Here is a 230,686-nt window from a genome sequence, read left to right on the forward strand (position 1 = left end):
ACAGCGTTAAACGATTAAGTGAGAACAATTTCAGCAACAGTGGCGTGTTCATCGAGAAGTTTATACAACAAGCACGGCATATCGAAGTCCAGATTTTTGGCGATGGGCAGGGTCATGTGGTTGCCTTGGGCGAGCGGGACTGCTCGGCGCAGCGCCGTAACCAAAAAGTCATTGAGGAAACCCCCGCGCCCAACCTCGACGATGAAACTCGATCTAGGCTACAAGAGACCGCAGTGAAGTTGGCCGCTCAGGTGAATTACCGAAATGCAGGAACGGTGGAGTTTGTATTGGATCAGCAAACACAAGCCTTCTACTTCCTTGAGGTCAACACGCGTCTTCAGGTTGAACATGGTGTCACAGAAGAAGTGTTTGGTGTGGACCTTGTCGAGTGGATGGTTCGCCAAGGGGCAGAGCAACTCGACTTAACAACGCTGGGCGCGCACCTCAAATCACAAGGTCATGCGATTCAGGTTCGTCTCTATGCGGAAGATGCCAACAAAAACTTTCAACCTTGTGCCGGTCTATTGAGCCATGTTGAGTGGGCAGAGCAAGAGAATTTGCGCATTGAACACTGGATTGAAGCGGGCGTCGAAGTATCACCATTTTTTGACCCTATGCTGGCGAAAGTGATCGTTCATGCTGCCGATAGAGACACGGCTCTGGCTGAACTTAAACAAAGCTTAGACAAAAGTACTATTTACGGAATAGAGCACAACAAAGCGTACTTGAGCCAGCTCTTAGCGAGCGAACTGGTTAAGAAAGGCGAGGTGCTGACTCAATCTCTTAATAGCTTTGAGTTTAAGCCCAATACCTTTGATGTGATCAGCGGAGGTACCCAAACCACCATTCAAGACTACCCAGCACGAACAGGCTACTGGGACATTGGCGTGCCGCCTTCAGGTCCGATGGATAGCTTGAGCTTCCGTTTAGGCAATAGACTGCTGGGGAATGATGAATCCAGTGCCGGTCTGGAAATGATTGTTTCTGGTCCAACGTTAAAATTTAACCAAGACACTCGTATAGCTCTAACGGGTGCAACGATTCAAGCGACGCTTGATGATCAATCAGTTGCGATGAATGCGGCCATCGACATCAAAGCAGGACAAACGCTTAAACTCGGTAAAATACTCGATGGCGCTCGCACTTATCTCGCTGTTCAGGGGGGAATTGATTGCCCTCAATATCTAGGTAGCCGCTCAACCTTCACTTTAGGTCAATTTGGGGGCCATGCTGGGCGCGCATTGCTAGTGGGCGATGTATTGCACATTCATCCCGTCGTTCAAGCAGGTAGCACTGACATTGGCTCACTTCCTCAGCCGATTTTCAACGGCGAGTGGCAGATTCGAGTGATCTATGGGCCGCACGGTGCGCCTGATTTTTTCACTCAGGAAGATATCGATACTTTTTTTGATGCGCAGTGGAAAGTGCACTTTAACTCGAGCCGAACTGGCGTTCGCTTAATCGGACCAAAACCAAATTGGGCGCGGGCTGACGGTGGCGAAGCGGGCCTTCATCCCTCTAACATCCACGATAATGCGTATGCGGTTGGTACCATCGATTTCACGGGTGACATGCCGGTCATTTTAGGGCCGGATGGGCCGAGCTTGGGAGGGTTCGTTTGCCCTGCCACCATCATCAAAGCCGATCTATGGAAAATGGGACAGCTCAAAGCAGGGGATAAGATTCGATTTATTCCGGTTACGGTAGAAAACGCCGAGTTAGCCGAGCGCGCGCAGCTGGCTCAAATTGAAGTCGGCGCTATTGATGAAATGGCGCTGCCAAGAGCAGATCTCGGCTCGCCCGTCATTAAAACAATACCAGCCAGTCAATATGGAGAACAGGTGGTATATCGACCCAGTGGCGAGGATTACCTGCTGGTGGAATATGGACCACAAAGACTCGATATTCGTCTGCGATTTCGAGTTCATGCTTTGATGCTGAAGCTTCAAGAGCGGCGGTTGCTAGGTGTAGAAGAACTGACTCCGGGTATACGTTCCCTGCAAATTCACTACGATAACCTTATGTTGCCAAGAGCGCAGTTGCTTGAAGAGCTAGAAAAAATTGAAGCAACGCTGGATAACATCGATGATCTCGCTGTCCCTGCTCGCGTAGTGCATTTGCCACTCTCTTGGGATGATGAAGCCACTCGGCTGGCGATACGTAAATACGATGAGATCGTACGTAAAGACGCACCTTGGTGCCCAGACAACATTGAGTTTATTCGCCGCATCAACGGGCTTGATTCAGTCGAGGACGTTAAGCGCATTGTGTTCGATGCCAGCTACTTAGTGATGGGCTTAGGGGATGTGTATCTTGGCGCGCCGGTCGCAACACCAATGGATCCTCGTCACCGCTTGGTCACGACTAAATATAATCCAGCACGTACTTGGACGCCTGAAAACGCGGTAGGCATTGGTGGCGCCTATTTGTGTGTCTACGGCATGGAAGGCCCCGGGGGGTATCAATTTGTCGGTCGCACTTTGCAAATGTGGAATCGCTATCGTCAAACAGAAGCCTTTACCAAGCCTTGGCTATTGCGCTTTTTTGACCAGATTAGGTTCTATGAAGTGAGTGCACAAGAGCTATTGGATATCCGTGAAAAGCATCCTTTAGGTCATTACCCAATCAAAATTGAACAGACAGAGTTTTCACTCGCGGACTATCAATCCACTCTTGATGACCATGCCGATGAAATAAAGCAAAGCAAAGCACGCCAGCAACAAGCATTTGAACAAGAGCGCCAACGCTGGGAAGAGTCTGGACAAGCGAATTTTGTCGCCACTGAAATTGAGCAGTCGAATGTACACACTGAGCTTGCAGAGGGACAAGAAGCCATTGAGAGTCATGTTGCTGGCAACATCTGGCAAGTGCTTGTTAAGCCGGGCCAAACGGTAAAAGAGAACGACGTCGTGATGATACTAGAAGCGATGAAGATGGAGCTTGAGGTGACCGCGAGTGTCTCTGGTGTGATTGACTCGATATGCCACGAGGCGGGCGCACAAGTCCATGCGGGTGAGCCACTGCTTGTCGTCAACACCTGCAAGGCGTGATTCGGTTTTTGAGGATAGAAAAGATGACAGATTCAAATACAAGGTGTCAGGCAATGGAAGAGCCAACAACGATCGGTCGCTTACTTGAAGCATACCGTAATGGTGATATAGAGGTAGAGACGTTTTTGCGCAGCAAACTGGCGCAAGTGAGAGCGGATCAATCCAATGCCTGGGTGTCAGTGATTTCTGACCAGCAACTGGGCGAGTATCTCGCTCAACTTTCAGGGCAAGAGATTGACCAGCTACCTCTGTTTGGTGTTCCTTTTGCGATCAAAGATAATATCGATTTACAGGGCTTAGACACCACCGCGGGTTGCGAGGCATACCGCTATCAACCAACGGAGTCGGCTTACGTTGTTCAACAGTTGATAAAAGCAGGCGCAGTTCCCTTAGGTAAGACGAGCCTTGATCAGTTCGCCACTGGCTTAGTGGGCACGCGCAGCCCTTGGGGAGCGGTGAAGAATAGCTTTGATCCTAAATACATCTCAGGCGGTTCGAGCTCTGGCAGTGCGGTTGCGGTTGCAAGCAACCAAGTTTATTTTGCATTGGGTACCGATACCGCGGGTTCGGGGCGCGTCCCGGCAGCATTTAACAACCTTTATGGCCTCAAACCGAGCAGAGGGGTGTTGAGCTGCAGTGGCGTTGTTCCGGCCTGCCGTACACTAGATTGCGTGACGTTTTTTACCAAGTGTGCTGAAGACTTAAGCACCCTCTACCGAGTCGGCGCAAGCTACGATGAGAGCGACTGTTATGCGCGCCATGCCCTTAAACAAGGACAAAACACAACGACGCAATTTTCAGGATTGAGGGTCGGAGTTCCAGGTGAAGACCAGCTTAAATTCTTTGGTAATGAAGAATACCGTAAGCTCTATGCTCAGTCGGTTGCTCGCTTAGAGTCTTTGGGCGCGCAGACTATTCCTTTCGATTTGTCACCCTTCTTAGAGGCCGCCAATCTTCTTTACCAAGGTCCCTGGGTTGCGGAGCGATACGCCGCGATTGAATCCTTCTTCAACGATAATCAAGAACAGTGTTTAGAGGTGATTCAAACGATTGTCGGTGGAGCGAAACAACTATCGGCTGCGGATACGTTTAAAGCCATGTATCTACTGCAAGCATTTAAAGTTCAGTGCGATAAATTGATGGAAAATGTGGATGTTGTGCTAACCCCTACCGCCGGCACGATTTACACCATTGATGAGGTGAACAATAACCCAATCGGGCTCAATTCTAACCTTGGTTACTACACCAATTTCATGAACTTACTCGACTACAGTGCGATCGCAATGCCAGCAGGTTTCACCGACGCCGGACTCCCGTTTGGCGTAACTCTATTTGCCCAAGCGTTTCATGACGAAGCCTTGATTACGTTAGCGACCGAGTGGCAGAGAACAATGAACTTACCGCTAGGGGCGACCGAGATAGAGTTAGAGAGCAGCGAGAGTGTGGACATATTGGTTTGTGGCGCACACATGAAAGATTTAGCGCTCAATCATCAACTGATTGAGTTAGGTGCGAACTTTAAACGGCGAACCACGACATCTGAACACTATTCTCTTTATTGCTTAGCCGGAGTGCCCCCACTGAGACCGGGATTAGTCCGTCATTCAAACCAAGGGCAAAAGATTGAAGTTGAAATTTGGCGCGTGCCGAAAAAGCAGCTTGGTTCCCTGTTGATGAAAATTCCCCATCCATTGGGGTTGGGCCGCGTTGAGATTGATTCTGGTGACTGGGTCACTGGGTTCATATGCGAAGGGATTGGCATTGAAGGGGCTACCGACATCACCCAGACTGGAGGGTGGCGGTATTATCTGCAAGAGTCGTAACTCGACTTTTGCAATAACCTCTATTTACAGTTCGGACATTCGATTGGTTGCTGAGATCAATGTCAGTTTTGTACCCATGCCTCATGCAAAAACACTACTCGCCAGTGTTTAGCGTGGGGCAGAGTTTCAACAGCCAATATGGGAATAGTATAATAATACAATAAATTTATGGTTTTGTGATCAATCCCTTTTTTTTCTCTTCTTATCGCCATCATTGTTTGAGCTTTGTTCATAAACACTCCCAATAGGATATGATTTTAAAGCTGACCTCTACTAGATTTTTTACTAAAAGTTGATTGTTAACTTTATGAATATAAAGGGCTTAATATAGTTTTTGAGCCTTGTCTTGTTGGAGCCAACGTTCAAGTGAATGACCTGAAAGCAGCAAAGAACAGATTTTCGTCTTTGTGTTTTGGATCAAATATTCACCAAGCCGTCAAATCGCATGCTGTCTAAGTCACGTTTTTTCTTTCATTTGAGATATAAGATTATTGTATGACTAGTAAAGAGTCATGTCATGGAGCTTGTTTCTCTGAATATCTGAAACTCATAAAGACGAGACTGAATAATGAACAAAATTAGCATTGTAGCCATAGCAGTGGCATCAACATTGACTGCAGGGACCCTATCCGCAGCATCTATTGATTATCGATACGAGTACCGAGCTGCAACTGATTACCGCAAGAATGGTGCTGATCAAGATACACATGTGGATGCACGTCATCAGCATAGGGTAAAAATCGGCGAGAGCTTTAAAATCAATGATGATTGGAAGCACTCTTCGAGTTTAGAAATCAAATTTCATGAAGACAGCACATACGTAGATGACGATGGCAATATCAAGCCAGCCAACAGTGGTTCTTTTTACAATGGCAATTGGTACATCTACGGAATGGAGCTAGATAATACCGCGACGTATAAGGTCGACAATCATTGGTCGTTACAAGTCGGTATGCCTATAGCTTGGGACTGGGATGAACCCAATGCACACGAAGGCGACTGGAAACTGAAAAAAATCACCTATAAGCCTCAATTACGTGTCATTTATAAGTCGGATTTCGGGCTTACAACTGGATTACGTTACAGACATGAAATTAATGATTTCCGCAACCATGATACAGATGGTCTGGCTTTTGGTGACAAAGATTCTGAGACTGGTGAACGATTAGCGACAGCACAGAAATCGAAAATAACTTATACGGGCTCTTATAAAATTGAACAATACCCAAAAGTTGATCTTTCCTGGGAAGCAAACTACGTGAAGTCCCACAATAATGTGTTGTTATATGATGATAAAGATTGGGAATGGGATGCTGGTATTAAGCTTGGGTATAAATTCGAATCTTGGAAGCCTTACGTAGAACTTTGGTCTTCTGACATTAGTTCTTCGTCAAGCGATAGAGAAGCTAAATACCGATTTGGTGTTACTTATAGTTTCTAGAGTATCAATTAATTTCAAAAACAAAATGATAAAATTAGAGCTGTTAATTGAGGTTTTATATCAATCGATAGCAATATTAATTATTTCGAATATGAGAATGGATTATGAAATATTCTAAACTATCTATTGCGATTGGGCTATTAAGTGGTCTTCTATATGGTTGTAATGGAGATGGACTCGTTGTTGGGGATACAGGCGATAGCACCGTTGATGTTACGTTGACTAGTGGTATGTGGCAATTAGGTGACTCAGACTCAGATCCTGGGTTACCCAATGTTTATGTATTTTCTGATGATGGAAACCATAAATATTATGATGATGATGCAGATGTTACCGCTGGATATGTTATAAAGGATGCAAGCATATCAACTGTGTCTGCTTTTAACAGTTCATCCGGTACGGTGTCATTTAAGTTCTATGATGCGACTGGTGTGGAAAGTAACGCAACAGATATTTCGGATGCCGCTTTTACTATAAATACAGATGGTTCGTTAACTATCGTCAGTGATGATCTATCGGAAGCGCTTTCTAGTAATGATCAAACCAACGTTGATGGAGTAAAACAAGCAGTAGCGGATGCGAACAGCGATAGTGGTATCAATGGTTACGTGCGCGTGCTGGACACCAACCATGGTGGTACGAAAACCGACGTGGGCGAGTTGCGTTTAAAACTCTCTGACTCAGCCACAGCGGCAACGGTAGACAGTATTCTACGAGGTAAAGTATCAGTCAAGTTAGTATATCAAGTGGATGAGAGTACCGAACAACCCGAAAATGGGAATGGTAATAATGCTTACGTTTCGCTCTATTCATCAGGTACCTCAAATACAAACTTACATGGCGAAATTATCCTGAATAATGGTGATATTTACTACCGTTCTACTGAGACAGACAGCAGTGGTAAGCCGCAAGTCTCTGAGCAACCTGTCGGGACTTATGAGCTCGGTCAAGATCTATTTGTTGAACTAAATTGGTCAGACGGTTATTACACATTTTCAATCAACGAAGATACTTATGATAATAATGGTAATGGATTTGAAGCCTTCGACAAAACGGCAGTTCAAATTATCGCATTGAAGCTCGGTGATACGAGTAATACGACGCACTATGAGTTGTTGATTGACGATTTCACCGTCTACTCTCACGATAGTATGGATGACGAAGTCGTCTTCTCCGATACCTTTGATACTTATACTAACGGTCAAAACTTGTCAGGCAACCCGTATAACAACAACTCTGCAGAAGCAATCGTTGTTTTGGACGGTAATTCCCCTGGCAATCCGACGGACCCGGTTGACAACCAAGTAGCCGCTATCACGGATACAGATACTACTGACACAGGCGAACTTCGATATAAGTTCGATGAAGGAATGACAACGGGCTTACATAAAGTATCGATGTTTTATTCTGTGGGTGAGACCGAGTCTGCTTATGTATCTCTATTCGATGAGAAAAACTCAACAAGTTCTCTTATTGGCGAGCTCAGACTTGATGAAGGAAAAATAACCCTACGTGGTGAGGACGAGCAGGTTGCGACATTTACACCAGGTACGTGGGTTGACTTAGAGATGTCGTGGGACACATCCAGTGAATCTGAGCCGGGTAACTACTGGGTGAAAATTGATGGTGTTGAATATGGACCATATACATCTCAAAACTCAGGTTATGGTATTCCTGTGACCGCAACGACAATAAAGTTTTCTTCTAACTCAGGTACGGCGGAAACAACACTGTACGTTGATGACTATCAAGTCTATTCAGATATTGAAGGGACAGTAGAAGTATTTAATGATGACTTTGAGAGTTATGATATTGGTCACGAACTAAATGTATCACCTTATAACTCCAGTACTTTCTCTGCTGTCGTTTCAACCGATCCATTGTCTTCAGATTGAATATAAATAATAGGATGTAAAAATAAATTAAAGCTGCTTTTTTAGCAGCTTTAATTTTATTGTTCATTTAATAATAAAAGCTTAGAAAAGTGAGTTTCAAGGCGTGTTTTGGAGATTAATTACTTTACTTTCAACTAATACTCAACGACATGAATATATTGTGTTCGTTAACAATCGCGGAAACTGCAAAAATTTGAGTAATCAGGATGCTCAAGAAAGTGATGGACCCCACATAGTCCGAGATGAGGCGAGATCATGGTCTCATTTATCGAACCTTTATGTATTTGTAGTATTAAATTATGTAATAGTTTGGTTCAACCATGCAACGAGACTAGAGCCAACGTAAGAAAGTGACAACAACAAGTCTGTTGAATGGCGGTTATATAAAATTATGAGTTTGAATAGGTGCCAAACAAATGAAACATATCTACCTCAAAAGCGTTCTAACTACCTCTATTTTGCTAGCAGTGGGTTGTGCTAGCACTTCTGACCAAGCTGCGGACCCATTTCCAAACAATAAAGAGACCGGTTTAGAAATTTTGACTCCAACAGCGATCACTGCAAGCAGCCATGACGGAAATGTACCCGCTCGATTATTCGACGGCAACCTAATGACTCGATGGGCAGCCAACGGTGATGGTGAATGGGCGATGCTTGACTACGGTGCTCTTCATGAATTTGATGCCGTGCAGATTGCCTTCAGCAAAGGAAACGAACGTGTCACCAACTTTGAGATTCAAACCAGTGAAGACGGAGAAAATTGGAACACGGTTCTGCCTAACCAGCAAAGTTCTGGCAAGGTGATTGGTCTTGAGCGATTCCAATTCTCGCCCGCCGTCCAAGCGCGATATGTACGCTATGTTGGTTTTGGCAACTCAAAGAATAAATGGAACTCGGTAACAGAGTTTGCTGCAGTTAATTGTAGTATTAATGCGTGTCCTGCCAGTCATATTATTACAGATTCAGTCGTCGCAGCTGAGCAAGAATTGATAGCCCGTATGGAGGCAGAATCTAAGGCCCTAAAAGAGGCGAGAAAAGATCTTCGCAAAGGTGACTTCGGAGCGCCTCTAGTTCTTCCTTGCTCAACAACAGTTGCATGCGATTTATCTAAGCCAATGGCTGTACCTTCATTGCCGGAAACACCGCTCGCGAGTAATGCTCCTGGACAAAATTTCGATTTAACGCGATGGAAATTAACCACGCCTTTCGATCACGATGGAGATGGTAGAGCCGACGATGTGAATGAATGGGATCTCGCAAACGGTTTCCAACATCCTGATATTTTCTATACGGCTCCAGACGGTGGAATGGTCTTTAAAACATACGTAAAAGGCGCGCGCACCTCCAAAAATACCAAATATGCTCGGACTGAACTTAGAACAATGCTTCGAGCGGGTGACAAATCTCATTCAACAAAAGGCGTGAACCCGAATAACTGGGTCTTCAGCTCTGCACCTGTCGAGGACCAAAAAGCGGCAGGTGGTGTCGATGGCGTATTAGAAGCAACGTTGAAGATAGACCATGCTACCGTAACTGGAGATGCCCATGAGGTTGGCCGTTTTATCATTGGTCAAATTCATGACAAGGATGATGAGCCGATTCGATTGTACTACCGTAAGCTACCTGACCAACCAACAGGGGTGGTGTATTTTGCTCATGAGAATACTAACAGCGGTACAGAGGATTACTACAACCTTATCGGAGACATGACAGCAGAAGTCGGTGACCAAGGTATCGCTTTAGGCGAGTTATTCAGTTATCGAATCGCGGTAGAAGGCAACACGATGACAGTCACCCTAATGCGAGAAGGACATGACGATATCGTTCAGGTTGTCGATATGAGTGAGAGTGGGTATGACGTCGGCGGAAAGTACATGTACTTTAAAGCTGGCGTGTATAACCAAAATATCAATGGTGAGCTAGACGATTACTCACAGGCAACTTTTTACAAGTTGACGCAATCTTTTGGTCAGTTTAAAGGCTAAATCTATATAGAGTTTTACGTGTTGGATGCACAAGTTTTAATGCCAGTCAGGTTAGCTGACTGGCATTTTTTATTTGGATGCGAACAACAGGAAATCTAGTGTCCAACACTTTTGAATTAGCGAGTCATGGATAGCTGCCTCAAAACTTGATCGTCGGTTGTTATTGGCGGAGAAGTCTTCGTCATCCGCTATGCATCATCGCATTTATTTTGCGCTTTTAACCCGACCATTGTGATGTCTCACCATGAAACTTCCTCATGTTTCATGTGAAGTAATACCAATATTCTTCAACTCGTGAACTCCGTATAACTGGCGTTAGGCTTTGACCCACCCAGCAGAGCCTAAATCGTCAGCGTTTTCTTAGGAAATAGGATAATTACAATGAATAACGAGTTCACTTTTAGGATTAAAAGCCTGCGTTTTGATGAGCATTATCTGCCGTCAGACAACACGCGTATTACCACCAACTTTGCCAACTTGGCACGGGGCCCGCAACGTCAAGAGAACCTGCGAGCGGCGCTGCGAATGATGGACAATCGCTTCAATTCGCTTGCCCATTGGGACAATCCTACTGGTGATCGTTACGCATTGGAGTTGGACATCATCTCCGTCGAGATTGCGTTGGACGGGCAAAGTGACGCTTTTCCCTCGATAGAAGTCCTGCAAACGCATATTTTGGATCATAAAAACAATCAACGCATTGAAGGTATCGTGGGGAATAATTTCTCTTCCTATGTGCGCGATTACGATTTTAGTGTCTTACTGCTTGAGCATAACAAGCAGACTAACCAGTTTAGTGTGCCGCCCAAATTTGGTGAGCTGCATGGCGAACTGTTCCAGTCTTTTGTTCGCTCTGCGACATATCACCAATCGTTTAACAAGCGTCCGGTGATTTGCCTCAGTGTTTCTGACAACAAAATCTATCGCCGCACCAGCAATCAACACCCGGTGCTCGGTGTTGAGTATCTGCCGAATGAATCGTCGCTTACTGAGCAGTATTTCAAAAAGATGGGCTTAGACGTACGTTACTTTATGCCGCCGAACTGCGCCGCGCCACTGGCTTTCTACTTCTTTGGGGACTTACTCAATGATTACACCAATCTAGAACTCATCAGCACGATCAGCACGATGGAGACGTTTCAAAAGATTTATCGCCCTGAGATCTACAACGCCAACGCAGCGGCTGGGGCGGTGTATCAACCAAAATTGAACAATCGCGATCACTCTCTGACACAAATCGTCTATGACCGCGAAGAACGCAGCCAATTAGCAGTAGAGCAAGGGAAATTTGCACAAACGCACTTTATTCAACCGTATCAAGCGCGACTTGAGCAGTGGTCAGAAAGCTACGCGTAACCATGATGAAAATACTGTGAAGGAACAATCGATGAAAACATTACTACCGACATCAACCGCGGGAAGCTTACCTAAACCGTCATGGCTTGCCGAGCCGGAGACACTCTGGTCCCCGTGGAAGTTAGAAGGGGAAGCGCTGCAAGATGGAAAACGCGATGCTCTGCGTGTTGCCCTGCAAGACCAGCAATTCGCGGGCGTTACTATCGTCAGTGACGGCGAGCAAACGCGCCAGCACTTTGTCACTACATTTATTGAGCATTTGGGTGGGGTGGATTTCGACAATCGTCAAACCGTGACCATTCGTAATCGTTATGAAGCAAGCGTTCCGACCGTGGTTGGCCCGGTAAGTCGCATCAAACCGGTGTTTGTCGAGGACGCGAAATTTTTGCGCCAGCAAACTGACCAACCCATCAAGTGGGCACTGCCTGGGCCGATGACTATGATCGATACCTTGTATGATGCGCACTACAAAAGCCGTGAGAAATTGGCGTGGGAGTTTGCCAAGATCCTCAATCAAGAAGCAAAAGAGCTTGAAGCGGCAGGTGTCGATATCATCCAGTTTGATGAACCCGCGTTTAATGTGTTCTTCGATGACGTGAACGACTGGGGAATCGCCTGCTTAGAACGTGCGATTGAAGGGCTTAAATGTGAAACCGCGGTACATATCTGCTATGGCTACGGTATCAAAGCCAACACTGACTGGAAAAAAACCTTGGGCAGCGAGTGGCGCCAGTATGAGGCCGTGTTCCCTAAGTTGCAGCAATCAAACATCGATATTATCTCACTGGAGTGCCACAACTCACGTGTGCCGATTGAGTTGTTATCATTGATTCGAGGCAAAAAAGTGATGGTGGGCGCTATTGATGTCGCCACTCATGACATTGAAACGCCAGAAGAGGTCGCAAGTACGCTCAGAGAAGCGCTCAAATATGTCGATGCCGATAAGTTGTACCCTTGTACCAACTGCGGCATGGCACCTTTGCCTCGCGAGGTCTCTGCTGCCAAGCTCAAAGCATTGAGCGACGGCGCCAAAATAGTCCGAGACGAGTTAGTCGCATCGGGGTAACGCATTGTTGAGCTCGGATTGTATGCGCTGGGTTTGACAGCCTCACCACTGAGGTCTATATTCAGCGCGTTATTTCACCTAAAGCGAGGACACAAGATGATTGTAATGATGAACAGCAACTGGGCAGTGAAAGGGTAAACCGCCAAATCGCTCTTTGTGGATAATCCACAGTCCCCTTCTTTGCCCGGTATCACCGGGGTCAACTCTATCCGAATTAGACCCTAATGCTCTATGTATTAAGGCGCATTGTTGCGTCTGGGATAATTCAATCATGAATACAAAATTTTCTTTTTTAACCGCGGCCAATAAAAACCCGAATTTGCTTAAACGTCTCGGTTGGAAGCCATTTTTTCAGCAGCAGATCTCATTAGACGATTACGATGATACTCGCTGGGCTCGCGTCATCGCACATCATCGCAGTGGTTACGTGGTGCTAAGCCAACAAAGTGACGGCTATCAAGAGCATCATTTACCGATCACCCGTTCATTGCCAGCGATGACCGTTGGCGATTGGCTAGTGTTGGATGGTCAGCAACAGTTCTCGTCGCTACTTGAACGCCGAAGCCTGTTTAGCCGAAAAGCCGCAGGGACAAAGGTCGAACAGCAACTGATTGCCGCCAATGTGGACACCGTATTTATCGTCTGTTCGCTTAACCATGATTTCAACCTAAGCCGCATTGAGCGATACCTTGCCCTTGTTAATGAAGCCAAGGTTGAGCCCGTAGTCGTGCTGACTAAAGCCGATTTGTGCGAGGATGAAGCGGCGCTGCGCCAACAGGTCCAGCAATTGGATCCATTTCTCATGGTTGAGAGTGTCAATGCACTTGACGCTAACAGCGTAAGTCGCTTGATGAGCTGGTGCGGCGAAGGCCAAACGGTGGCGTTTATCGGATCGTCTGGGGTGGGGAAATCCACGCTCGTCAATACCTTGCTAGGAGAGCAGGAGCAAGCGACCGGAGGTATCCGTGAGGATGACAGCAAGGGTAGGCACACCACCACTTCGCGCTCGATTCACTTTCTGCCCTCGGGCGCGGTTTTACTTGATACGCCGGGAATGCGAGAAATTCAACTGGCGGACTGTGAAGATGGTGTGAGTGAGACTTTTGCGGACGTAGCGAGCTTGGCTAAAGCGTGCCGCTTTGGTGATTGTCAGCATCAAAGTGAGCCGGGCTGCGCCGTGCAGCAAGCTATCTCCAATGGTGAGTTGGATGAACGCCGTTTTAACAACTACCAAAAGCTCTTACGTGAGCAGGCCCATAACGGCGCCACGCTTGCGCAGCAACGCGCGCAAAGTAAACAATTTGGCAAAATGGTGCGACGGGTAATGGGAGAAAAGCAAAAACGCAGAAACGGGGTGTAATCTCGATAATTTCAAGGAGGCGAAATGCCTCCTTGAAATTAGGCAGCGGCCGTTTCATGCTGATCGCATCGTTATTAAATGGTGATTACACTAAGTTATCACCTCAACTCTATATTGGTGTTATCCATGAAATCTTCACTTGGCTTCTTTCTTTTCAGCAGCGCGTTTTATGTCAGCGCAGATGTGACATTACCGCCGTTTGAGATTAATGACTCAACGTGGCGTGAGAAAGTGTTTTCTGGCAATACTCAATATCAGCCAATGCTAGGTGGTTCAGTGCTGCAAGCAGTCAGTGAAGAGAGTGCGTCTGGCTGGGTAATCGCTAAGCGCGTTGATCTTTTGCAGACACCGATGATCCATTGGCGATGGAAAGTGGATCAAGCACTCACCAGATTAGACGAGCGCAGCAAACAAGGGGATGATTATGCCGCGCGGATTTATCTTGTGATGGAAAAGGGCTTGATGGGACTAAGCTCACAAGCGCTCAACTACGTTTGGTCGAGCTCACAAAGTGAAGGCACTTCTTGGGATAATGCTTATGCAGGTGAAAGGGTCAAAATGTTAGCGGTGAAAGACAACGAGGCAAAACTTGGCTTATGGCATGATGAAAAGCGTAACGTTTATCAAGACTTCATCACCTACTTTGGCGACAAGGGTAGTGATATCGATAACGCCCGCGCGTACCAGTATATTGATGTCATTGCTATTATGACCGATACGGACAATAGTGGCGAGCAAGCCCATGCGTTCTATGGTGAAATAAGGTTTACAGAACAGTGAGTAATGTTTGTCACCATGGAATTTTAGTGATGAATGTTTTTGGGGTTTTATGAGTGATGGATGTCGAATAGAATCGGTTGTTCATAAACGACGAACCTCAATTGACCGAGTGATGCTATGACTTTTTCTCCTATCAAAACTGCTGTAGTGGGCTACGGCTTTTCTGCAAAAACCTTCCACATCCCGTTTATTACCAGCTTAGAAGCCTTTGATTTTGTTGCTGTCAGCACCAGTAAGACAGAGGTAGCCCAAGATTGGCCAAACGTCCAGCACTTTACAGACGCCGTGGCGATGCTTACGGAATCTGACGCTGAACTGGTGATTATTACCGCGCCCAACAGTGAACACTTTCCGTTAGCGAAATTAGCATTGGAAAAAGGGAAGCACGTCATCATTGAGAAGCCGTTTGTGACGAATGTGCAAGATGGTCAGGCGTTGATTGATTTGGCGAAAAAAAATCAGTGTCTACTCAGTGTTTACCACAATCGACGTTGGGATGGAGACTTTTTAACCGTTAAATCCCTTATTGAAGAGGGCAGAGTGGGTGACGTCAAACATTTCGAGTCTCACTTTGACCGATTCAGACCCGAAGTGCGCGTTCGCTGGCGTGAGCAGGCGACCGATGGCGGTGGTATTTTATTTGATCTTGGCTCGCATCTTATCGATCAAGCGCTTGAACTGTTTGGCTTACCAGAGGCGATCAGTGCTCATTGCAAAATGCTGCGTCCATCGAGCACCACGGTGGATTACTTCAACGTTACGCTTCATTACCCCAACCGATTAGCAGTACTTCATGGCGATATGTTCAGCGCGGGTCCTAACCATCGTTTTACTGTTAAGGGCACGCAGGGCAGCTATGAAAAATACGGTCTAGATCCTCAGGAGTCTCAGCTAATTTCAGGCATGACACCTGAAGACCTAAGTTGGGGCCAAGAAAGTGAGGCGCACTTTGGGCGTTTTTATCACGCTGAAGGCTCTGAGCGTATTGACACTTTTGCGGGTCAATACCAAACCTATTTTGAGCAAATGGCTAGCGCGATTCGACACGACACACCAGTCCCGGTAACGCCCGAACAAGCGCTAGTGACGATTCGCCTGATTGAATTAGCGATGCAGAGCAGTCGCTTAGGGCAAACATTGGCACTGGAAGGTCAATGGGAGTGGAATCAATGACTCAAGCGTCAATAGAGGTATTGTTAGAGCAAGAAGCTCAACTTCAGTTTGAACGCTTTAACAATGAGACAGCATGGGAGCTAGGGCTGGCATTAAAACAGCGTGCCGAAGCGCAGTCGGCGGCTGTGCTGGTGGAAGTGTATGCATTTGAACAGGTCATTTTTCAGTTCGCCATGCCCGGAACCACAGCCGACAATCTAGACTGGGCGATGCGCAAACGCCGCTCTGTGATGCGATTTGGCCACAGCTCCTATTACTTAGGTCAGTACAATGCGCAAAAGCAGCGAGATTTTGAACGCCAAGCGCACCTAGATGCGACTCAGTACTGTGCGCATGGTGGATCATTCCCGATTCGAATTCGAGGTTGTGGCCTTGTAGGTGCCATCACGGTCTCAGGGTTACCTCAAGCTGACGATCATCAGTTAGTGATTGAGGTGTTGAGTGACTATTTTGCGAATTGTTCAAGAGTCACCTAAATCTAGGTGACCTAAATCTGATGGCGAAAAGTCTTATGCTAGGGCGTTGGGATGCCCAGTTTAGCGCGCATTTGATCAATAATACGCATGTGCTCTAGCGTTGATGAGAGAGGGTGAATCTCACTAAAAACTTGGCCACTGCGAATGCATGCCATGGCTTCACGAATCTGGTATTCAAACCCACCGCCGTGATGGGTGACCTGAAAGGTTTCAGGGGCGTTATCGTCAGCGTAGAGCGTGGCAGATTGGGCACCAAAGAAAGGAGCATCAATGACAATGCGTCCATGAGTGCCTGAGATTTGCATCACCATTGGCTCATCCACATGGAAGCTACAATGAAAGGTTGCGTGCCGGCCGTCACCATAATCTAAAAGTGCATTAACCGTTTCTTCCACCCCTGTTTGCCCGACATCGCCGCTCAGTTTCCAGTCACACGGCGCTTGACCAAATAGGAGGTTCGATAGCGCGATATTGTAAATGCCAATGTCGTGAAGCGCGCCACCCCCAAGCAAGGGATCAAATAAACGATCATTTGGGTCAACATCCACCTTAAAACAAAAGCTCGAGTGAACCTGTTTCACTTCGCCAATTTGCGCCAACCATGTGTTCATATTTCGCCAAACAGGGAGAAATTTCGACCACAGCGCCTCCATGATGAAAGTGGACTGTTCTAAAGCGAGGCTCGCCAACGCTTGTGATTGCGCGGCATTCATCGTCAATGGCTTTTCACACAACACCGGTTTTCGGGCCAACAAGCATTGTTTTGCTAGCTCAAAGTGAAACGCATGAGGTGTGGCGATGTAGATGGCATCGATGTCGGGGTCGCGAATTAACTCGGCGTAATCCAAATATATGCGATCGGTTCCATACTGCTCAGCGAACGCCGTTGCGCGCTGTTTATCTCGACTGGCGACGGCTGTGATACAAGCATCGTCGACAACACGGATCCCTTTGGCAAAGTTATGCGCGATGCGACCCGGCGCAATCACGCCCCATTTCATGACGGGTTGAGTGTGGGTGGCTGACATGAGTTCTCCTTTCTCTTTGCAGTCTGCACTATAGCGTATTAATTAGGCAGCTCATGCGCACACAAACGAGAGTGTGAGCACTCTCAACTGCTTACCTTACTCGGTGACCATTTCTGGTGCAGGTTTCATGGCGGCCTCATCACTCACGGAAGTGGTCGTCTGATTGCTGAGGTGATAAATCATCGCAGGTAAGTCATTACGATAGAAGCTTGCAGTATAAGCACTGTTCGCTTTAGGCAGTGAAGCGGCAAATCGCTCAAGATCAGCACTCAGCATGTCCAGTGATGTCTCTTGGGCCGCATCAATTCGCTCATCAATCGTCTTGACCAAGTTGTTTAACGTCTCTTGGTATTGCTCAACCGTGTGGCTGTTGACCGGTTGAAAAACGAAAAACAGGTTGGCTAAACGGAGTACGGCCATTTCTGTTTCTGGCGTTAGGGCATCAAGGGCACAAAAGCGTTCTATGTGGCCTTTGAATGTCTGTTTAATGCGTTTGGAGCGCAGCAATAGCGTCTGCTTTGCGTCTTGGCGACTTTTTCTACGTACAGATTCGGAGTGATAGTAGTGCGCCAGCAGCGCGGTAAGGACGATAGCCAACAAAATAAACAGGGTGAGTAACATAAAAAAGGAAAGGCAAGGATAACGTGGTAAAACAATGCATTAGTTTATATATCAATAGCGTTGAAAAGCAAAGGGTTTGATGGTGCAAACCCAATGCGTGTAATGGTTTGTGTGAGGACGGCGTTTTAGAGAAAACAGATCTCCGGCGCTATTACCCGACTAATCCCAGATGGGTGCTAACCCATCTGGGTCGACTTCACGCCCATTTCTTTCTAATGCGTCGATGCGTGCCATATTATCATCACTCAGTGTTAGCTTTTGCGCCTCAAGGTTGCTGGCTAAGTTATCGCGCTTGGTCGATGAAGGGATCACAGCGTAGCCTTTGTTTAGCGCCCAAGCGAGTGTAACTTGCGCTGGGGTTGCGTTGCACTCAACCGCGATCTGTTTGATGACCTCATCGTGAAGCACTTTGCCGTAGGCGAGCGTCATGTATGACGTCACCTGAATCCCTTGCTGTTGCATGAATTCAACCAGTTTGTTGTTTTGCAAATAAGGGCTCAGTTCAATTTGGTTAGTGGCAATGTGATCGACACCGACGATATCAATCGCTTGCTGAAGCAGGTCGATATTGAAGTTCGACACGCCAATCTGTTTTGTCAGACCAAGCGTCTTTGCTTCCATCAGCGCCTTCATGTACTCCTCGATATTCTTGTCTGTCCCCGGCCAATGAATCAGAGTGAGGTCGACGTAATCCGTGTTGAGTTTCTTAAGGCTCTCTCGAAGGCTAGCAATAAGTGATGCCTCGCTCATGTTATCCACCCAAATCTTGGTGGTAATAAATAGCGATTCACGAGGCAGATGACTTGCCGCGATCACCTCTCCAATGTCCGCTTCATTGCCATAGATTTGCGCAGTATCAATGGCGCGATAGCCTAAGTCGAGCGCGTGTTTGACCGATTGTTTTACTGTGTCTCCTGTCAGACGAAATGTGCCGACACCGAAAGTGGGAACTGCCATATGAACTCCTATTTTTAAAGGAAGGGTTTGTGTGCTGACTAATGTACGGTGTCTATTTCTTGCCGTATAGTTAACAAAAAGAAAATCTAATTTGATAATTGGTAAACAATGAAAGCGACCCTCGATGAGATGAAGACGTTTGTGACTGTAGTGGATGTGGGTTCGATCAGCGATGCTGCACAAGTATTGTCGGTGACGGTCTCTGCTGTCAGTCGCACCGTATCGCGCTTAGAAACGAAACTCGACACGACGCTGCTTAATCGTACAACGCGAAAGCTAGATGTGACGAGTGAAGGGGCGGTCTACCTCGCCAAAGTTCGGCAAATCTTGGATGAGGTAGAAGCGGCGGAAGCGCAGCTGACCAGCCAAAAAACACAACCATCAGGATTGTTGAGAATCAATGCCGCGACCCCGTTTTGTTTGCATGTGCTGACGCCATTAATTGCTCGCTATCAGCAAACGTATCCTGATGTGGAGATTGAGTTAAATTCCAATGAAGAGAACATCGATCTGGTCGGCAAAAAGACCGACATTGCGTTTCGCATCGGAGAACTAAGAGATTCAACGCTCAGAGCCACGTTTATTGGCCATAGCCGTATACGTATTCTCGCCAGTCCTGCGTATATTGAAGCACAAGGCAAACCTAACTGTGTTCAAGATCTGCTGTCGCACAAATTGCTGGGATTTAGCCGCCCTGAGTCGCTAAAAGATTGGCCATTGCTTGATGACAGTAACAAGTTCATCAAGATCACGAGTAATCTACGTTCGGACAACGGGGAAACGATTCGTGCCTTAGCACTGCACGGTGCTGGGATCGCTTGCTTGTCAGACTTCATGACTTATCAAGATAGGCAGAGTGGCGCCCTCACTGAATTGCTTACAGATGCTTCACAAGACATTCGTCAGCCCATTCACGCTGTCTATTACCGTAACTCTGCTACGTCACGACGCATCAGTTCTTTTATTGATTTCGTCAAGAAAGAAGCGACAGTGCAAGAGGGACGTTTTTTGTAATGCCGATGCCTACTCGCACCATCAATCACAAGGACAATTAATGCTGGAATTAGGAATGAACCGAGAGCAATGGATGATCAGTGCTATCTTACTAGGTACGGTGTGCCTGTTTTTGCTCGGACGTTGGCGATACGATATGGTGGCTTGTGTAGGTAACGAAACAAAAAAAGGGGAGCCATTCGCTCCCCAAGACAGTGTTGACGTGGTGGAATAAAAACTTAGGCCGTAGCGAACTTGTAGGTGCGGTAACCGCCGAGTAGGTTACGCGCCTTAAAGCCGTTGTTGACCAATTGACGGTAGGCTACGTTACCGCGTAACCCTACTTGACAGTAGATAACGATCTCTTTGTCTTTAGGGAGCTCATTCATGCGGTGACGCAACTGGTCGACAGGGATGTTAATCGCACCATCGATGTAACCGACTGATTCCAACTCACCTGGGTTACGCACGTCAAGCAAGACTTGGTCCTCTGTGAGGTTGTCGATTTCATCAAAGTGAATCGCTTTGCTGTCGCCTTTGATTAGGTTGTTGGCTACAAACGCGGCTTGGTTGATGACGTCTTTTGCCGAGCCGTACGGTGGAGCGTAAGTTAATTCAAGGTGCTGCAATTGATCGACAGTCATACCTGCGCGCTGGGCTACCGCCATCACGTCAATGCGTTTATCGACGCCATCTTTACCGACCGCTTGTGCGCCCAAAATCTTGCCAGAGGTTGGGTCAAACAGCATTTTAAACGACACAATTTCCGCGCCAGGGTAGTAGCTCGCATGGCTCGCGGTGTGGACATACACTTTTTCATAGACGATGCCTGCGCGTTTTAGCTGCTTCTCGTTTTTACCGGTAGAGGCGACGGCAAGATCGAAAATCTTACAGATTGCAGTGCCTTGTGTACCTTGGTACTGTTCACTGCGGCCAAGCATATTGTCTGCCGCCATGCGGCCTTGACGGTTGGCAGGTCCTGCAAGAGGGACCAATGTCTGCTCCCCGGTCACGAAGTCTTTCTCTTCTACCGCATCACCCACCGCGTAGATGCTAGGATCGCTGGTTTGCATCGCTTCATTGGTGTAAATGCCGCCAAGGGCGCCAATTTGTAGACCGGCTTCTTGTGCGAGCTTGGTTTCTGGGCGCACACCAATAGCCATAATAAGAATGTCCGTGGTGAGCGTTTCGCCACTGTTGAGCGACAGTTTCAACTCACCTTCGATGTGTTGATGTTCGACATCCTCACCCGAAGCGATACTTGCCATGTGATCATTGGGTACATATTCGACGGCGCTTAACGCAACACCCAATTTGAGATCGATGCCGCGCTGGCGAATTTCCGCGTGCGCGAAGCCTGCCATTTCACGATCGACGGGCGTCATCACTTGATCGGCCATTTCGATGAGGGTGGTTTTGATGCCGAGCTGGTGGAAGGCTTCCATCATTTCAAGGCCAATAAATCCCCCCCCCACGACAGTGGCGTGTTCCGGTTTGTTCATCTGAATCGTTTTGATGATGCGATCCATGTCTGGAATGTTGCGCAGTGAATGCGTCAGCGGATTCTTGATACCAGGGATCGGTGGCACAACTGGACCTGCGCCTGGGCTTAATAGCAGAAAGTCATAAGACTCTTGGTATTCAGTGCCATCAAGCAGATTTTTTACCGTGATGGATTTGTCTTCGCGATTAATGCGCACCACTTCATTCATCACGCGGACATCGACGTTAAATCGTGCAAGGAAGCTCTCCGGAGTTTGTAACAGGAGCTTACTGCGGTCGGTAATGTCGCCGCCGATGTGGTAAGGCAAGCCGCAGTTGGCAAACGAAACAAACTCACCACGTTCAAACATGATGATTTGAGCATCCTCGCTAAGGCGACGAGCACGAGCAGCCGCAGATGCACCACCTGCAACACCGCCTACGATAACAATTTTAGTCATGGGTGACTCCGATTAGTGAAAACCAAGTTTTTTCAAAAAGAAAGCGGCAGGGCACAAACCTGTAAACGCGCTTTGAATCAAGTTAACGCCAACAAACACGGTTAGCCAAACAAAGTGGCTGCTGACGGTGAAGGTCAGGACCACCGAGAGCAGAACCATACTGCCTGCCAGTACACGAATAGCATTTTCTAACGTCATGATCGTTCTCCTTTCGAATCATTTCCGTGATGAAACCCTCGTACTATAGAACTCTAAATTAGAAAAGTCTAATGTTTATTTGTCTAATTACAAAAACACTAAATTAGTATTGACTAAATTAGGTTTGGGTTTATTATCAAGCCATTCGTTAGAGAGCATTCCATTGCAAAATAATAGGTGTGTCATGAGTGAACAAACATTGAATCTAAGCCAAATGCAACAAAATGCGGTTGAGGCTTCTGATCTACTCAAGGTCATGGCTCACCCAGAGCGTTTGATGGTCTTATGTCAATTGACGCAAGGCGAAGTCGGCGTGGGGGCCTTGCAAGCAGGGTCGACATTGAGCCAATCCGCCTTCTCTCAACATCTTACTGTGCTGCGTAAGCATGGATTAATACAGGCGCGTAAAGAGTCCCAACAGGTGTTCTACTCCTTGGCAGATGCGCGAGTGATTCAACTTATTCAGAGTTTAGAGACAATTTTTTGCGCTCGATAACGCTGGGTAAACCCAACATTAATACATACGACATTTAGAGGTAGATATGGCGTTCACAGTTCCTTGGGAATCGTTAGCAGGAGGCATGTTACTTGGGGTTTCAGCCACGATTTTGTTGCTGATTAACGGAAAAATCGCGGGCATTAGCGGCATCATGACGGGGCTACTTACGCCGAAATCGAACGATTTTGCTTGGCGATTGCTTTTCGCGGTGGGCATGGTCTCGGGCGGTATTCTCGCAGCCTTGCTGTTTGTTGACGATGTGGTGACGGTCTATTCAACCAGTGCGACAGGATTGGCGCTCGCCGGTTTGCTTGTTGGAGTGGGTACACGCCTTGGCAACGGTTGCACCAGTGGGCACGGTATTTGTGGCCTTGGCCGTTTGTCTAAGCGTTCAATGGTCGCGACTGGCGTCTTTATGGGCGTGGCAGCGTTGACGGTATTTGTTCGATTCCACCTTGTATAACCCTAGGATCTTCTCATGAATAAAGTTGTTTTTCGTTTAACGTCACTGTTGGCAGGCGTGTTATTTGGCATGGGCATGGTGGTGTCTGGCATGGCAGACCCAAACAAAGTTCTGGGCTTTTTGGACATCGCGGGTCAGTGGGATCCAAGTTTGATGTTTGTGATGGGCGGCGCCTTGTTGGTGTTTATGCCGAGCTATTTTTTGCTGATTAAACCCAAGAAAAAGCCGCTCGCGGCACAGACCTTTTGCCTAGCAAAAAGTAAGCAGATTGATGGTCGATTGTTAAGCGGCGCTGCGCTGTTTGGCGTGGGTTGGGGGCTTGCTGGCGTTTGCCCAGGACCTGCAATGGCCAGTCTTGGTTTAGGTAACGTGGGCGTGTGGATCTTTTTTGCCAGCATGATGGTTGGTCTAGGGGCCACTAACCTAATGATTTGTTTTAAAAACAGCCGCAAGTCACAGTCTCAACTTGCTTAAGTTTTACACTGATACATAACCCCTCAAAAAAAGGAGCGGCGATCATGAAAAGGACATTTCAACTCTCTGTAGTCACGTATGCACTGGCCGTGAGCCTGATGGGCTTTTCTTATGTGAGCATGGCTAACCAGAATGACACGTTGTACACGGTCACACGCGCTCCGATGGCGCAGAGTGTCCATTTAGATGGCGTGATTCAACCCGTCAATCAAGGAACCGTCGCCGCTCAGACGTCTGGGCGAGTTGTGAGCCTGCACGTTGATGTCAATGATGTCGTTAAACAAGGGCAAGTGTTGCTGGAAATCAGCGCGGTGCAACAATCGGCCTCGCTCGATGCCGCCAATGCACAACTGGCTAGTGCGATTGCGCTAAATCGTGAGGCGCAAGCTCAGGTTGCCCGGTATCGTCAACTCTTCCCGAAAGGGGCGATTTCTCAAGATCAAATGGACAGCGCAGAAGCGCGTGCGCGCAGCACTGCAGCGTCAGTGAAAGCGGCGCAAGCAAGTGTCGCTCAGGCAAAAGAGTCCCTTGGCTACACCAGTATTCGAGCGCCTTATGACGGCGTGGTCACAGCGCGTCATGTCGAACTGGGTGAAACCGTTGCGCCAGGGTCGCCACTACTCAGTGGCTTCTCTTTAGATCGCCTGCGCGTTGAAACGCAAATTCCTCAGCGCTATCAACCGCTTGTTAAGGATGTCTCTCAATTTGATGTGATGGCCCCGAATGGCGAGCGCGTCGCGCCCACCTCCTATAACTTGTTCAGCTATGCCGACACCACGTCTCACACCTTCAAAATTCGTTTGGATTTACCCGACAGCAAAGATTTGCCTGCTAATGCGAGCGCCTTGGTGCCGGGAATGTGGGTGAAAACTGAGTTTCGCTTCGGTGAACGCGCGATACAAATGATTCCCAATGAGGCGGTAGTACGCCGAGGCGAGTTAAGTGCGGTTTACCGTCAAAGTGAAAACGGACCGGTGCTTAACCCAGTGCGTTTAGGTCAACAAGTGGGTGAGTACGTTGAGGTGCTGTCTGGGTTGGAAGAGGGAGATGCGATCTACGCGACCTTACCAACATTAAGCCAGCAGCAATAAAGGCAGGGGGAAAGTCGCATGGAATATAAGCTAGGGATCTCAGGCCGTATTGCCGCAGCATTTCAAAACTCAGCCATGACGCCATTGTTGGCGTTGGTGGGCTTATTGATGGGTCTGTTTGCGGTTATCATTACACCTAAAGAAGAAGAGCCACAAATCGATGTCACCTTCGCGGATGTGTATATTCCCTTCCCCGGAGCAACGCCCGGTGAAGTGGAGAGCCTAGTCACCACCCCCGCAGAACAGATCATTTCTGAAATTCAGGGTATCGATAAAATCTACTCGTTTTCGCAGCCCGATGGCGCGATGATCGTCGCGATCTTTGATGTTGGCGTTAGCCGTAACGACGCTGTCGTGCGCATTTATAATAAACTCTATTCCAATAAAGATTGGATGCCGCAGGGCGTGGGTGTCGGTGAGCCCGTCATTAAACCCAAAGGGATTGAGGATGTGCCGATCGTCAGTATCACCTTATCCAGCCCATCGGCGCAGCTTGATCAGCAGCACTTAACTCAGGTAGCACACGGCTTAGAAACTGAGCTTAAACGCATTGAAGGGACACGAGACATCTATACAGTTGGCAGTCACGAGACCATTGTTGACGTGCGTTTAGACCCTGTAAAGATGAACAGTTTTAATATCACCTTGGATCAGCTTAATCAGCATTTGCCCGCCGCGAATCAAAGCTCTCCCATGCTGAGCTTAACCCATGAAAACCAACAGTTTCCAGTCCAAGTCGGCCAGTTTCTTTCACGCGTTGAAGAGGTGAAACAGCTAGTGGTCGGGTTGTATAACCAAACCCCCGTCTATTTAGAAGATATTGCTACGGTTAGCTTAGGCACTAACACGCCGACGCAGCAGGTGTGGACGAGCTCAAAAGAGGGCTTGCATCCCGCAGTCACGCTCGCGGTGGCAAAAAAAAGCGGTGAGAACGCAGTCAACGTCGCGAAAGCCGTTGAAGCGCGTTTAGACGCACTTAAGAATCAACTGATTCCCGAAGGCATTAAGGTTGAAATAACACGTGACTACGGTAAAACCGCGGCGGACAAAAGCAATACGTTGATCGGCAAACTGGCGTTCGCCACGGCAGCGGTGGTGATTCTGGTCTTGCTGACCATGGGTTGGCGTGAAGCCATCGTCGTCGGAATAGCGATTGTGGTGACCTTGATGATCACTTTGTTTGCGTCTTGGGCTTGGGGATTTACCCTCAATCGCGTGTCACTGTTCGCCCTGATATTCTCAATCGGTATTTTGGTCGATGACGCGATTGTGGTGGTGGAAAACATTCACCGGCATATGTCCATGGGCAAAAAATCACTCGATGAATTGATCCCCGTCGCTGTCGATGAAGTCGGTGGACCGACCATCTTAGCAACTTTAACCGTGATCGCGGCATTGCTGCCGATGGCGTTTGTGAGCGGATTGATGGGGCCATACATGAGCCCAATTCCAATCAATGCGTCTATGGGGATGTTGATTTCACTGGCGGTCGCCTTTGTGCTCTCACCTTGGCTAGCGCATCATCTACTCAAACACGCCCATCACGAAGACGCAAAAGGTGCGAGCTCATCACTATTTCATCGCATTATGGCCCCTTTTGTCACCGCCAGAGCACAGCGTCGCAATCGTTGGTTGTTATTGTTGGCGATATTGGCGCTGATTGCTGGTTCGGTACTGCTGCCAGTGGTGCAATCGGTGGTGTTGAAGATGCTGCCTTTTGACAACAAATCCGAGTTTCAAGTGGTGCTGGATATGCCAGAAGGTGAGCCGCTAGAGCGGACGCAGCGCGTGCTGTTTGAACTTGGCCAAGCGCTCGATGAGGTGCCTGAAGTCACTGGCTATCAAATCTATGCGGGTACGGCGGCGCCTATCAACTTTAATGGCTTGGTTCGTCACTACTTTATGCGCAATCAACCGAATCAAGGCGATGTTCAAGTGAATTTGGTGGATAGGAAAGATCGTGACCGAGATAGCCACACCATTGCTGGTGAGGTGCGCCCAGTGCTCAATGAGATTGCGTCGCGCTTTGGGGGCAAAGTTAAAGTGGTTGAAGTGCCGCCGGGGCCACCGGTTTGGTCACCGATATTGGCAGAAGTCTACGCGCCAACCGATGCCATGCGTCATCAAGCCGCACAGCAGATACGCGCAATTTTCCGTGAGACGGAGGACATCGTTGATGTTGACATGTATCTGCCCGAACATCACCAAAAATGGCAGGTGGCGATTGATCGAAGTAAGGCCGCGCATTATCAAGTGCCGTATGCGTCGATAGTCGATGCGCTGGCAACGGCTGTGGGTGGCAAGCCTGTGACTTACCTGCACAGCGAGCACAGTAAATACCCAGTGCCCATTATGATTCAAGCCAGTGAAGAGGCTAAAGTGCGCTTAGAGCAAGTGCTGAACATGAAGGTCGGCAGCCAAAACGGTCAAGTGTTTCCGCTCTCGGATCTCGTCAGCGTCAACGTGTTGCCAATGGAAGCCTATATCGTACGAAAAAACATGGTGCCTATGGTGATGGTGGTCGCCGATATGGCTGGCGAGTTGGATAGCCCGCTGTATGGCATGTTCGACTTAGTCGGTAAGTTGGATGAGGCGATGACCCTAGAGCAATACTATGTCGCGCAACCTGATGGACTCAATGGCGTCTCAGTGCGTTGGGATGGCGAGTGGACCATTACCTACGAAACCTTCCGCGATATGGGCATTGCCTATGGCGTTGGAATGATTTTGATCTACTTATTGGTAGTGGCGCAGTTTAAATCCTATTTGGTACCGCTGATCATTATGGCGCCGATTCCACTGACCATCATCGGTGTGATGCCCGGTCATGCATTGCTCGGCGCGCAATTTACCGCGACCTCTATGATCGGCATGATTGCGCTAGCAGGCATCATCGTACGTAATTCGATACTCTTGGTGGACTTTATTAATCAACAGGTCGAAGAGGGCGTTGAGTTTGCAGAAGCGGTGATTCAATCGGCGGCGGTTCGCGCTAAACCCATCATGTTAACCGCACTGGCTGCGATGATTGGCGCGGTGTTCATTCTCGATGACCCGATTTTTAATGGTCTCGCCATCAGTTTGATTTTCGGGATCTTCGTTTCTACCATCTTAACGTTGTTGGTGATCCCCGTGCTGTACTACGTTGCGATGAAACATCGCTTTGCTCGCTAACGTCTATTCAAAGCCAAGGGGATAACCAAAATTAGTCGATAATGCGAGTGACCATCGGACAATGATCGCTAAGGCGATATTGGAAGAGGTCACTCGTTTTATAGGTGACTTGATAAGGCATGGCCAGAGTAAGCGATGGGCTGGCGATAACATGGTCAATTAGGCTGCGAAACTTATGGGTTTTATTGGCTTGTTTGTTAGAGCGCACGACGCATTGCGCTGCGGTACGCTCGCTCGCCAAATACGCTTTGGTGCCCTCTGTCAAGGTGCGCCAAAGCCAGTCGCCCTTAAACGCCAGATTATGGTTAAAGTCACCCATGATGAGGTAAGCCTCTTGGTTTGCTTCTCGTTCACTGATCCACGCGTTTAAGCTCTCACCTTGAGTGTAAAGTAGACGACAATCTCGATTATCACGATACGCGCCGCTGCAACCGGCTTTTAAATGCACCGAAAGAAGGTGCAGGGGTTGATGGCCTTGCGGGTTAAGCACCAGATAAGCGGCAAAGCGCAGTCGGCTGCGAGCTTGATCCACCAGTATGATGTCATCACGTTGCACGACCTCAATACCCGCTCTCACCGCAAACCCTGTATATTGGTTAATCGCACCAAACTGGGCGTCTTGATGGCGCTCTAACGAGCGATCCGATAACCAGATTTGATAGCCCGACCCCACAACGTTGCGCAGCGCTTGTTCATCATTGACCTCTTGAAAGGCGAGCACGTCTGGATCGATTTGGGAAAAATAACGACCTAAAGCGTCGAAATCTTGCGCAGAACGCAGTGACGCTTCAAAGCGGTCGCTAGGGTCAGAGCTAAGCCACTCAATATTCCAACTGGCTAACGTTAGAGCATGGCTTGAGCCGATGGAACCGACCAAGGCGACAAGTAGCACGTAAGCTCTGAGTGAGAGAAAAGAGGCGGTCCAATCGCGCATTGTTAGCGTCACCCTATCCATGAATTTGACTCATCCTTTATCCTATAAGTGCTCTGAAAATTGCAAGCGAATTCATCTCAAATCTGAATGTTTTCATCGTTTCCTTCCTAATTTTGATCGGTGCCACTAGAACGCTTTGATCTTACGCTAGGGGCATTTTTTATTGATCAAAATCAATACTTTCATGGTGCCTATCTCGTTAAATACGCCACAATATATAGTATTACTCGAATAAAAATTAACCCTATATAGTGTGTTTGTGGATAACTCTGTGAGTATGCTGGGTAAGGAGAAAAGGTGAAACCAATCGTAATCAAACGGGATGGCTCAAGAGCGCCATTTAGCCGGGATCGTATACAAGCCGCAGTGGAAGCCGCCGCCGATACCGTTGATAAAGAAAGTGCCATATACGCACTCAATGTCGCGTTAGCGATCGAGCTGCAATTAAGCGATCACGATGAAGTCCACATCCATGAAATCCAAACCCTAGTTGAAAACGAGTTGATGCAGGGGCCGTATAAGTCACTCGCGCGTGCTTACATTGAGTACCGCCATGACCGTGACATCGCGCGTGAAAAACAAAGTGCGCTGACGCGCGAAATTGAAGGTTTGATTGAAGAGAGTAATGTTGATCTCATCAACGAAAACGCCAACAAAGACGGCAAGGTGATCCCAACTCAGCGCGATCTTTTGGCAGGTATTGTTGCGAAGCACTACGCGAAAACCCACATTTTACCCCGTGATGTTGTTCAAGCTCATGAATCGGGCGACATTCACTACCACGATTTAGATTACGCGCCGTTCTTCCCAATGTTCAACTGCATGCTGATTGATTTGCAAGGCATGCTAACCCACGGTTTTAAAATGGGTAACGCAGAGATTGATACACCGAAATCGATCTCAACGGCGACCGCAGTCACGGCGCAAATCATCGCGCAAGTTGCCAGTCATATCTATGGCGGCACCACCATCAACCGTATTGATGAGGTGCTCGAACCGTATGTGATGACGAGTTATGACAAGCACCTAGAGATCGCCAAAGAGTGGGATATTCATGATCCTGAGGCGTTTGCGCGTGCGCGCACTGAAAAAGAGTGTTACGACGCTTTCCAATCGTTGGAATATGAAGTGAATACCCTGCACACCGCTAATGGTCAAACGCCGTTTGTCACCTTTGGTTTTGGTTTGGGCACCAGTTGGGGCTCGCGCCTTATCCAACAATCCATCTTGAAGAATCGCATTGCCGGTTTGGGAAAAAACCGCAAAACAGCGGTGTTCCCTAAATTGGTATTTGGCATTAAAGACGGCCTAAACCACAAAGCGGGCGATCCGAACTACGACATCAAGCAATTGGCGTTGGAATGTGCATCGAAGCGTATGTACCCCGACATCTTGAACTACGAAAAAGTCGTCGAAGTGACAGGGTCATTTAAAACGCCGATGGGTTGCCGTAGCTTCTTGGGCACTTATGAAGAAAATGGCGAGCTGATTCATGAAGGCCGCAACAACTTGGGCGTTGTGAGCCTCAACTTGCCACGCATCGCTATTCAAGCGGGCGGCGATGAGAGCAAATTCTATCAACTGCTGGATGCCAAGCTGAAACTGGCACGCCGCGCGTTGGAAACACGTATCTCACGTTTAGAGAATGTCAAAGCGCGCGTGGCACCTATCCTCTATATGGAAGGGGCATGTGGCATCCGCCTAGGTGCCGATGAGCCAATTGCGAACATCTTCAAAAACGGTCGTGCCTCGATTTCACTTGGTTACATTGGTATCCACGAGACAGTGAATGCGCTCTTTGGCCATCAAACCCATGTGTACGATGACAGTGAACTGCGTGAAAAAGCGCTCAATATCATTAAGCATCTTAAACAAGCGGTGAATCAGTGGACACAAGAGTCTGGCTACGGTTACAGCTTATACGGCACGCCTAGTGAAAACTTGTGCAGCCGTTTCTGCCGAATTGATACCAAAGAGTACGGTGTGATTGAAGGGGTGACGGACAAAGGCTACTACACCAACAGCTTCCACCTTGATGTGGAGAAGAAGGTCAACCCGTACGATAAAATTGATTTTGAAATGCCATACCCTGAGATCTCAAGCGGTGGATTCATCTGTTATGGTGAGTTCCCGAATATGCAGCGCAACATCGAAGCGCTCGAAAACGTCTGGGATTACAGCTACAGCCGCGTGCCTTACTACGGCACCAACACGCCGATTGACGAGTGCTATGAGTGTGGCTACAACGGTGAGTTCGACTGTACCAGCAAAGGCTTTACCTGCCCAAGCTGTGGCAACCACGACTCGACCAAAGTATCAGTGACGCGCCGCGTGTGTGGTTATCTTGGTAGCCCAGACGCCAGACCGTTCAACTTTGGCAAGCAAGAAGAAGTAAAACGACGCGTTAAGCATCTGTAAGTGGTCACCTAGACAAGCTAATGAGAAGCCAGCTTGACTGGCTTCTTTTGTTCTCTGTTTTGTGTTTAGTTAGCGGCTTTTGTTTTGGAAAGAGCGATGAATTATCACCAATATTACCCCATCGATGTGGTTAATGGCCCTGGCACCCGATGCACCTTGTTTGTCTCAGGTTGCGTGCATCAGTGTCGAGGCTGCTACAATCAGTCTACTCAGCGTTTGGACTCAGGAGTGTTGTTCACCCAAGAAGCGGAAGACAGAATCATCGCCGATCTGAACGATCCACGTATAAAGCGCCGTGGGTTATCGCTGTCCGGTGGGGATCCGCTACACCCTGCTAACGTGCCGCACATCCTTAAGTTGGTCAAACGCGTACGCGCCGAGTGCCCGGGAAAAGACATCTGGGTTTGGACGGGGTATACCCTAGCAGAGCTTGATGATGCGCAGCGTGAAGTGACGCAGTACATTGATACCTTAATCGATGGCAAATTCATTCAAGAGAAGCGCGATCTTAATCTTGAATGGCGAGGTAGCGCGAATCAAATCATCCACACCTTCAAATTACAGTGATACCTTGGGGTAGGGCTCATTGTTAACTGTATGTGAAAATTTACAAAAGCAATCGATGAAATTGAACTCTCGCTCATAAAATCGTTTCTAGAAAGTAGGATTAAATGATAAGTTGTCAGCCATCTTGAATTTCAAAGGGTTGTGACTTTCATGTTTTCTCAATTACCAGCACCTATGCTGGATCCGATTCTTTCTCTCTCTGTTGCGTACCGCAACGATCCTCGTGATGAAAAAGTAGACCTTGGCATTGGCGTTTATAAAAACAGCGCAGGTGAAACCCCTGTGATGCAAGCCATTAAACAAGCCCAAGATATTGTCGTCGCGACGCAAACCACCAAATCTTACGTTGGCCTTGCGGGCTGTGAGCAGTTTAACCAGTCGATGATTGATCTGCTGTTGACGGGCACATCGGCAATGGATCGCGTGTCTGCTATTCAAACCCCAGGTGCGAGCGGTGCGCTGCGTATGCTGGGTGACCTGATGAAGGTGGCGCAGCCAAATACAACAATATGGATTTCTGATCCAAGTTATGTGAACCACAAACCTGTGATGGAAGCGGCGGGGCTGAAAGTACGTCACTACCGCTATTTTAGCCGTGACACTAAGCAAGTCGACGTTGATGCCATGATGGCGGATCTGCGCACCGCTGGAAAAGATGACGTCGTGTTATTGCACGGCTGTTGCCATAACCCAACGGGTGCTGACATCGATTTTGACGCATGGCAGGCCATCACCCAGCTGTCGCAGAAAAATGGTTTTACCCCGTTTGTCGATATCGCTTATCAAGGTTTTGGCGATGGGTTAGAGGAAGACGCGAAAGGTCTTCGCTACATGGCAGACAACGTGGAAGAGATGTTGATCACCACGTCATGCTCGAAAAACTTTGGCCTATACCGTGAGCGCACGGGCGCGGCGATTGTGGTTGCAAACACTAAGCAGGAAGCAGACAATGCCAAAGGCAAGTTGATGACCCTCGCGCGTTCCACTTACACCATGCCGCCTGATCATGGCGCAGCGCTAGTGAAAACCATTTTGGGCAGTGACGCGCTGACCCAAGTCTGGAAACAAGAGCTGTCACAGATGCAACAACGTTTGGTTAGCCTACGCAAAGCATTGTGTGATGAACTGAAAAATAGCCACGGAACATCACAATTCGACTTTATTCAGAGCCACAAAGGCATGTTCACTGTGCTAGGCTTTAGCCAAGAGCAAATGACGCAACTGCGTGAAGAATATGGCATTTATGGCGTAGGCGATGGTCGAATTAACATTGCCGGCTTGACGGAAAAAGACATCCCATACGTTGCCAACGCTATCGTTCGTGTCGCGTAAAGACATCTGCGTATTGAAAACTCGCGAGTGCCGCTCAAGATGAGCGGCCATGTTGACAAGATTAGGTGGTCCAATGAATAAAACATGGAAAATCGTCCTACCGTTACTATTGAGTGGTGGATTGGTGGCGTGTTCAACGACGGGTGAATCAGTGGTTGAGCCTGAGCAAACGCCACAAACGCAGGAGCCGGAAGTGACAACGCCAGAGGTGACGTCACCAGACACCTCGGAGCCAGAGCCGACTGCACCACAAGAGCCTGAGGTCAAACCTGAGCCTAAGCCGGAAAAACCAGTGGCACCTAAGCCGACAGAATCGCCGAAGAAAACGGCGGATGGCAAGTTGATGCTTGGTGAACAAGAGTGGGTGTATGTGCCCGGACTAGAAGCTAGCTTTAAAGCGCGTATCGATACTGGGGCGACGACGTCATCCATCAGTGCAGTAGAGGTGTTGCCGTTCGAGCGTGACGGAAAGGATTGGGTCAAGTTCAAAATTGAACACGAGGGTGTAAAAAGCAGAGAAATCGCTTTGCCTGTTCAGCGCTGGGTGAAAATTCGCCAATCAACTTCTGAAGAGTCTGAAAAGCGCGCAGTGGTTGAGGGTTGGATTCAAATCGGTGATGTGAAGGAAAAAACAGAGTTCACATTAGCCGACAGAACGCACTTGACCTACCCAATACTTCTTGGTCGTAGCTTCTTTAAAGACATTGCCGTTGTCGATGTCAGCCGTACGTTTATTCAAGACAAACACAAGTAAAACGCTCTGTTTGTCAGCTGATCAAAAAAAGCCGCTTAGCGGCTTTTTTTATGGAATTTCGAATGAGACTCGGTTAGGTAACCATGCCTCAGTCAATGGCCAGCAATTCAACGTCAAAAATGAGTGTCGCCGCGGGTGGGATAGGGCCAGTGCCGCTTTTTCCGTACGCCAATGCGCTTGGAATAAACAGTCTTACTTTGTCACCGACGTTCATGTAAGTCAGTCCTTCTTGCCACCCTTTGATCACTTGACCAAGTTTAAAGCTGATAGGCTCTCCACGCTCGACAGAGCTGTCGAATACCGTGCCGTCAATCAAGCTACCGTGGTAGTGCACTTTTACTGTGCGTGCCACCGTAGGGAATACCGTCCCTTCACCTTTGGTGAGTACTTGGTATTGAAGACCACTGTCGGTGGTGATAACGCCGTCTTTTTGGCCATTCTCAGCCAAAAATGCCTCACCAGCAGCAAGGTTAGCTTCGGCCGCTTTGCCGTTCGTCCAAGTACGATAGACAAAAAACACAGCGAGAACCACGATAACGATAGGAATGATAATTTTAGACATAATAACGTCCTGTCAGAGTTAAGGTTGAGCAAGTAAGAATTGGATCGTATTGGCAATGTCGGCAATATCGCTGTGGGCAGAGGTAAGGATGCGATACTTGCCTTTGACAATGAACATTGGCACCGCATTGATCTGCCCTTGAGTGGTCATCTCATGCGCGCGTTCAATCTTTTTAAACAGCTGACTTTGCTGATCATTATCGAGATTGTAAGGGCTGGTTAAGTGGCGAGTTTCAAACGCTGCATCAATCGCTTGCTTCTTGTCATCTAACGATGCACCATCCCCCATTTGCGCAGCGGCAAACAGTTCCGTCATCATTGCGTGATCCGGTGTATGACCAAGCTGCATTTGCGCGGAGTAGTAAATCATCGCCCCCACTTGTGCGCTTTCATTGAACGTGACGTGCACCTTGCCAAACGACTGGCCGACCAATTGTTCAAGTTCAGGTAGCGCCTCTTCCATTTTACGGCAGTGACTACAATGTAGAGAGAACACTTCAATAACGGGCTCCACTCGGAAAGTGGAGAGGTTAACGGGGAGTGGTTCGTAGTGTTTGCCTTCGGTGGGCTCGGTTGACTCACTGCATCCGGCTAAGCCAAATGTCAGTATGACGAGTGTCAGAGTAAGGAGTTTGTTCATTATGACTATCTCTGTATGCGCAGGCTTATCGTTCAACGTGACACCAACTCGATTTAACTCATTGGTTTATCGTTGAATTCGCGCTGAGCGTGGAATGTGTTTCGATTCTACTATCGATAAGCCTTGATTCACAAGCTAAGTAGGTGGACGAGCAACCACCCTTAAAGTCTGTAGGGTGGTAAGAAATATGCGTTTGGTCACGAGAGAAGCGCTAAAGTTCGCGCAAAATGGTCGATATAAAGAGAGTGTTGAGAAGTAACGAGTGATGACGACCATGACAAAATACATTTTGCCTCTACTGCTACTCCTGTCTGGATGCAGCGCCTCTATTCCCAAGGAGTTTGCTCGACTAGGCGGAGATATGTTGGATACCGCCCCGCAAAGCGACTCTGAATTGCGTTATCCAGATTGGGGTAAGGCGCCGATGTTATCATCAAACGCTGGTGTACAAGGCCCGATGGGGCAACAGCGCACTCAAAGCTACGGGGACTTACAGAGCTTTTTAGTCAGCAATGGTGTCGATTACGAAATTCTTCCGGGTAATCATGTGATGGTCAAACTTAAAGATACGATCAAGTTCCGCACTGGTTCATCGAACTTATCACCGGATTCTCTATATTGGGTCGATATGGTGGGGCGTTACTTATCGAAACAACCCGACATCGACATCGTGATTGACGGGCATGCCGACAGTACAGGCAATGCCACTTTTAATGACCAACTCTCCATCAAGCGAGCACAAGCCGTAAAAGCGCAACTGGCGCGCAACAACGTATCCATGAACTCTATTTTCACGCGCGGCTATGGAGAACATGTACCAGCCTGTAGCAATAACACCCCGTCTGGCAAAGCCTGCAATCGACGAGTGGAAGTGCTCTTTATCGTCTCAAATAACTAACGGGTGATACCCACCATATGTTATCTCACGCCGACCAACCATGAGCCTGACGTTTGTCAGGCTTTTTTATGTTCGTTCGAAACCGGTTTTTTGCCCTGACAGTCGCACCTATAGCCTGATTACCGCGATTTTAACAACATTCTGGCGATAACTTTCTAACATTTTGTGTTCGAACGCTCATTTGTGGTGGTCAATGCTTTTCTGTGTTCTTGCTTTGTGCACAATGACCTCATAAAACAAAAAGAAAGTAAAGGACCCTACTATGACGGAGCAAAAGTATATCGTCGCTCTCGATCAAGGCACGACGAGCTCAAGAACGGTGGTACTCGACCACGATGCCAATATCGTCAGTGTCTCCCAACGTGAATTCACTCAGATTTACCCACATGGCGGCTGGGTGGAGCACGACCCGATGGAGATCTATGCCACGCAAAGCTCAACATTGATTGAAGCGTTGACAAAAAGCGGTATCCGCAGCGACCAGGTGGCGGCGATCGGTATCACTAACCAGCGTGAAACCACTATTGTCTGGAACAAAGAGACGGGAAAACCGATTTACAACGCGATTGTTTGGCAATGTCGTCGCACTGCGAAGATTTGTGAGCAGTTACAAGAGCGTGGATTGTCGGATTACATTCGTGACACCACAGGGCTGTTGCTTGACCCTTACTTCTCGGGTACTAAGGTGAAATGGATTCTCGACAACGTCGAAGGCGCACGTCAATTGGCGCAAGAGGGAAAACTGCTTTTTGGTACGGTGGATACCTGGCTCGTGTGGAAAATGACTCAGGGTCGAGTGCATGCGACCGACTATACCAACGCCTCACGTACCTTGTTGTTTAACATCAACACCCTAGAGTGGGATCAGCGCATGCTCGACGAATTGGACATCCCGCGTTCCATGATGCCGGAAGTAAAAAACTCGTCAGCGTTGTTTGGTAAAACGAACATCGGCGGCAAAGGCGGTACGCGAATTCCGATTGCTGGGATCGCAGGCGACCAGCAAGCAGCGTTATTTGGCCAGATGTGTGTCAGTGCGGGACAAGCGAAAAATACTTATGGCACGGGTTGCTTCTTGTTGATGAATACCGGCAACGAAAAAGTGACCTCGCACAATGGACTGCTGACGACGCTTGCTTGCGGCCCGAGGGGGGAACCCAGTTATGCGCTAGAAGGTGCGGTATTTATGGGTGGCGCATCGATTCAGTGGCTGAGAGATGAACTTAAGCTGCTCTCTGATGCGAAAGATTCTGAATATTTTGCAACCAAAGTGGCGACCTCAAACGGAGTGTATGTCGTGCCAGCGTTCACCGGTTTGGGCGCACCGTATTGGGATGCGTATGCGCGAGGCACCATTGTTGGACTGACGCGTGGGACCAGTGCCAATCACATTATCCGTGCGACGTTGGAAGGCATTGCTTATCAAACCCGTGATGTGATTGACGCGATGCAAAGTGATTCTGGCATCAAACTCGAAGCGTTGCGCGTTGATGGCGGCGCAGTGGCGAATAACTTCCTGATGCAATTCCAAGCCGATGTGCTGGATGTGGATGTGATGAGACCCAAGGTCACCGAAGTCACTGCGCTTGGGGCAGCGTATCTTGCCGGGCTAGAAGTCGGTTTTTGGGACAGCTTGGATGAGTTAAGTAACAAAGCAGAAATCGATCGCCAGTTTACGCCGCATCATGATGAAGAGAAACGCCAACGTCGATACAAAGGGTGGAAGCGCGCTGTCAATGCTGCGCAGGCGTGGGCTGCATTGCATGAAGAGGACGACGACGAATAAAAAACGCCCTCGCTACAGTGAGCGAGGGCGTCTGTCTAATTAAATCAAAATTAAGCGGCGCTCGTTACTTTTTCAGCGCTGCTTTTTTTTTCGCTTTGCATTTTGGCAAGGAAGTAGACGTTCACACAAGCGATGAAACCGTTGGTGACCACCACTGGCCACGCATCAATCATCAAGCCGTAAGCGGTGAATAAACCACAACCAACGAAGTTTAGAATGCGAAGTTTAACGATATCTTTCATGGTAAGTGAGATAGCGACCATGATAGACGCCGCGTAACCCAAAATTTCAACCATATTCATGTCCATAATTTGACCCTCATAATGTATCTAGGCAGTGTCTGTGCCCGACCCAATTCTTCTCGTCATGAGATAAGTGAGGAAGCTCCGTGCCTCGAATGGTCAGTTGATTAACTGTGGTGGACTATAGCAGGGTGAAATGTGTGACGAAACCCTCAATTTGCGTAACGGAGAAGGTTAGCGATTACGCAAACGTTTTACGTCAAGAGACAAAGGAAAATAACGATTTGTGTTGAACTTCTAAGTCGTTGAGACGTAAAAAAGCCCGCAGGTGATGCAGGCTCGATAAGCAGTAAAATGACGCTGAGGGTTATTTCTTCCCTTGTGCCACTTTGTCTTCTTCAGTTAGTTCGCGAATACGACGGCTGATTTCACGGCGCTCTTTTGAAATTTCAGCACTTTTGATGATGTGGTCATCGACGCGATCTTCGTAATCCGCTTTCATGTTTTTGATGATCTGCGTGATTTCTTCGGTGCTCATGGTTGGCTTGATGTAATCCAGCAGGTTATCGAGCAAATCGACACGTTTCTGGTTATCACGAACTTTCTTTTCGTTATCTAGAAGTTCACGCTTGAGTTTATTTTTACGACGAGCCTGAGCTACGATTTCAAATACACCACTCATAGTAGGTTCCTTTCCTAATTCTCATAAAGACTGACACGATTAAATCACATCATGTCGCAGGTGAATAGTCTTTAGATCAATCATTACAGCATGTTGACGCTTTTATCGCCGGTCACTCTGGGCAAGAGCAACGCAGTGATTGAGCCCATAGGAAAGTTCAGGCTATTATCAGGGAACCTCTTCAAACTGGATTGTTTTCAACATTCACTATGTGTCAATCAATGCTACGTCACTCGTCTATTTTATTTAACCTCGCTTCCGTTGTTGAAGACGACATTGCTACTGCTGTTGAGGCGTCACCCAAGACAGAGAAAGTGGCTAATGCGTATCGCTCTGAACGTACTCGTCAAGAGATCACAGAAGTCGAACTCAACCGTAGCAAGATAGTGATGATGGACAACAATGGTAATATCAAAAGAATCCCACTCATTGGTGAGCACTAGCGCACGACGTTTAGTGCATAGTGCGACATCAAGAGCCACGTTAAGGATCTAACATGAATATAGAACTGACCCCTTTAGAAGCCCGTGTGATCGGTTGTCTCATCGAAAAAGAAGTCACGACACCGGACTATTATCCACTGACACTCAATAGCTTGACAGCGGCCTGTAATCAGAAAAGCAACCGTGAGCCCGTTATGGCGCTTAGCGACTCAGAAGTGCGTGACGCGGTCGATAGCTTGATTACACGCCGTTTGGTCAGTGACGAAAGTGGCTTTAATAGTCGCGCGAATAAATTCCAACACCGTTTTTGCAACACCGAATTTGGTGATTTGAAATTAACCGATAAAGAGAAGGGGCTGGTGTGCTGCCTATTGCTCCGCGGTGCGCAAACGCCAGGTGAACTTCGCTCTCGTACCAATCGACTGGCTGAGTTTGCAGATGTGAAAGAAGTAGAAGCGCTGCTCGACAGCATGGCGTCACGCGAGCAGGGGCCTCTTGTGGTTAAGCTCCCTCGTGAGCCTGGCAAACGTGAATCTCGTTATCAGCATCTATTCAGTGGCGCTGTCGATATCGACGTTATTCATCAAAGCCCTGTTTTGGCGCCGGCAGCCGGCGATTCTGACGCACTGCAACGCATCGAGCAATTAGAGCACGAAGTCGTAGAGCTCAAAGCCTCCCTTGAGGAACTGAAAGAACAACTTGCGTTATTGACGTCATAAAAAATGACGACAAGCGATAAGGAAGCTCCGTGCTCGGCGTGGTACGTCTATTTTGTCCGTACCCGCTCAAACTCACTGTATTGTGGGATAACCACAGACGTCGAGCGCCGATTCTCCGAGCATTGCGGCGGAAAAGGCGCCAAGGCGCTGAAAGGAAAAGGCCAGCTAATCCTTGCCTGGTCGAGCTATGTCGCGGACTCGCGCAGTCAGGCCAGCAAGGTCGAAGCGCGGTTAAAGAAACTGAGCAAAAGCAAGAAGGAAGCGATCGTATCTGGTCACTTGTTATTCACTCAGGCGATTGATGTTTGATAAATAAAAGATTTACCTGATGGGTTGTAATATTTTGTATTAATCTTAGAGATGAAATCATACTAAAGGTTGATATGGATATGAGACTAACAACGAAAATTTCATCAGTGGCAATGTTAACAGCACTTTCGTTTTCAGCGAACAGTGCGACGTTTGTCGCGGACGCTCGTGGCAACGGTATGGGCAACACAGGCGTCACGAGCGCTGACTACCTGCTCGGCGCGTTTTATAACCCTGCTTTAGTGGCCGTTCATCGTGAAAATGACGACTTTGGTTTATTGCTTCCATCGATTGGGGCAAACGTTCGAGATGGAGACGAATCGCTCAAAGTGATTGACGATTTGCAAGACACGATAGACCGCTTTGACCCGAATAATCCAGATCCTGCAACAGAGGATCAGCTCAACGCCTACTTGGATCAATTGGCGGATGATAAACCATTAGGTGTGAATGGTGGCGCTGGCGCTGCAGTTGCGTTTCCCATCAACACCCTCTCAGCAAATGTCTTTGTGCGCGGTTACGCGGATGTAATAGGCAAAACCAACATTGATGACGATTCAGACACTCAGGCCCGTTATGAGAACTCAACTGTTAATTTGTGGGCCTTTGGTTACACAGAAGTGGGTGTGGCTCTTGCAAAGCGCATCACGCTTGGTGGTCAAGACATTGCCATAGGTGTCACGCCGAAATACCAAGAGTTGAGAACCTATAAAGAGACGATTTCTGTCGAAGATTTCGATATTAGTGACTACGATCAAAGTGAAAACAAGCAGAGTCACTTCAATATGGACCTCGGCTTTGTCTGGTTCTATCAAAACTTTCGTTTAGGCATAGCCGCAAAGGATCTGTTTAGCAAAGATATCGAAACTTTAGATGGGCTCGATAAATACGCTTTTAATACTCAGGTGACCGCTTCGGGTTCTTACGTATCAGACTATTTTGTTGCGGCATTGGATGTTGATCTTACCAAACAAGAGCGTTTCGAAGTATCTGCTCTAGGTGTAGAGGATGATACCCAGTTTGTGCGCTTCGGTATTGAAGGCAACGCATTTGGCTGGGCACAACTGCGTTTAGGTTACCAAGTTGATTTAGAAGAGACGTTAGACGATTCAGTGACGGTTGGCTTGGGTATTAGCCCCGGTGATTTAGTCAGTCTTGACCTTGCTGGCAGTTACGCGGGCGACAACCAATTTGGCGCCTCTGCAAACTTGGCATTTACCTTCTAAAATATACTGTTAGGACTGATCAAACAAACGCTTGTTTGATCAGTCTTTGAGGTTAACGTGGCGACAAAAGCGTGTTACTGTACAAAAGCTCGTTAAACGGCGTATTTGGCAACAGTTGGCTAGAGTATAATGAGAAAAAACAATAACCTAATAAAAAAGCTTGGTGCAGGCTTGGTGCTGTTTTCTATGGTTACCACAGCGCAGGCCACGCAGGTACTTGATGGGTATTGGCAATATGACCAATACTTGGACGAATTTCCAACACAGCGAGTGCTGACCGAATCTCTTGGGGAGGCAGTGCGAAACGCGCCGGTTCCACTAGCGGCTAAGCAAGAGAAATCGATTTCTATTTCTGTTATCTATCCTGGTCAGCAAGTCTCCGATTATTGGGTGCGTAATATCAAAGCTTTTGAAATGCGCTTAGATAGGCTGGGCATTCGTTACGAAATCAATCAGGTATTTACCCGTCCGAATGCGGATGTTCGTCAGCAGAGTTTGTCATTACTCGAAGCAGTACAAAGTAAAACTGACTATTTAATCTTTACCCTTGATACCACTCGACACCGCAAGTTTATTGAACACGTACTGAGTTCGACTGACACTAAACTCATATTGCAGAATATCACCACGCCAGTTCGGGCTTGGACCGATCAGCAACCTTTTTTGTACATAGGATTTGACCATATCAAAGGTACGGAGGTTTTAGAACAACACTATAAAAAAGTCACGGACAAGCAAAGTCGTTACTCAGTGCTTTATTTTTCTGAAGGCTACGTCAGTGATGCGCGAGGTGATACCTTTATCGAGGCGATGAGTCACCATGACAATTATGTGTTGTCTTCATCGTTTTACACTCAAGCGACGCGTGAGTCAGGCTACGAAGCGGCAAAACTGGCTTTAGAACGCGATCCTTCGATTGAGTTTATGTACGCATGTTCAACCGATGTGGCACTTGGTGCATCAGATGCGCTTAAAGAGCAAGGGCGAGAGGATATCTTGATCAATGGATGGGGTGGGGGAAGCGCCGAATTAGATGCGCTTGCCGATGCTCGTTTGTCGTTTACTGTAATGCGCATGAATGATGATACTGGCATCGCGATGGCAGAAGCGATCAAATGGGATCTAGAGAGTAAACCTGTTCCGCAAGTTTATTCTGGTGATTTTGAATTGGTCACAGCAGATGACGATTCCGAGCGGGTGCGGTCGCTAAAGCAGCGCGCATTTAGGTACTCAGATCAACCATGAGCAAAACCGTGAGTCGGAGCAAGCACAAACTTGCCACCTTATTGACTAACTCAATTTTCTTGACCATTGTGTTTTTAACCATGGTCATGTTGGTGCAAAACTACCAAGTGAATCAACAGGTGGTTGAGCAAGAAGTCGCGCGTTCCAAGCAGCAAACTCAGAGTCTTGTTCAGGAAAATTTCAATTACCGCTTGAATGCGCTTGAGATCCAACAAGACAGCTATAGCTTAAACGATGGTTTGTTCGAGGCTGTTGCGCGAAACGACGACGACGCCGTCATCCGCATTTTTGACGGCATTGACCAACGCACCGCCAGTCTTGCACCGGATTTTCGATTTGTCGCCTCGCGTGATCAAGTTGTCTGGGCGGATTACAATTTTCAATTTTATGGTATCACCCAAGCGCAGATCCAACACCTCCATGATGAGACGGTGGCAAGTCGCGCTTGGCGTTTAGAGCAATTGCCGACGCCACTCGGCGTGCGTTATGTTCTGCTTCGGCGCACCGCCATTGTTAACTTAGATACTGGTGAGGTGTTTGGCCACGCTTACATTGCTGTGGTGTTGAATGACAACTTCTCGTGGGTCAACTCGATACTTAAAGCAAGTAACGCCAACGATTTGATGTTCGTCGTGGGTTCAGACATTATCGCATCGAGTACAAAAAACAGTGATTTGCGTCATATAGATTGGCTTGCCGCTGCCTCAAAGTCGTTCAATGCCAGTGAATTTACGGTGTCAAAAACCGATCTAACCATCAACGAGTCGCCCACTTATTTATCGGTTTATACCATCCAGAGCAATGAACACATCATGTTGTTTGTTAAAACACGCTACATCTGGATGGTTGTGATAGCCGTACTCATTGTGGCGATTACGGTATCGACACGCTATTGGATTGGACGTCGCTTATCGAGCGAACTGCAAACTTTGATGGATTACACCGAAAGCACGTCCGAGTCGATGACACTCGAGCCCTTTCCGGGATCCACAATCAAAGAGTTTGACCACATAGGTCATGCCTTTCAAAGCTCGTTTCAACGTATTCGTCAACAGGAAAAGCAGTTCACTGATTTGTTCAACTTCTCCCTCTCTCCAATCATGCTATGGGACGTCAATGGTGAGTTGATTCGTATGAACCCTTCTGCAGAGCGCGCGTTTCGAGAGAGCAGTCGCGCCAGTGAAGGGGGAGCAAGCATGGTTGAGTGCCTTACCCCTCATATTCGAATGTGCGCCAAAGGCGCGACGCTCACCGGCATCAATACCAACATAGGCACTAAGACGTACCGATGGAATCTGTCTCCCATTCACGTTGACAACACAGAGCTACAAATCATGGCTCAAGGTCAAGATGTGACGAGCCTGATTGAGGCCGAAGAGCAGAGCAAGCGTGCCCGAGAAGAGGCGCTTGAATCAGCACGTATGCGCGCCGATTTCCTAGCAAAAATGAGCCATGAATTGCGCACGCCACTCAACGGTATATTAGGGGTCTCACAGTTACTTAAACATAAACTCAAAGAGCCGAGCAATATCGAGAAAGTCGATGTGCTATGTAATAGTGGCGAGCACTTGCTGGCGGTGCTGGACGATATTTTGGATTTTTCCAAAATCGAGCGTGGAAAATTTAACATCGAACGCATTGATTTTAAGCTCAGTGAGCTTACCAGTGCGGTCGACAATATTTTTAGACCACTATGCGAAGAAAAAGGTATCGGTTTTGTTGTGGAAAGTAATATCTCGGACCAAGTTTGGGCGCATAGTGATCAGGTTCGTTTGAATCAAATACTGTTTAATCTTGCCAGTAATGCGGTCAAGTTTACTCATCATGGTCAGGTGACGGTGCGTATTCATCTAGTGGGTGACGAGGGCGAGCAATTACTCGAAATTGTCGTCGAAGATACCGGAATAGGTATTGACGGTGAGCGGCTTAAACACATTTTTGAACCGTTCGTCCAAGCGGAGTCGACGACCACTCGCGAATACGGAGGCAGTGGCTTAGGTTTAGCTATCGTGCATAGCTTAGTGGAAATGCTCGATGGTACCGCGGATATTGAGAGTACCAAGGGCGAGGGGACGCTCTTTTCTGTTCAACTGCCTATCCACACTAAAATTGCCGATGAAAAACAAGCACAAAGTGGGTTGCAATTTGATCCGAAAACCTTTTTCGATCGCGCGCTCTCAGTATTGCTTGTTGAAGACAACCATACCAATGCCTTTATTGCCAAAGCCTTTTGTGAAAAGTACGGCATGGAAGTGACGTGGGTAAAAGATGGCTACAATGCCCTTGAGTTGTTGCAAGCTCAGGTGTTTGATTTGGTATTGATGGACAACCAACTGCCTAACCTTGGTGGCATCGAAACGACGGCAAGGATTCGCAGTGAACTCCAATTAACCGTGCCTGTTTTTGCTTGTACCGCAGATGGAATGGAAGATACGCGCAGAGCCTTTGAACAAGCTGGAGCGAATTACGTCATCGTCAAGCCGATCAAAGAGTCGGCATTGAATGTTGCGTTCCACTACTTTAAACAACATTTCTATACCTAGTCGAGGTGAAGCAGCCACCCTATTCGTTTGGTAGGGCGTTTAAAACTTCGAATGCAAATGCGCTTGTTCTAGAAACAACGTCTTTAACTCGTCAGTCAGCTCAAGTTCAGGGCTAAACTTTATGCCTAATTTATGACCTGATTTTTCCTTGTTGATACTGACAATGGAGTATTTGGGCGGCTTAGGCAAGGTTTTCGATAGGTCATTGTGCAACTCTATGGCGCTGCTGGTGGAGAGTTCGTTTTCACCAGTAATAAACACCGCACAGCCTGAAACAGATACATCGACGATCGTTGCCTGATAGCTGACGTTGTTTGCGCGTATCTCGACAGGCATATGAACAGAGAACCGTTCATGATCGCGGATGGTTTTGGTGGCGAAATGACTAGGCTCACGGACGCACAACATGTGGCAAGGTTGATTCAGCTTGCACATCACAGACGATTTAAACGCAACCACATGACCGAGTTTACTGGCGGTGATTCCTCGAACAATCACTTCAGTGTTGGTCAATTTTCGCATGATCAGCGCTTCGGCGGCCTTTTGAGGAAAATCTAAAACGAAGAATTGAGATTCTTTATGGCCAATGTAGCTCGATGTAAAGCTAAACTCATCGTTGGGGCCAAAATTGAGTGTGACAGACAGTTTCACTCCGGGTCTAAGCAGTGTGTACAGTTCGTCGAGCGTTTCGTGGGTGTGAGTCATAGGTATCATGTAACCCTGTATCAGGTTTCTTGTTAATCACTATAATGAAACCTGACACATAATAAAGCCGCAATCACGAAAAATATGACACCGATTTGTGATGCTGTTACACAGCGCCCTCATAAACAGGTGCATCCTGTTTGCAATGACAAATCGCAATATAGTCACTGATGGCGTCAATTTGCTCTTGAGTGCACAATAAATGCAATTTTGAGCGACGCGTCAGTACATCGCCTGCTTCATACCCCATCTCTGTAGTGATGAGAAAATCGATTTCTCGTTGATAGACACCTTGCGCAAATTTCATTCCCAAGTCTTGCTCTTTTTGCGCATTACCAAGAAGTAAGAAGACGCGCGAACCATAGGCTCTTAACCAACGATTGAGTGTATATGAATCGAGATAGGGAGCCTTGGTCTGAAGTGCGGACTTCGCATCTTTCCAATCAAAATCTAAACCACCCGGTAAAGGTGTCTCTGCTGTCCAAGCCGGTAATACCTCCAAATATTGACTCAGCTGCTCCATTGCCGCTTCAGCCAGTTTTCGATAAGTGGTCAGTTTCCCGCCAAAAACGGACAGTACAGGCGCATCGCCATTACGCCCATCGATAGATAGCGTGTAATCACGAGTGATGGCTTGGGGTGAGTCGGACTCATCGTCACACAGTGGTCTTACGCCGCTGTAGTCTGAAATGATGTCTTGAATCGACAGTTGGTGACGAAAATGTCGGTTTACTACGTCGAGGAGGTAATGTTTCTCTTCATCGGAGATCGCGACCTTGCGTGGATCTCCTTGATACTCGACATCAGTGGTCCCTATGATTGAAAACTTCTCCATGTATGGAATAACGAAGACGATGCGTTTATCTTCGTTTTGCAGAATATATGCTTGAGGTTCATCGTGAAGTTTTGGCACGATGATATGCGACCCTTTAATCAGGCGGATGCCATAGGGCGAAGTGACGTTCGCTTGCTGAGTGAGAAATTCTCTCACCCAAGGACCTGCTGAATTAACCAGTGTTTTACTTAGACGCTCGTGTGCGACGCCGGTGCGTTTATCGTAGAAAGTGACGCGCCATAAGCCCTTGTCTCTGACTGCTGAGGTCACTTCACAATAGTTGCTGACTTCGGCACCATTTTGTTTCGCGTGAAGAATATTCTCAATCACCAAGCGTGCATCATCCACCCAGCAATCGGAATACTCAAAACCGGTCTTTATGTCGGCCTTGGTAATGCTCTGGTTGTCGAGCATGATCTTTTTGCTCGCGGGTAGGGTGGTTCTTTTGCCAATGTTGTCGTAAAGAAACAGCCCAATTCGGATCATCCAAGCCGGCCTTAAAAATGGTCGATGCGGTAAGCGAAAGCGCATTGGGAATGCGATGTGGGGGGCTTTCTTGAGCAACACTTCACGTTCGGCGAGCGCTTCCGAAACTAAACGAAACTCGTAATGCTCTAAATATCTCAGCCCGCCATGAATCAGTTTTGAACTCGCAGAAGAGGTGGCACCGGCAAAGTCTTGAGCCTCATATAGCCCAACCTTTAACCCACGGCCTGCTGCATCCGCAGCTATGCCAGCACCATTGATTCCGCCACCAATGACGATAACGTCCAACGGTTCATGGGAGGAGTGTGTCAACAAGCTTGCGTCCATTAATTTTCTCCAAAATGCTCATTCGCTCATTATTATGTTCATTTAATCACGAAAAAACAGGTTCGAATAGAGATGAAATGAAAAAAGTTTGAATATGATCCAATCAGACTATCGAACGAATCAAAAAAACCTCGGCTGAGCCGAGGTCCTAAAACTTTTCATCAATGAGTGGCGTTTATTTTCGGGCGAGTTTTTGATGGGCTCTTGAGAAGTGATCCGCACAGAATGCACCGACAATGGAAAGCTCACCCGCCAGGCAAAGTGCGGCGGCCATTTCAGCGAGCGCTTTTGCGTGGCCAGCACCATACAGCCCGAGAATTTCCAAGCAGGCTCTTTGGCTCGGCAGGCCAGTCCCACCGCCAACGGTACCCACCATCAAGTTTGGCAGTGTGACGCTAGCATAGAGGTCGCCTTGTGAGTTGACTTCCATTCGAGTCATTCCGATGGCGGATTCAGCGACGCAGGCTGCATCTTGACCACATGCGATGTACAAAGCCGCCAGCGCATTCGCATAGTGCGCATTGACGCCAATACTGCCAGACAACGCAGCGCCAGTTGTGGTGACTTGTCCAAAGCGAGCCATTTTTTCCGGCGTCGTATGCAAGTAGCGCTCAACCAACGCGCGTTTTATCGTGACTTCTGCGGTCACTTTTTTGCCTCGTACATGGCGTAGAGTGTAGTTATTGGCTTTTTTATCCCCTGACAAATTGCCGTCGAGAAACGCTTCTTTGGGTTCTATGGGGGTAGTCTTGAGGATGTGGTGATAAACCTCATTGGTCGCGATAGTCACCATGTTTTGCCCACTCGCGTCGCCCGTGTGGTATTCAAACACCAAGTAGACGTGGTTCCCCTCAATATTGACATTGATATCATGCAACTTACCGTGAGAGGTCGTGGTCTCGGCAATGTGTTTGAACTGTTCATATTGGGTGGTGACCCAAGCGACAAACTGGCCCGCCTCAGCCAGTGTTTCAAATACAAACACCGGCGTGCGTGTAACGCCTTCGTTGAGCAGCATTGCGCTGGCCCCGCCCGCCTTAGTGATCAACTGAGCGCCCCGGTTGTATGACGCGACAAGAGCGGCTTCGGTGGTCGCCAGTGGAACCAAATAGTCGTCTTGTGCGTGTAGGCCGTTTACCCGCAACGGGCCGGCGATGCCTACCGGGACTTTTACCGTGCCGATGAAGTGCTCGATATTGCGGTCAAAAATGGCACAATTTTGCTCAGTCTGATCATCAAGCAACAATAAGCGGTCGGTGAGCGCCGAGAGTGTTTTCCACCGTTGGTTTAGCGCTTTCTCGGAGATGTAAGGGCTCGGCGTCAATCGGCGTGACGGTTTTCCTTCTCGAGGCGCAAGTTGTGAAGTTAAGTCATACTCCTCATCTTGCGTCTGGAAAGGCGTGTAGGTGTTCGGGGCGGCGTGATTCATTTTGGGCATAGTGATAAACGTACAAAAATAGTGATAAACGTACAAAAATAGTGATAAACGTACAAAAAGTGTTAGGCATTCTAACGGGGTGAGGTTTGAACTCAACACCGAATCAAGAAGCAGCGAAACAGGATTGAGGAAAATGGGCAACTGGCTGCGCGAGTTGGTTTTGGGACAAGGTCTTACACATGGATATCTAATAAGGTTCCAATCATATCTTGATCGCGTTGAATGACATTTGTACCGATTTTGCTGTATTGCTCCGCTTGTGTCAGCTCGGCGAGCGGCTGGATGTGGTCAATTACCGGTACTTTAAATTCGACCTTATTGAAATCGAGGGATTTGTCTTTAAGTGGGATCGGGGCATTGGTCTGGTTGTTGATCTCGAGCGCAGCCTCTTCAGCCATGCGAGATGACTGGTCGATGATATGATAGCCAGATTGTATTGCTGAAACAGACATAAGCGCCTCCACTTACTCTAAGCTTAAGGTGTCTGCCTGCATTGAGCAAGTTTGATTACGAAAAGAGGCTTGTGATCATATCTAGCTCATCATCTGAGATAATCGATTCACTAGGATGATCCAATTTGGCGTTGATATCACCAAGAAGTGCGCGTAACTGCTGAGGTGATAGGCTCTGCAGCTGCGTGCGGATAATCTCAAATTGTTGTGGTGACATATTATTAACCCCACTTAGCATCATGTGCTCAAGTTCAGTTGTGAAAGAGATGTCTCCGTTCATCGTCTTACGCCTGTGCGAAAATTCATACAAATCGTAAGGGATTGTGCTGTTTTTTTGTCCGAGTTTTGTCAGGAAAAGTGAGATGACAGCAATTTCATGACTCTGTATTAGTGGGGCTTATCACTCTTACGCTGAATTTATTAGCCAGTGAATGCAACTCAGGAATCATTCGATAGATAAGGTGCAGCTGTTGCAACACGAGACGCACCGAATTGTCGTCTTCTTCACGCCACTCACTTAGCCTAGAGGTAATCGTCGGATCTTCCGCAATCACAAAGTCTTCAGCGTAAGGTTTACGATTTAAACGCATGCGCAGCAGTTCAAGATGCTGGTGAATCAGCCGGTGGGTATCCAGAATCAATACATGCGTTTGTTCGTTGTCGATGCGGGTACGGTGCGCGCCTAACGCTGAGACATAACTCAGCAGCGCATGGTTTAAGGTTAAAAAGCGGAAACTCTCATCTACGGCGCTTCGATAGCGCCCAGGCTCTGCGAGCATGGTCGATATGGCGGCAGTGAGGTTCGCGTCACTATTGTGCGCCGCTCGTCGAGCGATTCGGTAGGCCAGATTGTCTTTTTTACCCACGCGATATTGGCCAATGATTTGGGCTAAATATGCTTGATTCGCAGCGATAGCTTCGGCCATCACGGTGTGCAATCGTTTAGACTGCCAATCCGGGAGAATATACGCCACCGCGCCAACGGCCAGTAAGCAGCCTATGATCGTATCCGCGAGACGAGGAAGCACCACCGAGTAGCCTTCTCCTAGTTGGTTGAAGCTAAACAGAACTAAAACGGTAATAAAGCCTGTTGCGTAGCCATAATTCGCCAAACGAAAGGCAAAGAAGGCGACACCCGATGCGACAATCAGCACCAACTGACTCTCTTGTGAGGGGAAAAAACTCAGCAGTGGCACACCAACCAAAAGACCAGCAATGGTACCGACCACACGGCCAATCAGTTTTTGTCGAGTCGTGCTGTAGTTGGGTTGGCAAACGAACAAGGTGGTGAGCAAAATCCAGTAGCCATGGTCAATATCAAACGCTTGGATGATGCCGTAACCTACCGTTAATGACAGAGACAGGCGTAGCGCATGGCGAAACAGAATCGAGTCACTGTTGAGGTTGGATTGTACCCGCTGCCACATCGATTTGAGCGTGTGCGCTTCGGTGTCATCCAATTCATCCTCTTCGGGTTTTGTGGTGTCTGGGTTGCTGACGTTGGCGAGCAGTTTTTCCACCATGGCTAAGTTGTTAAACAAGTAACCAAGCTGCGCTAGCAGAGGTTTCCATGTGGGGTGATTTTGCGCTTGGAGGTGCGCCAATGAGTTTTGCAGTTCATCCAGTGCGATGACTGAATCCGTATCGTGTTGATACGCTTTGCCAGTCATGATGGCTTGACTGATGCGCTGACATGCCTGTTTTTGCGTGTCAATAAGGTGTTTGAAACGAAACAAAATATCGGAACGCTCAAAGTGTTGCGCTAATTCTTGGTAACGATAGTGGCTCGAACTTAACCGCTCATGGATATCTTGCGCAATAAAGTAGATATTAAGAAAACGGTCGCTGGCGCTGTCCACATGGCCACGTTTTGAGCGGCTGAGCAGCGTCGATTTGCACTGATTGAGCGCAGTGACGGTCGCCGCATTGCGTTTGGCCTCTTCGATACGCATCGGTTGTGGATTCAAATTGGTCACTGGGTGAAACAATTGGCTTTTCAGATCTAGGTAATGGCTGAGTTGATAAAAAACGGTAGATAAACTTTGTTGTACCGGTTGCAACGGCCAAATTGCAAACCAAACCATAGAAACCAGGAAATACCAACTCGCACCAGTAAGCAGTAATATCGGTTGGAACCAACTGTCACCACTTTGGTCAATGCCGAGCATGGTGTAGATAGCGATCAATAACGAGCCAAAGGCGATACTTGCGTAGCGACTACCGATTGCGCCAAGCATGATAAAGCCAAATGTCGAGGTGAACAGACCCAGAGCGAACAGCCAAGGCGTATCAAACAACAGCTCTATCGAGAAGGTGGCGATCGCGAAACAGATCAAAGTGAGTGTGATCGACTTTAACCGCCCAACAAAGCTATTGTCGGTTTCAGCCAGCGCCGCCGCGATGATACCAAGAATCAGTGGGACTAATAGCGTCTGCTGCTGCCAATACCAGGCAGGCACTACCGCGCCAAGCAGCGTGATTAAAATCAGTAAACTGTTATTAAACGTTCGGTTCACCCACAGGAGGCGAAGTTGGTGCAAATAGGGCACGGGCGTCTCTTCTTGGTTAGCTTTGGGGTAAACATTACCACCGACTCTATGGTAACTAACTGATCGAGGTAATGAAATAGGTCTGTTCGATGCGCAAATGACCCGCCCAGCCCTTGACTTATGTAGCAAGGTTCTGAAAAGTAGGGGCATCGCATTAACGTTTAGAGTTTGCGAGTTGATTATTGACGCCAAGGAACCTTGTGACATGCAGTTAAGTGCATCCCCATCCGCTACATTTTTTACTCAAAACGAATACCACCACGTCGAACTGGGCGAGCAGGAGTTGATTCTACGATCCGAAACGAAAGAAACACGGGTGCCTTTTCGTGTTTGGGATGGGCGAGTCAAAGTCAAAACGGGGATTGTATGGAGTGGGCTCGAGTTTTATAGCCACATTGATGGCGGTAAAGAGCGTCGTTGGATTGTTCAGGGCCTTAGCCCAAAAGCGTGTCGGCAATTCGCGCTGCACGCGGTGGCCAGTTATGAGCAGTGGCACGCCACTCAATGCCAACAGCTCAACCAGTATGTGCCAGAGTGGGAAGCGGCAATCGATCGTCAACTGCGTCGACCTACGTTCTTAAGGCAGTCGATGTTAGCTGCGTGGAATACGAAAGTGATGGACGATTTAGCATGCATGCGCATGACACTCGAAGAAGCTGAGTTGCGGATGCCAAAGCGCTTAGCGCCACTGCTACCGTGGATTGAAGAGACACAAACGTCACTCCAAACTCGCAATCATCAATGGATGGAAACCGAACTCGAGAATTGGGAGGTACTGTTTTCACGCATCGAGTCCTCGCCGCTTAACCTTTCTCAACGCCGAGCGGTACTACTCAATGATGACAATAACCTGATTTTAGCCGGCGCGGGTTCGGGTAAAACCAGTGTATTGACGGCGCGAGTGGCCTACTTGCTGCAAAGTCATTTGGCGCAAGCCAATCAGATTTTAATGCTGGCGTTTGGTAAAGACGCTGCAAGCGAAATGAAACAGCGCCTTGAGAGTAAAATTGGTCTGAGCGCTGAAGGGGTGGAAGTCAGCACATTTCATAGTCTAGGACTGAAGATATTAAATGATGTTGAATCCAGTCGCGTTGAGATTTGTCCCGTCGCGGTGGACGATAAGTTGCGTCACGGATGGTGTGTCGACTGGTTGAAAAAGCACTGGATGACGCCGACCAACTTTAAGCGTTGGCAAAAACATTTGGTCAAGTGGCCCATCGCCTATTTGGCCGGGGATGATGAGTTAGGCAGTCATGTTGAAAACCCTAAACTCATCGCATGGCTAGAGAAACAGTTGAGTCAATTGGCTGCAATGGGTGTATCGAAGAAAGAGCTGCAGCAGCGATTGGTTGAGCACCCTGACTACACTCGTTTGAATAGCGAACTCTCTTTGGTGTGGCCTTGTTATCAAGCTTGGCAGCAGATGCTGAAAGAGCAGCAGCAAGTTGACTTCAATATTATGATTTCAAGAGCCGTCGACTATGTGAAGAAGGGCAAGTTCCGCGCGCCTTGGAAATACATCATGGTGGATGAGTATCAGGATGTCTCTCCCGCACGTCTTGCTTTGATTGAAGCGCTGTGTACGCAAGTTGAACCCAATGACGAGGAAGATGGCTGCGCGTTATTTGCCGTCGGCGACGATTGGCAGTCCATCTATCAATTTGCTGGATCTGACGTTTCGTTGACGACAGGGTTTAGTGAACGCTTCCAACATGCGACCATTCACTATCTCGACACCACTTACCGTTTTAACAATCAGTTGGGCGCGGTTGCCAATCGATTTGTGCAGCAAAATCCACAGCAGTTGCAAAAATCACTCAATAGCCACAAACAACAAAAGAGCAAAGCGGTGACACTGGCACCTGCAGGTCAAGTGGAAAAAATCCTTGATCAACTTGATCGTAACGCCAAGCAAACAACCCAAGTGATGTTACTCGCCCGAAATCACTATCATCGCCCTGAACTGCTCGACGATTGGCAGAAACGGTTTCGACAATTGTCGATAGAATTTATGACTTGTCACGCGAGCAAAGGACGTGAAGCCGACTTTGTGATTATATTAAATGTGGATGAGGGGCAGTTTCCAGCTCGAGTGAAAGCGCTCCATTTGGACGGCGCCTTGACACAATCACAAGAAAGCTACCCGTTTGCAGAAGAACGGAGACTGTTCTACGTCGCGCTTACACGCGCAAAGAAAAAGGTTTGGGTAACCTTCAACGGCAGCGGTTCGAGTTTTGTCAAAGAGCTGCTTGAAGAGGATTACCCGGTCAGTATTGTGAAATAGCACCGCGAGGAGTGGCCGATGGAATTTTGTATTGCGCTCACCACCACCAACAGTCAAGCGCTTACTGAGCGAATCATAGATGCGTTACTTAAAGAAAGGCTTGCTGCTTGTATTCAAACCATGCCCATTGAGAGTCACTATGTCTGGCAAGAGCAAGTGTGTCGTGACAACGAAACCTTACTGGTGATCAAAACGACTCAGAGCAACTACGTTGAAGTCGAACAAAAGGTGGTGGAGTTGCACGATTACGACACCCCGCAAGTCGTGCAAGTGCCCATTGTCGATGGTTTCAACCCTTATCTCAGTTGGCTTGAGGCAAACACTCGTCGTTGAACGGACATCAGAGCGAGTGCGCTTAACGCGCCCAAGGTGTCCATCAGCATGTCTTTTTGCGCATCCCATATATCACCTTGGGAACCGAGAAAGGCGATGCCCTCATCGCCACCCGCCAATTCAGCGTACCACCACTCAATGATTTCATAGCCCGCTGCCAGCGACATCATTGAGAATAGGGCAAAACACGCAGACAGCCCCCACGGTAGCTTGCGTTTTCTCATCAGGTATTCCGCTATCGGATAGGCGTAAAGGCCGATAGAGAAATGGGCAACGCGGTCAAAGTGATTTCTCTCTGAGCCAATGAGTTGGTTGAACCAGTCAAAGGGGACCTCAGCAAACGTATATTTTGCACCAATCGTGTGTAATACCAGCCAGACGAACATCAGAATGTAGGCCGTATGGCTAAATACGTAGCGCTGGGATAACCACCAAACAATCGCCAGTATCGCCACGGCAGGCACAATTTCAGCCAACCAAACATGAATTGAACTTGGGTTAACAACAGAAAATAGAAACACTGCGCTATAGATTGCAGTGAGAAACTTCAGGGTTTTTAGGTGTGTTGTACGCATAGTCGCTTACGGTTTGATTGATATGCTACTGTTTTACCATTAAATAAAACGCTGTTCAATTGTAACTTTCACTCTGCCGATCTCGCTTTATGTTGAAATTCCGCTTTGCTGCACACTCTTCGTGCAAACACTTACGTTACCTGTAGTCAACATTTGATTTACCTCTAGGAGGCACATAGAATCGAGTCAAATTCTAATAACGAGTAAAGAAAGCATGAAACTGGATACCGTTGATTACCTTGCTGACGATGCCGCAGAGCAATTTGTTCAATCCCTGAGAGAGACCGGCTTTGGTGTGTTAAAAAACCACCCAATTCCGCAAGAGTTGGTCGAGTCAATTTACGAAAATTGGTACCAATTTTTTACCTCAGAGCGCAAAAATGATTTCCACTTTAACGTCGAAACGCAAGATGGTTATTTCCCGCCTAGTGTCTCAGAGGTCGCGAAAGGTCATACAGTAAAAGACATTAAAGAGTATTTTCACGTCTATCCTTGGGGGCAGATTCCTGAGGAGCTCAAAGCACAAATTCTTGATTACTACCAGCGTGCAGACAGATTTGCCCAAGAGCTGCTCGGCTGGGTTGAAGCTCATGCGCCGAAAGAGGTACAGGAGAAATTCTCGATTGCGCTTTCTGAGATGATCAATGGTAGCCAGAAAACCTTGCTACGCATTCTGCATTACCCCCCAATGACGGGCGATGAAGAGCCTGGCGCCATTCGCGCAGCGGCTCATGAAGACATTAACTTGTTGACCGTATTGCCCGCCGCCAACGAACCGGGCTTGCAAGTGAAAAGTAAAGAGGGTGACTGGATCGATGTGCCTTGCGATTTTGGCAACCTCATCATCAATATTGGTGATATGTTACAAGAAGCATCCGGTGGCTATTTCCCATCGACCACGCATCGCGTGATCAATCCAACCGGCGCTCGCCAAGAGCACTCACGCATTTCACTGCCGCTCTTTTTGCACCCCAAGCCTGAGGTTGTGCTGTCAGAGCGTTACACTGCCGACAGCTACTTGATGGAACGCCTACGTGAGTTAGGGGTCATCTAACCCTATCAAGCGGATGAGAATCGAGTCGCCTTTGGTGGCTCTTTTTTTCGCACAGAATAACAGTTGTTATCTGTTTTACTCGACAAATGGTAGAGGATCCATTTAAGTAAAAGAAAAACGGTGAAGGATCCTATGGGTAATCAGCAAGCACTCGCGACGTCGTTTCAGCAATACATGGAAAACCCTCTGCTTTGGCCAATCCTCGAAGTGCTACGCAAAAAGCCGTCGGGGTGGAAGGTTCACACCTTAGCGGCTCATCTTAGTGAACTTGGTTATATGCCTGAGTTGGATCCTTTGCCAGAAAAAGATCTCTTTAAACGCAATTTCTTGATGATGAACGCCCTGTACCAACTGCAAGAGACGCTTTACCCAGATAATTGGCTGCAAGTCCAGGCGATGAATATTGTCCTTTTACCGACGCTACAAAGTCATGGTTTTGCGATTGATACCGATGATCCTTTGCGAGATTACTACACCCAGTGGTCCAATTATGAAGCAGAAGAGGGCGAAGTGAAGCGTCTGCTGAATGAATTTTGGAGTCGCTATCAGAGGTTTCTTGGGGGCAATCATCATGAAGATATGGACCGCCGCAAAGCACTGTCACTATTTGAATTGCCTCAAGAGGCGACACAGACAGAGATACGAAAAACGTGGCGTAAGTTGGCGCTGAAGTGGCACCCTGATAGAGAGAATGGCAACAGCGAACGATTCCGAGTACTGTGTGAAGCGTGGAACGTGCTTCGCCAGTAAAAAGGGATTCTAGGCAGACAAACCGTGGACAGCAAACCGAGCGGCTGCTGTCCATATTGTGACCACGTCACATATTCAACGTTTTATTGACCTTTAAACTGCGATTTGCGCATGCGGTTGAGCGCGGCCATGACGTCCAACACACGCGGTTTAGCAAGGTCACCTTGATTGGGCATAGTGTGATGCCACTGGTCATTGAGCATTTGTGCCACGTCTTTAGCAGGGTTGGCAGACCAACCAGGACGCTGAGCCAACTGAAACCACAACCAGCCAATCGCGTTCACTTCTGAGCTAGATTCCAACTGCTCAAGAGCCGAAAGGTCGGTAAACTCTTTGCCAAAACGCAGTGAATCGACGCCTTTCGCCGCAACGCGAAACTTGCCGTCTGCCAATACCGCTTGTAAAGCAGAGCAATTCAATTTACGAGGACGGAAAGTAGCGAGCGCTGATTCGGCTTCATTTTGACGCGTGGTTGGGTGCTCTTGCGTAACAAGTTTCGCTTTTTCAGTCACATCGATGGCTTGGTAATCGTGCATTTGAATCACGGTATCCGCCACATCTAGGTAATCGCCTGAGCCCCCCATAACAACTATGGTCGAGATGTCCAATTCATCACGTAACTGGCCAATGCGATCGACCAAGGGTGTGATCGGTTCATCACCTTTTGCGACCAAAGCCTGCATGCGCTCATCACGAATCATGAAGTTGGTGGCTGAGGTATCTTCATCAATCAGCATCGCTTTCACGCCAGCTTCAACGGATTCTTGTAACCATGCTGCTTGAGAGGTCGAACCGGACGCGTCTTGGGTTGAGAAATGAGCCGTATCTTTGCCCATCGGCAAGTGGTTGATGTAGTTTGACAGGTTCAAGTCATGCACGCAGCGCCCGTCTTCGGCGCGGATTTTCATCGCTTCGCTGCTGGTGACGACCCATTCTCTGCCATCGCCGGCAATGTGGTTGTAAATAGAGCGTTCGATAGCGCTCAGTAGCGTCGATTTGCCATGAAAGCCGCCACCAACGATCAATGTAATGCCAGCCGGAATGCCCATACCTGACACCGCACCGTGATGAGGGGTATGGAACGTCACTTCAAGCGACGGCGGCGAGACAAACGCGACCGCTTCTTTCATTGGCAAGTCAGAGTTACCGGCCAAACGCGGCAGCACGGCGCCATTACCAATAAAGGCGACTAAGCCACGCTCATCCAGTTGATCTCGAATCGCTTGTTGATCTTCCACACCTTGGCAATGTGCAATCAGAGCGGCTTTATCTAACTCGCGCTCAATCGTGGCACGACGGATAAATTTAGGTAGGTGAAAGGTGAGGAGGTTAAGCGCTTTTTTGCCAAGGACACTGCGTCCTTCTGCGGGTAAATTAACCCGAAAACGCAGCTCTATGCCTTCGTCAGTAAACATCACCGCAGTGGAATCCATCACAGTTTGACCCGTTAGGGCGATGCTGATGAGGTTTTCTTGTTTTGCCAGTTGAGCAAAGGTGCGGGCGATAAAGTCGCGTGCCGCAATTTGATAGACAGCAGATTGCTCACGTAGCCAGTCTAATCCGGTCAACGACCAAGGGCGGAGTGCGCGCACTCGTGATGCTGACGCATGTGGGTCGGCTTGAACGTAGTCGATGTGAAAGGTGTAATCGCCAAAGTCGTATTGACCTTTGATTTGCTGATAAGCGCGATAGTTCTGCTTTTCGATTTTTTTAAGGGTGGCGGTTAACTGATCCATGACTGGCTCACTATAGAATTTTGAAAGCGTGGATTATAGAAACCTGTCGGCGCAGAGTAAAGGTAAACTACCGACGAATAAGGTGCTAGAGGTCAGCGGAGCCTAGAGCACTCGCCGCGCGAGGAAGGCACGGCGAGTAGGGGAAGTTACGCCTCTTTTGTTTCGATAAATGGGGCTAAATCGACATCAGCGTGATAATCAATGGCATCAAATCCGAAACCATTCAAATTGAGAAACTCCTGCTTGTAGCCTTGATAGTCACCAAGCTGTTTGAAGTTATCTTGGTTCATCTCTTTGAGTAGGAGCGCCACCTCATCCTGAACGGGCTTGGCCAATTCAAGATCGTCAATACGTATTAACCGTTCGCCATCAACCTCTACTTTTGCTTGATTGTAGAGCTTGCTTGCGTAGAGCCGTTGCATTTGCTCGATACACCCTTCGTGCACGCCTTGCGCTTTCATCACTTTGTAGAGCGCCAAAAGGTAAGGCGTTAATCCAGGGATAAATACACTTGCCTTAGTGACCAGCGCCTTGCACACACAAGCGAATGCGCCGCCATCGAAATTGGCTAATTTCAAATTTAATGAATGGCTAGTCTGATGCAAATCGACTTTGGCTCTTCCAAGGGTGCCATCAAGATAGATAGGGTGGGTGATCTCAGGCCCGATGTAAGAAAAAGCAAGCGTTTGACAACCTTGGGCAATCGATTCTGAGTTGATTAAGGTATCCACCCAGGCTTCCCAATCCTCGCCGCCCATCACTTTTTGTGTATGATGCGCTTCTTCTTCCGTTGCGGGCTCTAATCGGGTGTTGATCCACGCATCGTGCTCGAGATCGATCGTTGCACCGGTAATCGGTTCAAACATTGGCTTAATGGCTGAGCGCCACACTTCACCGGTGTCAGGGTTAGGTCGCAGGCCGCTGGCGACACTGTAGATAATTAAATCGACTTCGCCTTCAAAATAGGTTTCTATCGCTTCAACGACTTCGTTCTTGATCGCTGAAGAGAACGCATCGCCATGAATATTTACCGCGATTCGTCCTGCCTTTTCAGCATGCTGTTTGAAGAAGTAGTCATTGAAGTAACCTGCGCTGCCTACGCCTTTTTCACTTGGGCTACGCTCAAAGGAGACGCTGATGGTATCAGCTTGAGCCCCGCCAAACGTCAGAGCGATACGCGATGCCAAACCAAACCCTGAAGAGCCACCAATGATTAGCACACGTTTTGGTCCGTTTTTGATCGGCTCTGCTTGTTGTACGTATTGGATTTGACGGAGGAGAGCTTGTTCACAGCCGTAAGGATGCGCACTGCGAGCTACCACACCTTGTATTACTGGTTCAATTATCATGAAACTTTCCTTAGAAACGGACGTTGTCTGATTAACCTAGCGTAAAAATAGGTAAAGTTTATTGAGCCAGACCAATGACAAGTGATTATCTATCAGTATTTACAGAAATTTTACCAGCTCGTTGGCGACAAAATCAGCGATCCAAGGTTGGGCTTCAGGTTTAGGATGCAGTCCGTCGTTCATCATCCATTGAGGCTCTGTGATGACGCCTTCAAGAAAGAAAGGCAGCAGTGGCACATTGTGTGCGTCTGCCACTTTGGGATAAACGGCTGAAAACGCTTGCGTATAACGCTTACCGTAATTGGGTAATACATGGATTTGCATTAAAAGCGGCATTGCCCCTTGCTGTTTGACTTGTTCGATGATGGCCGAGAGGTTGTTTTCGACCACGTTAGGTGGAAATCCGCGCAAGCCATCGTTAGCGCCAAGCTCGATTAATACGTAATCCGGCTGATGCTCACTTAGCAGGCTAGGCAGCCGGCTGAGGCCGTTACCTGAGGTATCTCCAGAGATACTGCCATTAATGACCGCAAGATCATGGCCTTTGGTTTTCATTACATTAGGTAACAAGGTAGGCCATGCTTCTTCAATCGACATTTGATAACCTGCACTCAGGCTATCTCCTAAAACCAATAGCTTAGCGCTATATGCGGGTTGAACAAAAACGAGAAAAAAGACCAAGGAAAGTAAACGAATCATGCAAACATCCATCATTCAAGCAACGTCATTATCAAAAATAGTCTCCACTAAACAGGAGCAATTAACAATCCTTGAAGAGGTAAATCTTGAAATCTTTGCCGGAGAGAGTGTGGCGATCGTCGGCACATCCGGTGCGGGTAAGTCCACCTTGATGACGTTGTTAGCCGGTCTCGACATCCCAACAAAAGGCTCAATCCAGCTGCTAGGTAAAACTTTATCAGAGCTGGATGATGAGCAAAGGGCGAAAATACGCAGTGAATCGGTTGGGTTTGTTTTTCAGAGCTTTTTGCTGATACCGAGTTTGAGCGCGTTAGAGAACGTTACTTTGCCATGCTTACTGAAAGGCGAAGACGAAAACATTGAGCGCGCAAAAATGTTGTTAACGTCGGTAGGACTTGAGCATCGAATGCATCACTCTCCCTCTCAGCTGTCAGGGGGTGAACAGCAGCGTGTTGCTTTGGCGCGCGCTTTCATGATTGAACCGAAAATCCTCTTCGCCGATGAACCGACGGGAAATCTGGATGAACACACCGCAGCGAAAGTGATCGAGCTGTTGTTTGAACTCAATAAACAGCACGGGACGACCTTAGTGCTGGTGACCCATGACAGCGAGCTAGCACGTATGTGCGATCGCACCATAGTCATGTCGGCTGGTCAGATCAAAGGAGAGTAGGGATGGCACACTCTCGTTTAAACTCCCGTCTAGTGCGCTGGAGTGTCAGTGAAATTCGTCAAGGCCAGCTCTGGCCGATTGCCGCCGCGCTGACGTTAATTATCGCCTGCATCTTTGCCTTAACTGCTTTAGCGAACCGCATGGAGCAGGTCATCGTCAAACAGGGCAAGCAAGCGTTAACGGCGGATGTGCAGTTCAGTAGCTCGAATCCTCTGCCCGAAACATTGCTACAAAACGCCGCGGCATTGAATATGGACACTGCGCGTCAAACTCGCTTTGCCACCATGGCGTTTAGTGACGCGCAGATGAAACTGATCACCGTTAAGGCGGTAGAGTCGAACTATCCGCTGCAAGGTGATTTTCGCTTAAGTGATGGCCAAGGGGAAAAAGCACGAGTAGCGCCTGGTGAGCTGTGGCTTGACGAGCGTCTATTTGCCCAGTTAGAGGTTACTATTGGTGACGCCGTCACTATTGGTGATGCCGATTTCACCGTTACAGGACGTGTATTAGAAGAGCCAGGGCTAAGCTTCAATCCATTTCAGCAAATGCCGTCGGTCTTTATCCACATGGATGACATCGATAAGACAGGCGCTATTCAGCTCGGCAGTCGCGTGCGCTACAACCTATTTTTGAATGGCGACGACACCAGCATAGAGACGCTAAAAAGCCGCATTGAACTGACCCCAAGTGAACGTTGGCGAGATCAAAACAGTGCCAGTCGTACCAACGATGTTTTCCAGCGCACTCAGCAATATTTGTCTCTCAGCGTCGCGATTGTAGTCATTATGGCCGCAACCACATTGGTACTGACCTGTCAGCACTACGTCTCTACTCGCACCAAGACCATTGCCATGTTGAAAAGCCTTGGCGCCACAAAGCAGTGGATTGTCCGCTGGCTTTCTATTCAGGTCGCGATACTGCTACTGACAGCGAGCGTGCTTGGCTTACTGATCGGTGTCGGGTTAGAAGTGTTACTCCGCATTCCTCTGGTTGACTTGCTACCTAATCCACTCCCGAGCTATGGCTTGACGCCTGCGCTGGTCGCGCTTGCCAGCAGCGTGTGTATCGCCGTACCTGCCCTTGGGATTCCTCTTCATCGTTTAGTGAGTGTCAGTGCGGTCAATGTGATGCAACCCCAAGCAAGCGACACGGGCCATAAGTCAAAGTGGTTGATTCTGGTGCCTGTCGTGCCGATGCTCGCGGCATACTACGATAACATGTTGGTTTGGATTGTCATGCTGGGTATGGTGCTGCTGTTTGTGCTGCTCGGCGCGGTGAGTCTGCTTGTCACCAAGCAGTTAGCCAAAATGCCACTGAGTACGTCATTCAAATTGGCGCTCTCGCGCATCAACCGCTCAATGACGGCAACCGGTTTGCAATTTGGCGCTCTTGGGCTTTCTTTGATGCTGCTGGCCGTGATGTGGCTCGTTCGCACTGATCTACTCTCTGATTGGCAACGTACTATTCCGCCAGATGCGCCGAATGCCTTCGCTCTGAATATCGCACCTTACGAAAGAGAGGCCTATTTAGAGGTGTTGGACCAAAATGGGATCACTCGCTCCGACGACTATCCCATCATTCGGGGCCGCTTGACGAAAATTAATGGGCAAGATGCGAAAGAAGCCTCTGATGGCGGAGAAGGCAACGACGCACTGCGTCGTGAGCTCAATTTTACCTACGCCGAGGGGATTCCTGCACACAACGAGTTGCTTGAGGGTGAGTGGACTGAAAAGGGCGGCGTGTCCGTTGAGTCGGATGTCGCTAGCGATCTGGGTCTAGCGATTGGTGATGAGCTTGAGTTTGTGATTAACGGCCAAACGATAATTGCGATGGTGAATTCTGTGCGTGCCGTAGAATGGCGTGATATGAAGCCTAATTTTTACTTCATTTTTACGCCGGATGTGCTAGAGCAAATCCCAGCGACGTTTTTGGTCAGCTTTCGCGTCGACGACCAACATGACGGGTTGCTCAATACTCTGTCAAAGGCGCACCCAACGGTTAGCTTGATGGATATTCGTCAAATGGGTGAGAAAATCCAATCGCTGCTTGAGCAAATCGTTTGGTCGATTACCTTATTGGCGGCACTTGGCGTCTTGGCAGGGTTACTTTTGATCTTTACGTTGCTGAGGCTAAGTCTGTCACAACGTAAATCAGAGATGCAGCTCTACCGAACGTTAGGTGCGAGTCGAAAACGGGTCACGCGCACCATTTGGGCAGAATATGGCTTGATGGCATTGATTGCTGGTTTGATTGCCGCACTGGGGGCAGAAGCCGTAGTCGGTGGGATCATTTACTTCGGTTTTGATCTCACCCCAAGCTTGCATTATTTGTTGTGGTTAACCATGCCAATCATCACGTTTTGCACACTGGCGTTGGTTGTTTTCAGTATGATTAAAAAACTGTTAGCCCCTATAAATAAAGAGTTTAGCTGACGCTGTTCGGGTCAAGTTATTCAGTTATCCACAAAAACGGTGGATAAGGTTTGGGATAACTTGACCTGTAGATAACTCACTAAATCGCGCAACGCTAGGAAAGTTCAAGCATGCAGCAAAGTTGTTATTCACAGAATCGATTTTTCTATGAGTTCCAATTTTTCAGTCAAGCATTTTTTTCAACTTTTTATGATGAAAATGTCATTCATATCCCTTGCAAAAAAAGTGATTTTTATCACCGTTTTTTAAGAGTAAAATAACCGAGAAATGAAACAACTAGCCGCGCAGATGTCACAGATCAACACACAGCCAAGTTCAACGTCCATCGTCATTATTGGTGGGGGCGTTGCCGGCGCCACGGCCGCTGTCCATTTATCCGAACTTGGGCAAAAAGTTACCCTCATTGAGCGAGGCGCGAGCCTTGTCAGTGGACCGCCGATTTGCCATCTCCATGCTGGTGGTAATTTGTACCGGGAAATCTCGACGGAGCAATGTATTGAATTGCTTGAACAGTCGATTGAAACGGTGCGTCTTTACCCTCAAACCATCAATCGTCGCCCAACTCTTATTGCTGTTCCTATTACCGATCCCGGCAGTGTCGATGAGGTCGAATCTCGCCTGCAAACCATCCGTGATTGCTACCAGACCTTAGTGGACCGAGACCCGGCCAATCAAGTGCTGGGCGCACCACAAGATTATTATCGCTGTTTTTCAAAAGAGGAATTGCAAGCACTGGCGACGCGCATTCAACCTGAGGCACCAACAAGTGTTGAAGATTGGGTGATTCCTTTTGCTCAGCATGCCGATCTCGATGCGCTAAAGTACCCTGTGGTTGCAGTGCAAGAGCACGGTTGGAGTGTCTTTCGTTTGGCCGCGAGCGCAAAACTCACACTCGCCGCACATCCAAATTGTCAATTGCTTACCTCATGTGAAGTGACTGATCTTGAAGAGAATGGAGACAGCTGGTTGATTCGCTATCGCGATGACAATAACCGACTGCACGAACTTCAAACTCAATACGTCATCAACGCCTGTGGTTATCAAACCGGTACGATTGACGATCTGGCTCAAAAGAAACGTCAGCGTTTGGTGGAGTTTAAAGCCGCTTATGTCACGCGATGGGCACAGTGTGATCAGGTATGGCCAGAGGTCATTTTCCATGGTCAACGGGGGACGCCAGCAGGTATGGCGCAACTGACTCCGTATGCAAATAAAGTGTTTCAACTGCACGGTATGACGAAAGAGATTACCTTATTCGATGAGGGGTTGGTTGCCTCGGATGATCGTTCTTCTCAGCCCCAGTTACCGGCTCCCCTAATCAAGACGTTGAATCAAGGCTGGGACGAGTCCGTGGCCAAAGAGCGCAGCCTGCGTGCCGTACGACACATCGGTCAGTACGTGCCTGACTACCATTCGGCGGATTACTATGCGCTGCCTTTGTTTGGCGCGCAGCAAATACCAGGACGAGATGACTCGTTAAGAGCCGCAGACGTTTCGTTTGAAGCCAATCACTATGCACGCATCGAAGTGGTCAAAGGTTCATCTGCGCTTGAAGCAGCAAGAAAAGTGGTGACTCAATGGGGCTTGTATGATTACCGGGGAGCCTCCATTGAGGCTCTTCATCCGGTGTGTACCCGCTTGGTGGCGAGCGACGTTGAACAAGAAGCGAAACGCATCGCGATTGAGCGTGGCTACCCTGCAGAGTTGGCCCAAGTCTATGGTGAATCCCAGTAACGCAGCGATCACCACACCGTGTCATCGAATGATACAAAAAGGCGCCAATCGGCGCCTTTTTGTTATTTCGCCGCCCGCTTGGCCGCGACTAAGCTTAGTTAATACAACAAAAGTGATGGCAATGAATTAATAGCCGAAGAAGCGCGCCCACTGACACCAGACATCTTGCAAGCCGAGTAAATCGCCCTTTTCAAACGTCACGGTTTGGCCCGGCCGAGCTTGAGCGATACGTGGCAGGTCAATACGGGCTACACAACCTAATTTGGGATAACCGCCGATCGTTTGCTTGTCACTGAGTAAAATAATCGGGTCGCCACTTTTGGGCACTTGTATTGCGCCTAACGCAATTCCCTCGCTCAACAGTTCCGTATCCGGTGGCGTAATTGTGTTACCGCGCAGGCGATACCCCATTCGATTAATGTGCTGGCTTACCTCAAAACGTCGGCTGTAAAAGGCTCCGATCGCGTGTGGAGAAAACTGTTCACTTTGATACCCCTCAATCACGCGCACACGAATGGGCAGGTTGTAATCAGGGCGGTAGCGAAATGAAATCTGTGTGCTTTGGCGGGATAATGGGTGGTAAGTAAACGCCAGTTGATCCCCCGCTTTAAGTGCGCGGCCTTGCTCTAAGCCGCCGAGTGCTTCACGGGTGACGGTGGACACACTGCCCAATACTGGTGATACATCAAAGCCCCCTTTAATGGCAAGGTAGCTTCTTAGCCCGTTGGCCGGAAGACCAAAGCTCAACGTTTGCCCTTTACGGGCGACAAATGTTGACCAGTTATCTATGCGCTGACCGTCGAGTTTAGCATTGAGATCCCCACCTGCAATGGCGAGGTTGCAGTGACCATTGAAACGAAATTCCGCTTGTCCCAAGGTAATTTCAATAGTTGGGCAATTGACCGGGTTATCGAGCAAATGATTCGCCCAACTGTAGGCGTAATCATCCAAGGGACCGCCTTGGGTAATGCCCAAATGCGCCAAGCCAAATCGACCAAAATCTTGGATGAGGCTCAGTTGTCCAGGTTTGATGACTTCAACGTAAGACTTCATAAGGCAAACTCCCCATCAAGCGACCCACCGAGTTGAAGAAACTGGTCTCGATCGACGGCCTTAAAGCGCACTTGAGAGCCGACACTGTACGGCAGCATCTGCGCTTCATTGGGTGTGAACAGCGCTAATGGGCAGCGTCCAATGATGTTCCACCCACCCGGTGAATCACTCGGATAAACCGCAGTATGATGATTGGCAATCGCTACGCTGCCTTTGGGAACATTGACGCGCGGCGTACTTTGACGTGGCAGTTGTAATTGAGGCGTGACTTGACTCATAAACGCAAACCCAGGCGCAAAGCCGATCGCGGTGACGCTGTAACACTCTTGGGTGTGCAGTTCGATTACTTCGTCCAATGTCATACCTTGCTCGAAATAGATCGCTAAGTCTGGCCCTACATCCGGATGATAGTAGACGGGTAATTCAACGATCTCTGCGCTATGGCTTACTGGCGGGCTGGCTATGGTGCTGTCCAAGATGCGTTCGACGCATGGGATAAAATCGAAAATGGAGATTCGGTGAGGTAAATAGTCAATCAACAGGGTGATGTGCGAGGGGGTGACGTTCATCAGCCATTGCGCTAACTGAGACTGAACGTTTTCGCCACAGTGCTGGATTATACTCGACAGCTCTGGCGAAGGGGCCGCGTCAAAGGTGACTAAAATACTGCACTCGGCAACGGGATCGATGGTATAGGTGATCGTCATCTGTTACTCCATGCTGGTGCGGATTTTCTTGATAATATCGATGGCCGCCGGATTATCGCCGTGTACGCATAAGGTATCCGCCTCAATATCAATCGCGTAGCCCTCTATGGTGCGCACTTTGCCATATTGGGTGATTTGGCGAACTTGGCTAATGATATCTTCGGCGTTGGTAAGGACCGCATCGGGCTCCGTTCTTGGTGCCAGATTTCCATTGGCGAGATAGCGTCTGTCAGCAAAAGCTTCAAACAGCAAAGGCAACTCATACCGGTCGGCAATATCAAGTAAAGGCTGGTTATCGAGCACGGCGAGCGTCATTAAAGGGACATTGAAACAAGAGACGGCATCAGCGACCGAATCGAACAGCGATAAGTCCTTAAGCATGTCATTATAAAGCGCGCCATGTGGTTTGACATAACTGAGTTCTGTGTTGTGCGCTTCACAAAGCGCTTTAAGCGCGCCAACTTGATAGATGATCATCGCAGTGACTTCTTCGGGGCTCATGGCAAGGCTTCGGCGTCCAAATCCTTGTAAGTCTGGGTAACTGGGATGGGCGCCAATCTTGACGTTGTATCGAACCGCGAGCGCGACAGTGTGTGACATAATGGTTGGGTCAGAAGCGTGGTAGCCGCAGGCGATATTGGCCATGTCTACGTGGGGCATCACCAAGGTGTCATTGCCCATCGACCAAGCACCAAAGCTTTCGCCCATATCACAATTCAACAAGATTGCGCGTTTTGCCATGCATTTACGTCCCTTTATGCTCATTAGTGAGATTTATCGTACAAATAATCCGAGTTACGTTCAAATTTTGAACGGCGTCACTGAGCGTGTTCCTATCGTGTTGCTAAGCTTACGCACAAACCGCATCAAAAGAAAACAGAGCGGCTCATGTTTTAGGTAGCAAATAGTGTTTTAGGTAGTGGGTGAGGGGCGAAGCGCTCAAATGTGATATGAAAAGGGTCAGCGGCGATAGAAGTGGCGTTGGTATTCAGAATCGCCAAAGAAGATGGGCTGAGAGGAGTCGCGTATGCTCTCGTTGAACGCGCTATCGTTGAAATCTAAGCTTATCGTCCCACTGATTCTTTTTTCATCGGTGATTTTACTTCTCACTCAGGGCAATGCGCTCAATGTTGCTCTCCAATCGCAAACAGACAACCTTATCGACCGTGCTCACGTATTGTCTCTTGGTTTATCATCGCCGTTAAACTCGGCCATTTTGGGTGGGCATACTGAACAAGCGACGCAAATATTGCAGTCGTTTTCCGCAGACCAAGAGATCGTGCGCGTTAAGCTGCACACCTTAGATGGCAAACTGTTTTCGATGTATGAACAACATGGTGTCGCAGCGCCTTTGCCGAGTGCGCAGCAGCTCGCTGCATTGAAAGAAACGGGCCAGGCAGTGAGCGACGATTATCTTTTTGCGCTCTTTCCTCTCTATGCAAACGGTAATGAAGTGGCAAAGTTTAGAGTGACGATCTCCACCAAATCGTTTCAAGATAGTTCAGAGCAAGTCATACATAATGCGCTGATCTTTATTGTCTTTTTGACCATTGCGACCGCCATTTTGTTTTACACCGTACAAAAGTACATTCTCAACCCCGTCATCAGTTTGCGCGCTGCGATACAAGGATATATTGAACACAAATCCAACAGTATTGAGATTGATACCATCGCGAACGATGAAGTTGGCGATTTAGTCCGTGCCTTTCGCACTATGCTGAGACGTTTGAAACTGCGTGATCAACAAGTCAATCATACACTTGATAGATTAGAACAAGAGAAATCCTTCGCCAACGAGGTGGTCGAGTCGGTCAAACACGCGCTTATTGTTGTCAATCAGCATGGCGATGTTCTCCATTTTAATGCGATGACGTGTGAGATATTCCGCTGTACCAGCGCATTTATCCAAGCCAGTAAGTTGATAGATTTGATTCAAGGTAAAGGGCAATCCGAATTAAAGCACGCGCTCGAAAACAATCTAGAGTTTGAAGATCGCCATATCGTCCTCGAAGATCTGTTTCATGATCGCCGATTCTTAAAAGTAAGTGGTACGCCGCTTTCAAAACCCGGCCAGTGCCTAATCGCGATTGAGGACATCACCCAAGTCGAAGTGGCGATGAGTCGCCAACGCATGGCGGCGAATATTTTTGAAAACAGTAAAGATGGCTTAGTGGTCACCGATGATAGCGACGTGGTCACTATGCTCAATCCGGCCAGTCGTCGGATACTGGGAGTAGATAGCAGCGATATAATTGGTCAGCACCATCGTGAGCTATTCCGTTGGGCGGATTTTGATACCGTCATGACGCAGATAAAACGCATGATTGAAGAGCAAGGTGAGTGGCAAGGTGAGGTGTGGGAGATTCATCCCCTTGGTCACCGAGTACCGCTTTATGTTCGAGCATCGAAAAATCGTACCAGCGCCAGTGAACATCGCTTCGATTATGTCTATGTGATTGTCGACTTATCTTCAGTCAAAGAGATGGAGCGGCTTGAGTATATGGTCAATCATGACAGTCTGACCGGGCTTGCCAATCGCACCCATCTCTATCGCGTATTAGGTAAAACGCTCACCGATGAACGCCTATCCAAAACGGGCATTGCACTTTTGTATCTCGATCTTGATGGATTTAAAGCGGTAAACGACACTTACGGCCATGATGCAGGCGATGCAGTACTTAAAGAAGTCTCGCGCCGCCTATCGTTGCATGTGCGCAGTCAAGATTTGGTGGCTCGACTATCGGGCGACGAGTTTGTGGTCTTGATGACTTCTTGCGATCAACCCAGTACACACGCCCTCGCAGAGCGGCTACTGGCGGAAATCAGCAATGAAATCGACTATGCCGGTGAGCGTCTATCGGTCGGTGTGAGTATTGGTATTCACTACACTCAACGTGCGCAGGGTACCAGTCTCGAACAATTCCTCAAAGCGGCCGACAAAGCCATGTACCGAGCTAAAATGGAAGGCAAAGGGCAGGTCATCATGAGTGAGGCAAGTTAGCGTTATCTCGCGCGCGATTTTCTGTTACCATTCAACGAAATACTTACATTAGGCTAGAGTTATGAATGTATTAGTGACAGGCGGTATGGGCTACATTGGCAGCCATACGTGTTTGCAAATGATCGCCGCTGGAATGACGCCTGTTATCGTCGACAACTTGTATAACAGCAAGCGCAGTGTGCTTGAACGTATTGAGAAGGTTTCAGGTCAAACGCCGACCTTTATTGAAGGCGATATTCGCGACAAAGCCTTGATGAAGCAAGTGCTTGTTGAGCACAACATCGATGCGGTGATTCACTTTGCCGGGCTTAAAGCGGTCGGTGAGTCTGTAGAAAAGCCACTTGAATATTATGACAACAACGTCAACGGTACGCTTGTATTGGTCGATGCGATGCGCGAAGCAGGGGTGAAGACCTTAGTTTTTTCTTCATCTGCGACTGTCTATGGAGATCCAGCGAGTGTGCCTATTACCGAAGATTTCCCAACCAGTGCGACCAACCCTTATGGTCGTAGCAAGTTGATGGTTGAAGAGTGTTTGACCGACTTTCAAAATGCCAATCCCGATTGGAGTATCACCTTACTGCGTTATTTCAACCCCGTTGGTTCACACCCATCCGGTGAGCTTGGCGAAGATCCGCAAGGTATTCCAAACAACCTAATGCCATTTGTCTCCCAAGTTGCCGTAGGGCGCCGTGAATTTTTATCTGTGTTTGGTGATGATTACCCGACCAAAGATGGCACGGGCGTGCGCGACTATATCCACGTGATGGACTTGTCAGATGGGCACGTGGCTGCGTTAGAGAAAGTAGGCCAGACATCCGGATTGCACATCTACAACCTAGGCACTGGTAATGGCTATAGTGTGTTGGAGATGGTGCATGCGTTTGAAAGGGCCAGTGGCAAACCTGTCCCGTACCAAATTGCGCCGCGCCGCGCCGGTGATATTGCCGAGTGTTGGGCCGATCCTTTAAAAGCGCAGCGTGAGCTGGGTTGGAGTGCGACACGTTCTTTGGATGAGATGACGCAAGATACCTGGCGCTGGCAGTCAAATAACCCGAATGGTTTTCCAGATTAATTGAGCGCAACCGCTGATTTTAAATCTAACAAAAGAGCGACCCTAGTGGTCGCTCTTTTCGTTGGTTTATAAACGACTAACCGTCGTGTATCGATATTGTTGGGTTACTGGGCTTGTTTATCTTTACCCAACGAGAGTAACCAAATACAAATGACCGCAACCACTAAGAAGCCTGATAGGATAATGACAGGCATCGCACTGTAGCCAAGGATGTGCCAAATAATCGATTCTAACGTACTCATGCTCTCTCCTTATTGCCAACCTTCAACGCCATGCATGTCAGGCAGGCGGTGGGCGATCCCTTTGTGACAGTCAACACAGGTCTTTTCACCCGAGGCAAGCGCCGTTGAGTGCTGCTGGGCACCACGTGAACCTTGCTCAGAAAAGTCCATAAACTCGAATTCATGACAGTTACGACACTCGAGCGAATCGTTTTTCTGCATACGTGCCCATTCACGCTCAGCAAGATGACCGCGACGCTGCTCAAACTTTTCTTGTGTATCTATGGTTCGCAAGACATAGTGCGCAAACAGCTCTTTAGATGCCTGAACTTTACGGACAATCTTGTCTGTCCATTCGTGAGGCACATGACAGTCAGAACAGATTGCTCTTACACCAGAGCGGTTCGAGTAGTGAATCGTCTCTTTGATTTCCGCTACAATCGGCGCATGACAGCCTGAACAAAACTCTTCGCTGTTGGTCGCTTCCATCCCGGTGTTGAACGCACCCCAGAACAACAAACCACCTGCAAAGCCCATAAACAGCACAACGCCTACCGCCGCTTTACTAGGGGACGTGAACCGCTTCCAAAACGCTTTCAGTAATTTCATAGATAACCTCGTTTACTCGCGTTTCTTACTTAAGAGAATCAACAGACTGGAACTCATTCTCAACCAATGGTTTCGCATCTGTTTGCGGGACGTGGCATTGCAGACAGAAGTAACGTCTTGGCGACACGTCTGCGAGCACCGCGTCTTGGCGATTCACATAGTGGGTGACACTGATTTTTGTTGCGCCTGATTGCTTGGCGTTTTTCCAGCTGTGGCAAGCCAAACATTTATTGGCGTTTAACGACACCTCATAGTTACGAATACTGTGAGGAATCAACGGTGGCTGATAGACAAAGCTATCTTCAACGATTTGATCTTTGGGAAAATCTTTAAATGCGTCCGCAGGTCTGGTCTCTTCCAGATTGGTGTTACCGCGCAGCGACTCCAAGCCACCGATACCACCCGGGTTTTCCAAATTGGCAAACACAGCGCTGCTCAACACTGCACCTACCGAGAAAAGTGCAACTAAGAATTTTTTCATGGTTTTGTTCTCCGCCTTCTGGCTACATTCTTCGCTTAGGTTGCCCAAATGTGGGCAACCTAATGTCGACATTACGCAACTTTGGTGATCTTCACTGGACACTTCTTAAAGTCGGTCTGTTTAGACAGTGGATCCGTGGCATCAAGAATCAATTTGTTGATCAAGATGCGCGCATCAAAGAAGGGGACGAACACCAATCCTTGCGGTGGTCGGTTACGTCCGCGCGTTTCAACACGCACACGCACTTCACCACGTTTGTTAGCAATGTTCACCTCGTCACCTCGGCGAATGCCTCGTGCTTTGGCGTCTTCTGGATGCATGTAGCAGACGGCGTCCGGCACGGCTTTATAGAGCTCAGGGACACGGCGTGTCATGGTGCCGGTGTGCCAATGCTCGAGTACACGACCGGTGCAGAGCCATAAATCGAACTCGGAATCTGGCACTTCTGGTGGAGCTTCGTATGGGGCGGAAATAATAAACGCTTTTCCGTCAGGCTTGCCGTAGAAGTCCCAACCGCTACCGGCTTTGGCATATGGATCTGAGCCTTCTTTGTAACGCCAAAGGGTCTCTTTACCGTCAACGACTGGCCAACGAAGACCACGTGTTTGGTGATACACTTCATACGGCGCAAGATCGTGTGCTTTGCCGCGTCCAAATGAGGCGTACTCTTCAAAAATGCCTTTTTGTACGTAGTAACCGAAGTGGTGCGCATCGTCGTTGAGTTCGCGCGCTTCCTCGATTGGGTATTTATTGATCACGCCATTCGCGAACAGCATGTCATACATGGTTTTGCCGCGATACTGAGGGGCTTTGGCGAGCATCTCTTCTGTCCACACTTCTTCCATCTTGAAGCGTTTAGAGAACTCCATAATTTGCCAAAGGTCAGATTTCGCTTCGCCAACCGTACCGACTTGTTGATACCAAGCCTGTGTACGACGCTCTGCGTTACCGTAGGCGCCTTCTTTCTCGATCCACATCGCTGTCGGTAGAACCAAATCCGCCGCTTGCGCAGTGGCCGTTGGGTAAGGATCAGAACAGACGATAAAGTTTTCAGGGTTACGATAGCCCGGTAAACGCTCACCGTTAATATTCGGACCTGCTTGCATATTGTTGTTACACATCACCCAGTAAGCATTGAGCTTACCGTCTTTGAGCATGCGGTCTTGCAGGACGGCGTGGAAACCCGGTTTAGGCGGAATGACACCATCAGGAATGTTCCAGATTTTTTCTGCAATCGCGCGGTGTTTTGGATTCGCGACCACCATATCAGCGGGTAGACGGTGGGCAAAAGTGCCGACCTCACGAGCGGTACCACACGCAGAAGGTTGCCCTGTCAGAGAGAATGGGCTGTTGCCTGGAGTTGAGATTTTCCCCGTGAGAAGGTGGATGTTGTAAATCAAGCTGTTCATCCATACGCCGCGGGTATGCTGGTTCATCCCCATCGTCCAAAGTGACATCACTTTAGTGTTCGGATCCGCGTATTGTTTCGCTAGAGTGATCAAATCTTCTTCAGATACGCCCGACATTTCTGACGCTTTGGCCGCAGTGTAAGGCGCCACGGATTTCTTATATTCATCAAAAGAGATGCCCGACATATCGCCGCTGTTTGGGTTGGCCGCAGCTTGTTGAAGTGGGTTATCGTCACGCAGACCATAGCCAATGTCGGTGGTAGCTTGCTTAAATGTGGTGTGTTTGTTGACGAAATCCCAATTGATGGCGTCGTTTTCGATAATGTAATTGGCAATAAAGTTGGCAATGGCCAAATCGGTCTGCGGTTGGAAGATATACCCAGTATCGGCCAACTCGAACGAGCGGTGATAGTAAGTAGACAGCACGTTCACTTTAACGTGGGGATGGCTGAGGCGACGGTCTGTGATACGAGTCCACAAGACAGGGTGCATCTCAGCCATGTTTGAGCCCCAAAGCACGAATGAATCTGCGTGCTCGAAATCGTCGTAACAACCCATGGGCTCGTCGATGCCAAACGTGCGCATAAAGCCAACCACGGCGGAAGCCATACAGTGACGCGCATTAGGATCGATGTTATTAGAGCGAAGCCCGGCTTTCATCATCTTGGCGGCGGCGTAACCTTCCATTACGGTCCACTGACCAGACCCAAACATACCCACACCCGATGGGCCTTGTTTTTTCAGTGCTTCTTTCCATTTTTCGGCCATGGTATCGAAGGCAACGTCCCAAGATACCGGGGTAAAGTCACCGTTTTTGTCGTACTTACCGTCTTTCATGCGCAACAAAGGCTGAGTGAGACGGTCTTGACCGTACATGATCTTTGAGAGGAAGTAGCCTTTGATACAATTCAAACCTTTGTTGACCGGCGCTTCAGGGTCACCCTGCGTCGCGACCACTTTGCCGTTTTGTGTACCAACCAACACAGAACACCCGGTCCCGCAGAAGCGACAAGGCGCTTTGTCCCAGGTAATCGCCGATTGCTCTGAACTGGCGATCAGGTTGGTCGCTGTGGCAGGTAGACTGATGCCGGCTACCGCGGCGGCAGAGGCTGCTGCGTTTGCTTTTACAAACGCTCGTCTTGTCATCTTCATACTTCACCCTCGAATTGGGAATGTTCTTTTCCAGTGTTAGTTGTCACGTCGTCGCCTAGGTCCGTTTCTATCTGGTGGTAGACCAACACAGTACTTAAGACGTTAGGTAGGTTGTTGATTTCGTCGATGGTATCGGTGATAAACCCTTGGTTTTGAGTTTCGAGCACCACCACCAGCTTGCCCTCAGGGCTGTCTGCATAAATTTCTGCGTTGGGCAGTGCACTGATCGACTCCTTGACCTCGTTAAGATGGCTAGGCGCGGCGTGAACCACCAAGCTTGATATATGCACTTCATTCAGTGACATGTTGTTGTCCATTTTTATAATCAATTGCTCACATTGATGGATGACGAAGGGCAAACGGCAACACAGGCACCACAACCGCTGCACTTATCGTGGCTTATGTGAGGCTGGGCGACTTTGCCTACCTCCAATTTGAATTGAATGGCCATCGGGTCACACAACTCACCACAACTCCGGCACTCCACATTTTGTTTGGCTAAACACGTTTCATTGATGCTTGCCTTTACATGCCAAGGCGTCTCTGCCTCAGGTAAAAAAATCGGTTCCTGACAAACGTCGGCACATCGATAACAGAATGTGCATTCGTCGATAGAGAAGTCGACAGTAGGAAATCCTCCGTCACCGCTGACAATGATCTGCGTGTCACAGACGCGGGCGCACTCTCCACATCGGGTACACAAATCGGTAAAGCTTTGTGTATCCGCAACCCAAGGCAGGCGAATCGTATTGTCTGCTTGGCGAGAAAAAAGACGGCGTTTACTGAAATCGACCACGTTGCTATCCGTTGTGAACTGCATTTATGTAAGCGTAGCTCACATTTCCTATTAATAACTTGTCATTAACACACACATAAATTGTAGTTTTTGACATATTTGTATAAATAACCCTTTGGAGGTAATCAGATTATGTTGTTGTTTTAGATCAATAAATTTGGTTTAGTTTGATCACATATTTAGCCGAAAGCGTGAATATGATGACTTGGTGTGATGGGGAATAGGTGAGTAATAACGTGGTGAATGCATGCCAAGAAGCGTAAAAAAATCCGTCACTCGCACGATAGCGAAAGCCATGGGCTTGATCTTAGCCCTGTCGGTCGTGACGACCAGCTATGCGATCATCACATTAGCGTCTAGCCTCAATGATGCTGAGGCAGTGAACGTGTCTGGCTCAATGCGTATGCAGAGCTATAGACTGGCGCACGACATCCAATCGCAATCTCAAGACTATCTCCAGCACATCGAGATGTTTGAACGCTCTATCTACTCCCCTTCGATGAAGGCGTTGCAAGGCTGGGGCGTTCCTGATGACATTACTCACGATTACTATCGGTTGATCATGCGTTGGCATGAGCTGAAATCCGTGCTTCAGAGCGAAGACCGACACCAATATTTAACCATGGTTGCGGGCTTTGTGAATCAAATCGATGCCTTTGTGTTCAAGTTGCAACACTTCTCTGAACAAAAAATGATTCGCTTGGCCTGGGTGGGTGGTGCAGGGCTCGGTGGTATCTTGTGTGTGGGGCTGTTTGTTATTCACTACTCCAGAAAGCAAATCGTGAAACCGCTGAACGCTATGATGTTGGCCAGCGAACAGATTCAATCGCGCTCGTTTGATGTGAAGCTGGATGTTTCAAGTGAGAATGAACTTGGTGTTTTGACTCGTACATTCAATAGCATGGCCAGCGATTTGGGCAATTTCTATCGAGGATTGGAGCAAGCCGTCAATGAAAAGACGCTTAAGCTCCAGCATGCCAATGACTCACTGCAAGTGTTGTACAATTCATCGCAAGAGCTGACCGCTTCAAGGATCACGCAGGAAAACTTTGAGGCGATACTGCAACATATCGTCTCTCTTGAGGGGATTGTAGCGGTCAAAATGGAAATCTTCAGTGACGGTGAGCGACCGCTCGTGTTGACCAAAGGCGACGTTTGCCTCAGCTGTGACAGTGACTGCCAAAGGAAACCGTTGGCCTTAGATGGGGAAGCGTTAGGCACATTGTATTGGAAAACGTCACTGCCTTGCCCAGATCAAGCTTTGATTGATAACTTTGTCCAAATCCTCTCGCGCGCGGTGTATTACAACCAAGCACAGAAACAAGCGGAGCAACTGCTTTTGATGGAAGAGCGCGCGACGATCGCCCGTGAACTGCATGACTCGCTTGCTCAGTCTTTATCCTATTTAAAAATTCAAGTCTCGTTACTCAAACGTGGTTTATCCGCTTTACCTCCCGGCGAAGCATCACCACACACTCAGAGCGTACTGAAGGATCTCGACGGCGGGCTATCAGCCGCCTATACCCAATTACGCGAATTGCTGACCACGTTTCGACTGACGATCAAAGAAGGCAGTTTTGGCCAAGCACTAAAAGAGATGACGGAGCAATTGGCCGATCAATCGTCAATCCGCATAGAGGTCGATAATCAGCTCTCCTCTGTAGAGCTTGATGCCAGTGATCAGGTTCACTTACTGCAATTGATCCGTGAAGCGACCCTAAATGCGATCAAGCACGCCAAAGCGACGCAAATCGATATCGCCTGCCTTGAGACCGACAATAACGTTGTGGTGTCGGTATCTGACGATGGCATCGGGTTTGAACAGGCCAACGAAAAGCTCAACCACTACGGCATGAGTATTATGCAAGAGCGAGCGTCCCGGTTAAACGGCACCTTGGTCATTGAAAGCAAACAAGAGCAGGGGTGCCGCGTCATCCTCACGTACCCAAGAAATAAGGAAACAAGCAGTGTCACAATGTAGAGTTTTGCTGGTGGATGATCACCCTCTAATGAGAAGAGGGATTCATCAGCTACTGAGTTTTGAGCCAGAATTTGATGTTATCGCCGAAGCCAGCAATGGGACGGAAGCGGTGGCAAAAAATCACGAGCTGAAGCCAGATTTGATCTTGCTGGATTTAAATATGAAAGGGATGTCGGGGCTCGACACCCTGAATGCACTGCGCGCCGATGACTGTGACGCCACTATCGTTATTTTGACAGTCTCAGACAGCCCAGCAGACATCGAAGCGATCATTCGAGCCGGCGCCGATGGCTATTTGCTCAAAGATACCGAGCCCGATGAGTTGGTATCGCTACTCAAACAATCCATTCGCGGTAACAAGGCTTACAGCCGAGAAGTGGCGAAATACCTGCTCAAGCGAGAACACACTACCGATGTGTTTGATGAACTGACCGATCGAGAGCGTCAGATTCTCAAAGAGGTTGCCAAAGGATTTCGCAACAAGCAGATTGCAGATACGCTGTTTATTTCCGAATCGACGGTCAAGGTGCACATGAAAAGTTTGCTGAAAAAGCTGCGCGTTCCGTCGCGTACCGCTGCCACCATCTTGTATTTGGAACGTTATGGTGACATTAAGTAAAATCACGACTAGGAATGCTTAAGTTTTAATACGCAGTCAGGCATAGAGAGAAAATAGCCTTGATACATATTGAGATCTAAGGCGCGCATGGCATCGAGTTGTTCTTGGGTCTCGATGCCCTCGATCACTACCTGACAGCCCAACGTTCTTGCTAATTCGATGCCTGAAATCATCGCGGCTTGATTGCCTTGCATGTAGTCGAGCATCAATGAGCGGTCCATTTTTACGATGTCAGGACTGAGTGTTTCCACCCTGGCTCGATTGGAGGCTTCCACACCATAATCGTCCACCGCAATATGAAATCCAATATCGCTAAGCTTCTTCATCGCGGTCTTCAATAAGGCTTCGTTGGCATGTTCATGCTCAACCACTTCAATCACGATCTGATCCAGTGCGAGCCCGAGCTCTTTTATCCGTGTGGCCAGTAGGCTTTCCGTCATATCAATCACCGCCATCGCATCGCCTACGACAGGAAGGATGTTGAGGAACAATTTGCGGTCACGAAATTTTGATTGGGCGAAGTTTCGAATATGAATCACGCGACTCAGGCGTTCAACATTCACTTTGTCATCCAACGGGATGTTGTCTGAGGAAAAAAACAGATCGGGTCTCACGGAACTGCCATCTTTGCGGGTGATGCGTAGCAGTGCCTCTAAACCAACCATGCTGGTCTGTTTGGTGTAAATCGGCTGGTAGACACTAGAGAGTGTCAAAGACTTATAGTGCGCAATGTACTGGCCATCTTCTCGCTGTTCGAGACATTGAGTAAACTGCTCTCGGGTGGACAGATTCATAAAAACGCCTTACCTCAAAAATACCACATGGCGATACAATCAAACGACTAAGCATACTGGAAAGTACCGATTTTGTCGCACGTTGGAAGCCAACCTTTAGTCTCAATAAAGATACAAGTATTATTAAAGTTGCGCCAAGTTTTCTTTGTTTTAAAAATGAATAAATATCCATTTTCAGATAGAAGTCTCATCAACGCTCATCAAAAAAATCTTTATTGCGTATGTATTTAGACATCAAATGATAGGAAAACGGACGGATAAGCCAGGACACAACACTGCGACCAAAGCGTAACCAATTTGGTGTGTTTTCGTAAATACGACCATTGTAGAGCCACAGCATTTTTCCAACGTGCATATAGTAGAAAGGAATAGGGGGCAGGAAGGTGACGATGTCGAGATCGCAGCAGACGCGATAGGTTTTGTGCACTAGCAAGTAGTGTCGATAGAAGCGATAACCACCGACCGATGGCTGACCAAAGGTTACGATTCGTTTGATAACCTTAGGATGGCAACGTTCAAGACGGTCAGCAATGACTAAGCCGATAGCGCCGCCGGATGAGTGCCCCGTTACCGTGATTCGTTTACCCTGTTCTATCAATGGCACGAGTATCGAGAGCAATTTGTCGAACACACTCATACCTAGAGTGTCGCTCTTATGACTTGGCGTGCTTTCTTGATTGAGTAAGTCGAAGTAGCCGGCGTGAATCGCATAGGGTAATTGGAAAGGCGCGCAGCTTTTGTGCCAAAGTTTAAGGTTAAGTAGCCAATCCCAAACATTGTGGGAGCCTTTGATCACCACAATGACTTCGTCTTTATCGTGGCTCCACAGCACACGAATCATAGGTTTACCAAAACGGTTATGAATAACGCGCTGGCCGTTTGGGGCAAAGCCATAGCGTGTCTGTTTTAGGACGCGTTGATAAGCAAGATTACACAGCACCGCGTAGCGTTCATACTGATAACGCTTCAGTTTTTTCATCGAGTCATTAAATCAGTGAGGGGATCGCTTTAGTATGCGCGCGCAGAGTGACGCTTCTGTGACAGTGGCGGAGCGGGGGAGGGATTAACTAAGCTGAATAACTGAATATAAATGCAAATACTTGCGCACGAGTTGCTGATCCGTTGAGCGACGCAGTGGATGGGTGAACTTAACGTAGTAAGGACTCATGCCAAATTGCTCTTCTAGTGTCGCCGCTAATTGTGAGTCGCTCTCATATAAGCTCACCCCTTGAATACGGTAATCGTCTAACTGGTCAGGCAGTTGCCCCGTCCACCAGTGTAACAACTCGCGGCTCTGTTTACTGCGAGTGATCCAATGGTCAGACAGCAGGAGCACAAGGTCGTTGGGCTGAATAGCGTAACTGTATTCGGCGTGCCATAGAGCGATGGACTTAAATAACTTCTTACGGTGGGTGGAACCTGCGCTGACCAGATGAGACGTCATAATCCAAACAGTGCCCAGCTCAGAGCTCACTCGATAGTGGTGAGGCATCTCTTTGTGGGTCAGGCATTCTTGGGCAGTGTAATCACACGCGTGGCCAAACTCGGTGAGTGTGCGAGAAAGACGCCGCGCAAACGCCAAGCCCAAATGGTGCTCACTCATGCCTTTATTATGAATGGTCGGGTAGTGCTTTTCACATAGGGCCATACAGTCGGCTTGAAACTCGTTCACGCTTTGAATTAGCACATCCAGTAGCAAGGTGGGTTCTCCATTACTCAAACTCGCCAAATTAGAGTAACACGCCACTTTTAAATTAAGTTACATTTAATTGGCTAAAATTCAGGGAAAATGAGGGGTTTATGTCTAAGATTGAATTTACATCACAACAAAAACACGCGATGGCGCAGTCACTCCAAGACTATTTGCACGATGAGTTGGAGGTAGAAATTGGCCAATTTGATGCCGAATTTCTCACTGACTTTGTGATTAAACAGTTTTCTGCCACCTTTTATAACAAGGGGTTAAGTGATGCCCAAGCGGTGTTTGAACGTAAAGTGATGGATGTTGCGGATGAAATATACGAGCTAGAACAGTGGGAGCCTAAGTAATCAGGGATAAGTTCCTTCAAATTTTTTGAATGACTTCATCAATGCGACGACATTTCCAAGTTTGCGAACCTGTCCGATAATCATTCACAACGCAATTGATTATAAAAACGTGCTCAACCATAACTTTTTTGCTTGGGCGTCAACCAAAGTTGGAAGTATACAAATGAACAGCAGCCAAAATCATCCGCATAGGGTAAAGAACTACAACGGCGTCGCGCGAGCCATCCATTGGGTGTCGGCACTGGTTGTGATTGGTATGTTTGCGGTGGGGCTATGGATGGTTGATCTGAGCTACTACAGTGAATGGTACAAAACCGCACCGCATTGGCACAAATCAGTGGGTATTTTATTAGCCCTTGTCACTCTATTCCGATTTGTCTGGAAAAATGTGACAGCGTCACCACAAGTCGAAGGTGCAAAGATTGAAGTCCTAGGCGCAAAGTTGGCGCACCTAGCCATGTACGCACTACTTCTGACGTTGTTTGTGTCGGGATATCTTATTTCAACGGAAGATGGGCGAGGTATCGAAGTCTTCGGTTGGTTCACCGTGCCTGGTATGGGCGCTTTCTTTGAAGGTCAAGCCGATACCGCAGGGCAAATACACTTTTACGCTGCTTGGGCGTTAATCTTATTAGCCGCTGTGCATGCACTGGCAGCACTAAAACACCACTTTATTAACAAAGACAACACGCTACGCAAAATGATAGGAGCTTCAAAATGAAAAAGACGTTACTTGCTACCGGACTAGCTATGGCAATGGTACTGCCATTAGGCGCAAGCGCGGCGGATTACGTAATTGACACCAAAGGTGCACACGCATCGGTCAACTTTAAAGTTAGCCATTTAGGATACAGCTTCATTAAGGGTCGTTTTAACACCTTTGATGGCGAGTTCTCTTACGATCCTAGTAATGTTGAAGCGTCGAAAGTGACCGTGAATGTGGACACTCGCAGCCTCGACTCAAATCACGCTGAACGTGATAAGCACATTCGTAGCGCTGATTTCATTGATGCCTCAAAATTCTCAACCGCAACCTTTACGAGCACCAGCGTTGTCGATAAAGGGGACGGCATGCTAGAAGTGAAGGGCGACTTGAACCTACATGGTGTCACTAAACCGATTACGATCGACGCTGAATTTGTTGGCGCAGGCCAAGACCCATGGGGTGGTGAGCGCGCAGGATTCGTGGGTACAACACGACTAGAGCTTGCTGATTTTGATATCGCGGTGATGGGCGCATCAAGCTACGTCGATATGGAACTGCATGTCGAAGGCGTTAAGAAGTAATCATTTCTAGATGGAATGACATAGCCCTCCAATCGGAGGGCTTTATTGTTTCTATGATTTATGCAAGACGCTTTCCGTCTTGCGAATCAGTCTCGTAGGGTGATTTTGACTCAAGTTTAGTCGTTTGTTGTAAGGCACGAAGAACTTGTGCTCGGGTCACCACGCCAACAAGACGGCCGTCGGCCAGTACCGGCAAAACTGACGGGCGATTAGGGGGCGAATGTTTTGCACGTGCGGTCAGTGACGCAGAGTTGAGTTGCGTTGCATACCCCATGCTCGATGTCGGAAACAGCGCCGCTTTGTCGAGGCAAAAGTATTCTAATACATCAAGCAAGGTATCGCTTACCGACACCGCGCTGATCTCATCGTTCATCACCGTCACGACGCTTTGTTCCATTTGAGTAGGGTGCGGATGGCTCCACACCTCAATCATGGCGTCGTGAATCGAAAAGAATCCGATCAATTCATTCTGAGTATTGACCACAGGTGCGCCGTCGATGTGCTGCTCAAGTAGCGTATCAATGGCTTTGCCGATCGGAGTGTTAGCAACGAACTGAACCGGATGCGTGTCCATAATTGTCCCGATAGTTACGGTGTCTTCGCCGCGATAAAGGGTGTGGGCGCTGATTTTTTCGGGTTGAGTGATCGCCTGACTGTCCGCCGCTTTAAGCTGAGGCCGACGATAAATAGACCAGTTTGCTAAACCTACCAACACGGCGCCCCCCACTATGTTGCCGAGTGTGACTGGGATTAAGTTTGCTGTGATGAAATGGCCGACCGTCAAGTCGTAAAACTGCGAAGCAGGCACACCGATTTGCGACCAAAAAGGCTCTGGAGCAAAGCTGTGGATGGCGATGCCAAGTGGCACCATAAACATATTAGCCACACAGTGCTCAAAGCCGCTGGACACAAACATTGCCACCGGCATCACCGTCATGGCAGCTTTCGTCATGGTATTGGCACTGCTAAAGGTCAACCATATGGCCAAACACACGAGAAGATTACACAAAACGCCCAGTGCAAATGCCTGAACGGGCGTGTGATGCAGTTTATGCTGCGCGATGTTCAGCGCATTTAGTCCCCACTGGCCTTGATCTAAGCCGTACAAGCCTGCAAAAAATACAATAATCAGCAGCAGTGAGGCACCGATAAAGTTACCCAAGTAAACCTTACCCCAAATTGACAGCATCTTGGTGGCACTGATTTGTCGGTTCGCCCAGGAAATGCTCGACAACACCGAGCTGGTAAAGAGTTCGCCGCCACAAATGACGATCAAAATTAGTCCCATACTGAATGCCAAACCGCCGACTAAGCGACTCAATCCCCAACCGGCTCCGGCATTATCGGTGGTCACCGTAATATAGAAGACGAACGCTAAACCGATAAATGCACCAGCCATGATCGCGAGGCTCAGTGTCATCGTGCTGGTTTTGTTGGCTTTACTGAAAGCAAACTTTTCCGCTTCCGCCATCATCTCGGCGGGTGAAAAAGAGACCTTCTCGTTGTGTGTTTGTGTCATCGCTCCCCCCAAACTCCTTTCAATGCAGACTATGCATCCTATTGTCCTTGTGGATTCATTGTAGGGTAGGCAAAGATTCAGTAAAGATAAAATTGATTAATGTTTTAATTGCCATCAATTAAATTGATATAGATAAATAAAATAGCGATTAAGGGAGGGGGCGAAAAGAGTATCAGAAGCATTGATAGGGAGAAGGGGTAAAACAAAACCCTCCAAAAGAGGGCTTTGCGCTGGTTATTGGAGCTCAGAATTTGTGGTTTTTAATCATCCGATGCGCTTCGCGCTTAATACAATCCAATAACGGGTGATCTTCCATGTCTGCACGCCAGATAAATGAAATCGCTCGATTCATTTTCAGCTCCGGTACGTTCAGCGCGGCAAGTTCACCGCGTTCAATATAGGGTGCGACATCGAGGTAGGGGAGACATGACAGGTATTTACCATTGGCGACAAGCCGACGAATGACCGGAATGTGCGCGTATTCACGCCATACGTCAAGGTCAGGGATCAACGGCAACATCGCCCCTTCAAACACAGAGCGAGTACCGGCGCCGCCTTCACGCAGCACCCATTGGGCTTGCTCTAATTGCGCCAAACTGACGCGTTCGTTTTTGGCGTATGGGTGATGCGCTGAACTGATCACAACGAGGTGATCTCGGAACCACTCTTCTTGATGTGTACGGTTATCGTCACATCGACCTTCGATAATGCCGAGGTCATATTTATAATCGAGTACGCCTTGGATGACCTGATTGGTACTTTTGACATCCAAAGCGGTGCGGATCTCTGGAAAATCATTATCAATGGTACTAATTAGCTCGGGGACGAGGTGCTCCGCGGGAGTTTGGCTAGCACCAATATTGATATTGCCACTGAACAAATGTTGGTCATAGAAACCGATTTCGATCTGTTCTGCATCCTGCAGGAGCCTTTTTGCTCTCGGTCTTAGCCAGTTGCCCCAGTGGCTAAGGCGCATGTATTTACCCTGACGAATAAACAGCTCTCTGCCGAGGAGCTTTTCCAACTGGCTCAAGGACATACTCGCAGCGGATTGGGTAATGGCCAGTTTATCAGCGGCTTGGCTGACGCTACCCAGTTCGGCCACGGCATCAAATACCGCGAGTTGTTTCAAAGAATACCGCACCGTTTCTCCTCTTTGTTTCTATTCAGGCAAAGCATAATTGAGGCGTAGTCGCTCAAAATTGGGTAAGATTGTATATCAGAAAATCTGATTCAGAAATGAAAATAAATCAATTTTTCAATTTATTCCTGCTCTGTCATAGTCAGTGTTTCAGCTCTTGAATACTATACTATCAGAGTGTTAGCCCAGCGCTTCGAGATCAAGCTCCCATTGATGATCGTTGTGGCTTCGTCAGTCTGAAACACCCTATCAATCCGATTGATAACCCTTCTCTTGCTATAACGAAAAGCCTAAATTTTATTTCATATCAATAAAATTGAATCTAAAAATAAATAAAATCAAATTTACTAATACAATTGCACTTTGTAACATGGCGTCCAGCAGTGAGGTATGGGCTGCTGAGTTATTGAATTTTTGTTGGATTGGCATGGGATGCCGACCGCTATTTTTTAGGAGAATGTTATGAGTGCATTGTTAACCGTAAGCGACATTGTCAATTCGAACGCACCAGTATTACGTCAAGATACGCCCCTTTACGCGGCGATCGACCAGTTTTTACAACACAACACCAACGGTGCTGCCGTTTGCGATGAGCAGGGTAAGTTAGTTGGCTTCTTTTCGGCACATGACGTAATGACTGAAATGTGGTGTCAGGATTACATCCCCGACACTCAAGTAACGATTGGTCAATTGATGAAAACCGATGTGGTCACAATTGGCTTTGAAGAGCGCCTCACTGATGTGATGGAGTTTCTCGCGCTTGATAAAGACCAGATTTATCCAACAACTGCGATGGGTATTGCCACACGTTTGAGCACACTCTCTTTGGAAGAGCGCGTCAAAAGCATCAAGGTGAATCGCCCACAAATTCTGCCCGTTCTTAATGATGGCAAGTACGTGGGTGTGGTTTCGCGTACAGAAGTGCTGCGTGCACTGCGCACCTTATTTAAAGAAGCGCCAACGGCGACGTCGCCTGTCAGCACACCTCAAGCAGACACCAGTGTCGCTTAATTCGAGTTTATAGTTGGAGTTATAATGGAACAGTTTTCCCATCTAGCGGCGTTTAATCATTACGTGTTGGCGTTTGTCGCTCTTTCGATCATGGTACTGGTCGCTCGCACAATTGTTGCGGGTACCAAGTACTCTTCACTATTGGTGATCGTCGTGTTTGGTTTAGGCCTTGGATCCTTGTTGGTTCAAAGTGGTATGGCTCAGCCGGGATTAACCGACTTTCCTGTGGTCGTGATGATGAGTCAAACCACCGTCATCGCTTTGATTGCCTCTTTCTTCGTTGGAGGACAAGAGATTAAGCGTTTGTTGTCAAAACACGAGATGTCGGACGACAGTTACTTCACGCCGTCGAACAAAGAAATGGTACTGGGAACGAACACTACTCAGTTCATGTTTATTGTGCGTGCGTTTTTATTATTGCTCGGTATCGATATGGCGGACGCGCTGCTGTCTGGGCGCGCGAGCCATTATCAATTGGGCGATTCTTACTTGCTGCTGGCTTACATCAGCCTAGCGATCGCGTTCATCCTAGTGGATAGCAAAGCGATTTTCGCCTGTAAACAGTCTTACATTCGCAAGGGGGTGGTGGAAGCCGTTGCGATTGTACTGGTACTGAAGTTTTCGTTGATGCTGTCTAATATCGTGCAAGCCTACATCGGTCTACCTCAGATTTTCTTTGCGATGATTTTATCATCGGGCCTTGGTGCTATGTTGCCAAAGTGGAAGTTAGGGCCAACCATGAACTCACTGTTGTTCGCTGGTATTCCACTTGTATTGGCCGGAAGCTTCTTGGTCGGCGGTTCGCACATGCTTGAAGCGTTCGCAATTCCGGGTCTATCGAGCGTGATCGTTTACGGTTTTGCAGGACAAGTGTTCTGGATGTTTGGTGGATTAGCGCTGTTGATCTTTGTTGGTCGTGCTAACCATCTGAGAAACTTGGCACCGGGTATGGCAGGTGGCTTGTCTCACTCAGGGCTAACAGGGGCATGTACAGCAGGGGATTTCGGTCGCACTGCGGCATCAAGAGCGCCTATCATGATCAACATTCCGTTTGCAGGTCATATCTTTGTGTTTACGATTCTTGCGGCGAGTGCTGAGAGTGGTGCACTGCTCGTACAATGGACATTGCCGCTGATTTTAGTCGGGGGAGCATTTGTTTTCCTTGCACTGAAAAATCTACGCAATGCCGATGGTAGCGAGGCAAAAGAGGTGAAAGGGTTGATGCTATTTTCCCTAGGTTGGCAAATTATGGCAGTCTTCGGTAGCTTTACCCTTCTGAGTTTGGCGGGAATGTCGTTGGAACATGCATCAATGGCAGCGTCTTCAGGCTTATCTCACTTTGGTCTATTCGCTGCGGTGCAAGAGGGCATGTTTGGTAGTGCAGCGGCCAGCTTGATCACCTTCACTTTCGCGATGACTTTCTTAGTCCATCCACTCGTCTTCGGTATGTTCGGCAAAGCGGCGGAACGTGAGGGCGTGATGACAGAAAAAGTGGTTGGCGTGTTAGCCACCTTGGGACTTGCTGGTGTGGTTTACTCGACTATGTTGATCTAGCCCCCACGTCATTTGTCGATACAAAAAATGGCCAAGCATTACGTTTGGCCATTTTTGCTTTCTGTTTACTAAATCTGTTTAAATATCGATTGCGTCACTAATTAATGTAACGAATGAATTTGTGTTGCGCAATAGTGTGATCAATGTAACTTAATAAGGCTGAGCATAGCGATATGATGGCGGCAATTTCTAACGCTACCGATTTTCTCTGTGAGGCATTATGACGACATTACTCGCGATATCGCTGACCACCGGCTTACTTTCCGGCCTGTGGGGCTGGATTGCCATCTCACTCGGTTTGCTGACCTGGGCAGGATTTCTAGGCTGCACCAGTTACTTTGCTTCTCCGACTTCAGGCTTAAAAGGCTTAGCACAAAGCTTAGTCACCAACCTAAGCGGTGTGTTTTGGGCAATGGTGATCATTCACGCTAGCCAGTTTGCTTCGCTAGAAATACTTGGCTATGTCATTACTGCGATTGTCGCTTTTTTCATGTGTATTCAAGCGAAACAGTCCTGGCTGGCTTATATCCCAGGTACATTCATCGGTTCGTGCGCGACGTTTGCCGCAAATGGTGATTGGCAACTGATTGTTCCATCGCTGATGTTGGGCGGCGTGTTTGGTTATGCGATGAAAGCGTCTGGCCTATGGTTGCAACAAAAGTCTCAATCCAATGGCAAATCCGCGTCAGCGAGAAGCAGCCAAGCTGTGAGCCAGTAGTGCGTTATTTCTACTTCCCCCCGATTGAGTATCTTCTTCGCACTCTCAACCTGAATGAGTGAGCCTTTTGATACAACGGCATCTCTTTGTGATTTGCCGTTTTTTCGTTTGTTGGTCATGCCGATTTATAACCTTAGGGCGTGTTGCCGTTCGCCATCGTAATCACGCGCTTTAATGTCCATCTAAGCAGTATTGGAATGCACTCGACGCCTTGCTCTTCACAATGGTGGACCAGTGCGAGTGCTAAGTCGGGTTTGGCGTATTTCTTCAGCACCCTCGCGACCACCTTTTTCGCGGGAATAGGATGATCCAAAGGCACCTTGATTTTTTCCTTGAAGAAAGATTCAAAACCGTTGTTGTAAAGATAGTGTTCGATGTCTCGATCGGGCAGCTCGGTGAGACGATGTCTTTGCTGATCATGCCCCAATTGCGCTTTTACCGCCGCCGCGTACTTTTTGCCAGCTGCATCGCCATCGGTCACCACATGCCAATCGATACCAAAGGCTTTAGCGACTTTGATCAGAGATTTCAGCCCTGATTGCGCAAACTCGATGATTTGTACGCCCTCTGCGGCGAGGTTATAGCCGCATTGATTGGCCAGTTCATTAAACAGCCACACTTCTGTTTCTCCCTCCACCAACAACCAACAACGTGCAAACAGCGCTCCGGAGCGGTGAAAGCGAATGTGGAAACCAATCCGTCGAAGCTCATCGCGGCTAAAACGTTGTTCTGGCAAGTAGTAGGTGATGGTTTTATCGGATTGGCGCACTAGACGTCGAAGACTGCGCATTGGCACTTGACCAAGTAGTTCTCCACTGTTGGTCGTGAGAATCTTTTGCATAGGCAGCAACTGCAACAGCCCCCACGCACGAGCTAAGTGGGTGGGGTGTAAGCGACCTTCGGGATCTTCAATGATCAGCAGAGGACGTGCGCAGCGACGAAGTTTGTTTGGCCCTTTAGCCTGTAAATAAGCGTTGAGGAGTGTCATAAACAGCAACCGCGTCTGCTTATTGTGCGTTTCCGCGACGACCTGCGTAATGCTCTTGTTGCTGCTTGGAGCGTTAAAGAAGATGCCGTCACGCTGCTTCCGCGGATTCTTACGACTGCTGGATTTAAAGGAGAAATAGTGATCGACCAACACGTTCATCGAGTTGAGGCTACTGCGCATTTCGCCTTTGTTGACATGACCAGGGATGGCCATCAAACGGCGGCAAGTGTTATCAATACGTTTCTCTGATCGTTCGTTGACGCCGTTACCGTTGGTGAAAGGGCGTTCAAATCGGCGCGAGTCTTTTAACCGAATTACGGGGTGAAGCGACATCAACTCCTGAGCGAGCTTCTCTGAGTGGGGTAACGGCAAAGGATCCCCTTGATCGTTGAGAAAAGCATAGCGGGTCGAGATGGAATGCCCGTCGCGTGAAGCACTTAAACGGTAGATAATCCTTTGTACACCTTCCTCGTCGGTGATCCAGATCGGTTTGATTTTACGATAGCGCCCGGAGCGAACTTCATTTTTATCCGTCGCGATGAGGCTGAGCACAATTTGTAAGTGTTGGGTTTGCGGATGAGCAATGGAGTAATCAACATGAAAGTCCGTCATTTCAAATTGATACGGTGTGCCTTCAGACGGCAAGGCAACGCTCAGTGCGTCGAGCAGTGACGATTTACCCCAGGTGTTTTCGCCAATCAGCGTGGTGAGTTCATCAAATGCGATAGATAAGCGGCGGATACCGCGAAAGCCAGAAATTTCGATTCGCTCTAATCTCATAGAGTCACTCCGTTTTGGCTATAGACAGTTTAAGCATAATTGAAAAAGTGTGGTTTAGCAGATATTTACCTCACAAACAGGCAATTATGCACAAGTCACACTGAGTGATGTATATCAAATGGCATGTTCAATAAAAGTGTGAAATATAATGAATCTGTCATACCGATTGCGTTAGGATGACGGGAAAAGAGAGTAGAGAAGACAGATAAAAACTATAACATGACAAAATTACGTATAGCGCACATTAACGATACCCATTCCTATTTTGAACCCTCCTCGTTACAGCTCACATTGAACGTGGAAGGTGACACACTCACACCTTACGTCAGCGCCGGGGGCTTTGCTCGCATCGCCACTCGCGCAAAACAGCTTAGAGACGAGGCGCAACAGGCCGGTGATGCCTTCCTCTTTCTCCACGCAGGAGATTGCTTTCAAGGCACGCTTTACTTTTCGCTGTTTAAAGGGGAAGCAAACGCCACCATGCTCAATGCGCTAGGCATAGATGCCATGGCGTTAGGCAATCATGAGCTTGATATGGGCAACTTACCCGTCGCGCAGTTTGCCCAGCGAATCGAGTTTCCGCTGCTGGCAGGCAACTGGGATCTGAGTCAAGAGCGCCAAGACAAACCCACGCGTTTATCCGATAACCCTAAGGTTATCGCCTATCAATCCCAAACACGTACGGCTGGTTGGATAGAGAGAACCGTCGGGCAGAGCAAAGTGGCGATTTTCTCCCTAGCGTTGGATAAGATGGAAGACATCTCTAATCCAGATGTTGATACGCCGTTTGTCTCCACCATTGAAACCGCGCGGGCCACCGTGGCTGCCATCCATCAAGCGGGGATCCGCAATATTATTTTGCTTAGCCATATGGGCTACGACGCAGACTTGGATATCGCCAATCATGTCGATGGGATTGGCTTGGTGATTGGCGGTCACAGCCATCGCCTGCAAGGCGACTTCTCGGCGCTCGGACTTGCTAAAGACGATGAATACGGAGTGAAGGTCAACAATACCTATGTTGTGCAAGCAGGCTATCACGCACTGAGCATGGGTCATTGTGACATTGAGTTTGATGATCACGGACAGGTGATCGTATTTAACGGAAAAAATGAGCTATTACTAGGCCGACAACTGTTTATTGATGCTTCGCGAAGTCAAGCGCATACAGAACGCCGTTATCAAGCCGCGAGACATTTTATTGATGCGTATCCTCAAGCGGTGGTCTGCAAAAAAGATCCCACGGTCTATCAACTTTTAGAGCGCCAATACAGCTGTCATGTCCGCAGCCTACAAAACACATACATTGCGGATGCGGGTCGCTATCTCCGCCATGTGAGGATCCCTGATACGCAAGGGCCGAGCGAACTCGCGCCTCTCGTCGCGCGCTCTTTTGTCCATTCGATGCGCAAGCGCGGTATGACAGTGGATTTTGCCATTCACAATGCCGGAGGAGTGAGAAACTCACTCAATATTGGCCAAGTGAGTGTGGCAGACATTGCTGGCAAACTTTTGCCCTTTGCCGTCCCTATTGGCGTATATGAAATTGAGGGGCAGCATCTTTATCGCGTGATAGAAGGCGCCATCAACAACGCGCTCAGCAATGGAGTTGAAGGGACAGGGGATGGCTCTTACCCATACACGTACAACTTGCGCTTTACTTACAATGAATCGTCACCCATCGGTGAACGAATCACGCGGCTAGAGGTGAGAAGCTCAGGCAACCAATGGGTGAAAGTTGAACAAAATCAAACCTATGTGGGCACATCATCGGCTTACACCATGAAAGGGAAAGAAGGCTACGACGCCATCTTGAACATGGTTGGCGAGGGAGTGGTGACCCCCATGTCGATGGCCGATTGCTTTATCGAAATGCTCCAAGACTGCCCCGACACCCTCAATGCCAAGCACGTAGGGACGTCAAAATCCAAATTGGCATAGAGTATGCTAAGCCATTAATGTCAGCAGAGAGACCGAAACGGTTTACGATAAGCGAACTCAAAGGTAAGACATTATGTGGCGTAAAGACTGGATTGATGTCGTCGTGGTGATCAGTTGGATAAGCGTTTGGTCGGCATTGGTGTATTTCGTACCAATGGGCACGATTTGAAAGCGATACTCACCGACATGATGATCCCATTAAACATATAAGAGCGCACATTCACCGTGCGCTCTTTTCATTTTTGAGGATTCGTCATACCACCGCCGCGGAAAATAAACATTAGCAATTGTTATGGCTTTAAGGCAAACAATTCGATAATTTATGGTTCTAACCTGCAAATTTCTATCAATCTGGTGGTAAATGACGCTACCGAGCGCTCACACAGCGATTAAGACAGTAAAAACGCCACATCAGTAGCAACAAGACGACGACAAGATGGATATCAACAAGTTGATGACGAAAATTATGCACGACTAGGTGTAAAAGTTTTGTAAACGGCGCAAGAGAGAAGAAATGTCTGTAGAAAAACTATGCACATTAACGAGAACTCTACGCACTTTTTAACCCCTTTGATGCATAATCCGTTTTTGTTCTGTTAACGACTTGTTTTATTAGAAAATCTAATTTGAATAGGGAAATTTTGTCATTTTTTGGCCAACATAAGTTTGTCTATTATTAGCCCAACAAAACGTACAGATTTATAGAGAGGCAATCATGGCACAAGCAATGCAAATGGGCACACTAAACCCAACTATCTCTATGGACAAAAAAACCTACGCGGTTTCTTTCAAAGGATTGATTGCTCACTTACTCGATATTCTATTTACCGACAACAGCCAGCCACGCGCGTATTATGCGGATCAGCTGTCAGGTCACATGCAAAAGGATATCGGTCTCTACCGTTAACACCAAACGTTAATACGAAAACGCCAGCTCACGTCGAGCTGGCGTTTTGCTTTCTTAACGGCTCATTACTTCTTACGAGTAAATTCAGCAATCACGTACATCGACTGACCGCCGTTTGCTTTACCAGAAACAAGCTTAGGATCGTCACCAATGCTGATACCACGGATAACCGTACCTTGCTTAATGACTTGGTTGGTGCCTTTTACGGGAAGGTCTTTGATTACCGTTACGTCGTCACCTTTCTTTAGCTCAACGCCATTGCAATCAAGAGGTTTGTCATCAGCAGACATACCTTGCATCGCCCACGTTTTCTGATCTTCTTCCATGTACATCATGTCTAGCGCATCTTGTGCCCAGCTCTCGCTGTTGAGGCGCGTTAACTGACGCCAAGCGGTCACTTGCACAGGTGGAACTTGACTCCACATGCTGTCATTGAGGCAGCGCCAGTGGTTAATGTCTTTTGGCTCATCAATTTCTGATAGACACTTGTCGCAAACCATAATCGCATGATCAACGGTCACGTGGCTGTGAGGCGGCACTGCATACGCCGTCAATGGTGCGTCACTGGCGCACAATTCACACTTAGATTCACAACGTTCTAGCATAGTAGCTTCTGAAGACATAAAGGACTCACATTTGATGGGTGTTTAATCTAGGCGGCTTATTATGCACACTATCGGGTAAAAATAAAGGGCGTGAACGATCGTTCAATTGATATATGTTTAGTGACAGTGTCACTCAAGAGCTTTACCTGACGTAGTCGAGTCGGCATAATTCGCGGGTGAATTTTGCACGTAAATAACCAAAGGAACCCTCTTGGAACTCTTTTCTATCGACTTTCTAGGCAAGCCGCTGCGGGGCGAAGCCTCTATGGCAGGCTGGCAACAGATCTATTGGGACAACCACTTAGTGTCACAACTCGATGCCAATGCCGAGCACGGACACGAATCAAGCCACCAATTTGAGTTACTCAAAGGGGATGAGCGCTTAGACTGCAAAGTAGAATTGACGTTGCAGTGGCAGCCGTTTTCACTTGAGGTGAGAGTGATACTCAACGATCAACTCTATTCAACCACCACACGCACGGAAAAAGACATTGAACGTCAGCAGCCGACGCGCCCACCAAAGGCAGAAAGACGATTTAGCCTGATCGGCTTAGTCTCTTTAGGTATGAAAGCACTAAAGAGCGCCAAACTGATTAAGGTTGTACTGGCGTCAGCCAGTTTAGCCGCCTATTCATGGCTGTTCTCGTTTCAGTTTGCCTTAGCACTACTGGCTTGCTTAATCTTTCATGAATATGGGCACGTCAAAGCAATGAAATACTTTGGCATGAAAACCAAAGGCATCTATTTAGTGCCGTTTCTCGGCGGACTCGCTCTCAGCGACGAAAAGATTAACACTCGCTGGCAAGACGTGGTGATCTCAATCATGGGGCCAATGTTTGGCTTCATCCTTTCATTAATGTTGACGTTAGTCTATCTGCTCACAGGGGAAGCCTTCTTTGCGGGGTTGGCGGTGTTTAATGCACTGCTTAATTTGTTTAATTTGCTGCCTATTCTGCCTCTCGACGGCGGCCATGTTCTAAAAAGCATCAGCTTCTCAATGAACAGCGTCGCTGGCATCGTACTGTGCAGTGCGGCAGCTGGGGCAGGGGTCTTGCTTAGCTATTCGCTCGGTCTGACCTTGTTTGGCTTCTTGCTCATCATGGGCATGCTTGAGATCGTATTGGAGTGGCGTGGCCGCCATGCGAGCCATTTATTACCGCTCGACCGATATGGACAAGTTGTTTCATCCATATGGTATGTGGGCTTGGTAGCGGGGTTGGTCGCGATAATTGCCTTCTTTGCTAATACGGGCGATGAGTTGCTACGCCTACCTCTATTGATACTGGGCACCTAATTGACCCGATACGTGCCGCGCTATCACGCTTACAGCATGAACTAGGTAGAAATAACGGGAGCATGCTCCCGTTGGTCATTGTGTAGAGTATGCACACTCAGCATTGTGGTTTGCTTACGCTGCTCGCTGGCAGCGTTTTCATTTTCGCGCTGAGATCGTCGATACGCGTACTGTGAGAGGGGTGGGTCGAGAGTAGCTCAGGTGGCGTATTGCCCCCGGAGGCTTTCGCCATATTTTGCCACAGCGCGATGCTTTGCTTAGGGTCAAAACCGGCTTTGGCCATCAATTCTAACCCAACGATATCCGCCTCGGATTCTTGGGTACGCCCGTAGGGCAACAGCACGCCATATTGAACGCCAACGCCAAGTGCCGCCATCGTCATGTCGCGATACTCTGAACTGCCCAACGCGATGTTGGTGATTTGTAAGCCTGCATTGGCAATTTGAGATTGAGACAAGCGCTCGTTACTGTGATCGGCGAGTACGTGAGCAATTTCATGGCCAATCACCGTTGCTAGCTGATCTTGATTGACCGCGACGTTTAACAACCCGATGTACACGCCGATTTTTCCTCCGGGGAGCGCGAAGGCGTTGACTTGGTCACTGTCGAATACCACCACTTCCCACTCGTCAAATCCCGCTTGCTTGGGCACATGAGCCGTAATGGTTTTGGCAACGCACTGCACGTACGCATTCGTTTTGGCATCGGTACTGATCGGCTGTTCGCTTTTCATCTGTTCAAATGACTGGGCACCCAACGAGCTCATATCTTGATCGGAAAATAAAATCAGCTGTGATCGCCCCGTCGGCGATGAGCTACAGGCGGACAACGCGAGGCTTGCAGCGATTAAGGATAGCGACAAGCCGCGCTTATAAGTGATGTGCATGACGTTCTCCATCTAGGTAACGAATGTGCCAGCGTCGGCATTGTGAGTAATGACGCTTGAGTTATTCCGCTTCATTATGCTACAACGCGACTCTGTTTCCTACGCACCAACCGCGCGACAACGCTTTTTATTACGACGGATCACAGAATGAAAATATGGAAAAAAGAGATCGATCTGGAAAAACTTAATCAAACCTCAAAAAACACTCTGATTGAGCATCTCAATATCGTCTATACCGATTTTGGTGATGACTCCCTAACGGCCACCATGCCCGTGTGTCATTTTACCCACCAACCACTCGGTATGCTTCATGGCGGCGCTTCAGTGGTGCTCGCAGAAACACTCGGTTCACTGGCCGCAAACTTCTGTGTTGATAACGAAAGCTATTGTGTTGGACTTGATATTAACGCCAACCACGTTCGCGCGATGCGGGAAGGGCATGTCATCGGTACAGCCAGACCCGTGCATTTGGGCGTTTCTACACAAGTGTGGCAAATTGATATCACCGACGAAAGGCAACGACTGGTGTGCACCAGTCGCTTGACCATCGCGGTTAAGAAACATCGTGGAACGAAAGCTCATGCTCATTGAGTTCAGTTTAGGGAAAATCATCGCGACACCCAATGAAGTGGTGATTAAGTTAGCAGGGCCGGGTAGAGTCACGTTACAAGCCCAAGCGGACGCCGTCATGATCTATGGTGGCGGTAACGTGATTGCGGTAAGAGCGTCTGAAGCTAGCTGGTCAATCTCGCTCGATAACGCCCATCAATTAACCCAAGTTGCCGATCAATTAGGTATCGCAATATCATAGAACTCGGTATTGGGGTGAGATATCAAAACTTGCATGTGAGCTCATAAATGAGGAAACTAGTTTGGAATCCAAAACCAACGAATTTCCCCTTTATGAGTAGCCCAAGATTACGCGTCCAGTTCGAAACTTTATTTGAGCACTACCAAGGCAAAGATTGTGGTGTCCAACTAGAAGAGATCACAGAGATCTTATTCTGCACACGGCGAAATGCGCGAATCGTGCTGAATAAAATGGAAGAAGAGGGGTGGCTTGAGTGGCACCCAGCACCGGGGCGCGGCAAGCTCTCCCAGTTGGTGTTCAAACGTAGCCGCAGTGACGTCAGCGAAACTCTAGCTCGCCGATATTTAGATGAGGGAAAAATCAGCCAAGCGCTCAAAGCGCTCGATCAAGATACCGCTAAGTTAGCTCAAGTGATTGAAAGCTACTTAGGCGTGGTCCACCAGCAAGGTGAGCAGGTGATTCGCTTACCCTACTATCGGCCCTTATCCACTCTCAATCCCGCTAAAAGGGTTCGCCGTTCAGAGCTGCACATCATCACGCAGATATTCAGCGGTTTAACTAAAATTGGCGATCAAGAGCGTATCGAGCCGGATATTGCGCACAATTGGGAGTTGGTGACACCGCAGCATTGGCGCTTTTACATTCGTAGCGGGGTACGCTTTCACAACGGAGAGTTGCTTACTATTGAGCACATTTTGTCCGTTCTGCGCCGATTGAGCCAAAACACGCTCTTTTCTCATATCGAATGCGTTGAGTGTCGTTACGCTAACACTATTGATGTATACCTTTCTAGGCCTGATTACCATTTGCCTGTTCTGTTAGCAGAGTCGAGTGCGAAGATCACGTTGCCAGAGCGAGACCAACAAGACGATTATGACGCGTTTCCCATTGGTACAGGACCGTTCAAAGTGGTTCAAAATGATGCCAAACGTCTGGTACTTCAAGCGCACGATGGGTATTTTGGCTACCGACCTTTACTCGATCGTGTGGAAGTATGGGTGATTGAGCGTGCGCTCTCTTCAATGATTTTTCCGAGCCTTTCACAGCCAATTGCGACTGGCATTGAGCGTGTCACAGATAATGTCGAGCTAGACCCAGGTTGTACCTTTTTGCTCTTCAATCGTAAAACGGGACTAGCTAAAGAGTCACAATGGGCAAGCTATTTCCATGACCGCCTAGCCACGCTCAATTTATTTAAACAAATTCCTGATGAGAAATTAGTCGAGTTGGGCGCTCTGCCGGCACATGGACTCAAGCCAGGTTGGTATCACCACATAAAAACCGACGCTGTCGAAACTCCCTCAACAGAGCGAGAGGTGACGGTTGCCTACCAATCGCAACACCCGATGTTTCCGACTTTGGTTAAGTGTATAGAGCGTGTTCTCAAACAAGACAAGGTATCAGTTCGCCTCATTCGTTATGAGCACGAGACACCTGATCTCGCCGATGTGGATATCTGGGTTAAAGCGATGGGCATCACTAACAATCGTGATGATGCATTGGCTGCTTGGTTACTCAGCTACAGCGATATTGAAGCGATGAGCCAGTCAGATGACTTTCAATATTGGCAGCAACTTGTGATGGATTGGCAAAGTGATCAAAACCGGCCTTTTCCCGCTAAAGCACTAGGGCAGTCTCTTGTGGAAAGAATGCAGTTAATTCCGATGTTCCACTGTTGGTTGGGAGTGAGTAAAGATCAATGCGGTTCATTGCAAAATGCGCAGTGTAACGCGTTGGGTTGGTTTGATTTTAGTTCAGTATGGGTGAAACCAGAACTCGGACAGTGATAGTCTCAAGCACTCACTGCTCAATGTTAATTATTTGTAATAAAGGCATATGTTATCTCAAAGATAAGACGGATTTATGTGTCAAAAATAAATCATAGCGCAGCTTTTTTGAACTGAGTCGATAAAACTGGCAAAAAAGTGAACATTTGAACTTTGCACGACGACGTAAAGTGTTAGAATTACCGAAGTTTAAATTCGGTATTTTCAACAAATCAACGAGGTTCATAATGGAACTAGGTTTAATCGTCGCTTTCATCGTCGCTGCTGCGCTTATGGTTAAGAAAGAGATGGCTAGCTCAAACGCTTAATGGATTCCAACCCTTTTTTATTCACTTTTATTGGAAACCAAAAAAAGCTCCCTTTATTTAAAAGGGAGCTTTTTTGTTTTTGACGTCGTCAATATTTAGAATTCGTACTTAGCCGTGATTGCCCAGTTACGACCCGGTTGAGTGAAATCTTTGTCCTCTTCTACAAAGCCTTTGACATCATTCCACTCGTAATACTCTTCGTCCGTTACGTTGAAGAGTCCGGCGCGTAGCGTCAGATCTTTCATTGGTACGTAGTAAGCCGTTAGGTCGACAATGGTCGCGGCATCAATACCGATGTAATCTCCACGAGTTGAGCCTTCAGAGTTGATGTCTTTGGCTTTCTTCTCCGCGTTATAGGTGACACTCAACGCGCTACCCCAAGTACCAGCAGGTGCGTCGTAATTGAGGCCAACCACAGTGTTCCATGGTGTCACGTCGTTAAGTGGTTTACCTTCTCCATCTTCACCCTCGGTGTAAGCCGCGGCAACACGCGTACTGATCCCGTTAAGTGGCAACAGCTCATCCCAATAGAATGTGTTTGAGAGCTCTACACCTTTGATGGTTGCTTGATCAATGTTGATGTATTGAATAACTGCAGGATCCGCTGGCGTAAATGAACCGCTGACCGTATCGCTAGAGATAAAGTTGTCGTAGTCACTGTAGAACATGGCCAACTCTGTGGCTGAGTTCTCTGTGTTGTGGCGCCAGCCTAACTCATACGAGACACTCTTCTCTGCCTCAAGATCAGGGTTAGGTTTATTGATGTAGCCATAATTAGGGTTGCCATAGGAGTAGTACAACTCTTGGAAATCAGGGGCTCTAAAACCTTGACTCACTTGAGCAAAGAGTTTGTGCTGCTTATTCAGTGCATACACCGCACCTAGACGTCCAGTGAGAGCAGAGTCGGAGAACTTTTGGTAATCAGACGCTGGGTTTTCACTTGGGTTTTCCGAGCTGTCGCCAGGTTTTGTCTCAAAGCTGTCAAAACGGACACCTGGAGTCAGCGTAAGTTGACCAATGGTGATCGTATCTTCGATAAATAAGCCGTAGTTTCGTTCAGAGGCAGAAGGAATGTAGAAAATCGTTTTGTCATCATCAATCGAGTTGTATTCGTTATTGATGTTTTTGATATCTTTATCGGCAAACGACAGTCCGTAGACGAGGAAGTGCTCCGTTGAACCTAGGTTAAATCCTTTATCAAACTGCGCGTCAAACTGGAAGCCTTCGTCCGAATAGAGGTAATCTTTACGCTGCACGTTACCTGCCGTCGGCAAGTACATTCCACCATTTGAGGTACGATTGGTCACACCATTTTCTTCTTTGCTCAACCAATCCAACTGCCAGGTCACCGTGTCTGCAATAGACGCGTCTGCATTCCAAATGTGTTTAATGCCGATCTGCTGCTTGTCGGTCGTATCATCACCGTTGTAATCACTGTAGCTGTCGCTAATAAACTGCGTGTCTACCGTATCGTGCAAGATATTACCCGTAAACTCGAAACGGTGATCATCTGACGCTTGGTATTGAAGCTTAACCAATAGACTGTTGGCCGTGGTGTCTTGCTCATCAGGCTCGCCAAAGTTATCCACTTCATTCCCATCCCTGCGCGTGTAGGCGACGAGACTTTCTAAATTGCCTGTTTTGTTGGCAAGTGCAATCGACTCACTGAACGTATTGTCAGAAGATGAGAAATTGAACTTAGCATGGCCACCAAAATTTCGACCTTTCAGTAAATCACTCGGGTCGATGGTCTGAAAAGCGACGATCCCACCGATAGCGCCTGAGCCATAAAGGGAAGAGGCGGCCCCCTTAACCACTTCAACCGATTTTAGCAGGTCAGTGTCTACATCAATACGTGAGGAGTTGATAAAGTTGTACGACTGACCACCGCTTGGCGCAAACTGGTTGGTTTGGTTGACGCCATCCACCAAAACTTGAATTCTGTTTCCTTCCATGCCGCGAATGTTGATGCCTTGCACACCTTGACGAGAGTTTGTCTGTACACTCACACCCGGTGTGTACTTGAACAAATCCTCAAGACCTGTGGTCATATTACTTTCGATTTCGTCGTTATCGATCACCGCAACCGATGCAGCAACATCACTAAGCTGTTGATCAGTACGCGTTGCCGATACCACAACTTCGTCAAATAGGGCATACTCTTGTGCATACGCACTCGTTGTTAGGGCTAAAACAATCGAAGCCGACAATAGTGATTTCTTATACATTTATGATTACCTTAAATCCATTAGGTTTGGTTGAACGGCGTGAATTTTATTGGATCTAAATGATAATTACTATCGTTATCAATATCACTTTTGTGTTGAACTATTGGAATTAGAATGAATCCTATCAATATTTCATATATAAAACATAAACTTAAACTTGTAGAATAGTCAGCGTATTAGTAAAAACAAGACTTCATTAGTGAGATATAGGTCACAATAATGATTCTCATTTATAGGAATGTAAGCGATGCAAAGCCCGATAACGTTAGAAGCCTTACACATATTGGACGCGATTGATCGAAGAGGAAGCTTTGCGGCCGCCGCGAATGAATTGGATAAAGCGCCATCATCTTTGAGCTATCAAATTCAGAAACTCGAGCAAGACCTCGATATCACCATCTTTGATCGTTCTGGGCACAAAGCGAATTTCACTGAGGCAGGCAAACTGATTCTCGAACGAGGTAGGGCCATATTGGCGGCGACAGAGAAACTCGTCAATGACGCCAGTGTGATAGCCAATGGGTGGGAGCTCGATATTACACTCGCGTTCGATGGCATCATTCCTGTTCACAACTTTTTCCCCCTTGTCGATGCGCTTGGCAATGTCAGTTCAACTCGAGTCAAACTGCAAGAAGAGATTTTAGCCGGCAGTTGGGAGGCATTGAGTACGGGTCGAGCTGACCTGTTAGTGTGTCCGAAACTGGATGCGCTTCCCCATGACGTTAAGGCTGAAACTTTAGGGGAAATGAAAATGATTTGGGTCGCGGCCAGTGATCACTATGTACACAAACGTTCAGGCGCATTTAATGAGTCTGCGCGTGAGAAGTATCGTGTTATTGCGATTGCGGATACAGCAAGAGAGCAACCGGCGATCAGCATCAATGTGATGCAGCGCCAACCGCGTTTAACCGTCACGACCTTTGCTGCCAAAGTCGATGCTCTGCGCAGTGGCCTAGGCATAGGAACGCTTCCCGCCGAACTGGCGCAAAGCTTGATTGAAAAAGGGGAGCTCAAACAGATCACCGATACCGAACCTGTCACCATCGACATCGTCTTAGCTTGGAAGCGCAATAAAATGGGCGAAGCCAAGTCTTGGTGCATCCAATACCTGAAGAAAAACTGGAAGTCTCTGGCAAAAATCTAATATCAACTCACGGATTTCAACACTTGGCTCCTTAATTCAAGGGTAACACCATATCCGCGACGCCATCTTCAAACTGAATATCAAGGGTGAAGCCAAGTTTTTGCGCCAGCATTAGCATACCGCGGTTGGTGGGCATGGTCATACCGGACATTTGCTTGGTGCCCTTATGGTGGCAGTAATCAATGATCTTTTTCATCAACACCTTACCTAAACCGATCCCCTTAAGATCGGAACGGATCAAAATCGCGAACTCGGCGTCGGTATTGTCATGGTTGATTAGTGCGCGTGACACGCCAATGATTTGCGGCTGACCTTGCTCTTCACGCACTGCGACAAAAGCCATCTCTCGGTCATAGTCAATTTGGGTTAGATTCGCTAGCGCTTCATGATTAAATTCGCCCACATCCGTAAAGAAGCGTTTGTAGAGATCCTCCTTGCTGACGTTGTGAATAAAATCCGCATGAAGCGGCTCATCTTCAGGCAAGATTGGACGAAGGAGTAGGGAGTCACCGTTTTTCAATGTAATCGACTCTTCATACTCTACTGGATACGGTCGAATGGCCAAACGCTGCTGTGCGTCGCCTTGATAGCGTCGTAATGTAAGATCCGCATCGAGGATGGTAAATTGTGAGCCATTCGCCAATACTGGATGTATATCCAGTTCATGAATTTGAGGACAATCCACCACTAATTGGGACAGACGGACTAAAAACTCAGAGAGCCCTTGTATGTTCATCGGTTCTGGGAGTTTTTGTAGACGTATTTTGCCATTTTTAATCGCAATGACGATAAGATAACGCGCTAACGCCATATTCAACGGCGGTAAAGCGGCGGCCGCGTCGATAGCCTCGTCCCATTCGGATCCACCTTGACCGATAAGAATTACTGGCCCGAAGGTATTATCATGTTTAATCTTAATACGAATCTCTTCACCGCCGGCCAATTTTGCCATGCCCTGCACAATCAAACCATGAACATGGGCGGAAGGGTAAGAAAGCTGCGTTCGGTCCAGTATCGCTTGCGCCGCATTTGCCACCTCTTGACTATTTCTTAGATTAAGCATTACACCTTGTACATCGGATTTATGCGCAATATCAGGTGAGCGAAGCTTTACCGCAACAGGGTAGCCAATGCTTTCGGCGATATGCACTGCTTCACTCGCATCGGACGCGAGCCATGTCGGCAGCACATTGAACCCATAGTGCTTGAGTAATGTCCCTATTTGATGGGTATCGAGGTGACGAACATCATGTTGCTCTAAGCGCTCATTGATCCATACTTTTGCTTCATTTCTATCATTGATCTCGATAGGTTCTGCGGTGGTTGGGGTTTCCATCAGCTGTTTTTGATTTCGTCTGTACTCGACCAAATGCATGAAGGCCACCACAGCGCTCTCCGGAGTACGATAGGTAGGAATGCCCGCTTGGGTAAACAGCAATCGCGCAGGTTTGGCGGTTAACTCGCCAGACCAATTGGTCAAAATGTTGAAACGTCGATGACGAGGATGAGCTTTGACCGCTTCGACAATTGCTCGTGCGGTCTGCTCCGACTCCGCCACGGCAGAGGGACTGTGCATAATCAAAATGGCATCCGCACAATCTGTATCCATCAAGGCGTTCAGCGTATTCACATAGCGCAAATGGTCTGCGTCTCCGACCATGTCGATTGGGTTACTTTGGCTCCAGCTGGGTGGCAACGCAGAGCTTAAACGCAACATGGTTTCTTCAGACAACTGCGCAAGTTTGCCGCCACGTTCGAGCAGCGTATCCACCGCCATAATCGCGGGACCACCGCCATTGGTAATGATGGCCAATCGTTCGCCGCGCAAAGGGACGGAGTGAGTCAATGTCTCAACGGCTGCAAACAGTTCATGTGAATTATTGACGCGCAGCATACCTGTACGTCGAATCGCCGAATCATAGATAATATCAAGCGTGTCATCGCCGCCAGTGTGTGCTTTTGCAGCGGCACGTCCGGCTTTTGTTCGCCCACCTTTGAGCACCAGTATTCGACGGTTACGTGACGCCGCACGCGCGGCAGAAAGAAACCGCCTGGCATCTTTGATGGTATCGACATAGAGCAAGATCGCATCAGTGTTGGTGTCGGTGCTGAGGTGATCGAGAAGATCGGCAAAATCGACATCGCTGGCATTGCCAATCGAAATAAATGCGGAAAATCCGATGTCTTTGTCGTTGGCCCAGTCCAAAATGGTGGTGCACATGGCTGCAGACTGGGAAATGAATGCGATTTTGCCTTTTTGCGCCATCACAGGGGAAAACGAAGCATTAAAATGATGCCAAGGGAGGATGAGGCCCAAGCTATTAGGACCGAGCAGGCGCATGCCAGCGGCCCGCGCTATCTCTAAACAGCGAGATTGAAAAGTGATGCCGTCTTGGATAGGGAGGTGCATGTCCGCCGAAAGAATGATCGCGGCCTTGACTTGATTGTCGGCAAGCTGACGTATCAGCTCGACATTGTACTTCGCACTAGTACATAAAATCGCGACGTCCGGTACAATCGGCAGCGAATCAATCGTCGGGTAGGCGAGCACGCCACAAACAGAGGAATAACGAGGTGTGACAGGCATGATTGCGCCCTCAAACCCACCTTGTAGTAGGTTTTTCATCACGATGTTGCCCGCTCTCATCGGTCGCGAAGAGGCGCCTATGACGGCGACTGACGAGGGCTTGAGTAACGCAGCGATACTGGACATAACGTGACACTCCTTGAATCTAACTCTCTTTATGGTATCCGAGGTTAGACCCATTCGCTGCGTGAGTTTGACGTAGTTTTAATCAGATCACTGTGTTGCTCACTGACTTTGTGTCATGTGTCACAAGAGTCTTGGTATATAATTTCATTGTTGGGTTGATTATACGATTATCTAACGGCATGATTTACAGTAATTTCTAGTTTAAGGCATTCGAATATCCCATGAAAAAAATCGCAATAGTAGGCCTGTCCGTAGTTCTCTCCGCTTGTGTATCCAGTGATTACGTCACCGATGTCAGCTCAGAGAGCTACCGTGAAGATTACCAAACGGCATCTGTCGCCAAACCTGTCGTCTCTGAGCAGGGCATGGCAAAAGATGTGACCGAAAGTAACGTCAAGCCTAATGTTGTGAAAATGTCACCAGAATCTAGCAAGCAAGTGGTGAAAAAGCAGCCACAAAGCAAGCCTGCTGTTGCAATCATACCGCCGACAGCTAAACAGAAAGCGATGAATCCACGTTTTGGTTTTACGATTCAAGTCGCGGCCGTAGGGTCACAAACGAAAGTGGACCAGTTTGCTCGACAACTACCTCAAGGTGATCAACCCATTTGGGAAAACTACAAAGTCGTGAACGGCACAAAGTGGTACACCGTACTTTATGGGGATTATGCGACGCGTGCGGATGCCAAAAAAGCAGTGAGTGAATTACCAGCCGAACTGCAAGCACTCAAGCCATTTGTTAAGAGCATCGATGATATTAAGAACTCTCAGTACCCGACGCTCAACAAACTAAACTGATAGAATGAAAGGGGCCAAGCGCCCCTTTTTTCATGACTCTTCTTATTATCCGCTTAGAAATTCAACAACTAACCAACTAACTCGATATGAATAGACGAAAAACATGTAAACGCTCCCGAGTTTTCATTAAGATCGGATAAGCCTCTTTGTTGCATTACGGAAAGACCATCAATGACGACCAACATCTTATTACTCTGTGGCGGCGGCTCATCTGAGCACGAAGTCTCACTCGTTTCAGCCAATTACCTGCAAGAACAACTTACCTTGACGGATGGGTTCAACGTCGTACGCGTTGAAATGCGCTCTGATGGCTGGCATACCGAAGATGATGAGTTAGTCTATCTCGATACCAATGCAGGCACCTTAAATACCGCAACAGATGCCATCACGCTCGATTTTGTCGTACCGTGCATACACGGTTACCCAGGGGAAACGGGTGATATTCAATCAATGCTCGAGCTATCAGGGATTCCTTATCTAGGCTGTGGACCTGAGGCGAGCACCAACAGCTTCAATAAGATCACCTCTAAGCTTTGGTACGACGCATTAGGCATCCCCAACACACCTTACTTGTTTCTCACAGAAAACACAGAAGAAACTTATCAGCAGAGTAAGCAAGCCTTTGAAAACTGGGGTAGTGTGTTTGTCAAAGCGGCGAGACAGGGCTCTTCCGTTGGTTGTTACAAGGTCACTAATATCGATCAGTTGCGTACAGCGATTGCAGACGCGTTCACATTTTCCGATCAGGTTTTGGTCGAAAAAGCCGTGAAGCCACGAGAGCTCGAAGTGGCGGCCTACGAAATGGATGGCCAACTGCACATTACCTTACCCGGTGAAGTAAAGGCGCCTGCGGATGCCTTTTACAGCTACGAAGAAAAATACAGCGCAACGAGCCATTCCACAACGGATATCGTCGCGTCTAATCTCACTGAGCAGCAACAACAGATGATTCGACTCAACGCTGAAAAGGTCTTTACCCATATGAAGCTGCGTCACCTCTCTCGGATCGATTTCTTTTTGACACAAGAGGGTGAGCTTTACCTCAATGAAGTCAACACCTTCCCTGGGATGACCCCAATCTCAATGTTCCCTAAGATGGTGGTCAACGACGGTGTGCCATTTCATCAGTTTCTCGCCAACTGCGTGACAACGTCACTCAATCAATAGGGCGGATCACTTTATATTTGAGCCTTTCTTGCGCTGCTCGCACTGTATTACCAACATAGTAATAGGGCATAGCAGCGCTCTTCCAACGACCGTAAGTCTGAATCTCACGCGTGTTTATACCTTGTTTAGCTAACTCAATCGCTCCACCTACACGCAAAGACTGACCAGAAAAATCCAATGCCAAGCCAAGCTTGTCACTCGCTGAGCGCATGATTCGGTATATTGAGGAGTCATCCAAAGGTGCGGTACCAAACCGACCATGTTTGTCTATTGCGACAAAAAGAGGACCGGGAGCCACACCACGTAAAATCAACCAATGATTAAGCTTTTCTGTCGCACCTTTACTCAATCGATAACACTCATTACCCAAGCTCAAAATCCCCTGCGATGACTCAATCGTCACATTGCCAACGTTAAGCGATTTGAGCTCTGAACGTTTTAACAAACACTCAAACATCACGTGGTAAATCGCTAGATTTCGAACATCGATTGGCGTATTCGAGCGCTCAAGCTTATCAGTCAGTGTATCGAGCGAGGATTTAGTAAAGGCATGGCTTGATGTCGCATCCCCACGCTTTTCGTTGCTAAGTTCAGACATCAAGCGCCTAACAGAGTGGGTGTTAACGGGATCGTCGTAGCCCAATATGGGGTATTGCGCCCATTTCTACGAAAAGTTCCACGCACCTCGTTAAGGTCATGATTTTATGAGACTATTTAGTAGGCGTCATCTATCAAACATCGTTATCATCACCTAAAGCCCTCTCTGATAAAGGGTTGACATCTTCCAGCAAGGCTTCAAGGTTTAGTGCATTCTGTTCTTCGGCAAATGTATAGTTACCCGCCAACTGAATATGGCTCCATGCGACGGGAGATAAATTGGCCAGTAGATCGACCACCGTTTGGTTACCTTTTTCTTCAAAGCGCTCCACTAATCCTGATAGCAAAGCCGAATTGTAATAGATTATGCAGTTGGCTATGAGACGAGCGCAGTCATTCCATTGCTCAATTTGATAATCATGGCCACCACGAAACTGGTTTCCATTTACCGACGCTATGGCACGTCGTAGTTGGTGATACGCTTCACCCCTATTCAAAGCCTGCTGAACAAACTGCCGGAGTGTTTGATTATCGACATACTCAAGAACGTAAATACACTTGATGAGCCGATCGTATTCCCGTAGAGCTTGAAGCGTACGAGTACTTCGTTTGGTATTAGCCAACTTTTTTACCACTGTACTTTGACTGGCTGATTTCCGGCTCAACGAACAGACTATATGCTGAATATTGTCCCATTCTTGCTCTATCAGCTTACTCTTAATTGGCTTCTTTAGGTTAATCTCCAGCTCTGGAGTCACACTTACATCAAACAATCCTTCAAAAATTCGCTTAAATCGTGCGTAACGTGGCGCAAATTGATAGCCAAAAATGTCTAATAACGCGAAGTTGACACTGTTTACGCCGTGAGTGTCTGTTGCCACGGAGCTTGGCTGTATCTCGCTACTATTGTTATAGAGAAGATCAAAGGCGAAATGAGCTTCATACTCATTGGGCGCGTTTACTGTCGTGTTTACTGGCACATGGTTGACCACTAATGTCAGTGCGGAAACCCCTTTCCCTTTGCGAAAGTACTTGGCTGAGAAACGGGCTTTAAAGGTATTGATCCGGCAAGCATGCTTTTGCCCATCGATACTACCAAATGGCGCTTGCTCATTGATGGTGTAGTACCTAAAGATTGGCAGTTTTGCTGTAGCATTAGAAATTAAGTCGTTAGCAACCTGTGTTGTCTCGGGTCGGATGTAACTGTCATTGACTGCGCGAAGGGCACCCACGCTGCGATCAGATACAGATGCAATATGGTGCAGCCCATAGTTCGCCCCATTGCCAAATAGACAAGCAATCAGATCTTCATCTTTTGCTTTCACGGTCTTCTTCCGTGATGCCATTGCAGAAAAAGCACTAAGATAATCTGTTTTACGGCTGACGTAACGCATTACCTCGATGATCCCCTTGTGCTGGATCTGATTGTATACTGGATTGTCAATGGCGGTCTTCCAACGACGGTTTGCCAAACTCCAAGTCAACTGATTAGAGCGAGGTTGGCATCGAACAAACTCGTTTGCATCCGCTGTTATATTTGCTGTGACACGCTTCAGCAGTGTCTGAAAGCGTTCTTCTAGCTGGGATAAGGTCTCTGATATCGGTGTAGCCAATCGTGTTAAACCTGTTTTTTCAATCAACGATACTTTATCCGACCGCCAGGTATCGGAAGGGATCAGGTCGTCTTCTAATCTGCGGTTCTTTTCACTCTCCATTACATATACTTGACCACTCTCAATATAAGTCGCAATCCGCTGGTAGAGGTAGTGTTCAAAACGTAAAGGGTTTGGTGTTTCCTGGGCAATGTATGGTTGCTCTCGAGGCGGGATAAGGGTCTCATTGATTGTCTGGATTAACGAACCCTGATTAAGCTCTCGCTTAGCGACAGTAATTTGATCCGTTAAAGTTGGCTGCAGCGTCTCAATATCGATGGCGATAAAGAGTTTGCGCAGCATTTTCCCTGATTTATGTGCATGGTGATCCACGTACTGCCACTGGTAATCTCGCAGATCGAGTTCGTTTTGGCACAAGTGCTGGCTCACTCTATTCAAATCTGTAGCTTCAAGCAGGGAGAAGGCACGTTGACGTACTTCGCCAAATGAGACCGAGTCTTCCAAGTCGTGGTCAGTAAATAATCGTAATATACTGCCAGCTTCTTTGAGTTTTGTACGAACTACTTCTAGGTCATCAGCAACCCGCTGCCTTGCGTACGCTTGAGCGGCTTCTCGGTGTTTCTCAACTCGATAACAAAAGGCTGTCACCAAACGGTCATTATTTTCTCTGTACCGAAAATAAAGGTAGCACACCAGATATAGCAACCCTTGCCACTTTGGTGTGCGTCGAAGTTTATATACTGAACGATGTTTAACTAAAGAGGCGTAATAGATCATGTTGCCTCGTGAAAGCTGCAGGGAACTGACCAAGGCTTTTAATGTTGGATAGATACGCTGCAGTGTGTGGTGTGTACTCAGTTCGCGTTCTAACTCGGAAGAAGCAAACCCTCTGGCAGAGCCGCGGTACTCAGATAAATTGTTAAGCTCTCCTTTATTTTTCATGATGCTTTGTAGTGTTTGAACCGCTTCTACAGACAAACTTCTCGACATGATGGCTTCAATACGTTTCCTTTCTTTGCTGAGTACTGTCGTTACCAGTGACTGGAGCGTACTGTAACCAGGTAAGGCTATACGGTGTTGACTGAAGAACGCGATCGCTTCATCTAATAAGTATCGAGGGTCGCTGAAAATCGTAGCGACATCAACTAGCCGGCTTTGCAACGCTGCCGAATACGTGGGCGTCAAAGTAGAAAACTCCAGCTGTGCTAATACCTGGCTAATTACGCGTGATTTTGTAGCTTTAGCTAGAACGACTTGTTGCGGCTTTTTGCCTGAGAAGTAGCGCTGACTGAGGTACTGGATATCACCACGTACTTGAGCGAGCTCAAACTGCGGTACAACGGGTTTGGCACGAAAGTAACCCAAGTACAAGATAAAGTAGTATTGCGTCTCTAAACGTGACAGGGACCGAACATAGCTGAGTAATTTACTATCGAGTGCGAAGTACTCTTCTCTTTCTTTTTGGCTGAGCGTAGGTAAACTATAGAGAGCATCAATTTCGTCGGCTTTCAGGATCTGGAGGCGTTGTTTTTTGGTCGCTGACATTGGGATTATCTGAACTATAACAAGAAGATGCCAGCATGCTAAGTGAACACTACTTCCAAAACAACACAGACATTTGTGCACCATGTTTATCTGAAATCGTTTAACATGGTGGGTGATACCCCAAACGTGCTCACAACCATCACTACACGTTTTTTGTTGAGCAGACAATACCGATTGCCAAATACCGCACCTCTAAGAGTCCTACTTGCTACTGTCACAGTATGCGACTTAAGCCTCCACTAAAATGTTGCTTTACATTTAACATCTCATAAATGATTTGGCGCAGGAGGGCTGAGTTAGATCATTGACCAATCCGACACGTAACGTTGCCGTTGTTCTAGTCACTAGGCCAAAGCAAATGGGTATTACTAAGCCTTTGGCCAATCATTTCATAATAACTGCTCACTATATCATTTAGGCTGGAAATTCAGTGAGATAGCAAGTCTTAATGGTTAAGGATTGAAATTCCTAATCATCAAGTTAAATATCACCCTGTTGCATAATAAGCCACACCCTGTTAGATTAAAGTTAAGAAAACTCAAGAGATTGCGCTCAGGTCAGATACACCTACCCTTCTTCGTAGCCCCATAACAAAACAATTACTTAACACTATTTAAGTATCAGATTTAATATGCAATTAAAAAGGATTTTTATGGCAGAAACACTCACATCGTTTGAAGAAACTAAAACTACTTCAAAAAACTGGTTATCTAATCGCATCAAAACAAGCAGTTCCTATCAGGAACAAATATGGGAACAAGGAATTAATGATTTAACTATTGTATCCCGAACTAAAAACAGAGAAATAGTGTGCAGCGCTGGTCAAAAATATATCGATTTTATGTCCTGCTCTTATCTCGGGCTTGAGCAGCACCCCGCTTTAAGCCAGGCCATTAAAATGTCAGTTGACAAATTTGGTGTGCAATATTCTGCAGCAAGAACTCGGGCAAAATGCGATATATTTGACGCTCTCGAAGAAAAACTTAATACTATTTTTCTCGACTCCTATACGGTGACATTTAATTCCGTAGGGGCCGCACACCTAGCAGTCCTACCGATTCTTGGTTCAGGAGAGCTGCCTGGTTACAACATGAGTCCAAAAGGCGTGCAGTGGATTATAGATAAAACGACTCATGCTTCGGTGCAAATCTTAAGGGGAATACTAGAACAGTTTGGCCACTGCGACAGGATAGACTTCTCTGATCAGGATAAATTGTATACTACCTTAAACCTGTGCAGACAGAATGGCAAAACGCCCGTCCTTATATCGGATTCTCTAGGCTCAATGGGAGGAAGCCATGATGTCCGTTTTCTAACGCAATTAGCAGCAGAGTATCAGGGGTATTACTATGTCGACGATGCCCATGGCACCTCAATCATCGGAAAAAATGGATGTGGATACACACTGCACCAGATAGGGGAATTTAGTGATAATCTTATTCTGCTCTCCTCACTCTCAAAAGCTTTCGGTTCTCATGGTGGTTCAGCCTCTTTTAGTCACCCACAGTCAGCCTCCTTCATAAAAAAATATGCATTAAATTATATCTTTAGTGGTCCTCCATCCTTACCCGGCATTGCTGCATGTTTGGCCTCAGCGGACATTCATCTTTCTAGTGAAATAATAACACTGCAAAAAAAACTTAAGGATAATATTCACTTCTTTGACAATGCGGTACGTAATGTCGAAGTCAAAGATAAAACAAGTCCCATCCGTACGCTTCAAATAGGCGATGAGACTGAAGCTATCAACACATCTAGACGTCTCCGCCAACAGGGTTTTTTGGCCACTGCAGCCATGTATCCGACCGTACCTAAATCAAAAAGTATTGTCCGTGTTGCCCTCTCCGCCGCGCATTCCATTGACGATCTTGAGCGATTTGCTACGTTCATAAATGCTCTGACAGAGGAATTGACATGTTAACAGAGTTGATAACCGCCTACCGCTATTCGGCAGCCCTGCATGCGTTTGTGAAGCTCAACATACCGGTTTGGTTAGGGCGTAGGGGACCCACAAGTTTGGAAGAACTTTCTGCTGCTAGCCAGATAGAGTCCAACCGCCTATCACGCTTGTTGGATGTAATGGAAGAATGCAACGTAGTGCGTGTTGAAGGGGATCACTATGTTCTGGCAGATAAGTGCGGCGCCTTAGCAGACGAAAATAGTCTCGAGACACTGTGGATTCTGTGCGAACTAGGTGAGGACTATTGGAGTATGTGGCCTGATTACCCTTCGTCCCTACTATCTTCTACCCCTGCATCCGCCTTCGAAACCCGACATGGCAAGCCCTTCTTTTCATATATCCTCACAAAGCCTGAGCTGAAAAGCACCTTTGATCGTTTGATGGCAAAAATTACAGAAGAGCTTGCCACTGAGCTTGTTAGCCACATAATTTGTGATACGCAGACGGAAGTTGTAGATATTGGAGGAGGTCAAGGGGTGCTGTTGAAAAAGCTGCATCAGCACTACAACCTGAAATCCGCCACTGTTATAGATGTGTACCCAGAGAACAACAAGAACGAAACTGGTATCGACTTTGTAGACGGGGACTTCTTTACTAGAATCGTCGAAGACAAAGACATTTATATCTTGAAAAATATTCTACACGATTGGGATGATGCTAACGCCTTAACTATCCTACGCAACTGTCATCGGGCAATGACGCCGGAATCAACTCTGTTTGTCATCGAAATCATCAAACAGCCTAGAAGTAATAAAGGTAAGACGCTAGATCTGCTCATGGATGCGCTCTTTCTTGGAAAGGAGCGATTTTATGCAGAATATGAGGTATTGGCCCAAGCTGCGGGCTTCACCATCGACAGGGTACATAACACTTCGCTGTCACAGTCCGTCATGGTGTGGAAAAAGGATATGGTATGAACTTATACTGGATTGTCGCAAAGGAAGAATACAGCAATGTTACGGAAATTGAGCATGCATATGCGGAGTACACCCATGAACTAAAGAAGCGAAATATCACGTTCAGCTTTATCGCTCTGGAAGACTGTGTCGTTTCCACTCACTTGGATAGAGGGCTGACACTGCTGTACAAAAACCAGCCGTTAAATTACTCTTCTGCTACATTTATCATCTCCCCTGCTAACCTGAATGCTCAAGCTCGCTCTACCGCCTCAAACCTCCGCCATTTCCTTCGTATCAGAAACGCATGCCTACTAAACAGTGGTATTGCCGGAGTTGAAACACTAGAGTGGGACAAAATAGGGCAGATGTCTTTGGCAGAGAAAATCGGTGCGCCCGTGCTCCCTTTTAGTACGCTAGGGTATCACCGACAGGTTATTCCCAACATTGAGCAATTTATTACCAGCTACCCTGGTAAGTATATTTTCAAACCTGCCAGCACTGGCATGGGCTTTGGCGTAATCAAGTCAGAAAACGATCAGCATGCGATTAGCATCGGAAACTTGATTTCAGCATCATCTCTCGAATATTTCATGATGCCCTTTCTTCCTGATGCCTGTGATATACGGTTTTTCTTTATTGCACATAAACTGGCATTCATTAAATTCCGCAAACCCCGAGGAGAAGGCTATATCGGCAACGTTGCTCTAGGTGGATCACAGGTTATTTTAACGGAAAATATGTTCCTAGCAGACTATACCCATATGCCATTTTTTCAAGAAATGCTGCGGTTGTCTCGAGAGATAATGGTTCAGGCCGACTGTTCGGTATTGTCAGTTGATTGGCTGATGAATAACGAAGGTTTTTATTTTAATGAGGTGGCCACGGTCGAAACCGGCCTGACTAAGCTGCCCGAGGGAATCAGGGCATTTGTATTCGATCAACTAGCTGGGATAATCCATAATCATCATGAAAGCGAATAAAACAACCTGTTTCATTTATCTGACAGTATTTCTTGCAGAATTTTCATTCTTCTTTGCTCTACCACTATTAGGGAAATCCCCAAATCTTAGTGCCTCCGACGTAGCAGCCTGTCTCGCTGGGGCTGTAATGCTGGAAAGTTTGCTTATGTTTACTATCACTGGTTATCTTGAACGCTTTTCTAGGAGAAAATTGATCTTTATATCTCTACTACTGAGAGGTGCGGCCTTCCTGACTATTTATTTGACACTATCATTGGTCGGCTGGGTATTATTCTTCTTAATTATTTCGGCTTCCAAGTCGGTTTCCAAGCCTTTTTTACGGGAAGTGCTAGCCGAAACCCTAACCGGATCGCAGTTAAAAAAAGCACTTAATACGTTCTCGCTCAGCCAAAATTCGGCCGTCTTCGTAGCGCCAATGCTGGCTGTTGCTATGATGAATTTGGAGTTTATCGAAGATGGGCTGCTGGTTCTGACAATATCTAGTATCATTATAGCTCTAGTAGCTCTTCAACTCATTTATGACCTTCCAGCCAATCATAAGTATTCAACTGACTCACCGCTGGCAAGTATGCAGGAAGGGTTTCAGAGCATCATGGCAAGTAGCCACATACGGCGTATCCTTCTGTCAGCATTCTTCTGTTTTCTCATTATGGGAATATTCATTACCGCTACAACGCTGTTAGACAAAATCAATCCTCACCTCGGTAAATATTCCGGAGTATTTTTCTCAGTCGTTGGTGTGACAATTTGTCTTTGGCAGGGAGGCGTGGCAAAACTTATCTCCTTTAGTGAACGGTCGCGTACTCAAATCATTCTGGTATGTGGATTATTATCATCAGCTTATTTGTTGGGTTCTGTGTATGTCGCAATTGCGGCGTTAATTGCGTACAGCATTTATGAGTCCGTTATCATTCCAGAACTTTACTATCAGGCAACAGACATTCCCTCTGATATATCTACCAGCGTGTTGTTTAGTTACATACTGATTGTGTCGAACGCTGGTGAAGCATTAGGCTCATGGGTTACCGGATTGGCGGTTACGCACTTGGCTGACCATGTTCCGATGTTTATCTTTATCACAGTACTGAGTTCCGTGGTGATTTCGTTCATCTGCCTGAAAAAAGACGACAGAAAGGAGTCACCATGTCAGCCATAGTTTTCGCTACCGGTGGAACAACCGAAAAAGCTAGAATTGTTGAGCACCCTTGGGATAATTATCAGTTTGTAACATCCTCAGCAGCTAAGGAATTACGCCCTTTATTCATGGATTTACAGGTCCGCACGGTTGCAAATTGTCTGACGGCAGGCAATTTGTGGGGAGGTTTTCTTTTTGCCCATGAAATTTGCCGTCACCTCGAGGTGAAATATTATCCCTTTGCCTCAGCTGTTGAACATGACACACTTTGTGAAGCTATATGTACAGAAAATATTGACACAATAATGTGCCTGCCAAGTTTTGCTGAATGCTTATTTAGCCAGAAGCGGAAAGTGCAACTAGCCTCGATCAGGAATATTTTTTACCTTGGGGAAATGTTCCCTGATTCACTTATCGAAAAGATACAACAACTACTTCCAAACGTATGTATCAAACCTCTAGCGTACACCACACAAGAAACTGGTCCAATAGGCTTTCAGTGTTCGCACTTAAATGGCGCTCACTACCATATTTATGACCATATAAACCTCGTTTGTTCCCCTACCAACGGTGAGCTCAGTGTAACCGTCATATATCCCGGACAATGCCACCTGTTGGAGCATTCAATGGGAGACGTGGGTGCTATCAAGCGCAATGTCCTGTGCCCATGTGGCCATAAGGGCGATATCCTACACCTTGAGGGACGGGTCCCAACGTCGAGAAACATCCTTGGCACTTCGATTTCAATCTATGAATTCACCCGGGTACTATCAGAAAGCTCTAACCATTCTATATCGGATACAGATATACAACTTGTTGAGGTTGACTATAAAGAACAAGGCCTAGGGCTTGTTCTAATGGTGTGTCAAAGAAGTCAAGTATCAGCAGAAACAATTAGTGAGCGACTTAAATTGTCACCATTGATAAGAGAGTTGATCAACGATGCCTTATATTTTCATGTTCTCATTACAAAGAAACGAACGTTTTTAAAGTCTGAGTCCACTAATAAAGTCAAGCCCTTTATTAGGACAAAGCACCAACCTGTTGAAGAAAGCGCAATATGTCTTGTAATAAAGTAACTAGTCTAAACTCGGTGCTTAAAAGATCCACCCAAAAACATAAAAGTATGGATGGAATGATATTGTGGTTACAAATTTCATATTATTATGAACTACTTAGACCGATTAATATCTGTTCACAAAAGTGAGCTGACTTCCGACTGGTCTTCCGTTGCATTTCTCCTTGGATAACTTTACTCAAGGAGAAATGCAAATGATGATGTAAAAGAGATAGTACCCAAGACTTTGTTACGTAACTCGGACAAGGGAGCTAAACCGTCTGAAATTGACCAATTCCGATACCGTACACTGAGTTTCTGGCATACCGAACCCTGTAAGATTTTTCAGTGCTTTTATCATAGCGTAAGTCTCACCAACTTGAGTGTTGTAGTTTTTCAGGCTTAATTTCCCACATAACAATTGTTTCACTCGACACTGCCATATAATTATACCCCATGATCACAGATTAAAAGTGGCAGTTTTTATATATTTGTCATAACCTATATGGCACACCACGTAAGATCATAACTTAAATGTCACTTAGGGCAGATTATGTACATCTTTGGCTATCTTAGAGCATCAACTAGCGATCAAAACGCGAAACGAGCACAGAGCACCTTACATAAGTTTGTACAGGATAAAGGATTCCGCATAGCCGGATGGTACATAGAAAATGAATCAGGGGCTTCACTGCAAAGACCTGAACTTCTTCGTTTGCTTGATGATGCTGCGAAAGGCGATGCAATCATCATTGAACAGATAGACAGGCTTTCTCGTCTGGATGAGAAAAGTTGGTTCACATTAAAAGAAATGCTGCACGAAAAAGAACTCAAAGTGATTAGCTTAGATTTGCCAACCAGTCATATCGCATTCTCTCCCCAAATCACCGATGAATTTACCGGATCGATGATCAAATCTATAAATAGCATGATGATGGATATGCTAGCTGCTATCGCGAGAAAAGATTACCAAGATCGCCGCCGCCGTCAGGCTGAAGGAATAAAGAAAGCCAAAGAGGAAGGGAAATACAGAGGGCGGCAAGCCGATTCAGAACTACACGAAAAAATCTATCAGCTACGAGTAGTCAACAAGCTGAGTATCAGTGATACCGCCAAACTTACCAATGTTTCAGGTCGTACAGTAATACGGGTTGCTAAGAAGTTGGCAAGTGAGCGCTCAGCGGGGTAAGAAGCTTAGCGTACGTTTTCGTTCCATTGGGCTTCAGACCCCTTAATCAACCGATGACTCATCCCGTTCTCCATGATAATTCTGACGGCTCCATGATCTCGAAAGTACTTACTGAATTTATGATCGATTTAGCTGCAGCGATGGCTCGAGATGATTATGAGACTCGCCGCAAGCGCCAAACTCAGGGAATAGAAAAAGCGAAAGCTCTAGGGAGGTATCAAGGACGTAAACCCGATGAGCAACTAAGATCTAACATCTCTCTTCTTTTGGGAGAGGGAAAGAGTTGGTCACAGATACAGACATTGCTCGGGTGTAGTAGATCTACGATCGCTAAAGTACGAAAAGAAAATCGTGAACTGGTTAGGGCGTGTTGATCTTTCGTGCGTGATTTTTGAACAGCATGGTAAAGAGTTATAATTTGCTTCGCCAAAAGTAAAACCATAATCGATACCATGCCAAGAACAATACTAACTGATATGCGATGGGAACTGCTACTTCAAGTGATGAAAAGTACAGGTCGCATTTACGATAAAACTGAGCATCGAATGACCTTTGAAGGAATACTTTATCGAATGAGAACAGGTATTCCTTGGCGAGATCTACCCTCTGAGTTCGGAGAGTGGAGTACCGTTTACAGACGATTTAATCTTTGGTCAAGGAAAGGGGTTTTAAATTACCTTTTCAAAAGCTTATCTAGCATGGCTGATTTTGAATGGGTCTTTGTCGATGGTTCTATAGTTCGAGCGCATCAACATAGTACACAGGTGCAGCTACTGAAAGCTCAGAGCAAATAGGAAAAAGCCGCGGGGGCAACTCAACCAAAATTCACTTAGCTGTGGATAGTGGTGGCCTGCCGATTTGCTTTGATTTATCAGAAGGCCAACGGCACGATATAGTGCATGCCAAAAGCTTAGTTGAACAACTCGATGAAGTTAATACCATCGTTTGTGATAAAGGATATGACAGCGAACCTTTCCGTACTTTTGTTAAGGAATATGGCGGAGAAACGGTAATTGCTAAACGCAATTACGGGCAAGATATAGACAAAGGCAGTATGGATTGGTGTCTATACAAGTATCGTCACCTGGTTGAAAATGCCTTTGCGAGAATTAAGCATTATCGAGCTATTTCAAGTATATATGACAAGCTAGAAAGGAATTATGTCAGCATGTTATCTCTGGCATTCATGTTAATGTGGCTACCGATGTATTGCTGAATACGAAATGTACAGCAAAGATCAACACGCCCTAGCTTGCAATAAAAACCAACAAATACAGTAACTTAACCAATGTCATGGAACTTTTCGTAGAAATGGGCGCAATACCCCAATATACGGTGCATCAAACTTATGGTGACACTGTAACGACGAATGGAGGCGTACTTTCTGTTTCTCGATTCCGACTGCAGAAATAACCGTACCGCTGTCGAGGCGGCTGGCAGCGCGACAACATGGTGACTAAGACAAAAGTTGTAGAAACGATTCCAATCATTACTCATCGCCAAGACGGAATTGTGCGAGTATTGCCCATCGGTAACAAGGTTAAGGTCTTGAATTGTCGTCTGTTTGTTGAGTGCACGAGTCAATGTTTGTCTCATGCTGTTATCGGTCACTATTCGAACATTTTTTCTCATGGATTCACTATAAAAACGCACAAACTCATATCGAGATACTTGATAAACAAGGAATTACAATTATCATTAATTTAACTCATAACTAAGACAATACATACTATGCCAGTAGCGACTTATCGAGGTTTTAACCTTAAAACTGCCGGGAACTCTACAGAGATTTGGCAAGTTCAAATCAAAAACCACCAACTGCAAGGCAGTATGGCGGCGGTGAAGAAGAGCATTGATTGGTTTTGTGATACTGCGACCATTATCGATCCCCGCGAGTTCAGTTCCATCAACTCGAAACGTGAAGGTTCAGGCCAGCCCGCACAAGAAAATTTTAATGGTTTCACCCTAAAGAATGATACAGGCGAACCCAACGCTTGGTATTGTTTTTTCAATGGCAGGTTACTTAAGGGCGGAAAACTTGCCATTCAGAAGCACATAGAGGCATACTTGGTCGCGAAACAAAAAGCAGAGCAACAGAAGAAATAATATGTCTTTAGTGTATTCAACAGAAGTTGGCCGAATTAAGCCAGAAGAAGAGAAAGTACAACGCCCAAAAGGCGACGGTATTGTGCGTATTCAACGTCAAACCAAAGGCCGCAAAGGCAAAGGCGTGAGTATTGTCACTGGCCTTGATTTGGATGACGCACCATTGAAACTCCTCGCAGCAGAACTTAAGAAAGTGTGTGGCTGCGGCGGTTCAGTTAAAGATGGCAACATTGAGATCCAAGGCGACGCGCGAGATAAAATCAAAGCCCATCTAGAAAAGAAAGGCTTCACGGTAAAGCTCGCTGGCGGTTAATGCTAAGTAATAAGCGGTTTGGTAATCGCAGATTAACAAACTGATTATTAGATATTTTATGGTAAATTCAGTTATGTTTAATCAATGCTGTATTTAACCGTAAAGATCGAATAGGGAGCGTGTCTCCCTATATTTGAACAACTACATTTAACATAAGATAGATAATACGCACTCATTAACACGTTGAAATAGGCCATCAGTTTGAACTGCAAACACCACATAAGCACCTGATACGCTTGTAATTCCTAGCCCGTTATACTTTTTTGCGATCTGGCTCCATAGGGTTTGCGCTTCGTGCGACTTGGCTTTATCGGCCGCCAAGTAAACCAACACCATTTCTTTGTCCGCGCCAATTTGATCCGCTAAGAATAACGCTTCAATTTCAGTAAGATAGCGTTCTCCACTTCGAATCGCTGAGATTTTCTGGCGGCTAATTCCCAAATCATGCGCAATCTGCTTGTCTTGCACATAATTCTTCACCTCTTTGTACTGATCTAACAGCTGATTTGTGTACATAGTGATTCCCCAAATCTTATTGATAAGTCTCAGTCTAGCGTATTTGTCCACTAATCTGTGTCTTTACAGTCCACGGAAATGTGTCTTTAATGTCCACAAATTAGTGGATTTAATAATTTGGCTTGGTGGTTCGGGGTCGCTTGTCCTTGAAACATTCGATTAGAACCGCCGAGCCAATCCAATCTCGTTCAAGGTGGCTGATTGTGTTACGCACTGTAGAAACATCACAAGGACAATTCGAAACACTGGATTTCATTCCGGTTTCCGATCCTATGCGTACCGATTACGAGCGCGACTATCTCTTTGATCATCTCGACTCGTACACGGACCACACCAACCCGAACGTCTCTTACCGCTCTGTGCGTCGCCGCGCCCTCGCCGCTCAAATTTATTCGCACGACTTATCCGAATTCATCAAGCCCAATCGCGCACACCCATGCGAACAACTGCTTAAACTCACCCGACGTCACGGCGATTTTGCGCCGCACATGATGCGCGCATTCACCAACATTCTTGAGCGTAAGAACTACGTCACCGCCTTGTCTATGCTCGAAGACGCTGACCAACGCTTACGTGAGAACGGCATCCGTTTCAGTCGCACCGACGAAGAGATTATCGAGCTGGCCAAAGCCAAAGCACGCGCGTTTGCGAAACAACTCGTCGCCATCAAAGACGTGAACGCACGTTTTGAGCACGCCGAATACTTACTGGACACACTCGGTTTGGCGTTTCGCCCTGAGCTTATCAAACAAAAAACCAAACGTGGTGAACTCGATGCCTTGGTCAAACGCGCTTGTTGTGACAAGTGGCTGCGTCGTCAACTCCGTCGCCGCTACTTTAGTCAAGTCGAGTCGGTCGCCCGTGACTTACTCTTGGTGCACAAAACTCAAGACGCCTATTGCTCACAATACAGTGTCGATGTGATGAAAACGCGCAAATCCGACACCGAACAAGCGCTGATCAATACCGTGTGTTATCTCGAAGACGATCCGCAAACGTGGTTCACGCTCCAAGAACTCGCGTCCAAGTCCACATCCAACCCGATGATTCGCCGCGCTGAAATGTTTGTGCGTCTTCGCGCATTCGAAGATATTGCCAAAGAGTCGGGCCACCTTGCGATGTTCTACACGGTCACGGCCCCTAGTCGCTTTCATGTCTACAAAGGCGATGATATCAACCCGGCATGGAGTAAAGCTGGGAAGCCGTCGGCCCTTGATGCCCATCAGCACTTGCTTGGCGTCACCAACGCGTTTCGCAAAGACCTCGATAAACTCGACATCAAAATTTATGGGCTGCGTATTGTCGAGCCACACCACGACGGAACGCCACACAATCACATGCTCTTTTTCATCAGCCCCGAGCACAAAGACACTGTGACCAAGCTATTGCGTCATCACGCCATGGCCGATTCACCCAAAGAGCCCGGCGCGAAAAAATACCGCTTTAAGTGTGAACAAATTGACTGGAAGCGCGGCTCTGCGGTTGGTTACGTTGCCAAGTACCTCTCTAAGAACATTGACGGCGCCAACATCGACACCGACAAAGACACGCAACTTGATGGCAAATCCACCTCATCCGCGGTGGTGTCGTTTAACCGCATTCAAGGGATACGCCAGTTTCAATTTTACGGTGGCCCATCGGTCACGGTGTGGCGTGAAATGCGCCGCTTTCGAGAAGAATTCAAAGAGGACGATGCTGTGATAGCAGGAAACACCCTTTCTAAGGATGAGCATTTTGTCCTAGAGACGATACGAAAAGCGGCGGATGACGGCGACTTTAAGCGCTTTGTCATGGCGATGGGCGGCGTGTTTGTCCGACGCCATGATCAAGAAGTCAAAGCGGCCTACGTCAAGAAAGTCAATGTTGAGGGCCTGTTTCGTCAAACCCGCTATGGCGACGAAATGAGCGCGGCCATTGCTGGCGTCATGTTCAAAGGCAAACTCATTCAAACCCGTTTCAAAGATTGGAAGTTTGCCAATAAGAAACAGTTCGTGCGTGGTATTCGCACCATGATGCAAGGCACCACGCTTGTGTTCGATTCACTCGAAGCGCAGCAAGAATACTTAGCCATGAAGCTGGAAGAGTACGAACGCATCCAAGAGCAAGCGGCCTTTTATTTTGATATGCCGTCGATTGAAGCGGCCATCCTATTTGACGGCGAGATATACACCCAATACGACTCCCCGCCCGATGGTTGTCCTAGTTGGGCGCAGCCCGACTGGGACAGCCATCAGGGCGGCTTGGACTTGTGTCACTAACTGTCGCTTAAATTTTTACCCCAAACGAAACCATCAATCAAAGAGGACAAGCCATGAAAACCGAAGGACTGATTTTAGACCCGTCCGACATTCGCCAAGAAACGCGCATTGGCCGCGATGGCGAACATCAGACATTTGGCAAGTTGAATCTCATCACCACCAATCCGACCAACACCATTGAGGTGCGCATCTCCCCGGAGCTGTGGCAGAACGGAAAAGCCGGTGAACTGCTCAAAACACTCGTCGGCAATCGCTCGTCGTTTGACATTGAGTACAAGAAATTCAGCTTTGCGGATAACGACGGCAAACACGTATCGATGGACGGGTTCCATCTCTACGCCCTGCCCCAAACCAAATAAGTGAATCACCATGACCGATACCCAATTCATCGAGTTAATGGCCAGGCTAGACAACCTGCAACTGATGTTGTTCATCGCCTTGTGTCTGGTGCTCATGGGTATCGGTTGGTTTATCGGAGGTCAAAGATAAATGCTGTCTATTGAGTTCATGCTAGGCGCCTTTGGGACTGCCTTTATCTCTGGCCTTGTGGTCGGAAAACAACTGTTGATTTTCAAGCGTTCAGTTGAAATTTCAACGTCAAATTAATGGTTAGGTTAAAGGAGAATAACCATGAAAACACTGAAATCTAAAATCGCTGTCGGCCTTGCGCTCGCAATGACCGCTGGCGTCGCTTCTGCTGCGTTACCTGCTGACGCGCAAGGTGCTATCGATTCTATCGCCCTCTTTGTGGACGATATTCTTGTCGCCGTTTGGGGCATCGTGACGGTCGTCACGGTGGGCTTTGTGGGCATCAAGCTGTTCAAAAAAGGCGCCAACAAAGCGACCTAATCGCTTGGTCGTCGGGTGTTCAAGGCCCCGACATTTTCCCCTCGTGCAAACGGACATGGCATCATGAACATTAAACCAAGCATCTTCGCACTACTCGTTTTTATTGGTGTTTCGTTTAGTGCTCACTCAGCCAATCAATGGAAGTTAACGGGTGTCATTCCTCCGCGCATTGTTGATGACTTCAATCTCACCGAGGAACTTGGCTGTTTTCAAATGTCTGACCATTACACCAATTACTCTTTCCGCTATCAAAGCCTATGGCACGATTACAGCGAACTCGGTTACATCCAATTCATCGGCAATCGCTATTGGGGTTCGGGTTGTTCCGGTGAGTTTGAAACAAGCTCTTGGTATATGAACGTCCGACGTGAGTCGTGCGACCTTGGTGAAAATCCCGACGGCACTTGTAAAAACACTTGCCAGTTCTTCGCTGATGATGGCCGCGTGATGAATCGCAGTTGGGAGCCGTATATCTACGGCATGGACGTCACAGGGTCACGTTATGGCAGCGCCGAAACTCAGTATTGCGAGCTGCGCCGTATCAATAGTACGGTCTGTACGGTGGGCGATTTTGGTATTACCCCCGCCGATTCCTGTACCAGTGACTTTGTGTTTACGGGCGCCATTTCAACGAGCGATTCAGAATTCTTTGGCGGCACACCGCCGGGCACCTGCTCACCCGGTGTGGCGACCTATCCCGCTTGCTTAGGCGCCATTGACCCGACCAATCCGATTGATACGCCAAACCAAGACTTTGACCGCGACACGGCGACACCCTCTGACCCTTCCGCGCCAAGTTTTAGCAAACCTGAACCCGATGAAGTCACGCCAACGGACACCACCGACACCGCCGTTCTCGAAGCCATCACCAATTTAAACCGGGACAGCAACCTTGGCTTTGAAGCACTGAGCACTGACCTCAACGACGGCTTTACCCAAGTGAATGACACACTGGCCGACTTGGTATTGTCTAATGATGCCATTGGCCAAACCGCCGTTGACCAACTCAATCAGGACTATCAAATCTACCTCAACACTAAAGATTTGATGCTCCACCAAACCAACACGATTGCCGAGGGCGCCGATGCCGTCGTCAGTAACTTGCATGGCCAAACGTCTGCACTCAGTAATCAATTGGCGTCATCCACCGACACCATGACCGACAACTTAGAGAATTTAGGCGATCGGATTGTCGATAAACTCGATGCCGTTTCACTGACCGATGGCGTGTGTAACCCGAATGATGATCCGTTGAACTGTGAAGGGGTCAACGGCCTAGACACGGACTTGGCCACACGTATACACAACGAGGTCAACTCGTCCGTCGCAGAGCAGTTCGACGCCATTGAAGCCGACATGATGTACAACGCAAATGAGTACACCAACGATTACTACTTCAACGACGCGCTGCAACCTGTGAAAAATGTCGTGCGCCGTTTGGAATGGTTGTTTCCCTACTCCATTAAAGAGTGCACATCGTTCACCATGCCCTCGCCGTTTGGCGTGGTCGATTTCGGTTGTGAGTTCTCCGTTCAGTTCAAAATCGTCGCGTCATTCTTGATTTATCTCTACACGGTTTGGTCGTTGGTTGACATCCTGCTCAATGGCGTGACCCCGGCTCCCGGTACGGTTCCGCATCGCTCGCGAGGTATTTAATATGGCACTTCCACTGCTCCCCATTCTCGGTACGCTCGGTAATGCGCTTAAAATTCCGTCTCTGGCCATCTTTTTAGGTCAGATTGCCTCAAACATTTTGGGTTGGTTCGCGGTTCGCATGACCCGCTCTTTGGCCATCAACCTGACCATTTTGACGCTGTTAATCGGGCTTGCTGGCTCTATTGCGACCACCATGTATTTTACTGTGATGGGTATTTCATACATCACGCCCCCTTATCTTAATCAGGCCTTTGCGTACTTTATTCCAAGTAACGCGATTCCTTGTATGAGCTGCGTTCTGTCTGCGCGCGTGCTCCGTTGGCTTTGGGCGTGGCAGTTCTACGCCATCACTAAAGTGTCGAGCTAATGGCGGTTTACTTTGTCACAGGTAAGCTTGGCGCGGGGAAATCCTTGACCTCGGTGGGCCGCATACGTGAAGCCTTTGAGCGTGGTGTGCCTGTCGCCACCAACCTCAACATCAACTTGGCCGCCATGCTAGGTCGCAATAAACGCAATACTCGCCTGTATCGGGTACCGGATAAGCCGTCATTGGCGGATTTACAAGCGCTCGGTAAAGGCAATGCGTCTTACGATGAAAGTAAAAACGGGCTGCTTGTCTTAGATGAATGCGGCACGTGGTTTAACTCGCGCACATGGAACGATAAGAGCCGCCAAGACGTCATCAACTGGTTTTTGCATGCGCGTAAACTCGGTTGGGACATCATCTTCATTGTCCAAGACATTTCGATAGTCGATAAGCAAGCGCGGCTCGCATTGGCTGAACATACGGTGTTTTGTCGCCGTTTAGACCGGATGCAAATACCGATTATCTCCACGCTAATTCGTGTTATCACGCTCGGTCAACTGCGCTTGAGGCTTCCCAAGCTGCACATTGGCATTGTGAAGTACGGCGACAACGCCCAATCGTTAACCGTGGACAAGTGGCACCTTTGGGGCACCGACTTGTACGCCAGTTACGACACCAAACAAGCGTTTTCTGACCATTACGAACACAGTACCTACAGCGTGTTGCCGTCTTGGTATACCCACGGACGTTACACTGTCCCTTTTACACCGAGAAACCTTATGCGCATTACAAAGATTTACTGCCGTCAGTATTCACGCCTGACGATGTTTACCCTTGGCGTGATTGTGAGCTTTGTCCTCACGCAACTGGTGACGCCAACCCCAAGCCCCGCCGCTCAAACCGTCGCGACTGCACCTGACACCGTCGCCACTCACATTGATGTGTCCGGGGCGAAAATCGTCAGCTTCATGCGTGCGCCCAATGCGCCGCTTTACTTCGAGATTGATAAGAACGGCAAACGCTTCAACAGCGTTGAACTCGCCTCATTGGGTTACACCTTTGAAGCCGATAGCCGTTGTCAAATTCGCATCATTCAAGGTGATCGCCATGAACAAGTGTTTTGCTAATTTCATGCTCATTGGCCTATTGGCCATCACGCCCGCGCTCCACGCAGAGCCGAGTACCTTTGAAACGTCCAACACGCCAATTGAAGACTTTGTCTCTTGGGGCGCGCGAGAGCTCAATCAGCCGATTGTGTTAGGTCCAGGTGTTGTCGGTACGGTGAGTTTTACCGCGCCTAACCTTGACCCGAGCGAATACGCTTCGTTTTTTAACAACGTCCTGAGTGCGCACGGCTATTGGATACAGTACGAAAAGGGCTTATATGTCGTTAAGCCTACGAGCGATGCCATCACCAACATCGAGCCGTCATTGGTCAAACTGTTTCGACTCACTCATGTGCGAAACTCGAAAGTCAGCGCCCTACTTCAATCAACCCTCGCGGCGACCGCCAAGCAACACGTCAACAACGCCCCTGCGAGCAACTTCACCGTGGAAGTGTTGCCGACGACTAACGCTTTGCTTGTGACAGGCACGCAAGACCAACTTGCTAGCATTGACGCTCTGATTGCTGGCATCGACCGACCTCAGCGCCAAGTCTTTATTGAAGCGGCCATTACTGAAACCTCGTTTGATGACTCTCAAGAAGTTGGCGTAAACATGAAACTGGCATTAGATAAAGCCGGGTTTATCACCAACACCTCGATTTTTGACTTATCGACGGATAACGCGCTCATTTACAGCGGCGGCGACTTTGAGGCATTCGTGAAAGCGGTCAAGACAAACGAAAACACGCAGTTGCTGTCACGGCCAACGATTCTTGTTATGGACCGCGAGCGCGGCTATGTGACGGTAGGTCAGAATGTGCCTTTCCTTGTAGCCAGTGAAGTGACCGACGGCGGCAACACGATTCAGCAAATCGAGCGTCAAGATGTCGGTGTCTCGTTGGAAGTGACTCCGCACGTTGTTGAGGGTGGTGTTATCCTGCAAATCAGTCAGGAATCGTCATCGGTCACGAACTCCACCATTGCGGCCGACATCATCACCAACAAGCGCACGCTTCAAACGGTGGTGAACATCAAGGACGGGCAAACCATCATGCTAGGCGGGTTGATCTCTTCCGACGACCGCAAGCGCGTATCCGGTGTTCCCGTCCTGATGGACATCCCCGTTCTGGGGAATCTGTTCCGCTCCGAGCGCAATGAGAAAGTCGATAAAGAGCTGCGCATCATCATCAAAACCACCGTTCTTTAAGTCCAGATTCAGACAAGATGCTATATAGCTTTGCTATGTAGATCGCGTCTGAACCCGACAAGCGATAGCGCGTCAGTTAGGCCAGTGATCTCATTTGCAAGAAAAAAATAAGCATCTTGTTTTATATTTCTGCTATACATAAGTTTTCTTGGTACGTACGGGGTACGCATTGTGATTGAACTGATAATCATCGGGATCTGTGGTTTCTACATTTACAGTAAGTTTTCGACGCCAAAAGCAAAGTCAAAAAAGCTGAAAGTAACGCCCGGTCAACGTAAACCACCGGGCTTTAGTCAAGCTAATACAGCTCCTGTACCAACACATCCGAAGAAAGAGCAGTTGCCAGCCTGTGTGCCTCATAAAAAGTCTGAGTACCTGACGACACCCAATGAGAGAAAGTTCCACGCAGCTTTACTTGATGCTTTACCAAACGGCTACACGGTTCATTGTCAGACGGCATTGATGGCATTAGTTCAACCTGTGCAGCGCAAAAACAACTCTCGGACGTGGGCCAAAAGAATGGATTTCGTAATCACTGACATGGACACCAGAGTCGTTGCAGTCATTGAGCTTGATGACAGTAGCCACGCTCGGCATGACCGCCAAAAGCGTGACTATTACGTCAATCAAGCGTTGGATGGGCATCACCCACTCTTGAGGGTTCAAAGCAGCAGAGCGTATTGTTCTTCCGACATACAAAGTTTGATTGCAAACATTGAGGAGTTGAGTCACGAGCGCGCAACCCACCAAATAGCTACAACGTCATAATGGTGTATGCCCCCGACTGGTATTACGGGGGTAAATTCCACCATTCTTATACGTTTACGCGAATAGTTTAGCATCACAGTCGTTAAGCCGATTAGACCTGAGTTTTTGACAATTTTATGCAAGAACATAAAAAAAAACGGCCTTGCAACGGTGACTTTCCTATTGACAGTGCTAGAATGACGGCATGCAATACATTTCAAGGCAATATTATTATGCTCATTGAGTTTACTGTTAAGAATTATCGTTCGATCAAAGATGAACAACTGCTTAGCATGGTCAAAGATAAAGGCGATGAACTCGAAGATACGAACTCTTTCGATCCTGAAGCGCCTTCTGTAGCTCCGTTATTACATTCTGCTGTTGTATACGGCGCAAACGCTGCCGGAAAGTCAAATTTAATCAAAGCATTAGTGGACATGGAGGTAATCGTAAGAAACTCAGCGTCTAAGTTCCAAGAAGGTGACAAGCTACCAATTGACCCATTTTTATTTGATGATAAATCAGCTAAAGCTCCTAGTGAGTTTGAAGCAGTATTTGTAAATGAAGGTATTAAGTACCAGTACGGATTTACAGCTACTAAACACCAAATTTTTGAAGAATGGCTAATTGCTTACCCCAAAGGACGGCCGCAGAGATGGTTTTCTCGTGTGTTCGATGAAGAAAACACTGTGTACGATTATAAATTTAGCGATAATCTATTGGGTTCAAAAAGTGTCTGGCAAAACGCGACTAGATCGAACGCTCTTTTCCTATCGACTGCAGTTCAGTTAAACAGTGATCAGTTAAAGCCCGCTTTTAACTGGTTTAAAGAAAAGCTAAGACCAACCAATGTTAGTGGATGGGGGCCAAGCTATACGGCTTCTCAATGTGAAGATGAAAAGTCAAAAGCACAAATTTTAGATTTTCTTCAAGCTGCCGATTTCAATATTCATGACATTAATATTGAAAAGGAAAAGTTCGATCCTAATTCGTTACCTGATGACTTTCCTGACGAACTAAAAGAAACTTTAGTTAGGGAAATGAAGGATAAAGAGGTTATCGAAATTAAAACTATCCATAAAACGAAAGCAGGAAAGCTTGTACCGCTTGATTTCTTAGATGAATCAGACGGTACACAGAAATTTTTCTCTTTCGTCGGCCCTTGGTTGGATATTTTGAAAAATGGTTACATTCTAGTTGTCGATGAACTACACGATAACCTTCACCCCAAGATGGTTAAATATTTAGTCTCCTTGTTTCACAATAAAGAAACTAACCCTAAAAATGCCCAGTTAATCTTTACTACACATGAAACATCAATTTTAAATCAAGATGTATTTCGCCGAGATCAAATCTGGTTTTGTGAAAAAAACGATAACCAAGAAACCACTCTCTACCCTTTAACAGATTTTAGCCCAAGAAAGGAAACAGAGAACCTTGAACTTGGATATCTCTCTGGCCGCTATGGTGCGTTACCATTTGTTAGAGCACTTACAAAGGGGCTAAAGTAAGTATGGGATCAGATGATTTACACCATAAACGAAAAGCAAAAGCAGAAAGAGAACTTTCTCGCAGGAAATCAAAGCGCTCATCTTATGATAAGGTTCTAATTGTCTGTGAAGGTGAGAAAACTGAGCCTAATTATTTTAATGAACAGGTAAATCACTATAAACTAAATTCAGCAAATGTGGCTGTCGACGGTAAGTGTGGTTCAAGCCCCAAGAGTGTTTTCAAGAGAGCAAAAGACCTAGCACAAATAGAAGAGAGACGTGGCGATGCTTATGATCGCGTTTACTGTGTCTTCGACAAAGACTCTCACGAGAGCTATGCACAAACTCTTGTTGATATTGATAATTATCAATCTAACTCAAAGTTTATAGCTATAACTTCAGTACCATGCTTTGAATACTGGCTACTATTACATTTTAACTTTTCTACTAAGCCGTATCATGCGAGCGGAAAATCTAGTATTGCAGATCAAGTAATAAAAGATTTGAAGGTATTTATTCCTAATTACTCCAAAGGTAATGATACTATTTTCAAGCAACTACTAGACCAACTAGAGTTCGCAAAGCAGAATGCAATTAGAGCAAACAAGAACGCAAGTAATAACCATACCGACAACCCAACCACCCTTGTACATGAACTAGTTGAGTATCTACAGAACTTAAAAGGCGGATGACGACAAAATACCCAAGCGCTTTACGATTTATAATCAGCTCAAATTTTCTATATTATTTTCCAAAGAATATCACCATATCCGCTAATCACAGAACAAATAGCGGTTAAGGTAGCGGCTGTGCACAAAAGAATACTAAATACAAACTTTTGATTTGAGCTTGCTCCCCCCACTACTACGGTTGATTTTCCAGGGAAGTATGTCAATGCATTTGATGCTAAGATAGCATCAGCGAGCACAACAAATATTAATGATGCTGTACCACTTCGTTGAAACCAACTTGGGCGAACCTCGTATTCAGGCATAAAGAAACCTTGATAACCTAGAACCAAAAATAATGTCGTTAACACAAATAAGACGATCACTGTGACTTTCATATAACTACATTTACCTATGCTTTATATTATGTACTCTGTGCTTGTTAGATTGCTCTTTGCCGAGTATCCGAAAAACACCTACCATCGAACAAACCCGAAACCAAGTTACTCTGCCACTAATTATGCACCAAAACACATAGTTCATAAAGTTTGCCAAAAGCGCTTTATCTCATATATTTCATTCCGCTTCTGAATAGTGAACAAGCTCTTAGCTACGTTGTGCTGACAGCTATTACTTTAATCGAGCTATAGCCCTTGCATACTTCAATAGCTTTGCTGTGGTCTTTATTTCTAGCTCAGACTGAATTTCCAGAAGCGCAATACCCGCCAATACTTGTTGTGCTGTTACACTTCTGCCAGTTGGTAGCAACATGAATTCGTTGCACATCCTGAAATCTTGCCAATCATTGTGCTTCGAGAGTTCGCGGCCACGGCACCACCTCATCAGTCTTACGCACTCTTTGGGTATCTCTTTCCCCTTGTCCCATTCTTTGACCGTTCTCACACTTTTAAAACAAAGTTCTGACGTTTCTTGTACCGAAAGACCGCACTCTAATTCACGAAAAATATAATTCTTTGTCATTTCGCGATACTTCATTAGTTGAACTCCTAAAACTAGGAGTTTGTGCAAAATGTTGATATGAAACAACATTTACCATAAGAGCAGATAATACGCACCCATTGACACGTTGAAATAGGCCATCTGAGCTAAGGCTAAACACCGCATAAGCACCTGATACGCTTGTAATTCCTAGCCCGTTATACTTTTTTGCGATCTGGCTCCACAGCGTTTGCGCTTCGTGCGACTTGGCTTTATCGGCCGCCAAGTAAACCAACACCATTTCTTTGTCCGCACAAACTTTCTCTGTTGGCGATACTGTGCGCGACTTAAAAACGGCGCTAACCAAAACACCTCTAGTCGGACATTGTAGTCCTTACAAAATCATCCACGTTTAACTCTCGTTATCTTAATTACATTAATTAGATTCAGTTTACGTGACCGCGTAACTACAGTCTTGTATACAAACCATCCGTCCAATTTATGGGTGACTGTAAATGACAAGGCGACATCGTTGGTCAAAGTCCGCATCAGTGACGGCATCACCCAGAAGCATGATTAACTGGCAATAGTGAGCGCTTACACTGACCGACTTTCAGTTGTGTAATTAAATTACACCAAGAAACAAAAATGGGCTAGCAGCAGAATAATAACCCATCATAAGTCATTGTAATTAATGCACTTAATCTAAATGTTATCACTTTCGACAAGACTTTCAGGATTTGTAACCGCTTTGTTTTAGGCAAAAAAAAGAGAGCCATTGGCTCTCTCTAGGTGGGTTATTGTTTGTTTTCTGCTGCGGCTTTGCGTATGTCATCGGCAACGACTTTTATCGCCTGCGCGGTACTCATCCCGCTTGCCATTAGCTCTTGAATCCGCTCTACGGCTTTTTGCTGCTCTTCGTGTGTCAGCGGTGGTAAATCATCAAACATAAAAAAGGCTCCTTTTATAGGAGCCCGACTATAGTACGAATTATTCGAGGTGGCTAGCGCTACCCTCGCCTTTAGTAACTGCCTAAGAAATTAATAAAGGCGCCCATAGAATCTTCATTGGTGTAGCTTGCACCAATATCGAGTTGGAACAGGTTCAATGGCGATATGCCTATACCTGCTGTCAGCGTGTCATCTTGATTGTCATACGCAAGATTGCGTTTCCATCCAGCTCGCAGCTTTAACTGACGCATGATATCAATTTCGCCACCAATTCTGAGCATTTGTGTATTGTCTTCAAAGTCAGTGTAACGTTTGTCTTCATTAAGGTCGTAGTCAACACTAATTGTCGCGTAGTCAGCAACTAAACCAAAACCAACGGTGTATTGCGGTCCTAGTTGATATTGATAAGTACGTCCAGAGATTGGAGTCGCCTTAGTTTCGATGTCGCGGCTGATCAAGTTGGTCGCAGAGATACCTGCGCGTAACGGGCCATGGAACCACAAGAAACCTGCATCCATATTGAACATGGTTTCGCCAGTTCCGCTTTCCCTTACATCCTTTATGTCATAGCTCTCTAGGTCCGCTTCATACACATAAGTATAGATTCGTTGCAGCTTTGGAGATATTCCAAAGGAAATATGTTGGCCCAAAAATGTTTGATATTTCGCCAAAGATATCCCGGCTTCCGCAACACCTATCGATACTGCTCTCACCTTACTCTGGTCTACCCGAGTCTCGAGATCCACAGCATCGGAAATGTCGGGAGTCGCATAAGATTCGGTGTAAAGTTTTCCAAAAACATTCGCAGCTATAAAACTGTTTGGGATTGCGAATGCTACGACTCCTCCCATTTCTAATTTTGCTTGGTCACCGGTAAGATCATCAAGAGCTTGTTCTAACTCCCCGGCGCGACTGGGATCTGCTGATTCAATAATTTCTGATACAGTATCAAGATCATTCACCATATTATCTTGATCACTATACGAGAGACCAAAAGAAGGCACGATCATACCGACATCATCATTGCGACGGTAAATAGCGGTAAGCGCGGGATTGTAGAACGGTGCAGTCAGAAAATTGGCGGATACCACCCCTACGCCACCCATGGCATCACCACGTGCTTCAATGGCGTAGTTGGCGGCAGAGGCTGACGTGGCAGCCAGAGCAATAGAGAGGCTCAAGAGTTTAATTTTATTATCCATAGCGATATAAATCTTTTCAGTTCCATTCATTTATATCGTCTTATTGTCTATGAACTTTAACTATTCCTCTACAGAAACATCATAGGTTTTGCTGATAATTTGGGATTGTTCAACTATTATTGGCCCCTGCCAACGTTGTTGATTGATGGAAACGGCCAACACGTAACGACCTGCTGGCACGACATTCGGTTTCAGCGCAGTCGGAAAATCGGAAACATGTACCTCTGTCCAAATTTGGTTGTATTTGCCATCCACATAGTCATAAATCCCCGTTTCTAGCTTAGGCAATGGGCAGTGCGGGTTGAGTAATGCGGTGCGATCGATACTCCACTCATCCTTTGATTTCCAACGAACATCAATCGCAGCATTGGGTTCGCCAAGCAGCACCCAAGCACTCCAAGAGGATTGGTCGGCAGCAGTGACGTCCAATCGATAGAGCCCCATAGGTAAACGACTGTTCAAGTTGTATCGCTTAATGTATTTACTCAGCCCACTTTCGTTACCCGGTAACTTAGTTAAAGTGTTGTCAGTGGATATATTACGAGATACCCATTGGGTTAATGTAATATCTCGAATGGGTTTTTCTGAATCCACTTCGACGATGGCTCGAAACGCATCGCGCCCAGGGCTTTCAATGTTAGTGCGGCGGATGACAACCGACGATATCCACGTGGGCGTGGGATTGGTATCTAGGCCTTTTCCACAGTCCACTTCAAGCGATTGAAGGAGTAACGAATTGAGGTGGCTTGATAGGTTTGAGGTTGATTCGAGTTGCCAAACTTCCACCAATGAAGAAAACATACCCGACAAGTTATTGTTGAGTAGATGCTTATGAGCTTGAGTCAACGGTGTGTTGTCCTCAAACCAAGGCGCAGTATCGCTGAGTGCAGGTGCACTCGCAATGAGTGCACCCCATAAGAGAGCCCGTATCTTCATATTAGGCTTTCATTTTGTATCCAACACCGCGCAAAGTCTCGATTTCTAGACCTGGGAGTTTTTGACGTAACTGCAATACATGTGTGTCAACCGTACGTGTGGTAGGAAAATGATTGTATCCCCAAACGTGATCGAGCAGTTCGTCGCGAGTAAACACGCGGCCTAAGTTACTGGCTAAAAACAACAAGAGATCAAACTCTGTACGTGTTAAGGTGATGGATTCTTCTTTGTAGAAAACTTCACGAGTCGCTTTGTCGATCACCAAGTCGCTGGTCGTCACTTTCGAATCATCTTGTGCTTCAGCGTCCGGAGAGCGCAGCTGCGCACGAATTCGAGCAAATAGTTCCGCTTCAGCGAAAGGTTTGGTTAAATAGTCATTCGCACCGGCATCTAAACCTGTGACTTTGTCTTTTACCGTTACCAGAGCCGTCAATAAGATTACTGGAACATCTTTTATTTTTTTCCAATCGGTTAAGTGCGCTACGGAATCACCATCAGGCAATTGGCGATCAAGGACCACCAAGTCTGCTTTATCCCAGTACTGTGCCACGTCCGCAATGGTTTCAGAGTGAAAACATTCGTAACCTGCTTGTTCAAGGCTAACTAGTAGGCCGTCAGCTAAATTTTTGTCGTCTTCAACGAGAAGCAGTGTCTGTTTCACAGGGTATCTCCAATATAAATGTTGTCGGTGGGCCGATGAGGTTCATAGTTCCGCCCATACGTCCGACCATCGATTCAACTATGGTTAATCCTAAGCCCAGGCCGCTTTTACTCACAAAGGGTTTGCGCAAATTGCGCCAATCTTTATGGGTTAACTGGCCTTGGTCTTTGACCTTTAGCGTAATCATGTCCACTGAGGTTTCAACCTCAAGTTGAACAGGAGCAACGCCATATTTAATGGCATTGCGGATTAAGTTGTCGATGCAAGTCCCTAGCCAGTAGACATTGAGCTTTGCCGCGACATCTTGGTTAATTAAGAACTCAACTTTATCGCCAAATTCTTCTTCTAATTTGAACTCAAGCCATTCGCTGACAGATGGTACCCAATCTGCTGCCAATGGTTTGTTATCTGATTGCAAATAATCTTTACTGGCTTCGGCCAGCTGGCGCAATCGCCTAGAATCTTCACATAATCGACGAAATTCGTCATACACTGACTCTGGCAGCTTTTCAAACTCTCGACGAAACCCTTCAACCGTTAGGGATAAACTGGCGATTGGCGTACGCAGTTCGTGCGTTAAGATCTGCAAAATCAGCATACGACTTTTCATTTCTTGGCGCTTGGTGTTCCAGCGATATGTCAACCACCCCAGTACCAGCAAAATGTTCGCGACGACCAAAACCGCCATACTGATTCGTAAGATCTCTGATTGATCTTCAATATCCCAACACAAATTGCCCCGCTGTGCGAAACAGCGTACCGCCGTGGATTTCGGCTCTACTTTTAGACCACTCTGATCGACATAGGTTTTCCAAACATTGTCTGGATACACTAAATATTCATCATTATTGCGAAGCCAGAGTGCATTTCGATCCAAAAACATGCTGGATCCTGCCAATAGCGCCAACATGGCAGACTCATCCATTCGCTGCAATCGTCCTAATAGGGTCGTTTCTGGATCGAGCGGACGCTCCTTGATGTGCATGTATTGCGATAGCTCATCCAGTTTTTCCGGATGCAGTGCAACGTAACGACTTGCGTAGGTTCCGCCGCCCGGATGAATAAGCGCACTGCGCGCAAACCATTTAGTGCTCACCGTGTTCCCTTTGCATACGGTTCGGGTAAACACCAAAGGTTCAGTCACCAGAGGGCTAAGGGGTAGCTTACCGGTACAATCTCTTGCGAGATCATACAAACGCTGAATGTCTTTGAGAGGATAATACGCCGTTTGCGGCAACATAGATTCAGGCGTGAGCAGGCGTGTGGGGTAATCGGCCTGTAGTACGCGAATGTCGTAACTCACCACCGCCTCAGAGCGGTCAAACATATCAATAAATGTGTCGATACGCTCAGGCAAAGAGTTCGCGAACGCCCCCTTCGTGGCCAGAGTTATCAAAGCAGTTATCAGTATGTTTACGGGTTTAATCACTGTAAAAATTCATTAAATCAGTAAGTTAGAAATAGAATAAACCATTATGACAAAAATAGACATTTCAAATGTAATATTGATGTCAGGAATCATTACCACTAAAACGCATAAAGCCAGCATTACGCTGGCTTTATCGTACTGTGAAGGGAGATTACAACGCTTTGGAGATGGCGTCGACACTCTCTTTCGCATCACCAAACAGCATCTGAGTGTTCTCCTTAAAGAACAATGGGTTCTGAACGCCAGCGTAACCGGTGTTCATAGAGCGTTTGAAGACAATCACGTTTTGCGCATTCCACACTTCTAACACGGGCATGCCAGCGATCGGACTGTTTGGATCTTCCAGCGCGGCTGGGTTCACCGTGTCGTTAGCACCGATGACAAGCACGGTATCGGTCTCTGAGAAATCGTCATTGATTTCATCCATTTCCAATACGATGTCGTAAGGAACTTTCGCTTCCGCGAGCAATACGTTCATGTGACCAGGTAGTCGGCCCGCAACAGGGTGAATACCAAATCGCACCTCCACACCTTGTGCACGAAGTTTTTCGGTAATTTCATGCACTGGGTACTGTGCTTGAGCAACGGCCATGCCGTATCCTGGGGTGATGATCACAGACTTAGAGCTCTTGAGCATCTCGGCCACTTCTTCTGCTGTTGTCTCGCGGTGCTCACCTTGCTCAACATCTTCAGAAATCACCACTTCTTGACCAAAACCACCGGCGATCACACTAATGAACGAGCGGTTCATCGCTTTACACATGATGTAGGAGAGAATCGCACCGGAAGAACCCACAAGCGCACCGGTCACGATCAAGAGATCGTTGGCGAGCATGAAACCGGCCGCTGCCGCTGCCCAACCTGAGTAAGAGTTGAGCATCGAAACCACTACAGGCATGTCCGCCCCACCGATGGACGCAACCAAGTGGTAACCAAACGCAAACGCAATCAACGTCATCACAAGCAGTGCGAACATACTGCCGTCAGCGTTGACGAAATGCACCATCAAAAGCGTTGATACCACAATCGCCGCAAGGTTCATTTTGTGCTTATGCGGCAGATTTAATGGTGAAGATGACACAATACCGCGCAGCTTACCAAATGCGACCACGGAACCTGTAAAGGTAACCGCACCAATGAAGACACCTAAGAACACCTCAACCAAGTGGATAACGTGCTCGGCATGCGTTGCTGCCTCTGGTGCGTCGAGGTAGCTGTTGTAGCCAACCAATACTGCCGCCATACCAACAAAACTGTGCAAAATTGCTACTAGTTCTGGCATTTCGGTCATTTCGACTTTCTTCGCATAGTGGATGCCGATACCCCCACCGATCACCATAGCAACTATGATCCACGCAAAGCCTTGCGATTCAGGACCAAAGATCGTGGCGATCAACGCGATCGACATACCAGCGATACCATAGTAGTTACCTGCGCGAGCAGACTCCTGCTTTGACAACCCGGCCAAACTTAAAATAAAGAATAATGCAGCAACAATGTAAGCTGCTTGTACTAATCCTGCAGACATCCTTGTTACTCCTTAGTCTTTACGGAACATTTCAAGCATACGCTTGGTGACGGTGAACCCACCGAAGATATTAATACTGGCAATCAACACAGCGATGAACGCCAAAAATGACACCACTCCGTTGCCTTGACCTATTTGTAACAGAGCGCCGACAACAATAATGCCAGAAATTGCATTGGTCACCGACATCAGCGGAGTATGCAGAGCGTGAGTAACATTCCAAACCACGTAGTAGCCAACGACACATGCAAGAACAAACACTGTGAAATGTGACAAGAAGGCCGCTGGCGCGACAGAGGCTATCCATGCAAACGCACCGACACCCACAGCTAACGCCGCCAGTTTCTTCACTGGAGAAGTGGGTTCTTCAACTTTCGGCTCTGCTTTTACTGGCTGCGCTTTTTTCTGCTCTGGTTGAGCTGAGACTTTGATTGGTGGCGCAGGCCAAGTCACTTCACCCTCTTTAACTACAGTGACACCGCGGATAACAACATCATCAAAATCGATGGTGATGTTGCCATCTTTCTCTTTGCACAGCAGTTTGAGCAAGTTGACGAGGTTGGTTGAATAGAGCTGAGATGACTGTGTGGGCAAGCGGCCGACCATATCGGTGTAGCCCACCACTTTGACACCATTGGCTGTGGTGATCACTTTGTCTGCTTCAGTGTATTCGCAGTTACCGCCGTTGGCCGCAGCCAAATCAACAATCACACTGCCCGCTTTCATGCTGTCGACCATCTCTTTGGTGATAAGCTTAGGAGCTGGACGACCCGGGATCAGTGCGGTAGTGATGATGATGTCGACATCCTTCGCTTGCTCAGCGTAAAGCTCAGCCGCTTTTTTATTAAACTCATCCGACATCTCTTTCGCATAACCATCGCCAGCGCCAGAATCTTCTTTGAAGTCGACTTCAAGGAACTCAGCGCCCATCGATTGAACTTGCTCTTTTACTTCTGGGCGCACGTCAAACGCACGAACGATCGCACCAAGACTGCCTGCTGCGCCAATCGCAGCTAGACCAGCAACACCAGCACCAGCCACCAAAACTTTCGCTGGCGGGACCTTACCCGCGGCGGTAATTTGCCCAGTAAAGAATCGACCAAACTCATGCGCGGCTTCAACTACAGCACGATAACCGGCAATATTTGCCATTGATGAGAGCGCGTCTAACGCTTGAGCACGTGAGATACGCGGCACAGCATCCATCGCCATGACATTAATGTTTTTGCTCGAAAGCTTCTCCATCAATTCTGGGTTTTGTGCTGGCCAAATAAAGCTAATCAGCGTGGCCCCTTCCTTGATCAAAGCCAACTCATCCAGCGTGTCATCGATAATCGGCGCATTGACCTTCAAAATGACGTCTGATTGCCACACGTCTTGCGTTGAGACGATGCTCGCCCCTGCGGCTTCAAACGCACCATTATCAAAACTGGCTTTCTCTCCTGCTCCTGATTCAACGGCTACGCTGAACCCCAATTTAATTAATTGCTCGACCGATTTGGGTGACGCAGCAACACGCGTCTCACCGGGGAGCGACTCTCTTGGCACACCAATCTGCATTAGCTATTCCTTGACTATTCGCAACACTGTTTGATTTGTTTTTATCCAACGTAAAAACAGACTGCAAGTCTTTTTAAAAACTTGCTGAAAAAATCATGAGTTATAACCGTTGGGAATGAAGGATTGTGCGTCTGAACGACAAAAAGGACAAGACAGAAACCATTGATAGGAGGTCAAACCAGTTGCGTCCAGTGCAAGCAAAAATTTCCTTTAAAACAACAAATTATCTTACTCACCAAAACAAAGAAGCCATCAGCATAACGGCTAATGGCTTCTTAGAGTATGATGTTCATCAAATTGAGGAGTTATCACAGCAAAATAATCAATCAGGCGCACTCTCTATGGGTTACTTTCCCATTACGCGTCTTATTACGTCACTGTTAACGAAAACTGTTAGTTAAAAATACTGTCACCCATTTGATCAATGAACATTTGTGATTTTTTCAGCATCAATTCATTGGCATCGTCTTTACTAGCGAGCACATCCGAGCGAATAAAACGGTGTGTTAGGATCTTGCCCTCTTTTTCTTTCTCAATACGTCCTGCAATACGGTATTGACCGCCTTCTGCAATGGATTCTTGATAAATGAGATAACCTTTATATTCAACCGGCTCTACCGCGACGGCTTGTTGTGATTTTCCGCCACCAAATAGACGTGAAAACAATCCCATTTATAACTCCTTACTTACGACTTTTCATGGATACAATCGGTTTCTCAAACCATTCCAGCTCCAAGTCATCATCAAAACGAGGCTTGTTGATGATCACCGGAATCTCATCTTTACGATTTTTACGGCGGTCGTCAACGATCAGGCTCACAGCAGAAAAGACCGCTGTCTCAGCATACTCTTTTAATGCCACTAAACGTTCTTCTGGGAGTGCAGAGAGAAAGTCGACATCAAAACGAATGTAGACTGGCCTCAATTGACTCAGCGCGAGACACGCTAAATCGGCCAATTGATCATGGTCGAATCTCTGAGTAAATTCTTCTCGCGCAAGCACGTGTCCAACTAAGGTTTCCATGTAATTGTGGACATCAACGCTAATCTGCATATCAATCACTCCTTTTCGTTATGCTTCTGGTATCAGTATGTGGAACATTACCTAAAATTGCCATGCAATAGAGTCATTTAGATATGATAGTGTTCAAACATTAAACATATGATCCAATTTGCTACTTAAGTTTAGTAAAAAGCTTGGATTTTCAGCAAATCAAAGTATTCTTATCTTTTGCTATTCAATATGTCTTTTTTTGTGGGTTTGGTTGTTGCATGTCACTGTCAGTAGTTTCCGCTAATTGGTTTCGGTTGTCGTTTCCGCTACTGCTACTGATATTCATCGCGTCTGGTATGAACAATGTCATCACATTGACGCAAGCCAACCTGGATATCACCTCGAAACTGCCTTTTGTTCTGTTTATTTGTGCGATAGCGTTAGCGAACGCGTTCAAACAGAGCCGAATCGCCATGGTCGCCACGACCCTTCTGCTTGCCTACTGGTTGATACAGTCTCGACTACAATCTCCACTATCGACCGGCACGACAGTGCTTGAGTTGTCGTTGTTGGCTTTTTTGCTGCCTATTGCACTACTCAGTGTCTACCCCTACAAAGATTCGAGTTTAATGTCTCGCTCATTTGGGCTTTATATGGTGACGCTGTCACTTATTATCGTCTGGTGCTACCTCGTATTGGCTCACTTTTACGATGGTGGTTTCGACGACATCAACTCAACATTTTTATTTATCGAACCCGCCGTATCGCGAATCCCACTGATTCTTGTGCTTTACATGTTTGCCATCACTTTAAGTGGCGCGATATTGGTCATGGCAAAAAATCGCATTATAGATGTGGTGATTTACTCATCAATACTGCTTGCATCTGTGACTTTTATCTTTTTCCATGTGCCTTTTATTTCGAGCACCATGTTCTCTCTTGCAGGCATATTGCTGCTGGTTTACTTACTGTCAGCCAGTTACGAAATGGCGTTTAACGATCGTTTGACCGATATCCCTGGACGATTGGCACTTGAGTCAGACTTAAAACACCTAGGTCGAAAATTTACGATTGCCATGCTCGATATTGATCACTTTAAGTCGTTCAATGACACCTATGGCCATGACACCGGCGACGATGTGCTGCGCTTAGTCGCCAGTAAACTTCAGCAAGTGGGCGGTAGAGCCCGAGTGTATCGCTACGGGGGTGAGGAGTTCACCGTCATATTTAAAGGGCGGTACGCCGAGCAGGTAAAAGAGCATCTAGAGGCGTTGAGAGTGTCGATTGAAGAGTACGAAATGATGTTACGCGATCAATCTGCGCGGCCAAAAGACAACAAACAAGGGACGAAACAGCGCGGTTCGGCAAAAAACCCAGACTCGGTAAGCGTCACCATCAGTATTGGTGTCTGCGACAGCCAGGAAACGCGCAAAGTGTCTCAAGTGATTAAAGAAGCGGACAACGCTTTGTATAAAGCGAAAAAGGCTGGGCGTAACCGAGTCGCTTACGCATAATAAACCCAATACGCGTAAATCAAATTCAACATAAATAAAGAGTGCATAAATGAAGAGTGCAACCAGCGCTCACACAATCACATATCGATTTCGGCCAGACGCCTTGGCTTGGTACAAAGCTTTATCCACTTTCTCAAACACCGACTCCAATGTCTCTTTTCCGCTAGGAACAAAGGAATAGACACCTTGTGACACGGTCACGTTTTGATGAATGGGTGAAGATTCGTGAGCGATAGCCAACGCTTCAACGGTATTGTGGATCCGCTGCGCATCTTGCTCAACCTTGTTTTCATCTGTATAGCCGAGCAGCACAATGAACTCTTCCCCACCATAACGGCCCACCACTTCGCCATTGCGAACAAACAGGCCCGATAATGCACTCGCAAGGGCAACAAGGCACTTGTCCCCTTCGATATGGCCGTATGTGTCGTTGTAAAGTTTAAAGTGGTCTACATCGAGCAGTATGAACCCGAGCGGCAGATGATGGCGACCATGAAACGCAATCAGCTCACGAGTTTTTTCATCGATTGAGCGACGGTTTGCGACTTTAGTAAGGCCATCTTCTGTCGCCAACTTTTCAAGCAGACGATTGGCCTCTTCGAGGGCGGCGGATTTCTTTTTATATTCACGACGCATGGCAGCGATGCGCTGCATGGCAATCAACTTAGAGTTAAGAACGATTTTATCCACGGGCTTGATCAAGTAGTCATCGCCGCCAGCTTCAATGGCTTTAGCAATGATTGCCGGCTCATCGTGACCGCTTAGGAAAATGATCGGTACCCACTCTTCATATAAATCACGAATTCGAGATGAAACTTCAAAGCCGTTCATATCCGGCATGCTGATATCGAGCAGTACCAAATCAGGCTCAAAGGTAGGATAGATATCCAAAGCACCGGCGCCAGAATCCGCCATTTCGACCGTATGGCCAAGCTGCTTAAGTCGAATGGCTAGCTGCATGCGTTCCATTTGCACGTCATCCACTAGCAAGATTTTCATCGAAGAACCTGCTTTATCCACGCTAACTACCTTGATTTAATTCATGAATATCGTAATCCGTTATCTAAAAGCATACCTTACCCCCCCATGTTCAGCCAACTTATGTTGACTTTTATACGGTTTTTTTTACGATAACGCCCTAATTTTAGTAATTAAAGAGAGCATCCTTATGTCTGACGAGAATCAAGCAGAACAAGCTGTCGTAGACCTGTCCACCGTTTCCGCTGAACTTCGTCAAGTGATTGAGTTTGATGGCGTACCAGAAGCTATGCACAACATGGTCGTCTCAATTCATGAAGTATCGGAAGAAGCCGTGCGCGAATCTTGGGAACAACTGCCAAACAGTGCGCAAAATGTTCTCGATAACTTTGAGCAGTTCCATGCGCTTGTGTCGGTAAGCCAAGCGTTTGCCGGGCTTAACGTAATGGAAGAGTTTCCAACGCTTAATCTGCCCAAAGAGATGACAGATGAGCAAAAAGAAGAGTACCGTGCGCAGCTTCTCGACCAAGTCCTGCACAACTGTGTGAAAGATATGGTTAAGCAAATAAAAAAAGCACGCCGCGACCCTATTCTTAAACGCGACTTTACGGATGTCTTTGCGAAGTAATGAGCGCAACACAACCGTTTTGTTAAAAAAGCGCCGCTAGGCGCTTTTTTAATGGCTATCTGTCACCGTGGGCAAGCGCAATGTCTTTTTGAGTCACGCTCACGCCTTTGATCTGGGCGTAGACCGTGATCCCAGGTGTTAAATTCAACTCATCTTTGGCCCACTGAGTAATGGTCGCTTTGAGGGTTCGTCTTTCATCTAGGCGCAAATAGACCGTCACACTTTGCCGTTGATCACCATGACGCACCTCTTCCAATTCCTCAATCGTGACCTTAAGGCTATTACGAATCGAGGTTTGCTTTGGCGGCTCTAGAGCTAAAGAGACATCATTGGCGCGAATTTGCAGACGTACTAAGTCGTCTTCACCGGCGTTGATTTTTTGCACCCAGAGCGAATGTGAAAGCGTTAAACTCACCTCTGTCAGTGCGTAGTGGTGATTGTGGCGCAGGACACGAGCTTCGAACAGCGAGCTTTGCTCCGAAAACGAGTGCCACGGGCGCATGACGTCTGAAGACCATACCTCCTCAATATTATCGCAAGCCACCACCCGACCGTCATCGATCACTACCAGTTGATCAGCCAGACGCAATACTTCATTCAAGCTGTGGGAGACATAAAGAATAGGTACGTCGATATCGGCAGCAAGCTGCTCAAGATACGGCATCACTTCGCGCTTTCTCGGCATGTCCAATGACGCAAGCGGCTCATCCATCAGGAGTATGTCTGGCTTGCGCAGCAATGCTCGTCCTATTGCGACGCGCTGCTTTTCTCCCCCAGACAACGCTTTAGGGTAACGACTCAACAGCGCGCCGAGATCGAGCGTGTCCACCACCTTATCGAAATGTGCCTTATCATCCCCCTTCACGCCATACAGCAAGTTACCTTCAACGCGATAATGGGGAAACAAGCGGGCTTCTTGAAACACGTAACCCACATTGCGCTGATGCACCGGGACATTGATCTTATTTTGCGAGCAAAACAACACACGGTCATTGAGTTGAATCCGCCCTTCTAGGGGCGTATGAAGACCAGCGACAGAATGAATCAAACTGGTTTTGCCCGCCCCCGAACGGCCAAAGATGGCGGTAATGCCGCGATTTGGCAACTCAAGGTCGATATCAAACGTTTGATCACCAAGTCGGGTGCGGTACTGAACGTTCAGCGCGTGAGAGTTCGTCATTGCCCTAGCCTTTTTTGACTGACTCGGCTTAACCAGCCAGAGATAAACAGAGAGAGTAACGCAATCGCAATTGAGATGAGACATAGCCTCATTGCTGCATACTCTGCGCCCGGGGTCTCGATATAGGTATACATCGCCAAAGGAATGGTTTGCGTTTCGCCAGGAATGTTGGAGACAAAACTGATGGTGGCACCAAATTCACCTAAGCTGCGCGCAAAGGCGAGCATCGTACCGGTAATAATTCCTGGTAGGGTTAAAGGCAGTGTAATGGTGGTAAAGATTTTCAACGGGGAAGCGCCCAATGTGGCCGCTGCTTCTTCAAGGCGTGGGTCGATTGACTCTAGACTCAAACGAATCGCCCTGACCATCAATGGTAGAGAGACAATCATGCACGCAATTACCGCGCCTTTCCAACTGAAGGCGAAGACCAGTCCCCAATACTCAAACAGATACTGGCCAAGCCAGCCTTGGCGACCAAGGGAAATCAGCAGCAAATAGCCAATCACAACAGGGGGTAACACCAGTGGCAGGTGGATAAGGCTATCTAGCACACTACGTCCGACAAACGACTTTCTAGCCAGCAACCACGCCAACAAGATACCAAGGGGGATCAGCCATAGCACCGCCACCCCCGCTATTTTCAAACTGAGCGATAAGGCTTGAATCTCGTAATCACTGAGCATCACTGACTAAAAATCCGTATTGTGTAAACAGCGCTCTTGAGTCACGCGTTTGCAAATAATCAAGAAATTCGTTCGCCGTGACATTGTCACTCACAACAGCAGCAGGATATTGAATCGGTTCGTGGCTACGCTCCGAAAGCGTGGCTACCACTGTCACCTTCTCTGATTGCATCGCATCGGTTTTGTAGACAATCCCTAATGGCGTTTCACCTCGCTCCACTAACGCTAGAGCAGCACGAACACTTTTACTGGGCGCGAGCGACATCTCTACGCTCTGCCAGACGCCAAGCCAAGTCAGCGCTTGTTTCGCATAGATACCAGCGGGAACCGTGTCGGTTTGCCCAACCGCGAGTCTTTGTCTGTTTAGTGCTTGTTGCCAAGATTGAACGTCCCCGACAGCCAAAGCGATCTGCTTCTTGGCAATGACGACGAGTTGGTTTGCCGCTATCTGTTTCACCTGGTGTGGTTCTACACTGCCATTGTCGATCAAATATTGCACCCACTTATGGTTCGCTGAAATAAACACGTCTGCGGGTGCGCCATAGGCAATTTGCCGCGCTAGAGATGACGAGCCACCAAACACAGTGGTCACCGAAACATCACGCTGCTGCTCGAATTCATTCACGAGCTTTGAGACCACATTGGTCATCGACGCGGCAGCATAAACCGTGAGTTTGTCTTGCGCCTGAGCGTGAAAAGCAAGGCTTAACCACAAAGCGAAGAAAAGTGAAAATCGTTGTTTCATTGTTTGTTCTGTGTCTCTAGTTCTGGCCAGAGTAAATCCAGTTTCAAATGCTGCTCGATGGCATCAGCAATACGATCGATGGCTTCAAATTGGCGCGCATTATGGTCTATCGCGCCGATATCCTCACCGGTTGCCCAACGCATAATCTGCGTCGTCGCCTCGGCCGAGTTAAAGATACCATGTAAATAGGTCCCAAAGACTTGATTACACTCACTCAACGCGCCATCCCTCTCACCCGAACTGAGCATAATGGGCGATACATCTGTGGTTTGAGTGCGACCAGCATGAATCTCATAGCCTGATACGGGCACCGTGCTGCCACTTAATGAGAGTTGGCCATCCACATTCGTGAGCGTTTTGGAGTCGGTGATCACCGTTTGAGTCTGTAAGTACCCTAGCCCTGCTGTGCTGCCTGCGTCACTTTCTATACCCAAAGGATCATCAATGTACTGACCCAGCATTTGGTATCCACCACAAATGCCAATCACTTTGCCGCCTAAACGAAGATGACGCTGGATATCGCGATCCCATCCCTGACTGCGCAAGTAGGCAAGATCGCTGCGGACCGATTTTGAGCCCGGCAAAATAATGACGTCTGCTCCCGACAGCGACTCCCCCTTACCTACGTATCTAAGGTGAATGTCTGGGTTGCTTCTTAACGCATCAAAATCGGTGTGATTGCTGATCCGAGTAAACACTGGCACCGCAACCTGAATCTTCGCGCTCGAATTGAGCGATTGCTGAGTATTGATTGCATCTTCCGCCTCTAACTCAAACCCGTGCAGATACGGCAACACGCCGATGACAGGCTTGCCGGTTTTTTCTTCCAGCCAATCAAGGCCAGGTTCGAGCAGTGAAATATCACCACGAAAGCGATTAATAATAAATCCTTTGACTCGCTGCTGCTCGCTCTCTGATAGCAGGGCCAGAGTGCCGTATAAGTGAGCAAACACGCCGCCCCGGTCAATATCGGCAACAATCACGACGGGCACATCCGCCTCCTCAGCAAAGCCCATATTAGCGATATCATTCTCACGTAGATTGATTTCTGCTGGGCTACCAGCGCCTTCGATCATAATCGAATCATAGTGTTCGGTCAGTTGACTAAACGAGTCCATCACAAAAGGCAGCGCTAACTGTTTATAGTTCTGGTAACCACACGCTTCCATATTGCTCAGTGCTTTACCTTGCACGATCACCTGTGCGCCAGTATCGGAATTAGGCTTAAGTAACACTGGATTCATATGAACACTAGGCTCAACACCGGCGGCTAAAGCTTGCACCGCTTGGGCGCGACCAATTTCACCACCGTCAGCGGTCACGGCGCTGTTTAATGCCATATTCTGTGGTTTAAATGGGGCAACTCGCACACCACGGCGAGCCAACACTCGGCAAAGACCTGCCACGACGACGCTTTTTCCTGCGTCAGAGGTTGTACCCTGTACCATTAGAGCTTGAAGAGGTGATTTCATATAAAGAAAAAACTACAATAAATCCATCCGTTATGTTGGCTGACGATACCACTCCCACCTTGCAATCGCTAATGTTTCGATAAAAAAAGCCCGAGGTGGTAATACCTCGGGCTCTCAATCATTCTGCGAATTAGAACGCCGCTTCAATCGTGCTACCAAACTGCTTGGCTAGGAAGGCTTTAGTCTCTTGCGATTGGAAGATCTCAACAAACTGCTGATACTCAGGTTTAGTCTCTTCCCCTTTACGGGTAGCGATGACCATAACAGCAAGCGGAGCATCGGTCGATTCGAGATAAATACTCTGTTTCTGCGGATCAAGCCCTGATGACATCACATAGTTCATCGTGATTGCCGCAGCATCGACATCATCCAGAGTTCTGGGTAACTGCGCCGCATCGACCTCGATGAATTCGAACTGTTTAGGGTTGTCCACAACATCAGTGAGCATTGCCGCATATCCAACGCCCTCTTTCAGGGTGATCACTCCCGCATCAGCAAGCAATAGCAGACCGCGACCACCATTAGTCGGATCGTTTGGTATCGCGATACGCGCTTTCTCTGGTAACGCATCTAAAGTGCGATATTTATTTGAGTAAAGTCCCATACGCATGAGGATTGAACGGCCGATTGAGACAAGTTCTGTACCATGATTTTGATTAAAACTGTCTAAAAATGGTTGATGTTGATAACTATTGATATCGATACTGCCATCATCAAGCGCCGCGTTTGGTGTGACATAATCCGAAAACTCGATCACTTGCACCTTTAACCCATGCTGCTCGGCTTGTTTTGCTACCGCCTCGACAACCTGGGCGTGTGGGCCAACCGTCGCTCCAACTTTAATCACTGACTCTTCTTTTTCGCCGCACCCGGTAAGTCCGACTACCGTGATGAATGCTAACAACGACACCTTACTGACTAACTTCATATTTCCCTCTCATTTTTAATATAAGCCTTTTAGATGGCTAGAGCTCCACTGTAAGCTTTCTATATAAAAAATCAATCAATTCAATTCGTAGGCGACAAATCATTTTAAATCATCAATAATGACACCCACCTCAAATGGCTGGCTTAAAACTTGCTAATATTTTCTCATTAGGCAAAAACGCCAAGCCAATGTGGCGCTTAGACGGAAAATTGACAATGTCGGAGACTGTTTTGAAAAAAATCCTACTTACCAGCGCGCTGGCTCTTGCGGCGACATCAGCACAAGCGAATAACTTCAGCTACAACTACTTTGAAGTGCGTGTAGGCGCCAATCCCTCGACATTAGGCGGTGAGTTCACCACTCTATTCACGGAAAACTCCCATTTGATCATTCGCGCCGATTCTCAGTTTGATGGCGATTATGACGTTGCCGGTGGTATCGGTTTTAATGGACCAGTAACACAATTTGCGGATGTGTATGGTCAAATGCTCCTTCACCAAACAAAATATGTGGCAGGTGATAGTGACACGCAGATTGAAATGAACATTGGCGGCCGTCTTTGGTTGACTGAACAAGTCGAAGCGACGATGCGATTAGGCCGTTTGGATGATTCCTCTGTCTTTCACGCCGGACTTCGTTTTCACTCTACTCAGCAGATGTCGCTATCAGCCGAGACAAGAAACAACGGACTCTATGGTCCACAATTGACGATGAGCGTACGTTTTCAGTACTGATGTTCGTGCTGCTCTGATGTGAAAAAAGCGCCGTCTTGGCGCTTTTTAGTTCCGCGGTTTTAGTATCCCTGTTTTAGTAACCTTATTTTAGTTTAATCGGTTAGCGAACAATCAACTCACGTGGAATCAACTCAATACCCGGATGGTAACGTTTTGCCGATGCGTTGAGTGCCAACGCCAACGCGCTGTCTGAAATCATTTCAAATTGTTGAGGCAAAGAGTTCACTTTAAAGGGAAGGAAATCAAGCAGACGGTTATCACCAAAGGTCCCCAGTTTGATGCCTTTGACCAACTCTGGTTGCTCGAGAAATACGTCTAATACCCCTTCCAGCAAAGTATACGAGGTGGTCACAATCGCATTGGGGAGCTCATTGTTGGCCAGCCAAGTACGCATCACCTTTTTCGCGTCAATACGGTTAAAGTGGTCACCATAGCCAATCACTACACTGCAACCTCGCTCTTCTGCCGCCGTCTTAAAACCCAACTCACGCTCTTTAGAGATATTGAGGTCTGGAAGTGCGCCAATTAAGCCAATAGTTGTGACAGCGTCACTAATTACGGAGTGAGTGAGCTCATTCGCCGCACCAAAGTCTTCACTGATCACGCATGAAAAAAACTCATCGTCTAAGGGACGGTCAATCGCGATAACCGGCGTGCCCTTATTTTGGATGTCGAGATAAAATTCATTGGCATCTGGCATCGCGCTCGCTACAAACAGCCCATCGACCTTACGACTGATCAACGCATTGACGACATTTTTTTCCGTATCCGCATCATCATCCGAACAGGCGATCAATATTTGATAACCCGCTTTTCGAGAGCTTTGTTCGAGAAGTTTTGCAAGCTTGGCATAACTGGTGTTTTCTAAATCAGGGATCACCAACCCAAACGATCGACTTTGTCCTGCGCGCAGCGTACTGGCGGCAAGATCTGGGCGATAGTTATGCTCTTCCACCACCGCCATCACTTTACGTTGTGTCTTTTCGCTGATCCGATATTTTTGTGCTTTACCGTTAATCACATAGCTTGCGGTTGTCTTGGACACACCGGCCAATTTGGCTACTTCATCTAGTGTCATATCTCTACCTTAATCTGTGCGCACGATCATAATAATTCATCAAAGATCTATCGCTGAGTTGAATTATAAGCTGAAACGTTTCAGTATAAAAGCTGAAAGGATTCAGCAAAGAATAAAACAAGAGTAAGGTCACTATTTTCAACCAAGTTGAACACTATTGAGGCGGGAACCTCATCGATATTACTCCATTCTTTGCTAAAACTTTTTTGTGGCGCGAATTTGCTGAATCGATTCACTAAAGTGGTTGCTGGTCTCAAGCTATACTGACTGCCCAGTAAACAGATGAAAGTAAATAGCGAGAAGAGACAACAGAAGTTGCACTCCGCGCCCACAGACTGAGAACGAACTGTATGACTTTTATGCTGGAGAAGCGCCATGCTCAAGCTCACTAAAACTGATATCACCCTATCGCAACAGGCCGATGATAAATTTGCCGCTATTCAAAACATTGCATCGACACTAGCGAGTAAAGGCTTAGTCGACGCGCAGTACGTCGAGGGCATGCTCAATCGCGAGAAGCAAAACTCGACGTTTTTAGGCAACGGCATAGCCATCCCACACGGAACCACCGACACCCGTCACATGGTCAAAGAGACAGGCGTTGCGATTCACCACTTCCCTGACGGTGTAGAATGGGGTGACAGTAACCGTGTCTACGTCGCCATTGGTATTGCGGCAAAATCGGACGAACACTTGGGCATTCTTAAGCAATTGACCAAAGTACTGAGCGCTGACGGCGTTGAAGAACGCCTAAAATCGGTAAAAACCGCGGATGAAATCGTCGCACTCCTGAATGGCGATGTTCAGTTAGAAGTGGATCTCGACGCGTCGTTAGTTCAAGTGGGCTTTCCAGCCAGTGATATGGTCCAGCTCAGCGCTGTCGCCTCTGGTTTGCTCAAAAATACCGGATGCGCAAACCACGATTTTGTTGCCGATATCGTATCAAAAACACCCACCCACCTTGGTCAAGGGCTTTGGTTAGTCGGCAGTGAAAAAGGTGTTCAGCGTAGCGGTGTCTCTTTTGTTTCCACGGCGAATCAATGCCAATTTGACGGTGAAAACGTCAAAGCATTAATCACCTTTGCAGCGTGCAACAATGCACACCAAGCAATCTTAGAAAACCTGACGCAGTTGATTTTTGATCAAACACAAACCTCATTGCTTGATGGCAGTGCCGAACAAGTCATCGCGCTACTCAAAGGCGAACAAGCAGAGCAAGCCAGCGCTGATGGCAATACCGCAGTCTTCAAAATTCGAAACGCACATGGTTTACATGCAAGACCGGGCGCGATGTTGGTGGCGGAAGCGAAAAAGTTTGAGTCAAACATTCGCGTCGCAAACCTTGATGGCGACGGCAAAGCCGTTAACGCGAAAAGCCTAATGAAAGTGATTGCGCTTGGTGTTAAACACGGTCATCAGCTGCAATTCACCGCAGAAGGGGCAGATGCACCTCAGGCACTGGAAGCCATTGGCAGCGCGATTCAATCTGGCCTTGGTGAAGGTTAAGGGGCGACCATGTCTGAGATTGCAACCAAAAAAGTCGTGACCATCACGTTGAATCCAGCGCTCGATCTGACCGGTAGTCTGGAAACCCTCAATGTGGGTAGCGTGAGTCTTATCAAAGAGAGCAACCTAAGAGCGGCGGGCAAAGGGGTCAACGTCGCTATGGTCCTACGCGATTTAGGTGCTGACGTCACTGTCACGGGTTTTTTAGGTAAAGATAACCCTGAACTGTTCCACCAACTGTTTTCAAACATCGGTGTGACAGATCGCTTTGTCGAAGTTGACGGCTCCACTCGTATCAACGTCAAGTTGGTGGAGAAAAATGGCGAGGTCAGCGACATCAATTTTCCTGGCGTCGAAGTAAACGATGCTCAAATCGCGCAATTTGAGCGAGTTCTGCACGAACTGGCGAATGATCATGACTACTTTGTCTTTGCTGGCAGCCTACCCGGTGGTGTCACACCGGCTCAGTGCGCAGCATGGATCGCTCAGTTGCGTGAACGTGGCAAAAAAGTCCTGTTTGACAGCAGTAAAGCCGCACTTGCCGCAGGGCTTGATGCCAAACCTTGGCTTATCAAACCTAACGAGGAAGAGTTGGGCGATTTCTTAGGTCAAACACTGGATACGCGAGAAGCGTGCCAAAACGCGGCACAAACCCTGTCTAGCAAAGGCATCGACAACATTGTCGTTTCAATGGGCGCTGACGGTGTGATGTGGCTGCACGACGATCAATGGCTCTACGCCAAGCCGCCAAGAATGCAAGTGGTCAGCACAGTGGGCGCCGGCGATACGTTAGTCGCGGGTCTATGTTGGGGCCACATGCAACAGATGCCAAAAACCGAATTACTCCAATTTGCCACAGCCCTCTCTGCACTTGCAGTGAGTCAAGTCGGCGTTGGTGTGACCAGCCAACAAGAGCTGGATCAAATTAAGCTTAATACTCAAGTTAATGAGCTTGCCTAAGCGAATCCGTTCGCCAAAACGTAGAAGCAAACTAAGGAACAGAAGGTTATCATTATGAATATTGCCATCATTACTGCCTGCCCGAGCGGCGTGGCAAACAGCATTCTCGCTGCTGGCCTGTTAGAAAAAGCAGCGAAGAAACTTGCATGGAACGCGACCATTGAATGCCAATCAAGTGTTGTTGACACCACTGTGCTCTCACAAGCGGACATCGATCAAGCGGATGTGATCGTCATTGCGGCGAACACCGAGGTTGACGACGCGCGCTTTGTCGGCAAAAAAGTGTTCCGCAGTAACATCAGCGCGGTAACCAAAGACGCCGTTGCATTTCTTGAGCAAGCAGTTAGCCAAGCACAACTCCTTTCCAGTGCGACACAATCGATTGCTGCAGCTCCAGCCACCTCTTCTGCGAAGAAAATTGTGGCCATTACTGCGTGCCCAACAGGCGTAGCGCACACCTTTATGGCTGCTGAAGCACTCGAAGAAGAAGGCAAGCGTCGTGGTCACCAAATCAAAGTAGAAACTCGCGGTTCGGTCGGTGCGAAAAACCAGCTCACAGACCAAGAAATTGCTGACGCAGACTTGGTGATCATCGCCGCGGACATCGAAGTGCCACTGGATCGTTTCAACGGCAAAAAAATGTACCGTACTAAAACCGGTCCTGCTCTGAAGAAAACCGCCGAAGAGATGGATAAAGCCTTTGAACAAGCGACGGTTTACCAACATTCTGGCTCAGCTAATCAATCTTCCGCTCAAGATGAGAAGAAAGGGGCCTACAAACACCTAATGACCGGTGTATCACACATGCTCCCTGTCGTGGTTGCAGGTGGTTTGATTATCGCGCTCTCTTTTGTCTTTGGTATTGAAGCATTTAAAGAAGAAGGCACGCTCGCCGCAGCATTGATGACCATCGGTGGTGGTTCAGCATTCGCGCTCATGATCCCAGTGCTCGCCGGTTACATCGCCTTTTCTATTGCGGATCGTCCAGGACTGGCACCGGGCCTTGTCGGTGGTATGCTCGCAAGCTCAACAGGCGCAGGCTTCCTTGGTGGTATCGCCGCAGGTTTCATCGCTGGTTACGCCGCGAAATTCCTTGCAGATAAAGTACAACTTCCGCAATCGATGGAAGCCCTCAAACCCATTTTGATCATCCCGTTTGTCGCGACCCTCTTTACTGGTTTGGTCATGATCTACATCGTCGGTGGTCCTGTTTCCGGCATTATGAACGGTCTAACAGACTTCCTAAACAACATGGGCTCTGACAGCGCAGTACTTCTCGGAATTATCCTTGGCGCGATGATGTGTTTCGACTTAGGTGGTCCAGTCAACAAAGCAGCGTACGCGTTTGGTGTTGGCCTATTGGCGTCACAAACTTACGCACCGATGGCAGCCATTATGGCGGCGGGCATGGTACCGGCTCTGGGTATGGGTTTGGCGACCTTTATCGCGAAAAACAAATTTGAGAAAAGCGAGCAAGAAGCGGGCAAAGCCTCTTTCGTACTTGGCCTATGCTTTATCTCGGAAGGTGCGATTCCTTTTGCAGCAAAAGATCCAATGCGCGTTATCCCAGCGTGTATGGCAGGCGGCGCGTTAACCGGTGCTCTGTCTATGCTGTTTGGCGCTAAACTGATGGCACCACACGGTGGTCTGTTCGTTCTTCTTATCCCGAACGCGATTACTCCAGTCGTCATGTATCTTGTCGCTATCGCAGCGGGTACAGCAGTAACAGGCTTTGGTTACGCGTTCCTAAAAGCACGCAGTGACGCAAAACAAGTTCAAGCACAAGCATAACACCCCCCAACCTTTTATTAGGTCTATGCTTAATCTGCTCAGCGCTCCTCTCCGGGGCGCTTTTTTATCGCTTAGAGCGGCGCAATCAAATAACTCTATTGATATAAAACATAATACTCAAGAAAAACATTGGAACGGGTGTTAAGCTCAATAGAATCCCACCATCTTCACAGTATTGCATATCCCCCTGGGGTAAACTTTTCGATGAATAAATCCAGAAGATGACTCTAGACGCAATGCGCTACTACTCTCCGACCAAACTTTTGTTTCAATTTATCCTCGTGTTTAGCGCACTCTCTGTTGTCCCTGCGATTTATTTCTATGAGCGACTTGATGATCTCGAGACTCGTACTGCACAACAAGTCGCCATGATTGAGCAAGCCAAAGTCAATTACGCGGTGGCAGAGCTTGGTGCCATCAATCAAAAAATTCAACTCTCTGTGATGGAACTGGCCAACAATGGCCTGCTGCACCGTGCTATCGACTCTCCCTCTCCGCTCTCACGCAGTGTAATTGAAGACTTTTGGGCCCTCGTCGCTCGAACCCAAGGCTACTACTCGCAACTGCGTTATTTGGACATCCATGGCCAAGAAAAAATTCGTATCAACCACAATGGTCGGACAACCCAAATCGTTGAAGAAGAATTTTTGCAAGATAAATCCGGGCGCAACTATTTTTCTTATGCGCAGAGCTTGGAAGACGGCCAACTGGGGGTGTATGGCATTGATCTCGAGATTGAGCACGGTGAATACGCACGCCCGTACACGCCGGCGCTGCGCGTGATCGTGCCCGTTGCGACTTCTGGCGTCCGACAAGGCTACTTTATCGCGAATCTCAATCTGTCGATGATTTATGACGAGTTGGCGTATCGAGACAACAGCGGTTCGAAGCCCATCGTTGCCAATGCAAACGGCTTTTATGTGCTGTCTCCCGATACAGCAACGCTGTTTGGTGATCTGCTCCCCGGCCGAGCCCAGCATTCTGTCGCCAATGACTTCCCATTGCTATGGCGACAGCAAGCGATAAACGCCTCAGGAACAGTGCACGAGTCGAATGCTTGGCTGACCTATCAAACCATCGATTTTACCCTCGGTCAGCATACTCAATCGCTTTTGCTCTTCGTGACTATGCCTGCACAGCAGGCTAACCAGATCAGTCGCGCCGAACGCTTTGAGCTATTTGTTCAGTTGTGTTCTGTCTCGGCGGTGATTTTTCTGATTGCCCTATCCTTTGTCATTTGGAATGACAATCACCACAAAAACAGCTTGGAAAGCAAAATTGCCCGCGCGGCGATAAACGGTATGTCTGCTCTGATGATCACAGATAAAGACAATCGGATTATCAAAGTGAATGACGAGCTGTGCCGGATTAGTGGTTACACCTTTGAAGAGGTCAAAGGTCAACAGCCGTCGATGTTTGCCTCCGGAGAACATACGCAAAAGTTCTATCGTGAGATGTGGGAGTCTATTCATACAAGGGGAATTTGGCAGGGAGAAATCATCAATCGACGCAAAGATGCCACCCTTATCACTGAGTTGCTGCGCATCCAAACGGTCAAGAATCATGATGGCAAAATTCAGTTCTATGTCGCATCGTTTGTCGATATCTCCGAGTTGAAGGCATTGGAGCAGCAACTGCGCCGATTGAGTGAAAAAGACGCCCTCACATCGCAATGGAACCGACGCAAGTTTGATATTGAATTGCAAAGCCTATGCATGCGTGTGAAGCGTTATCCTGAAGAGGAACAGGCAGCGCTCTGTTTATTCGACATCGACCATTTTAAGCAGGTGAACGACCAGTACGGTCACGATGTCGGTGATCACGTGATTAAAAGCGTGGCGCAGTTATTGAAAGGTGAGTTAAGAGAAACGGATTTGCTCGCCCGTGTCGGTGGTGAAGAGTTTGCTGTCATCATGCCTAACACCTCGGTTGAAGAGGCGGAAGCCGTCTCCAATCGCATACGCAATGTGGTTGAACAACACTCTATGCATAATGTGACGTTAAGTGGCGGTGTCAGTGATGTCTGCGCGAATCCAAGTCAGACCTACAAACGCACCGATATGGCGCTTTACGACTCTAAATATCTGGGCAGAAATCGTATTTCCGTGATCAAAAGTGATCAGGTGCAAGCCTTCGTCTAAATTGGTGCAAGATTATTTTGTTCACGCACCACGATAGCGCAGATAAACGCCCTATCGAACGCTATACTTAGGTAACACCATCACCTTCGGGTTGGCTCGGTTCTTGATACCCCAGTAGTACCCCCGCACTATTATGGAGAATAGTATGCAAGACGCTCTCACGGTCATTCTCGCTGGAGGAATGGGCTCTCGTCTTAGCCCCCTCACGGACGATCGCGCAAAACCTGCCGTTCCTTTTGGCGGAAAGTACCGTATTATTGATTTCACCCTAACCAATTGCCTACACTCTGGACTTCGGAAAATCCTCGTCCTTACCCAGTACAAGTCTCACTCATTACAAAAACATCTACGAGATGGCTGGTCTATTTTTAACCCTGAACTTGGCGAGTACATCACCGCCGTTCCACCTCAAATGCGGGGTGGTGGTAAGTGGTATGAAGGCACCGCTGATGCAATCTACCATAATCTATGGCTTTTGAGCCGCAGCGATGCCAAATATGTCATCGTCTTGTCGGGCGATCACATCTATCGCATGGATTACGCGGAGATGCTCAAAGAACATATTGATAAGAACGCGAAGCTGACGATTGCCTGTATGGACGTCCCGCGCAGTGAAGCGTCAGCCTTTGGCTGTGTCTCTGTGGGCGAAAGCGGCCGCATCGACGATTTTATTGAAAAGCCGCAAGATCCGCCATCACTGCCGGGCAATGATACGCGTAGTCTTGTGTCGATGGGCATTTATATCTTCGATATGAAAACCCTGACCCGCTCTCTAGAAGCGGATGCCAAAGATAGCCACTCTTCACACGATTTTGGCAAAGACGTCATTCCAAAACTCATCCAAGAGCAAGGCGTCTACGCTTATAACTTCTGCAACGACAAAGGTCGAGTTGACAGAGACTGCTACTGGCGAGATGTGGGTACCATCGACTCCTTCTATCAGGCCAATATGGATCTACTCGAACCCGTTCCCCCAATGAACCTCTATCAGGCAAACTGGCCAATTCGCACTTACGAGTCCCAGTTTCCTCCAGCACGGACCGTCTCCTCAGCCACAGGCAATGAGGGTATTTTCATTAATTCCATTATTGCCAATGGCGTGATCAACTCCGGTGGCTCAGTGCATCATTCCATTATCTCGCCCAACGTGCGTATTAACGACGGCGCCACCATCGCTGGCAGCATCTTGTTTGATGATGTTGAAGTGGGTGAAGGCTGCCGCTTGGTCAACTGCATCGTTGATAAGCACGTCCGAATCCCCGCCAACACAGAAATCGGCGTCGATGCGAAAGAAGATGCCAAGCGCTTTAAGATTTCCTCAGACGGCATCGTGGTGGTGCCAGAGAGTTACAGTTTTTCGTAAAAAAAAGCCTCTAACCTAAGTTAGAGGCTTCACTCAGAGATTGACTAGATCTCCTATAGGGGTAAGTGACAAATCTTCGATTTGTTGAGAGTAATTATCACCTATTTGCGATCGGATTAACACAGCAAATTGCGTGCGATTCACTTTCCCCTTTTTAGGACATAGCTCGGTTACGCCGCTAACGCGCCAGCACGAGGTGTTTCGTTAAAATGGCGCTTGTACTCCCGGGAGAATTGCGAGGTGCTGTTGTAACCGACTCGCCTTGCGGCTTCACTGACCTTCAATCCATCAAGATGAATCAACTCTTTCGCTTTGTTTAGGCGCACCTTTTTAATGTACTGAATAGGGGTTTCTAACGTCACGGAGCGAAACGCTTGATGAAAAGCGGAAATGCTCATGTTCGCCGTCTCAGCCAACCCTTGAACAGTGAGTGAGTCATGGTAGTGATGATGCACATACTCGAGCGCTTTGGCGACGCGCGCGTAATGCCCTTCGTGCTTGGCTAAATCGAACAACACATGCCCTTCACTGCTCATTAGCGCTCTCAGTGCCAACTCTTCAGTTAGAGACTCACCTAACAGAGCGCTCTCTACAGGATGACAAAGTGCCTTCATGATTCGACAACTCACGTCCATCATATCGTTGTCCATACTCACTGAAGAGAGCCCTTCACTGCGCGCAGGAGTCATCGCCTTTGGCTGAACGTTTAGCTCTTCAAGCTTATTGACTAAACGGTGCAGCACTTGAGGATCGACATCGACCGTTAACCCCATCAGTGGCTTGCCAGCATCAGCAATGGCTTCACATTCAAGGGGGAGCGGTACGCCGACCACAAGATAGTCATCGCCACCATATTTAACGGGCTTATCGCCAAGATAGATATGTTTTGTCCCCTGCCCCAATATGATCACGCCTGATTGGTAGACCAAAGGTTGGCGTTTATTCCCCTTGGAGCTTCGATAAAACCACACGCCTTCAATGGCGGTACCGACTACCCCTTCCAAATCGTCGAGGCCATTTTGCTCAACGTATTGCTCCATCCAATCCACCAGCGTCATCGCTTACCACCTATTCACCCAAGCAATATAAGTAGGATTAGGCAAAATAAATGCAGAATTTCGCCTTTATCCCGTCTCATTTGATTACTATTATGCACACATACAAAATCAATACTATCCCAATAACACAAGAGGGTAATGTCAATGCAATTCACCTATGTTAATCCAACCAAAATTTTATTCGGTCAAGGTCAGATCGCAAACATCGCTGCGCAAATTCCTACAGACCAAAAAGTACTCGTGATCTACGGTGGTGGTTCCATCAAGAAAAACGGCGTGTATGACCAAGTGGTCACGGCACTCAACGCGCATTCTTGGGTTGAATTCTCTGGCGTTGAGCCAAACCCAACCAAAGAAACACTCGACAAAGCGGTAGCGATCGTTAAAGAGCAATCGGTCGATTTCATCTTAGCTGTGGGTGGTGGTTCAGTGATTGACGGCTCTAAATACGTCGCTGCTGCTGCACACGTTGATGGCGACGGCTGGGATATTCTGACAGGTAAACACCCTGTCACTTCCGCCACACCACTTGCTGCGATTCTGACCCTGCCAGCGACTGGCTCTGAGTCAAACTCAGGCGCCGTGATCACTAAAGCGGAAACGCATGATAAGTTGGCATTCATGTCACCTTTCGTGCAGCCTAAATTTGCTGTGATGGACCCGGACGTAATGAAAACCCTACCGGAAAAACAGTTGGTCAACGGTATTGTTGATGCGTGGGTACACGTCTGTGAGCAGTACATCACCTACCAACATGGCGCTATGGTTCAAGATGGCTACGCAGAAACATTGTTGAAAAACCTAAAACAGCTCGGTGAACAATTTGCTGACCGTGACAACGATCAGTGGCGCGCAAACCTGATGTGGACGGCTAACCAAGCGCTTAACGGCTTGATAGGTGCAGGTGTCCCGCAAGATTGGGCAACGCACATGATTGGTCATGAGTTTACGGCGCTTTGGGGTGTTGACCACGCACGTTCACTGGCGATTGTGCAACCTTCCCTACTGCGCAACCAGTTAACGGCGAAAAAAGGCAAACTCGAGCAGATGGGCATCAACGTCTTTGGTCTAGCTGCCAGCGACAACCTTGCCGAAGAGACGATTCAGCACATTGAAGCCTTCTACCACTCACTCGGTGTGTCAACACAGTTTGATGAGTATCAGGCAGATAAAGGCGCGGCCGTTGACAGTGTCGTATCACAACTAGAGAGCCACGGCATGTCGGCGCTCGGTGAAAACCAAGCCATTGACCTTAAGGCCAGTCGTCAAATTCTTGAAGCGGCGCTCGCCTAATCAAAACGCTTAATAACGCAAAGAGCAGCAAACGCTGCTCTTTTTAATTCTTTAATCTATTCACGCTTCTCCGATCTTTCCTTTAAATAGGCCTGCAATGCTTGCAAAGACTTATCGACCTCCTCACGAAGTCCTGTGATGTCGTTGCCCACTTCGCTCGGCGAGTTTTCCCATTGTTGACAAAGTGCTCTCAGATGTTCCAAGCCCAAACTGGCAGCAGAGCCTTTCAATTTGTGTGCGATGTCAGACACCTTTCGAGGGTGATTATCGAGGAATGCCTGTTCAAGCTGAGTTAACGATGTCTGGGTAGTACGGGCAAAAAGATCGGCGAGTTCTTGTACTTGGCTAAAACCCAACACCTTGATGTCGGTGTCAATCAGTTGTGTGTTCAATAGCTTGGGAGCCTCTGCATTTATAGGCGCGGGTTGGCGCGGCGTATCATCAACCGTTTCTCCCGTCATCAATGTATGAATCATGGCATCGAGGGCGTCTTTATCTAGCGGTTTGGGTAGATAGCCATCAAATCCCGCTTGCAGGTATCGCTCGACCTCTTGGTTGAACACGTGCGCAGAGACCGCAATCATCTTTGTCTCGCAATCGGTGTCACGCTTCATGCTTTGCATTAAGTCCACACCACTGCCATCTGGAAGATTAATATCAATCAGCGCAATATCATAAGTATGAGCCTTAAATCGCGCGGCTCCCTTAGCGAGGGTGTCGACTGCGTCGGTGTGATGCCCGAGCGCTGCCAAAAATCCCTCAGCGACAAAGCGATTGACTTCATTGTCTTCTACCAGCAATACGCGAGCAGACGGTGTTGTCACTGTATGATTGTGTGAATCTTTGCGTGATGTCGCCCCTACAGGCATCGGCAAAGAAAAGTAGAAGCGGCTGCCTTGATTCTGATCCGATTCAAGCGCAATCTCGCCGCCCATCGCCCGCACAATTTTTTGGCTGATCGCAAGCCCAAGCCCTGTTCCACCCAGCTTGCCTTGTCCTTGATGCACTTGGGTAAACGCAGAGAAGAGCTCACTTTGATCTGGCTTGGCTATTCCTACGCCACTGTCACTCACATCGAACAAAACGTGCTCAGCTTTCGCTGGATCATTGGCGATGAACACATCAATGTAGCCACTGTCAGTAAACTTAACCGCATTCGCCACCAAGTTATTCAGCACTTGGCTAAGACGCGTGCTGTCGGCAAACACGCTCTCGGCGACATCGCTTTCAACCGTATATGAGAGTGACAATCCTTTAGCCAACGCGTCGGCCTGATGCAGCGCCACGACATCTTCCACCATAGCGCGGATTGGGAATGAAGCCGGACGAATCTCCATATGCCCGGCCTCAATTTTACTGTAATCGAGCACATCATTAAGTATTGCCAGCAAGGTTCGCCCACTGTGGGTGATGATGTCGACGTAACGCTGCTGCTGTTGATCAAGCGGCGTTTCTGTAAGCAGCCTCGCGGTGCCGAGAACTCCGTTCATCGGCGTTCGAATTTCATGGCTCATGGTGGCTAAAAAGGCGGATTTCGCTTGGCTGGCTTGCTCTGCTTGTGAACGCGCATCAGCATGCTGCTCCACTTCTTGATTGAGACGTTGATTGGCCGTTTGCAGTTGCTCAGTGCGCAATTCAACCTGTTCTTCCAGGTGGCTTTTATGTGATTCAAGCGCTTGCTTGGCTTTCGCTTCGCTGTCAGCCACCACTTTCAGGGCTTTGGCGGTGTCTCGGGCGGTCAAAATCGCGCGCCCCATCTCTGCTAACTCATCCTTACCACGCACCTCAAAATCCACATTAAGATCCCCTTTAGAGATCGTGAGCAGTGCGGTCGAGTAGTTATCCAAACGTTTGAGCACGGATTGATATACAACGCGCCAGACAATGAGTATGGCCACCGCTAAGCCAAGCGCGGTAATAATCGCCAAGAGCCACTGCGCATAGCTCAACGAGCCTTTAAGCCGTTCAACCGCTGTAGTAGTCGAGCGGTTGGATTGATCCACTAGATGCGTCACTGTCGAGTTGAGCTGAGAAAATTGATCAAAGGTAGCTTGGAGCAGCGCCTGCGCGGCAAGCTCATTTTGGTATCGCTCAAGCAATAGCGTAAATACCGATTGTCGCTGCGCCAATTGTTCCAGTAAGTCGGCCATTTGCTGTGAGCGAGTGGGATCTTCGACTCCCATAACCCGTCGCTGCATAATCTCGATGTTGTTCTGATAAGCGGATCTGACGACCTCAATACGCTGCGCATCATTCATGGTGCGCGACTCTTCAATTTGATTGAGCAATCGAAACGCCAGCAGATGCAGTTCGTGCAAACGTTCAGACAAATCCATGTCCACTTCCACCAGCGCATCCAGCGCTTGGTAGGCATCCGTGAGCTTGTTTTCACCAAGCAGATTATAGATATGCGTTACGTTGGCCACCGCGATAGTACTGGTGTTTGCCACTTGGGTGCGGGTGAGGTCTTCTAGCTCCGTTGCAAATTGGCGCATCTCCCTCGTATCTGCCGAAAGTTGCTGGTTAAAGCTCAAACGCTTTTCCACCACAACGCCCAATTGCACTACGTTATCAATCACCTGCTCTACATCGATTTCTAACTGTTCCAATAAGGTAGAATCAAACGCCTCTGCACCAAGTTGTTTAATGTGCAGTAACAAAGATTCGAGCTGTGTCAGTAGCGCTTGGCCGGAGTCACGATGTTGCTGAGCGGTTTTCGCGTTCGATAAGGTATGGACAGATGAGAGAATACGCGCGCTGAGCTCCGATACTTGCCGCGCTTCCACCATGGAGGGAATCGCCGTATTGACCACGCCGCGCTCGGTTTTCGCTACCATAGAAAAGCCCGCCATGCCGATCAGCGCCGAAATGACGACCAGCAGCCCCATTGCGACAAAGGCGAATAAGAGCGTACGCCCAATGCTGGCCTTGGCTAGTAACATAACAAATCATCGCTTCTGTACACCGAAATATTGGGTTATATTTTGCAAGGTTTATCACGACTTTGCCAATGAATTGCTTAATGACTTTGATCCCAACACTGAAATCCTCTCTGCTGCTTGGTGCGCTGTTTGTATCATGGTCATCGGTGGCGATTGCCTCACCCGCGTTTAAGATCTGCGCGCTTTATCCGCATCTAAAAGACTCGTACTGGCTGTCGGTCAACTATGGCATGGTGCAAGAAGCCCAAGCGCAGAACGTGACACTGAAAGTACTGGAAGCGGGCGGCTACCCCAATCAAAGTAAACAGGGCGCTCAGTTGCAACGCTGTCGAGATTGGCAAGCCGATGCGATATTGCTCGGTACCGTTGCCCCAGACATCTATTTGGGCAAATTAGCGCAACTCTCTGCCGATATCCCGGTTTTTGCCACCATCAATCAGTTAGACAGTGCCGAACACGGCGATGACGTCTTGCTTGGCGAGGTCGGTGTTGATTGGTATCAGATGGGCTATTTCTCTGGCGAGTTTTTGGCAAAACGTCACCCGAAAGGCAGTGGTCATGTTAACGTCGCGGTGCTTCCCGGCCCCGTGGCAAGTGGTGGTACCAAACCTGTGATGCAAGGCATCGAGGCAGCCATTAAAGGCAGTGATGTCACTATCACCGGCGTGCATTGGGCAGACAACGACAAAGAGCTGCAACGCAATTTAGTTCAGCGTGTAACAGAAAACCGCGATATCCATTACCTAATTGGCAGTGCGGTCGCGATTGAAGCGGCAATCAGTGAGTTGCGCCTCGGCGGAAAGAGCGCGCATATCGGTCTTGTCTCTACCTACCTCAGTCATGGCGTCTATCGCGGTTTACTTCGCAATAAAGTGCTGTTTGCACCGAGCGATCAGATGGTGTTGCAAGGTCGTCTATCGGTCCGTCAAGCGGTTCAATCTCTCAAACAAGCGCCTTTTGACAGGCATATTGCGCCCGATATTGTTAAGCTAACGCCCAGTCATTTACCACGTTCGGTTATCGAAGCATCGCTGTCTCCATCCGAATACCGACCCATTTTTAATGTCTTAGCTAAAGAATAACGATTCATAATCAGGAAGAACATTCATGGAAAAAACAACACGTACCCTACCTGCACACAAACACATTGCGCTGGTCGCGCATGACAACTGCAAGCCAGAGTTGCTGCGCTGGGTAACGGAAAACAAAGAAAAGTTACAGAGTCACTTTCTTTATGCCACTGGCACAACTGGCACCATGCTAAGTAAACAGACCGGCCTTGCCATTAAGAGTATGATCAGTGGCCCGATGGGCGGGGACCAGCAGATCGGCGCCCTCATTTCGGAAGGGAAAATCGACATGTTGATTTTCTTCTGGGATCCACTCAACGCGGTTCCACATGACCCAGATGTCAAAGCGCTATTGCGTATTGCGAGCGTCTGGAACATTCCCGTGGCTACCAACCGCGCAACGGCCAAGTTCCTTTTTGAGTCGAGCTTACTTGAGAAAGAAGTGGATATTGAGATCCCTGACTACCAGGCGTATCTGGCCAAGCGCACCTAACGCCTTACGCTTATCAAGTATTCAGCCTGCCACAGTCGCAGGCTGTTTTTGTCTATCGATCGCTTCACATCAAGGTGGTCAGTTCGCGTAAATCGTGAATTTTGGGCAGGGCGTGATCATGCACTCGATTATTGACGCCCAGATAGTGGACAGTTTTAATCCCCGCTCGAATCCCGGCCTCTAGCCCTTTGACCGTGTCATCCACATAGACACAATTTTCTAAGCGAAATCCCATGGTCATGGCGGTATATAAAATCAGATCCGGTTCAGGTTTCCAACTGTTGGTATCGAACGCAGAGAAAATCTTATTCTCGAAATGAGGGTAAAGTCCTGTCAGCTCAAGCGATCGGCGGATTTTACTTTTTGGGCCATTTGAAGCCACACAGTACTCAATCCCTTTCGCTTCGAGCTGCTTCAAAAGCTCGGTGGCACCGGCCGAGGGCTTTAAATGACGTTCAAACAAGTCATCTAGCCGCTCACGGTAAAAAGGTTCTAGTTGATCAATTGAAATTCGACAGCCAAGGCGCTCATTCGTTGCTGCTAAAATGTCAGCCAACTTCCCCCCTTCAAAATGGGCCAAAGCATCTTGCGTAGAAAGCCCAGCACCAAAATGATGAAACGTCTCACTCAGCGCTTGGCAACACAGCTTCTCGCTGTCGATTAGCGTTCCATCACAATCAAATATCACGCATTGGGTTTCTGACATAGCCGCACACTCTGTTAATTCGTTAAACAAAATAGTAAACGAGCGGCCACGATTTGAAATGCGTCACTTAACACTTTAAGTGACAAGGGAAGGGTTTTGCTGAGAACCCTCGCACGCGTCACGAATGGTAGGTAGAATAAATGATGAAGATAATGACTATCTCGTGCGCTTAATGTGCGCTGTGTTCAACATACACAGCATCACATTGATTGAGTTCAAGTTTACTCACTATCGCTGCAATCAGATCATGACGCTTGTATTCCGGTTCCACCACGACATCTGAAATCAGGGCAGCACCTTGATGCGTGGTTACCAACGCTGCGCCAACGGGTTGATTGCCTTTAAACGCAACGATCAATTGGCAAGGTGCTGAGTAGATGATCTGAGTGAAAAACTCAACAATCCACTCTCTGTCTTGTTGGCTTTGCCACTGTTTGGCCTGTTGCAAGGCAAACATCACGGTCATGCGGTGAAAATCCGCCACAAACACATCTTGCTCACTGAATTCGTCGAGAGAGAGCTCATTGAGATCAAGCAAGTGTGTTTCTTGCGCTAAGGCGCGCGCTTGATAGAGCCCGTGCCCTTTGAGGCTCTCTGGCGTTGGAAATTCAACGTCCACTTGGCTGGCAAGCCATTGGTTTTTCATCTCGGTGATGGCAGAGGCGGTATTGGGCATGGGATATCTTTTTAAGGTCATGAGTCTTGTCGTCATGAGCTTAACGATAAGATCATGATGCGACAAGTTTTTCATTGAACTATTGGCTGCTTGAGCATAAAACAGATAAGCTTGGTTCATAGTTAGCTCGACAATCACAAAGCTCAACCATTATTTAAGAAAGGATAGCGGCCATGCGGATAAAATTACTTGGCGTTGCCATGGCTTCACTGCTGCTCACCGCGTGTGATAGCAACGAAGTTGGTGACGTTTCACTCGGTCTATTTACATTGAAAGACATTAAGATAACCTCACTGCAAGATGAGGTGGTGACAGGCGTGACCTGCCACATCGCATCCATTGAAGCGAATCTTAGCCTCTCCGATCCAAGCGACAGCTCCATTTCCTGTCGTCAAACCGGCGAAATCACCACGGATATGATTGCAAAAATCGATAAGAGCGCATCGGGTGAAGTGGTATTTAAAAAGTCAAAAAGCATCTTCTTCAAAACCATGAAAGTGCGCCGCATCTACGATGCCGACACGCAGTCCCTACTCTATCTCTCGTACACAACCAAAGAAACCGAAGGTAGCTTCAAACACAGTCTGTCGACCGTGCCACTTTGGGGTACCGATGCGTATGTGGAGGCCCCTGTCGCTGCACAGTAATTGCGCTAATCACACACAGACTGACCCGCCCTATCTCAAAGTCATGCTAGGGGTGAGCAGGCTTAAGGCGAGCTGTTTTGGCTCGCCTTAATTCTTAAATCAATAGCCGATTTTAAGCCAATCTCGACTGTCTCCCTGTCCGACACGTTTATTTGATCAAAATCTCATTGTGATGTAATTTTTATGAAATTTGAAAGACACTTCTGTGTTAGACTGGCGAAAATTTTTGACTGTCCTTTTTGAGCATGAAATTTCCTGGCCAACGTAAATCTAAGCACTACTTTCCTACTGACAATCGCGATCCATTGATCAATCAGATGAAGCAAGCACCGAAGCTCTACCGCCCTATCGTGGTCGGTGTCGGTCAAACCATCGTGGATATTGAAGCGCGCGTCGATGACGATTTCCTCGCTAAATACGAGTTGAGCAAAGGACACTCACTGGTACTCGAAGAGGATAAAGCCGATGCGCTATATCAAGAGCTGGTGGAACGCGAGCTGATCACACACCAATACCCCGGTGATACCATTGGCAATACCCTACACAACTACTCCGTGCTTGCGGACAGCAAATCGGTGTTGCTGGGTGTAATGTCGAAGAACATTGAGGTTGGCTCCTTTGCCTATCGCTATTTGTGTCGCACTTCCTCTCGTATGAATCTTAATCACCTGCAAATGGTCGAAGGATCGATTGGCCGCTGCTATACCTTGATCTCTGAAAATGGCGAACGTACGTTTGCTATCAATGAAGGTCACATGAATCAACTGCGTCCGGAAAGCATTCCTGAAGAGGTGTTTGATAAAGCCTCGGCACTGGTGGTCTCTTCTTACCTAATGCGCGGTAAGCCAGAAGATCCGATGCCAAAAGCGGTCGCACGTGCAATTGAAATCGCCAAGCAAAAACAGGTTCCTGTTGTGCTGACCTTGGGTACCAAGTGGGTGATTGAAGGCAACGCGGAGTGGTGGCAAGAGTACATCAAAGAGAACATTTCAGTGATCGCGATGAACGAGGAAGAAGGCGAAGCGCTTACCGGTGAGAAAGATCCTCTGCTCGCGGCTGATAAAGCGCTAGAATGGGTCGACCTGGTACTGTGTACAGCGGGGCCTATTGGCCTTTACATGGCGGGCTACACCGATGAATCAGCGAAGCGTGATACGGAACTACCGCTATTGCCGGGCAACATCGCCGAGTTTAATAAGTATGAATTTAGCCGCGCGATGCGCAAACAAGACTGTCAGTCACCTTTGAAAGTCTACTCGCACATAGGTCCGTACCTTGGTGGTCCACTCGAGATCAAAAACACCAACGGCGCGGGCGATGCGGCATTGTCAGCCTTGCTCCATGACATGGCAGCCAACAGCCACCACAAGATGAACGTGCCCAACTCGTCTAAACATGACTTGCCGTTTTTGACTTACTCATCATTATCACAGATCTGTAAGTACGCGAACCGAGTAAGCTACGAGGTGCTCACGCAACACTCGCCGAGATTGGGTCGAGCATTACCAGAGCGTGAAGACAGTCTCGAAGAAGCCTACTGGGATCGATAATGTCGCGCTCAGTACGATTTAAAGTTGCGATAAACCTGCTTTAAATACGTAATAAACGCGAAATACCTTTAAACGCGAAATACCTTTAAACGCGAATTACTTATGAACGCGGTAGTGACAAGCTATCGCGTTTTTTTATTGGCTACCTTTAACTGGCGCAGGGTAAAAGACCAAGGCGTCCCCTTCCACCATGACACAATCCATTCCGCCTGCGTGCGCGGCTTGACGGCCGAGATGCGTATCTTCAAACACCACACACTGAGACGGCGCTAACTTGAGCTGCTCCGCCGCCAGTAAAAACGTATCCGGGTTCGGTTTGTGATGCTCAACATCACTGGCAGTGACAATTGCATCGAGTTTCTCGATGAGGTTCGCTTTTTCCAGCAATCGCATCGCGCTCTGCCTTTGACTGCCTGTCCCTAGCGCCAGTGGCTTTTTACCGTAGAAGTGGTCGAGAATCGCCATCGTGGCTTGTATCGGCTCTCCATGATCATCAAGGCTGCTAAATGTCGCCATCTTAAATTGTGCCACTTCATTGGGATCTAACGTCAAGCCATATTTGCTGTTCACTTCAGCGACAATTTTAAAACTCGGCATGCCCCCTAAGCTGTGCAGCCAATCGCGCGTAAAGGGAAACTGGAAATGCTCGGCCGTCTTTTCCCACGCCAGCAAATGAGCGGGCATGGTATCAATCAGGGTGCCATCCATGTCAAAAATGAGACCTTGATACGATTGTAATAATTCCTTCATATAAAATTCACAAAGCTAAATGGTATAAGAAACTAGTTTTTTAGTAGTAGTCATGAATGTAATTGACAAACATCTCACTAGTGAACTAGCTTGAGAGTATGCACATTACTATAACAACAATAATGAGTTACACCTTTTTTAGGACGCAATTATGAACATAAAGAGTAAGCTCTATTCTCTAGGGGCAGTCGCCATCGTCGGTATCGGCGTGTTGTTGCTCTCCACCACCCAATTTGCCAAAGTGACCAATGAACTCAATCAAGCGAATCTACTCGTCGCTCAGCTTGAAGTCCGCTTGCTCAATCTGCGTCGTAACGAGAAAGATTTCCTGCTCAGAAAAGACGCCAAATATCTCACTTCGTTCAATGACAATATTGATAAGTTTTTAGCCAAAGAGGCAACGCTATCGACTCTCTTAAAGGCTCATGAACTGCCGTCTTCTAAGCAATTACGTACCGACATCCTCGCCTATCAAAAAGGCTTTGCTAGCTTGGTGTCCGCTTTTCAAGCCTATGGTCTCAATGATGAAGATCAACTGCTTGGTCGCTACAACCAAGCGATAGACGCCATTCGCCCATCACTCGACAGTGACCAGTTGGTTCAGCTCGCCGATTTTAATGAGAAAGTGCTAGAAGGCGAATTCGACTCCTCCTTGCTACCGCCGAATGCATCATCACTGCTCAATGCAGCGCAAGCGCTGGTCGTTCAACACGAAAAGGTCGGCCTAAAATACAATGAGGGGCTACTGGGGCAAACACGTGGCCTGTCCCACACGGTCGAGGAGCAATTCAAAAGCTTCTCTTCAGCGCTCAGTGAAAACTCGGCGCAAACCCAATCTCGCTTAGCGACCCTCAAATTAACTGCTACCGTGATCGTCTCTTTGGTGATCATTGGCTTCATCTGGCAAATCGCTCGTTCGATCAACACCCAAGTGTCCACCTTGCTCTCTCTGATTCAGGAGATCGCGCGGACTAATAATGTCGCACTGCGTGCCAATCTCAAAGGTAAAGATGAGTTGGTCGCCATCAGTCAATACTTCAACCGTCTCCTCGATAAACTTGAAGGGCTGATTTCAGGAACTCAAGAGAAATCGGCGCATCTATCATCCACGACCGGTAACATGCATCAAGAACTGGAAAATGTCATTGTTCAGTTTAATGTGCAAGCGGATCACACCTCCACAATGGCCACATCGGTTCAAGAGATGGTGTCGACCATCAATGAGATTTCAGAAAGTACCTCAGTGGCGGTGGAGGGCGTTCATCAAGCGTCGATCAATGCACATAAAGGTCGTGAGGTGGTGGAATCCACGGTGCGTAATATTGATCAGCTGTCGAGCATTCTAGGCGAGAGCCAGACCTCTATCCAATCGCTCAACCATCACGTCGACAAGATTGGCGATGCGGTCAACATCATTCAAGGTATTGCTGAACAGACCAACCTACTTGCGCTGAACGCCGCGATAGAGGCTGCGCGTGCCGGTGAGCAAGGACGCGGATTTGCCGTGGTGGCCGATGAAGTACGCGCATTGGCAAGCCGAACGCATCAATCAACCGAAGACATCACCAAAGTGGTGAGCGCGATTCAGTCACAAATGTCCGAAGTGGTCACCAATATCGATAAGTGTAACGAGCAAGGCGCTGAGACCTTGAAAGCATCGGAAACATTGGATGCGAGTTTGGAGCAAATCATCTCCGATATGGACAACATCCAAGCCAACTCGGAGCGCATCGCCTCGGCGATTGAAGAGCAAGGAATTGTGATGAATCAAGTCAGTGAATCCATCACCGAGCTCAACTCAATTTCCGAGGGTAATATGGAGTCGGCCAAACTCTGTTTGCTCGAAGTCGATAATGTTTCGGCTCAAGCGATTGAGATGGACAAGGCGGTGGCAGAGTTCAAAACCAAGTAACGTACCTATTAGAGGCATGAGGCAAAAAGGCGCGCTCAACGATTGGGCGCGCCTTTTTATTTCGCTCTATTGAGCGACGTTGGCATTTTGCTTACTTCTGAGTTCATCAATGACATAGCTTGGGGCGACTTGACTTAGCTCATCCATACATGGCTCGGATTTATCATGATCGTAACGGATATAAATATCACAAAGAGCATATAACTGTTCTGGAGCACCTGATATAAGGTAAGCAGTCTCAAAAGACTGAGTCGATTTTTCAATATCCAACGACTCTTGTAACACACCATTTAGGTACCAGTAGTAACTATTATCTTTCGCAAGGTTTGCGGCGATGTCCATTTCTTTCGCTGCCTGCTTTCTCTCATCTGTGCGAACCAAGGCTAACGACTTCGAATAGTACAACGCGGCGGCTTCGGGATTCAGTTCCAGTGCCTGATCCAAGATCGCGATAGCCTTATCATTCAGTTGCTGTGCACGATAGTTATCTGCATAAGCGAGCCAAAGCTCTGTCGAGTATCGATCATTCTCTACCAAATTTACATAGATAGGTTCAGCGAGAGTCCATCGCTCTGTCCAACGGTACACGTTTGCCAGCAACAATAAAGACTCTGGATCATTTTGTTCAGCGAGACTTGTCTCAAGCTCTTTGAGCGATTCAGACAGTTGCTCTCTCTGCGATTGACTTAACGCATTGAAGTCTTGAACCAGGTTCGCACTCGCTCGTACGCGAACTATCTGCTCGGCATCGGTAAGCAAAGGAGAAACCATTCGCCAGCGATGCTCAATCGGGTATACCTGAGAGCCGACAATCGCACCATGACGAATCACAGCGCTCTCATCTTTTAAGCCACGAGCAACGGCAACTAGTGCGTTCTCACTCGGGTAACTCGCAAGCGCCATCAATGCCATTGCTCTTTCTTCATCGTCCAAACGCGTGTCTTGAGCATTGTAGGCCAATTGAACCGGATTGATAGCTTGGGTTTCCACCTGTGGCATGAGTGGGCTCGGTGCCACTGCATTCGTTTGATTAGGCGCAGCAACCACAGTGGAAACGCTCAGCGCTGCAACAAGCAATGCGATAGTTGAAAATGGACGAGTCATAGTATTACCCCTTATTCAGTTCATTGCGTTGTTGCATCATTTCGCGAACAACGGAGTCACTATACTGACCATGAGCGACAGGATGACGTGTTGCACGCAAGATGTACGCGATACTGCGATCGACATGTGAGAAGAACTTTTTCCAACCTGCACACAAATAATTCAAGCCAGGTTCACCTTGTGCGGTTCGAATAAAGCGATTTTTGGGACATTCACCGTAGCAAGCAAACTGGTAATCACATTGCTGGCACTGTGTCGTCAACGTACGCGATTTAGCGAAACCAAATTTTTGTTGTTCGGCGCTGTAAGCAACATCATCGAGTTTTTGATGATGTATATTACCAATTTTATACTCTGGATAGACATAATGGTCGCAGGTGTAAAGATCGCCGTTAGGCTCCATTGCGAGGCCTTTGCCACACAACTCACCCAGTGTACACAGTGGGTTCTTACGCCCCATCCAAGTTTCGATACTCGCTTCAAAATATTGGACGAACACTTTACCAATGTCGTGCTTGACCCACTCATCGAATACTGCAATCAAAAAGTTACCCCATGCCATATCCGACACACACCAAGGCTCCATCACCGAATCTTTGTGGCCCGGTATCAGACGTTTATCACCCTGTTTTGGTTGATCTTCAGCGGGCCAAGTTTGCGGCGCCGTGGTGCGAAACGTTTTTTGTTCCACAATCGGAATGAATTGGATTTGCGGTGAACGCACTTCATCACGTAGGAAGCGGTAGACCTCAAGTGGGTTTTGGCTGGTGAGATTATTCACGCAGGTCAAGGTAGCAAAATTCACCTTGTGTTTGTGCAGCAGGTTAACCGCCGCCATCACTTGCTTGAATGTGCCACGGCCCGCTCGGTTGGTGCGGTACGCATTGTGTAGCATCTCTGGGCCATCAATACTTAGGCCAATCAGGAAGTTGTTTTTGGCAAGGAACGCACACCACTCGTCGTTTAACAAGGTACCGTTGGTTTGCAAATCGTTAGAAATAACAATGCCATCTGGCTTGTATTTATTCTGTAGCTCAACGATTTTTTCAAAGTAGTCAAGTCCGAGCATCGTCGGCTCACCACCCTGCCAAGAAAAGATGATTTCTGGGGTATTTTGTCCTTCAATGTAAGTTTTGATGTAGTGCTCTAACGTCTCATCAGACATTCGCGGCGAGCAGCCTTTTTTATACTCAAGCAAGTCCTGTTTGCTGAGGTAGTAACAGTATTGGCAATCAATATTGCAAGCTGCACCGATGGGTTTCGCCATCACATGCATGCGCTTAGACGCCTTACCTTGAAACTGAGGACCTTGAGTAATTTGCATACATCACCTTTCATCTTTTTGTGTACCGTTAGTGTACTGCGGCTATTCCGTGAGTTCATGTTATAGGGGTTATAACCAAAGCTTATGGTGTAAAGTGCTATTATCAATACACTCACATTACCAGAGAACAGATGATGAAAACGAGTCTATCCCTTCTTTCTATACCTCTATTTGTGTTTACTCTTGCCGGTTGTGCGAGTAAACCTGCACATCCACTCGCTGAAAAAATAAATCAAGATATGGTCTGGGTTGAGGGCGGTGAGTTTGTCATGGGGAGTGACTCAGAAACAACAACCAAAGCAGAGCGCCCCGCAAGAAGCGTGAAGGTTGATGGTTTTTACTTATCTAAATTTGAGGTAACTCAAGAGCTATTTGAGTCAGTGATGGGCTCATCATTAAGTTTTTTCAAAGACCCTCAGGTACCAGTAAACAACTTAAGTTGGCAGCAAGCCACGTACTTTGTGGAACAGCTCAACGAAATGACGGGAGAGAACTATCGCTTACCGACCGAGGCTGAATGGGAGTTTGCCGCTCAAGGCGGTATCCACAGTCAAGGTTATACCTACGCCGGTTCTAATAATATTGATGATGTGGCTTGGTACGATGCAAACTCTAACAACCGTGCCCATCCAGTAGGTCTAAAGCAACCGAACGAGCTTGGCTTATACGATATGACAGGTAATGTCGGTGAATTTGTTATTGATGCCTTCGACGATACCTTTTATCGATTTGGTCCAACCGATAACCCTAACAACGCTCAACACAGTGATCTCGGTCTTGCACATAAATCCGTCCGTGGTGGCAGTTTCGCCTACAGCGCAAACGAGTCAGAAAACTTCCGCCGCGACTTCGCTAGTCAAACCATCATTATGTCTGACATGGGTTTGAGATTGGCGAAAGATTAACCCTACGATAAAAGGAATGGTATGAAAACAGTATGGCTTGGTGCCGCCAGTGCACTTTTGATTTCTGCACCGTTTACGGTATTGGCCGAAGAGGCTAAGCCAAAGTTGGTGTTACAAGTCACCGTTGATGGTTTACGTGGTGACCTCTTAGAGCGCTACAAACAGAACTTTGGTGAGGGTGGCTTCCGCTACCTAATGGATCAAGGTACACATTATACCAACGCCCATTACCAACATGGCAACACGGAGACGATTGTGGGGCACGTGTCACTCGCGACCGGTGCACCGCCTTCTGTTCACGGTATGGTAGGTAATGTTTGGTATGATCGACAATTAGAACGACTGGTGTACAACGTCGAAGACGCGAACTACTCCATGCTCTCTGCTGGTGCTGGCGTCGATAAATCCACTGAAATAGATCCCACACAGAAAACTGCGCTGCAGGACGGTCGATCTCCCGCGCCTATCCTCGCGAGCTCTTTCAGTGATGAACTGACTGTAGCATCAAACGGGCAAGCAAAAGTTTTTTCTGTCTCGATTAAAGACCGTGGTGCGATTTCTTTAGCAGGTCACACCGGGAAAGCATTTTGGTTCTCTAAATCTCAGTCTGAATTTGTCACCAGTGACTACTACTACGATCAATACCCAAACTGGGTGTCACGCTGGAACGAAAAACAAATCCCAAACCAGTATAGTGGCCAACGCTGGGAGCTCAGCCTAGAGCGTGATCAATACACGCTGGACGAAATCAGCCAAGAGAACAAACTCGATTTGGCAGGATTCGCTCGCACCTTCCCTCACCCATACGGGCCGTCAAGCTTTAAATATTTCTCTACCATGCTAACAGTGAGTCCAGCAGGTGATGAAATTACGGGCGATTTTGCCCAGACCCTGCTGCGTCAAGAGCGCCTTGGTCAAAGTGGGTTTACCGATTATCTCGCGGTGAGTTTTTCTTCGAACGACTACGTGGTTCACCTCTACGGACCTGACAGCCTAGAAACCGAAGATAACCTGATTCGTTTAGATCGCACTCTGGCAAAACTATTTAAAACCGTCGATGAGCACATTGGTCTTGAGAATACTCTGATCGTCCTTTCAGCTGACCACGGTGTGCCTGAAGTGTCACCAAACGCTAGCCAACTTGGTTTTCGTCAAGCGAGCTACTTTGATGTCAATAACATCATTAATGACAACGTGTTAGCAAGATTAAAGAGTGAGTTCGGTTTAGGTAAAGAAGCCGTACGCCTTTACGCGCAGCCTTACATCTATCTTGATCACGACGTGATTGCGAAGAAGAAAATCGCACTGGCGGACGTACAAGCCGCTATTGCTGAAGAAGTTCGCAAAGTGGAAGGCGTTGCTTATGCGGTCACATCAAGTGACGTAGCAGCGAACCGCCTACCCAATACGCGTGTCTTTGATATGGTGAAAAACAACTACCACCCAGATCGCTCTGGTGATGTGTACTTGGTGTTCGCACCGCGTACTTACATCAACGACATGGATGGCCTCACCATCGCATCAACCCACGGTTCACCTTGGCGTTACGACACGCACGTTCCGGTGATCTTTGCTGGCCATCAGGTACCGGCTCAAGTCGTCAACCGCGACGTGACGCCTTACGACATCGCACCAACGCTATCTAACTACTTAGGCATCACCCTACCGAGTGGCGCCACCGGGCATGTGCTAACGGAAGTGAAGAAATAATCGTTCACGAACTCTAAGGTAAAGGGCTTCGATTGAAGCCCTTTTAAATTTGGCATAAAGCACTAATACCCTAACGCCTTCACCGCCTGTTTCAACTGCGATCTTAGCCATTCGTGTCCGCTTTCTTGAGTGCGGCTCGGGTGCCAGATCATACTGAGTTTCTGCTCAGCGTTACTAAAAGGTAATGGGATCGCCTTCAACTGATACTGCTCAGTAAAGCTTTTTAACGCACGACACGGCCAGATACCAATGTACTCACCGCCACTGATGACAGGCAGCATTTCAAAAGCGCCTGACGCGCGGTACGCCACCTTGCGCTTTGCTAACTCGGTAATGTGCTCGCCGAGCAAACTAGTGCGGCTTTGCCAGCGCGAGACCACAACGTGCTCCTCCTCCAAAAATCCTTCGAGCGAAATGGTATCGCCAATGCGCGGGTGATCCTTCGCACAAACCACGATCATCTCTTCACTGTAAAGTCGCTCATACTTGAGTTTCGTGCGGTCTCTAGGCTCAATATCAATAATTAAATCATAGCGTTGCAGACGCAAATCACTTTCGTAGTCTTCGGTAAAGAGAGGGTGAATCTCGAGTGCTATGTTTGGCGCATGCTGTCTGATCTGCTTAAGCAGCAGGGGCAACAACTGGTAACTCGGGACAGAAACAGAGGCAATTGAAAAGGTACGATTGGTGATTTTCGGGTCAAATTCACGCGACGCTGAAAGCGTTGAGGTGTAGTTTTTTAGCGCGGCCGACATCGCAGGATAGATATCAATGGCAAAACTGGTTGGCTCCACCCCACTGGTACTGCGATGGAACAAAGGCTCGTCGTAAATATCTCGCAAACGCGCCAACGCTTTACTCACCGCAGGTTGGCTGATATCCAAACGTGTGGCCGCTCGGGATAAATTCTGTTCTTCGAAGATCGCAACAAAAATGGGGATAAGATTAAGTTCTGTGGTTTTCATATCGATACAGGCTGGGCAGGAAAGGCGTTATTGTAACGAAAATGCCACTCGGTATCGAAATGAAAACACACAAAATGCTGCCTATATGGCGAAAATTGCCGACAAAAAGCATGTTTCCATCAAGAGTCACGCTTTTTCTTAGCAAGATCAGGGAGTGCTTTAGGCAAGGCGACGCGATTGAATCTCGCACTAAAACGGCCTGTGCTTTGACGGATAAGGCGCCATAACGCTTGATAGACATTGACCGCTTCGCTCCCCGCTTGCAAAGCGCGACTGTGCGTCTGCCACTCGTCGTCCTGTTTCGCGTCAGAAAGCGGTTTAGCGTCAGCATACGAACTCGTAGCAAGCAGCGTACGTCGGCCCGTTCGTGCGCGGTGTTCGCGATAAATTAATGCTCTAGCGGCGCCCCACTCTTTTGCTTTCAGCGTGCGTCTAAACACGAGCCAAGTGGGTGTTGGGTGCGTACGATAGTAACGCAGCGTTAGCTGAGCAAACACAGTAACGCTCAACAAGACAACAAGCAGCGCAATCAACCAAGGCGCGTAGGCTTTAAGCCAAGAGCTGAGCGTATGTTTAATCACAAAACTCTGCCCCTCAATCGTCATCTGCTCAAGTTGCTTCGTCTCACTGTTCCACCACTGGAATTCGATATCGGGCAAGGTAAAGGTTCCGCCTCGCTGCAAGACATACACCACCTCTTCTTTACGCTCTGAACGATAGTTGCCTCGCTGCTGCGTATCGTCGAGGGCACTGGGTTGTGAGTAGGCTTGGTAAAAATCCGATCGCGACCCATCGAGAAGTTCGGGTAGCAAGACGGAGAGGCTATCATTGGCCGTGATACTTACCGTTCTCGTGATGCTATCCCCGACATGAAGCGTCTCATTGGAGCGTTGCCACTGTTGGGAAGCCTCAACCTCACTGGCGCTAAACCAGCTCTTCTGTGTATCTATCAGACCAGAAGGCAATATAACCTGAAAAGGTAACGGTGGCGTTTGCAGCGTCCCCGACAACGGCTTGCCATCTTCCGCCGAGACAGTGATACCCAAAGCCAACGGTGGTACGACATAATCACCCGATGTTTGAGGATAGAGCGTGATCTCCCAACGTTGATGTGACCAAGTTTCACCATTGCGACGCTCCGTGTAGTTGGTGGCTCTTGGGTTACGCTGCATCGCGATCACATTTGCCAACTCCACGTTTTGAATGCGCGTCCCTGCCGTAAACCAACGCGGCGTACTGACATCAATCGTCATGACGATCTGCTCATTCACGGTAAACTGGGGCGTTGCGCTTGGCGCTTGTTCGTCCCCTAGCCAAGCTCGGATTTCGACTTGCGCGCTGCGCTGTTTACCGCCAAACGTCTGGGCATGCGCGCTTGTCGACATTAAAGCGGTGAAACAGGCGCACGTTAGCCAAACCATGATGGATTTCATTGAGACTCTCCCTGCACCGATTGCTGCTGAAGATAAAATTTCGTGCGTAAGAAACGTTTGGGGTCCGCTTCCACCCGTTTTAGCCACTTATCCGCAAGCTCATCACTGCCTAAAATCTCGCGGGCGTTTAAACTCTCTTTGTTGAGCAGCTCTTCAACGGTATTCTCTTCGGCGCCATCGGCGGTTTGAGGGTTATCAGACAACTCATACGAGTCTTCCAACCCATCCGACACACTGGTCTGGCTCTCGCTTAAGCGGTTAATCTCTTCAACGATCCCAGCCAACACATTGCGGTTATTGAGCACATCTTTTCTTAGCGCTTCGGGCAGATTCTCGTCATCAAGCAAACTATTGAGCAAGTTGCGCGCGGCTAAATATTCCCGTTGACGCGCCAATGCACTGGCAGCGTTGTACAAACCAAGATAGTGCGATTCATCACGCTGATCATTTTGCATCGAAAGAAACGCCGTATGGGCGAGCTTGTACTCAGCGGCGTAGTAATAGGCCACGCCTTTATGCAACGGGCTTTGATAATGTTTGGCTGCGCGTAAATAGTCGCCGCGGTTAAACCAGCGCTGACCTTGCTGATCAGGGGTTAACCAGAGATCCCACCACCACTGCGCCGCCTCATCAAGCATCGTCGGTACTTCAACGTTTACGGGTGATTCGGCATGTGTCGAAACAGTTTGTGCTAACACTGGCGATGGCAAGCCTACCGAGCCAAGCAATGTTAGGGCCAAACACCACTGGACCAGCCAGCCTTTTCTAAACCACAACAACATCAGCAACATTACGGGAATCAAAAGCCAATACCCCATATCTTGCCAAGGCATCGCCGAATCGCCGTTCATTTGCATATTACGCTCAACGTAACGGTTGATCTGCTCGACGTCGCTCTCATCAATGCTCATTTCAACCACTCTTCCGCCGACAGCATCCGCCAACTGATTGAGTGACTGAAGGTCGAGGGAGGATTTTGCCTGACTGGTGCTCGCCACTTGCTCATTGCCCGCCGCCAGAATGACGAGCTGATAAGGACGCTCAGCCAAAAAGCGTTGATAGGCATTAATGGCACTCGGCGTGACACCATCACTGACCAATAGCACTGTTGAGCCCGGTTGCTGATTGAGCTGATCGTCGATAAGCGCCAAGGCGGTATCGGCGTTCTTACCCGATTCGGGCATGATGCTTGGTTCGATCGCGGCTAAAAATGGCGCAAATACCGCGACATCTTGTGTCAAGGGCATAGCAGTGTGACCACTACCCGCAAACACGAGCAGTCCGGTGCTGCCACCACTTCGTAGGGCTAACAAGTCACGAATTTTATGTTTCGCACGTTCCAGTCGACTTGGCGCAACATCGGTTTCCAACATGGTATCACTGCTATCGAGTACAACCAGCATCGCTGCTCGATCTTCGCCAAAAGGCGACGCCTCGCGCTGCCATGAAGGGCCTGCGCACACCACTATCGCCAAAGTGACGATCATCACCAACAGTTTGAGGGGTAGCTGCTTGCGCCACCCAGCATCACCAATGGTTAGCGCCTTTCTAAGGTGCGCTGGTAAGACTTCCTGCCAACTCGGTTGACTCTCTTCACGCCAACGCAGCCAAAGCAAAAGCAACATTGGAACCAGTGCCAACAACCAGAAAGGACGAATAAAATGAAACTGGGTAAAAAACTGTACCCACAGCTGGCTATCGAACACCTTGACCTCCTGACTGTGAGCGGCGCGCCCGATGAATGCGCTTGCTTGTCGCCAGCGCAAACGCAAGTAAATAGATCACCACAACTACGGCGATGAGCTGATGATGAATGCTCTGTTTCGGCCTATAAGTTAGGCTTTCAAACAGTTCGGGTTCGATGTCTGAAATGATCTGATAGGCATCACTAAGCGCCGCCCTGTCAAGCGCTTCAAACGCACGTCCACCGGATTCACTGGCGATCCGTTCGATCACCTCCATATCCAGCGCAGTTTCACCCACCGTTTGCGGATCGCCCATCGCAATAACGTGGATACGAACCCCTTTTGCTTTGGCGACTTTTGCCGCATCGATGGGTTCAACAAAGCTGCCAGTGTCGTTCCCGTCGGTGAGGACGATCGCCACTTTTTCGCGTGCGCGAGCCTCGTCACCTGTTTGCGTGTTGCTGTCACTTTGTTCAAACACTTTGATCGCCAAACCGATCGCATCGCCAAGGTGGGTGCTCTGCCCAGCCATCGCCACATCGGTTTGCGATAAGAGTTCAAGCCACACGTCATGGTCAACGGTAAACGGCGTTTGCACAAACGCGGCGTCACCAAACAGAATCAAGCCTAGTCGGTCCCCTTGGCGCGATTGCGCGAACTCTGACAGCACTTCTTTTGCGGCATCAAGACGGGAGACTTTTTGACCTGAGGCACTGGTAAAGTCGGTTTCTGCCATCGACCCAGATAAATCAACCACCACCATCACATCACGGCCGATACTTTCTCTCACTTGTGGTTCGCCCAACACCGTCGGTTTAGCGAGTGCCATCACCACCAACACCCATGAGAGCAGCAACGTCGCACGCTGCCACCAAGTCGGTTTAAGCTGGCTTGCCCCTTGACTTGGCGCCTCGCCCATCGATTCAACCAAAAGGGTAAAAAACGGCACTTTGGTCGCCATCTGCTTGGTGCGATAAGCCGGTGCCCACCAATAGATAAGCAGTGGCAGCGGCAACACCACAAACCAAGCGGGATAAGAGAACTCAAAGCCACTAATGGATAAAAGACTTTGCCAACTATTCATCGTGCGCGCTCCTGATGACGACTCAGCCACTGTTTCGATTGCGCAATCAGCGCTTGTTTGTCGTGATCGCTAAGTGGCGCAGCGGGATTAACTAAATGATTCATCCAACGCTCAGCAAGCGAGGCGTCAAACGGCGAATCCAAGCAAATGGCATTGAGCTTATCCGTAAAGGGGGCGCCAAATAACGGACTGTTGCGGCTATCTAGATAGACCAGCACCACTTTAATGATGTGAAAGAGCTGCGCAGCAAACTTGGGGTCGTTCAGTTCAAGCCTTGCAATGGCGTTCAGCGCTTCTTGGCGGTAGCGATTGCGCCACCAAAAGCGCGCATAGCGGTAGCCGCCATACAGCGCAGCGAGCAGGATAAACAGCGCGACGAGTTTCCAACCTAAGGTTTGTGGCCACCAGCTGATGCTCGCGGGCACGGCGACGTCGTGCAAATCACGCAAAATGTAGGTGCTTGGTGGCGTATGTGTCATACTCATCCTCGCCCTCCTACACGGCGCTGAAACTGCGCAATGTGTTCACCGTCGGTGGCCAATTCAATGTACGGCAAGGTCTTCGACGCCATCAAACGACTGAGCGATTGACGCTGATTCTTCATCCGTTGCTCTAACTCTACATTCGCTTGAGACAGCTTACTGCGACTATCGAGATTTAACTGGTATTCGCCATCGCCGACCACCCAATTCATGGTCGCCAATAGGGACGGGAGTGATTGCTCTAGGGGATCACTGACCATCACCGCCAGCACATCATTGTGTTGTTGGAGCTGCTTAAGACGATCAACATCATGATCTTGGCAATCGTGCCAATCACTGATCATGATAATAGTGGTCTGTTTTAAGCGCATGCGTTGCAGTTGCTCCATCCAATGGGAAAAACTCACGGACGCAGTATCGGTACTGTCCACATTGAGCGCTTGGTTGACCTTAACCAACTGTTTGAGCTGACCAAGCAGTTGATTTTGGCTGCGCTGAGATTTGCTGTGCACAATAGACTGGTTCGAGGCGAGGGAAAAACCGACCCGATCGCCATCTTTAAGGACGCGCCAAGCACACAAGGCAGCCACTTCCGCGGCCACCACAGATTTCATCACCTGCACAGAAGAGAAATACATCGCACTGCGTTGGTCAACGCAGATCATCACGTTGCGATCTTTCTCTTCGGTATAGCTGCGCACATGAGGCTTGCCGGTGCGCAGGGTCACTTTCCAATCCAAGTTGCGAATGTCATCACCTAACTGATAGTGGCGCAGCTCTTCAAAATTGAGCCCACGGCCACGAAACAGCGACGTGTTGCGCCCCGCCAATACGCTGGCCGATTTCAAATGCGGCAGCAGCGTGAAGGATTGTGCTTGAGCTTGCAGGCGCACTAACGTGGCGTAGTCACTATAGAGCCTTGAGTCGAGCCCTTGTGATTTCGGTGCTAATGTCGGCTTAGCCATCACTGCCCCTTACTTATCCAATCGCCACACAATCAAGCAGCTCATTGACCACACGTTGATGATCAACGCCGTCAGCTAACGCGTCATAAGTCAAGGTGAAACGGTGACCGAGCACCGCAGGTGCAACGCTGCGCACGTCATCTGGCGTGACGTGGTCACGTCCTTCGAGCCAAGCACTCGCACGCGCGCACTTATCAAGCGCAATTGACGCACGTGGGCTCGCGCCCACCTCGATCCACTGGGCGAGGTTTGATTCACCGTAGCGCTCGGGTTTACGCGTTGCCATCACCAGTGCCACGATATAATTTTCTACCATCTCGCTGACGCTAATGGATGGCAGTTGTTTGCGCGCATCCAACACATGCTCGACTTCAATTGTATTTACATCTGGGGTCGCACGATTGGCCGCCCCCAACTCCTCGCTGCGTACAAGGCGGATAATGTCTCGCTCCGCTTGGTCTTCTGGATAATCAACCGTCACTTTCATAATAAAGCGGTCCATTTGTGCTTCGGGCAGCGGATACGTACCCTCTTGCTCGACGGGATTTTGTGTCGCGAGTACCATAAAAAGCTCAGGTAGGATGTGCGTTTTATCGCCGACCGTAATCGTGCCCTCGGCCATTGCCTCAAGCAACGCCGCCTGCACTTTTGCTGGCGCGCGGTTCACTTCATCAGCCAAAACAATCGAATTGAAAATCGGACCCGGTTGAAAGTGAAGCTGGTGATGACCATCAATTTCTTGATACACCTCAGTGCCCGTTACATCTGAAGGCAACAGGTCGGGCGTAAACTGGATGCGACCAAAGCGTGTATTGAGAAGGTTCGCCAGCGATTTGACCGAGCGTGTTTTCGCCGTACCCGGTAAGCCTTCTAACAAGATGTGACCATTGGTCAATAAACCAATCACCAATGCGCGTACGACGTGGCTTTGCCCGATGACACTCTTCTCTGTTTGTTCAATCAGGGCGGCAATGGCCTGCTGTGCTTGATTCATATTGTGCTCCACTCTATTTAACCGCAATGTTGCTGCTACTCGCTCGTCTCCAATGAGACCGTATGGCATCTGCCCTATACTAGCGATTTGCCCTATAACTATTGGTTATACCTATCATACTTCGCCCTTTACTTAGGGGCTAATCCAAGCCGCGCCCGCAGTTGTCCCACCACGTCTGCGGGCACCATTTGCGCCAATGTACCCAAACACACCTTAAGGGCATCGTCCACCTCAGCGCTGTGTCGGTTGCGCGCTAACACTTCACACTGGGCATAAAGATGTTGAGGGTTTCCGCCCACTTGATACGCTTGATTGAGCGCCTGACTGGCAGCCATTACATCGCTGCCCTCAAGGGCAAGACCGTACACATACCAATATTGGGCATTGGTTTGCGCGCCTTTAGCCGCCATGGCCAGATAATCATTGGCCTTTGATCGATCGCCGCTGCGAAGCAAAGATAAACCAAGGCTATAAGGGATGATCGAGGAGTTGGGCTGGGCAGTTAGACCACTCAGCAGCACCTCACGCGCTTTACTCTCGTCGCCTTGACTGCGGTAAAGATCGGCCAAATTGATGTAACCGTTTTCAAAATAGGGCTCAATTTGGATGGCTTGCTGATACAAACCTTCGGCCTGCTCCCTGTCGCCCATCTGGCGGTGTACATTACCAAGATTAACGCGTCCAAAGCCGCGATCGGCGTTAAAGCGTTGAATTTCGATGTACTCCTCAAGCGCCGGTTTCAATTGCGCTATCTGTTCAACACTCATCGACAAGTAGCCACTCACCAGAGCTGCAGCAGTTTCGGTTCGCACGGCAAGGACAGGATCACTAAGCAGTGGTGAGAGTATTTTCCACTGTTCGGCAAACTCGTACCCCGACGCACCTTCAATAGCACCAAGGCGAATCATCTCATTGTCGTGTTTGACTGCTCGGGCGAGCGAAATCAACGTATTTTTACTCTGATTTCCCGCCATACGTTCTAGTGCAGAGGCGCGAATAATTGGCGCTAACGAGGCATCTTGCGCACTGTAGGCAAGCGCATCAGCGCTGCCTTGATGCCCGATCTCATCGGCGTAAAAAGCCACGGCAAAATGTTGCTGATTTCGATAAGGAGAGTCTGGGAACCATTCAGCGACTTGCTCGTCCGCCCACTGCGCACTTTGATCGGTGTGACAGGAGGTACAGACATTAGGCGTACCGATATGCTTGGCAATGTCGGCGCGCGGCACGTGCCAGCTGTGATCGCGCCTTGGATCCACCTGCATATACGTCGTCTCTGGCATGTGGCACGTCGTGCATTTCGATGCCTCACTGCCTGGAGCATGGAAGGTGTGCTTTTCTGGCGTATAATCCGATGCTAAGTGACATTGTGCACACACGGCCTCTTCGGCCACTTTCAACTTCGCACTGTGCGGATCATGGCAATTGCTACACGTTACGCCTTTTCTCGCCATCTGCGATTGCAAGAACGAACCGTACACATAATCTTCATCATAAATTTGGCCATCGTGATAATAAAGCTCAGGCGTGATCAGGCTTAAGCGGTACTTGTCAAAAAACGAACCGTTCACATGGTCACCCGTCTCATTGAGCTGGGTACGGCGACTGTGACACTGGGCACAAGTTTGCACTTGGGCTGTTGGCACGATCGCATCCGGTTGCAAAGTCGAGTGCCCTTCTTGATAAACCCAATTAGCAACCGATTGGCCTAAATCACGATCAAAGCCAAGGTGGGCACTGTGCTTTGACCATTCGCTGCGCGGCTGATTGGCATACTGCGTTGCTTGCTCAACGTGTTTACTTCCCGGGCCGTGGCACGCTTCACAGCCGACATTGATTTCTGACCAAGTCGTGTTGTATTGATTGCTCTCGGCATCATAATTTTTCTTGAGGTTAGTAGAGTGACAATCAGCGCACATAAAGTTCCAGTTTTGGCCAGTATTGGTCCAGTAGAACTCATCGTGTGGCTTGGTATCGGGGTATAAATGAAACCAACGCTGCCCCCCTTGCGATTTAGGTCTTGAGTCCCATGCGTACGGAATCAATTGCACTCTGCCATCTTCAAACGCCACCATGTATTGCTGTAATGGCTCAAAGCCAAAGGTGTAGAGGATCTGATGATCTTGCATCTCGCCTTTTGGCCCTTCTAGCGTCACCCAATATTCATCGCCTTTTTGGTAGAAACGGTGCGCTTTGCTGTTGTGCATCGTGGTCACGTCGTTGAAATCTCCGAGCACTGCATCGGGTTTGGCGTGACGCATCGCCATGTCGTGGTGAGATCCTTGCCAAGCCTGTGTTTGTTCAAGATGGCAATCAACACATTGAGCTGTTCCGACGAAGCTTGCCGCATGAAGAGGAACTAGGGTTGAACACAGAGCGACCCACAGCGTCCAGCACAGCACTATGAGTATTTGGCGAGCAGTTGCAAAATGATTAGGGCGTGGGTCTGTCATCCTCATCCTTGAGTTATCAGCAGGTAATCATTGATAAGTAAGAAACAAAAGTGGCTTAAATACAAGCATTTAAGCCACTATATTTTCACTTTAGAAGCGATATCTAATACGAGACACCATTACTTATTGGGCGTTTCTTGCAGTTTATCCATCACTTGTTCAAGTGAGAAACTGGCCGCCTTTTGCCTAGGCGGGAACGCTTCAAACGTTTCTAAGAAACGTCCAACATACGCCTGGGCAGGCACCAACATATACGCTCGATCAAGCATCCAATCGTAGTAGGTGTTGGAGGTGATATCGGCGACTTCATACGGGTCCATACGTAAGTTAAAGATCTTAGGGACACGCAGTTTGGTGAAGGGTTCTGCCCAAATACGCAGTGTGCCCTGTGCTCGCTGCTCCATAAAGACTAGTTTCCAGTTGTGGTAACGCAAGGCGGTAAGATCGCCATCATCGGAGAAGTAGAAGATCTCCTCACGAGGACCGGCCTCTTCAGCGCCGGTTAAATAGGGCAAGAAATTGTACCCATCAAGATGGACCTTGTACTCATCATTGCCCACTTTGTGTCCTTTGCGTAATTTCTCCTTCACTTGATCATCGCCTGCTGCCGCGAGGAAGGTCGGCATCCAGTCCATATGGTGCATGATCTCATTGGAGACACTACCCGGTTTAATCTTACCCGGCCAACGCACCATGGCGGGCACTCGATACGCCCCTTCCCAGTTGGTGTTTTTCTCACCTCGGAATGGCGTTAATCCCGCGTCTGGCCAAGAGTTCATGTGCGGGCCATTGTCGGTTGAGTAAAAGACGATGGTGTTGTCTTTAATGCCCAAGTCGTCAACTTTTTTCAACAGTTCACCCACATGGTTGTCGTGCTCCACCATACCATCGGCGTAAAAGCTGATACCGGTTTTACCCGCACTTTCCTCTTTGACGTGAGTCCGGAAATGCATACGCGTGGCATTCCACCAAACGAAAAACGGTTTATCGGCTTTGACGGCGCGATCCATGAAATCCAAGGCCGCATCAAGGGTTTCTTCATCCACGGTTTCCATCCGTTTACGAGTCAGAGGGCCAGTGTCTTCAATTTTGCCGTCTGCCGTAGATTTGATGACACCACGTGGACCAAATTTTTGGCGAAACTCTGGATCTTGTGGGTAATCGACGTTTTCCGGCTCTTCCTCGGCATTAAGGTGATAAAGGTTGCCGAAGAATTCGTCAAAGCCGTGTGCGGTGGGTAGGTGTTCGTCTTTGTCGCCTAAGTGGTTTTTACCAAATTGGCCCGTCATATAGCCCATAGGTTTTAGCAGTTCAGCGATGGTGACATCTTCCGCTTTTAAGCCAAGATCAGCGCCAGGTAAGCCCACTTTACTCAAGCCAGTTCGCAGCACGGTTTGCCCGGTAATAAACGTCGAACGCCCAGCGGTACATGATTGCTCACCGTAGTAATCGGTAAACATCATGCCCTCTTTGGCGATACTATCGATGTTCGGTGTTTGATAGCCCACTAAGCCAAATGTGTAAGCACTGACGTTGGTTTGTCCGATGTCATCTCCCCAGATAACAAGAATGTTGGGTTTCTCTGCCGCCATGCTGACACTCGATACGCCAAGCAGCGCAGTGGTCAGAATCGCGAGTCGACGCTTAACGCCGTATTCTGTTGCCATAGTAACCTCAGTTGTTGTGATTGTTGCATCCTGCCTTCTAATTGTTAGTACAACACCATGGCAAACGACAATGGCGTGCCTTGATTTCATTCAATATTCATCAAAACTCTTAATATTGGTTCAAAGCTGCAGTCTAACGTATGGAATTCCTATGAGAGCCCGATCGCATATTTGCAATAACTCTCGTTGTCTCATCAACAACAATTGCAATTTATTCAAAAACTTATGCAACACTAATAACCTGTGGTTATAGTCACTATAAAGAGACTTATCCTACATTGACTATTATTGTACGGCGATAAGAGCAAAGTCTTTGTTCTACACAACTCACATAACTATTGGAGTCCTTATGGCTAACCATCTAAGCAAACTGGCTATGGGTGTCGCAGCAATCGCTACGTCTACCATGGCTGTCGCTGCGGATAAACCGAACATCCTAGCGATCTGGGGTGACGATGTTGGTATCTTCAACATCGGTGCATACAACAACGGCATGATGGGTTACGAAACCCCAAACATCGACCGTATCGCTAACGAAGGTGCACTGTTTACTGACCACTACGGTCAGCAATCTTGTACTGCAGGTCGTGCTGCCTTCTTGACAGGTCAAGAACCGTTCCGTACTGGTCTTCTGACTATCGGTATGCCAGGTTCAGATCACGGTATTCCTGATTGGGCTCCAACCATTGCTGATCTTCTTAAAGAACAGGGCTACATGACCGCTCAGTTCGGTAAGAACCACATGGGTGACCAAGACAAGCACCTTCCTACTGCGCACGGTTTTGACGAATTCTTCGGTAACCTTTACCACCTAAACGCAGAAGAAGAGCCAGAGACCTACTACTACCCGAAAGATCCTGAGTTCCGCGCAAAATACGCTCCACGTGGCGTTATTAAGTCAACGGCTGACGGTAAGATTGAAGATACAGGCCCAATGACGCGTAAGCGTATGGAAACGGCAGACGAAGAGTTCCTAGAAGCATCATTGAACTTCATGGAGCGTGCAGTGAAGGCGGACAAGCCTTTCTTCATCTGGCACAACACCACGCGTATGCACGTTTGGACTCGTCTGCAAGAGAAATACCAAGGCGCATCAGGCATCTCTATTTACGCTGACGGTATGTTAGAACACGATGATCACGTTGGTGTGCTGTTAGACAAGCTCGATCAACTGGGAGTTGCTGACAACACGATCGTTATCTACTCAACCGACAACGGTGCTGAAACAGGCACATGGCCAGACGGCGGTGCAACCTTCTTCCACGGCGAAAAAGGCACCACTTGGGAAGGCGGTTTCCGTGTTCCTCAATTGGTTCGTTGGCCTGGCGTAATCGAACCTGGTACTAAGATCAACGACATCATGTCTCACAAAGACTGGATCCCAACGCTACTTGCAGCGGCTGGCGATGACAAAGTCGTAGATAAGCTAAAATCAGATAAGGGTGCGAAATACAACGGTAAGAACTGGCGTGTACACCTAGATGGCTACAACTTCCTACCTTACTTTGAAGGCAAAGAAGAGAAAGGTCCTCGTGAGTCTCTACTTTACTTCTCAGCTAACAGTGACTTAGATGCTGTTCGTTGGAATGACTTTAAAGTTCAGTTTGCGCATATGGAAGGTAACATCGCTGACGGCGTACGTTTCCAAACCAACTGGCCTTCAATTGTTCACCTACGTGCAGACCCATTTGAAAAAGCACCACACGAATCTGGTCTGTACCTACGTTGGATGGCAGATAACATGTGGTTGTTTGTTCCGGTACAACAGCAGATCGCACCATTCTTGGCAACGATCAACCAGTACCCGTTCCAAGCAAGCCAAGTGTTGAACCCAGGTAACTTCAACCAGAACGTGATGATGCTTCAAGGTAAACTGAAGCAGCTTGAAGCGGCGACAGCTAAGTAATTAGCCTTACTCGCTAAGTTCATCCAAAGCAAAACGCTCTGCCACATGGTAGAGCGTTTTTTATGCATTCAACAGTATGTGAAATCCAAGTTATTCATCATCAAGCGGAATCAATTTCGTCGGGCCACCATGTACTTTTTCCCTCTGCCTCTGCACCAAAGCGTAGAAACCTGGGATTAAGAAAGTACCTGCAAGTAGAACACACAACAGCCCGCCGATAAGAGAAACACCTAACGAGTTTTGACTGATGTGGCCCGCACCATTGGCAAAGATCAAGGGGAAGATACCCAAGATAAACGACCAAGACGTCATATTAACGGCGCGAAAACGCAGCTTACCGCCCTGAACTGCCGCCTCATCGATCGGTGACTCTTTCTCTTCGCGCTCGACCTTAGCGAACTCAACAATCAAAATGGCGTTTTTCGCCGCCAAGGCAATTAGCAGCACCAGTCCGATTTGCGCATAAAGATTGAGTGGCATTCCGGCAAGGTTTAACGCCAAGAAAGAGCCGAGCGTTGCAACCGGTACAACCAAGATAATCGCCAGTGGAATACTCCAGCTTTCATACTGCGCCACCATAAACAAGTAAATAAAAATCAACGCCAGCGCGAACGCAAAGATCGCTTGGTTACCCGCTAAGACTTCTTGGTAGGCCATGCCTGTCCACTCGTATTGGTAGCCTTGTGGTAACACTTCCGCCGCGACGCGCCCCATCGCTGCAATCGCATCGCCACTGGAGTAACCCGGTGCTGGTTGACCTTGAATAATGGCGCTTCGGTACATGTTGTAACGCCATGCCACATCGGGCTCAAACACCTGCTCGTAGCTAACCAAAGTACTCAGCGGCACCATCTCTCCCGACTGACTGCGCACATGGAAACGCTGCAAATCGTCCATGCCGCGGCGGTGCTCGCCATCGGCTTGCATCGTAACGCGGAAGTTTTTTCCAAATAGGGTGAAGTCGTTGACATAGAGTGAACCCAGATTGCCTTGCAGCGTCTGGAATACTGACGACAACGGCACACCCAATTGCTGCGCTTTTTCACGATCAATATCGATGTAATAGTGCGGTACGTTCGCCCTAAAGGTACTGAAGGTATACGCGATCTCAGGTTGCTGATTGGCCGCTGCAATCATCTGTCCCATGACCAGCGCCAGATCGGTTCGGCTACGTCCCAACGTGTCTTCGAGTACGAACTCAAATCCAGACGCGGCGCCCATGCCTGGCACGGCGGGCGGTCCCATTGCGAATACAACCGCCTGCGGCAGTGTCATCGCTGCTTTGCCGTTGATCCGCTGGGCGATGGCATTGGCGCTGTGATCACCTGCGAGCGCATTGCGCGCGTCCCAATCATGCAGTTTAACGAACAGAGATGCACCGTTTGACGCTGCGGCACCGGTCATAAAGGAGTAGCCATTCGCGACCGTCACGCCATCTACGCCCGGTTCCTGGCTAACCAAATCAATCAGCGACCCCGTGACCGCCTCGGTCCTTGACAAAGACGCAGAGTCAGGCAACTGGACATTGATCAATAAGATGCCTTTGTCCTCTTGAGGAACAAAGGCAGTAGAAGTCGTTTTGGCGAAAAAGCCAACCGCCACCACAGCAATAACAAAGAATCCCGCCAATAAGACGGTCTTTTTCACCAACAAACCCGCGATTTGACCATAGCGATGTGTCACTTTATCTAACCCGCGGTTGAAGACGTTAAACCAACGTGATGTATTGCCTCCGCCCTGTTTGAGCACCAAAGAACAGAGTGCCGGCGAGAGGGTCAGCGCGTTAATGGATGAAATCACCACAGAAATACAGATGGTTAACGCGAACTGACGGTACATGATGCCGGTAATACCCGGCAACATAGCAACAGGTAAGAACACCGCCAGCAACACCAGTGTCGAGGTAATGATCGGCCCTGTCACCTCTTTCATCGCAAGCAAAGTGGCTTTACGCGGGGAAATGGTTGGGTCTTTCGCCATCGTGGTATCCACGTTTTCGATGACCAAAATTGCGTCATCAACCACAATACCGATGGCCAGAATCAAACCAAACAAGGTGACGGTGTTAATCGTAAAGCCCGTCGCTTGCATGATGGCAAAAGTACCAATCAAGGAGACCGGAATGGCAAACACGGGAATTAAGGTGGCTCGCGCGCTGCCTAAGAACAGGTAGGTCACCGCAATCACCAACAAAATCGCCTCAATGAGGGTTTTGACCACCCCTTTGATCGATTCAGCAACAAACACTGTGGTGTCATAACTGGTCTCATACGCCATGCCTTCTGGGAAGTTGGCACTCATGCGTTCAAGCAAATCCATCACCGCTTGACCACTTTCTAGCGCATTGGCATCCGATTGCAGTGATAACGCGACAATCGATGCATCGCGGCCACGGAACTGGCCGCTTCCGTCGTAAAACTTTTTGCCCAGTCCCACTCGTGCAACGTCTTTCAGATAGACAGTCGACCCATCATGGTTGGCGCGCAGCACCACGTGCTCAAACTCTTCAACGCTCTCCAAGCGCCCTTTAGTGACCAGGTTAAACTGCACTTCCTGTGTTTCGCTATACGGAGCAGCCCCCACTCGACCGGCAGCCACTTGCACATTTTGCTCACTGAGCGCGGCGTAGACATCCGATGTGGTCAGTTTCAGGTTAGCCATCTTGTCTGGATCGAGCCAAACACGCATTGCGTATTCGCCTCCTCCAATAACGTTCACTTCACTGATGCCTTTCACTCGCGCGAGCTGATCTTTGACGTTGAGGTTGATGTAGTTGATCAAAAACTGATCGTCATACTTGCCATCGGGTGAGTAGAAGTTAAGCACCATCAGCAAATCTGGCGAACGTTTTTTCACCGTTACCCCAACCATACGGACTTCTTGGGGCAACTTGGACTCAATCTGCGAGACGCGGTTTTGCACGTTCACCTGCGCCATGTCTGGATCGGTCCCGACATCGAAGGTGACATTGAGGCTGTACGAACCATCGTTAGCGCTTTTTGATGACATGTAGATCATGTTCTCAACGCCGTTAACCGAGGTTTCTATCGGATCGGCAATGGCTTGCTCAACGACTTCGGCACTCGCCCCGGTATAAAACGCGCTCACGCTGACCGAAGGAGGACTAATTTTCGGGTACTCAGCAACAGGCAAGATTGCCAACGCAATCGCCCCTGCTAAGGTTAATATGATCGAGATAACCAGCGCGAACTTAGGGCGCTGGATAAAGAAACGACTCAGCATCCTGCCCCCTTACGATTGCGTCGTATTTGTCGACGTTTCATCTTGCGGTGAAACATGGACAGGCACGCCATTACGCACACGTTGCAGACCTTGGGTAATCACCTGCTCGCCAGCCATCACGCCATCTCGAATGATGACTCCTTGCGGTGTTTGCTGACCAAGCGTCACGTTGCGGCGCTCAGCAATATTGCCCTTTGCTAGGATCATAACAAAGTGCCCTTCTAAGTCGGTTTGTACTGCACGTCTTGCGACCACTACCGCCGGCTTTGCTTGTTTCTCTCGCAACTCAACACGCACATGTTGCCCGGGTAGCAAGCGATAATCAGGGTTTGGTACACGCGCGCGCATTGCAATGGTGCCCGTGTTGAGATCGATACGATTCCCTAAATAGTCCAGCTCGCCAAAGTGGTCAAAAGGTTGACCGTTTTCAAGCAGCACCTGTACCTCCACAGAGTGGGCCCCTTCACGGCCATCGCCTTTGATTGAATCCATCCCAAGGTCTAAGCGTTCACGTTCACTTATGCTAAACGCCGTGTGGACAGGGTCAAGACTGACGAGCGTTGTCAGCACACCACTTTGCGGAGAAACCAGATCGCCGGTGCTGAAGTGGCTCTCGCTGATGCGACCCGAAAACGGTGCGCGAATTTGGGTATACGAGAGATTGACCTCAGCCAAGTTGACTTGCGCTTTGCCTGCTTCAACTTGTGCTTGCGCGCCAAGCAAGTTGGCATTCAAATTGTCAAATTCTGACTGCGAGATGCTGCCTTTGGGTAACAGGTTTTTCCCGCGTTCGAAATCGAGTTGCGCTTTTTTCAGCGCGGCGTTCGCCTGCGCCAAGCTTGCTTTAGCACTCGCCAATTGCGCTTCAAATGAAGAAGGTTCGATAGAGAAAAGCAGCTGACCTTTTGCCACCATCTGCCCTTCGTCAAAATGGCGCGCTTTAAGGTAGCCTGTCACTTGCGCCGTGATGTTGGTATCTTCCACCGCCTCCACGCGGCCAATGTAGGATTTGCTTTCTTGGTAGGAAATTTCAGTGACAGGTTCAACGACCACTGACGGCGCTGATCCACCTTGGGCAGCCGTAGAAGAATCGTTGCAACCTGTAATAAAAAGCGCACTGGTGAGCGCAGTGATGATTAACGTCTTTTTCATGATAAACCGCTAATGAAATGAAATAGGTTCATCATAAACATAAACACAATTCACATCGCTTCTGTCCGAGAAGTATCAGAGCGATACCGTATTGTGTATCAGTTTGTAACTAAACGCCTTTGCAGTAAGTTATCAACTTGTTGATACAAAACGTCGGGCGATGGCCAGGTATAAACCAGTTCTGGAACTTGAGTACCACATGGGGCATTCCATAGCCTCTCTTGTGCTAACTGACCACCAAGATGCTCATAGAAATCAATCGCCTGCTGGTTCCCCTTGAGTACTTCGAGATACACCCCGTTATCAGGGAAATATTGACGTGCCCAATCGGCAATCGCTTTGAGCAGTGTCAGGCCAATACCGCGGCCGCGAAAGTAGTCATCCACATGAAGGGCATCAATGATGGTGCCGCGCTCAAAATCATGATTACCAAAACCACACACAAAGCCGCACAATAGCCCACCTTCTTCAATCAAATACACCGCTTGATTGAACGGTGGATTGGTTAAGCGCGTTTGCCAGATGATTTTACGTTCGGATTGTACCTCTTCTCCGAGATACGCTTTAGATAGGATGCCAGAATAGAAGCGTTGCCAACTTTTTGCATGCAATCCTGCTATACGCTCGAAGTCGCTATATTCCGCTACTTTTATTTCCATTTATAGTTCCTTATTACTTCCTGTAAGGATGAATTACACATTCATACTATTGAACATTTAACAAAAAGCCAAACATCCTGTCAAAGATAAGCAATAAATCCGGGCCTATTGGGTTCACTTTGCAAACAAAACAGTGAATTACTCTGTTACAGATTTGGCTCTCAGTCCTTTCAACTTTCGTTTGACTTACACGTGTACGCTGACTATTCTAGCGAACACGTGTTAGCTGAAGGTTTGCATCATGTCGATTAAGGAAAAGCCGCCTCTCATTTGGGTCAATGTTTTACTGTTTGTTTCTACCTTTTTAGCCGCTGCGATTGCCGCTCCGTGGTATGGCATCGAGTTTGGTTATAAGTGGCAACACTGGTTTTGGCTGGTGGTGACGTACTCGTTTTGTAATCTCTCCATTACTGCAGGCTATCATCGCTTGTGGTCCCACAAAACATACCAAGGTCACTGGTCAATCCGATTGCTGTTTGCGCTCGGTGGTGCTTTTGCTCTGCAAAACAGTATCCTCCATTGGAGTTCTGACCATCGAGTCCACCACAAACACGTCGACAACAATGACAAAGATCCCTACTCGGCCAAACGCGGGTTTTGGTTTTCTCACATTGGCTGGATGCTAAGAAACTACAATCAAGAGATCTACGCCGATTACGCCAACTGCCGCGACTTACAGAAAGATAAGATCGTGATGTGGCAACACAAACACTATCTCTTACTCGCGTTGGTGACCAACCTTGGTATTCCTGTGGCCCTTGGCCTTCTATATGGCGATGTTTGGGGCATGGTGTTGATGGTAGGCGTCGTGCGTTTGGTGCTGAGTCACCACTCCACCTTCTTCATTAATTCATTGGCGCACATCTGGGGTGCTCAACCTTACACGGACAAGAACACCGCACGTGACAACGGGATTCTCGCGTTCTTCACGTTTGGTGAGGGTTACCACAACTACCACCACATTTTTGAAAATGACTACCGCAATGGTATTCATTGGTGGCAGTACGATCCGACTAAGTGGCTGATAAAAAGTTGTGAATGGGTAGGATTGGCAGAGAAACTTCGCGTAACTCCAAAGATTAAGATAGAGAAAGCGCGCGCAAAAATGACGCTAGAGCGAGCCAAATCTAACATTCGCTCTATGCCAAATGCGAGCCTCATCAGCGATACGCTCAACAAAGAGTTTGAGCAGTTGATGAGCAAAATGACCGACTACTACGAGGTGAAGAAACAGGTCCTCGAAGCGAAGAAAAGCAATATGGTTGAGCGCTACGAGCAATCCCTCTTAAAACTGCGCTATCAACAGTTGAAACAGGATCTCGCCGCACAAAAACGTCGCTGGGAAGGACAAATCGCTCAATACGCCTAATCAGAACACTTTGTTCAGTCTAAAGTATCTAAACTAGATTAATAATCACCTTAAACGATCAAAGGGAGCTGACGCTCCCTTTGTTGTATTCATGTTTCGATAATGGCTTGTCTTGATTAGAGTCCCGCTCAAACCGCACTCTTGCTATTAGCCAATCATACGCTCGTCTTGGACACGATGCTCGTTGATCAACACCGTAGTTGCACGTTTGAAAAAGTTGAAGTCGGTCGCGGTCGCACTGGTGTAGGCCCCCATCATGCGACCCACCACCAAGTCACCATTTTCGAGTATCGGAAGCATGATGTTTTCCGCAATCACGTCAATACTGTCACAGGTTGGACCTGCCAGTACGCTTGGCATCATCTCGCCATCTTGCTTAAGTACCGCCATTGGGTAAGGCGCATCATCAAACATGAGACCACTGAACGAGCCATAGATGCCATCGTCTAGGTAGTACCACATCTGACCTTCACGCTCCGCTTGGCCCATCACCGATGCCACACTGGTTACTGCCTCTGCCACAATAAAACGTCCTGGCTCAGCAATCACCTGCACCGTTTCTGGTAGGGTAGCAAGTGCTTGGTTGATCGGTTGGCAAAACTCATCAATCGGCATCACTTTTTGTGTATAGCACACTGGGAAACCCCCGCCGATATCTAAGGTACTCAGTGCCGGAAGCCCTTTCGCCACCACTTTGTCCATGACATCACGGCAGGCGTGAATCGCGTCGACGTATTTCTGCGGGTTCATCGTTTGTGAACCCACGTGGAAAGAGAGCCCTTTAATGCGAATATTCCACATTTGCGCTGTCTCAATGATCACGAGTGCTTGCTCTGGCGTGCAACCAAATTTCTTCGACAAATCGGCAAACGCTTCATTGTTGCGAAAACTCAAGCGCACTAGCAGCTCAACTTCATCTTGATAAGGCTTAAACTTCGCCAATTCGTTCAAGTTGTCGACCACAAACACGTTGCAACCGTACGCTAAGGCATCACGGATATCGGCATCACGTTTGATTGGGTGAGTATGAATCGTGCGCTCAGCAGGCACGCCCTGCTCGGCCACCAATTCCACTTCGCCGGTAGTGGCAAGGTCAAAACTCGCCCCTTCTTCAAGCAGAGTGCGAACAACAGCAGGGTGTGGCAGTGGCTTAAGTGCGAAGTGCAAGGTGACATTCGGCAGTGCACGGCTTAGCGCTTGGTAGCGTTCACGAATGATGTCGCAATCGAGGAGCATCAAAGGTGCGCCATATTGGCTCACCGCTGATTCGATGAATTGCGCTTCACTCGCTGCCATCGCAGGGGAAGCAAAAGATTGAAAACCAAGTACTGAGTGTGTGTTAGCCATGATAGCTTTCTCCAACAATTTAGGCATTGCTCGTCGCGCCGCCCTATTGGAGGGGTAAGCAAATCGATGAACAATGGAGCGTCAATAAAGCGCAATACGCGCAGTCAAAGTCACTCTTGGATAGTTGCTCTATCGCCTTGCCACAAAACAGAATGTGATGTACTCGGATTGGCTATCATCAAGAAGCAGGGCGATAGTAAGGTCATGAGTCGGTCAGTGCAATAGGAAATGGGCAAAAGAAAAGACACTTATTTTTATCGTCTAGATAAGGATTCTTTATTCACTCCACACGATGACCTAACGCCTGTGATCAGCCCTTTTTCTTACCGCGTCCCGCATGAATTTTCAGCTTGGCTTTCATTTTACGCTTTTCCGATGAACGGCTTTTTTTCCTTGGCGCACGATCAGGTTCCATCTCTTCAATCAGACTCGGTTCGAAGCCCGCCAGCCACTCTTGTGGCAAGCGCTGGTCAAGCAAACGCTCAATCGCTTCCAGTAGGTACTCTTCGTCTTTTGCCATCAAAGAGACCGCTAGCCCGGCTTGACCCGCGCGGCCCGTACGGCCAATCCGGTGGATGTAGTCTTCCGCTTTGTAAGGTAAATCGAAGTTCACCACCTGCTCTAATTGCGCAATGTCTAAGCCTCGCGCGGCGACATCCGTGGCAATCAACGCACGCACTTTACCTGATTTGAAATCGTCGAGCGCTTGTTGGCGTGCCCCTTGGCTTTTATCACCGTTGATAGAAGCAGCCTTAATGCCATCTAACTTTAACTCTTTGGCCAACGCATCACTGCCCTGCTTGGTTTTGGTAAAGACCAACACCTGCTGCCAGTTCTTAGATCCAATCAAATAGGCCAACAATTCCGCTTTGCGTTTTTTGTCGACCGGATAGACCATCTGCTCCACTTTCTCAGCGGTACTGTTGGCCGGAGACACTTGCACGACTTGCGGATCATTGAGCATTTTGTGCGCCAGCGTTTTGATGCGTTTATCAAAGGTGGCAGAGAAAAACAGAGTTTGGCGATCTGGGTTTGTCGCTTTGAGAATGCGCTGAATGTCAGGCATAAAACCCATATCCAACATGCGATCCGCTTCATCCAACACCAAGTAGCGTGTTTTCTTAAGTTGGATGTGTTTACAGTAAAGGTGATCAAGCAGGCGCCCAGGCGTTGCGATCAAAATATCACAGCCATTGGCGAGGTGACGCGTTTGTACATTGATGCTTGTGCCGCCATACGCGGTGACAATGTGCAACTCACTGGTCTGATTGTACGCACTGAGGTTGTCGTACACTTGCTGCGCTAACTCACGCGTGGGCACCACGATCAACGCCAACACATCGTTGCTTTGTGGATCGCGCTTTAACGCCGCTTGGCTCAAAAGTTGGATAATCGGCAAACCAAACGCGGCAGTTTTCCCCGTACCAGTTTGCGCACCGGCCAACAAATCGACCCCTTGCAGCACTTTTGGAATGGCCTGCTCTTGAATGGCTGTGGGCGTATCGAAACCCAAACGTTCCACCGCTGCGACAAGCGAAGAATCAAGACCAAGTTGAGTAAATAGAGACATTGTGCAATTCCAAATAGAGTCGGGTCGGCGATTCTATCAGAAACTCTGCGCAGCGTTGAGCACGTCTGGATATAATTGGTCGAAAATCGCCATTAAGTGAGCAGATTCTCGGCTTAAATCCTCAGCGCACTGCGCCAATGGCGTCATTCTAGGCGAGCGCTGAGCAATTCGGCTCAGCGCAAAGCGGACGTTGTCGAGCTCTTGATATGAGCTCAACCATTGACCTTGGTACATTGCCTTAGCAACACGAATAAAGCGTTCAGGTAGTAGCGGCTCTGTCTGCTGAGCTTGGCTTAGAACGGTGCGCATCGCAGATTGACTGAATTGCTCAAGTGAGACGGGATGATACTCATCAAAGCGGCAGGCCAACGCATGGTCCCAGAACATATCTAACGCGATGGGCGCATAACGCCTTTTTTCACGGGCGAAAAGCAACTTTGCCTGCGCGGTTAATGGGTGGCGGTCTGTGTACGAATCGACAAATCGGTGCAACTTAATACCATCCACCACTGACGGATGAAAACGCCCCTCAGGGTTACCTTTAACAAAATCCCCGAGCAAGTTTCCCATTAGGTTTGAATCACACGCGGTCGCGATATGTAGGTGAGCGAGGTAGTTCATAAAACACAAAGCCAGCGCATCTGCACTGGCTATTCTCTAAAAGAGGGTTGGGTAACACTTACTGACCAAAGAGTTCTTTGGCAAGTTCGAGTGTTTCTTCATCGTAGTTTGATAGATCAAACCCGATTTCCATCGCATCGAGGAGTTCAAGATTCTCTTCGTTGATTGCTTGGTCACTCATAAGACCTCCTTATTCTTCATTTCCCCTGCCCGAGCCTCGAGCAGATCTCCTTTATACGTCTGTTATATGACACTTTTTTGAAAAGTAAAACCCCTTGGCACTGGATAGCGCACTGAGATCCAGTGCAAAACGTTTGCATGACCGCCCGAATAGGCATCACACAGCCAGTTGTAAATAAATATGTACATTAATGGAGTTTTATCTGTACATTTCACTTGATCTCAAGGGAAAGCTCCAACATAATCGCCGATAAGTTAAACAAAGCACTAGAACTGCACTTTTTAACGCCATTATTCTCTAAACAAGCAACAATACAACGTAAAGAATTTCATACATGTCTAAATCAAAGGTTTTCGGTAGTACTTTGATCATTGCTGGTACCACCATAGGTGCGGGCATGCTGGCCCTGCCACTTGCGTCCGCTGGGATCGGATTTTCCACCTCTCTACTTATCATGCTCGTGTTGTGGGCCCTGATGGCTTACACGGCACTGTTGATGGTCGAGTTGCATCAACACGCCGACGCCAAAGCGACACTGCACACATTGGCCGAGCAATTTCTCGGTAAGCGAGGCAAGTGGCTCGCCAGTTTTGCCATGATGTTTCTCTTCTATGCACTCTGCGCTGCTTACATCGCAGGGGGTGGCGCGCAGTTTGGTGAGCGTATAACGCAAATTGCCGAAATTGAGGTCTCACCAGCCATCGCCACCATCGTATTTACACTCATTGTTGCTGTCGTGGTGACCATTGGCACGAGCACCGTGGATAAAGTCAATCGCGTACTCTTTAGCGTGAAGCTGCTCGCGATGGCGTTGGTGCTGACCTTCCTAGCACCCAATGTGACACAATCTTACCTACTGAGCCTTCCGATTGAGCAAGGTTTGATCATCGCCGCTATTCCAGTGATTTTCACCTCATTCGGTTTTCACGGCAGTATTCCGGCCATTGTGAATTACTTGGACGGCCACACGACCTCACTGCGCCGAGCGATTATGATTGGCTCGGCGATCCCCTTGGTGATTTACCTATTTTGGCAGTTGGTGACTCTGGGCGTCGTCAGTCAAAGTACGCTGATGGACAACCAAGGCCTGAGCGCGCTTATTCGCACTTTGGGCGAACAAGTCCATCAATCTAACTTGGCACAAACTATCGGCCTGTTTGCTGACCTTGCACTGCTGACTTCCTTCCTCGGTGTCAGTTTAGGCTTGTTCGAGTTCCTCGGCGATTCGCTGACGACATCGACGCGCCGCCCTAATCGTTGGGTCATTGGTCTCGTGACCTTCGTGCCGCCGATGGGCTTTGCCCTTTTCTATCCTGAAGGCTTTATTATGGCGCTCGGTTACGCGGCGATTGCCTTGGCGGTATTGGCGATATTCCTACCTGTATGGATGGTGAAGCGCTCAAGACAAACTCATCAAAGCGCGGGCTATCAAGTCATCGGTGGCAACATCGCGCTGAACATATGTGGGCTGACTGGGCTTATCATTGTCGGCGCGCAAGTGCTCATCACTGCAGGTTGGCTCCCAGCTCTGGGTTAAGCGACATTAATAATCAGTGAGTATGGATGATGGAAAGGCAGCGTGGCTGCCTTTTTTTGGTTATGGGTTGTGGGTTGTGGGTTGTGGGTTGTGGGTTGTGGGTTGTGGGTTGTGGGTTGTGGGAAAGAGTATTTGATCGTTGGGGGTGGAATAGGAGTATAGGGAGACGATTTTATGTGAAAGTTTTTCTTTACTGGCTCTGTCTTGTGTAGAGATAGTCAAATTCAACGAGGTTGATATGAAACTGAATAGTCACGTGACCTTAGCCCTTATTGCCATTGCGGCAGTGGCGACGTCTTTTCTTGGTCATACACAAAGCGCGGGAGATAGCCCCTCAACGAACGCCGCTCAGAATACCGCTCAGGTAGAAACCGCAACGCTCGCCGGCGGATGTTTCTGGTGCACGGAATCGGATCTGGAAAAGTTGGACGGTGTGATTGATGTGGTTTCCGGCTATTCCGGTGGTAAGCTCGACAATCCGACCTATAAACAAGTCTCTTCAGGAAAAACCGAGCATATCGAAGTGATTCAGGTAACCTTTGATGCCTCTCAAGTAAGCTATGAGCAAGTGCTCGATCAGCTGCTGCGCCATATTGATCCTACCGATGATCAGGGCTCGTTTGTTGATCGAGGTCGTCACTATCGCCCCGCCATTTTCTATCACAATCCACAACAGCGCGATATTGCCAGGCAATTCCTCGCCGATGTGGACAAATTAGGCGTGTTTAAAAAGCCACTGAAAGTAGAGCTCATTGCATTCGATACCTTCTGGCCTGCAGAGGAGTACCATCAGGACTACTACAAAAAGAGTAAAGTGCGTTACAACTACTATCGTTACGCATCTGGACGCGACCAATATCTGGACTCGATTTTTGGTGAAGACCGCAACGAACACCCAGTGACACTGCGTGAGATGATCAACCAAAGTTCCGGTCAAGCCAGTGGCTCTACGTCAGAGGTGAAAACCTACGTTAAACCGAGCGATGAGGAACTCAAAGCTAACCTAACCGATCTGCAATACTACGTGACCCAAGAGGAAGGGACTGAACGCCCATTTGACAACGAGTATTGGGACAATAAACAAGCCGGCATCTATGTGGATATCGTCACTGGTGAACCGCTGTTCTCGTCGACCGACAAATATAAGTCGGGCACAGGCTGGCCGAGCTTTACCAAGCCGATCGATGAGCGTTACATTGTCACTAAAACCGACTTTAAACTTATCTATCCAAGAACGGAAGTACGCAGTCGATTCGCAGACTCTCACCTAGGCCACGTCTTTAAAGATGGTCCGGCGCCAACAGGGTTGCGCTACTGCATGAACTCAGCGGCGATGAAATTTATTCCGCTTGAGGAGATGGCTAAACAGGGCTACGAGCACTATCTCTATTTATTCGAAGGTTGATTAAATCGACATAAAAAATAGCCAGCGTCATTGCTGGCTATTTTTGTTTTTCCATCGAGTGTAATGACGATTATTTCATCACACGCGCTTTAAAGGTGCGGCCTTTCATCTTGCCAGTTTGCAGCTGTTTTAATGCCGTTTTGACGGAATCATGCGTCACCGCGACATACGACACCATAGGTAGAATGTTGATTTTGCCAATCTTGCTGCCATCAATGCCCGCTTGTTTGGTCAACGCTCCTAAAATATCGCCAGCGCGCACTTTTTGCTTCTTACCGCCAAGGATTTGGATGGTTTGCATCGCTGGGTAATAGGGTCTTTCCATCGGTTTTTCCGGCACCGATTGTGGCGTGATCTCTATGTCCATGTACTCTTCAATTCGCGCTACGCGGTACTGCTCTTTTTCACTGAAAAAGCTCAATGCCATCCCTTTTGCGCCCGCACGACCAGTACGGCCAATTCGGTGAACATGCACTTCAGGATCGCGTGACAGCTCAAAGTTGACGACTGCATCAAGGTTATCGACATCTAATCCGCGCGCCGCCACATCGGTGGCAACCAAAATAGAAATGCTCTTGTTGGCAAAGCGAGTCAGGGCTTGTTCACGTTCACGCTGTTCCATATCGCCGTGTAACTCGACCACGCTAAAACCACGCTGAGACAACTCATCCGTCACGTTTTGCACTTCTCGCTTGGTGTTGCAAAACACCACCGACGATTCCGGTTTATGCGTCAGAAGCAATGCCTCAAGGGCATCGTCTCTTTGCTCGGTACTCTCCAGTTGGAAAAACTGCTGAGTAATGGTGCTGCTTTGGTGGGTCGACTCGACTTTAACGATCTTGGGCTCTCGCATCACTTTGTGCGCTAAGCTGTCGATATTGGTTGGGAAAGTTGCACTAAACAGCAAGGTTTGACGATCTGTTGGCGCCTCAGCCAAAATTGCATCAATGGCCTCTTCAAAACCCATGTCCAGCATGCGGTCCGCTTCGTCTAAAACGAGAGTGTTCAGCTCATCAAGATTGATACGACCTTTGCTGAGGTGATCCAACAAACGTCCCGGTGTACCGACCAATATATGCGCGCCATGCTCTAATGAACCGATTTGAGGGCCCATTGGCATGCCGCCACAGAGCGTCAGTACCTTAATGTTGTGAATGCCTCGCGCCAGCGTGCGGATCTCGGTCGCCACTTGGTCAGCCAGCTCTCGAGTAGGACACAACACCAATGATTGAACGCGAAAACGATCCACATTCAGATTGTTCAGCACGCCAAGAGAAAAGGTCGCGGTTTTACCAGAACCCGTCTTCCCCTGACCAATGACATCCTGCCCGTCGAGAATAAGCGGCAACGCCTGCTGCTGAATGGCCGTCATCTCAGTGTAGCCCATTGAGTCTAGGGTCTGCTTGAGTTCGGTTTTGAGGTTAAGTTGGTCAAATGAAAGGTTCACTCTGGTGTCCTTGTTGTTTCAATATGGGTTCGCGCGGTGGCGACTGTAACAAGCGCTTGGTCTGCGCTCGTTACGCTTAAAATGGGTAAAACGAAAAACCGCTTCACAAGAAGCGGTTTTTACTTATCTATCGAATACCGTGTAAAAACTCATGTCGGGTCGCGGGGTTCGATTTGAAAATCCCCCCCAACGCCGTGGTGGTGGTTTCGCTGGTCGCGTCCATCACACCGCGAGATTTGACACAATAGTGAGTGGCATCAATCGTTACCGCGACATCGTCCGACTCCAATAAGGTTTGCAAGGCCACCAAGATCTGCTGAGTCATTCGCTCTTGGACCTGTGGACGCTGAGCAAAAAATCGTACGATGCGGTTAATTTTGGACAAACCGATGATTTTACCGCGCGGAATGTACGCCACCGCTGCACGACCATCGATCGTCACTAAGTGGTGCTCGCAAGTGCTCGTCACGGTGATGTCTTTAACACGGACCATCTCACTGACGTTCATCTTATTTTCAATCACGGTGATCTTAGGGAAGTTGGCGTAATCCAAGCCAGAGAAAATCTCATCCACGTACATTTTGGCGATGCGATGCGGCGTCTCTTCCAAACTGTCGTCACTTAGGTCTAACTCAAGCAGGGCGAGGATCTCACGCATGTGATGCTCGATCTTCTGCTTCTTTTCGTCTCGGCTAAATTCGTTGGGCACCATCGGGGTTTCTAACCCGCGACGTTCTAGCGCCTCTTTTACTAACTTCGCGGACTCGCTAAGACCTGACATTCGACTTCCTCTTAATACTCTAACTGCCGTCAAATCGGGATATTTACCCCTTTCGGATGGCTGACAAGGATACTCGGATTTTTGAATAATTACATCCACATTTTACTGACGGGGATTGATTTGTGCTGCTTTTTGTATGGTAGAGTGTCAACCATTAAGTCAACCCTAAACGCCTGTGGTTATTTGGGGCGAATAATAATCAAAACAACGGAATTTACTCTATGGGATGCTGTGACGCACCGGGCCTAATGCCCATTGAAGAAGCGATGGAAAAAATGCTATCGCCGATTAAGCCGATTCAAACCACCCTACGCTTACCGCTCGCCGACGCGATCGGTTTTGTACTTGCACAAGATATTCTCTCGCCTATTAATGTGCCCCCTTTTGATAACTCTGCGATGGATGGCTATGCCATCAGGCGTGCGGATCTGTCCAAGCAAGCGATCTTGCCACTGGCGGGTAAATCTTTTGCAGGCCAACCGTTTGAAGGTGAATGGCCAGCAGGAAGCTGCATTCGCATCATGACTGGTGCAAAAATTCCTGACGGTGCCGACGCCGTGGTCATGCAAGAAAATACCGAAGTGAGTGATGAGGGTATTCGCTTTCTGCAAACCGATGTCAAACCCAACAACAATATTCGCCCAACCGGAGATGATATTCGCCAAGGCGATGTGGTGTTACCCAAAGGGGCGAGACTGACGGCCCGCGATATTCCCATGATCGCGACGCTGGGGGTAAGTCATGTTGATGTGGTACGTAAACCTAGAGTAGCGTTTTTCTCCACAGGGGATGAATTGAAGCCACTCGGCGAACCTCTACTTGACGGACAAATCTACGACAGCAATCGCTACGGCATCAAACCGCTGATTGAAAAGTTTGGCTGTGAGCCGATTGATTTAGGCATAGTACCCGACTGCCCTGAAAAGCTGGCCGCAACATTTGAACAGGCACAAAGACTGGCTGACGTGGTGGTGACCTCGGGTGGCGTCAGTGTCGGTGAAGCGGACTACACCAAAGACATCCTCGAACAGCTCGGCGAAATTGGTTTTTGGAAGTTGGCGATCAAGCCGGGCAAACCGTTCGCGTTTGGTCAACTCTCCAGTGCGTGGTTTTGTGGGCTGCCGGGTAACCCCGTCTCTGCGGTTTTGACCCTATACGTGCTGGTGCAACCCATGTTAGCGAAATTAGCCGGACACACGCAGTGGCAGGCGCCGCCAATGATTCCCGCCGTGACCCACACCGCCTTCAAAAAATCGCCGGGGCGTACAGACTATCAACGTGGTATCTACCGAATCGAAAATGGGCAATTTGTGGTTGAAACGACAGGTAATCAGAGCTCTGGCGCCTTTCGTTCTATGAGCCTTGCCAACTGTTTCGTGATTTTGGAGCGCGAACGGGGCAATGTTGCCGAAGGCGAAACCGTTCACATTCAGCTCTTTAATTCAACCTTGTACTAATAAGGGGGGAACTTGGTGATGTTATCTGATCAAGAAATGCTCCGTTACAATCGCCAAATTATCTTGCGCGATTTTGATTTTGACGGTCAAGAAACCCTCAAAGAGGCCTCTGTCCTCATTCTGGGCGCCGGCGGCCTTGGCTGCGCGGCCAGTCAATACCTCGCCGCCGCTGGCATCGGTACCTTGACCTTGGTTGACGATGATGAGGTTGAGCTGTCGAACCTTCAGCGCCAAGTGCTCCATCATGACCAAGACATTGGCAAGAAAAAGGTCCAATCTGCGGCGGAGTCTCTAGGTCAATTGAATCCGCACGTCGTCGTGCATACGGTCGAGTCGCGTTTGGACGACATTCGTCTCTCCCAGCTGATCGGCGTTCATTCTCTTGTGATCGATGCCAGTGACAACGTAGAAACACGCAATCAGCTAAACCGCCTTTGTTTTACTCATAAAGTTCCACTTGTTTCTGGCGCAGCGATCCGCATGGAAGGACAAGTAAGCGTATTCACTTACCAAGACGCGCGTAAACCGTGTTACCAGTGCCTGAGCGCGCTATTTGGCGCCAATGCGCTGAGCTGCGTGGAGGCCGGTGTTATGTCTCCCGTGGTCGGAATTATCGGCGCGATGCAGGCACTCGAGGCAATCAAAGTCATCACCCATTTTGGTCAGCCTTGTGAAGGTAAACTCCTCATGTTTGACGCGCTGACACTCAACTGGCGTGAAATGGCACTGATGAAACAACCTGATTGTCAGGTCTGCGGCTCACAGCAGTAACAGCCTGTCTGGACGTGGCTCAAATCACATCTAACAGGCGCACCTAAATCAGCACCGAAAACGAATAAGGAAAATCAATGTCAGCACTCGTTAACGCCCACTGGCTCCGTGAGCACCTTCATCGCCCAGAGCTGGTGGTATTGGATGCCAGTATTTCATTCCAGATCCCCAATACGCCTGCGCCAGTGCTTGATGAGGTGATCCCCGGCGCGCTGCGCTTTGACTATGATGACGATTTTCACGATCCCAGTTATGGCTTGCCGCATATGATGCCAAGTGAAAGCGCCTTTAACCGTCAAGCCCAAGCATTGGGTTTAAACAATGACAGTGTGATTGTGGTGTACGACAACACGGGCACTTTCGCATCGCCGCGTGCTTGGTGGATGCTAAAAAGCATGGGCCACGAGCAGGTCTATGTGCTTAACGGCGGCCTACCTGCTTGGATAGCGCAAGGTTATGCGACGCAACCAATCCACAATGAATCCAAAGGGTTGGGGAGCTTCCAGGGCCAACGTAGCCAAACTGGATTTATCCATGCTGATAGTGTTCTAGCGTTTGCCAATACCAACAAAGCAACCATACTCGATGCCCGCTCACAAGCCCGATTTGATGCCCAAGTACCGGAACCCAGAGAAGGGATACGTAGTGGTCATATTCCCCACTCTCAATGCTTGCCTTTTTCTTTACTCATCGACAACGGGCAAATGAAAGACCGTGAGGCTCTCACTTCGGTATTTGCATCACGTCTTGCCGCGCACAATGACAACCAACCGTTAGTATTCAGCTGTGGCTCTGGCGTCACCGCTTGCATTTTAGCCCTCGCGGCGTATGAGCTCGGCCATCGCCAACTGCAGGTCTATGACGGTTCATGGACGGAATGGGGAAGTCTCCCTGACCTGCCTATCGAGTGCTGACCCACTAAACACATTGCGATTTCCGCTACTGAACTGGCAGAAGTGGCGCAATACCTCGACATGCAAATGAAACGGTTTAGGACCGCTTAATCCAGTTCACAAACACCTAAAACACCACCGCGCCCTGACGCGGTGGTGCTAGTTTGAATCCCCCACTGGGTTCATTTGTTCATCCAAGTTCAGTACGGTCAAAGCATTGCTGACACTGGTCGCGATAACATCGATAACGCCGGTTCGCAATGCGCCCAGCAGAGCCAAAGGCTTACTGTTTTCTGCCGCTATGGCGATCACCTGCGAGATGGGCCTAAATTCTTCGATGCCCAGCCCTATAACCCTGTCGCTCATCACTGTGGTCGCACTTACGCCGTGGATGTCAAAAAAGTCATAGCCAGCAAAATCCCCAACGATCCCCTGCTGCATACGCGCCTGAACAACTTCTTCCGCACTGAACCAGCCCAAATCGACCATATAGCTGTTTTCACTCATGTCACCGATGCCCACTAGGGCGACATCGGCTTTGCGCGCGAGATCTAACGTCTGCTTTACCGTACCGTTTTGCATAAACGCCAGTTTTTGTTCGCGGTTCTCTGCATAAGCAGGGGCATAGAGGGTTTCTGAACTGCCGCCATAACTTTTGGCAAACTGACGGCAAATATGGTCAGCATTAAACATCCCACCGCGCGGGTGTATACCGCCAATCCCACAGACAAATTTTACCTCGCGTTGTGGGATCACACCGACATGGTGGGCAACCGCTGAGACGTTGCGCCCTTGCCCGACCGTCACCACAGTGCCATTTTGTAACGTGCTCGCCATATAGCGCGAGACCAACCCCGCCACTTGCTGGCGTTGCAACTCTTCACTGGGCTGATCGAGCGCGACGAGTGCGCGCTTCACGCCAAAGCGCTCAATCAAGCGTTGCTCAATTTTGGCGCTGAACACTGGGTGATATTTGACGGTAATTTCAACGATGCCCTCGTCACGGGCCTGCTTTAACATCCGCCCGACTTTGGCGCGCGAGACGGCAAATTTTTTGGATATTTCTTCCTGGGTTGCCCCATCTTGATAGTAAGCCACCGAGATTTCTGTCAATAAATCGGTGCTATCAACCGAGACCTCTTGCTGTGTTTTACTCATGCTTCACCTTTATTGTCCTTGCGATTCAATCAGGACTTACCGAGTTAGATGGAATGGATATCCGTCTGTAACAAACGCTCAAGCTCGTAGCATATGTCACCCTCTCATCAAACACCAACATTTGCTCACCGTCGATACATTTTCTCATAAGAATTTTGACCCAGTTCAACCCAATGTTCTCGCTAGCTTTGGGCGCGCAAACGTTTCATCAATTTTTGGCGTCATGCCAAGACAAATAAAGCTTGATAAAGCTCACTGAACATCAGGATCTAGCATTGACTTTAACCCCAGATCAGATAATTATGGACCCATCATTTACTCAACGTTAGAGCAAATGTTCACAACAACTGCTCAGACGCTGGAAACATTGTGGTCGTGGTTCGCCTTTTTATGACACTAACGCATCAAATTCATAAGACGATCCGCGCACTCGCTTGCCAATGCACCGCACACATCTTAGGTACGGATGTGGACACCCAAGAAATAGGATGATCGAAATGAGCAACAAACTCGCACAACTTCGTAAACTGACAACTGTCGTCGCTGACACTGGTGAACTTGAAGCGATAAAAAAATACCAACCAGAAGACGCCACTACGAACCCATCTTTGATTCTTAAAGCGGCACAAATTGCTGAGTATGCCCCTCTTATCGATGACGCGATTGCCTATGCAAAATCTCAAAGCAGCGACAAAGCGCAACAAGTTCAAGACACCTGCGACATGCTGGCTGTTAACATCGGTAAAGAGATCCTAAAAACCATTCCAGGCCGTATCTCTACCGAAGTGGATGCTCGCCTCTCTTACGACACCGAAGGCAGTGTCGCGAAAGCACGCCAACTGGTGAAAATGTACAATGATGCAGGCATCACCAACGATCGCATCCTGATCAAACTGGCTTCTACTTGGGAAGGTATCCGCGCAGCAGAAATCCTTGAGAAAGAAGGCATCAACTGTAACCTTACTCTACTCTTCTCTTTCGCTCAGGCTCGTGCGTGTGCTGAAGCGGGTGTATTCCTCATCTCGCCATTCGTTGGCCGCATTATGGATTGGTACAAGGCGAAGGAAGGTCGTGACTTTGAAGCTCAAGAAGATCCAGGCGTACTTTCTGTTACTAAGATCTACAACTACTACAAAGAGTACGGCTACCACACCGTCGTTATGGGCGCAAGCTTCCGTAACATCGGCGAAATCCTAGAACTCGCTGGCTGTGACCGTCTCACTATCGCACCTGCTCTTCTTGCTGAGCTCGAATCAGCTGAAGGTGAAGTGGTTGAGAAGCTGGTTGACTCTAAAGGCGCCGCTGAGCGTCCTGCACCAATGACACACGCTGAGTTCCTATGGGAGCACAACCAAGACCCAATGGCGGTTGAGAAGTTGGCAGAAGGTATTCGCAACTTCGCTGTCGACCAAGGCAAACTTGAAGCCATGATTGAAGCGAAACTTTAATCAACAGAATTTAAAAAGGGGAACGTTTGCGTTCCCCTCTTCACATCTTTTTAAGAAACCATCTACTAGTCGGTATTTATTATGGATCGCAAATATTTAGCCAATGCCATTCGTGCGCTGAGCATGGACGGCGTACAACAAGCCAATTCAGGTCACCCGGGCGCACCTATGGGTATGGCAGACATCGCTGAGGTGTTGTGGCGCTCTCACCTCAACCACAACCCTTCAAACCCAGAGTGGGCTGACCGCGACCGTTTTGTGCTTTCAAACGGCCACGGCTCTATGCTGATTTACTCATTGTTGCACCTTAGCGGCTACGAGCTATCGATTGACGACCTGAAAAATTTCCGTCAACTGCACTCTAAAACGCCAGGCCACCCAGAGTATGGCTACGCACCGGGTATCGAGACCACTACAGGTCCACTTGGCCAAGGTATCACTAACGCAGTCGGTATGGCGCTAGCGGAAAAAACGCTCGCAGCGCAATTTAACAAACCGGGCCATGATATCGTTGACCACTTCACCTACGCATTCATGGGTGATGGCTGTCTGATGGAAGGTATCTCGCACGAAGCCTGTTCTTTAGCAGGTACGCTAGGCCTTGGCAAGCTGATCGCGTTCTGGGATGACAACGGCATCTCTATCGATGGTCACGTTGAAGGTTGGTTCTCTGACGATACGCCGAAGCGTTTTGAAGCGTACGGTTGGCACGTCATCCCAGCAGTAGACGGTCACGATCCAGAAGCGATCAACGCCGCCATCATTGCCGCTAAAGCGGACCCTCGCCCTACTCTAATCTGTACGAAAACCATCATCGGTTTTGGCTCGCCGAACAAGTCGGGTTCACACGACTGTCACGGTGCACCTCTCGGCGCTGAAGAAATTGCAGCGACACGTAAAGAACTAGGTTGGGAGCACGGTCCTTTTGACATTCCGCAAGATGTCTACGCGCAATGGGACGCGACAGAGACAGGCGCAGCTAAGGAAGCAGCGTGGAACGAGAAACTGGCAGATTATGAAGCAGCATATCCAGAGCTTGCAGCAGAATTCAAACGCCGCGTAAACGGTGAGCTACCTGCCGAGTGGGAAGAGAAAACCAGCGCCATCATCGCTGATCTTCAAGCGAACCCAGCCAACATCGCATCACGTAAAGCCTCTCAAAACGCGCTAGAAGCGTTCGGTGCGATGCTACCAGAATTCCTAGGTGGCTCGGCTGACCTTGCGCCTTCTAACCTCACCATGTGGTCTGGCTCTAAGTCTGTTTCTTCGGAAGATCCATCTGGTAACTACATCCACTACGGTGTACGTGAATTCGGTATGACAGCGATCATGAACGGTATCGCTCTGCACGGTGGTTTCGTACCATACGGCGCAACTTTCCTCATGTTCATGGAATACGCTCGTAACGCAATGCGCATGGCGGCTCTGATGAAAGTTCAGAACATCCAAGTGTACACACACGACTCTATCGGCCTTGGCGAAGATGGTCCGACTCACCAACCGGTTGAGCAAATGGCATCGCTACGTCTCACGCCAAACATGAGCACATGGCGCCCATGTGACCAAGTTGAATCTGCGGTAGCTTGGAAGCTAGCTATTGAGCGTAAAGACGGCCCAACGTCGCTCATCTTCTCTCGTCAGAACCTTGCACAGCAAGAGCGTAGCGAAGAGCAAGTCGCTAACATCGCTCGCGGTGGTTACATCCTGAAAGATTGTGAAGGCAAGCCAGAGCTTATCCTTATCGCAACAGGCTCTGAAGTTGAGCTCGCGGTTAACGCTGCGGCTGAGCTCACCAAGGAAGGGAAGAAAGTGCGTGTTGTTTCAATGCCATCAACCGATGCCTTTGACAAACAAGACGCTGCGTACCGTGAATCCGTACTGCCATCAGATGTGACCGCACGTATCGCCATCGAAGCAGGTATTGCTGATTTCTGGTACAAGTATGTGGGCTTCGGCGGCAAGATCATCGGTATGACCACCTTCGGTGAATCCGCACCTGCAGGCGAACTGTTCAAAATGTTCGGATTCACGACAGAAAACGTGGTGAAAACCGCGAAAACACTGATCGGTTAACGGACGGATTAGTTTGTGATATGCGATGCCCCGCTAGTGATAGCGGGGTATTTTAGTATTCGTGAGAAATTTTATCGAGGTAGAGCACCTTCAATAGGTCCAATTCAGGGAGATGACTTTTTGAGCGTTTCACCCGCAGCGAGACCAACCAACGATCACTGTTGATTCTCGAAACAAAAGAGTTGAGTTTGATCAGTTTCCCTTCATTAAGTTGCTCTTTCGCTACATGATCTGGCAAATAGGCGATCCCTAACCCCTGCACGCAGCTATTGAGCAAGCCATCGATACTTTCTATTTGAATATGACGTTTACAGTATTTAATTTCATCCAATAGAACTTCCGTTGTATTCATCGGCGTCAATAACGCTAAGGTTATCATTCGTTGTAACGTCAGTTCTTTGTCTTTAAACGCCCAAATAATGGGATTAATATACCAACTGGCGGATACTTCTGTAATGGGGTAATCACAGTAGAGGGTTGAATCAAACTCAAAAAAGGTGCCGATTACTGCATCCAAATCATCGCAAAACAATTTCTTTTGTAAGTCTAACGTGCTTTGCTGAACAATATTAACTTTGTTATCTTGATAAGTAGACATATATTCAATCAATGGATTTAACACCCATTCCGTTTGGATTTTTGGGTCCAATCCGATATTGATCATTGGCGCTTCTCGGCTAGAAACGTTACTCACCGACACTAAAAAGGCTTTGGATTGTTCTAATAGATCGCGAGAGAGGTGCAGCACATGCTTACCACTTTCTGTCAGAATCGGCAACTTCTTTGAGCGATCAAACAGTTGCACATTAAGGTCTATTTCAAGGTTTTGAATCGCTACACTAATCGTGGCTTGAGACTTTCCCAGTTTTTTTGCAGCGGCACTGAATGAACCGCTATCTGCGGCAGCAACAAACGCTTCAACCTGATCTAAATTTACTGACATCACTTTCCCCGGCAACAAGTGTATTACGTTGTGAACTTCTTTTTGTTTATATGGAATAGTCACCCATAAAAAACAAGCGCACAATAGTTTAGTGAAAATAATTTCATATAAACGATTGCTTTATTCCCATTTGTATTATTAGTGAGATTTAAGAACACAAAAAAATGCGTGGCAAAGCCACGCCAAATGGAAAAAAGACAGGTCATTACAACTGCCTATAAATGGAGAAGCTTAATTAGTGGTCACTAAATCAACGCGGCGATTCTTTGCTCGCGCTTCGGGTGTATCATTCGGAGTTAATGCTCTTTCAAAACCATAACTTACCGTGTTTAATTCTTCCTTGTTGTACCCTTTTTGAATTAAGTACGATGCGACCGTTTCGGCACGTGCGAGACCCAACGCATGGTTGTAACCTGCCGTACCGACATTATCAGTGTGTCCTTCGATGGACAGACGAGGCGCTGGCACTTTAAATTGCTGATACACCTGATCGAGCACCTGTTTCGATGCTTCGGTTAAAGTGGCTTTATCAAAATCAAAATAGACGATCGCAAACGGCGCGTCGCCCTCTTTTATTTGGCTGTCTGCGTATTCGTAGCACTCGCTGCGCACGAGCGTATTCGTCTTGCTGACGTCCATATGGATTGCCCCATCACTGGCGTGAGCAGCACTGACCAACTGGCCAGATCGGTGCATCACCCAAGCCTGGTGTGAGCTTTCTATCGTTTCAGTGACCATCACTTCGCGCTTCCCACAAGCGACCACTCGCGGCATCACCTCATTGTGATTGGCTTGCAGGTCCACCTGTGGCGGCTGGGCGGTTGGCGTTTGAACGCAGCCCACCACAAACAAGCTCGCAGTGCCTATCCCGTATATTTTGTTCATTCGTTAACCTCAGAAAATCGATAGTGAAGTTTAGTTTGCATCTTTTGCGCGCCGCCGGAGCCGGATTGCAACATCTCTAAAATTGCTTCAAGTAAGTCATCAGCATTATCGATATCAATAATGTTGTCTTCACCCACGCACTTCTTAAACGCTTTGTGGTTAGACGCTTTGAAATCGAGGCCGATTACCCCCATATAGGCCGGTGAATCCTCATCATGCGTAAAGTATTCGAGCATCTTTGAACACATCCCTTTGTCGACTAGCTGTTCTAGTGTGTCCTGCCAAGGGTTTTCTTGCCCATCGCTGATGATCAAAAACATCTTGATGCGTTTGTTGTAGCGCTCTTGATCCTCATCCTCCAATTGATCAAAATCTTTCGGCTTGCCGCGCATCATCATCTTGGTGCTGCCCAAAATGCCTTGGTAGGCGCTCGTCCAGCCGGCGGCGTGCATGGATTGCACTTTATCAATCTCACTCTGATTATCGGTCAGCTCGATACTCTCAAAATTGGCCCATTTACCCGCGCTATCGGTATTGAGACAAAGACCAATTTTATCACCAAATAAGTTCGCCGCTTGTGCTCTAAAATCTCCCGCGTAGGCATGTTTGTCTTCATCAAAGAGAGAGACTAAGGTTTTATCTAAATCGACCCAATGCAGCCTATCTGGCAATCCTTGATCAGCATCCAACCAATTGTTTCTCGTAATATAATGCGCCATTTTGGCGTGCGATTGCTGCGTACCCGATGGACAGTTCCTGCTGTTACTCGCACAACGGTTCGCTGTGGTCTGCGACTGCAACGCCCACGTCATCCAATCCACTTCCCCAAACGATGCATAACCTGAACCTGTTGGTGTCTTTTGGTTGTATTCCAGATACGTTTTGCAATAGAGCGTATTGTCGTGGCGCTCAATCGTACGCAGATTAAACGGAATAAAGCCAATTCTGTGGGTCATTTTGTCGCCATCATTGGTTGACAAAATTCCAGTGGAGATGTCTTTGATCGCCTTTTTTAGCGATTGAATCCGTCTATTCTCGTTCATCGATCCTGAGAAGTCGGAAATAAAAATCAGATCCGTCTCTTTACCGCCAAACAACTCAGGATAGTTGCGAGCTAACGCGGAGTTCCCCACTTTCTCGCGTTGATTAAAACTTGGTAGCCAATCACTGGCGTACCAGCTTTTATGGGTGGTTTGCACATCAACTCGATACTGGTCAAAAAATCCTTGTTCAGGGTTATCTTTAGACAGCTTGATGTCTAATAGAAAATCTTCATTACCAATCTCACTGTCTTGGACATACTCGCGGATATAATGCTTAGCAAACTCACTCAAGACTTTGTCGTTACTGCTTGGCGACGTGCCTCTCGCTTGTAGCGCTACGGCGAACGCCGCAGCCTCTGCCGCATCACCTAATCGGTTTTGCGTTTGAACGTATCGTATTCCTTCAATCGCTAAAAACGTCATACTCAACACTGGAATCAAGGCCAACCCTAAGTAGATACCTGCCGCACCGCGTTGTTTTGCTTTTGAACGGTAAGCACGTTTAACCTTCAGCATCAAAGAACCTCCCTGGTAGTATGGCAAATGAACGGAGGGTCAACTGGTCATACTCACCAAAGAAACGTGAAAACATCGATGTGGTTTGTATTGATATCGCGACACGATACGCGTAGAGCAGATCGTCATCATCTTTGTTGTGATCTTGTGGCACAAAACTTTTAAGATCTTCTGACCACTCATCTCCATCCCAGTCGCACTCTATCGCATCGCGACCGATTGGACGCTGACAATATATCCCCGAAAGCCCACTTGCCACCGCAACTTCAAACGAAATACCGTAATCCGATGACTGCGTAATTAAGCTGTCTGATTCCTTTAATAGCATCAAAGCCAATTGATCCAGCAGCTCATATTCCGATTCATCGTTTTCGTTCAACCAATACCAAGCGGTCCCTTCAAAAAATTTATCGCGCTCTTTAATCACATTGGTCAACGTGTAGGCAACCGTGTCCAAGCGTGATTGGCGAATCAACTGACCACTGAGATCGCTAACGCAGTAAAAAAAACCACACGCCAACACCAACACCAACGCCAGCTCCACAGAAAAATTGCCTGCTTGATGAACTTTATGTCTGCTAGTAAGTGCCATCTAATAGCCCCCAACCCTCATGTTCCTGCACTAAAAATGCCGAGCGTCTGATATCTATTGTCAGCCAATCACTCAAAAGGAAGAGTGGATGATAAGTTGCGCTAACCGTCACCTTGGCGAACGGAGCCCACGGGGTGACAGTTGGGTGATCGGCCAATACTGCCTCCAAGCTTTGATAAAACCGCATCTCACTACGTTCAATATCGATGTCATCGAGCATAAAACGCCACACTCGGTGCTTGTTGTTTAAAAACGCTTTGTACATAGAGTCATACTGAGAACCCAACTCATGTATTTCGCTGACTCGAGTATCTCTCGCCGCATCTCTTACCGCTGTTTCAACTAAGTTGATGCAGTAGAAATAGCGGCTTAGCTCAAAGCAGGCGAACACGAGCCAAAACAGCAAAAAGGCGCCAAAAGCGAACTCGATGGTAGCGATACCGCGTTGATGTTTGTGAGGGGAGCTATTGGTTTTCATCTATCCCCTCTTCTTTGTCATCACTGGAGTCAACCATTAACTCAGGCGCAGGCTCTATGGCGCTCACAGGCTTTTCATCACTCACATAGAGCGTTGTTCCGAGCAAGTGATGCGCCTCATCGTGCTGACCAAGCTTCAAATAGGTCATCGCTAAATTGACCTTAATTTTATCTTCCGCTGGATACTCTCGGTGCAGCTGTTCAAAGCGCTGATACGCATTCAGGTAATCCCCTTCAAGCAAGTAAGTGAGGGCAAGGTTGTTTTTCACGACTTTCTCGTCGTAGCCTTTTAGACGAGCTTGATTAAACGCCTTACGCGCCGCCCCGTACTGCTCAGTTAAGCTGTATGCCATACCCAGTAGCACATCGGCATCCGCCGCTTGATAGCCCATCATTTTTGCCTGCTGAGCCGTTTGGATTGTTGCTGGGTAGCGCTCTTGTTTTGCTGCAATTTTTGCCCGTAAGAACCATAATGACGCGGGTTGATCCTCTGAGTTCAATAGCTGATCAGCGTAAAAACTCGCCGATTCCAAATCGTCAATTTCGTAATAATAGCCCGCTAGCTTATTCATGATCGCAGGGTCGCCTGGGCTCGCAGTCAATTCACGTTTGGACTTTTCAATCAAGCCTGCATAGTTACCCGCATTGAGGTAGTTCTGCTCTTCATTGACCAAAGGCTCGGTGGTCACACACCCAGCCAATGTCAGTAACGCCGATATCGTTAACCAGGCTCTCATTAGTACATTCCTTTTAGCAGCATCATAAAACCAGGTGCCAAAATCAGCACAACAATAGGAAACATAATCAATAGAATCAGTGGGATACTCATCTTGGCCGCGAGCTTACCAATCTTCTCTTCCACCGTGAGCAACTGATGCTTGCGCATATCTTCCGAGAGTTCGGATAGTACCTGTGCGATCGAGGTACCAAACTGAATATTCTGGATAAGCATCATGGTAAAACTGCGTACTTCGTTAGTGGGTATCCGCTCTCCAAGCTCATAGAGCGCTTTGGCTAATCCTTTCACTTTGGCGGCATCTGACGTGACTTTTATGTGGTAACACAAGTCTTTATCAAAGCCTTTTAGCTCAACGGACAAATACGCTAACGACGCTTCAATCGTCATGCCGGTTTGGACACAAATCGCCATCATGTCGAGCATATAGGGCAACTGGCGAGAGCAGCGCGCAATGATCGCTTTTTTCCGCAGTGACAAATAGGCATCTGGCCCCACTATGATCACAATCAGTGCCACCAAACCCACACTGGCGCAAACGATGAGAGACCAGCCTGACCACATTAACGCGATACTGACTGCAACCAACGCCAGAACCTTGCCCGCAAGATAGAAACGCGCGAGGTGAACGTTATAAATACCCGCTTCAATGAATTTGTCTTCTAGATCTTGCTTCTCCTTATCAGCAAATAGAGCATGAAAACGTTCAACAAGGCTGGGGTTGTTTTGTGGCAAAAACATTTCAATTCGGCGCTTCTTGGCCAATTGAAAGTAGACTGCACTCAAAATTAACGTGAGTAACACGGCAAGTACCAATAGGAATAAAAGCTCCACCTTTACCTCACGCTGCGTATCAGTAACCAAATAATAAACATCCCAATCGCCTCACTAATCAAAACGTAATAGAGGATGTAACGCCCACTCTCATCGGTGAGCACAAAATCAATGTTTTTGGGGTTGATGTAGCTCAGTAGCAGCATAAAAAGGAATGGTAACGATCCAACGATCTTGGCTGACAGCCGCGCTTCCGACGTCATCGCCCCCTTCTTTTTCTCCATGGTGCGCGCGTCCACCAAAACGCGAATCAACTTTGCCATCACACTTTTGAGCTGCCCACCCCGAGAAATATTGGCGCGAACCGTGACGGTAAAGAATAGAAACACAGGGTAAGGAAAATACTTATTCGCCCGAGCAAAAACCTGCTCAACGGGCTCTCCCAGTTTGAGTCGCTCCCCCATATCACGAAACTGATAGCCGATGGAGTTATCAAGCGCTTTACCCACATGAATGATAGATTGGGTAACACTCTCGCCCGCAGTGATAGAGCTCATCATAATATTGAGTGCATCAGGAAAAAGCTGCTCGAACTCTGAGCGGCGCTTTGAACGAGACCAAAACACCATGTAGACAAAACCCAATGCCGGTAGCGCAAATACAATCCAAGGCGAACTCAACTCAAGCAACCTCTGCAAATAGAGTGATACCGAGAGCAGCCCCACAACGATCAGACTGGTGTACAACACGTATCGTTGACCAAACTGGCTTTGTAGCGCAATTCGGCTTTGCGAGACAAAGTCTTGCCAACCACTGCGATTGAGAAGAGCCAGATTCACAGCGGTTGACTCTTCGTTTTCTTTCGTCAACTGTTCAGTTAAGTAGTTTTGTTTGAGTTTCTTACTCTCAATGCGCATCAATACGGCAGCGACGGCAACCAGAACCAAGGCGAGTATCACATACACCATCTATCGCCCCCGAAACGCACTCATGAGTTCATCATACAGGCCAAAATAGTTCGCGCGTTTGACCAGTTCCGAGCGCTGCATAATGCCATTGGTGACAAATTTTCCTTGAACACGCTCAGCATCATATTGCTCTTCGGCAAACTGGTAACTAAAGATCTCTTCAAGCACCACGTTGTCGCCTTCCATTCCAACTACCTCGCTCAAACTGGTCACCTTACGCGAGCCGTCGCGCAGACGATTCACCTGAACGATGAGATGAACCGCACTAACAATATTCCGGCGGATCGCATCAATTGGCTGGTTGAGCCCAGCCATCATCACCATAGACTCAACGCGAGCGATAGCATCTCGGGGAGTATTGGCATGCAATGTTGACATCGAACCATCATGGCCCGTGTTCATCGCTTGCAGCATCTCAAACGCTTCTTCTCCACGGCACTCACCAAGAATGACCCTATCTGGGCGCATACGTAGCGAGTTAATGATCAAGTCACGTTGGCTGATTTTCCCGGTATTTTCGATACTCGCGGCGCGTGTCTCTAAGCGAATTACATGGGGCTGTTGAAGCTGAAGTTCCGCCGCATCTTCAATGGTGATAATGCGTTCATCTTCACCAATAAAATTAGACATCACGTTGAGAAGCGTGGTTTTACCCGAACCAGTCCCCCCAGAAATAAGGATATTGAGACGACAACGAGCAGCGATCATCAGCACCTTCGCCAAATCGTAAGAGACACTGTCATACTCCACTAAGTCTTCGAGTAAAATACGTTGCTTACGGAACTTACGGATGGAAATGGACGAGCCATCTAACGCAATAGGTGGAATAATAATATTGACTCGGCTACCGTCTTCTAGGCGGGCATCGACCAGCGGACTCGACTCATCGACCCTTCTCCCAACACGACTCGCAATACGTTTCGCAATCTCAAGCAATTGCGACTCATTGACAAAAGTAATGTCCGACTTGTGGATTTTCCCTTTACGCTCAAAGTAGATTTGGTTTGGCCCGTTCACCATAATGTCCGTAATCGAGTCATCTTCAATCAATGATTGAATTGGCCCAAGCCCAGTGATCTCATCAAACAGGCCTTTAATAATTTGAGCACGTACGGTTGTTGTGACTGGGCGTGAGTGATTGTCAGCCAAGGCATTAACAGCGTTGCTTAACTGAGTTCGCAAGCCTTCTTTGTCCATGGAGGCAATCATTTGTGCATCCATAACTTCAAAGATTTGGTGGCGAAAATTCAGGTAAATATCTTTATTGATGTTCATCGGCTAAAAGCTGCTTTCATGCGTTGAGAAAACGAACGACGTGAGGACTTGGTCTCGCCTTGAATTAAGGTTGCAATTGAAATGATCGATTCACTGCGGCGCTTCTCTGTGGCCAGCACTTGACCGGTTAAAATCGACTGCACTTGCTTTTTGTCAAACGGCTTGTAGAGATCGACCTTACGTGAGAGGTAGTGCTCCACCTCTTTGCGCGAAAGCGCAAAAGCACCTTCAGGCTTGTGGCAATTAGTCACGATCACTATGCGTTTTTCGGCCATGTTGCTTTCATTGTGTTCCGCAATCGCATCGATGATGCGTTTTGCACTGCGCACCGAAGCGATACTCGGATCCAGTACCACCACGAAGATGTCTTGATTGCGCATCAGATCCGTCAGTTTATAGTCCACCCCATTGCCCGCCGAATAGTCCTCGACAATAAAATTTCCGCGCCGCGTCAACAAATCGCACACCGATGTGGTGATGTCGTAGTTCGCCTGTATAGTTGATTGGCCTTCCAAAGCGAGCACAGACAGGTGATCGTCAATTTTGGTCAAGTAGTTTTCCGCACTCTCCTGATCAAGGTCGAACATGTGACCACTGAGTTCATCATTGTCGCGCTTTTGGTACTGTTTCAGGCCAAGAAAAATATCGATGTTGGTATGGCGATAGTGGTGATCGACCAAAATGCATTGGCTGCCTTTTTCTGCTAACACTTTGCTGATAAAGGTCGACACATAACTGGTCCCCACACCGCCCTTTGCGCCAATCACTGCGACACGTTTGGCGCGGCGGTTTTCACTCACACCGAAAAACTTCTCTTGGCTGGCTGATACATGGCGGATAAATTGTGTGAACTCGCCACGGTTGATCGGCCAAAACACATAGTAAAAGCCCATCTCTTTTAAACCACGTAAAGTCGTGATGGAGTTTTCCGTGCCAATGACGATAACACCCTTCTGGTTGGGCACTTTGGTTGCAAACCGTTTCGCGTCTTCTATCACATCCGCCGACTGGGTTAGCTCAAGAATCACAATGTCACTGAGCTGCTTTGCGTCCAACTTTTGTGAGGCTGACAATCGCATGCTGATCGGTTCATTCCACCCTTCAAACACAAAACAGCTCTCAACCGTTTTACGGCACGCCTCATCTTGATAAAACAGATGAGACGAACGTGGGCCTTGTTTTTTTACTTTTTGCTCAGCGGTTTTCGTTACAGCTTTGGCGAGATCAAACATCAAAATACCTCTTTAGCAGCTGGGGTTAATGCATCCAGATGACGAGTCTGGATTACACGACTGTTTTCCACAAAGCAGCCAGAAATGCGCGCCGTTTGCTTGAAACCGTACGCCGGACATTCAGGCAGATACAGCGTTTGCGTCACAACCGTCAGCGTCACTTTGCCCTGAAAACTTGCACGTTCTTCCAGTTGCGCTGTGGCCTGGTAGTGCTCAAGCGCTTCTTGAGCACTGCGTGCCGCGCTTGCTAGCTCCTTACCATAGACAACGTGCCATGTGACGGCGGTGCGCGATGTGGTCGGCGCTTGCTGGTAATACCGCTCTATCAGTTGTTCTAGTTCGCGTGCTACCTGACTGTTGTTCTCTTTAGCAGAGCTTGTGGTTGAGCGCGCTTGCACAGTCATGGTCTGGGTTTGAGTGCTGAGCGCCGCTTCACTGCCTGTGATTGGCTGAGCGCGATCGGCACAACCAGTCACCGCTGCCATCACCAATAAGGTTAAGATGACTTTCATCAGTAAAAGCCTCCTTGATTAAGTAGCTTGATCGAACGCTCTTGCTCTGGGCTACTGGCGCTCGGTGGCAAATTAAATAAGCGATGCAACGTGCTTGAAGGCTCAATACGTGGCAAGACCACCTCATAAGGCGACGTCGGCTTGACAAGGTTCACTGTCGCCACGATGACTAATTCGGTATTTTTTCGTGTCGTACTGGCATTACGAAACGCTGCGCCTAACACAGGAATATCACCCAACATAGGGATCTTGCTGACTTGCTCAAAATCGTCCGAACTCATCAATCCACCCAAGATAAAGCTGTCACCATCGCCCAGTTCAATCGTCGTCATCGCACGGCGTTGGCTCAATTGCGGTGCGACAATGCCATTGGTACGGATAATGCTGTCTATCGCGCTCACTTCAGGTGCCAACTGCAAGCGGATGTTGTCACTGTCTTGTACTTTGGCGGAAAGCTCTAACTTAACACCATACTCTTTAAAGCTGATGTTGGTACTGCCATCAGTAGAGGAAATGACCGGGAACTCACCGCCTACCAAAAAGCTCGCCGACTCGCCCGACATCACGGTGAGATTAGGCTCCGCGAGCACCTGAGCAATGTTGTCATCGCCCATCGCATTGATGATGGTGGTCAGTTTGTCTGCTTTAAAATCTTGGATAACAAACTCACCGAAACCGGCTCCAAATGAAGACCAGTTAACCCCTAACGACTCTTGGAACCCTTGGGTAACTTGCGCCACTGAGATTTTGACGTTGATCTGAGATGGCTGACGCATGACCAACTGCTCAATGATCCCTTCATATCGGTAGTTGCGATAAAAATTGACCCAAGATTGCTCGTCCAGATTGCTGTCGGGTAGCTCAGTTTCGCTGGTGTTCACAAAGCGCGGCACCGCTTGACGACCAAGCAAATCGGCGACTAAGCGATAGATGCCATCGCGCTCTTTCTCTGAACTCACTTCCCCTTCCACAATCACTTTGTCACCATGTGAGGTCACTTTGATCGCTAAGTGTGGGTAGCGTTTTCTCAGTTGCGCTCGCACTATATCTAAGCCAACATCAACACGAACCATCGCATTTAAGATGGTTTTCCCCTGCTTGTCGTAGGCAATAAAACGGCTTTGACCCACCTGTTTGCCGTAAAAGATGATCGACTTATTGCCGCTGATCGAATAATCCGCGATGTCAGGGTTTGTGATAAATACCGTACCTAACTCACGTTCTACTTTAACATGGCTGGCATCATCGACCGCCACATAGTAGTCGGCGTTTGCGAGAGAACTCCATAGAGACGCACTGGCAACGGCGGCACAACATAAAGCTGCGTTAAGCACCGCTGTGCGTATTATCGTATTCAACATTAGTACACTTCCCCACGTTGACTGCCCTGGCTACCGCGAATTTCGATCACACCGGTATAGTTATCGATGATGTCACTGACGTAGGTCGTCGGTGCGAGCTTCGCCTCGTGGCTTTTATAGACTTCGAGATACATGGTGCGCTGCGCCAAGGTCACTTTGGGGATCATCTCAGGGTCCACTTCCACAATAATAGTGACTCGACTGTCATTGGTTTGATCTTGGCGTGCTGAGAGTTTGCTGTCGCTCTTCTTGACTTTCTTGTCTTGCCCAACCGATAACACGCGAATTTTTTCCAGCAGCATTTGCGCTTTTACCCCATCAAATCGGCTGACTTGGCGAGTATCCGCTAAGTTGGCATTGGGCGAACTCACCGCCAGCACATCAATCGAATCCCCAGCACGAATAAACCCTTCAATCAGGTTGGCCGATGAAATGGTTAGTGGATACAACGCCTTGCCTGGAGTGATTAAAAACTCGATATAGTCGTCATCACCGACCTGCGCTAAGTCTTCTTCAAATAGGTAACTGCCTTCGGCCTTTGTATTGCGTAAAATGGTGGTCGTGGTCAGCTTGGGTAAAATGTCACCATTAATACCCTGTTTACGGGCATCCGATTCGGTCAACACGACACGCGATAAGGTCACATCTTTGGTGTATTCACCGCGCAAGCTTGGGCGCGTTACTTGCCATACGGTAAACTGCTGCTCGGCAGGCGGTACTTGAGGGGCCTCGACCACGACAGGCGCCGGGCGCATAAAATCCACTGCGCCCAGCACCATTAATATTGCCGCGCAAAAGATCAGCGCCACAATCAGTTTGGAATTCAACATGATGAGTGTTCTTCGTTAGATTAACGCGTTAGGGGTAATAGCTGCTCAATACAATCAGCGGGTAAAAACCAGTACATATGGCGACGCCATACGGCAGACCACGGTCGGGTTTACCCCGCTGCCACCAGCGATATTTGACCCAATACGCCGCGGCCAGCACACCGCCTACAAGCAACATAGCGATGACTGCCGCGGGTAAAAACGCTGGCGCTACCGCCAGCGATAAGGCAGCAATCAGCTTAATGTCACCGCCGCCTACCCAACCAAGGTGAAACAAAACCAGCCCCGCAGAGAGCAACATGGCAGAGTAGGCAAAAGCGTGCAGTGCCCATGACTGTTCAATTGACAGCATGCAGCATAACAGTGCGACAAAAAAAACAAGAATGTTCGAGATCAATCGCTGCCGGTAATCGACTATCGATATGTAGATAAGTACACTTGTAAGAAGCAGCAACGAGATTGACATCAATTACTCTGTTTTTCTTGATTACTATTATTAGTAAGTTTGGTCGTTCACTACCTTAATGTCCGCTGCAATGCTTTCGTACGAATTTTTTAGTCCGTCTAGTAAGCTATCATCTGCAGTAGTTAATACCACCGCCAAAAGCCCGGCCATCGCCACACCAATCAAACCGTATTCGATGGCCGTTACGCCGCGCTCATCCTTTTTGAATGCCTTAAGAAGTTGTGAAATGTTCATAATTTTCCTCTAGATAGATAAAGTGTTTCCCGATTGATGCACTGGGTATATGCATCAAGTTTTCTGGTGGGAGGGATTTTGGAATCTTTATCACATCAGAGCAAAATAGATATCTATCGAAAAATTCAATACAACGACTTGCATATTTATCAGTAATCACGTTTATGCCATGAAATTGACAGAAAGAACGTCAAAATTCTGCAATCTCGATAAAAGACAGATGTTTGATGATTATTCTTGGAAACATTTATTTACATTATTGGTGAGAAAAATCAGAAAAAAGGGCTAGATGACTTTTTCTGCCGACAGCGCGCAGAGCAATATTTCACGTCATCCCAGCAGCGTTGCCATTTTTTACGCCAGTGGAACGGTCTATGACAGATGGGGCAGATTTTTTCGGGAAGGGTCAGTTTTTTGTGCATGTCGCCTGTGGGCTCGTATCATCTTATGAGTGGGTCATGTTTGGTGATACGTCACCCGACACAGTCCGATCAGGCGACATGCGTTGGAGTTAACTGAGAATATCGGTGAGGCCTGCAACCAAACGCTCAACGGCGATGGTCAACTCTTGTTCGCTTGCATTGGTGAAGTTAAGTCTCAGTGCTGGGGACGCCTTCGCGCCGGCGGGGTAAAATACACTACTTGGGACCACCGCCACTTTATTTTCAAGCAGTTGGGTGGCGAGCTTAAAGCTGTCGCACTCCGGTAAGGTGAGCCAGACGAACATGCCGCCCTCGATTGGACGTACATCACAGCCAGCAGGCAGTGAGGCTTTGAGAGAGCGGTATAAACTCTGATAACGCGCTTGGTACAAGGTGCGAATCGTCTCAATGTGCTGACTGAACGCAGGGTTTTGCAACAGACCAAGCAGCACCGCTTGCATCGGTACGCTGGAGTGCAAATCGGCGCCTTGTTTAATTTTGATCAGTGGTGCTAAGAAGGTGGTGTTGCCAGTCACAACCCCTACGCGCAGACCCGGTGAGGCGATTTTGGAGAAGGAGCGCAACACAATCGAGTGTTGCGGGCAGAACGTTGACGCCATTGGCAGTGCCGTGCCCGCAAAACGCAGCTCGCGATATGGCGCGTCTTCAATCAAGGTGACTTGATACTGCTCGCACAACTGACCAACGCGCTCACGCGTATCGAGTGACCAACACACCCCCGTTGGGTTGTGAAAATCCGGTACGGCGTAGAACATTTTCGGTTGCTGAGTTTGGAAAACCTGCTCAAGCTGCGCCAAGTCTGGCCCCTGCTCTGTCTGTGACACTGTGACGATATTCGCTTCCACTAACCCAAAGACTTGCATCGCTCCGAGGTAACTTGGTGCTTCCATCACCACTGTGTCTTGCGGGTCAATGTAGGCACGCGCAATCAAATCCAGCCCTTGCTGCGATCCGGTGGTGACCATCGCGCTGTGTGAGGACGGCAAATCGTAGTGATCGGTTAAATAGTCGAGCAAAGGCCCGTAACCTGCCGTGGCACCGTACTGAAACACGTCAGGTTGCAGGTGCAAACTCTCTAGCGTCGGCCGCATCAATTCGATAGGAAAGGTTTGTTCATCGGGCAAACCGCCCGCAAGCGAAATCACACTCTTGTCTGAGGCAGCAGCAAGAATTTCGCGAATGTAAGAAGAAGGCGTGTTGGCTAATGACTTGGCAATGTGCATATCGGACCCTGTGCGTTTCAAACTCGCAGCGCAACCCCTTGGCTGCGCCTAATCAAAGGCTGTTCACTTACGGCAAGTGAGAGCAGTGAAATATTCTGTTATGACGTTCGATATTACCTATCGTTGCACATTTTGCGCTGTCCATTTATGCTTATCAACATGTCCATTTATGCGATTTTTATCAAACCATGGCCCAACACCTGTCCCGTATCAACGATGTGCTATATTACATCCACAAAGACATCAGCCGCGATCTCCCCGGCAAAGCGCTTGCCAACGTCGCTGCCTATTCTGAACAGCACTTTCATCGCGTGTTTAAACAGGTTGTCGGCGAATCGCTGCACAAGTACATTCGCCGTACTCGCATGGAGTATGCCGCCAACCAGTTGATGTTTGACCAAGGGTCTTCGGTGGCAGACATCGCCGCGCGCTGTGGATTTCAATCGGTTTCGTCGTTTAGCCGAGCGTTCAAAGCGACGTTTTCAGTCTCTCCGGGGGAGTGGCGTCAGCAAGATTTACGCGCGGGTGACAAACCCTATTTAAAAGACTCAGAAATCGCAGCCGGCTACCATCGCACCGCCAATAAGCCGTTGCCAGAGCCTCAAATCAGGCAGGTGCCTGAGCGCTTTGCAGCCTATATTCGTCATACTGGCTACAACCGTTCCATCAAAAAAGCGTGGACGGTACTCAATGCATGGGCGCTTTCAGAGCAGCGGGACGCCAGCATCCAGTTTGGCCTGCACCACTCTAACCCCGCTTGGGTGGAATTGGACGAGTGCCGCTATGTGGCGTGTATTGAAATCGATAAACCGATCAAGGTACGCAGTTTGGTTAATCAGTTGGTGATCCCAGGTGGGTTACACGCCGTGTTTCGATTGACCGGTGTGTATGGGGAGTTGCTACCACAAATCAGTCAAGTGTTGGAACGTTGGCTGCCACAGTCAGGGTTTAAACTCGGTTCTACCCCGGCTTACGTGCACTATTTCGATAACCATTTCACCAACAAAAGTGAACATTTTGAGCTCGATTTTTATCTGCCTATTGGGTTTTATTGACCGGATCCGGTTTTAGGCCGCGCAGGACCATATCGACCACAAACTCTTGCGCCTGCTGATACTCGTCATCGGAGAGTTGAGCCCCTTTAATGAGTTCAATTTCACTTTCAAAGTCGGCATAGAATTGCGTCGCGCCCCAAATAAGAAACAGCAAATGGTACGGGTCAACCGCACGAATGAGCCCCCGCTCGGCCCAGGCGCTGATCACGGTCGCCTTGCCACTGCTCCACTCCACAACCGGAAATTGGATCGCCGCACGAATGTTGGGGGCCCCTTGGATGATCTCTTGGGCAAAAATTTTCGACTCTTGCGGATGACTGCGGCTGTAACGCATTTTGCCTACGATATATCGCCGCAATACCTCTTGTGGATCGCGCTGAATGGCATCTTCGGAAAAGCCATCATTCCAAAGGTTTAGAATGTCTTGCAGTAGCGCCTTATACAGTCCTGACTTGGATTTAAAATAATAGAGGATGTTCGCTTTGGGCAGCGACACTCTGTCTGCAATGGCTTGTATCGACGTGCCTTTGTAACCGTGCTTGACAAACTCATCGGCGGCGGCTTGCAAGATCAACTGCTCGTTGCGCCTGCGGATTTCGCCCGAGGATGCGCGCTTTTCCTTACCAAGTTGGACGTTCAAAATGACTCCTTGTCTTGTGCTGACTCTTTTTACAGTAATCACCCGATTTCATTGCCTTGTCAAGCCTGTGAGTCTGCACCAAGAGCAGGCATGCGCACTGATTTAGTTCACCGATTGCCACCGTATGGATCGCGAGCCTAGCCCAACGTTGGCTTGAACAATTGGTCAGCTTTTTGCATTTAGCCCATCAATACCATTTAAAAAAACCAAAAGGACTTGGCTCAACATGACAGCACCGCTTCTCGAACTCTGGAACCTGTCGAAGGTGTTTCCGGGGGTCGTCGCAAATGACAAAGTGAATTTAAAACTCCGTAGCGGCGAGATTCTCGCGCTACTTGGGGAAAACGGCGCTGGGAAATCAACCCTAGTGAAGATGATTTACGGCGTGAACACGCCCACATCCGGTGC

211 protein-coding genes and 1 pseudogene (2 of these 212 only partly in view) are annotated in these 230,686 nt (G+C 48.1%); 104 read left to right on the forward strand and 108 right to left on the reverse strand.

Translation table 11 applies throughout. The features are described from left to right. A protein-coding gene (uca, locus tag AC6R10_RS15090; protein WP_500672742.1) for an urea carboxylase crosses the window boundary here: on the forward strand, window positions 1-3,050 show its 3' portion. Its footprint begins 541 nt before the window's first position; only the last 3,050 of its 3,591 coding nucleotides appear in the window; its start codon lies beyond the left edge, outside the window; the stop codon is at window positions 3,048-3,050. 53 nt (window positions 3,051-3,103) lie between these two features. After that, a complete protein-coding gene (gene atzF, locus AC6R10_RS15095; protein WP_500672743.1) occupies window positions 3,104-4,873 on the forward strand; it encodes an allophanate hydrolase in 1,770 nt (589 codons plus the stop codon). Window positions 4,874-4,935: 62 nt separating this feature from the next. Here atzF and AC6R10_RS15100 read toward each other — a convergent pair whose 3' ends face one another. Further along, a complete protein-coding gene (locus AC6R10_RS15100; protein ID WP_500672744.1) occupies window positions 4,936-5,106 on the reverse strand; it encodes a hypothetical protein in 171 nt (56 codons plus the stop codon). A gap of 335 nt (window positions 5,107-5,441) precedes the next feature. On the opposite strand from AC6R10_RS15100, the gene AC6R10_RS15105 reads away from it, so the two are divergent. The 9 genes from AC6R10_RS15105 (at window position 5,442) to AC6R10_RS15145 (ending at window position 16,405) form a co-directional block, all read left to right on the forward strand. After that, the gene (locus AC6R10_RS15105) at window positions 5,442-6,314 is read left to right on the forward strand and encodes an oligogalacturonate-specific porin KdgM family protein (RefSeq protein WP_500672745.1); all 873 of its coding nucleotides are present in this window, start codon (window positions 5,442-5,444) and stop codon (window positions 6,312-6,314) included. Window positions 6,315-6,418: 104 nt separating this feature from the next. Further along, entirely contained in the window at window positions 6,419-8,209 is a 1,791-nt protein-coding gene (locus AC6R10_RS15110; protein WP_500672746.1) for a hypothetical protein, read from the forward strand. Between the two features lie 416 nt (window positions 8,210-8,625). Beyond that, window positions 8,626-10,194, forward strand: coding sequence for a polysaccharide lyase family 7 protein (locus tag AC6R10_RS15115; protein WP_500672747.1), 1,569 nt, complete (start codon window positions 8,626-8,628; stop codon window positions 10,192-10,194). Window positions 10,195-10,575: 381 nt separating this feature from the next. Then, window positions 10,576-11,550 carry a DUF1852 domain-containing protein gene (locus AC6R10_RS15120; protein WP_500672748.1) on the forward strand — a complete coding sequence of 325 codons (975 nt, stop codon included), beginning with the start codon at window positions 10,576-10,578 and terminating at the stop codon, window positions 11,548-11,550. Window positions 11,551-11,581: 31 nt separating this feature from the next. Next, the gene (locus AC6R10_RS15125) at window positions 11,582-12,616 is read left to right on the forward strand and encodes a methionine synthase (RefSeq protein WP_500672749.1); all 1,035 of its coding nucleotides are present in this window, start codon (window positions 11,582-11,584) and stop codon (window positions 12,614-12,616) included. A 271-nt stretch (window positions 12,617-12,887) separates the two neighbouring features. Next, complete coding sequence (gene rsgA, locus AC6R10_RS15130; protein WP_500672750.1) at window positions 12,888-13,976, forward strand: ribosome small subunit-dependent GTPase A; 1,089 nt, start codon at window positions 12,888-12,890, stop codon at window positions 13,974-13,976. A 126-nt stretch (window positions 13,977-14,102) separates the two neighbouring features. Then, on the forward strand, window positions 14,103-14,756 hold the full coding sequence (locus AC6R10_RS15135) for a DUF3047 domain-containing protein (RefSeq protein WP_500625271.1): 654 nt from the start codon (window positions 14,103-14,105) through the stop codon (window positions 14,754-14,756). A gap of 117 nt (window positions 14,757-14,873) precedes the next feature. Beyond that, window positions 14,874-15,929 (forward strand): oxidoreductase, encoded by a 1,056-nt coding sequence (locus AC6R10_RS15140; RefSeq protein WP_500672751.1) that lies wholly within the window; start codon window positions 14,874-14,876, stop codon window positions 15,927-15,929. Continuing rightward, complete coding sequence (locus AC6R10_RS15145) at window positions 15,926-16,405, forward strand: heme-degrading domain-containing protein (RefSeq protein WP_500672752.1); 480 nt, start codon at window positions 15,926-15,928, stop codon at window positions 16,403-16,405. Before AC6R10_RS15140 ends, AC6R10_RS15145 begins: the two co-directional genes overlap by 4 nt. A 38-nt stretch (window positions 16,406-16,443) precedes the next feature. On the opposite strand, the gene AC6R10_RS15150 is transcribed toward AC6R10_RS15145, so the two are convergent. The 3 genes from AC6R10_RS15150 to dkgB all read right to left on the reverse strand — a co-directional run bounded on the left by AC6R10_RS15150 (window position 16,444) and on the right by dkgB (window position 19,011). Next, window positions 16,444-17,433, reverse strand: a complete 990-nt coding sequence (locus AC6R10_RS15150) for a Gfo/Idh/MocA family protein (RefSeq protein WP_500672753.1) — start codon at window positions 17,431-17,433, stop codon at window positions 16,444-16,446. 96 nt (window positions 17,434-17,529) lie between these two features. After that, on the reverse strand, window positions 17,530-18,054 hold the full coding sequence (locus tag AC6R10_RS15155) for a hypothetical protein (RefSeq protein ID WP_500672754.1): 525 nt from the start codon (window positions 18,052-18,054) through the stop codon (window positions 17,530-17,532). A 159-nt stretch (window positions 18,055-18,213) separates the two neighbouring features. Beyond that, entirely contained in the window at window positions 18,214-19,011 is a 798-nt protein-coding gene (dkgB, locus tag AC6R10_RS15160) for a 2,5-didehydrogluconate reductase DkgB (protein ID WP_487902877.1), read from the reverse strand. Window positions 19,012-19,119: 108 nt separating this feature from the next. Between dkgB and AC6R10_RS15165 the strand changes: the two genes are divergently transcribed. Together AC6R10_RS15165 and AC6R10_RS15170 are read left to right on the forward strand one after the other, a co-directional pair. Beyond that, window positions 19,120-20,025: a LysR substrate-binding domain-containing protein gene (locus tag AC6R10_RS15165; protein WP_500672755.1), complete on the forward strand. Its 906-nt coding sequence runs from the start codon at window positions 19,120-19,122 to the stop codon at window positions 20,023-20,025. A 40-nt stretch (window positions 20,026-20,065) separates the two neighbouring features. Next, on the forward strand, window positions 20,066-20,239 hold the full coding sequence (locus tag AC6R10_RS15170) for a hypothetical protein (RefSeq protein WP_500672756.1): 174 nt from the start codon (window positions 20,066-20,068) through the stop codon (window positions 20,237-20,239). 4 nt (window positions 20,240-20,243) lie between these two features. Here AC6R10_RS15170 and AC6R10_RS15175 read toward each other — a convergent pair whose 3' ends face one another. Both AC6R10_RS15175 and AC6R10_RS15180 read right to left on the reverse strand, forming a co-directional pair. After that, the gene (locus tag AC6R10_RS15175; protein ID WP_500672757.1) at window positions 20,244-21,947 is read right to left on the reverse strand and encodes an FAD-dependent oxidoreductase; all 1,704 of its coding nucleotides are present in this window, start codon (window positions 21,945-21,947) and stop codon (window positions 20,244-20,246) included. Window positions 21,948-21,959: 12 nt separating this feature from the next. Next, a complete protein-coding gene (locus AC6R10_RS15180; protein WP_334551801.1) occupies window positions 21,960-22,145 on the reverse strand; it encodes a YgaP family membrane protein in 186 nt (61 codons plus the stop codon). Window positions 22,146-22,329: 184 nt separating this feature from the next. On the opposite strand from AC6R10_RS15180, the gene AC6R10_RS15185 reads away from it, so the two are divergent. The 5 genes from AC6R10_RS15185 to AC6R10_RS15205 are packed head-to-tail and all read left to right on the forward strand — an operon-like array spanning window position 22,330 to window position 27,846. Continuing rightward, window positions 22,330-22,641, forward strand: a complete 312-nt coding sequence (locus AC6R10_RS15185; protein WP_500625279.1) for a metalloregulator ArsR/SmtB family transcription factor — start codon at window positions 22,330-22,332, stop codon at window positions 22,639-22,641. Window positions 22,642-22,687: 46 nt separating this feature from the next. Then, window positions 22,688-23,107, forward strand: coding sequence for a YeeE/YedE family protein (locus AC6R10_RS15190; RefSeq protein WP_334551803.1), 420 nt, complete (start codon window positions 22,688-22,690; stop codon window positions 23,105-23,107). Between the two features lie 15 nt (window positions 23,108-23,122). Continuing rightward, window positions 23,123-23,581: a DUF6691 family protein gene (locus AC6R10_RS15195; RefSeq protein WP_487902882.1), complete on the forward strand. Its 459-nt coding sequence runs from the start codon at window positions 23,123-23,125 to the stop codon at window positions 23,579-23,581. A gap of 44 nt (window positions 23,582-23,625) precedes the next feature. Next, a complete protein-coding gene (locus AC6R10_RS15200) occupies window positions 23,626-24,672 on the forward strand; it encodes an efflux RND transporter periplasmic adaptor subunit (RefSeq protein WP_500672758.1) in 1,047 nt (348 codons plus the stop codon). 18 nt (window positions 24,673-24,690) lie between these two features. After that, window positions 24,691-27,846, forward strand: a complete 3,156-nt coding sequence (locus AC6R10_RS15205) for an efflux RND transporter permease subunit (protein ID WP_500672759.1) — start codon at window positions 24,691-24,693, stop codon at window positions 27,844-27,846. Window positions 27,847-27,877: 31 nt separating this feature from the next. On the opposite strand, the gene AC6R10_RS15210 is transcribed toward AC6R10_RS15205, so the two are convergent. Continuing rightward, the gene (locus tag AC6R10_RS15210; RefSeq protein WP_500672760.1) at window positions 27,878-28,780 is read right to left on the reverse strand and encodes an endonuclease/exonuclease/phosphatase family protein; all 903 of its coding nucleotides are present in this window, start codon (window positions 28,778-28,780) and stop codon (window positions 27,878-27,880) included. Window positions 28,781-29,077: 297 nt separating this feature from the next. On the opposite strand from AC6R10_RS15210, the gene nrdD reads away from it, so the two are divergent. The 4 genes from nrdD (at window position 29,078) to AC6R10_RS15230 (ending at window position 33,851) form a co-directional block, all read left to right on the forward strand. After that, a complete protein-coding gene (gene nrdD, locus AC6R10_RS15215; RefSeq protein ID WP_500672761.1) occupies window positions 29,078-31,198 on the forward strand; it encodes an anaerobic ribonucleoside-triphosphate reductase in 2,121 nt (706 codons plus the stop codon). 96 nt (window positions 31,199-31,294) lie between these two features. After that, window positions 31,295-31,765, forward strand: a complete 471-nt coding sequence (gene nrdG / locus AC6R10_RS15220; protein WP_500672762.1) for an anaerobic ribonucleoside-triphosphate reductase-activating protein — start codon at window positions 31,295-31,297, stop codon at window positions 31,763-31,765. 150 nt (window positions 31,766-31,915) lie between these two features. Further along, window positions 31,916-33,097: an amino acid aminotransferase gene (locus tag AC6R10_RS15225; protein WP_500625286.1), complete on the forward strand. Its 1,182-nt coding sequence runs from the start codon at window positions 31,916-31,918 to the stop codon at window positions 33,095-33,097. A 73-nt stretch (window positions 33,098-33,170) separates the two neighbouring features. Then, on the forward strand, window positions 33,171-33,851 hold the full coding sequence (locus AC6R10_RS15230; protein WP_334551810.1) for a putative ATP-dependent zinc protease: 681 nt from the start codon (window positions 33,171-33,173) through the stop codon (window positions 33,849-33,851). Window positions 33,852-33,939: 88 nt separating this feature from the next. On the opposite strand, the gene bamJ is transcribed toward AC6R10_RS15230, so the two are convergent. Together bamJ and AC6R10_RS15240 are read right to left on the reverse strand one after the other, a co-directional pair. After that, on the reverse strand, window positions 33,940-34,413 hold the full coding sequence (bamJ, locus tag AC6R10_RS15235) for a BamJ family beta-barrel-assembly machinery protein (RefSeq protein WP_500672763.1): 474 nt from the start codon (window positions 34,411-34,413) through the stop codon (window positions 33,940-33,942). 18 nt (window positions 34,414-34,431) lie between these two features. Next, window positions 34,432-35,052 (reverse strand): thiol:disulfide interchange protein DsbA/DsbL, encoded by a 621-nt coding sequence (locus tag AC6R10_RS15240; RefSeq protein ID WP_500672764.1) that lies wholly within the window; start codon window positions 35,050-35,052, stop codon window positions 34,432-34,434. Between the two features lie 274 nt (window positions 35,053-35,326). Between AC6R10_RS15240 and AC6R10_RS15245 the strand changes: the two genes are divergently transcribed. After that, window positions 35,327-35,950 carry an OmpA family protein gene (locus AC6R10_RS15245; RefSeq protein ID WP_500672765.1) on the forward strand — a complete coding sequence of 208 codons (624 nt, stop codon included), beginning with the start codon at window positions 35,327-35,329 and terminating at the stop codon, window positions 35,948-35,950. Window positions 35,951-36,212: 262 nt separating this feature from the next. Continuing rightward, the gene (gene glpK, locus AC6R10_RS15250) at window positions 36,213-37,736 is read left to right on the forward strand and encodes a glycerol kinase GlpK (RefSeq protein ID WP_500672766.1); all 1,524 of its coding nucleotides are present in this window, start codon (window positions 36,213-36,215) and stop codon (window positions 37,734-37,736) included. Between the two features lie 50 nt (window positions 37,737-37,786). Here the strand turns inward: glpK and AC6R10_RS15255 are convergent, their stop codons facing one another. After that, the gene (locus AC6R10_RS15255) at window positions 37,787-38,044 is read right to left on the reverse strand and encodes a YgjV family protein (protein ID WP_334551815.1); all 258 of its coding nucleotides are present in this window, start codon (window positions 38,042-38,044) and stop codon (window positions 37,787-37,789) included. Window positions 38,045-38,345: 301 nt separating this feature from the next. Continuing rightward, window positions 38,346-38,660 carry a DUF496 family protein gene (locus AC6R10_RS15260; RefSeq protein ID WP_334551816.1) on the reverse strand — a complete coding sequence of 105 codons (315 nt, stop codon included), beginning with the start codon at window positions 38,658-38,660 and terminating at the stop codon, window positions 38,346-38,348. A 221-nt stretch (window positions 38,661-38,881) separates the two neighbouring features. Between AC6R10_RS15260 and AC6R10_RS15265 the strand changes: the two genes are divergently transcribed. The 6 genes from AC6R10_RS15265 (at window position 38,882) to luxQ (ending at window position 45,145) form a co-directional block, all read left to right on the forward strand. Continuing rightward, on the forward strand, window positions 38,882-39,103 hold the full coding sequence (locus tag AC6R10_RS15265; RefSeq protein WP_500656909.1) for a hypothetical protein: 222 nt from the start codon (window positions 38,882-38,884) through the stop codon (window positions 39,101-39,103). A gap of 53 nt (window positions 39,104-39,156) precedes the next feature. Then, window positions 39,157-39,822, forward strand: coding sequence for a YceH family protein (locus AC6R10_RS15270; RefSeq protein WP_500672767.1), 666 nt, complete (start codon window positions 39,157-39,159; stop codon window positions 39,820-39,822). A gap of 3 nt (window positions 39,823-39,825) precedes the next feature. Further along, window positions 39,826-40,131, forward strand: coding sequence for a GIY-YIG nuclease family protein (locus AC6R10_RS15275; RefSeq protein ID WP_500672768.1), 306 nt, complete (start codon window positions 39,826-39,828; stop codon window positions 40,129-40,131). An 80-nt stretch (window positions 40,132-40,211) separates the two neighbouring features. Next, entirely contained in the window at window positions 40,212-41,357 is a 1,146-nt protein-coding gene (locus AC6R10_RS15280) for a conjugal transfer protein TraF (protein ID WP_487902896.1), read from the forward strand. Window positions 41,358-41,543: 186 nt separating this feature from the next. After that, window positions 41,544-42,602 (forward strand): autoinducer 2-binding periplasmic protein LuxP, encoded by a 1,059-nt coding sequence (locus tag AC6R10_RS15285; RefSeq protein WP_500672937.1) that lies wholly within the window; start codon window positions 41,544-41,546, stop codon window positions 42,600-42,602. Next, the gene (luxQ, locus tag AC6R10_RS15290) at window positions 42,599-45,145 is read left to right on the forward strand and encodes a quorum-sensing autoinducer 2 sensor kinase/phosphatase LuxQ (protein ID WP_500672769.1); all 2,547 of its coding nucleotides are present in this window, start codon (window positions 42,599-42,601) and stop codon (window positions 45,143-45,145) included. Before AC6R10_RS15285 ends, luxQ begins: the two co-directional genes overlap by 4 nt. Before the next feature lie 39 nt (window positions 45,146-45,184). On the opposite strand, the gene AC6R10_RS15295 is transcribed toward luxQ, so the two are convergent. The 6 genes from AC6R10_RS15295 to yccS all read right to left on the reverse strand — a co-directional run bounded on the left by AC6R10_RS15295 (window position 45,185) and on the right by yccS (window position 51,937). Then, window positions 45,185-45,850 (reverse strand): PilZ domain-containing protein, encoded by a 666-nt coding sequence (locus AC6R10_RS15295; RefSeq protein WP_500672770.1) that lies wholly within the window; start codon window positions 45,848-45,850, stop codon window positions 45,185-45,187. Between the two features lie 106 nt (window positions 45,851-45,956). Beyond that, window positions 45,957-47,498, reverse strand: a complete 1,542-nt coding sequence (glpD, locus tag AC6R10_RS15300) for a glycerol-3-phosphate dehydrogenase (RefSeq protein ID WP_500672771.1) — start codon at window positions 47,496-47,498, stop codon at window positions 45,957-45,959. 175 nt (window positions 47,499-47,673) lie between these two features. Beyond that, entirely contained in the window at window positions 47,674-48,936 is a 1,263-nt protein-coding gene (locus tag AC6R10_RS15305) for a hydroxymethylglutaryl-CoA reductase (protein WP_500672772.1), read from the reverse strand. Window positions 48,937-49,109: 173 nt separating this feature from the next. After that, entirely contained in the window at window positions 49,110-49,388 is a 279-nt protein-coding gene (locus AC6R10_RS15310) for a hypothetical protein (protein ID WP_500656821.1), read from the reverse strand. A 55-nt stretch (window positions 49,389-49,443) separates the two neighbouring features. Continuing rightward, a complete protein-coding gene (locus AC6R10_RS15315) occupies window positions 49,444-49,668 on the reverse strand; it encodes a hypothetical protein (protein WP_334551826.1) in 225 nt (74 codons plus the stop codon). Window positions 49,669-49,762: 94 nt separating this feature from the next. After that, on the reverse strand, window positions 49,763-51,937 hold the full coding sequence (gene yccS / locus AC6R10_RS15320; protein ID WP_500656820.1) for a YccS family putative transporter: 2,175 nt from the start codon (window positions 51,935-51,937) through the stop codon (window positions 49,763-49,765). Between the two features lie 205 nt (window positions 51,938-52,142). Between yccS and helD the strand changes: the two genes are divergently transcribed. Together helD and cutA are read left to right on the forward strand one after the other, a co-directional pair. Further along, complete coding sequence (helD, locus tag AC6R10_RS15325; RefSeq protein ID WP_500672773.1) at window positions 52,143-54,221, forward strand: DNA helicase IV; 2,079 nt, start codon at window positions 52,143-52,145, stop codon at window positions 54,219-54,221. 18 nt (window positions 54,222-54,239) lie between these two features. Continuing rightward, a complete protein-coding gene (cutA, locus tag AC6R10_RS15330; protein WP_487902905.1) occupies window positions 54,240-54,554 on the forward strand; it encodes a divalent-cation tolerance protein CutA in 315 nt (104 codons plus the stop codon). Here cutA and AC6R10_RS15335 read toward each other — a convergent pair. Further along, window positions 54,518-55,129 (reverse strand): DUF2238 domain-containing protein, encoded by a 612-nt coding sequence (locus AC6R10_RS15335; RefSeq protein ID WP_500672774.1) that lies wholly within the window; start codon window positions 55,127-55,129, stop codon window positions 54,518-54,520. The two genes, cutA and AC6R10_RS15335, sit on opposite strands and share 37 nt — an antisense overlap. Window positions 55,130-55,343: 214 nt before the next feature. On the opposite strand from AC6R10_RS15335, the gene AC6R10_RS15340 reads away from it, so the two are divergent. Both AC6R10_RS15340 and AC6R10_RS15345 read left to right on the forward strand, forming a co-directional pair. Next, window positions 55,344-56,183, forward strand: a complete 840-nt coding sequence (locus AC6R10_RS15340; RefSeq protein WP_500637632.1) for an isopenicillin N synthase family dioxygenase — start codon at window positions 55,344-55,346, stop codon at window positions 56,181-56,183. 132 nt (window positions 56,184-56,315) lie between these two features. After that, window positions 56,316-56,933, forward strand: a complete 618-nt coding sequence (locus AC6R10_RS15345) for a DNA-J related domain-containing protein (RefSeq protein WP_500634067.1) — start codon at window positions 56,316-56,318, stop codon at window positions 56,931-56,933. Window positions 56,934-57,016: 83 nt separating this feature from the next. Here the strand turns inward: AC6R10_RS15345 and AC6R10_RS15350 are convergent, their stop codons facing one another. From AC6R10_RS15350 to AC6R10_RS15360, 3 genes are all read right to left on the reverse strand, one after another. After that, on the reverse strand, window positions 57,017-58,669 hold the full coding sequence (locus AC6R10_RS15350) for a P-loop domain-containing protein (protein WP_500672775.1): 1,653 nt from the start codon (window positions 58,667-58,669) through the stop codon (window positions 57,017-57,019). A gap of 146 nt (window positions 58,670-58,815) precedes the next feature. Further along, window positions 58,816-60,018 (reverse strand): enoyl-ACP reductase FabV, encoded by a 1,203-nt coding sequence (gene fabV, locus AC6R10_RS15355; protein WP_500672776.1) that lies wholly within the window; start codon window positions 60,016-60,018, stop codon window positions 58,816-58,818. 99 nt (window positions 60,019-60,117) lie between these two features. Beyond that, the gene (locus AC6R10_RS15360) at window positions 60,118-60,717 is read right to left on the reverse strand and encodes an arylesterase (RefSeq protein ID WP_500634027.1); all 600 of its coding nucleotides are present in this window, start codon (window positions 60,715-60,717) and stop codon (window positions 60,118-60,120) included. On the opposite strand from AC6R10_RS15360, the gene AC6R10_RS15365 reads away from it, so the two are divergent. From AC6R10_RS15365 to AC6R10_RS15375, 3 genes are all read left to right on the forward strand, one after another. Next, window positions 60,716-61,390, forward strand: a complete 675-nt coding sequence (locus AC6R10_RS15365; RefSeq protein ID WP_500672777.1) for an ABC transporter ATP-binding protein — start codon at window positions 60,716-60,718, stop codon at window positions 61,388-61,390. The two genes, AC6R10_RS15360 and AC6R10_RS15365, sit on opposite strands and share 2 nt — an antisense overlap. 2 nt (window positions 61,391-61,392) lie before the next feature. Beyond that, entirely contained in the window at window positions 61,393-63,822 is a 2,430-nt protein-coding gene (locus tag AC6R10_RS15370; RefSeq protein ID WP_500672778.1) for an ABC transporter permease, read from the forward strand. Between the two features lie 267 nt (window positions 63,823-64,089). Further along, on the forward strand, window positions 64,090-65,556 hold the full coding sequence (locus AC6R10_RS15375; protein WP_500672779.1) for an FAD-dependent oxidoreductase: 1,467 nt from the start codon (window positions 64,090-64,092) through the stop codon (window positions 65,554-65,556). Window positions 65,557-65,682: 126 nt separating this feature from the next. Here the strand turns inward: AC6R10_RS15375 and AC6R10_RS15380 are convergent, their stop codons facing one another. From AC6R10_RS15380 to AC6R10_RS15390, 3 genes are read right to left on the reverse strand one after another with little or no spacing between them, the layout of a single operon-like run. Further along, entirely contained in the window at window positions 65,683-66,609 is a 927-nt protein-coding gene (locus AC6R10_RS15380) for a 5-oxoprolinase subunit C family protein (protein ID WP_500672780.1), read from the reverse strand. After that, window positions 66,606-67,316, reverse strand: coding sequence for a 5-oxoprolinase subunit B family protein (locus AC6R10_RS15385; protein ID WP_500672781.1), 711 nt, complete (start codon window positions 67,314-67,316; stop codon window positions 66,606-66,608). The genes AC6R10_RS15380 and AC6R10_RS15385 overlap by 4 nt, the downstream gene beginning before the upstream one ends. Before the next feature lie 3 nt (window positions 67,317-67,319). Further along, the gene (locus tag AC6R10_RS15390) at window positions 67,320-68,057 is read right to left on the reverse strand and encodes a 5-oxoprolinase subunit PxpA (protein WP_500672782.1); all 738 of its coding nucleotides are present in this window, start codon (window positions 68,055-68,057) and stop codon (window positions 67,320-67,322) included. A 286-nt stretch (window positions 68,058-68,343) separates the two neighbouring features. On the opposite strand from AC6R10_RS15390, the gene AC6R10_RS15395 reads away from it, so the two are divergent. Together AC6R10_RS15395 and galE are read left to right on the forward strand one after the other, a co-directional pair. Continuing rightward, window positions 68,344-70,317 carry a diguanylate cyclase gene (locus AC6R10_RS15395; RefSeq protein WP_500672783.1) on the forward strand — a complete coding sequence of 658 codons (1,974 nt, stop codon included), beginning with the start codon at window positions 68,344-68,346 and terminating at the stop codon, window positions 70,315-70,317. 61 nt (window positions 70,318-70,378) lie between these two features. Continuing rightward, window positions 70,379-71,392, forward strand: coding sequence for a UDP-glucose 4-epimerase GalE (gene galE / locus AC6R10_RS15400; protein ID WP_500672784.1), 1,014 nt, complete (start codon window positions 70,379-70,381; stop codon window positions 71,390-71,392). A gap of 104 nt (window positions 71,393-71,496) precedes the next feature. On the opposite strand, the gene AC6R10_RS15405 is transcribed toward galE, so the two are convergent. The 6 genes from AC6R10_RS15405 to napF form a co-directional block, all read right to left on the reverse strand. Next, window positions 71,497-71,634 carry a TIGR02808 family protein gene (locus tag AC6R10_RS15405; RefSeq protein ID WP_334551842.1) on the reverse strand — a complete coding sequence of 46 codons (138 nt, stop codon included), beginning with the start codon at window positions 71,632-71,634 and terminating at the stop codon, window positions 71,497-71,499. A gap of 9 nt (window positions 71,635-71,643) precedes the next feature. Continuing rightward, the gene (locus AC6R10_RS15410; protein WP_334551843.1) at window positions 71,644-72,222 is read right to left on the reverse strand and encodes a NapC/NirT family cytochrome c; all 579 of its coding nucleotides are present in this window, start codon (window positions 72,220-72,222) and stop codon (window positions 71,644-71,646) included. Between the two features lie 25 nt (window positions 72,223-72,247). Next, window positions 72,248-72,703, reverse strand: a complete 456-nt coding sequence (locus tag AC6R10_RS15415; protein WP_500672785.1) for a nitrate reductase cytochrome c-type subunit — start codon at window positions 72,701-72,703, stop codon at window positions 72,248-72,250. A gap of 71 nt (window positions 72,704-72,774) precedes the next feature. Next, window positions 72,775-75,264, reverse strand: coding sequence for a periplasmic nitrate reductase subunit alpha (gene napA, locus AC6R10_RS15420; RefSeq protein WP_500672786.1), 2,490 nt, complete (start codon window positions 75,262-75,264; stop codon window positions 72,775-72,777). Then, window positions 75,261-75,569 (reverse strand): chaperone NapD, encoded by a 309-nt coding sequence (locus AC6R10_RS15425; RefSeq protein WP_500631307.1) that lies wholly within the window; start codon window positions 75,567-75,569, stop codon window positions 75,261-75,263. The genes napA and AC6R10_RS15425 overlap by 4 nt, the downstream gene beginning before the upstream one ends. Before the next feature lie 20 nt (window positions 75,570-75,589). Then, window positions 75,590-76,060, reverse strand: coding sequence for a ferredoxin-type protein NapF (gene napF / locus AC6R10_RS15430; RefSeq protein WP_487901522.1), 471 nt, complete (start codon window positions 76,058-76,060; stop codon window positions 75,590-75,592). 247 nt (window positions 76,061-76,307) lie between these two features. On the opposite strand from napF, the gene narQ reads away from it, so the two are divergent. Then, a complete protein-coding gene (narQ, locus tag AC6R10_RS15435) occupies window positions 76,308-78,041 on the forward strand; it encodes a nitrate/nitrite two-component system sensor histidine kinase NarQ (RefSeq protein ID WP_500672787.1) in 1,734 nt (577 codons plus the stop codon). Next, window positions 78,028-78,660 (forward strand): response regulator, encoded by a 633-nt coding sequence (locus AC6R10_RS15440; protein ID WP_500672788.1) that lies wholly within the window; start codon window positions 78,028-78,030, stop codon window positions 78,658-78,660. Before narQ ends, AC6R10_RS15440 begins: the two co-directional genes overlap by 14 nt. An 8-nt stretch (window positions 78,661-78,668) precedes the next feature. Here the strand turns inward: AC6R10_RS15440 and AC6R10_RS15445 are convergent, their stop codons facing one another. The 3 genes from AC6R10_RS15445 to AC6R10_RS15455 all read right to left on the reverse strand — a co-directional run bounded on the left by AC6R10_RS15445 (window position 78,669) and on the right by AC6R10_RS15455 (window position 81,153). Next, window positions 78,669-79,454 (reverse strand): EAL domain-containing protein, encoded by a 786-nt coding sequence (locus AC6R10_RS15445; RefSeq protein ID WP_500672789.1) that lies wholly within the window; start codon window positions 79,452-79,454, stop codon window positions 78,669-78,671. Window positions 79,455-79,644: 190 nt separating this feature from the next. Then, on the reverse strand, window positions 79,645-80,433 hold the full coding sequence (locus AC6R10_RS15450) for a lipase family protein (RefSeq protein WP_500672790.1): 789 nt from the start codon (window positions 80,431-80,433) through the stop codon (window positions 79,645-79,647). Window positions 80,434-80,517: 84 nt separating this feature from the next. Continuing rightward, complete coding sequence (locus AC6R10_RS15455) at window positions 80,518-81,153, reverse strand: hypothetical protein (protein ID WP_334551852.1); 636 nt, start codon at window positions 81,151-81,153, stop codon at window positions 80,518-80,520. Window positions 81,154-81,254: 101 nt separating this feature from the next. Here AC6R10_RS15455 and AC6R10_RS15460 point away from each other — a divergent pair, with 101 nt between their 5' ends. From AC6R10_RS15460 to AC6R10_RS15470, 3 genes are all read left to right on the forward strand, one after another. Next, window positions 81,255-81,503 (forward strand): DUF2164 domain-containing protein, encoded by a 249-nt coding sequence (locus AC6R10_RS15460; RefSeq protein WP_334551853.1) that lies wholly within the window; start codon window positions 81,255-81,257, stop codon window positions 81,501-81,503. 163 nt (window positions 81,504-81,666) lie between these two features. Next, window positions 81,667-82,224, forward strand: a complete 558-nt coding sequence (locus AC6R10_RS15465; RefSeq protein WP_500627163.1) for a cytochrome b — start codon at window positions 81,667-81,669, stop codon at window positions 82,222-82,224. Continuing rightward, window positions 82,221-82,790 carry a YceI family protein gene (locus tag AC6R10_RS15470; RefSeq protein ID WP_334551855.1) on the forward strand — a complete coding sequence of 190 codons (570 nt, stop codon included), beginning with the start codon at window positions 82,221-82,223 and terminating at the stop codon, window positions 82,788-82,790. Before AC6R10_RS15465 ends, AC6R10_RS15470 begins: the two co-directional genes overlap by 4 nt. Before the next feature lie 58 nt (window positions 82,791-82,848). Here the strand turns inward: AC6R10_RS15470 and focA are convergent, their stop codons facing one another. Together focA and AC6R10_RS15480 are read right to left on the reverse strand one after the other, a co-directional pair. Further along, window positions 82,849-84,309, reverse strand: a complete 1,461-nt coding sequence (focA, locus tag AC6R10_RS15475; RefSeq protein WP_500672791.1) for a formate transporter FocA — start codon at window positions 84,307-84,309, stop codon at window positions 82,849-82,851. A 244-nt stretch (window positions 84,310-84,553) separates the two neighbouring features. Further along, window positions 84,554-85,453, reverse strand: coding sequence for a LysR substrate-binding domain-containing protein (locus tag AC6R10_RS15480; protein WP_487901515.1), 900 nt, complete (start codon window positions 85,451-85,453; stop codon window positions 84,554-84,556). A 459-nt stretch (window positions 85,454-85,912) separates the two neighbouring features. On the opposite strand from AC6R10_RS15480, the gene AC6R10_RS15485 reads away from it, so the two are divergent. From AC6R10_RS15485 to AC6R10_RS15495, 3 genes are all read left to right on the forward strand, one after another. Beyond that, window positions 85,913-86,461, forward strand: a complete 549-nt coding sequence (locus AC6R10_RS15485; RefSeq protein ID WP_500672792.1) for a CBS domain-containing protein — start codon at window positions 85,913-85,915, stop codon at window positions 86,459-86,461. A 24-nt stretch (window positions 86,462-86,485) separates the two neighbouring features. Further along, window positions 86,486-88,015, forward strand: coding sequence for a hypothetical protein (locus AC6R10_RS15490; RefSeq protein ID WP_500672793.1), 1,530 nt, complete (start codon window positions 86,486-86,488; stop codon window positions 88,013-88,015). 220 nt (window positions 88,016-88,235) lie between these two features. Beyond that, window positions 88,236-88,733, forward strand: a complete 498-nt coding sequence (locus AC6R10_RS15495; protein WP_500627167.1) for a DUF1097 domain-containing protein — start codon at window positions 88,236-88,238, stop codon at window positions 88,731-88,733. Window positions 88,734-88,866: 133 nt separating this feature from the next. Here AC6R10_RS15495 and AC6R10_RS15500 read toward each other — a convergent pair whose 3' ends face one another. Continuing rightward, complete coding sequence (locus AC6R10_RS15500; RefSeq protein ID WP_500672794.1) at window positions 88,867-90,501, reverse strand: ATP-dependent endonuclease; 1,635 nt, start codon at window positions 90,499-90,501, stop codon at window positions 88,867-88,869. Between the two features lie 219 nt (window positions 90,502-90,720). Here AC6R10_RS15500 and AC6R10_RS15505 point away from each other — a divergent pair, with 219 nt between their 5' ends. Next, window positions 90,721-92,442: a bifunctional metallophosphatase/5'-nucleotidase gene (locus tag AC6R10_RS15505; RefSeq protein WP_500672795.1), complete on the forward strand. Its 1,722-nt coding sequence runs from the start codon at window positions 90,721-90,723 to the stop codon at window positions 92,440-92,442. Between the two features lie 715 nt (window positions 92,443-93,157). Beyond that, the gene (locus tag AC6R10_RS15510; RefSeq protein ID WP_487901509.1) at window positions 93,158-93,349 is read left to right on the forward strand and encodes a hypothetical protein; all 192 of its coding nucleotides are present in this window, start codon (window positions 93,158-93,160) and stop codon (window positions 93,347-93,349) included. Window positions 93,350-93,414: 65 nt separating this feature from the next. Here AC6R10_RS15510 and AC6R10_RS15515 read toward each other — a convergent pair whose 3' ends face one another. Then, entirely contained in the window at window positions 93,415-93,972 is a 558-nt protein-coding gene (locus tag AC6R10_RS15515) for a PhnA domain-containing protein (RefSeq protein ID WP_334551864.1), read from the reverse strand. Between the two features lie 193 nt (window positions 93,973-94,165). Between AC6R10_RS15515 and AC6R10_RS15520 the strand changes: the two genes are divergently transcribed. Then, window positions 94,166-95,248 carry a site-2 protease family protein gene (locus tag AC6R10_RS15520; protein ID WP_500672796.1) on the forward strand — a complete coding sequence of 361 codons (1,083 nt, stop codon included), beginning with the start codon at window positions 94,166-94,168 and terminating at the stop codon, window positions 95,246-95,248. 97 nt (window positions 95,249-95,345) lie between these two features. On the opposite strand, the gene AC6R10_RS15525 is transcribed toward AC6R10_RS15520, so the two are convergent. Next, window positions 95,346-96,134, reverse strand: a complete 789-nt coding sequence (locus AC6R10_RS15525; protein WP_500672797.1) for a M48 family metallopeptidase — start codon at window positions 96,132-96,134, stop codon at window positions 95,346-95,348. A gap of 147 nt (window positions 96,135-96,281) precedes the next feature. On the opposite strand from AC6R10_RS15525, the gene AC6R10_RS15530 reads away from it, so the two are divergent. From AC6R10_RS15530 to AC6R10_RS15540, 3 genes are all read left to right on the forward strand, one after another. Then, complete coding sequence (locus tag AC6R10_RS15530) at window positions 96,282-96,725, forward strand: hotdog fold thioesterase (RefSeq protein WP_500672798.1); 444 nt, start codon at window positions 96,282-96,284, stop codon at window positions 96,723-96,725. Beyond that, window positions 96,715-96,945, forward strand: a complete 231-nt coding sequence (locus AC6R10_RS15535) for a DUF3389 family protein (protein ID WP_500672799.1) — start codon at window positions 96,715-96,717, stop codon at window positions 96,943-96,945. The genes AC6R10_RS15530 and AC6R10_RS15535 overlap by 11 nt, the downstream gene beginning before the upstream one ends. A 92-nt stretch (window positions 96,946-97,037) precedes the next feature. Further along, entirely contained in the window at window positions 97,038-98,732 is a 1,695-nt protein-coding gene (locus tag AC6R10_RS15540; protein WP_500672800.1) for an SgrR family transcriptional regulator, read from the forward strand. A 403-nt stretch (window positions 98,733-99,135) separates the two neighbouring features. Here AC6R10_RS15540 and AC6R10_RS15545 read toward each other — a convergent pair whose 3' ends face one another. Further along, window positions 99,136-101,268, reverse strand: coding sequence for a TonB-dependent hemoglobin/transferrin/lactoferrin family receptor (locus AC6R10_RS15545; RefSeq protein ID WP_500672801.1), 2,133 nt, complete (start codon window positions 101,266-101,268; stop codon window positions 99,136-99,138). Window positions 101,269-101,515: 247 nt separating this feature from the next. Between AC6R10_RS15545 and AC6R10_RS15550 the strand changes: the two genes are divergently transcribed. Then, complete coding sequence (locus tag AC6R10_RS15550; protein WP_500672802.1) at window positions 101,516-102,412, forward strand: LysR family transcriptional regulator; 897 nt, start codon at window positions 101,516-101,518, stop codon at window positions 102,410-102,412. A 31-nt stretch (window positions 102,413-102,443) separates the two neighbouring features. On the opposite strand, the gene AC6R10_RS15555 is transcribed toward AC6R10_RS15550, so the two are convergent. Continuing rightward, window positions 102,444-105,125 carry a bifunctional acetate--CoA ligase family protein/GNAT family N-acetyltransferase gene (locus AC6R10_RS15555; RefSeq protein ID WP_500672803.1) on the reverse strand — a complete coding sequence of 894 codons (2,682 nt, stop codon included), beginning with the start codon at window positions 105,123-105,125 and terminating at the stop codon, window positions 102,444-102,446. Between the two features lie 221 nt (window positions 105,126-105,346). Here AC6R10_RS15555 and AC6R10_RS15560 point away from each other — a divergent pair, with 221 nt between their 5' ends. Both AC6R10_RS15560 and AC6R10_RS15565 read left to right on the forward strand, forming a co-directional pair. Further along, window positions 105,347-105,922 (forward strand): SPOR domain-containing protein, encoded by a 576-nt coding sequence (locus AC6R10_RS15560; protein ID WP_334551873.1) that lies wholly within the window; start codon window positions 105,347-105,349, stop codon window positions 105,920-105,922. A 171-nt stretch (window positions 105,923-106,093) separates the two neighbouring features. After that, the gene (locus AC6R10_RS15565) at window positions 106,094-107,089 is read left to right on the forward strand and encodes a D-alanine--D-alanine ligase (RefSeq protein ID WP_487901499.1); all 996 of its coding nucleotides are present in this window, start codon (window positions 106,094-106,096) and stop codon (window positions 107,087-107,089) included. On the opposite strand, the gene AC6R10_RS15570 is transcribed toward AC6R10_RS15565, so the two are convergent. Next, window positions 107,079-107,687 (reverse strand): tyrosine-type recombinase/integrase, encoded by a 609-nt coding sequence (locus AC6R10_RS15570; RefSeq protein ID WP_500672804.1) that lies wholly within the window; start codon window positions 107,685-107,687, stop codon window positions 107,079-107,081. The two genes, AC6R10_RS15565 and AC6R10_RS15570, sit on opposite strands and share 11 nt — an antisense overlap. A 133-nt stretch (window positions 107,688-107,820) precedes the next feature. After that, window positions 107,821-110,844 (reverse strand): Tn3 family transposase, encoded by a 3,024-nt coding sequence (locus AC6R10_RS15575; protein ID WP_500629641.1) that lies wholly within the window; start codon window positions 110,842-110,844, stop codon window positions 107,821-107,823. 652 nt (window positions 110,845-111,496) lie between these two features. Here AC6R10_RS15575 and AC6R10_RS15580 point away from each other — a divergent pair. Genes AC6R10_RS15580 through AC6R10_RS15600 form a run of 5 tightly spaced genes read left to right on the forward strand, consistent with a single transcriptional unit; the run spans window position 111,497 to window position 116,897 of the window. After that, window positions 111,497-112,765: an aminotransferase class I/II-fold pyridoxal phosphate-dependent enzyme gene (locus tag AC6R10_RS15580; RefSeq protein ID WP_500629642.1), complete on the forward strand. Its 1,269-nt coding sequence runs from the start codon at window positions 111,497-111,499 to the stop codon at window positions 112,763-112,765. Then, a complete protein-coding gene (locus AC6R10_RS15585; RefSeq protein ID WP_500629643.1) occupies window positions 112,759-113,721 on the forward strand; it encodes a methyltransferase in 963 nt (320 codons plus the stop codon). Before AC6R10_RS15580 ends, AC6R10_RS15585 begins: the two co-directional genes overlap by 7 nt. Beyond that, on the forward strand, window positions 113,718-114,683 hold the full coding sequence (locus tag AC6R10_RS15590; RefSeq protein WP_500629644.1) for an ATP-grasp domain-containing protein: 966 nt from the start codon (window positions 113,718-113,720) through the stop codon (window positions 114,681-114,683). The genes AC6R10_RS15585 and AC6R10_RS15590 overlap by 4 nt, the downstream gene beginning before the upstream one ends. Beyond that, entirely contained in the window at window positions 114,670-115,839 is a 1,170-nt protein-coding gene (locus tag AC6R10_RS15595; protein ID WP_500629645.1) for an MFS transporter, read from the forward strand. The genes AC6R10_RS15590 and AC6R10_RS15595 overlap by 14 nt, the downstream gene beginning before the upstream one ends. Then, a complete protein-coding gene (locus tag AC6R10_RS15600; RefSeq protein WP_500629646.1) occupies window positions 115,827-116,897 on the forward strand; it encodes a phenylacetate--CoA ligase family protein in 1,071 nt (356 codons plus the stop codon). The genes AC6R10_RS15595 and AC6R10_RS15600 overlap by 13 nt, the downstream gene beginning before the upstream one ends. A 228-nt stretch (window positions 116,898-117,125) precedes the next feature. On the opposite strand, the pseudogene AC6R10_RS15605 reads toward AC6R10_RS15600, so the two are convergent. Further along, a pseudogene (locus AC6R10_RS15605) lies at window positions 117,126-117,308 on the reverse strand (hypothetical protein); the annotation flags it as partial. 120 nt (window positions 117,309-117,428) lie between these two features. On the opposite strand from AC6R10_RS15605, the gene AC6R10_RS15610 reads away from it, so the two are divergent. The 3 genes from AC6R10_RS15610 (at window position 117,429) to AC6R10_RS15620 (ending at window position 119,280) form a co-directional block, all read left to right on the forward strand. Then, entirely contained in the window at window positions 117,429-118,064 is a 636-nt protein-coding gene (locus AC6R10_RS15610; protein WP_500629647.1) for a recombinase family protein, read from the forward strand. 140 nt (window positions 118,065-118,204) lie between these two features. After that, window positions 118,205-118,438, forward strand: coding sequence for a helix-turn-helix domain-containing protein (locus tag AC6R10_RS15615; RefSeq protein WP_500630005.1), 234 nt, complete (start codon window positions 118,205-118,207; stop codon window positions 118,436-118,438). Window positions 118,439-118,516: 78 nt separating this feature from the next. Further along, window positions 118,517-119,280, forward strand: a protein-coding gene (locus AC6R10_RS15620) for an IS5 family transposase (RefSeq protein ID WP_500629939.1) whose coding sequence is annotated in 2 segments (ribosomal slippage) — window positions 118,517-118,822 and window positions 118,825-119,280 — 762 coding nt in all. Because the reading frame shifts where the segments join, the coding sequence is not laid out codon by codon here. A 65-nt stretch (window positions 119,281-119,345) separates the two neighbouring features. Here the strand turns inward: AC6R10_RS15620 and AC6R10_RS15625 are convergent. Beyond that, window positions 119,346-119,660 carry a hypothetical protein gene (locus AC6R10_RS15625; protein ID WP_500672805.1) on the reverse strand — a complete coding sequence of 105 codons (315 nt, stop codon included), beginning with the start codon at window positions 119,658-119,660 and terminating at the stop codon, window positions 119,346-119,348. A gap of 135 nt (window positions 119,661-119,795) precedes the next feature. Here AC6R10_RS15625 and AC6R10_RS15630 point away from each other — a divergent pair, with 135 nt between their 5' ends. After that, on the forward strand, window positions 119,796-120,170 hold the full coding sequence (locus AC6R10_RS15630) for a DUF3319 domain-containing protein (protein ID WP_487901497.1): 375 nt from the start codon (window positions 119,796-119,798) through the stop codon (window positions 120,168-120,170). Between the two features lies 1 nt (window position 120,171). After that, window positions 120,172-120,483 (forward strand): stress response translation initiation inhibitor YciH, encoded by a 312-nt coding sequence (yciH, locus tag AC6R10_RS15635; RefSeq protein ID WP_500634000.1) that lies wholly within the window; start codon window positions 120,172-120,174, stop codon window positions 120,481-120,483. Window positions 120,484-120,630: 147 nt separating this feature from the next. Here the strand turns inward: yciH and AC6R10_RS15640 are convergent, their stop codons facing one another. Further along, window positions 120,631-120,999 carry a DUF3693 domain-containing protein gene (locus tag AC6R10_RS15640; protein WP_500672806.1) on the reverse strand — a complete coding sequence of 123 codons (369 nt, stop codon included), beginning with the start codon at window positions 120,997-120,999 and terminating at the stop codon, window positions 120,631-120,633. A 203-nt stretch (window positions 121,000-121,202) separates the two neighbouring features. Between AC6R10_RS15640 and AC6R10_RS15645 the strand changes: the two genes are divergently transcribed. The 10 genes from AC6R10_RS15645 to AC6R10_RS15690 all read left to right on the forward strand — a co-directional run bounded on the left by AC6R10_RS15645 (window position 121,203) and on the right by AC6R10_RS15690 (window position 131,311). Further along, window positions 121,203-123,257 (forward strand): replication endonuclease, encoded by a 2,055-nt coding sequence (locus AC6R10_RS15645; protein WP_500672807.1) that lies wholly within the window; start codon window positions 121,203-121,205, stop codon window positions 123,255-123,257. Between the two features lie 53 nt (window positions 123,258-123,310). After that, window positions 123,311-123,616 (forward strand): chemotaxis protein, encoded by a 306-nt coding sequence (locus AC6R10_RS15650; RefSeq protein WP_500631069.1) that lies wholly within the window; start codon window positions 123,311-123,313, stop codon window positions 123,614-123,616. A 271-nt stretch (window positions 123,617-123,887) separates the two neighbouring features. Further along, entirely contained in the window at window positions 123,888-124,106 is a 219-nt protein-coding gene (locus AC6R10_RS15655) for a major coat protein (RefSeq protein WP_500631068.1), read from the forward strand. 63 nt (window positions 124,107-124,169) lie between these two features. Beyond that, window positions 124,170-125,762: a leucine-rich repeat domain-containing protein gene (locus tag AC6R10_RS15660; RefSeq protein ID WP_500672808.1), complete on the forward strand. Its 1,593-nt coding sequence runs from the start codon at window positions 124,170-124,172 to the stop codon at window positions 125,760-125,762. 1 nt (window position 125,763) lies between these two features. Continuing rightward, on the forward strand, window positions 125,764-126,129 hold the full coding sequence (locus AC6R10_RS15665) for a DUF5455 family protein (protein ID WP_500672809.1): 366 nt from the start codon (window positions 125,764-125,766) through the stop codon (window positions 126,127-126,129). Beyond that, complete coding sequence (locus AC6R10_RS15670) at window positions 126,129-127,196, forward strand: zonular occludens toxin domain-containing protein (RefSeq protein ID WP_500672810.1); 1,068 nt, start codon at window positions 126,129-126,131, stop codon at window positions 127,194-127,196. The genes AC6R10_RS15665 and AC6R10_RS15670 overlap by 1 nt, the downstream gene beginning before the upstream one ends. Beyond that, window positions 127,177-128,382 (forward strand): secretin GspD/PilQ domain-containing protein, encoded by a 1,206-nt coding sequence (locus AC6R10_RS15675; protein WP_500672811.1) that lies wholly within the window; start codon window positions 127,177-127,179, stop codon window positions 128,380-128,382. The genes AC6R10_RS15670 and AC6R10_RS15675 overlap by 20 nt, the downstream gene beginning before the upstream one ends. Before the next feature lie 171 nt (window positions 128,383-128,553). Further along, a complete protein-coding gene (locus tag AC6R10_RS15680) occupies window positions 128,554-129,150 on the forward strand; it encodes a DUF2726 domain-containing protein (RefSeq protein ID WP_500672812.1) in 597 nt (198 codons plus the stop codon). 116 nt (window positions 129,151-129,266) lie between these two features. After that, complete coding sequence (locus tag AC6R10_RS15685) at window positions 129,267-130,640, forward strand: AAA family ATPase (RefSeq protein WP_500672813.1); 1,374 nt, start codon at window positions 129,267-129,269, stop codon at window positions 130,638-130,640. A gap of 2 nt (window positions 130,641-130,642) precedes the next feature. Further along, window positions 130,643-131,311, forward strand: a complete 669-nt coding sequence (locus AC6R10_RS15690; protein WP_500672814.1) for an RloB family protein — start codon at window positions 130,643-130,645, stop codon at window positions 131,309-131,311. A gap of 47 nt (window positions 131,312-131,358) precedes the next feature. On the opposite strand, the gene AC6R10_RS15695 is transcribed toward AC6R10_RS15690, so the two are convergent. The 10 genes from AC6R10_RS15695 to pntA all read right to left on the reverse strand — a co-directional run bounded on the left by AC6R10_RS15695 (window position 131,359) and on the right by pntA (window position 140,492). Further along, on the reverse strand, window positions 131,359-131,685 hold the full coding sequence (locus AC6R10_RS15695) for a hypothetical protein (RefSeq protein WP_500672815.1): 327 nt from the start codon (window positions 131,683-131,685) through the stop codon (window positions 131,359-131,361). Window positions 131,686-131,917: 232 nt separating this feature from the next. Next, entirely contained in the window at window positions 131,918-132,283 is a 366-nt protein-coding gene (locus AC6R10_RS15700) for a regulator (protein ID WP_500672816.1), read from the reverse strand. Beyond that, window positions 132,243-132,527 (reverse strand): DUF3693 domain-containing protein, encoded by a 285-nt coding sequence (locus tag AC6R10_RS15705; protein ID WP_500672938.1) that lies wholly within the window; start codon window positions 132,525-132,527, stop codon window positions 132,243-132,245. Before AC6R10_RS15705 ends, AC6R10_RS15700 begins: the two co-directional genes overlap by 41 nt. A 496-nt stretch (window positions 132,528-133,023) precedes the next feature. Then, window positions 133,024-133,176 (reverse strand): YoaH family protein, encoded by a 153-nt coding sequence (locus tag AC6R10_RS15710; RefSeq protein ID WP_500631284.1) that lies wholly within the window; start codon window positions 133,174-133,176, stop codon window positions 133,024-133,026. Window positions 133,177-133,247: 71 nt separating this feature from the next. Beyond that, the gene (locus tag AC6R10_RS15715; RefSeq protein ID WP_500672939.1) at window positions 133,248-134,378 is read right to left on the reverse strand and encodes a conjugal transfer protein TraF; all 1,131 of its coding nucleotides are present in this window, start codon (window positions 134,376-134,378) and stop codon (window positions 133,248-133,250) included. Window positions 134,379-134,438: 60 nt separating this feature from the next. Continuing rightward, window positions 134,439-135,314, reverse strand: a complete 876-nt coding sequence (locus tag AC6R10_RS15720) for a DUF2861 family protein (protein ID WP_500672817.1) — start codon at window positions 135,312-135,314, stop codon at window positions 134,439-134,441. A gap of 1 nt (window position 135,315) precedes the next feature. Beyond that, entirely contained in the window at window positions 135,316-135,975 is a 660-nt protein-coding gene (gene vxrB / locus AC6R10_RS15725) for a response regulator transcription factor VxrB (RefSeq protein ID WP_334551881.1), read from the reverse strand. Further along, a complete protein-coding gene (gene vxrA / locus AC6R10_RS15730) occupies window positions 135,950-137,380 on the reverse strand; it encodes a sensor histidine kinase VxrA (protein ID WP_500672940.1) in 1,431 nt (476 codons plus the stop codon). Before vxrA ends, vxrB begins: the two co-directional genes overlap by 26 nt. A gap of 175 nt (window positions 137,381-137,555) precedes the next feature. Then, window positions 137,556-138,932 (reverse strand): Re/Si-specific NAD(P)(+) transhydrogenase subunit beta, encoded by a 1,377-nt coding sequence (gene pntB, locus AC6R10_RS15735; protein ID WP_500672818.1) that lies wholly within the window; start codon window positions 138,930-138,932, stop codon window positions 137,556-137,558. 12 nt (window positions 138,933-138,944) lie between these two features. Beyond that, complete coding sequence (pntA, locus tag AC6R10_RS15740; protein WP_334551883.1) at window positions 138,945-140,492, reverse strand: Re/Si-specific NAD(P)(+) transhydrogenase subunit alpha; 1,548 nt, start codon at window positions 140,490-140,492, stop codon at window positions 138,945-138,947. Between the two features lie 125 nt (window positions 140,493-140,617). Between pntA and AC6R10_RS15745 the strand changes: the two genes are divergently transcribed. Next, window positions 140,618-140,893, forward strand: a complete 276-nt coding sequence (locus AC6R10_RS15745) for a hypothetical protein (protein ID WP_487901494.1) — start codon at window positions 140,618-140,620, stop codon at window positions 140,891-140,893. On the opposite strand, the gene AC6R10_RS15750 is transcribed toward AC6R10_RS15745, so the two are convergent. Both AC6R10_RS15750 and AC6R10_RS15755 read right to left on the reverse strand, forming a co-directional pair. Beyond that, window positions 140,886-141,164 (reverse strand): HlyU family transcriptional regulator, encoded by a 279-nt coding sequence (locus AC6R10_RS15750; RefSeq protein WP_500672819.1) that lies wholly within the window; start codon window positions 141,162-141,164, stop codon window positions 140,886-140,888. The genes AC6R10_RS15745 and AC6R10_RS15750 overlap by 8 nt on opposite strands. Window positions 141,165-141,174: 10 nt before the next feature. Next, entirely contained in the window at window positions 141,175-141,546 is a 372-nt protein-coding gene (locus tag AC6R10_RS15755; protein WP_500672820.1) for a late competence development ComFB family protein, read from the reverse strand. Window positions 141,547-141,764: 218 nt separating this feature from the next. Here AC6R10_RS15755 and AC6R10_RS15760 point away from each other — a divergent pair, with 218 nt between their 5' ends. Further along, the gene (locus AC6R10_RS15760) at window positions 141,765-143,000 is read left to right on the forward strand and encodes a GGDEF domain-containing protein (protein WP_500672821.1); all 1,236 of its coding nucleotides are present in this window, start codon (window positions 141,765-141,767) and stop codon (window positions 142,998-143,000) included. A gap of 69 nt (window positions 143,001-143,069) precedes the next feature. Here AC6R10_RS15760 and AC6R10_RS15765 read toward each other — a convergent pair whose 3' ends face one another. Continuing rightward, entirely contained in the window at window positions 143,070-143,999 is a 930-nt protein-coding gene (locus AC6R10_RS15765; protein ID WP_420378199.1) for a GGDEF domain-containing response regulator, read from the reverse strand. A gap of 169 nt (window positions 144,000-144,168) precedes the next feature. Here AC6R10_RS15765 and AC6R10_RS15770 point away from each other — a divergent pair, with 169 nt between their 5' ends. Next, window positions 144,169-144,606 (forward strand): DUF3069 domain-containing protein, encoded by a 438-nt coding sequence (locus tag AC6R10_RS15770; protein WP_334551889.1) that lies wholly within the window; start codon window positions 144,169-144,171, stop codon window positions 144,604-144,606. 55 nt (window positions 144,607-144,661) lie between these two features. On the opposite strand, the gene modC is transcribed toward AC6R10_RS15770, so the two are convergent. From modC to AC6R10_RS15795, 5 genes are all read right to left on the reverse strand, one after another. Beyond that, window positions 144,662-145,786: a molybdenum ABC transporter ATP-binding protein ModC gene (gene modC / locus AC6R10_RS15775; protein WP_500672822.1), complete on the reverse strand. Its 1,125-nt coding sequence runs from the start codon at window positions 145,784-145,786 to the stop codon at window positions 144,662-144,664. Then, on the reverse strand, window positions 145,783-146,469 hold the full coding sequence (gene modB / locus AC6R10_RS15780) for a molybdate ABC transporter permease subunit (RefSeq protein WP_500672823.1): 687 nt from the start codon (window positions 146,467-146,469) through the stop codon (window positions 145,783-145,785). Before modB ends, modC begins: the two co-directional genes overlap by 4 nt. Next, a complete protein-coding gene (modA, locus tag AC6R10_RS15785; RefSeq protein ID WP_500672824.1) occupies window positions 146,459-147,214 on the reverse strand; it encodes a molybdate ABC transporter substrate-binding protein in 756 nt (251 codons plus the stop codon). Before modA ends, modB begins: the two co-directional genes overlap by 11 nt. Further along, window positions 147,211-148,686: a cobyric acid synthase gene (locus AC6R10_RS15790; RefSeq protein ID WP_500672825.1), complete on the reverse strand. Its 1,476-nt coding sequence runs from the start codon at window positions 148,684-148,686 to the stop codon at window positions 147,211-147,213. Before AC6R10_RS15790 ends, modA begins: the two co-directional genes overlap by 4 nt. A gap of 130 nt (window positions 148,687-148,816) precedes the next feature. After that, window positions 148,817-149,614: a MetQ/NlpA family ABC transporter substrate-binding protein gene (locus AC6R10_RS15795; protein ID WP_500627188.1), complete on the reverse strand. Its 798-nt coding sequence runs from the start codon at window positions 149,612-149,614 to the stop codon at window positions 148,817-148,819. Between the two features lie 215 nt (window positions 149,615-149,829). Between AC6R10_RS15795 and AC6R10_RS15800 the strand changes: the two genes are divergently transcribed. Continuing rightward, entirely contained in the window at window positions 149,830-150,348 is a 519-nt protein-coding gene (locus tag AC6R10_RS15800; protein WP_487901486.1) for a hypothetical protein, read from the forward strand. A 100-nt stretch (window positions 150,349-150,448) separates the two neighbouring features. Here the strand turns inward: AC6R10_RS15800 and cra are convergent, their stop codons facing one another. Next, on the reverse strand, window positions 150,449-151,426 hold the full coding sequence (gene cra / locus AC6R10_RS15805; protein ID WP_500631276.1) for a catabolite repressor/activator: 978 nt from the start codon (window positions 151,424-151,426) through the stop codon (window positions 150,449-150,451). Between the two features lie 375 nt (window positions 151,427-151,801). On the opposite strand from cra, the gene fruB reads away from it, so the two are divergent. The 5 genes from fruB (at window position 151,802) to glgC (ending at window position 159,187) form a co-directional block, all read left to right on the forward strand. Next, window positions 151,802-152,932, forward strand: a complete 1,131-nt coding sequence (gene fruB, locus AC6R10_RS15810; protein WP_500672826.1) for a fused PTS fructose transporter subunit IIA/HPr protein — start codon at window positions 151,802-151,804, stop codon at window positions 152,930-152,932. A gap of 9 nt (window positions 152,933-152,941) precedes the next feature. Then, window positions 152,942-153,892 carry a 1-phosphofructokinase gene (gene pfkB, locus AC6R10_RS15815; protein ID WP_500672827.1) on the forward strand — a complete coding sequence of 317 codons (951 nt, stop codon included), beginning with the start codon at window positions 152,942-152,944 and terminating at the stop codon, window positions 153,890-153,892. A 54-nt stretch (window positions 153,893-153,946) separates the two neighbouring features. Beyond that, a complete protein-coding gene (fruA, locus tag AC6R10_RS15820) occupies window positions 153,947-155,683 on the forward strand; it encodes a PTS fructose transporter subunit IIBC (RefSeq protein ID WP_500672828.1) in 1,737 nt (578 codons plus the stop codon). A 221-nt stretch (window positions 155,684-155,904) separates the two neighbouring features. Continuing rightward, entirely contained in the window at window positions 155,905-157,824 is a 1,920-nt protein-coding gene (locus tag AC6R10_RS15825; protein WP_500672829.1) for a GGDEF domain-containing protein, read from the forward strand. 145 nt (window positions 157,825-157,969) lie between these two features. Next, a complete protein-coding gene (glgC, locus tag AC6R10_RS15830; protein ID WP_500628255.1) occupies window positions 157,970-159,187 on the forward strand; it encodes a glucose-1-phosphate adenylyltransferase in 1,218 nt (405 codons plus the stop codon). Between the two features lie 170 nt (window positions 159,188-159,357). Here glgC and AC6R10_RS15835 read toward each other — a convergent pair whose 3' ends face one another. Beyond that, a complete protein-coding gene (locus tag AC6R10_RS15835) occupies window positions 159,358-160,245 on the reverse strand; it encodes an AraC family transcriptional regulator (RefSeq protein WP_487901479.1) in 888 nt (295 codons plus the stop codon). A 144-nt stretch (window positions 160,246-160,389) separates the two neighbouring features. Here AC6R10_RS15835 and AC6R10_RS15840 point away from each other — a divergent pair, with 144 nt between their 5' ends. Next, window positions 160,390-161,538, forward strand: coding sequence for an iron-containing alcohol dehydrogenase (locus AC6R10_RS15840; protein ID WP_500672830.1), 1,149 nt, complete (start codon window positions 160,390-160,392; stop codon window positions 161,536-161,538). Between the two features lie 56 nt (window positions 161,539-161,594). Here AC6R10_RS15840 and torS read toward each other — a convergent pair whose 3' ends face one another. After that, the gene (gene torS, locus AC6R10_RS15845) at window positions 161,595-164,480 is read right to left on the reverse strand and encodes a TMAO reductase system sensor histidine kinase/response regulator TorS (RefSeq protein ID WP_500672831.1); all 2,886 of its coding nucleotides are present in this window, start codon (window positions 164,478-164,480) and stop codon (window positions 161,595-161,597) included. Between the two features lie 89 nt (window positions 164,481-164,569). On the opposite strand from torS, the gene torT reads away from it, so the two are divergent. Both torT and AC6R10_RS15855 read left to right on the forward strand, forming a co-directional pair. After that, entirely contained in the window at window positions 164,570-165,562 is a 993-nt protein-coding gene (torT, locus tag AC6R10_RS15850; RefSeq protein ID WP_500672941.1) for a TMAO reductase system periplasmic protein TorT, read from the forward strand. A 25-nt stretch (window positions 165,563-165,587) separates the two neighbouring features. Further along, window positions 165,588-166,043, forward strand: coding sequence for a methylglyoxal synthase (locus tag AC6R10_RS15855; protein WP_334551905.1), 456 nt, complete (start codon window positions 165,588-165,590; stop codon window positions 166,041-166,043). A 64-nt stretch (window positions 166,044-166,107) separates the two neighbouring features. Here AC6R10_RS15855 and AC6R10_RS15860 read toward each other — a convergent pair whose 3' ends face one another. Both AC6R10_RS15860 and AC6R10_RS15865 read right to left on the reverse strand, forming a co-directional pair. Beyond that, window positions 166,108-166,749, reverse strand: a complete 642-nt coding sequence (locus AC6R10_RS15860; protein ID WP_500672832.1) for an HAD-IA family hydrolase — start codon at window positions 166,747-166,749, stop codon at window positions 166,108-166,110. Between the two features lie 169 nt (window positions 166,750-166,918). Continuing rightward, complete coding sequence (locus AC6R10_RS15865) at window positions 166,919-167,425, reverse strand: GNAT family N-acetyltransferase (RefSeq protein ID WP_500672833.1); 507 nt, start codon at window positions 167,423-167,425, stop codon at window positions 166,919-166,921. A gap of 173 nt (window positions 167,426-167,598) precedes the next feature. On the opposite strand from AC6R10_RS15865, the gene AC6R10_RS15870 reads away from it, so the two are divergent. Both AC6R10_RS15870 and AC6R10_RS15875 read left to right on the forward strand, forming a co-directional pair. Next, complete coding sequence (locus tag AC6R10_RS15870) at window positions 167,599-168,072, forward strand: CreA family protein (RefSeq protein WP_334551908.1); 474 nt, start codon at window positions 167,599-167,601, stop codon at window positions 168,070-168,072. A 245-nt stretch (window positions 168,073-168,317) separates the two neighbouring features. Further along, entirely contained in the window at window positions 168,318-169,622 is a 1,305-nt protein-coding gene (locus tag AC6R10_RS15875; protein WP_500672834.1) for an inosine/guanosine kinase, read from the forward strand. A 135-nt stretch (window positions 169,623-169,757) separates the two neighbouring features. On the opposite strand, the gene AC6R10_RS15880 is transcribed toward AC6R10_RS15875, so the two are convergent. Next, entirely contained in the window at window positions 169,758-170,372 is a 615-nt protein-coding gene (locus AC6R10_RS15880) for a beta-phosphoglucomutase family hydrolase (protein WP_500672835.1), read from the reverse strand. A 151-nt stretch (window positions 170,373-170,523) separates the two neighbouring features. Here AC6R10_RS15880 and AC6R10_RS15885 point away from each other — a divergent pair, with 151 nt between their 5' ends. After that, window positions 170,524-172,284, forward strand: coding sequence for a methyl-accepting chemotaxis protein (locus tag AC6R10_RS15885; RefSeq protein WP_500672836.1), 1,761 nt, complete (start codon window positions 170,524-170,526; stop codon window positions 172,282-172,284). A 66-nt stretch (window positions 172,285-172,350) separates the two neighbouring features. Here the strand turns inward: AC6R10_RS15885 and AC6R10_RS15890 are convergent, their stop codons facing one another. Further along, the gene (locus AC6R10_RS15890; protein WP_500672837.1) at window positions 172,351-173,388 is read right to left on the reverse strand and encodes a tetratricopeptide repeat protein; all 1,038 of its coding nucleotides are present in this window, start codon (window positions 173,386-173,388) and stop codon (window positions 172,351-172,353) included. Window positions 173,389-173,392: 4 nt separating this feature from the next. Beyond that, window positions 173,393-174,712 (reverse strand): anaerobic sulfatase maturase, encoded by a 1,320-nt coding sequence (locus tag AC6R10_RS15895; protein ID WP_500672838.1) that lies wholly within the window; start codon window positions 174,710-174,712, stop codon window positions 173,393-173,395. A 131-nt stretch (window positions 174,713-174,843) separates the two neighbouring features. On the opposite strand from AC6R10_RS15895, the gene AC6R10_RS15900 reads away from it, so the two are divergent. Next, window positions 174,844-175,617: a formylglycine-generating enzyme family protein gene (locus AC6R10_RS15900; protein ID WP_500628245.1), complete on the forward strand. Its 774-nt coding sequence runs from the start codon at window positions 174,844-174,846 to the stop codon at window positions 175,615-175,617. A gap of 21 nt (window positions 175,618-175,638) precedes the next feature. Then, window positions 175,639-177,327, forward strand: coding sequence for an alkaline phosphatase family protein (locus AC6R10_RS15905; protein WP_500672839.1), 1,689 nt, complete (start codon window positions 175,639-175,641; stop codon window positions 177,325-177,327). Between the two features lie 62 nt (window positions 177,328-177,389). Here AC6R10_RS15905 and AC6R10_RS15910 read toward each other — a convergent pair whose 3' ends face one another. The 9 genes from AC6R10_RS15910 to AC6R10_RS15950 form a co-directional block, all read right to left on the reverse strand. Further along, on the reverse strand, window positions 177,390-178,292 hold the full coding sequence (locus AC6R10_RS15910) for a LysR family transcriptional regulator (RefSeq protein ID WP_500672840.1): 903 nt from the start codon (window positions 178,290-178,292) through the stop codon (window positions 177,390-177,392). 119 nt (window positions 178,293-178,411) lie between these two features. After that, window positions 178,412-179,725: a BatD family protein gene (locus tag AC6R10_RS15915; protein ID WP_500672841.1), complete on the reverse strand. Its 1,314-nt coding sequence runs from the start codon at window positions 179,723-179,725 to the stop codon at window positions 178,412-178,414. Further along, a complete protein-coding gene (locus tag AC6R10_RS15920; RefSeq protein WP_500672842.1) occupies window positions 179,722-181,431 on the reverse strand; it encodes a VWA domain-containing protein in 1,710 nt (569 codons plus the stop codon). The genes AC6R10_RS15915 and AC6R10_RS15920 overlap by 4 nt, the downstream gene beginning before the upstream one ends. Next, complete coding sequence (locus tag AC6R10_RS15925; protein WP_500672843.1) at window positions 181,421-182,494, reverse strand: vWA domain-containing protein; 1,074 nt, start codon at window positions 182,492-182,494, stop codon at window positions 181,421-181,423. Before AC6R10_RS15925 ends, AC6R10_RS15920 begins: the two co-directional genes overlap by 11 nt. Beyond that, on the reverse strand, window positions 182,491-182,979 hold the full coding sequence (locus AC6R10_RS15930) for a DUF4381 domain-containing protein (RefSeq protein WP_500672844.1): 489 nt from the start codon (window positions 182,977-182,979) through the stop codon (window positions 182,491-182,493). Before AC6R10_RS15930 ends, AC6R10_RS15925 begins: the two co-directional genes overlap by 4 nt. Next, on the reverse strand, window positions 182,976-183,941 hold the full coding sequence (locus tag AC6R10_RS15935; RefSeq protein ID WP_500672845.1) for a DUF58 domain-containing protein: 966 nt from the start codon (window positions 183,939-183,941) through the stop codon (window positions 182,976-182,978). Before AC6R10_RS15935 ends, AC6R10_RS15930 begins: the two co-directional genes overlap by 4 nt. Before the next feature lie 13 nt (window positions 183,942-183,954). After that, entirely contained in the window at window positions 183,955-184,935 is a 981-nt protein-coding gene (locus AC6R10_RS15940) for an AAA family ATPase (RefSeq protein WP_500672846.1), read from the reverse strand. 128 nt (window positions 184,936-185,063) lie between these two features. Beyond that, window positions 185,064-187,388, reverse strand: coding sequence for a multiheme c-type cytochrome (locus AC6R10_RS15945; protein WP_500672847.1), 2,325 nt, complete (start codon window positions 187,386-187,388; stop codon window positions 185,064-185,066). Between the two features lie 119 nt (window positions 187,389-187,507). Then, on the reverse strand, window positions 187,508-189,055 hold the full coding sequence (locus tag AC6R10_RS15950; protein WP_500672848.1) for an arylsulfatase: 1,548 nt from the start codon (window positions 189,053-189,055) through the stop codon (window positions 187,508-187,510). Window positions 189,056-189,404: 349 nt separating this feature from the next. Between AC6R10_RS15950 and AC6R10_RS15955 the strand changes: the two genes are divergently transcribed. Further along, window positions 189,405-190,961, forward strand: coding sequence for an arylsulfatase (locus AC6R10_RS15955; RefSeq protein ID WP_487901459.1), 1,557 nt, complete (start codon window positions 189,405-189,407; stop codon window positions 190,959-190,961). Between the two features lie 90 nt (window positions 190,962-191,051). Here AC6R10_RS15955 and AC6R10_RS15960 read toward each other — a convergent pair whose 3' ends face one another. From AC6R10_RS15960 to AC6R10_RS15970, 3 genes are all read right to left on the reverse strand, one after another. Next, entirely contained in the window at window positions 191,052-194,204 is a 3,153-nt protein-coding gene (locus tag AC6R10_RS15960; RefSeq protein ID WP_500672849.1) for an efflux RND transporter permease subunit, read from the reverse strand. A 9-nt stretch (window positions 194,205-194,213) separates the two neighbouring features. Further along, a complete protein-coding gene (locus tag AC6R10_RS15965) occupies window positions 194,214-195,356 on the reverse strand; it encodes an efflux RND transporter periplasmic adaptor subunit (RefSeq protein WP_500672850.1) in 1,143 nt (380 codons plus the stop codon). A 98-nt stretch (window positions 195,357-195,454) separates the two neighbouring features. After that, window positions 195,455-196,015: a GNAT family N-acetyltransferase gene (locus AC6R10_RS15970; RefSeq protein WP_500672851.1), complete on the reverse strand. Its 561-nt coding sequence runs from the start codon at window positions 196,013-196,015 to the stop codon at window positions 195,455-195,457. Between the two features lie 241 nt (window positions 196,016-196,256). Between AC6R10_RS15970 and AC6R10_RS15975 the strand changes: the two genes are divergently transcribed. Beyond that, on the forward strand, window positions 196,257-197,384 hold the full coding sequence (locus tag AC6R10_RS15975; RefSeq protein WP_500672852.1) for an acyl-CoA desaturase: 1,128 nt from the start codon (window positions 196,257-196,259) through the stop codon (window positions 197,382-197,384). Between the two features lie 147 nt (window positions 197,385-197,531). Here the strand turns inward: AC6R10_RS15975 and AC6R10_RS15980 are convergent, their stop codons facing one another. The 4 genes from AC6R10_RS15980 to AC6R10_RS15995 all read right to left on the reverse strand — a co-directional run bounded on the left by AC6R10_RS15980 (window position 197,532) and on the right by AC6R10_RS15995 (window position 201,103). Continuing rightward, window positions 197,532-198,731, reverse strand: coding sequence for a type III PLP-dependent enzyme (locus AC6R10_RS15980; protein WP_500672853.1), 1,200 nt, complete (start codon window positions 198,729-198,731; stop codon window positions 197,532-197,534). 310 nt (window positions 198,732-199,041) lie between these two features. Next, the gene (locus AC6R10_RS15985) at window positions 199,042-200,301 is read right to left on the reverse strand and encodes a DEAD/DEAH box helicase (RefSeq protein ID WP_500672854.1); all 1,260 of its coding nucleotides are present in this window, start codon (window positions 200,299-200,301) and stop codon (window positions 199,042-199,044) included. Window positions 200,302-200,337: 36 nt separating this feature from the next. Next, the gene (locus AC6R10_RS15990; protein ID WP_500672855.1) at window positions 200,338-200,922 is read right to left on the reverse strand and encodes an acyl carrier protein phosphodiesterase; all 585 of its coding nucleotides are present in this window, start codon (window positions 200,920-200,922) and stop codon (window positions 200,338-200,340) included. A gap of 58 nt (window positions 200,923-200,980) precedes the next feature. Then, a complete protein-coding gene (locus AC6R10_RS15995) occupies window positions 200,981-201,103 on the reverse strand; it encodes a hypothetical protein (RefSeq protein WP_334551932.1) in 123 nt (40 codons plus the stop codon). Window positions 201,104-201,437: 334 nt separating this feature from the next. Between AC6R10_RS15995 and AC6R10_RS16000 the strand changes: the two genes are divergently transcribed. Both AC6R10_RS16000 and msrB read left to right on the forward strand, forming a co-directional pair. Beyond that, window positions 201,438-202,640 carry an aromatic amino acid transport family protein gene (locus AC6R10_RS16000; protein WP_500672856.1) on the forward strand — a complete coding sequence of 401 codons (1,203 nt, stop codon included), beginning with the start codon at window positions 201,438-201,440 and terminating at the stop codon, window positions 202,638-202,640. Between the two features lie 238 nt (window positions 202,641-202,878). Further along, complete coding sequence (gene msrB, locus AC6R10_RS16005; protein ID WP_500672857.1) at window positions 202,879-204,045, forward strand: peptide-methionine (R)-S-oxide reductase MsrB; 1,167 nt, start codon at window positions 202,879-202,881, stop codon at window positions 204,043-204,045. 70 nt (window positions 204,046-204,115) lie between these two features. Here the strand turns inward: msrB and dbpA are convergent, their stop codons facing one another. After that, entirely contained in the window at window positions 204,116-205,432 is a 1,317-nt protein-coding gene (dbpA, locus tag AC6R10_RS16010; protein ID WP_500672942.1) for an ATP-dependent RNA helicase DbpA, read from the reverse strand. Between the two features lie 187 nt (window positions 205,433-205,619). Continuing rightward, a complete protein-coding gene (folE, locus tag AC6R10_RS16015) occupies window positions 205,620-206,273 on the reverse strand; it encodes a GTP cyclohydrolase I FolE (RefSeq protein ID WP_334551936.1) in 654 nt (217 codons plus the stop codon). Between the two features lie 221 nt (window positions 206,274-206,494). Between folE and moeA the strand changes: the two genes are divergently transcribed. The 3 genes from moeA (at window position 206,495) to AC6R10_RS16030 (ending at window position 209,415) form a co-directional block, all read left to right on the forward strand. Beyond that, window positions 206,495-207,730 (forward strand): molybdopterin molybdotransferase MoeA, encoded by a 1,236-nt coding sequence (gene moeA, locus AC6R10_RS16020; protein WP_500672858.1) that lies wholly within the window; start codon window positions 206,495-206,497, stop codon window positions 207,728-207,730. Between the two features lie 12 nt (window positions 207,731-207,742). Continuing rightward, window positions 207,743-208,501 carry a molybdopterin-synthase adenylyltransferase MoeB gene (gene moeB, locus AC6R10_RS16025; protein ID WP_500672859.1) on the forward strand — a complete coding sequence of 253 codons (759 nt, stop codon included), beginning with the start codon at window positions 207,743-207,745 and terminating at the stop codon, window positions 208,499-208,501. Window positions 208,502-208,578: 77 nt separating this feature from the next. Continuing rightward, complete coding sequence (locus tag AC6R10_RS16030; RefSeq protein ID WP_500672860.1) at window positions 208,579-209,415, forward strand: sulfurtransferase; 837 nt, start codon at window positions 208,579-208,581, stop codon at window positions 209,413-209,415. Between the two features lie 138 nt (window positions 209,416-209,553). On the opposite strand, the gene AC6R10_RS16035 is transcribed toward AC6R10_RS16030, so the two are convergent. Then, on the reverse strand, window positions 209,554-210,552 hold the full coding sequence (locus tag AC6R10_RS16035) for a sugar-binding transcriptional regulator (RefSeq protein WP_500672861.1): 999 nt from the start codon (window positions 210,550-210,552) through the stop codon (window positions 209,554-209,556). Window positions 210,553-211,049: 497 nt separating this feature from the next. Between AC6R10_RS16035 and tal the strand changes: the two genes are divergently transcribed. Beyond that, window positions 211,050-212,000, forward strand: a complete 951-nt coding sequence (gene tal, locus AC6R10_RS16040; RefSeq protein ID WP_500672862.1) for a transaldolase — start codon at window positions 211,050-211,052, stop codon at window positions 211,998-212,000. 81 nt (window positions 212,001-212,081) lie between these two features. Next, entirely contained in the window at window positions 212,082-214,073 is a 1,992-nt protein-coding gene (gene tkt, locus AC6R10_RS16045) for a transketolase (protein WP_500672863.1), read from the forward strand. A 52-nt stretch (window positions 214,074-214,125) separates the two neighbouring features. On the opposite strand, the gene AC6R10_RS16050 is transcribed toward tkt, so the two are convergent. The 17 genes from AC6R10_RS16050 to AC6R10_RS16130 form a co-directional block, all read right to left on the reverse strand. Next, entirely contained in the window at window positions 214,126-215,016 is an 891-nt protein-coding gene (locus AC6R10_RS16050) for a LysR family transcriptional regulator (RefSeq protein WP_500672864.1), read from the reverse strand. A gap of 231 nt (window positions 215,017-215,247) precedes the next feature. After that, complete coding sequence (locus tag AC6R10_RS16055; protein WP_500672865.1) at window positions 215,248-215,901, reverse strand: OmpA family protein; 654 nt, start codon at window positions 215,899-215,901, stop codon at window positions 215,248-215,250. Beyond that, window positions 215,898-217,460, reverse strand: coding sequence for a hypothetical protein (locus tag AC6R10_RS16060; protein WP_500672866.1), 1,563 nt, complete (start codon window positions 217,458-217,460; stop codon window positions 215,898-215,900). The genes AC6R10_RS16055 and AC6R10_RS16060 overlap by 4 nt, the downstream gene beginning before the upstream one ends. Next, on the reverse strand, window positions 217,447-218,052 hold the full coding sequence (tadF, locus tag AC6R10_RS16065; protein ID WP_500672867.1) for a tight adherence pilus pseudopilin TadF: 606 nt from the start codon (window positions 218,050-218,052) through the stop codon (window positions 217,447-217,449). The genes AC6R10_RS16060 and tadF overlap by 14 nt, the downstream gene beginning before the upstream one ends. Beyond that, window positions 218,039-218,530 (reverse strand): TadE/TadG family type IV pilus assembly protein, encoded by a 492-nt coding sequence (locus AC6R10_RS16070; RefSeq protein WP_500672868.1) that lies wholly within the window; start codon window positions 218,528-218,530, stop codon window positions 218,039-218,041. Before AC6R10_RS16070 ends, tadF begins: the two co-directional genes overlap by 14 nt. Beyond that, on the reverse strand, window positions 218,517-219,266 hold the full coding sequence (locus tag AC6R10_RS16075; RefSeq protein ID WP_500672869.1) for a tetratricopeptide repeat protein: 750 nt from the start codon (window positions 219,264-219,266) through the stop codon (window positions 218,517-218,519). Before AC6R10_RS16075 ends, AC6R10_RS16070 begins: the two co-directional genes overlap by 14 nt. Then, window positions 219,266-220,069 carry a type II secretion system F family protein gene (locus tag AC6R10_RS16080; RefSeq protein ID WP_500672870.1) on the reverse strand — a complete coding sequence of 268 codons (804 nt, stop codon included), beginning with the start codon at window positions 220,067-220,069 and terminating at the stop codon, window positions 219,266-219,268. Before AC6R10_RS16080 ends, AC6R10_RS16075 begins: the two co-directional genes overlap by 1 nt. Before the next feature lie 32 nt (window positions 220,070-220,101). Continuing rightward, window positions 220,102-221,007 carry a type II secretion system F family protein gene (locus tag AC6R10_RS16085; protein WP_500672871.1) on the reverse strand — a complete coding sequence of 302 codons (906 nt, stop codon included), beginning with the start codon at window positions 221,005-221,007 and terminating at the stop codon, window positions 220,102-220,104. After that, window positions 221,008-222,282 (reverse strand): TadA family conjugal transfer-associated ATPase, encoded by a 1,275-nt coding sequence (locus AC6R10_RS16090; protein WP_500672872.1) that lies wholly within the window; start codon window positions 222,280-222,282, stop codon window positions 221,008-221,010. It lies immediately after the preceding gene. Next, complete coding sequence (locus AC6R10_RS16095) at window positions 222,279-223,514, reverse strand: CpaE/TadZ family protein (RefSeq protein WP_500672873.1); 1,236 nt, start codon at window positions 223,512-223,514, stop codon at window positions 222,279-222,281. Before AC6R10_RS16095 ends, AC6R10_RS16090 begins: the two co-directional genes overlap by 4 nt. Further along, the gene (locus AC6R10_RS16100; RefSeq protein ID WP_500672874.1) at window positions 223,514-224,026 is read right to left on the reverse strand and encodes a hypothetical protein; all 513 of its coding nucleotides are present in this window, start codon (window positions 224,024-224,026) and stop codon (window positions 223,514-223,516) included. The genes AC6R10_RS16095 and AC6R10_RS16100 overlap by 1 nt, the downstream gene beginning before the upstream one ends. Continuing rightward, a complete protein-coding gene (locus tag AC6R10_RS16105; RefSeq protein WP_500672875.1) occupies window positions 224,026-225,387 on the reverse strand; it encodes a type II and III secretion system protein family protein in 1,362 nt (453 codons plus the stop codon). Before AC6R10_RS16105 ends, AC6R10_RS16100 begins: the two co-directional genes overlap by 1 nt. Next, entirely contained in the window at window positions 225,387-226,217 is an 831-nt protein-coding gene (locus AC6R10_RS16110) for an RcpC/CpaB family pilus assembly protein (RefSeq protein WP_500672876.1), read from the reverse strand. The genes AC6R10_RS16105 and AC6R10_RS16110 overlap by 1 nt, the downstream gene beginning before the upstream one ends. 28 nt (window positions 226,218-226,245) lie before the next feature. Next, window positions 226,246-226,683 carry an A24 family peptidase gene (locus AC6R10_RS16115; RefSeq protein ID WP_500672877.1) on the reverse strand — a complete coding sequence of 146 codons (438 nt, stop codon included), beginning with the start codon at window positions 226,681-226,683 and terminating at the stop codon, window positions 226,246-226,248. Window positions 226,684-226,713: 30 nt separating this feature from the next. Next, complete coding sequence (locus AC6R10_RS16120) at window positions 226,714-226,917, reverse strand: Flp family type IVb pilin (RefSeq protein WP_500672878.1); 204 nt, start codon at window positions 226,915-226,917, stop codon at window positions 226,714-226,716. Window positions 226,918-227,189: 272 nt separating this feature from the next. Continuing rightward, on the reverse strand, window positions 227,190-227,339 hold the full coding sequence (locus AC6R10_RS16125) for a DUF2256 domain-containing protein (RefSeq protein ID WP_500672879.1): 150 nt from the start codon (window positions 227,337-227,339) through the stop codon (window positions 227,190-227,192). An 89-nt stretch (window positions 227,340-227,428) separates the two neighbouring features. Further along, window positions 227,429-228,583, reverse strand: a complete 1,155-nt coding sequence (locus AC6R10_RS16130; RefSeq protein WP_500672880.1) for an aminotransferase-like domain-containing protein — start codon at window positions 228,581-228,583, stop codon at window positions 227,429-227,431. A 188-nt stretch (window positions 228,584-228,771) separates the two neighbouring features. Here AC6R10_RS16130 and AC6R10_RS16135 point away from each other — a divergent pair, with 188 nt between their 5' ends. Next, on the forward strand, window positions 228,772-229,638 hold the full coding sequence (locus AC6R10_RS16135; protein WP_500672881.1) for an AraC family transcriptional regulator: 867 nt from the start codon (window positions 228,772-228,774) through the stop codon (window positions 229,636-229,638). Here the strand turns inward: AC6R10_RS16135 and AC6R10_RS16140 are convergent. Further along, window positions 229,622-230,278: a TetR/AcrR family transcriptional regulator gene (locus AC6R10_RS16140; protein ID WP_500672882.1), complete on the reverse strand. Its 657-nt coding sequence runs from the start codon at window positions 230,276-230,278 to the stop codon at window positions 229,622-229,624. The two genes, AC6R10_RS16135 and AC6R10_RS16140, sit on opposite strands and share 17 nt — an antisense overlap. A gap of 226 nt (window positions 230,279-230,504) precedes the next feature. On the opposite strand from AC6R10_RS16140, the gene AC6R10_RS16145 reads away from it, so the two are divergent. Continuing rightward, window positions 230,505-230,686, forward strand: the 5' end (the start) of a protein-coding gene (locus tag AC6R10_RS16145; protein ID WP_500672883.1) for an ABC transporter ATP-binding protein. 1,378 nt of this gene lie beyond the right edge of the window; 182 of the gene's 1,560 nt are visible here — the first part of the coding sequence; it begins with the start codon at window positions 230,505-230,507; its stop codon lies beyond the right edge, outside the window.

The sequence above is a fragment of the Vibrio sp. R12-SG2-ISO1 genome, from assembly GCF_059834045.1.

What these genes read in the sequence shown, in the direction of transcription:
- AC6R10_RS15580 (WP_500629642.1), top strand. Translation starts at nt 111,497, where the DNA reads ATGGCAGAAACACTCACATCGTTTGAAGAAACTAAAACTACTTCAAAA.
- AC6R10_RS15860 (WP_500672832.1), bottom strand. Translation starts at nt 166,749, where the DNA reads ATGTCAGAAACCCAATGCGTGATATTTGATTGTGATGGAACGCTAATC.
- AC6R10_RS15500 (WP_500672794.1), bottom strand. Translation starts at nt 90,501, where the DNA reads ATGAGATTAGAGCGAATCGAAATTTCTGGCTTTCGCGGTATCCGCCGC.
- folE (WP_334551936.1), bottom strand. Translation starts at nt 206,273, where the DNA reads ATGTCAGGTCTTAGCGAGTCCGCGAAGTTAGTAAAAGAGGCGCTAGAA.
- atzF (WP_500672743.1), top strand. Translation starts at nt 3,104, where the DNA reads ATGGAAGAGCCAACAACGATCGGTCGCTTACTTGAAGCATACCGTAAT.
- AC6R10_RS15175 (WP_500672757.1), bottom strand. Translation starts at nt 21,947, where the DNA reads ATGACTAAAATTGTTATCGTAGGCGGTGTTGCAGGTGGTGCATCTGCG.
- AC6R10_RS15470 (WP_334551855.1), top strand. Translation starts at nt 82,221, where the DNA reads ATGAAAAAGACGTTACTTGCTACCGGACTAGCTATGGCAATGGTACTG.
- AC6R10_RS15170 (WP_500672756.1), top strand. Translation starts at nt 20,066, where the DNA reads ATGCTGGAATTAGGAATGAACCGAGAGCAATGGATGATCAGTGCTATC.
- pfkB (WP_500672827.1), top strand. Translation starts at nt 152,942, where the DNA reads ATGTCTGAGATTGCAACCAAAAAAGTCGTGACCATCACGTTGAATCCA.
- AC6R10_RS16095 (WP_500672873.1), bottom strand. Translation starts at nt 223,514, where the DNA reads ATGTTTGATCTCGCCAAAGCTGTAACGAAAACCGCTGAGCAAAAAGTA.
- AC6R10_RS15275 (WP_500672768.1), top strand. Translation starts at nt 39,826, where the DNA reads ATGACGACAAGCGATAAGGAAGCTCCGTGCTCGGCGTGGTACGTCTAT.
- AC6R10_RS16050 (WP_500672864.1), bottom strand. Translation starts at nt 215,016, where the DNA reads ATGTCAGTAAATTTAGATCAGGTTGAAGCGTTTGTTGCTGCCGCAGAT.
- AC6R10_RS15990 (WP_500672855.1), bottom strand. Translation starts at nt 200,922, where the DNA reads ATGAACTACCTCGCTCACCTACATATCGCGACCGCGTGTGATTCAAAC.
- glgC (WP_500628255.1), top strand. Translation starts at nt 157,970, where the DNA reads ATGCAAGACGCTCTCACGGTCATTCTCGCTGGAGGAATGGGCTCTCGT.
- cra (WP_500631276.1), bottom strand. Translation starts at nt 151,426, where the DNA reads ATGACACTAGATGAAGTAGCCAAATTGGCCGGTGTGTCCAAGACAACC.
- AC6R10_RS15685 (WP_500672813.1), top strand. Translation starts at nt 129,267, where the DNA reads ATGCAAGAACATAAAAAAAAACGGCCTTGCAACGGTGACTTTCCTATT.
- AC6R10_RS15350 (WP_500672775.1), bottom strand. Translation starts at nt 58,669, where the DNA reads ATGGATCAGTTAACCGCCACCCTTAAAAAAATCGAAAAGCAGAACTAT.
- AC6R10_RS15425 (WP_500631307.1), bottom strand. Translation starts at nt 75,569, where the DNA reads ATGTCACTGAATGAAGTGCATATATCAAGCTTGGTGGTTCACGCCGCG.
- AC6R10_RS15185 (WP_500625279.1), top strand. Translation starts at nt 22,330, where the DNA reads ATGAGTGAACAAACATTGAATCTAAGCCAAATGCAACAAAATGCGGTT.
- AC6R10_RS15545 (WP_500672801.1), bottom strand. Translation starts at nt 101,268, where the DNA reads ATGTATAAGAAATCACTATTGTCGGCTTCGATTGTTTTAGCCCTAACA.
- AC6R10_RS15270 (WP_500672767.1), top strand. Translation starts at nt 39,157, where the DNA reads ATGAATATAGAACTGACCCCTTTAGAAGCCCGTGTGATCGGTTGTCTC.
- AC6R10_RS15125 (WP_500672749.1), top strand. Translation starts at nt 11,582, where the DNA reads ATGAAAACATTACTACCGACATCAACCGCGGGAAGCTTACCTAAACCG.
- AC6R10_RS15550 (WP_500672802.1), top strand. Translation starts at nt 101,516, where the DNA reads ATGCAAAGCCCGATAACGTTAGAAGCCTTACACATATTGGACGCGATT.
- AC6R10_RS15970 (WP_500672851.1), bottom strand. Translation starts at nt 196,015, where the DNA reads ATGGAAATAAAAGTAGCGGAATATAGCGACTTCGAGCGTATAGCAGGA.
- AC6R10_RS15165 (WP_500672755.1), top strand. Translation starts at nt 19,120, where the DNA reads ATGAAAGCGACCCTCGATGAGATGAAGACGTTTGTGACTGTAGTGGAT.
- AC6R10_RS15265 (WP_500656909.1), top strand. Translation starts at nt 38,882, where the DNA reads ATGCTACGTCACTCGTCTATTTTATTTAACCTCGCTTCCGTTGTTGAA.
- AC6R10_RS15660 (WP_500672808.1), top strand. Translation starts at nt 124,170, where the DNA reads ATGAACATTAAACCAAGCATCTTCGCACTACTCGTTTTTATTGGTGTT.
- AC6R10_RS15390 (WP_500672782.1), bottom strand. Translation starts at nt 68,057, where the DNA reads ATGGCAAAACGCGCAATCTTGTTGAATTGTGATATGGGCGAAAGCTTT.
- AC6R10_RS15765 (WP_420378199.1), bottom strand. Translation starts at nt 143,999, where the DNA reads ATGAAAATCTTGCTAGTGGATGACGTGCAAATGGAACGCATGCAGCTA.
- glpK (WP_500672766.1), top strand. Translation starts at nt 36,213, where the DNA reads ATGACGGAGCAAAAGTATATCGTCGCTCTCGATCAAGGCACGACGAGC.
- AC6R10_RS15885 (WP_500672836.1), top strand. Translation starts at nt 170,524, where the DNA reads ATGAACATAAAGAGTAAGCTCTATTCTCTAGGGGCAGTCGCCATCGTC.
- AC6R10_RS15835 (WP_487901479.1), bottom strand. Translation starts at nt 160,245, where the DNA reads ATGACGCTGGTGGATTGGATGGAGCAATACGTTGAGCAAAATGGCCTC.
- AC6R10_RS15770 (WP_334551889.1), top strand. Translation starts at nt 144,169, where the DNA reads ATGTCTGACGAGAATCAAGCAGAACAAGCTGTCGTAGACCTGTCCACC.
- AC6R10_RS15945 (WP_500672847.1), bottom strand. Translation starts at nt 187,388, where the DNA reads ATGACAGACCCACGCCCTAATCATTTTGCAACTGCTCGCCAAATACTC.
- AC6R10_RS15465 (WP_500627163.1), top strand. Translation starts at nt 81,667, where the DNA reads ATGAACAGCAGCCAAAATCATCCGCATAGGGTAAAGAACTACAACGGC.
- AC6R10_RS16090 (WP_500672872.1), bottom strand. Translation starts at nt 222,282, where the DNA reads ATGAACATCAATAAAGATATTTACCTGAATTTTCGCCACCAAATCTTT.
- AC6R10_RS15405 (WP_334551842.1), bottom strand. Translation starts at nt 71,634, where the DNA reads ATGAGTACGTTAGAATCGATTATTTGGCACATCCTTGGCTACAGTGCG.
- AC6R10_RS16135 (WP_500672881.1), top strand. Translation starts at nt 228,772, where the DNA reads ATGGCCCAACACCTGTCCCGTATCAACGATGTGCTATATTACATCCAC.
- AC6R10_RS15930 (WP_500672844.1), bottom strand. Translation starts at nt 182,979, where the DNA reads ATGAGTATGACACATACGCCACCAAGCACCTACATTTTGCGTGATTTG.
- AC6R10_RS15870 (WP_334551908.1), top strand. Translation starts at nt 167,599, where the DNA reads ATGCGGATAAAATTACTTGGCGTTGCCATGGCTTCACTGCTGCTCACC.
- AC6R10_RS15110 (WP_500672746.1), top strand. Translation starts at nt 6,419, where the DNA reads ATGAAATATTCTAAACTATCTATTGCGATTGGGCTATTAAGTGGTCTT.
- AC6R10_RS15925 (WP_500672843.1), bottom strand. Translation starts at nt 182,494, where the DNA reads ATGAATAGTTGGCAAAGTCTTTTATCCATTAGTGGCTTTGAGTTCTCT.
- modA (WP_500672824.1), bottom strand. Translation starts at nt 147,214, where the DNA reads ATGAAACAACGATTTTCACTTTTCTTCGCTTTGTGGTTAAGCCTTGCT.
- AC6R10_RS15375 (WP_500672779.1), top strand. Translation starts at nt 64,090, where the DNA reads ATGAAACAACTAGCCGCGCAGATGTCACAGATCAACACACAGCCAAGT.
- AC6R10_RS15855 (WP_334551905.1), top strand. Translation starts at nt 165,588, where the DNA reads ATGGAAAAAACAACACGTACCCTACCTGCACACAAACACATTGCGCTG.
- AC6R10_RS15640 (WP_500672806.1), bottom strand. Translation starts at nt 120,999, where the DNA reads ATGTACACAAATCAGCTGTTAGATCAGTACAAAGAGGTGAAGAATTAT.
- AC6R10_RS15295 (WP_500672770.1), bottom strand. Translation starts at nt 45,850, where the DNA reads ATGACTCACACCCACGAAACGCTCGACGAACTGTACACACTGCTTAGA.
- AC6R10_RS16035 (WP_500672861.1), bottom strand. Translation starts at nt 210,552, where the DNA reads ATGAGTAAAACACAGCAAGAGGTCTCGGTTGATAGCACCGATTTATTG.
- AC6R10_RS15980 (WP_500672853.1), bottom strand. Translation starts at nt 198,731, where the DNA reads ATGGCTAACACACACTCAGTACTTGGTTTTCAATCTTTTGCTTCCCCT.
- AC6R10_RS15540 (WP_500672800.1), top strand. Translation starts at nt 97,038, where the DNA reads ATGAGTAGCCCAAGATTACGCGTCCAGTTCGAAACTTTATTTGAGCAC.
- AC6R10_RS15905 (WP_500672839.1), top strand. Translation starts at nt 175,639, where the DNA reads ATGAAAACAGTATGGCTTGGTGCCGCCAGTGCACTTTTGATTTCTGCA.
- AC6R10_RS16075 (WP_500672869.1), bottom strand. Translation starts at nt 219,266, where the DNA reads ATGAGAGCCTGGTTAACGATATCGGCGTTACTGACATTGGCTGGGTGT.
- AC6R10_RS16110 (WP_500672876.1), bottom strand. Translation starts at nt 226,217, where the DNA reads ATGTTGAATTCCAAACTGATTGTGGCGCTGATCTTTTGCGCGGCAATA.
- napA (WP_500672786.1), bottom strand. Translation starts at nt 75,264, where the DNA reads ATGAAGATGACAAGACGAGCGTTTGTAAAAGCAAACGCAGCAGCCTCT.
- AC6R10_RS15570 (WP_500672804.1), bottom strand. Translation starts at nt 107,687, where the DNA reads ATGTCTGAACTTAGCAACGAAAAGCGTGGGGATGCGACATCAAGCCAT.
- AC6R10_RS15610 (WP_500629647.1), top strand. Translation starts at nt 117,429, where the DNA reads ATGTACATCTTTGGCTATCTTAGAGCATCAACTAGCGATCAAAACGCG.
- AC6R10_RS15960 (WP_500672849.1), bottom strand. Translation starts at nt 194,204, where the DNA reads ATGCTGAGTCGTTTCTTTATCCAGCGCCCTAAGTTCGCGCTGGTTATC.
- AC6R10_RS15630 (WP_487901497.1), top strand. Translation starts at nt 119,796, where the DNA reads ATGCCAGTAGCGACTTATCGAGGTTTTAACCTTAAAACTGCCGGGAAC.
- AC6R10_RS15790 (WP_500672825.1), bottom strand. Translation starts at nt 148,686, where the DNA reads ATGAAATCACCTCTTCAAGCTCTAATGGTACAGGGTACAACCTCTGAC.
- AC6R10_RS15385 (WP_500672781.1), bottom strand. Translation starts at nt 67,316, where the DNA reads ATGACGATCACCTATACCATCGATCCCGTTGCCGAGTGCAGTATTTTA.
- AC6R10_RS15555 (WP_500672803.1), bottom strand. Translation starts at nt 105,125, where the DNA reads ATGTCCAGTATCGCTGCGTTACTCAAGCCCTCGTCAGTCGCCGTCATA.
- AC6R10_RS15910 (WP_500672840.1), bottom strand. Translation starts at nt 178,292, where the DNA reads ATGAAAACCACAGAACTTAATCTTATCCCCATTTTTGTTGCGATCTTC.
- AC6R10_RS15915 (WP_500672841.1), bottom strand. Translation starts at nt 179,725, where the DNA reads ATGAAATCCATCATGGTTTGGCTAACGTGCGCCTGTTTCACCGCTTTA.
- AC6R10_RS16070 (WP_500672868.1), bottom strand. Translation starts at nt 218,530, where the DNA reads ATGAAAACCAATAGCTCCCCTCACAAACATCAACGCGGTATCGCTACC.
- AC6R10_RS15105 (WP_500672745.1), top strand. Translation starts at nt 5,442, where the DNA reads ATGAACAAAATTAGCATTGTAGCCATAGCAGTGGCATCAACATTGACT.
- msrB (WP_500672857.1), top strand. Translation starts at nt 202,879, where the DNA reads ATGAAACTGAATAGTCACGTGACCTTAGCCCTTATTGCCATTGCGGCA.
- AC6R10_RS15760 (WP_500672821.1), top strand. Translation starts at nt 141,765, where the DNA reads ATGTCACTGTCAGTAGTTTCCGCTAATTGGTTTCGGTTGTCGTTTCCG.
- AC6R10_RS15530 (WP_500672798.1), top strand. Translation starts at nt 96,282, where the DNA reads ATGAAAATATGGAAAAAAGAGATCGATCTGGAAAAACTTAATCAAACC.
- AC6R10_RS15600 (WP_500629646.1), top strand. Translation starts at nt 115,827, where the DNA reads ATGTCAGCCATAGTTTTCGCTACCGGTGGAACAACCGAAAAAGCTAGA.
- AC6R10_RS15135 (WP_500625271.1), top strand. Translation starts at nt 14,103, where the DNA reads ATGAAATCTTCACTTGGCTTCTTTCTTTTCAGCAGCGCGTTTTATGTC.
- AC6R10_RS15205 (WP_500672759.1), top strand. Translation starts at nt 24,691, where the DNA reads ATGGAATATAAGCTAGGGATCTCAGGCCGTATTGCCGCAGCATTTCAA.
- bamJ (WP_500672763.1), bottom strand. Translation starts at nt 34,413, where the DNA reads ATGTCTAAAATTATCATTCCTATCGTTATCGTGGTTCTCGCTGTGTTT.
- AC6R10_RS15690 (WP_500672814.1), top strand. Translation starts at nt 130,643, where the DNA reads ATGGGATCAGATGATTTACACCATAAACGAAAAGCAAAAGCAGAAAGA.
- galE (WP_500672784.1), top strand. Translation starts at nt 70,379, where the DNA reads ATGAATGTATTAGTGACAGGCGGTATGGGCTACATTGGCAGCCATACG.
- yciH (WP_500634000.1), top strand. Translation starts at nt 120,172, where the DNA reads ATGTCTTTAGTGTATTCAACAGAAGTTGGCCGAATTAAGCCAGAAGAA.
- fruB (WP_500672826.1), top strand. Translation starts at nt 151,802, where the DNA reads ATGCTCAAGCTCACTAAAACTGATATCACCCTATCGCAACAGGCCGAT.
- AC6R10_RS15985 (WP_500672854.1), bottom strand. Translation starts at nt 200,301, where the DNA reads ATGTCTCTATTTACTCAACTTGGTCTTGATTCTTCGCTTGTCGCAGCG.
- torS (WP_500672831.1), bottom strand. Translation starts at nt 164,480, where the DNA reads ATGTTACTAGCCAAGGCCAGCATTGGGCGTACGCTCTTATTCGCCTTT.
- AC6R10_RS15240 (WP_500672764.1), bottom strand. Translation starts at nt 35,052, where the DNA reads ATGAACAAACTCCTTACTCTGACACTCGTCATACTGACATTTGGCTTA.
- AC6R10_RS15880 (WP_500672835.1), bottom strand. Translation starts at nt 170,372, where the DNA reads ATGAAGGAATTATTACAATCGTATCAAGGTCTCATTTTTGACATGGAT.
- AC6R10_RS15900 (WP_500628245.1), top strand. Translation starts at nt 174,844, where the DNA reads ATGATGAAAACGAGTCTATCCCTTCTTTCTATACCTCTATTTGTGTTT.
- AC6R10_RS15460 (WP_334551853.1), top strand. Translation starts at nt 81,255, where the DNA reads ATGTCTAAGATTGAATTTACATCACAACAAAAACACGCGATGGCGCAG.
- AC6R10_RS15335 (WP_500672774.1), bottom strand. Translation starts at nt 55,129, where the DNA reads ATGCGTACAACACACCTAAAAACCCTGAAGTTTCTCACTGCAATCTAT.
- AC6R10_RS16000 (WP_500672856.1), top strand. Translation starts at nt 201,438, where the DNA reads ATGTCTAAATCAAAGGTTTTCGGTAGTACTTTGATCATTGCTGGTACC.
- AC6R10_RS15150 (WP_500672753.1), bottom strand. Translation starts at nt 17,433, where the DNA reads ATGTCAGCCACCCACACTCAACCCGTCATGAAATGGGGCGTGATTGCG.
- AC6R10_RS15525 (WP_500672797.1), bottom strand. Translation starts at nt 96,134, where the DNA reads ATGCACATCACTTATAAGCGCGGCTTGTCGCTATCCTTAATCGCTGCA.
- fabV (WP_500672776.1), bottom strand. Translation starts at nt 60,018, where the DNA reads ATGATAATTGAACCAGTAATACAAGGTGTGGTAGCTCGCAGTGCGCAT.
- AC6R10_RS15260 (WP_334551816.1), bottom strand. Translation starts at nt 38,660, where the DNA reads ATGAGTGGTGTATTTGAAATCGTAGCTCAGGCTCGTCGTAAAAATAAA.
- moeA (WP_500672858.1), top strand. Translation starts at nt 206,495, where the DNA reads ATGGGATGCTGTGACGCACCGGGCCTAATGCCCATTGAAGAAGCGATG.
- AC6R10_RS15675 (WP_500672811.1), top strand. Translation starts at nt 127,177, where the DNA reads ATGAACAAGTGTTTTGCTAATTTCATGCTCATTGGCCTATTGGCCATC.
- AC6R10_RS15625 (WP_500672805.1), bottom strand. Translation starts at nt 119,660, where the DNA reads ATGAGACAAACATTGACTCGTGCACTCAACAAACAGACGACAATTCAA.
- AC6R10_RS15305 (WP_500672772.1), bottom strand. Translation starts at nt 48,936, where the DNA reads ATGCCCAAAATGAATCACGCCGCCCCGAACACCTACACGCCTTTCCAG.
- AC6R10_RS15230 (WP_334551810.1), top strand. Translation starts at nt 33,171, where the DNA reads ATGAATAAAACATGGAAAATCGTCCTACCGTTACTATTGAGTGGTGGA.
- AC6R10_RS15505 (WP_500672795.1), top strand. Translation starts at nt 90,721, where the DNA reads ATGACAAAATTACGTATAGCGCACATTAACGATACCCATTCCTATTTT.
- AC6R10_RS15445 (WP_500672789.1), bottom strand. Translation starts at nt 79,454, where the DNA reads ATGAATCTGTCCACCCGAGAGCAGTTTACTCAATGTCTCGAACAGCGA.
- AC6R10_RS16055 (WP_500672865.1), bottom strand. Translation starts at nt 215,901, where the DNA reads ATGAACAAAATATACGGGATAGGCACTGCGAGCTTGTTTGTGGTGGGC.
- AC6R10_RS15340 (WP_500637632.1), top strand. Translation starts at nt 55,344, where the DNA reads ATGAAACTGGATACCGTTGATTACCTTGCTGACGATGCCGCAGAGCAA.
- AC6R10_RS15650 (WP_500631069.1), top strand. Translation starts at nt 123,311, where the DNA reads ATGAAAACCGAAGGACTGATTTTAGACCCGTCCGACATTCGCCAAGAA.
- AC6R10_RS15140 (WP_500672751.1), top strand. Translation starts at nt 14,874, where the DNA reads ATGACTTTTTCTCCTATCAAAACTGCTGTAGTGGGCTACGGCTTTTCT.
- luxQ (WP_500672769.1), top strand. Translation starts at nt 42,599, where the DNA reads ATGAGCAAAACCGTGAGTCGGAGCAAGCACAAACTTGCCACCTTATTG.
- AC6R10_RS15450 (WP_500672790.1), bottom strand. Translation starts at nt 80,433, where the DNA reads ATGAAAAAACTGAAGCGTTATCAGTATGAACGCTACGCGGTGCTGTGT.
- AC6R10_RS15345 (WP_500634067.1), top strand. Translation starts at nt 56,316, where the DNA reads ATGGGTAATCAGCAAGCACTCGCGACGTCGTTTCAGCAATACATGGAA.
- AC6R10_RS15595 (WP_500629645.1), top strand. Translation starts at nt 114,670, where the DNA reads ATGAAAGCGAATAAAACAACCTGTTTCATTTATCTGACAGTATTTCTT.
- tkt (WP_500672863.1), top strand. Translation starts at nt 212,082, where the DNA reads ATGGATCGCAAATATTTAGCCAATGCCATTCGTGCGCTGAGCATGGAC.
- AC6R10_RS16060 (WP_500672866.1), bottom strand. Translation starts at nt 217,460, where the DNA reads ATGCTGAAGGTTAAACGTGCTTACCGTTCAAAAGCAAAACAACGCGGT.
- AC6R10_RS15155 (WP_500672754.1), bottom strand. Translation starts at nt 18,054, where the DNA reads ATGTTACTCACCCTGTTTATTTTGTTGGCTATCGTCCTTACCGCGCTG.
- AC6R10_RS15395 (WP_500672783.1), top strand. Translation starts at nt 68,344, where the DNA reads ATGCTCTCGTTGAACGCGCTATCGTTGAAATCTAAGCTTATCGTCCCA.
- AC6R10_RS15410 (WP_334551843.1), bottom strand. Translation starts at nt 72,222, where the DNA reads ATGAAATTACTGAAAGCGTTTTGGAAGCGGTTCACGTCCCCTAGTAAA.
- AC6R10_RS16100 (WP_500672874.1), bottom strand. Translation starts at nt 224,026, where the DNA reads ATGAAAGTCATCTTAACCTTATTGGTGATGGCAGCGGTGACTGGTTGT.
- AC6R10_RS15975 (WP_500672852.1), top strand. Translation starts at nt 196,257, where the DNA reads ATGTCGATTAAGGAAAAGCCGCCTCTCATTTGGGTCAATGTTTTACTG.
- AC6R10_RS15585 (WP_500629643.1), top strand. Translation starts at nt 112,759, where the DNA reads ATGTTAACAGAGTTGATAACCGCCTACCGCTATTCGGCAGCCCTGCAT.
- AC6R10_RS15695 (WP_500672815.1), bottom strand. Translation starts at nt 131,685, where the DNA reads ATGAAAGTCACAGTGATCGTCTTATTTGTGTTAACGACATTATTTTTG.
- AC6R10_RS15715 (WP_500672939.1), bottom strand. Translation starts at nt 134,378, where the DNA reads ATGGATAATAAAATTAAACTCTTGAGCCTCTCTATTGCTCTGGCTGCC.
- AC6R10_RS15535 (WP_500672799.1), top strand. Translation starts at nt 96,715, where the DNA reads ATGCTCATTGAGTTCAGTTTAGGGAAAATCATCGCGACACCCAATGAA.
- AC6R10_RS15515 (WP_334551864.1), bottom strand. Translation starts at nt 93,972, where the DNA reads ATGTCTTCAGAAGCTACTATGCTAGAACGTTGTGAATCTAAGTGTGAA.
- narQ (WP_500672787.1), top strand. Translation starts at nt 76,308, where the DNA reads ATGCCAAGAAGCGTAAAAAAATCCGTCACTCGCACGATAGCGAAAGCC.
- AC6R10_RS15615 (WP_500630005.1), top strand. Translation starts at nt 118,205, where the DNA reads ATGGCTCGAGATGATTATGAGACTCGCCGCAAGCGCCAAACTCAGGGA.
- AC6R10_RS15360 (WP_500634027.1), bottom strand. Translation starts at nt 60,717, where the DNA reads ATGATTCGTTTACTTTCCTTGGTCTTTTTTCTCGTTTTTGTTCAACCC.
- rsgA (WP_500672750.1), top strand. Translation starts at nt 12,888, where the DNA reads ATGAATACAAAATTTTCTTTTTTAACCGCGGCCAATAAAAACCCGAAT.
- AC6R10_RS15840 (WP_500672830.1), top strand. Translation starts at nt 160,390, where the DNA reads ATGCAATTCACCTATGTTAATCCAACCAAAATTTTATTCGGTCAAGGT.
- AC6R10_RS15795 (WP_500627188.1), bottom strand. Translation starts at nt 149,614, where the DNA reads ATGAAGTTAGTCAGTAAGGTGTCGTTGTTAGCATTCATCACGGTAGTC.
- AC6R10_RS15665 (WP_500672809.1), top strand. Translation starts at nt 125,764, where the DNA reads ATGGCACTTCCACTGCTCCCCATTCTCGGTACGCTCGGTAATGCGCTT.
- cutA (WP_487902905.1), top strand. Translation starts at nt 54,240, where the DNA reads ATGGAATTTTGTATTGCGCTCACCACCACCAACAGTCAAGCGCTTACT.
- helD (WP_500672773.1), top strand. Translation starts at nt 52,143, where the DNA reads ATGCAGTTAAGTGCATCCCCATCCGCTACATTTTTTACTCAAAACGAA.
- AC6R10_RS15490 (WP_500672793.1), top strand. Translation starts at nt 86,486, where the DNA reads ATGGAACAGTTTTCCCATCTAGCGGCGTTTAATCATTACGTGTTGGCG.
- AC6R10_RS15195 (WP_487902882.1), top strand. Translation starts at nt 23,123, where the DNA reads ATGAATAAAGTTGTTTTTCGTTTAACGTCACTGTTGGCAGGCGTGTTA.
- AC6R10_RS15875 (WP_500672834.1), top strand. Translation starts at nt 168,318, where the DNA reads ATGAAATTTCCTGGCCAACGTAAATCTAAGCACTACTTTCCTACTGAC.
- tadF (WP_500672867.1), bottom strand. Translation starts at nt 218,052, where the DNA reads ATGGCACTTACTAGCAGACATAAAGTTCATCAAGCAGGCAATTTTTCT.
- AC6R10_RS16120 (WP_500672878.1), bottom strand. Translation starts at nt 226,917, where the DNA reads ATGAACATTTCACAACTTCTTAAGGCATTCAAAAAGGATGAGCGCGGC.
- AC6R10_RS15705 (WP_500672938.1), bottom strand. Translation starts at nt 132,527, where the DNA reads ATGGTGTTGGTTTACTTGGCGGCCGATAAAGCCAAGTCGCACGAAGCG.
- modC (WP_500672822.1), bottom strand. Translation starts at nt 145,786, where the DNA reads ATGACGAACTCTCACGCGCTGAACGTTCAGTACCGCACCCGACTTGGT.
- AC6R10_RS15365 (WP_500672777.1), top strand. Translation starts at nt 60,716, where the DNA reads ATGCAAACATCCATCATTCAAGCAACGTCATTATCAAAAATAGTCTCC.
- AC6R10_RS15190 (WP_334551803.1), top strand. Translation starts at nt 22,688, where the DNA reads ATGGCGTTCACAGTTCCTTGGGAATCGTTAGCAGGAGGCATGTTACTT.
- AC6R10_RS16085 (WP_500672871.1), bottom strand. Translation starts at nt 221,007, where the DNA reads ATGGTGTATGTGATACTCGCCTTGGTTCTGGTTGCCGTCGCTGCCGTA.
- AC6R10_RS15890 (WP_500672837.1), bottom strand. Translation starts at nt 173,388, where the DNA reads ATGACTCGTCCATTTTCAACTATCGCATTGCTTGTTGCAGCGCTGAGC.
- AC6R10_RS15895 (WP_500672838.1), bottom strand. Translation starts at nt 174,712, where the DNA reads ATGCAAATTACTCAAGGTCCTCAGTTTCAAGGTAAGGCGTCTAAGCGC.
- AC6R10_RS15565 (WP_487901499.1), top strand. Translation starts at nt 106,094, where the DNA reads ATGACGACCAACATCTTATTACTCTGTGGCGGCGGCTCATCTGAGCAC.
- AC6R10_RS15285 (WP_500672937.1), top strand. Translation starts at nt 41,544, where the DNA reads ATGGTTACCACAGCGCAGGCCACGCAGGTACTTGATGGGTATTGGCAA.
- AC6R10_RS15560 (WP_334551873.1), top strand. Translation starts at nt 105,347, where the DNA reads ATGAAAAAAATCGCAATAGTAGGCCTGTCCGTAGTTCTCTCCGCTTGT.
- AC6R10_RS15115 (WP_500672747.1), top strand. Translation starts at nt 8,626, where the DNA reads ATGAAACATATCTACCTCAAAAGCGTTCTAACTACCTCTATTTTGCTA.
- AC6R10_RS15710 (WP_500631284.1), bottom strand. Translation starts at nt 133,176, where the DNA reads ATGTTTGATGATTTACCACCGCTGACACACGAAGAGCAGCAAAAAGCC.
- AC6R10_RS15245 (WP_500672765.1), top strand. Translation starts at nt 35,327, where the DNA reads ATGACAAAATACATTTTGCCTCTACTGCTACTCCTGTCTGGATGCAGC.
- modB (WP_500672823.1), bottom strand. Translation starts at nt 146,469, where the DNA reads ATGCTCAGTGATTACGAGATTCAAGCCTTATCGCTCAGTTTGAAAATA.
- AC6R10_RS15200 (WP_500672758.1), top strand. Translation starts at nt 23,626, where the DNA reads ATGAAAAGGACATTTCAACTCTCTGTAGTCACGTATGCACTGGCCGTG.
- dkgB (WP_487902877.1), bottom strand. Translation starts at nt 19,011, where the DNA reads ATGGCAGTTCCCACTTTCGGTGTCGGCACATTTCGTCTGACAGGAGAC.
- AC6R10_RS15590 (WP_500629644.1), top strand. Translation starts at nt 113,718, where the DNA reads ATGAACTTATACTGGATTGTCGCAAAGGAAGAATACAGCAATGTTACG.
- AC6R10_RS15655 (WP_500631068.1), top strand. Translation starts at nt 123,888, where the DNA reads ATGAAAACACTGAAATCTAAAATCGCTGTCGGCCTTGCGCTCGCAATG.
- AC6R10_RS15370 (WP_500672778.1), top strand. Translation starts at nt 61,393, where the DNA reads ATGGCACACTCTCGTTTAAACTCCCGTCTAGTGCGCTGGAGTGTCAGT.
- AC6R10_RS15255 (WP_334551815.1), bottom strand. Translation starts at nt 38,044, where the DNA reads ATGGACATGAATATGGTTGAAATTTTGGGTTACGCGGCGTCTATCATG.
- AC6R10_RS15180 (WP_334551801.1), bottom strand. Translation starts at nt 22,145, where the DNA reads ATGACGTTAGAAAATGCTATTCGTGTACTGGCAGGCAGTATGGTTCTG.
- AC6R10_RS15720 (WP_500672817.1), bottom strand. Translation starts at nt 135,314, where the DNA reads ATGAAGATACGGGCTCTCTTATGGGGTGCACTCATTGCGAGTGCACCT.
- fruA (WP_500672828.1), top strand. Translation starts at nt 153,947, where the DNA reads ATGAATATTGCCATCATTACTGCCTGCCCGAGCGGCGTGGCAAACAGC.
- AC6R10_RS16115 (WP_500672877.1), bottom strand. Translation starts at nt 226,683, where the DNA reads ATGTCAATCTCGTTGCTGCTTCTTACAAGTGTACTTATCTACATATCG.
- AC6R10_RS15280 (WP_487902896.1), top strand. Translation starts at nt 40,212, where the DNA reads ATGAGACTAACAACGAAAATTTCATCAGTGGCAATGTTAACAGCACTT.
- glpD (WP_500672771.1), bottom strand. Translation starts at nt 47,498, where the DNA reads ATGGACGCAAGCTTGTTGACACACTCCTCCCATGAACCGTTGGACGTT.
- pntB (WP_500672818.1), bottom strand. Translation starts at nt 138,932, where the DNA reads ATGTCTGCAGGATTAGTACAAGCAGCTTACATTGTTGCTGCATTATTC.
- dbpA (WP_500672942.1), bottom strand. Translation starts at nt 205,432, where the DNA reads ATGGGCTACACTGAGATGACGGCCATTCAGCAGCAGGCGTTGCCGCTT.
- AC6R10_RS15670 (WP_500672810.1), top strand. Translation starts at nt 126,129, where the DNA reads ATGGCGGTTTACTTTGTCACAGGTAAGCTTGGCGCGGGGAAATCCTTG.
- AC6R10_RS15210 (WP_500672760.1), bottom strand. Translation starts at nt 28,780, where the DNA reads ATGCGCGATTGGACCGCCTCTTTTCTCTCACTCAGAGCTTACGTGCTA.
- nrdG (WP_500672762.1), top strand. Translation starts at nt 31,295, where the DNA reads ATGAATTATCACCAATATTACCCCATCGATGTGGTTAATGGCCCTGGC.
- AC6R10_RS15145 (WP_500672752.1), top strand. Translation starts at nt 15,926, where the DNA reads ATGACTCAAGCGTCAATAGAGGTATTGTTAGAGCAAGAAGCTCAACTT.
- AC6R10_RS15965 (WP_500672850.1), bottom strand. Translation starts at nt 195,356, where the DNA reads ATGAAAAAGACGTTAATCATCACTGCGCTCACCAGTGCGCTTTTTATT.
- AC6R10_RS15510 (WP_487901509.1), top strand. Translation starts at nt 93,158, where the DNA reads ATGGCACAAGCAATGCAAATGGGCACACTAAACCCAACTATCTCTATG.
- pntA (WP_334551883.1), bottom strand. Translation starts at nt 140,492, where the DNA reads ATGCAGATTGGTGTGCCAAGAGAGTCGCTCCCCGGTGAGACGCGTGTT.
- AC6R10_RS15950 (WP_500672848.1), bottom strand. Translation starts at nt 189,055, where the DNA reads ATGGCAACAGAATACGGCGTTAAGCGTCGACTCGCGATTCTGACCACT.
- AC6R10_RS15865 (WP_500672833.1), bottom strand. Translation starts at nt 167,425, where the DNA reads ATGCCCAATACCGCCTCTGCCATCACCGAGATGAAAAACCAATGGCTT.
- AC6R10_RS16030 (WP_500672860.1), top strand. Translation starts at nt 208,579, where the DNA reads ATGTCAGCACTCGTTAACGCCCACTGGCTCCGTGAGCACCTTCATCGC.
- AC6R10_RS15800 (WP_487901486.1), top strand. Translation starts at nt 149,830, where the DNA reads ATGTCGGAGACTGTTTTGAAAAAAATCCTACTTACCAGCGCGCTGGCT.
- AC6R10_RS15310 (WP_500656821.1), bottom strand. Translation starts at nt 49,388, where the DNA reads ATGTCTGTTTCAGCAATACAATCTGGCTATCATATCATCGACCAGTCA.
- AC6R10_RS16125 (WP_500672879.1), bottom strand. Translation starts at nt 227,339, where the DNA reads ATGCACAAAAAACTGACCCTTCCCGAAAAAATCTGCCCCATCTGTCAT.
- tal (WP_500672862.1), top strand. Translation starts at nt 211,050, where the DNA reads ATGAGCAACAAACTCGCACAACTTCGTAAACTGACAACTGTCGTCGCT.
- AC6R10_RS15755 (WP_500672820.1), bottom strand. Translation starts at nt 141,546, where the DNA reads ATGCAGATTAGCGTTGATGTCCACAATTACATGGAAACCTTAGTTGGA.
- AC6R10_RS16105 (WP_500672875.1), bottom strand. Translation starts at nt 225,387, where the DNA reads ATGTTGAATACGATAATACGCACAGCGGTGCTTAACGCAGCTTTATGT.
- AC6R10_RS15100 (WP_500672744.1), bottom strand. Translation starts at nt 5,106, where the DNA reads ATGAACAAAGCTCAAACAATGATGGCGATAAGAAGAGAAAAAAAAGGG.
- AC6R10_RS15225 (WP_500625286.1), top strand. Translation starts at nt 31,916, where the DNA reads ATGTTTTCTCAATTACCAGCACCTATGCTGGATCCGATTCTTTCTCTC.
- AC6R10_RS15120 (WP_500672748.1), top strand. Translation starts at nt 10,576, where the DNA reads ATGAATAACGAGTTCACTTTTAGGATTAAAAGCCTGCGTTTTGATGAG.
- focA (WP_500672791.1), bottom strand. Translation starts at nt 84,309, where the DNA reads ATGACACAAACACACAACGAGAAGGTCTCTTTTTCACCCGCCGAGATG.
- AC6R10_RS15315 (WP_334551826.1), bottom strand. Translation starts at nt 49,668, where the DNA reads ATGAACGGAGACATCTCTTTCACAACTGAACTTGAGCACATGATGCTA.
- AC6R10_RS15955 (WP_487901459.1), top strand. Translation starts at nt 189,405, where the DNA reads ATGGCTAACCATCTAAGCAAACTGGCTATGGGTGTCGCAGCAATCGCT.
- AC6R10_RS16130 (WP_500672880.1), bottom strand. Translation starts at nt 228,583, where the DNA reads ATGCACATTGCCAAGTCATTAGCCAACACGCCTTCTTCTTACATTCGC.
- AC6R10_RS15495 (WP_500627167.1), top strand. Translation starts at nt 88,236, where the DNA reads ATGACGACATTACTCGCGATATCGCTGACCACCGGCTTACTTTCCGGC.
- AC6R10_RS15485 (WP_500672792.1), top strand. Translation starts at nt 85,913, where the DNA reads ATGAGTGCATTGTTAACCGTAAGCGACATTGTCAATTCGAACGCACCA.
- AC6R10_RS15750 (WP_500672819.1), bottom strand. Translation starts at nt 141,164, where the DNA reads ATGGGATTGTTTTCACGTCTATTTGGTGGCGGAAAATCACAACAAGCC.
- AC6R10_RS15415 (WP_500672785.1), bottom strand. Translation starts at nt 72,703, where the DNA reads ATGAAAAAATTCTTAGTTGCACTTTTCTCGGTAGGTGCAGTGTTGAGC.
- AC6R10_RS15940 (WP_500672846.1), bottom strand. Translation starts at nt 184,935, where the DNA reads ATGAATCAAGCACAGCAGGCCATTGCCGCCCTGATTGAACAAACAGAG.
- AC6R10_RS15575 (WP_500629641.1), bottom strand. Translation starts at nt 110,844, where the DNA reads ATGTCAGCGACCAAAAAACAACGCCTCCAGATCCTGAAAGCCGACGAA.
- AC6R10_RS15825 (WP_500672829.1), top strand. Translation starts at nt 155,905, where the DNA reads ATGACTCTAGACGCAATGCGCTACTACTCTCCGACCAAACTTTTGTTT.
- AC6R10_RS15700 (WP_500672816.1), bottom strand. Translation starts at nt 132,283, where the DNA reads ATGAAGTATCGCGAAATGACAAAGAATTATATTTTTCGTGAATTAGAG.
- AC6R10_RS15995 (WP_334551932.1), bottom strand. Translation starts at nt 201,103, where the DNA reads ATGAGTGACCAAGCAATCAACGAAGAGAATCTTGAACTCCTCGATGCG.
- AC6R10_RS15380 (WP_500672780.1), bottom strand. Translation starts at nt 66,609, where the DNA reads ATGAAGTCTTACGTTGAAGTCATCAAACCTGGACAACTGAGCCTCATC.
- AC6R10_RS15935 (WP_500672845.1), bottom strand. Translation starts at nt 183,941, where the DNA reads ATGGCTAAGCCGACATTAGCACCGAAATCACAAGGGCTCGACTCAAGG.